The organism is Plantibacter sp. MCCC 1A11337, from assembly GCF_013349365.1.
Classification (GTDB): domain Bacteria; phylum Actinomycetota; class Actinomycetes; order Actinomycetales; family Microbacteriaceae; genus Plantibacter; species Plantibacter flavus_A.
This window is the reverse complement of record NZ_JABJWX010000003.1, coordinates 1-224,643: the sequence shown is the minus strand read 5'-3', so window position 1 is coordinate 224,643 and position 224,643 is coordinate 1. Positions and strand designations below refer to the sequence as shown.

Sequence of the window (224,643 nt, the reverse complement as noted above, 5' to 3'; positions counted from 1 at the left end):
CCGACCACCTCAGCGACGAGACCGTCTCACTCGACACGGTCGCCGACGCCTACCTCGGACAACTCGCGTTCGCGGAGGACGCGGGCGCCGGGACCGTGATCATGGCCAGCCGACACCTTGCGAGGGCCGCGCAGTCCGCCGACGACTACCGTCGCGTCTACGACCGGGTCCTGTCGGCGGCGCAGGCGCCCGTGGTCCTGCACTGGCTCGGCACGGCGTTCGACCCGAGCCTCGAGGGCTACTTCGGCTCCAGCGACGTCGCCGAAGCCTCGGACACCCTGCTGCGCATCATGACCGACCACGTCGACCACGTCGCCGGAGTCAAGATGAGTCTTCTCGACGCCGATGCGGAGATCGCCGTCCGGCGTCGTCTTCCGGCCGGCACGACGATGTTCACCGGTGACGACTTCAACTACGTCGACCTCATCGCCGGTGACGCCGTCGGACACTCCGACGCGCTGCTCGGGGCGTTCACCGCGATCGCCCCGGCCGCCTCCGCCGCGATCCAGGCGCTCGACGCCGGCGACCCGGCCGCCTACGAGCGGATCCTCCGACCGACCGAGGCCCTGTCGCGCCAGATCTTCGCCGCGCCAACCTACTACTACAAGACGGGTATCGCCTTCCTCAGTTGGTTGAACGGTCACCAGCCGACGTTCTCGATGGTCGGCGGCCTGCACGCAGCCCGGAGCCTGCCGCACCTGTCGGAGATCGTGCGCCTCGCCGACGCGGCCGGCGCGCTCGAACACCCGGAACTCGCCGCCGAGCGCTGGACGGGCCTGCTGCGCACGGCCGGTGTCGTCGGCACGCTGACCGCTGCGGGAGGAACCCGATGAGCACCACCGCCCTTCGACAAGCTCAGGGACCGGCGGGACAAGCTCAGGGACCGGCGGGACAGGGTCAGGGACCGGCGGGCGGCAGCACCACCCCGCACCCGCGACTCTCGGTCAACCAGGCCACGATCAAGTACGCCACCCTCCCGGAGGCGGTCGCGGCCGTCACCGCAGCCGGTGTCACGAGCTTCGGCGCCTGGCGTGAGCCGGTGCAGGCGTACGGCGTCGCAGCCTCGGCGAGCCTGCTCACGGACAGCGGGCTGCGCGTCTCGAGCCTGTGCCGTGGTGGCTTCTTCACCATGCCCGAGGGTCCGGACCGCCGGACGTCGATCGACGACAACCGGACCGCGATCGACGAGGCCGCCGCCCTCGGCGCTCCGGCCCTCGTCCTCGTGGTCGGCGGCCTCCCGGCCGGGTCCCGCGACCTCCTCGGCGCCCGCGAACTCGTCCGCGACGCGATCGGTGAGCTCACCGACCACGCCCTCGAGTCCGGCGTGCAGCTGGCCATCGAGCCGTTGCATCCGATGTACGCCTCGGACCGCGCGGTCGTCTCGACCCTCGGTCAGGCCCTCGACATCGCCGAGCAGTTCGCTCCGGAGGCCGTCGGGGTGGTCGTCGACACCTTCCACATCTGGTGGGACCCGCAGGTGCTCGAGCAGATCGCCCGCGCTGGTGCGACCGGTCGGATCTCCAGCTACCAGGCGTGCGACTGGGCGACACCGCTCGCCGCGGACGTCCTCCTCTCCCGGCACTATCCGGGCGACGGCGTCGTCGACTTCGGCTCGCTCACCCGTGCCGTCGAGGCGGCGGGGTACACGGGTGACATCGAGGTCGAGCTCTTCAACCAGGACATCTGGGACAGCCCGTTCCAGCAGGTGGTCGATCGCACCGTCGACGCGTTCCAGGCGACGGTCGTCCCGCACCTCGACCACGACGACGACGCGATCCACCACCCCTGATCGCCGCGGCCGCCCTGTGGCAGAGTGTGTCTCAGCAGCCGCCAGTATGAAGGAGCGCCATGTCGGTCGACGAGCACCGGTCGACGCCGGTCCCACCGACGCTGCACGACGTCGCCCGTGAGGCGGGGGTCTCCCTCGCCACCGCGTCGCGCGCGCTCAACGGGAGCACCCGGACGGTCAACGAGACGTTCCGTCGGCGGGTCCTCGACGCCGCGCTCCGGCTGAACTACACGCCGAACCTGTCGGCTCAGGCGGTCGCGAAGGGCCTGTCGTCGACGATCTCACTGCTCGTCAGCGACATCGCCGACCCGTACTTCTCGTCCATCGCGGCCGGTGCGATCCGCGCGGCCGACGAGCAACGCATCGCCACGACCATGGCCGTCACGCACCGCGACCACGAGCGCGAACTCGAACTCGTGCGGGTGCTCCGCGGACAACGGCCACGCGCCATCATCCTGACGGGTAGTCGCTGGGACGGGGTCGCTTCGGAGCACCGGCTGTCGGATGAGCTCGCGGCCTACGAGTCCACGGGCGGACGCGTCGTCCTCGTCTCGCAGCGGACGCTCCCGTTCGCCACGGTGCAGCTCGGCAACGCGACCGGTGCCCGCGAGCTCGCCCGGGAGCTCGTCGGTGCCGGGTACCGCCGCTTCGCCGTCATCGCCGGCGACGATCGCCTGCTCACCTCCCGGGAGCGCGTGAGCGGGTTCGCCGAGGGACTGGCCGAACACGGCATCGCGATCCACCCGTCGAGGATCGTCCGGGCAGAGTTCACCCGCGACGGCGGGCGCCAGGGGGCGGCCGAGCTCCTGCAGCTGGGACTCGACGACGTCGACCTGGTCTTCGCCGTCAACGACGTGATGGCGATCGGCGCGATGTCGGCGTTCCGCGCGGCCGGACTCCGACTTCCCGAGGACCTCGCGGTCGCCGGGTACGACGACATCGCGACGTCCCGCGACGTCACCCCGGCGCTCACCACGGTCGCCGTGCCGCTCGAGGCGGTCGGCGAGCACGCGGTGCGGCTGGCGTTGGACCCGGCGACGGACAGCTCGACGACGGAGCCCGTCGGCGCGACGGTCCTCCTCCGCGAGAGCACCCCGCCGCGCACCTGACCCGTCCGGTCCTGTCCTGTTCGCAATTCAGGAACGCCACGGCGAGCCGCCCGCAACCGGTGTGGAGGTGGGGTCGGCTCGCCGGGTGCGTCCTGAATTGTGAACGCGGTGAGGCTTCGCCTAGTCGGCGACGTGCTCCTGGAACCAGGGGGTGTAGGCGGCGACCTTGGTGCGGTGGCCGGCGCCGGCGACGAGTCGCTTGACGTGCTCGCGGACGTTGACCGTCGCGACGCCGATCACGGTGACGCGGTCGAACGGGACGGCGTCGGCGACGAGCACCTCGGCGCGTCGGAGGGCCGCGGGGTCCTCGTCGGTCGCGAAGCGCTGCACCATGCGGTCGGCGGTCATCGCGTTGGCGCCGATGCTCGTGAGCACGTGGGACGCGTCACCGTCGGCGACCACGACGCGTGCCCGGGAGGGTCGACCGGTGTCGGCGTCGAACTCGCCCGGGTGCACGGCAGCACCGTCGATGGTGGTGACGAGGACCACGTAGTCGTTGACCGATGACGCGAGCGCCTCGGCGGACAGACGGACGTCGTGCTCACCCGCGCGGATGCCCGCCCAGAGGTCGGCGTCCGGGGTCAGGAAGAACGGGACGAAGTCGGCCGGCGTGAGGTCGTCGGTGCCGGCGAGGACCATCGTGCGTCTCGCTTCGCGGTGGCTCGCGGCGGCGATGTCGACGACCGGCCCGTCGGGGAGCGCCGGTGACGCCACCGGCAGGATGCTGCCGGTCTCGAGGATGCGCTCGAGGTTGCGGATGTGGGTGACGTGGTACAGCCGCTGCTCGCCGACGCGCACGACGGGCAGCGCGGCCGCCGCCTTCGTCACCGTCTTCGCGGTGGCCGCGGTCCGCACGCGGGTCGGCGCCGGCTCACGGAGCGAGGGAGCGACCGTCGACCGACGGACCTTGGGAGCGGGTGGTTCAGCGACCGGCACCTCGCGGGGCGGCGGCGGGAAGCAGGTCGCGCAGAGGCCGTTGTCGAAACCGTGTTTGCATTCGTCGCTCAAGAGAGTCCTTCTGCAGTCCGGCTCCGAGACACGAGGAGCGGGTCACTGGGGGGACGAGCCGAGACGTACGCATCAAGGGTACGCGGCTTCGGCACCCCTCACGCACGCGGGAGCCGTCAAACGGGACGGCGCTGCGCCCGGAACACCCGAAGGCACGAGACGGCGAGCGAGCCGAAGAACGCCGCCATCAGCACCGGGAGCAGCCAGGGCGCCATCCACGCGGGCACGCCGAGCCAGGTGACGAGTGCGACGACGGCGATGAGCGCGGCGGTCGCGACCGTCAGATTCCCCAACAGTCGCACGGTGGCGTCCAGCGTGGCAGCCGTCACCTCCGGACGAGGCGACAGTTGCGTCGACCACGAGGATGTGGTGGCCGGTGGGTGGGGGCCGTCGTCCGATCGGGTCGTTCCGGCGAGCGGCAGGCAGGCGGCGACGATCCAGAAGATCGCCACGACCGCGGCCCCGATGATGACCGGGAGCAGGAACCCGTCGAGACGCTTGTCCGCCCAGGCGTCCGGCCGGAGCGCGGCGTCGACGTGCACGGGCATGGGATCAGGAGCAGACGGATACACCACCAGGCCGACGACCAGCGTCGCCGCGACGATGACGAGTGCGACGAGATGCGGCCAGACCGGCGGCCGCCGAACGGGCCGTTCCGCGGAGGCGGTCATCGGGTCCTGCACGATCCTCCTCATCCGCACGAGGCCCCCTCGGTGCACCTGCCACCGACGCCCGGCGTTCCGGCATATCGTCATCAACGATACCCAACACGCCTGTCCCCGCGTCTCGCGACGCCGCCTGGACACTGCAGCGATGCGTGGGCGACGCTACCCCCCACGCACCGCAGCACTACCCAGGCGACGGTGTCTCGGCTCACCCGGTCGCGCCTGGCTCCGCTGGTCGGCTCACCCGACGCGCGACGACGACCGCCGCGACACCGGCGATCAGCGCGATCGCGAAGCACCCGGCGAACGCGACCCCGCCGGGAGCGATCCAGCTCAGCCCGGCGAACGCCCCCGAGCCGTCGAGCGCGGTGAACGCCAGTCCGGTCGCCGCGAGCGCGAGGGCACCGCCGATCGCGTCGCCGATCGACATCGCCGCGCTGTTGAACCCCTGCGAGCGCTCGTCGGAGTAGGCGAGCGTCATCACGCTGAGTCGCGGGAACATGAGGCCCATCCCGCCACCGCTCACCACCCAGGCGACGATCGGTACCACCGGCGGCAGGCCGACGAGGGCGGCGGACAGGGCGATCGCGACGGCGACCGTGACGAGTGACGACCCGATCTGCACGGCGTTCGCATTCGACAGCCGGTCCCCGAGGCGCCCCTGCAACCAGGACGACAGCGACCACGCGATCGCCCCACCGGTGAGCGCGAGTCCGGCGAGCGCCGGCGTGAGCCCGTGCTCGCGGGTCAGCAGGTAGGGCACGTACACCTCGGCGCCGAAGAACGCGGCGGAGGTCAGTCCGCGCACGAGGATGACCGTCGGGAGCCCTCGGCGTGCGGTGAGCGTGCCGAGCGGGATGAGTGGTCGGAGGGCGAGGATCGCGACGACCGCGCCGACGATCGGCAGCGCCCACGCGGTCCATCCCGAGAACTCCGTCGAGAGGTTGACCGCGAGGACCGCGGCCGCGACGAGCACCGCCCACCCGAGCCGACGCAGCTCCGCGCCCGTCCGCGCGACGGCGGCCGCCTCGCCACCGTCCTCCGCCGACTGCAGCTCGGCGGCCTGCCGCTCGGCGCGTTCGGTTGCGGATGCGCGCAGCATCCGGAGCGCCGGCAGGAGGAGGAGCGTCGCCACGACCACGAGCCCGACCACGCCGAGGAAGACCCAGTGCCAGCTGAACCGCTCGGCGACCACGCCGGCGAGGAACGGCCCGATCAGGGAGGGGACGACCCAGGCGGCCGCGAACCCGGCGAAGATCCGCGGGTGCAGGGCCGGTGGGTAGATGCGGGCGACGAGGACGTACAGGGCGACGGTCATCGCTCCCGAACCGAGGCTCTGGACGAGGCGTCCGGCGACGACGGCCCACATGGTGGTCGCGGTTCCGGCCAGGAGGAGTCCGACGAGGAACAGGACGACGGAGGCGAGCAGCGGCTGGACCGGACCGAGGCGGTCGGCGACCGAGCCCGCGGCGACCATGCCGATGACACTGACGGCGAGCGGGCCGGCGAAGGCGAGCGCGTAGAGCTGCTCACCGCCGAGCTCGCCACTCACGAGCGGCATGATCGTCGTGACGGCGAGGGACTCGAAGGCGCCGAGGAACACGAGCGCGCACGCACCGATGGTGACGAGGACGAACCGGCGGCTGAAGATCCCGCGGTCGCGGGGCGTCGGGTCGGCTCCGGTCGCGGGCTCGGGGGTCGTCGCTGTGGTCACGAGTCCGAGCCTAGAACCTCAACGTGACTTGAGGTCAAGCGCTGACGAACCCCTGCCCGTTCACCATTCAGGACGCGCCCGGCGCGCCGTCGCCGATCGACGGGTTCGGCGCAGGACGCGCCGCAGGCCTCCTGAATTGCGAACGGGCCGGAACGGGCCGCTAGTGCTTGGCGCTCGCCTTCAGGACCTTCGCGAGCGCGCGGTCGAGGTCGGCGATGAGGTCGGCGACGTCCTCGATGCCGACCGACAGCCGGACGACGTTCTCGGGGACAGCCAGCTCCGTGCCCTTCACCGAGGCGTGCGTCATCTGCGCCGGCAGGCCGATGAGCGACTCGACGCCGCCGAGCGACTCGGCGAGCGCGAACAGCTTCGTCTTCTCGACCAGGCGCGTGGCTGCAGCCGGGCCACCGACGAGCGCGAGCGACAGCATGCCGCCGAAGCCGGACATCTGGCGGGCGGCGAGCTCGTGACCGGGGTGGCTCTCGAGGCCCGGGTAGTAGACGCGCTCGACAGCGGCGTGGCCGTCGAGGAACTCCGCGATCGCCTGCGCGTTCGCGCTGTGCTGACGCATGCGCACCGCGAGGGTCTTGATGCCACGCGTCGTGAGCCACGCGTCGAGCGGGGCCGAGACCGCGCCGGCGGCGAACTGGACGAAGCCGAGCTGCTCGGCGAGCTCGTCGTCGTTCATGATGATGGCGCCACCGAGGACGTCGGAGTGTCCGCCGAGGTACTTGGTCGTCGAGTGCACGACGATGTCGGCCCCGAGCGAGAGCGGCTGCTGCAACGCCGGCGAGGCGAAGGTGTTGTCCACCACGGAGAGCACCTCGTGGCGGTGCGCGAGGGCCGCGAGGGCCGCGATGTCGCTGATCTTCATGAGCGGGTTGCTCGGCGTCTCCACCCACAGCAGCTTCGTGCGGCCCGGGATGATCGCCGCCTCGACGGCCGCGAGGTCGCCGAGGTCCACGACCGTGTGCTCGATCCCCCAGGCGCCGTGCACCCGGTTGATCAGCCGGTAGGTGCCGCCGTAGACGTCGTTGCCGATGACGATGTGGTCGCCGGGGCGGAGCGCCGTGCGGATGAGCGCGTCCTCGGCGGCGAGGCCGGAGGCGAAGGAGAAGCCGTGCTTCGCGCCTTCGAGGGCGGCGAGCTGCGTCTCGAGCGCCGTGCGGGTCGGGTTGGCGGAGCGGCTGTACTCGTAGCCGCCGCGGAGCCCACCCACGCCGTCCTGGACGAAGGTCGACGTCTGGTAGATCGGCGGGATGATCGCCCCGGTGGTGGGGTCGAACTCCTGTCCGGCGTGGATGCTGCGGGTGGCGAAGCCGTGGTCGTGCTTGCTCATGGGTGACTCTTTCGGTTCAGGATTCGGGGAGGTGTCGGGTGGGCGACCGGTCGGACTGGCCCGGTCACCGGGGTCGGGCGTGGTCGGGACATCGCCCCGACTCCACCCACACGACCTGCATGCCGCCCACGCTCAACCCGCCAGGTAGGTGAGGAGGTCGTGCCGCGTGATGACGCCGATCGGCTTGCCGCCGTCGGTGACGAGGAACGCCGGGGCGGAACCGAGCGCCGCGCGCGCCGCCGGGATGGACTCACCGAGGCCGATGAGCGGCAGCGGGTCGCCGACGAACGCGCTCGCGGCGTCGTTCATCTTGGCCGCGCCGCTGAAGACGGCGTCCATGAGGCTCGCCTCGTCGATCGCACCGACGACCTCGCCCATCACCACGGGCGGCTCGGCGCTCAGCACCGGGAGCTGGGAGACGCCGTACTCGGTCATGATGTCGACGACGTCGCGGACGGTGTCGCTCGGGTGCACGTGCACGAGGTCCGGCATCTCCGAGCCCTTGCCGCGGAGGATGTCGCCCACGGTGCGGTCGTCGGCGACCTCGCTGAAGCCGTAGGACTGCAGCCACGAGTCGTTGAAGATCTTGCCGAGGTAGCCACGCCCGCCGTCGGGCAGGAGGACGACGACCACGGCCGACGCCGGGAGGTCGCGCGCCGCGACGAGGGCGGCCTGGACCGCCATGCCGCTGGAGCCGCCCACGAGCAGTCCCTCCTCGCGGGCGAGGCGACGCGTCATCGCGAACGACTCGGCGTCGGTGACGGCGATGATCTCGTCGGGGATGGAGGGGTCGTAGGCGGTCGGCCAGAAGTCCTCGCCGACGCCCTCGACGAGGTACGGGCGACCGGTGCCGCCGGAGTAGACCGAGCCCTCCGGGTCCGCACCGATGATGCGCACGCCGCCCTCGGAGACCTCCTTGAGGTACTTGCCCGTCCCGGAGATGGTGCCTCCGGTGCCGACGCCCGCGACGAAGTGGGTGATCTCACCCTCGGTGTCGCGCCAGATCTCGGGGCCGGTCGACTCGTAGTGGCTGCGCGGCCCGTTCGGGTTCGCGTACTGGTTGGGCTTGAACGCCCCAGGGATCTCGGCGGTGAGGCGGTCGGACACGCTGTAGTAGGAGTCGGGGCTGTCGGGAGCGACCGAGGTCGGCGTCACGACGATCTCCGCACCGTAGGCGGTGAGCACGTTCCGCTTGTCCTCGCCGACCTTGTCGGGCAGGACGAACACGCAGCGGTACCCGCGCTGCTGGGCGACGAGGGCGAGGCCGACGCCGGTGTTGCCGGAGGTGGGCTCGACGATCGTGCCGCCCGGCTTGAGGTCGCCCGACGCCTCGGCGGCGTCGATGATGCGCGTGGCGATGCGGTCCTTCGAGGAGCCGCCCGGGTTGAGGTACTCCACCTTGACGAGCACGGTGGCCGCGATGCCCTCGGTGACCCGGTTGAGCTTGACGAGGGGCGTGTTCCCGATGAGATCGAGGACGGAGTCTGCGTAGTTCATGTCTGCAATCTGTTCCTGTGGTGCGTCACCGCACGACTCTCGCGTGCGTCACCGGATGGCTGGGGCGGCTGAGGCGGCATCCCGGCAGGGACGGTTCAGCGGGGACAGCAGGAACACGACAGGCGGAGACGCATGCAGACCACCCTACCCGGCGAGTGCAGGGAACGCAGCCGGATGACGGGGCCGATCCGGCGTCAGTGGATCGCGACGAGTCGCTGCCGCGGACCGAGTGCCGAGACAGCCGAGACCACCAGCCGGGCGGCGAGGGTCAGCACCATGAGGACACCGATGACCGTGAGCACGACCGCGGCGAGCAGCAGCACCGCGAGGAGCGCCGGGAGCCGGCGCAACACGAGCTCGACCGGGCGACGACGGGGTGTCCCGTCCGCCCCTGGTGCCTCCAGGTGGCCTTCGCCCGCCATGGCGGCGGCGACGAGTTCGAGCGTGGCACGCGCGCCGGATCCGAGCCGTGCGGTCGAGGTGCGCAGCGCCTGGGACATCACGTGGCCCTTCTCGTCGGATGGATCGGTGTTCGCGGGTGCGAGGACTCGACCGTAGCAGTCGGGTGCCCCGTTCGGGGGTGCCGGTGCCCATTCTGCCAGGCGGGCGTGAACACCCGGTGGCCTGCCGAAGGACGCATGATGGACGCGCACCGCGCTCCCTAGACTGGAGGCATGACCGTCTCCGGCCTCTCCGCCGTCTCCCAGGACTACCTCAAGACGATCTGGACGACCTCCGAGTGGGCCGACGAGTCGGCCACCGTCAAGCTGCTCGCGGATCGCATGGGTGTCCGTCCCGCGACCGCCTCCGACGCCGTGAAGCGACTCGCCGCCCAGGGACTCGTCGTGCACGAGCCCTACGGCAGCATCGAGCTCACCCCCGCCGGGCAGGCGCACGCGGTCGCGATGGTGCGGCGGCACCGACTCATCGAGACCTTCCTCGTCGAGATGCTCGGCTACGGCTGGGACGAGGTCCACGACGAGGCGGAGATCCTCGAACACGCGGCGAGCGACACGATGATCGAGCGCATCGACGCCGCGCTCGGCCACCCGATCCGCGATCCGCACGGCGACCCGATCCCCTCCGCCGACGGCACCCCGCACCGCCCGGACGCGGTCCGGTTGAACGAGGCTCCGTCCGACAGCCCGTTGACGGTGTGCCGCATCTCGGACGCCGACCCGGAGACCCTCCGACACCTGAGCAGCCTCGGCATCGTCCTCGACACCGAACTGAGCGTCGACGACCACCGTGCGTTCGCGGGCGAACTCGAACTCCGGCTCACCGCGACCGGCACGCGCCTCACGCTCGGCCGCCTCGCCGCCGATGCCGTCTGGGTGACGGTCGTCGCCTGATCGCCGGCAGCTCCACTCGCCCGTCTTCGGGCGGATGAGCGCTCGTTCGCCCGTCTTCGGGCGGATGAACCGCCGGGCGGATCACCCGAAGAAGGTCAGTACGATGAGCGCGACGTTCAGCGAGACGATGAGTGCGACCACGACCCAGGCGAACACCCGGGTGGCGAGCTGGTCGACATGGACACCCATGATCCGCCGGTCGCCCGTGTAGCGCACGAGCGGGATGAGCGCGAAGGGGATGCCGAGGCTGAGGAACACCTGGCTCAGCACGAGCGCGGTGGTCGGGTCGATGCCCGCCGCCAGGATGGCGAGCGCCGGGATGAGGGTGATCACCCGTCGGGCGAGCAACGGGATGCGCACCTTGAGGAGCCCGCCCATGATCGCCGCCCCCGCGTAGGCGCCCACCGAGGTCGAGGCGAGCCCGGAGGCGAGCAGGCCGATGGCGAAGATCACGCCGATGACAGGCCCGAGCGCGGCGGTGATCGCCGCGTGCGCGCCCTCGATCGAGTCCGTCCCGTCGACACCGCCGAGCGATGCGGCCGCGAGCAGCAGCATCGCGATGTTCACCGCTCCGGCGAGGACGAGTGCCGCCGCGACGTCCCAGCGGGTCGCCACGATGAGCCGACGGATGGCACCGTCACTCGTCTGGACGCCGTGCCGGTCCCGGCTGAGCGAGGAGTGGAGGTAGATCGCGTGCGGCATGACCGTCGCGCCGAGCATGCTCGCGGCGAGCAGGACCGTCGCCGTGCCCTCGAACCGCGGCACGAGGCCTCCGGCCGCGGCACCCCAGTCGACGGGACTGACGAACAGGCCGGCGAGGAAGCCGACGGCGATGACGGCGAGGAGCGTCAGGATCGCGAACTCGAAGTGCCGCTGGCCGTACCAGTTCTGCACGGCGAGGAGCACGATCGAGAAGACCCCGACGATGACGCCGCCGAGCACGAGCGGGATGCCGAACAGCAGGTGGAGCGCCACGGCACCGCCGATCACCTCGGCGAGGTCGGTCGCGGCGGCGACGAGCTCCGCCTGCACCCAGTAGAGCCGACGCGGCCCGGTTCGCAGTCGCGAGCCGAGCAACTCGGGCAGGCTCTGCCCGGTGACGAGGCCGAGCTTGGCGGAGAGGTACTGGACGAGCACGGCCATCGCGTTCGCGGCGACGAGCACCCACACCAGCAGGTAGCCGTACTGGGCTCCCGCCGTGAGGTTCGCCGCGACGTTCCCGGGATCGACGTAGGCGATCGCCGCCACGAAGGCGGGTCCGAGCAGGAACAGGAGCCGCGGTCCGCGGGGCGCGCGGGTCGCCGGAGCAGCGAGGTCGGTGGTCACGTCGGCCATGTTAGCAACACCGAGCTACATTTGTTAGATGAGGCTAACTCTCGGTTTCATCCGCCGTCTGCTTGGATGAGGCTGAGAATCGACTGCGCATCGCCAGGCGCCGGAACGGCCCCCGGAAGTACATCTGGTTCGATAGTTACGCATACAACTTTTCGAGAGGCCCCCGTGACCCCTGCAGCAGATCGCCCCAAGAACACCCCCGTCCCGCCCGCCGTCAAGCAGCAGAGCGTGAAGCAGGAGCGCGAAGCCCAGCGTCAGGCCAAGGTCGCGGCGTTCAAGCAGGCGCAGAAGCGGAAGAACCGCAACCGCCGCATCGGGATCTGGGCCGCTGTCGTCGGCGGCGTGGCCGTCATCGCCGTCCTCATCACGAGTGTCGTCCTCACCCTGCCCAAGAACGCCAGCTACCCCGGCGGCGGCACCGGCACTGGCCAGGACATCGCGGGCGTACAACTGTTCCAGAACACTTCGGAGCACGTCGAGGGCACGGTCGACTACCCGCAGAACCCGCCGGCAGGTGGTCCGCACAACCAGTACTGGCTGAACTGCGGCGTCTACACCGAGGAGCAGACCAACGAGAACGCGGTCCACTCCCTCGAGCACGGTGCGATCTGGGTCACCTACGACCCGTCCCTCAGCGACGCGGAGCTCACGAAGCTCAAGGAGTTGCTCCCCACCACGTACGTCATCCTGTCGCCGAAGTCCGACCTCCCCTCGCCGATCGTGCTGAGCGGCTGGAACTCCCAGCTGCAGGTCAACAACGCGAGCGACGCGCGCATCGCCGACTTCTTCGAGGAGTTCTGGAAGAGCAACAACGTCCCGGAGCCCGGCGCGGCCTGCACGGGCGCGATCGACGGTCCCGGCAAGGTCTGATCCGTTGACCCCGGCGAGCACCCACGACGCCCCGGCGACCGGTGAACCGGCCGACGGCGGTGTGACCGACGAGGAACTCGCCGCCTGGGAGGCGCAGGGCTCCCCCGACGGCTCCAGCCGGACCCGCGTCGTCATCGCCGCGATGGCCGTCGTCGCGATCATGGTCGCCGCGGCGATCGGCTTCTCGGTCGGTCGGCTCAGCACGCTCGCCGACCCGACACCCACCACGACGAGCGCCGAGGCGGGCTTCTCGCGCGACATGCAGGTGCACCACAACCAGGGCGTGGAACTCGCCATGCTCATTCGCGACCGGACGGCCGCGGTCGACGTGCGCACCCTCGCGTACGACATCGCGACCACCCAGGCGCAGCAGTCCGGGCAGTTGTACGACTGGCTCGTCCAGTGGAACCTGCCGCAGGGCTCACGGCAGCCGGACATGACGTGGATGACGCTCCCCACGCTCTCGGGTGCGAGCGGCCATGCGCACGGCGGCGACTCGGCGACCCCCGGGTCCACCCACACCCCGGGCGATCCGATGCCGGGCCTCGCCACACCCGCCCAGATCGACCAGCTGACGGCGGCGTCCGGGGTCCAGGCCGAGCGGGTGTTCCTGACCCTGATGATCGCCCATCACCGCGGCGCGGTCGAGATGGCCGAGGCGTTGCAGCTGCGGACCACGAACGCGACCGCGCTGGCTTTCACGCGCGCGGTGATCGCGAGCCAGCAGGCGGAGATCGAGCTCATGACCGGCATGCTCGACGACCGGGGCGGACCGGTCGACCTCGCCGGCTGACGCCCCGTCGACCGCTTGGACGACCTGCGGGCTCCGACAAGGGGCTAGCCAGAACACCGACTGACGGCGAAGAATGATCCCGACGCCCGAACGGGCCCGATGAACAGGAGCGACGGATGGCACTGGACGACATCACCAAGAAGGCTCAGGAATTCCTGAACGACAACAAGGTCAAGGACGCCCTGAAGAGCGAGCAGGCCGAGGACATCAGCGACAAGCTCCTCGGCACCGTGGCCGACGCGGCCAAGAAGGTCACCGGCGGCAAGTTCGACGGGCAGATCGACAGCGCTCGCGACGCCGCGGACAAGGCCGTCGGGAACGAGTAGTCCCTCAGGTCGAGACGCGTGACGGCCGGGTCCCGACGGGAGCCCGGCCGTTCGCGTCTGCGGCGGTCAGCGGCCGATCGTCACTCCGTGCCGGTCAGCTGCCCTCGACGCCGCCGTCGACGGGGTTGCTCCGGAACCGGTCGAGCGCGATGGCCACGAGTTCCGGAGCGGACAGGTGCGTGTCCTGCATGAGGTCCGAGAGCACTTCTGACGCGCGCCCGCTGAGCGTCAGTTGCACGGTCGCGGAGCGGTCCTCATCGACACCGCTCAGCGCGCGACGACGTTCACCGAGGCTGAGGATGGCCGACCGCAGGTAGGTGCGGCTGGCGACGGTGTCGATCTCCCATCGGCCGGCGCGACGGTTCGCGACGACATTGCCACGACGGATGTTGGTCATCAGGGACGCTCGGCTCACATGGAGCCGCGCCGCGAGTTCCGCCGTCCGGACCGGACGCGGGAGATCGTCGATGAAGTCCTCGACCAGCGCCTCCCGGAGGAGCTCCCAGGCGACGTCCGGTGGGAGCGGCGCATCGGGCATGCTGCCGCCATCCTGCAGCGGACCCACCCACGCGGTCGTGGGGGCGTCGCGTTCGGTCATCGTCATCGCCCCTCCAAGGTTCCGGCGCTCGAACCTCAAGCATGCTCGGTGCCCGTGGAAAGCGCGTCCCCCAATGCGGGTTGCCCGCGTTCGCGGGGTGCCGGCCCGAAACGACGCACCCCGTCCAGCCAGAGCGGACGGGGTGCGGGCGATCCGGAGACGACTCAGCTGCGGTTCGCGACCGGTCGGGAACCCGCCGGGCGGGTCCCCTCGAACAGGATCCGGTAGCTGAATCCGGCGATCAGCGCGCCGATGATCGGGAACACGATGAACACCCAGACCTGCGCGAGCCAGTCGCCCCCGCCGAAGATGGCGGTCGCGATGGAGCGCGCCGGGTTGATCGAGCCGTTGTCGATCGGGATGGCGATCAACAGGAACAGGGTGAGGGTGCCGCCGATGGCGATCGGCGCGAAGCCTGCGGCGGCCCGCGTGTGCGTGACGCCCAGGATGACGTACAGGAAGAGGGCGGTGATGACGACCTCGATGACGATCGCCGAGACGAGTCCGAATCCGCCGGGCGAGAGCTCACCGAAGCCGTTCGAGACGAAGCCGCTCGCGACGGCCTTGTCGAGGAATCCTGCCGGGCCGCCGGCCGCGAGGCCGAAGACCGCCAGTGCGCCGAGGAACGCTCCGACGAGCTGCGCGAGGATGAACGTCCACGTCGCACGCCAGGGGAACCGACCGGCGGCGGCCAGCCCGAGCGTCACCGCCGGGTTGAAGTGCCCGCCGGAGACGGGGCCGAACGCGTAGGCGGCGATGGTCACCGAGAGGCCGAGGGCGATCGCCACTCCGAGGAAGCCGACGCCCAGGGGGTTCGACGTCTCTTCGCCGAAGAACGCGGAGAAGGTCGCCGTCCCGACGAGACCGAAGACGAGCAGGAAGGTGCCGGCCAGCTCTGCGAGGAGTTGCGACGCGGTGGTCGGTTCGACGGAGGGTGGGACTTCCGGGGAGGACATCTGGGCTCTTCTCGATCGAGGTGACGACGTGGACGCGGAGCTCTGGCGAGCACCGCGCCATCAGCAGACTATTGCCCCGCGTCCCACCGGCGACAGCCCCGAGGTCAGCATGGCGCCGACGCTCAGTGCACCTCCAGGTCGTGGAGCGGAACCTGGAACCGGAAGATGTGCTCGATCGCGAGTTCGGCCCCGACGGCGTCACCGGCGGCGAGGGCGGATCGGAGGTGCGGATACCCGACGCGCAGATCCGACCAGTCGACCGTCGCCGCGGAGCGCGTGGCCGAGACACGGTAGATCAGTGCGCCGATCACGTCTTTCGTCGCGGAGACGAGGACCGGGTTCTCGCAATGCTTCAGGAACCGGTCCACGAGCCCCCAGACGCAGCGGCCGTGCGCATCCGCGTCCTCCGCCGCCACGGTCGTCATGGTGTGCTCGACGAACGCCAGGAGCTCGGCCCGTTGCCCCGGGGTCAAGGTCGGGACGGTGACCCGGACGACGCCGCTGACGAGCGCTCCGAGGGTCTGCAGCACGGCTGTCCGGTCCTCAGCCCGTGGCTGCGCGACACGGGTGTGCCGCTGCGGTGCCGTCTCGACCAGTCCGACGCGCTCGAGTTCCCGGAGTGCTGCGGCGATCTCCTCGCTCGGAGCGTCGAGCCACACCCGCAGCTCCTCCTCGATGAGCAGCTCACCGGAGGCGAGCGTCCCGTCGTAGATCGCGGTGCGGATCCGTTCGGTCACGGACTCGCCGGTAGGAGACGGCCGCGATCCGGACGGCCCATCGGGGTTCGGCATCGGTTCCTCGCTCGGCTGGGGACGGCTGCTGGCTACCGGCCGATCGTACCGCGGACGATCCCCGCCTCGGCGAGCGCCGCCTGCGCCTGCCGATGCTTGTTGTCGATGGAGGCGCCGATCTCCTGGGCCAGGCGGGGCTTGCTCCGCACGAGCTGGTCGATGGTGGACAGCGGCATCCGCAGGACCAGGGTCGTGCCGTCGGCGATCGCGGCGGCCATGGCGACCTCCCTCGTCAGCGCCGTCTGGCCGATGAAGTCGCCGACGCCGAGTCGTTGGAAGGTGATGAGCCCGTCCGTCGTCGGCACGGCGAGATGGACGCCGCCCTCGACGAGGAACCGCATCGCTCCGGGGATGGTTCCCGCCTGCTGGATGGTCTCCCCCGGCCCGTACCGTTCGAGCGTGCACGTCCGGGCGAGGTCGTCGTAGTCCTCCTCACGCGCGTGGAGCGTGGGGGCCAGTGCGGCGATGGCACTCCGCAAGCGCTCCGGCGTCGCAATGGGGTCGGTGCTGTCCCCGTCGAGCGCGAGACCACGACGCCGCGCGGCGTACCAGAGCCAGGCGCGGAACAGGGCGACAGCCGAGTCGGCCGTGGACGGCCCGGACACGGGGAGGGTGACGGCGAACCGCGCGGCACCGAGGTAGGACGCGGACACCACGTCCCCCGGCTCGAGCATGGGGAGGCCCGAGCCGACCTCGCGGAGCAGCCGGAGCACGTCGTCCGGCGGGTCGTCGGTGGAGAAGGTCACTTCGACGCTCGCGGTGTAGGCCCCGACGGGCTGACTCAGGTTCGTGAACGACGACCCGGCGAGCGACGAGTTCGGCACGATCTGGATACCGTTGCCGGTGTCGAGGTGCACCGCACGCCAATTGACCTCGACCACGCGACCACGGACATTCCCGGTGTCCAACCAGTCCCCCAGTTTGAAGGGCTGTTCGAACAGCAGCAGCAGTCCGGAGATGACCCCGCCGACCGCGTTCTGGAGGGCGAGGCCGATCACGATCGAGGTGACGCCGAGCGCGGTGACCAGGCCGCCGATGTCGGCGCCCCACACCCACGAGAACAGGATGGCGAGTCCGATGAGGATCAGCGCGAGCCGAGCGAGGTCCACGAAGATCGACGGGATGCGGTCACGCCACGAGCCCTCCTCCGCGTTGGCGAACAGCGCCACGTTGAACGCCGACAGGATGAGCAGGATCACGAGGAAACCGAGGACCGTTCCGACGATCCGAACCCAGATGAGGTCGTCCGCCCGCAGCGAAGCGAACACCAGGAGCGCGAACACCGCGCCGACCGGCACGACGTAGTTCCGCATGAGTCGTACCGGCTTGGCCGCGGCGTTCCCGCGCCGGGTCAGTGCGCCCAGCACCTCGGTGAGGACGATGAGGAGGACCGGGACACCGACCGCGAGCGCGATGGCCCAGGGGAACCACGCCTCCTGCCACACCTGCGTCATGACGTCGTCCCTGCCACGACCTGCCAGACGGCCTGCGGACCCCCGCGCGTCTCCACGGTGCCGGCGGCCTCGAAGGTGACGGTGTCCTGCATGCGGTCGCGCACCCGCTGGCTGACGAAGATCCCGGCCCGACCGGAGACCGACTGGACCTGGTTGGCGAGACTGACCGCGTCACCCCACATGTCGTAGGCGAGACTCGTGCGACCGACGAGGCCACTCGTCACGACACCCGTGTCCACGCCGATCCGGAGCGTCAGTTCGGCCTGGTGCTGGGCGTTGAAGCGTTCGACGATCGTCCGCATCTCCAGCGCGAAGTCGAGGGTTCTGCGGACGTTGTCGACGCGGGGCACGATGAGGCCGCAGCTCGCGAGGTAGCCCTCCCGCAGCGTCCGCACCTGCTCGATCCCGAGTCGTTCCGCCGCCTCGTCGAAGCTGCGGACCAGGGCGTTGAGCATCGACAGCTCGCGCTCCGGGTCGAGGCCTCGGGTGAGGTCGTCGAATCCGACGAGGTCCGCGAAGATGACCGACACGTCCTGGTGGACCTCGGAGATGGTCTCCTCGCCCTCCTTGTAGCGTTTCGCCACCGTCGCCGGCATGAGCGTCAGCAGGAGCTTCTCGTTCTCGGCGCGCTGCTCGTCGATGAGTTCCTGCTTCACCCGGAGGCTGCGACTCATGTCGTTGAAGGCCGCGCCCAGGTCGCCGAACTCGTCACGCCTGTTGACCGGCACCTCGACGCTGTAGTCACCGGCGGCCACGCGCCGCACCGCGCCGACGAGGGATCGCACCGGGCGTGCGAACACCTGCGCCAGCAACAGCGAGAGCAACGACACGACGACCACGATCGCCAGCACGGAGATGATGAGGTTGCGCGTGAAGTCGGTGACCGGCGCGAAGGCCTCCGACGCGTCGATCCGCGCGACGAGCACCCACTGGAGCCCGTCGATGTCGAGTGGTGTGTACGCCGTGAGGTTCTCCCCACCGAGGTAACCACGACCGATGAGCGTGCCGGTCTCCCCGGCGAGCGCCCGCTCCACGGACTGGGTGCGGGTCGGCTGGATCTCGATCGTGCCCTTGACGTCGACCGCGCGCTGCGCGTCCTGCGGTGGCGTGCCGGCCGCGACGGACTGCTTGAGATACGCCTTCGGGTCCTCGATGAGCAGTCGGGACGTCGAGCGCATCAGCTGATCGGGTCCGGCGAGGTAGGTCTCGCCGGTCTCGCCCAGGCCGTCCTGCTTCCATTCCCCGCCGCTCGTCATGATCGAGTTGATCTGCTCGATGGGCACCTGCAGCGCCAGGACACCGTCGATGCGGCCATCCTGCCCGACCGGCGAGAAGATCCACTGCGTGGGGACGTTGAGCGAGGGCTGATACCGCTCGAAGTCGGTGATGCCCGTGTAGTCGACCGCGTTGGACCGCAGGGCCTTCGTGAACCCGTCGCCGAGGACGCCGCCCTGGTACGGGCCCGTCAGAACGTTGGTCCCGAGGTCCGGTCCCTTGAACGCGCTGTAGACGACGTCACCCTCGTCGTCGATGAGGAGGGCGTCCTCGTAGCCGAACCGGTTGATGATCTCGCGGAAGTAGTCGTTGTAGGTCGCGTTGACGGCCGACCACGTGCTCCCGTCACCGGCGTCGTCGACCGTGATCGCCTGGTCGTAGTCGAGATCGGTGGGCGTGTAGACCGACTGCAGGTAGGTCTGGGCCGGGTTCGTCGGGATGAAGGCCTCTGGATCCGCCGTATCGCCGGTCCGTTCGTTGAGCGCCGGGACGAAGGTGTCCGTGTAGAAACGGTCGACCTCCGCAGCTCGCGCCGGCTCGACCGGCTGCTCCTCGAGCTCCTGGAACGCGTCGTGGTACCGGTTCATCGCATCGACGACGGTCGTGCCGCGGGTGTAGACGACGAGCGAGTCCGCCGTCTGGCGGTAGTAGTTGGTGATCTCGCGGGCACGCGACTCGCGCAACTCGGTCAGCCGCTCGAACGACGCCTGTCGCAGGGATTCGCTGCCGGAGAGGTACCCGACGATGCCGGTCACCACCGACGCCCCCACGCTGACCAGCAGCAGCATCACCAGGAGTTTCGACTGGATGCTGAAGCCGGGGCGGCCGAAGCGACGACGCCCGAGCCTCCGGGACCGCGCGACCGAGGACGGCGCTGGAGGGATCGGGGGACCCGTCGTGGAGGCGTCCACGGGCGGAGTGCCGTCACCTGGCGGGGGTGCGGATGGTGCGTTCACAGCTGCGGTCATCGACGAGTCCCCTACTCGATCCGGCGGTGCGCGGGCGTCCCCCTCCTTCGGGGGTCACGATGGCGCTCACTCTAGCCACACGTGTCACGCGCCCACAATGGGCTGGACCGCTCAGGCGGTGACGGCCTGCTGCGCGTAGAGCGTCGCGTACACGCCGCCGACGGCGAGCAGCTCCTGGTGGGTGCCACGCTCCACGATGCGCCCGCGATCGAGCACGAAGATGACGTCGGCGTGCACGATGGTCGACAGGCGGTGTGCGATCGACACCGTCGTGCGTCCGCGGGTCGCGTCGTCGAGGGCGACCTGGACGACCCGTTCGGAGATCGTGTCGAGGGCGCTCGTCGCCTCGTCGAGGATGAGCACCTCGGGGTCCTTCAGCAGCACGCGCGCGATGGCGATGCGCTGCTTCTCACCGCCGGACAAGCGGTAGCCGCGTTCCCCGACGAGCGTGTCGTAGCCGTCCTCGAACCGAGCGATCGTCTCGTGGATGTTCGCGGCGCGGCAGGCGGCCTCGAGCTCGTCGAGGGTCGCGTCGGGCTTCGCGTAGCGGAGGTTCTCGGCGATCGTCGCGTGGAAGAGGTAGGTCTCCTGGCTGACGATGCCGATGCGGGAGACGAGGGACTCCTGGGTGACGTCGCGGACGTCGGCCCCCGCCACCATGACCCGGCCGCCCGACACCTCTTGGAAGCGCGGGATGAGGTAGGAGATGGTCGTCTTGCCCGCTCCCGAGGGTCCGACGAACGCGGCGAACTGTCCAGGTTCGATCGTGAAGGAGACACCGTCGAGGGTGGGGGTCGAGTCGTCCTGGGCGTCGGCGTAGCGGAAGGTGACGTCGTCGAAGCGGATCTGCGGTGCGACGCTCGGGAGCGGTGCGGCCCCGGGGCGGTCGGCGATCGCGGGCTTGAGGTCCAGGTACTCGAAGATCCGCGCGAAGAGGGCTCCGGAGGTCTGCAGGTCGAGGGCGACGCGCATGACGCCCATGAGCGGGAACAGCAGGCGGGCCTGGATGGTGGTGAAGGCGACGATCGAGCCGGCGGTGACGTCCGCGGCCCCAGCGGTGATGAGCCAGCCGGCCACGAGGTAGACGATCGCGGGGATGGACGACAGGAAGATGTTCACCATCGCGAAGAACCACTGTCCGCTCATCGCCTGGCTGACCTGGAGGCGGATCTGGGTGCGGTTCTCGGCGCTGTAGCGCTCGACCTCGGTGTCCTGGCGGTTGAAGCTCTTCGCGAGGAGCACGCCGGAGACGCTCAAGGCCTCCTGGGTGATCGCGGTCATCTCCGACAACGACTCCTGCGTCTTCGTCGCGATCCGCGCCCGGACCTGACCGACGCGGCGCTGCGCGATCACGAGGATCGGCATGAGGATGAGGGCGACGATCGTCAGCTGCCAGTTGAGGATGAGCATGGCGACGAGCGCGGAGATGACCGTCACGGTGTTGCCGAGCACGCTCGAGACGGTGTTGGTGAGGACGTTCGCGACGCCACCGACGTCGTTCTGCAGGCGCGACTGGATGATGCCCGTCTTCGTGCGGGTGAAGAAGCTCAGCTCCATCGCCTGCAATTGCGAGAACAGCTTGATGCGCAGGGCGCCCATGACGCTGTTGCCGACGGTCGCCGTGAGGTAGGTCTGCCAGACGCCGAGCAGCGCCGCGATGATGAACAGCGCCACCATCGCGCCGACGATCTCCGCGAGGGCGACGAGGTTCGGGCTGCCCCCGTCGGTCGGGAACAGGCCGACGTCGAACGCCTGCTTGACGAGCAGCGGTGGGAGTACCGCGAGGGCGGCACCGATGACGACGAGCACCATCGTGAGGATGATCTTGGCGCGGAAGGGCACGAACAGCGCGACGATGCGCTTGCCGAGGTTCGGGATCTTCGGCGCCTCGGCGTTGAGCGCCTTCTGAGCCGCCATGTCGCCGCCGCTCACCCGACTCCCGGCACGGGGTCCGCCGCCCCCGGGTGCACCACCGCGTGGCCCGCCCCGTCCGCCGTGCATGCTCATCCCGCCACCCTATCCCCGCCCACCGTCCTCCCCGCCCCTGTCCCCGTCCCGCGGTTCACAACTCAGGAGCGGCTCGGCGTTTCGCCTCCCTTTGTGCGCCTGCTAGCCGACACGCCGTCCCTGATCCTGAGTTGTGAACCGACACGAGCGTGCTCCACAACCGGTCGAACGGGTCATCGGTGCGCATCGGCGCAGGCGTGCGTCATCACAGCAGCTGCGACTCGAGGACGCTGGAGCGATGATCGGACTCGCGACCGCCGTAGAGCACCTGGGACAGGTGGCGACTCGGCGTGAACTGATCGACCACGGTTTCACGGGGCGACAACTGACCTTTGCGGTGGCGACAGGACTCCTTATCCGACCACGCCGTGGCTGGTACGCGGCACCCGCCGCAGATCCCGCCTTGATCCGGGCCGTCCGGATGGGCGGGCGCCTGGGCTGCGTTTCAGCCGCGGAGCGTTACGGCTGGGCCGTTGCTCGGAGAGGTGAGGTGCATGTGAGCCTCACCGAGAACGCCTCACGACTCCGCCATCCCGATGACCGGACGATCTACCCCAGTGGTGAGGAGTTCCGCGACCTGCAAGGTCTCGTTCTGCACTGGCATTCGCCCCTCTCCAGAGATGACCGGCCGAAGCTCCTGACCTCGCCGTACGAGACCACCCTGCAGATTGCAGCCTGCCAGCATCCCGACCTCGCCGTCGCCGCGTTCGACTCCTTCATCAACGTCGATCCACGCGGCGCGGCTCATCTCGAGGACTGGCTGCGGGAACTCCCCCGCCGGTTCTTCGACGCCCTCCCCCGGCGAGAGAGCGGCTGCCACAGCTTCCTCGAGACCATCGGCCGGATCCGCCTCGAGCGTGCGGGCATCCGCGGAGTCCACCAGGTACTCATCGATGGGGTAGGACGGGTCGACCTCGTCCTGGCTGGACGGATCGTGATCGAGTGGGACGGACGTGAGTTCCACGACGCGCCAGATGCTCACGAGCACGACCGCTGGCGGGACGCGATGCTGGCGATCCGCGGGTACCGTGTCCTCCGATTCACCTACCGGATGGTCATGGACGACTGGTACGCCGTCGAAGGAGCCATTCGTTCGGCTCTCGCCGAATCGTGACCTCGACTGGTCGTTCGATGTGCCGTTGCTCTCGGTCCACAACTCAGGATGTCCACGGGGTGTCGCGCCGAGAACCCGGTCAGTCGGGCGGGGCACGCCGAGGCTCTCCTGAATTGTGAACACTGCCGTCGAACTCCCACACCGGTCTCCTTGTTCACAATTCAGGACGAACTCGGCGAGCCTGACTGAGTTTCCCGGCGGCAGGTCCGACACGCCGAGGCTCTCCTGAATTGTGAACCAGACCAGACGACCCGCAGACGCACGGACGCCCCGGGAGCATGAGCTCCTGGGGCGTTCGCGCACGGACGACGCTGTCGATCGGAGGATCGAACCGCGTGTCGGGTCAGCCCTTGGTCGAACCGGCCAGGAGCCCGCGGACGAAGTACCGCTGCAGGGCGAAGAACACCACGAGCGGGACGAGGATCGAGATGAACGCGCCGGCCGTGAGCAGGTGCCACTCGTTGCCTCGCGTACCGGTGATCTCCGCCAGCAGCTTCGTGATCGGCGCGACCTCGCCGTCCGCGAAGATGAGCGCGACCAGAAGGTCGTTCCACACCCACAGGAACTGGAAGATCGCGAACGACGCGATGGCGGGCATGGTCAGCGGCAGCACGATCCGGAAGAAGATCTGACCGTGACCGGCACCGTCCACGCGTGCCGCTTCGATGACCTCGGCGGGGATCTCCGCGACGAAGTTGTGCAGCAGGAAGATCGCCAGCGGCAGCGCGAACATGGTGTGCGCGATCCACACCTGTGCGAAGGTGCCGCTCGCGTCCAGTCCCTCGCCGACCTGCAGGCCGAAGATGTTCAGCCCGCGGGAGAAGGTCGACAGCAGTGGCACGAGCGCCATCTGGATCGGCACCACCTGCAGCGCGAACACGAGGATGAACAGGAAGTTCTTGCCGCGGAAGTCGATCCACGCGAACGCGTACGCCGCGAGGCTCGCCACCACCAGCGGGATCAGGGTCGCCGGGACCGCGATGGCGATCGAGTTGACCCATGAGCCCGCGAGGTTGAGCGTCGAGTTGCCGGCCTGCAGCACCTGCACGTAGTTGTCGATGGTGACCTGGAAGTCGGAGAAGATCGTCCACCAACCGGTGGTCTTCACCTGCTGCTCAGGTCGGAACGAGGAGACGAACAGACCGAAGGTCGGGACCGTCCACAGCACCGCGATGATGACGGCCGCGATGGTCGCCCCGCGGCTGGTGAGCCGCTTCTTCGTCCGTCGGCTCGCGGCCTCGATGCCGCGTTCCCCCTGGGCGAGCTGTTCCTTGGTGGATTCGTCGATCGGTAGTTCGATCGGCTGCACAGCACTCATCGGATCTCCCTCTGCTTCTTGATCTGCCGTGCGTTGTAGATGACGATCGGCAGCACGAGCACGAACAGGACCACGGCGAACGCCGCACTCCGGCCGTTCTCGAAGTTCTTGAACTGGGTGTACATCTCGTTCGCGATGACCGAGGTGCCGTTGTTGCCGGCGGTCATCGTGCGGACGATGTCGAAGACCTTCAGCGAGGCGATCGAGATCGTCGTGACGACCACGACGAGCGAGGAGCGGATGCCGGGGACGATGACGTTGATGAAGCGCTGCCAGGCGTTGGTGCCGTCGAGCTCGGCGGCCTCGATCTGCTCGGTGGGGACACCCTTGATCGCGGCGGACAGGACGACCATCGCGAAACCGGTCTGCACCCAGATGAGCACGACGATGAGGAACAGCGTGTTCCACGGCTCGTTCTGCAGCCACTGCACCGGAGTGCCGCCGAACCACACGACGATCTGGTTGAGCAGACCGATCTGGGTCGCGTCGGCCTCGCGGTAGGCGTAGATGAAGCGCCAGATAATCGACGCACCGACGAAGGAGATCGCCATCGGCATGAAGACGAGGATCTTGAAGTACTTCTCACCGCGGGACTTGTCGATGAACACGGCGTAAGCGAGTCCGAAGGCCGTCGACAACGCCGGGACGAGCAGCACCCAGATGATCGTGTTGATCACGGTACGAATGGCGCTCGGCTGTGTGAACAGCCAGATGAAGTTGTTCAGGCCCACGAAGTTCTTGCCGGACGCCGACATGAATGCGGCGATCGTCGTGTTGATCGACGGCAGGATCAGGCCGATCAGCAGCAGCAGGAACGCCGGTGCGAGGAAGCCGACGAGCTGGACGAGGTACCCGACGCCCTTCTTCGAGCGGTAGTCGAGGAGGAAGAGCACCCCGCCAAGGACGGCGGCGACGGCCGCGGCCCAGAGGAACGAGCCGAAGAAGAGGACGACGACGACGGGCACCAGGACGCAGAAGGCCAGACGGATGACCGTGTACAGGGTGCCCTTGCGTGGCGCGATGTCCACGAAGAAGAGGAGGAGGGCCACCACCGCGCCGAAGGCGATGACGACGATCGGGATCTGGGCGAGCGGAGGCAGTCCGCCCAACCAGTTGAGGAAACCTGACATTGCTGGCCTTTCGAGTACGGCGTTGGACCCTGAGTGAACCCTAGGGGGTTCCACTGCCGAGGCGGAAGCGCCGGAGGGTGGTGATCACCCTCCGGCGCTCCCGCTCACGAGCAGCAGTTCCGGATATCGATTACTCGCTGGAGGGCCAGCCGGCTTCGATGTCCTTGAGGACCTGGTCGGTCTCGTCGCCGTTGATCCAGTTCACGAGGCCCTTCCAGAAGGTTCCGGCGCCGACGGCACCGGGCATCAGGTCGGAGGCGTCGAAGCGGAACGTGGTCTTCTCGTCCTGCAGGATCTCGATCGCCTGGCTGAGGATCGGGGTCGAGGCGTTCGCCGGGTCGAGGCCGTTGTTGGCGGAGATGACGCCGCCGAGCTTGACCCGCTTGTTCGCCCACTCAGGGCTCGAGAGGTACTCCTGGACCTTGACGGTGCTCTCGTCGTCGCTGAACGCGCCGACGATCTCGCCACCACCGGTGACAGCGGTCTCGCCCTCCTTGATGCCGGGGGTCACGAAGGCCCACACGTCACCGTCGGGGGCGACGGTCGCGCCGGCGTCCTCGAGGAAGCCGGAGAAGAACGATGCCTGGTGGTGGAGGGCGCAGGCGCCGGAGGCGAGCGCCGGAGCGACGTCACCGAACTCGGTCGAGTTGATCGAGGACACGTCGCCGAAGCTCGCGTTCACGTACTCCGGGTTCTTGAGGATCTCGCCGACCGAGTCGAACGCTTCCTTGATCTTCGGGTCGGTGAACTTGACCTTGTTGGCAACCCAGTCGTCGTAAACGTCCGGGCCCTGCTGGCGCAGGACGAGGTCTTCGATCCAGTCGGTGCCGGGCCAGCCCGAGGCGTCGCCGGAGCCGAAGCCGGCGCACCACGGTGCGGAACCCGTCTTCTCCTGGATGGTCTTGGTCAGCGTGAGCAGCTCGTCCCAGGTCTTCGGGACCTCGACGCCCCACTCCTTGAACTTGGCCGGCTGGTACCAGACGAGGCCCTTGACGCTCGCCATGAGCGGAGCGCCGTAGACGGTGTCGTTGACGGTGCCGTAGGCGGCCCAGTCCTTCGACCAGTACTTCTCGATGTTCGCCTTGACGCTGTCGGGCGCGGGCTTCAGGTAGTCGCGCTTGGCGAGATCGGCCAGGAGGCCGGGCTGCGGGAAGATCGCGAGGTCGGGCGGGTTACCACCCTGGGCGCGGATGCCGATCTGCGACTCGAACTCCTTGGAGGACTCGTACTTGATCGTGATGCCGCTCTCCTTCTCGAAGTCGGCCCAGCTCTCCTCGAGCAGCTTCGCCTCGGTGTCGGCGATCGTCCCGTAGATGGTGACGGTCTTGTCGTCGTCGCCACCGCCGCTGCTGCCCGATCCGCCTGAACAAGCGGTGAGCGCGACGCCCGCGACGGCCAGGACGGCCAGCGGCAGGGCCGTCCGGCGGGTCCGAATGAAACTCATCTGTGTCCTCCTCATTGAGTGCTGCAGGTTCGAACGTCTCCAGGGTCGAGCCGTTCCGATGATGCACTGGTGCGGAATCGGTCCGGATGCGGAACCGTTTCCATGCGCCAAAGTACTTCACCCGGCGACAGGATGCAAGCACGAGAACATAACGAAATAGACAGTGAGAGCGCTCCCACCGAAATCACGAGGCCGGGCGGACCATTCGTGCTCCAGTTGTTATGGATCAGTTCCAGTCGGCAGTTCCAGGTCCGTTCCAGATTCGCTATGGTGGTGCTACCCAACGGAGGGAGTCGGCATGAGTGGTGCCATCAGCGATGTCGCGGCCCTCGCCGGCGTCTCGAAAGCGACGGCCTCGCGAGCGCTCACCGGGCGCGGATACGTGTCGGCCGAGACCCGGGAACGGGTCGTGCAGGCCGCGGCCACGATCGGGTACGTCGCCTCGCCCATCGCCGCGAGTCTGTCCACCGGACGTACGCTGGCCATCGGCGTCCTCACCTCGTTCCTCAACCGCTGGTACTTCGGGGAGGTCCTGGAAGGCGCCGAGGGCGCCCTCCGTGCGCGGGGCTACGACCTGACGCTCCATCATCTGCCGCCCGACTCCCCGGAGCGCGATCGCATCTTCGACGCCTACCTGACGAACAAGCGCTTCGACGGCATGATCTCGATCGGGATCGAGGCCTCGCAGGACGAGATCGCACGCCTGCTCGCCAATCCCCGTCCGCTGGTGTCGATCGGCGGCAACATCCGTGGCGGTCACTCCATCAACATCGACGACCAGGCACTCGGCCGTGAGGCGACGGAACATCTCATCACCCTCGGGCACACGCGCATCGCCCACATCACCGGGCACGACGCGGAACTGCAGACGGACACCGTGCACGGGAGGCGCCTGGCGGGATACCTCGCGGCGATGGAGGATGCCGGACTCACCTCAGCCGTGCACGTCCTGCCCGCCGTCCATTCGTTACCGGGCGGGTACGAGGCCGCGGCGCAGTTGCTGCGGGACGCGAGGATCCGGCCGACGGCGGTGTTCGCCTCGACGGACGAGGTGGCGATCGGCATCATCATCGCGGCACGTCGCCTCGGGATCACCGTTCCGGCGGAGCTGTCGGTCATCGGGATCGACGGGCACTCCTACGCGGAGATGTTCGCGCTCACCACCTTCGAGCAGGAGCCCCGCGCGCAGGGACGGCATGCCGTCGAGATCCTCCTCCAGGACCTGGAGGACGAGCAGCGCGCGCAGGCTCCGGACTCCGGGGACCCGGGCACAACGGTCTCCGAGGTGCGCTGGCCGACCCGCCTGGTGATCCGACAGACCACGACCCGCCCCGAGCCCGTCGACTAGACGACCCGGCTGCGGTCTGAGCGCGGTGCGCTGGCACGAGCGCGCCCCACCGACGTGAGCGCAGGCCCCCGGAGGGTCGCGCTCGCGTCGGTGGGGCGCGGTGAGCGGTCGGATCAGCTCGCGTCGGCTGCGGTGATCGCGATGGCCTCGTCGAGCTCGCTCTCCACCGGGCCGTCGACCCGGGCGAGGTGCTTGCGTCCGAGGACCACGATGAGGACCGCGACGATGAGCGAGCCGGCGGCCACATAGTAGGGCGTGGCGGGCGAGATGAGCTTCGCGATCTCCGCGGCGGCCGGTGGCGCGATGGCCCCACCGAGGAACCGCACCGACGAGTAGGCCGAGGATGCGACGTTGCTCGGCAGGTCCGTCGCCTCCATGACCGCCTCGGTCAGCACCGTGTTCATGACGCCGAGCAGCAGCCCACCGACGACGATGCAGACGATGAGGCCGACGGTGGACTGCACGAGGAGTCCGGCCGCGACGAGGTCGAGTGCCAGCAACGGCAGGACCAGCTTGATCACGGAGGTGCGACGCATCCGGGCCGTGAGCAGCGGTGCGACGAACACGCTCGTGATCGCCAGCGCGACACCCCACCCGAAGAAGGTGAACCCGAGACCCATCGCATCGAGGCCGAGCGGGAACGGCGAGTACGCGAGGAGCGTGAAGAAGCCGATGTTGTAGAACAGTGCGGCTGCCGCGAGGATGCCCAGCGACGGGATCGCCAGCGCCTTGAACGGTGCGGACAGCTTGAGCGGCGCGGGCTTCGGGCCCTCGGTCTTCAACAGGGTGACGATCGCGATGAACCCGACGGCCATGAGCGTCGCGGTGCCGAAGAACGGCCACTTCCAGCCGATGCCGCCGAGGAGACCCCCGAGCAGCGGACCGATCGCGATGCCGAGTCCGAGGGCGGCCTCGTACAGGATGATCGCGTTGGCGCGTCCGCCCGCTGCGGCTCCGACGATGGTGGCGAGTGCCGTCGAGATGAAGAGCGCGTTGCCGAGGCCCCAGCCGGCCCGGAAGCCGATGACGGCACCGACGGAGTCGGAGAGGCCCGCGAGGAGCGCGAACAGGACGACGAGCGCGAGTCCGATGAGGAGCGTGCGCTTGGCACCGATCCGGCTCGACAGCCAGCTCGTGAACAGCATCGCCACGCCGGTGACGAGCAGGTAGCTCGTGAAGAGCATCTCGGCCTGGGTCGGCGTCGCCTGGAGGTCTTCGGCGATCGCGGGCAGGATCGGGTCGACGAGGCCGATGCCCATGAAGGCGATGACGCTCGCGAAAGCGACCGCCCAGACGGCCTTCGGCTGGTGCAGGATGCCGCCGAGGCCGGCACTGTGGCCTGCGGCGTGGCCGTGGCTCGACGCTGCGGGGGTGGGCACGGAGGACGTGTGTGCGCTGGTGTCGGCGCTCATGCCGTCAGCTCCGAGGCGACCTCGACGGCCACGCGGGCCTGGATGATCTCGACGGTCCTGGCGATCGCGGCGAGGTCGTCGTCCTCGAGGTCGGTGAAAGCCGGCTCCAGGGCGTCGGTGAGCTCGTCGCGCCAGGCGAGGAGAGCGGCCGTCCCCTTTGGGGCGATGGCGATGAGCCACGCGCGGTGGTCGTCGACGTCGGCGATCCGCTTGATCCAGTCGCGCTCGTCGAGGCTCTGCACGAGCTTGGTCATCGTGGGTTGGGACACCCGACTCTGGCGGGCCAGTTCGCCGACCCGGACGGGGCCGACCGTGGTGAGCACGGAGAGCGTGCGCCAGACGGCGGGCGATTCGGAGGATCCGGTGGCCTGGGCGGCAAGGCGGGTGAGCCGATGCGATGCCGTGATGAGGTCGCCGAGGATGGTGTGCAGGGGTGAATGCGTACGGTTCTCGGTCATGATGTGACCAGTATACATAGCCTGGCTATGCATATCCACCCGGCCCGTCCCCGACTCAGGAGTTCGTCGGTGTGGCGGGCCTCAATGGCCGCGGCACGCCGAGCCACTCCTGAGTTGGGGCCGGGGGGCAAATCGGGTCAGCGCATCCAGGTGGTGAAGGACTGGCTGACCCGCGGATCGGGCGGGTGGGCGTCGCTCGCCCGCTCCGACTCGGTGAAGGCGGATGCGAGCTGGGCTCGGATCCAGGTGATGGTTGCACGCCAGCGTGCGTGGGTGTTCATGGTGGTGGGTTCTCCCGATTCGGGCACCGCACCGACAGCCCCCACTCACCGGGAGCGGAACGACGACGCGGATACCTGCGTGAACCGTCGACGAACGTCGTCAACGGGGTGCAGAGCATCCGCGTGCATGGAGGGGCGCGACGAATCGCAGGCCCCCCGGTTAACCGACGGAGGGCACCGCTCCCGAACGAATCGGGGGCGATGCCCTCCGATCACGGATGTCTCTGCCGAGTGCACACAGCACTCGTCTCAGGAAGATCCGCGATCGTCAGCGGCGACCGACCGGAGTCGGTCGCCAACCCAGTGGTTGTCCCCCGTAGGGGACCGACTACTTGAGCGTGACGGTGGCGCCGGCAGCCTCGAGGGCTTCCTTCGCCTTGTCAGCGGCTTCCTTGTTGGCGCCTTCGAGGACGGCAGCCGGAGCGCCGTCGACGAGAGCCTTGGCCTCGCCGAGGCCGAGCGAGGTGAGCTCGCGGACCGTCTTGATGACCTGGATCTTCTTGTCGCCAGCAGCCTCGAGGATGACGTCGAAGTCGGACTTCTCCTCGACCTCTTCAGCAGCAGCGCCGCCGGCAGCAGCCGGGCCGGCAACGGCGACGGGAGCAGCAGCGGTGACCTCGAAGGTCTCCTCGAACAGCTTGACGAACTCGCTGAGCTCGATGAGCGTGAGCTCCTTGAACGCGTTGATCAGTTCTTCGTTTGACAGCTTTGCCATGATTGTTCTCCTTGTTTCATGCCCTGCAACCGCATCACGCGGCGCACAGGTACGGGGTTGATGGTTCGCGGAACCGAATTACTCGGCCGCGGACTCCTGCTTCTCGCGCAGCGCCTCGACCGTGCGAACGGCCTTCGAGAGCGGTGCGTTGAAGAGGTAGGCAGCTCCGAACAGCGAGGCCTTGACGGCGCCGGCGAGCTTCGCCAGCAGCACTTCACGGGACTCGAGGTCGGCGAGCTTGCGCACCTCGTCAGCGGTCAGCGGGTTACCGTCGAAGTAACCGCCCTTGACCACGAGGAGAGGGTTTGCCTTGGCGAAGTCACGAAGAGCCTTCGCGACGGTGACCGGGTCACCGTGCACGAATGCGATCGCGGACGGACCGGCGAGCTCGTCGTCGAACGACGAGATGCCGGCGTTGTTCGCCGCGATCTTGGTCAGCGTGTTCTTCACCACGGCGTAGGTTGCGTCCGCACTGATGCTCTTGCGCAGGGTCTTGAGCTGAGCAACAGTGAGGCCGCGGTACTCGGTCAGCAGAACGGCGGTCGAGCTCTGGAACTTCTCCGTGAGTTCGGCAACCGAGGCTTCCTTGTTCGCCATGGCCACTCCTTTTCGAATCTTGAATGCATGCAGCGGAGGCCGCACACACCAACCGCCGGACCGGTGAAGGATTCGGGCATGAAAAAAGCTCCGGCGCAAGCGCACGGAGCTGGGGAGAGGCGAGCCTCGATCAGATCTTCATACACCTGCGCTGGACGTCTCGTCATGAGAACCTTCGACTGTCTCGTTTGCACGCGACAGTGACCGGCGGTCTTTGGTTTCCACAACCATAACACACCCTTGACCCCCTTCCGACAGGCGTGCTCCGGGCGCTCACGACCACCCGTCCGGATGTCCGAGGCGACCGGCACCATGGAGCCATGATCCAGACGCTCGCCATCTCCGGCTACCGGTCCATCCGAGACACCGTGCTGCCGCTGCACGGCCTCGACGTCGTGACCGGCGCGAACGGCACCGGCAAGTCCAACCTCTACCGGGCACTCCGACTCCTCGCGAGTGCGGGCGACGGCGATGTCGTCGGATCACTCGCCCGCGACGGCGGGCTCTCCTCGACGCTCTGGGCCGGCCCCGAACACGTGAGTCACGCCATGGTCGACGGCTCCGTCCCGGTCCAGGGCACGCGCCGCTCGGGGCCGATCAGCCTGCGACTCGGGTTCGCGACCGACACGCTGGGGTATCTCGTCGACCTCGGGATCCCGCAGCCCTCCACGACCCTGTTCGGCCGCGACCCCGAGATCAAGCGGGAACAGATCTTCGCCGGCGCACTGGCCAAACCGAGCAGCCTGCTCGTCGACCGGCACGGTCCGGCGGTCCGGGTCCGCGACGGGTCGTGGCGTCCGATCGGTCGAACGCTCGGCACCTCGGAGAGCATCCTCACCGAGTTCTCGGACGCCGACGCGACGCCCGAGGTCCTCCGCGTGCGCGGCCAGGTGCGCGGCTGGCGGTTCTACGACCAGTTCCGGACCGACCGCGAGGCACCGGCCCGTGCGCCGCAGGTCGGCACGCGGACGCCCGTGCTCGGACACGACGGTGCCGACCTCGCCGCCGCGGTGCAGACGATCATCGAGTCCGGCGCCCGGGACCGCCTCGACGCCGCCGTCGACGACGCGTTCCCCGGCAGCGTGCTGCGCGTGCGCGCCGACGACGGGGTGTTCCGGCTGGAGCTCGAACAGCCCGGCATGCTCCGTCCGCTCTCGGCCGGCGAGCTGTCCGACGGCACGCTCCGCTACCTGTTGCTCGTCGCGGCACTCCTGACCCCTCGCCCGCCCGAGCTCATGGTGCTGAACGAGCCGGAGACGAGCCTGCACGGCGACCTCCTCCCGCAGCTCGCTCGGCTCATCACCGCGGCGCGCGCCGACACGCAGCTCGTGGTCGTCTCCCACGCCCGCCCACTCATCGAGGCCATGCTCGAAGCCGGCGAGGTGCACGAGCACCGGCTGGTGAAGCGACTCGGCGAGACGGCCGTCGAGGATCAGGGCCTGCTGTCGACGCCCCCGTGGACCTGGCCGTCGCGGTGAGCGTCAGGCCCCGGTGACCGCCGGCTAGGCGCGGTCGACCTGCTTGCCCAGGTAGCGGTCCGAGCCGTAGCTGAGGATGAAGAAGCCGATCAGCTGGAACAGGATGAGCCCGAAGATCCGGAACACCGTGCTCTTGTCGAACTGCTTGCCGATGTGCCAACCGACGATCCAGCCGAACACGATGTTCACGAGCGGGATGAAGTAGAGGATGGTCGCCGCGCCCGTGAAGCCGGCGAGTTTGACGACGACGTACCAGTTGTAGATCGGGATGATCGCGGTCCAGCCGGAGCGGCCCGACTTCTCGAACATGCCCCACACGGAGGCGACGAACAGGGCGTAGCCGATGATGCCGCCGAAGACGTTGGCGGGGGCGTTCATGAACTCGATGGCGGCCCGACCGTTGTCGTCCGCGGCGAGCAGGATGGTGTCGAACACGGTGGTGGCGCTCCTTGTCGTCGTCGCGGTCGGCCGACCGCCTCATCCGACGAATGTAGCGTGCGGGTCACACCGCGGACCAGCGGGTGTCCCGCTGACGCTCAGACCGCCCGGGCGGTGCGGGCGGCGTGCACGAACGACCGGATGAGCTCCGGCGATTTCACCCCGCGCGAGGACTCGACCCCGCTGGACACGTCGACCCCCCAGGGGCGGAGCTCGGCGACGAGGCCCTGGACGTTCTCCGGCGTGAGCCCTCCGGCGAGGATCCAGGTGCGGGTGGGTGGGTTCGCCACCAGGGCGATCGTGTCGAAGGTCTTCCCGGCTCCCGGGTCCGGTGCGTCGAGCAGCAGCAGCTCTTCGGCGTAGGCGGCGCGCTCGGCGGCGTTCTCGGAGGCGTAGCGCACCGCCGAGGTCGCCCGGAGCGTCCGCCACCCCATGGCCTGCAGCTCGTGGAACGCCTCCGGTGGTTCATCGCCGTGCAGTTGGACGGCCTGCACCCCGGCAGCACCGGCGATCCGCGAGACCTCCTCGACCGACTGGCGCCGGAAGACGCCGACCGTCAGCACCGACTCGGGGACGTCGGCGAGCAGCGAGGCGACCCGTTCGGGCTCGACGGTCCGGGGCGACCCCGGCGCGAACACGAAGCCGATCGCGTCGACTCCGGCGTCCACCGCCGCAGCGACGTCGGACGCCTCGGACAGACCGCACACCTTCACCCACATGGGCACCACGCTACCCGGCCGCACGGATCACTCCGCCGACGGGACGAGGACGTCCGGGGTGGCGACGGCCGGTAGCTCGACGCGGAACACCGTCCGTCCTGGTGCGCTCTCGCATCGGACGGTGCCGTGGTGCGCGGTCACGACGGCGTGCACGATCGCGAGCCCGAGGCCGGTGCTCCCCGTGGCGCGTGAGCGGGAGTCGTCACCGCGGACGAAGCGCTCGAAGAGGTTGGGTTGCAGCGCAGGGTCGATGCCGGGACCGTCGTCCGACACGGTCAGCACGGCGATCTCGCCCGCAGGACCGCTCTCGACCGCCAGCCCCGTCCGCACGGTCGTCCCGGCGGGCGTGTGAGTCCGCGCGTTCGCCAGCAGGTTCACGATCACCTGTTGCAGCCGGGACGCGTCTCCCGTGACGAGGACGGGCTCCTCGGGGAAGTCCAGTTCGAACACGTGGTCCGGCCCGGCGACATGGGCGTCGCCGACGGTGTGGATGACGAGTTCGGTGAGGTCGACGGGGCGCTTCGCGAGTTCGCGTCCCTCGTCCAACCGCGCCAGCAGCAGCAGGTCCTCGACGATCGTGGTCATGCGACCGGCCTCGGAGCGGATCCGGCCGAGGGAGTGGGTGACGTCCTCCGGCAGCGCGTCCGACTTCCGCGCGGCGAGTTCCGAGTATCCGGCGATGGAAGCCAGCGGGGTCCGGAGCTCGTGGCTCGCGTCCGAGACGAACCGGCGCACCTTGTTCTCGCTCGCCTGCCGGGCGTTCAGTGCGGACGAGACGTGCCCGAGCATGCGGTTGATCGCCGATCCGACGCGTCCGACCTCGGTCCGCGGGTCGGTGTCGGACTCCGGTACCCGGACGGCGAGCGCCACCTCACCGCGGTCGAGGGGAAGCTCGGCGACGACCGCGGCCGTCGCGACGACGCGGTCGAGCGGGCGGAGCGAGTACCGCACGATCGCGAACGCCGCCAGTCCGGCGAGCAGCAGCACCACGACGCTCATGATCGCGATGAGGGTGACGAGCTGCATGACCGTCGACGCGACCTCGGCGAGCGGAAGCCCGATGATCCTCGTCGCGCCGCTCGCGTCGGTGACGGCGACGACACGGTAGTCGCCGAGGTGCTCCCCGAGGTTGATGGTCGACGGTCGGTCACCGGCCGACACCGTGAGGATCATGGCGTCCTGGCTCTCGGTGCACGGGACCGTGCTGCCGTCGGCGCTGAGGTATCCGGCGTTGACGATGGTGCCGTCGACGACGATCGCCCCGAGTGCGCCGGGCCCGAGGCCCGGAGCGCCGATGAAGGCGGGCGGCTCACGCGTGCCCGAACCACCGCCGTAGCCGTCGGGGATGCCGGAGTCCGGCAGGGATTCCGGTGCGGGGAGCTGGCCGTTGCGGCCGTAGTCGACGATCCGCTCGGCGGCCTTCGTGAGCTGGTTGTCGACGCCCTCGGTGAGGAGGCCGCTCACCGCGACCGCGCTCGCGACGCCGACGATGGCGCTGCCGAGGGCGAGGAGGCCGACGACGACGACCATGAGGCGTCGACGGAGCGTCCACGGAGCGCGTTTGGGGCGGGTGGAGTCGACGGTCGTCGCTGTCGGGTCGGTGACGGGAGGTCTCGTGGTCACGAACCGACCGTCGGGATCTTCAACATGTAGCCGGCACCGCGCACGGTGTGGATCATGGGCTCACGCCCAGCGTCGATCTTCTTGCGGAGATAGGAGATGTAGATCTCGACGACGCTCGCACGACCGCCGAAGTCATAGCTCCACACCCGGTCGAGGATCTGGGCCTTGCTCAGCACCCGGCGCGGGTTCCGCATGAGGAACCGCAGCAGCTCGAACTCGGTCGCGGTGAGCTCGATGGGTTCGCCGTCGCGCGTCACCTCGTGGCTGTCCTCGTTGAGCACGAGGTCGCCGACCACGATGTCCGGGCCGGACTCGTCGGCGGCCAGCAGGGTCGACCGGCGGATGAGCCCGCGCAGCCGCGCGACGACCTCTTCGAGACTGAAGGGCTTCGTCACGTAGTCGTCGCCGCCGGCGGTGAGGCCGGCGATGCGATCGTCGAGCGAGTCCTTGGCGGTGAGGAACAGCACGGGGACGTCGCTCCCCGAGGTCCGCAGGCGGTTCAGCACCTGCAGTCCGTCCAGGTCGGGCAGCATGATGTCGAGCACGATGGCGTCCGGTCGGAAGTCGCGGGCGATCGTGAGGGCCTCCCGGCCGTCGGCGGCGGTCCGGATCTCCCAGCCCTCGTAGCGCAGGGCCATCTGCAGGAGGTCCGTGAGCGTCGCCTCGTCGTCGACGACGAGCACACGGACGGCGGTGCCGTCTGCCCGCTTGAGTGCGCTTCGCGCGGCACCGGGCGCCTGGATCGGGATGTTCACGCGTTCAGTATTCGCCTCCGCCCTATGAGCTGTCTATGAACCGGCCAGACGGATGCTGTGCCCTCCCCGAGCCGGCGGAGCGCCCCCAGCGGCCTGGGCCGATTCATAGCGTCACCGAGGCGCAGGCCAAGCGAGCCTCCGTAGCGTCCGGTCCAAGTCATCCGCGACGTGCGGATCGTCGGCGTCGCGCAACGGGGACGCCGGCACGTGCACCAGAGCAGAAGGAAACGCAGACATGTTCGGAACCTATCTCCGACGGGAACTCGTCGGTCGCCGCAAACAGACCATCATCATCGCCATCGGGATGGCGCTCGCCATCGCCCTCGTGATCATCGTCAACTCGGTCGCCGCCGGCGTGAAGACGGCGCAGGCGTCGGTGCTGGAATCCGTCTACGGGGTCGGAACGGACATCACGGTGAGTCAGGCGGCCGAGGCGCCGACGGACGGCGGCGGCCCCGGCCAGAACTTCGACTTCGGCTCGGGCGACGGGTCGACGAGTGACGGGACGACGACCGTCAACCAGTCGCGGTTGGAGGCGGCGCGTGGCACGTCGACCTTCGACGCGACGGCCCTCGGCACGGTCACCGACGTCGCCAACGTCGAGGCCGCCGCAGCCACCCTGTCGCTCACGAACACGACCTTCACGGGCGAGCTGCCCGACTTCTCGCAGGCACAGGGGTCCGATGGGGCGGCAGGCGTCCCGGGCGGTGACGCGAGCGGCGCGACCCCGCCGCAGGGTGGTCCGGACGGCGCAGGCGGGAGTTCCTTCGGCGTCGACTCCTTCACGGTCCTCGGTCTCGACCCCTCGGGCGACGCCGTGGGTCCGCTCTCGGCCGTCTCCCTCAGCGACGGTCGCTCGCTCGCAGCCGACGACGCGGGCACGGACGTCGCCGTCCTCGACGCCTCCTACGCCACCGAGGCGGGGATCGCCACCGGCGACACGATCGACATCGCGAGCACCACGTTCAGCGTGGTCGGCACGGTGACCGCCTCCGGGGCCGACTCGACGTCCGCATCGAACGTCTACATCCCCCTCGACGTCGCGCAGTCCCTCGCCGGGCTCGACGGCCAGGTCAGCGACCTGTACGTGCAGGCCGCCTCGTCGACCGACATCACGCAGGTGCAGACGGACATCGAGGCGGCACTGCCCGACGCGACCGTGAGCACCCAGGAGGACCTCGCGTCCACCGTGTCCGGCTCGCTCGCCTCGGCGTCGACGCTGGTGTCGAACCTCGGCACCTGGCTGTCGCTCATCGTGCTCGCCGCCGCGTTCCTCATCGCGATCCTCTTCACGATCTCCGGCGTCACGCGCCGGACCCGCGAGTTCGGCACGCTCAAGGCGATCGGCTGGAGCGACCGGCGCATCGTCGGCCAGGTCGCGGGTGAGTCCGTCGTCCAGTCGCTCATCGGCGGCGCCGTCGGTGTCGCGGTCGGCCTCATCGGCATCCTCGTGGTGAACCTCGTCGCTCCGACCCTCAGTGCAGCGGCGACGACATCCGCCGGCGGCGGACTCGGCGGCCCCGGCGGTGCCGCGGGCATGCCGTCGGATGCGGCGGCGGGAGCGGCCGGTGGGTTCGGCGGTGCCCCGGGCGCTGCGGCCGCGACCACCACCGACATCGTCCTCCAGGCTCCCGTGACCGCGTGGATCATCGTCATCGCCGTCGGGATCGCCATCCTCGGCGGGCTGCTCGCCGGTGCGATCGGCGGGTGGCGCGCCTCACGACTGCGCCCGGCCGAGGCACTCCGCTCCGTCGCCTAGACGACGCACCAGACGCCGCCGGGTGGCGGTCTCCCCCGCGACCACCCGGCGGTCCGACTTCTCACTCCGACCAGCAGAACGAAGGACCCCATGTACACGATCACCGGCCTCACCAAGCAGTACCGCCAGGCGAAGCGCTCCGTCACGGCGCTCGACGGCGTCGACCTCGAGATCCCCGATGGACAGCTCGTCGCCATCCAGGGCCCGACCGGCGGCGGCAAGTCGACGCTCCTCCAGATGCTCGGCGCGCTGGACCGACCGACCGCCGGCAGCATCTCCCTCGCCGGCGACGACCTCTCGACGCTCAGCGAGACGAAGCTCGGCAGGATCCGCGCCACGGAGATCGGCTTCGTGTTCCAGGGGTTCAACCTCATCCCGACGCTCACGGCACAGGAGAACGTCGAGATGGCCCTGGTCCCGATCGGCACCCCACGGGCCGAACGCGAGACCAGGGCTCGCGCGGCGCTCGCGTCCGTCGGACTCGCCGAGCGGGGTTCACACCTCCCCGCCGAGCTGTCCGGCGGGCAGCAGCAGCGGGTCGCGATCGCCCGTGCGCTCGTCAAGGAGCCCGAGGTGCTGCTCGCCGACGAACCGACCGGCAACCTCGACGAGGAGACCCGCGACGAGATCATGGACCTCCTCGAGGGCCTGTGGCGGGACCGCGGGCTCACGGTCGTGGTGGTGACGCACGACACCGCGGTCGCCAAGCGCGCCGAGCGTCGTCTGCACATCGCGAACGGGAAGCTCAAGGACGTCACGACTCGGCGCTGACCGGCGCCTCGGCAGGCTCGGGGAGCGGCTTCCACCCGCTCCCCGAGCCGCCCCGCCCCGGTCCCTGGGCCACCCCCGCCCCGGTCCCTGAGCCGCCCCGCCCCGGTCCCTGAGCCTGTCGAAGGGCCACGGGAATACGCCGTCACCGTGATTGGTTGACACTGATCAACTACTTCTCATATAGTTGACGCATATCAACTAGCTGACGTCATCACGATCGCGGAGCCCATGTCACACACCACCTCAACACCCGCCACGCCCGCTCGCGCGGACAACGGCATGACGCATCGCCAGGTGCTCGAGGCCCTCTCCGGCCTCCTCCTCGGCATGTTCGTGTCGATCCTCGCCGGCACCGTCGTCTCGACCTCCCTCCCCCGGATCATCGCCGACCTGAACGGCGACCAGACGGCCTTCACCTGGGTCGTCACGGCCACCCTCCTCGCCACCACCGTCTCGACGCCCATCTGGGGCAAGTTCGCCGACCTCTTCAACCGCAAGCTGCTCATCCAGCTGGCGCTCGGGATCTTCGTCCTCGGCTCGGCGCTCGCGGGCTTCTCGCAGGACACCGGCACGCTCATCGGCTTCCGCGTCCTGCAGGGCCTCGGCGCCGGTGGTCTCACGGCGCTCAGCCAGATCATCATGGCCGACATCATCAGCCCGCGTGAGCGTGGCCGGTACATGGGCCTCTTCGGTGCGGTCATGGCGGTCGGCACGGTCGGCGGCCCGCTCTTCGGCGGCCTCCTCACCGACTCGCTCGGCTGGCGCTGGAACTTCTTCGTCGGCGTCCCCTTCGCGATCGCCGCGATCTTCCTCCTGCAGCGCACGCTCCACCTCCCGAAGCGGAACGTCGGCAAGGTCAAGATCGACTACCTGGGCGCCGCCCTCATCGCCGGCGGCGTCTCGCTGCTGCTCATCTGGGTCACCCTGGCCGGGACGCAGTTCGAGTGGGCGAGCTTCACGACGCTCGTCATGGTGGGCATCTCCGTCCTCCTGCTCGCCGCGGCGGTCATCGTCGAGATCAAGGTCGACGAGCCGATCATCCCGATGTCGCTGTTCAAGAACCGCACCTTCACCCTCGCGGTCGTCGCGAGCATCTCGGTGGGTGTGGCGATGTTCGGCACCTCGGTGTTCCTCAGCCAGTACATGCAGCTGGCGCGTGGAGCGACCCCGACGGAGTCGGGCCTGCTGACGCTCCCGATGATCGGCGGCCTCCTGATCGCCTCCATCGTGGTCGGGCAGTTCATCTCGCGCTTCGGCCACTGGAAGCCGTACCTCATCGTCGGCTCGATCCTCCTCACCGTCGGCCTGTTCCTCATGAGCACGATCCACTACGACACGAACTACGTGCTCGTCTCCGTGTACATGTTCATCCTCGGCGCCGGCGTCGGCATGGTGATGCAGAACCTCGTGCTCGTGGTCCAGAACGACGTCCTGCCGCAGCAGCTGGGTACGGCGAGCGCGGGTGTCGCGTTCTTCCGCAGCCTCGGTGGCACGATCGGCGTCTCGGTCATGGGCTCCGTGCTCGCGACGAAGGTCACCGACATGCTGGCCGACCGCCAGGCCGACCTGCAGGCGGCCATCGTCGCCCTCGGGGCACCCGGCGCCAAGATCGCCGAGACGCTCTCGAGCGGCACGATCCCGAAGGTGAGCACGCTGCCCGAGTCGGTGCGGACCATCATCGAATCCGTCTACGGTGACGCGGTGGCCGACATCTTCCTCGTCGCCGCACCACTCGCGATCCTGACGATCATCGCCGTGATCTTCCTCCCGAACAAGAAGCTCGGGTCGAAGAACGCCGTGCAGCGCATGGCCGAGCAGCGTTCCGGGGAGCCCGCCCTCGTCGGCGCGGCCACCGGGTCCGTCACGACGGCCACCGCGTCCACGTCGACCCAGTCGTTCGCGACCGGTGCGCTCGACGTGGCCGAGGCCATGATCGGTGGCGAGGCGGACACCCGACTCGAGCGAGGACGGGACGAGACCGCCGACACCGACGGCGGCACGGAGACCGAGGCACACAGCCCCCGCCACGGCCGCTAGTCCGTACAATGCGAACGATGTCCATCGATCACGACGCCCAGGCCGGGCCGGCCGCTGCCGACGACGCAGCGGCCGGCACCGCGCACGACCTCGCGATCGGTGCCGTGGAGGAGCAGTTCGCGCTCCTCGTCAACCGCATCCGCAACGGTATCCGCGACCGCGCCGAGCGGATCTCCCCCGGGCTCCAGCCGGCCGGCTACAAGTTGCTCAGCATGGTCTCGCGCTCCGGAGCGATCCGCGCCGGTGCCCTGGCCGAGATGCTCGCGACCGACAAGAGCGCGGTGAGTCGCCTCATCCACCAACTTGAGACGCTCGGCCTCGTCACGAGGACGCCGGACCCCGAGGACGGCCGTGCGAGCCTCGTCGTCGCGACCGCCGAGGGCGAGCGCCGGATGGAATCGACACGGGCCAACGACCAGGCGATGCTCTACCAGCAGCTGTCGTCCTGGGACGAGGCCGAGGTGCGGCGGCTCGCCGAACTCCTCGCGAAGCTCAACGGCGCCCTCTGAAGTCCCTTTCTCAGGAGTCCGCCGGAGCGCCTGGCTCGCGAGCGGGCGACGCGCCGAGGAACTCCTGAGAACGGGTCAGCGCCAGCTGTGCTTCGGGTCGTACCCGAGGACCTCGCGGGCGTGGTCGATCGAGAGCAGGGTGCCGTTGCCGGCGATGTCGCCGGTGACGGGGACGTCCGGGAAGACCTCTGCGACGAGCTCGACGTTGTCGCGCGACATGACCGTGTCGGCCGCCGCGATGATGAACCGGTCGAACCCCGTGGCCTGGTGCTCGAGCGCGAGTCGCACGGCCTGGGCGCCGTCGCGGCCGTCGATGTAGCCCCAGAGGTTCCACTTGCGGAGGGAGGCGTCGGCGTCGAACGAGGGGAACGCCGCGTAGTCGGCCTCGTCCATCACGTTGGAGAACCGGAGGGCGATGATCTTGAGCTCAGGGTGCCACCGCGTGAGCTCGATCGCCAGCTGCTCCTCGAGGTGCTTCGACAGCGAGTACGTCGACTCGGGTCGGGCGGCGTAGGCCTCGTCGACGGGGATGTAGGGGGGCGGGGTGTCGAACGGCAGCCCGAGCACGGTCTCGCTCGACGCCGTGACGATGTTCGTGATGCCGGCCTTGATGGCGGCGTTGAACACGTTGTAGGTGCTGAGGATGTTGTTCTGGAAGGTCGCGGTGTTCGTCGAGAGCCCCGGCGCAGGGATGGCGCTCAGGTGGACGACCGCGTCGAACCCGTCCGGCGCCTGCTCGTCGACACCGGTGAGGGCGTCGAACACCTGGCCCGCGTCACGCAGGTCGATGCGCACGAAGCCGTCACCGCGCTCTCCCGCCTGGTCGAGATTGATCACCAGGTGACCGTGTTCCCGAAGATGGCCGACCACTGTTCGCCCGAGCTTGCCCGAGCCTCCCGTCACTGCGATTCTCATGACGCCATCCTGGTCCATCCGACGAGGAATGGGTGGGCGATTGACAACTCACCCAGGAACCGGCGGTCGCGGCGGAATGGCGGACCGTCGGCTCGCGTTGGAGGAGATGTGAAGCTCACCCTGTACACCTCCGCGTTCTGCGCCCCCTGCATGCAGGCTCGCGCAGTCCTGGCCGAGGTCCCGGCACTCGTGGCCGGAGCCGTCGTCGAGGAGCGCGACGTCGCCTTCCGTTCGGCGGAGGCGGAGGCCGACGGCATCCGTTCCACCCCGACGGTCATCATCACGGCCGACGACGGCACCGAGGTGTTCCGCGCGACCGGGGCACCCACGCTCAACCAGGTGCTCGTGGCGGCGGCGAAGGCGTTGTAGCCCTTCGACAGGCTCAGGGACCGGGGAAGCGACTCAGGGACCGGAGAAGCGGCTCGGGGACCGGGGCTACTGGGTGCTGAACGCCGCGTCGAAGGACTGCTCGGGCAACTTCCAGAGCAGGTTCCGGATGTACCCGACGGCCTCCTCGGCTCCGTGCAGGCGGTCCATGCCGGCGTCCTCCCACTCGATGGAGATCGGCCCGGCGTAGCCGATGCTCGAGAGGGCACGGAAGGCGTCCTCCCACGGCACGTCGCCGTGACCGGTCGACACGAAGTCCCAGCCGCGTCGCGGGTCGCCCCAGGGCAGGTGCGAGCCGACGATGCCGGCGTGACCGGTAGCCGGCCGGATCCGGGTGTCCTTGCAGTCGACGTGGTAGATCCGGTTCGCGAACTCGACGATGAACCCCACCGGGTCGACGCCCTGCCACATCATGTGCGACGGGTCCCAGTTGAAACCGAACGCCGGGCGGTGGTCGATCGCCTCGAGGGTGCGGACACTCGTCCAGTAGTCGTACGCGATCTCGGACGGGTGCACCTCGTGGGCGAAGCGGACCCCTTCGGCGTCGAAGACGTCGAGGATCGGGTTCCAGCGGGTGGCGAAGTCCTCGTACCCGGCGTCGATGACGGAGGCCGGTACCGGCGGGAACATCGCGGAGTACTGCCAGATCTTCGACCCGGTGAAGCCGACGACCGTGTCGACGCCCAGCTTGCGGGCGACCCGCGCGGAGCGCTTCATGTCCTCGGCCGCGCGCTGACGTACCCCCTCCGCGTCGCCGTCGCCCCAGGTGTAGTCGCGGACGATCGCCTGGTGGCGGAAGTCGATCGGGTCGTCGCACACGGCCTGGCCGGTGAGGTGGTTCGAGATCGCGAAGACCTCGAGACCGTGCCGGTCGAGGATGTCGAGGCGGGACTGCAGGTAGGCGTCGTCCTCATCCGCGCGCTTGAGGTCGAGGTGGTCGCCCGAGGCCGCGATCTCGAGGCCGTCATAGCCCCAGGAGGCGGCGAGGCGGGCGACCTCCTCGAAGGGGAGGTCCGCCCACTGTCCGGTGAACAGGGTCACCGGGAGGCGGCTCGCGTACTGCTTGTCGGTGGTGTCGGTCATGCGGTGATCCTCTGCTCGTCGTCGGTGGAGGTGGCGATCGCTTCCCAGCGACCGGTGTCGGCCGCGTCCAGGACGGCCTCGGTGATGCGCGCGGTTCGGAGTCCGTCCGCGAAGACGGGCAGACCGTCCGGCGACTGTCCGGCCATCGCCGCGTAGCTGTCGGCCACGAAGGCGTTGAACGCGTCCTGGTAGCCCATCGGGTGCCCCGAGGGGACGATGGACAGGCGTGCGGCGTCCGGGTGCAACTGGTCGGCGTCGCGAGGCAGCACCTGCGTCCCCGACCGACGACCGAGCCAGAGCGTCTCCGGCGCTTCCTGGTCGAAACCGATGCTGAGTTCGGTCCCGGCGACCTCGAGGTGCAGTCGGTTCTTCCGACCGGGCGCGACCTGCGAGACGAGCAGCGTGCCGATGGCGCCGCCCTCGAGCCGGATGACGACCGCGGCCGCGTCCTCGGTCGTGACCTCCGGGGTGTTCGCGCGTTCGGCGAAGAAGGTGCGGACCGTCGAACTCAGCTCGGTGATGTGCGCGCCGGTGATGAACTCCAGGAGGTCGACGAGGTGGGAACCGATGTCGGCGAAGGCTCGCGAACGGCCCCCGGCCGCCGAGTCGACCCGCCAGTTGTCGTCGGCCTGCGCGAGCAACCAGTCCTGGAGGTACGACCCGCTGATCGTGAGCAGGGTCCCGAGGTCGCCTGCGGCGACACGCGCGCGGGCCTCCCGGACGAGCGGGTGGAAGCGGTAGACGAACGGCACCGTGCCGACGACACCGGCCTCGGCTGCGGCGGTGACGAGACGCTCGGCGGTCGCGGCGTCGGTCGCGAGGGGTTTCTCACAGACGACGTGCTTGCCGGCCGCGATGGCCGCGAGTGCCTGCTCGGCGTGGAGCGCGTTCGGCGTGCACACGTGCACCACGTCGACCGAGGGGTCGGCCAGCAGCTCGTCGAGCGAGCCGTACCCGCGCTCGAACCCGAGGTTCGCGGCGACCTCCCGCGAGCGCTCGGGCGTCGAGGCGACGACACCGACCAGCCGGGCACCCGCCGCGCGGGCCGCCCGGCTGTGGACGGTGGCCATGAAGCCACCGCCCACCACCGCGATACCGGGACCGGCCACGGTCATGCTCCGAAGGTGCCGTCCGCCGGCGTCCACGACTCGGGGAGCGCGGGAGCGAGCTCCACGGTGCTGACGACGTCGACCGAGGTGCGGCTCAGGCCCGACTCGGCCGTCGAGACCATGACGTCGAGCACGTGGTAGGCGAGCTCACCGGAGGCACGCTCGGGACGACCGGCGCGGATCGCCTGCGCGAGCTCGACCACACCGGTTCCGCGGCCCTGCGTCGGACCGGTCGACGGGATCGACTCGGGCTCCTCGCCACCGCCGTAGACGAGCAGGTCGCCCTCGAAGGTGTTCGGGTCGGGGACGACGAGCGTGCCGGTCGAGCCGGCGACCTCGAACTGCGTGCGACCGAGCTTGGAGTCGAAGCTGAAGACGCTCTGCGCGAGCTGGCCGCTCTCGAACTCGAAGAGGGCGCTCACGTGCGTCGGCACCGTCACGTCGAACGACTCACCCGCGCGCGGGCCGGATCCGATCGTCCGCTGCGGGAAGGCCTGTGAGGCGAGCGCGGTGACGCGGGCGATCGGCCCGAACAGCTGCACGAGCGCCGTGATGTAGTACGGGCCGATGTCGAAGAGCGGACCGGCGCCGTCCTGGAACAGGAAGTCGGGGTTCGGGTGCCACGACTCCGGGCCGGGGCTCTGCATGAGGGTCAGCGCGGTGAGGGGCTGACCGATGCCACCGGCCTCGACGAGTCGGCGGGCGGACTGGATGCCGGCGCCGAGGAAGGTGTCCGGAGCCGTGGCGACGCGGAGCCCCTTCTCCTTCGCGGCGGCCAGCAGGGCCTGCCCGCTCTCACGGTCGAGCGCGAAGGGCTTCTCGCTCCACACGTGCTTGCCGGCGTCGAGGATCTGCATGGCGACCTCGACGTGGACCTTCGGGATGGTCAGGTTGACGACGATCTCGATCTCGGGGTCGGCCAGGAGTTCGGCGACCGAGCCGTGGCCGGGCACCCCGTACTTCTCGGCCTGCGTCTTCGCCCGCTCGAGGTCGAGGTCCGCGACGAACCGGACGTCGAGGTCGGGGAAGGTCACCAGGTTGCCGAGGTACTGGTCACTGATGACGCCGGCGCCGATGAGGCCGACACCGACCGTTCCGGTGCTGTTGCTCATGCCTGGACTCCGTTCGTGGTGAGGTAGGTGAAGCTCTGCTCGAGCCCCTGGAAGATGTCGCCGTCGAACGCGTCGAACTCGACGACGCGCAGGGCCTGCGGTGCCGCGGCGAGGATGTCGAGCACCGGGACGACCCCGGCACCCGCGGGCAGCTGCTTCAGCGTGTCGCGGGAGGCGTCACCGTCCTTGACGTGGATGAAGCGCACGCGATCACCGATCGCGCCGAGGACGTCGACCGCGCGGCGTCCGCCGACCTCGACCCAGTAGGTGTCGACCTCGAACACGACGGCCGGGTCGGTGAGTGCGGCGAGGTGCTCGAGCGGGCTGGTGCCCGCGACGTCGCCCTCGAGCTCCCACCAGTGGTTGTGGTATCCCACCTGGACCCCGTGACCGGCGGCGACCGCCGCCGCGGCGTTCAGCTCGTCGGCGATCGACGCGACCGTCTCTGCCGTGGCGAAGCGCTCTTCGGCGATGGCGGGGTCGATGAGGACCTGTACGCCCTGCTCAGCAGCGGCGCCGAAGGCCGCCGACAGGTCGATGCCCTCGGCGATGACCTTGCCGTGCGCGCTCGGGGTGGCGAGGCCGGCATCGTGGATGTCCTGCAGGCTGACGCCGGGACCGAAGCCGAACGGCTCGGCCTGACGGAAGCCGATCTCGGTCAGGCGCTGCAGCGCTGCGGCACGATCCGCGGTGAGCGGCTCCCGTACCGAGTAGAGCTGGACAGAGAGTTGGGAAGTCGACACGATGCTCCTCAATGATGATGGTGTCAGGCAGCCGCTGCTGCGAGATCCAGGCTAACCACACTTCTGTCGGTGGTCAAACAAAAGTCTCCCACCGGTCGCCACTCCCCGGCGACGAATACCGCAGGAGTCGGAAGCGTGGGGGACAATGGAGAGGTGAACTCAGCTCTGCTCTCCCGGATCGTCGCTGACTCCAGCGACCGCATCTCGTGGCTGCGGGCTCGTTCGCGCGGGATCACCGCGACCGACGTCGCCACCCTCTCGACCCCGGCCTCGATCCAGCGGGCGGCCGACGCGAAGCTCGGTGGGACGGGCTTCTCCGGCAACGCCTTCACCGACCACGGGCGCGCCCGCGAGCCCGAGATCGCCCGGTGGGTCGCCGCGACGCACGGGATCAACCCCTCGTCGGCGCTGTTCCGTGCCGAGGTCGAACACCGCCACCTCGCCACCCCCGACGGCATCGCCGTGACCGAGCGCGGGGCCGTCGTGCTCGCGGAGATCAAGACCACGACGAAGTCCTGGCGCTCGATCCCCCGCAACTACCTGCGTCAGGTGTGGTGGCAGCAGTACGTGATCGGCGCGGAGCGGACGCTCGTGGTCTGGGAGGAGCACAAGGACTTCGTCCCCGTCGACGACGAACCGCTCTGTCGGTGGGTCGAGCGCGACGACGCCGAGATCGCGAAGCTGGTCGGCCTCGCGAACGCGCTCATCGACGAGCTGTACCACCGCACCAATCCGGCCGCCCGGCGCCCGGTCCTCCCGGAGCCCGCGCCCGTCGCTCGGCCGCTCCGGGAACCCCTGGTGAGCCTCGACTTCTGACGACAAGTCGACAGAAGTCGACCGAGGTGGTTGACTGTGGCCATGACCGAGCCGCTGCGCCCCTCCCCCGGAGCACCGGGCGCCGGCGACCTCTTCCAACTCTTCCGCGGCGGTGAGGCGCGCACGAAGTCCGAGTTGTGCGCCCTGACCGGTCTGGCCCGCTCCACCGTCTCCCTCCGCATCGACGCCCTCGTTGCAGCGGACCTACTCCGCCCCGCGGGAGAAGCCGCGTCCTCGGGCGGCCGCCCGCCCGCACGGATCGCGTTCAACCCGCTCGCGCGCGTCGTCGTCGCCGTCGACCTGGGGGCGACGCATGGGACGGTGGCCGTCACCGACCTGGCCGGAGCGATCCTCGCGACGAGCCGCGCGGAGCTGCAGATCGCCGCAGGACCCGAGCCCGTCCTCGACTGGGTGGTCGAAGCGGCGTCGGCCCTGCTGGCCGCTCCGCAGACGTGGGCCACACCCCAGCCGGTCGCTCCCCCGGTCATCGGGATCGGGATCGGCCTGCCGGGACCGGTCGAGCACTCCACCGGACGGCCGACCAACCCGCCGATCATGCCGGGCTGGGACCGCTTCGACGTCCCCGCCTACATCCGCCGGACCCTCGACGTCCCGGTCCTCGTCGACAACGACGTCAACGTCCTCGCCCTCGGGGAGCACGCGATCTCCTGGCCGGACACCGACGACCTCGTCTACGTGAAGGTGTCCACGGGGATCGGTGCCGGCATCATCGCGGGTGGCGAACTGCAGCGCGGCGCACTCGGTGCGGCCGGCGACATCGGGCATGTGCAGGTCCCCGTCGGACGGGACTCCCCGCGCGCAGCCGACGACGACCGCGACCTCGAGGCCATCGCGAGCGGGCCGGCGATCGCCACCGAGCTCCGCGCCCACGGGATCGACGCCATGAGCAGTCGCGACGTCGCAGCGCTCATCCGCGCGGGCGACCGGACGGCCATCGAGACCACCCGGCAGGCCGGCCGGGAGATCGGTGAGGTGCTCAGTGTCGTGGTGAACCTCCTGAACCCCTCGGTGATCGTGCTCGGTGGGACGATGACGCGTGCCGGTGAACATCTCCTCACCGGCGTCCGCGAAGTGGTCTACCGTCGATCGATGCCGCTCGCCACCGGGCACCTCGGCATCGTCACCTCGACGGCCGGCGAGGAGGCCGGGGTCTTGGGAGCGGCGATCATGGTGCTGCGCGACGCCCTGTCCGCACCCGCGATCGACGCGATGACTCAGCCTCGGGCGCTCGACGCCGCATCGACCTGACGCGCGTCCTCCACTGTGGAACCAGGGCGTCCGTCGTCGTCCGCCTTCCCGACGGCGAGCACCTCCGCCAGGCCGTATCCGACGAGCCAGAACAGGGCGATCGTCATCGCCGCGAACTCCAACCAGCTCCCGACCTGCTGCCCCACCTCGGCGAGCGAGAGGAGGCCGCCGAGCCCCGCGATCACCGCGACGGCTGACCCCGCGAACCACGACAACCGCCGGACGGCGCGCAACCGCGATCCGAGGGCCGACCCGATCATCGCCAGGCAGGCGAGCGCGAAGCCCAGCACGGCGAAGGAGATGTGCACCGCGTCCTGGAGGGTGAACAGTGGGTTCGACGGGATCGGGCACTCGTAGGTACAGGTCACCCGGGACGCAACGAGGAAGCACAGGCTCGACAGTCCGACGAGCAGCCAGGGGACGAGCAGCAGTCCGACCCTCGTGCGGCGCTGACCGGGCTCGCGGGACGGGAGGACTCGCTGCAGCGCTCCGGCGACGCTGAGACCACCGATCGCGACCATGAGCAGTGCCGCGTTGAAGACCGGAGCCGTCACCTCGCCGGTGGCGCCGAGGCCGCTCACGTAGCTGTTCTTACCGAGACTGAGACGCGCGGCCCAGATCATGACCGTGGCGACCACGACGAGCACGCCACCGATGATCGCGAACGCGAGGGCGACGGACCGGCGACGACGGACCGCCGAGGGGCGAGGGACCCGCTGGTCCGATGCGGCTCCCGTCATCCGCGGATGAGCCTGGTCCGGCTCAACGCGATGACGGCACAGCCCATCAGACCGATGAACCCGGCGATGGCGATCATGTACACGACGACGGCTCCCCATCCTCCAGGCTGCGCCGGGTTGAGGAACGGGTACGGGTACCAGCCGACGATCGATCCGCGGATCATCGTGTAGATGGTCCAGACGAGCGGGAACGCGATGATCGCCCACACCTGACGCCATTCCAGACGGGACTTGCCAGGCGTGACGATCCAGACCAGCACCAGGTAGATCGGTGCGATGAGGTGCAACACCTCGTTCGACCAGCCGAGGGTGTGCCCCTGGTCGAGGGCGATGCCGCGCAGCAACAGGTTGTAGACGACGCCGGTGGTCGCCATGTAGGTCACGACGCAGCCGAGGACCAGGTTGTACCAGGCGGGATCGCGTCGCAGCCGGAAGCAGAAGCCGGCACCGATCAGCAGCACGATCGCGCTCAGCGCGTTCGACAGGATCGTGAAGTAGCTGAAGAAGTTGACGAAGAAGTCGTCGGGCGCATCACCGAAGGACAGGGTGTAGACGAACTGGCCGACGATGGCGGCGATGATCACACCACCCGCGATGATCCTGATGACTCCGAACAATGCGCGCATTGCGCCACTGTATCGGAAGCACGCGCCCGAGGATCGGGCGACAGCCGGGCAGCCGTGTCCCCCGAAGAGAGGGAATCGTTTCCAGCCAATTGACACCCCCGTAACAGCGCCGACTCATTCGACGGCTTTGATGAGAACAGAGCCGGACCACGCACCGGAGCGAGACTCGTCGCCGAGCCGACCTCCGCCGGGTGGAGCTTTCGGGGGATGAACGACGAAGGAGTACTCGATGCGTCAAGGAGTCGGACACTCCTGGTCTCTGGCGACAACCGCGGACGCGGTGAAGCCGGCACCGGAGACCATGCGAGCCGCGGTGATCGACGCCCTCGGCAGCCCTGAGGTCCTCCGGATGGAGACCGTACCGACACCGCGTCCGGTCATGGCGGAGTTCCTCGTGAAGGTCGTCGCGGCCGGCGTGAACCCGGTCGACGCCAAGACCCGCGCGGGCCGGGGCGTCTCCTCCGCCATCACGACGATGCCGGCCGTCCTCGGGTACGACTTCAGCGGCATCGTGGTCGAATCGCCCTTCGCTGCGGCCGGCCTCATGCCCGGCGACGAGGTCTACGGCATGACGAGTTTCCCACGGACGGGCGGCAGCTATGCCGAGTACGTCACGGTGTCCTCCCTGAGCCTGACGCGGAAGCCGACGACCCTGTCGCACGTCGAGGCAGCCGGGGTCCCCCTCGCCGCACTGACCGCGTGGGGCATGGTCGTCGACGTCGCGAAGGCGCACGAGGGGCAGCGCATCCTCGTCCACGCCGGGAGCGGCGGTGTCGGGCACTTCGCCGTGCAGTTCGCCACCTACTTCGGCGCGCGGGTGATCGCCACCGGCTCCGGTCGGAACGTCGGTTGGCTGCGCGAACTCGGCGCCCATCAGGCGGTCGACCACGAGTTGCACCGGTTCGAGGACGTCGTCGACCAGGTCGACGTCGTGATCGACCTCGTGGGCAACACCGTGGAGGACACGGGGTCGCGTTCCCTGCGGGTCCTCCGCCCGGGCGGGCTCATCATCAACGCGCCGACCGGCTCCTGGCCGACACTCGAGGAGGAGGCCCGGGCCGCGGGCGTCCGCGCGACGCGGTTCACCGTGGCACCCGACGGCGCCACGCTCGACACCATCAGTCGACTGCTGGAGTCCGGGGACGTCCGGGTGTTCGTCGACCAGGTGTTCGACCTCGACGCCGTCCGGCAGGCCCACGTGCTCCTCGAGGGCGGACACTCACGCGGCAAGATCGTCCTCAAGGTCGCCGACGGCTAGGCTGCCGCCCTTCGACCAGCTCAGGGACCGGTTGGGTGCGCTCAGGGAGCGGCGACAGGACCCCGCCCTTCGACAAGCTCAGGGACCGGTTGGGTGCACTCAGGGACCAGCGACAGGACCCCGCCCCACCCCGGTCACTGAGCCCCACCCCGGTCACTGAGCCTGTCGAAGTGCGCCCCCGAAGACCTGCTCCATGACGAAGTCGTCGTGTCGTTCGGGTCCGACGAGGAACGTCTTCGTCCCCACGACCGTGAACCCGCTCTTGTCGTAGAACCGGATCGCCCTGGCGTTCTGCTGGTTCACCCCGAGCCACACCGACGTCACCCCTCGGGACCGGGCGTCGTCGAGTGTCGCCTCCATGAGCGTGCGCGCTCCGCCGGCACCGTGGCTCGCGGGGAGCACGTACAGCTTGCTGAGTTCCGCCGTCGGGCGGTGCGTGACCGCAGCGAGCACGTCGGCGTCCACCGGATCGCCGAAGACGAGCATCGTGTAGCCGATGGCCGTGCCGTCATCGTCGTCGACGAGGAGCCGGAGCGCGCGTCCGGGATCGGCCAGGTAGCCGGTGAACCGGTCGAAGGTGAAGTGCTCGGCGATGAACGCGTCGATGTGCTCCTGCGCGGTGCCGGGCGGGCAGGCGAGGGCGAAGGTCGCTGCGGCGAGCGTGGCGAGGGTGGCGGCGTCATCGGCCGTGGCGGTGCGGGTGGAGACCATCCCTGCATCGTACGACGCCACCCCGTCGGACGACGAAGGCCCGGTCGCGTGACGCGACCGGGCCTTCGTGCTGGTGAGACTAGATGGAGTTGACGTCCAGCGGGATGCCGGGGCCGAACGTGGTCGACACGGCGCCCTTCTGGATGTAACGGCCCTTCGAGGAGGACGGCTTGAGGCGGAGGATCTCCTCGAGCGCGGCGTTGATGTTCTCCTCGAGCTGCGAAGCGTCGAACGAGGCCTTGCCGACGACGAAGTGCACGTTGGAGTGCTTGTCGACGCGGAACTCGATCTTGCCGCCCTTGATGTCGGACACGGCCTTGGCCACGTCCGGCGTCACGGTGCCGGTCTTGGGGTTCGGCATGAGGCCACGGGGACCGAGGACCTTACCGAGACGACCGACCTTGCCCATGAGTTCCGGGGTGGAGACCGCGGAGTCGAACGAGGTGTAGCCCTCGGCGACCTTCGCGATGAGCTCGTCGCCGCCGACCTCGTCAGCACCGGCCGCGATCGCGGCTTCTGCTGCCGGGCCCGTCGCGAAGACGATGACGCGGGCGGTCTTGCCCGTGCCGTGCGGGAGGATGACCGTGCCGCGGACCATCTGGTCAGCCTTGCGCGGGTCGACACCGAGCTTGAGGGCGACCTCGACGGTGCTGTTGAACTTGGCGGAACCGGTCTCCTTGGCGAGGGCGACGGCCTCGTTCGGGGTGTAGTACTTGTCAGCCTCGATCTTCTCGGCTGCGGCCCGGTAGGCCTTCGACTTCTGTGCCATGTGCGTTCTCCTATGAGAAATGTGGTCATCTGCGCCTGGCCGGCGCTGCCACGAGTGAAAAAGTGAGACGTGCGCGGTTCCGCCTGGTGGCGTCCCCGAAGCGGGTCGAGAGGGTTAGCCCTCGACCGTGATGCCCATGGAGCGGGCGGTGCCGGCGATGATCTTCGCGGCTGCGTCGATGTCGTTCGAGTTCAGGTCGGGAGCCTTCTGCTCGGCGATCTGACGGACCTGCTCCTTGGTGAGCTTCGCGACCTTGACGGTGTGCGGGGTACCGGAGCCCTTGGCGACGCCGGCGGCCTTCTTGATGAGCTCCGCTGCGGGCGGGGTCTTCAGGATGAAGGTGAACGAACGGTCCTCGTAGACGGTGATCTCGACGGGGATGACGTTGCCGCGCTGCGACTCGGTGGCCGCGTTGTACGCCTTGCAGAACTCCATGATGTTGACGCCGTGCTGACCAAGGGCGGGGCCGATGGGGGGAGCAGGGTTTGCGGCGCCGGCCTGGATCTGCAGCTTGATGAGACCCGTGACCTTCTTCTTCGGTGCCATGTTTCTTCCTTCTTCTGGGGTTCGAGCGCCATCGGATGATGTGCGCTCTCCCGCGCGCCCGTCGGGCGGCGGTGGACTGTGGAGCCGTGTGGCTTAGAGCTTGGTGACCTGGTCGAAGCTGAGCTCGACCGGCGTCTCGCGCTCGAAGAGGGAGACGAGCACCGTGAGCTTGCCGCTCTCGGGCTTGATCTCGCTGATGGAGCCGGGGAGACCCGCGAACGAGCCTTCCTTGATCGTGATGGTCTCGCCGATCTCGAAGTCGACCTCGGCGGGGATGACACGCTGCTGCGTGGCGCTGCCCTTGGTGCCGGAACCCTTGACGGGCGCGGTCTCCTTGACCTCGACGAGCGACTTCAACATGTTGAAGGACTCCTCGAAGCGGAGCGGCGTGGGGTTGTGCGCATTGCCGACGAAGCCGGTCACGCCAGGCGTGTGGCGGACGACCGACCAGCTGTCCTCGTTGAGGTCCATGCGGACGAGCACGTAGCCGGGGATGCGGACGCGGGTGACCATCTTGCGCTGGCCGTTCTTGATCTCGACCACGTCTTCCATGGGGACCTCGACCTGGTAGATGTAGTCCGCGACCTCGAGCGTCGACTTGCGCTGCTCGATGTTGGCCTTCACCTTGCGCTCGAAACCGGCGTAGGAGTGGATGACGTACCACTTGCCCGGCAGGAAGCGGAGTTCCTTGCGGAACGCGTCGTAGGGGTCCTCCTCGGACTCCTCGGCGGGCTCGGCGTCGGCGTCGGTGGGGTCGGCCTCTTCTTCGGCGATGGCCTCTGCTGCGGCTTCGACCTCGGCGGCCTCGTCGAGCTCGAGGGCGTCGTCGACGACGGCGTCGGCCTCGGGGTCGACGGCTTCTGCCATCGCGTCGAGCACGGCGTCGAGGTCGACCTCGGTGTCGCCGGTCTCCTCGACGTGGACGGCGTTGTGCTCAGCGGGGTCGACGGAGTGCTCGTCGGCCGAGAGCACGTTGCCCTCCTGGGCCTCGTCGTCCTCCGAGGACTGCTCGGCAGCGGTTGCCCAGTCGACGTCGTTCGAGTTTCGCTCAGACACTGATTTCCATTCCGTTTCTGTTGTGCGGATCGTGGGTGATCCCCGACCGCGGCGCCGGATCCTGGCGCGTGACGACTGCGTCGCCGTCTGTGATTGTGGAACCCGGGTACCGGGCCGGAGCACCGGAACCTGAGCGGAACTAGCTCGCGGTACCGAACACCAGCGTGACGACCCAGGCGAAGACGAAGTCGATGCCGTAGACGAGCGCCATCATGATGCAGACGAAGATGAGCACCACAGCCGTGTAGCTGAGGAGTTCCTTCCGCGTCGGCGTGACGACCTTCTTGAGTTCCGCGAAGACCTGCTTAAGGAACAGGACGATGCCCGAGAAGAAGCCGCGCCGTTCGGCACGGTCCGCCTTCGCCTTGACGACGACGTCCTCGCCGGGCGTGTCGGTACTCTTCGGGGCCACTCGTTACACCTTTCGTGTGCCGGTGCATACGCACCGACTCGCAGGGCGGACAGGACTTGAACCTGCAACCTGCGGTTTTGGAGACCGCTGCTCTACCAATTGAGCCACCGCCCTTCAGTGCTGACGCACCGGAGGGGTCGAAGCTACCCTGACCTCCTGAGCGTTGCCCCACCACACGGGTGAAAACAGGCGCAGAAAATCATGGCAGATTTCAACTACCTCCATCCAGTGTACGGCACGGTCGCCCGGCTGTAAAACCAGCGTCAGGTCTCGCCGGCGAGGGATCCCTCCTCCTGCACTCGGAGCGCTTGCTCGCGTAGGGTTGCTCCTTCGGACGCACGACGACTCGACCCGGGGGGACCGATGAGCAGCGCAGACGAACACGAGACGACCTCGAAGGCGGCGGAGACGAACCGCGAGGACGATCGCCGGATCCCGCCCCGCTTCGCGGACGACAGCCCGCTCCCGGGAGCCGGCCCGATCCAGGCGTTCCTCCGCTTCTGGAAGCGGTATCCGATCTTCACCGGGCGGGCCAGCCGGAGCGAGTTCTGGTGGTGGGTGGTCGTCCACGCCGTCATCGTCACCGCACTCCTGGTGATCGGACGCGGCGTCGACGTCGCGACCGGGGTGACGGCCGGTTTCTGGGAGGGTCAGATCACCGAAGGCCCCGCCTGGGGCGTCCAGAGCATCCTGACCGGGATCTGGGGGCTCGCGACGATCATCCCGGGGCTGTCGCTGAACGCCCGTCGCATGCACGACACGGACCACAGCGGCTGGTGGCAGCTCATCAACCTGCTCCCGATCTTCGGGTGGTTCTTCTTCGTCTGGCTCGCGGCGCAGCCGAGTGACCGGGGCGGTGCCCGCTACGACACGGGGCCGAACCGCGAGGGCGCCGAGATCAAGCCTGGCGACGCTCCGCAGTGACCCGCCGGTCCGGGAGGACCGTGTCGGCGATCGCGGCGAGGACGAGCACGCCGGTGCAGAGACACCCGAGGACGAGTTCCCCGAGCTGCGGCAGGAGGAACGCGGCGACCGCACAGCCCGCGAGCATCGCGAGGCCGATGACCGGCGCGAGGGGTACGGCGCGGTCGACGACGAACCGGAACAGCGACAGCCCGAGCAGGTAGAGGACCGGGCCGCCGAGGATGACGACGCCCCCGGCGAGTTCGACGGCATCGGCGGGTCGGTCGAGGATCTCCTTGTCCCCCACCGAGACGAGCACGATCCCGGCGACGACCACGACGTGGGCGTAGCTGTATCCATCGCGCGCGATGCGTCCGAGGCGTCCCGGCCCGCGTCGTTCGGAACGACCCTCGTCACCGTCGGCGCGGTCGGCCTCCTCCTCGGCGGCCTCGACCGCTCGGCGTCCCGCCGCCTCCGTACGGTGGAAGTACAGCCACCACAGCGCGACCGCGGAGACGAAGGCGCTCAGCATCCCGACGACGGCGTCGACCGACGTCTCGAGCTCGACGAACGCGAACCCGGTGACGAGCAGCGACTCACCGATCGCGATGATGATGAAGAGCGACGCCCGCTCGGAGAGGTGCGCACCCGAGAGCTCCCAGCTCTCGACCTCCGAGCGCCGCACCCCCGGCAGTCGGAATCCGAGGGCCCCGCCGCCGTACTCGACGGCGACGGCGCAGATCCAGAACGCCAGCTGCCAGTCGGCCGGCACCAGCGCGCCGGCGATCCAGAAGACGGCGGCGAACGCGGTCCAGACGAGGACGCGTGCGAAACTCAGGGCCACGTCCCGGTCGTGCCGCCAGGTCGCCACGACCATGAACAGCGTCCGGACGAGCTGGAGCACGACGTAGGCGACGGCGAAGGCCAGCGCGCGATCGGTGAACGACGCCGACACCGACACCGCCGCGACGAAGGCCAACAGGCCGAAGCCGATGAGCGCGAGTCGCACCGCGAGCCGTTCCGGGTCGAGCCAGTTCGTCACCCAGCTCGTGGACACCCAGGACCACCAGAGCGCCAGGATGAGGACGATCGACTCGAGGGCGGCGGTGACGCTCTGGTCGTCGGCGATGAGCTTGCTCAGCTGGGTGAGCGCGAAGACGAAGACGAGGTCGAAGAACAACTCGACGAAGGTCACGCGCTCGGCGCGTTCACCGGACTCCGGACGACGGAGATCGGAGACGAGGCCGAATCTGGGGGCGGACATCTTCGTATCCTGGCAGGGATCCCGGTGCCGACGCCTCCCCCTCGGATTCGTCGACACCGGGTCGTGCTCGTCGCGAGCTGCGGGGACAGAGCCCGACGACCACACGGTGAGCCTAGCAAGAAGTATTCCAGATGCACAAGGTTCAGAAGCATCATCGGAATATCGGCGGTCGCCGGCGGGTTGCGTCCGGAGGCCGCGTCGTCCGCGTGCCGCACCCCCACGAAAGGCATCACCCGTATGGATCTCTTCGCCCCCGTCCGACTCGGCGACCTCGAACTCGCCAACCGCGTCGTCATGGCCCCGCTCACGCGCATGCGGTCCGGAGCCGACGGTGTCCCCGGCGACCTCGTCGCCGAGCACTACAGCCAGCGCGCAGGACTCGGGCTCATCATCACGGAGGGCACCTACCCGAGCGCCGAGTCGCGCTCCTACCCGGGCCAGCCCGGCATCGTCACCCCCGAGCAGGTCGAGGGCTGGCGGGGCGTCGCGGAGGCCGTGCACGGCGCAGGCGGGCTCATCGTCATGCAGCTCATGAACGGTGGCCGCGTCTCGCACACCGACATCACGGGCACCGACCGCATCGTCGCGCCGAGCGCGATCGCCATCGCCGGCGAGGTCCGGACGCCCGCGGGCGCCCAGCCGTACCCCGTCCCGCACGCGCTGACCACCGAGGAGCTCGACACGGTCCGCGAGGAGTTCGTCCAGGCGGCTCGCAACGCGATCGAGGCGGGGCTCGACGGCGTGGAGCTCCACGCCGCGAACGGCTACCTGCTGCACCAGTTCCTCTCCCCCGTCTCCAACGTGCGCGACGACCGCGCCGGAGGCAGCCCGGAGGCCCGCGCGTCGTACGTCGCCGAGGTCGTCAACGCCGTCGCGCAGGCGGTCGGTGCAGCGCGCGTCGGCATCCGCATCTCCCCGATGAACGGTGCCGGTGACACGGCGGAGACCGACGAGGCCGACGTCCGCGCGACCTACGAGGCCCTGCTCGACGCCCTGGCACCGCTCGGCCTCGCCTACCTCAGCATCCTCCACGAGGACCCGGCCGGTGCGCTCGTCCAGGACCTGCGCGGTCACTTCGGCGGCAAGCTCATCGTCAACAGCGGCTTCGGCACCGTCACGACGCGCGACGAGGCGATCGCCCTCGTCGAGCACGCGCACGCCGACGCCGTCGCCGTCGGGCGTCTCGCCATCGCGAACCCCGACCTCGTCGAGCGCTGGGCGGGCGAGCACGAGGAGAACACGCCGAACCCGGCCACCTTCTACGGCCCGGGCGCCGAAGGCTACACCGACTACCCGCGCCTCGCGAGCTGATCACGCTCAGGCGAGGCACCTCGTCGCTCGACACCACCTCGGGCGACGAGGTGCCTCACCTCAGTCCGCCCGCGGCGCGTGCGACTCGAGGAACTCGTACACCTCGACGGAGTCGACCCCCGGGAAGGACCCGGTCGGCAGCGCCGCCAGCAGACTCGTCGGCGTCCGCGCCGCCGGCCAGGCTTTCCCCTCCCATCGTTCGGCGAGCGCCGGTGACGCCCGACGACAGCATCGCTCGTCGGGGCAGCTCGAGGTGGACCGGTGCGGCGTCTCGCGTCCGCGGAACCACTTCACGTGCGCGAACGGGACACCGACGCTGACCGAGTACTCGCCCTCCTTGGCCTTCTCGATCCGCGAGGTGCACCAGAAGGTGCCCGTGTCCATGTCCGTGTACTGATACCAGGGACTGAAACGGTCCTCGACGTCGAAGACGGTCCTGGCCGTCCAGTTGCGGCAGACGAGCGAGCCCTCCACCGCTCCGAGGACGTCGGACGGGAACGTGACCCCGTCGTTCTCGTACGCCTTGATGATCGTCCCCGACTCGTGCACCTTCATGAAGTGCACCGGGAGTCCGAGGTGCCTCGTCGCGAGGTTCGTGAAGCGGTGCGCGGCGGTCTCGTACGACACCGCGAACGCGTCGCGCAGGTCCTCCATCGAGATGCGCCGGAGCTGTTTCGCCTCACCGAGGACGCGCACGGCGTCGCGCTCGGGCAGGAGTATGGCCGCCGTCAGGTAGTTGGTCTCGACGCGCTGCCGCAGAAAGTCCGCGTAGTTTCCCGGCTCCTCGTGTCCGCACAGGTGACTGGCGAACGCCTGGAGGATGGGTGATCGCGAGTCACGGGACATCGAGGGTTCGGTCGGCAGGTAGATCCGACCGTTGCGCCGGTCGGTGACCGAGCGCGTCGAGTGCGGCAGGTCGCCGACGTAGTGGAGCGAGAACCCGAGGTGCTGCGCCATCTCCGCGACCGTCTGCTGCGAGACCGGCCCTCCGGTGTAGCCGACGGCGTCGAGCAGCCCTTTCGCGACGGCCTCGAGCTCGGGGAAATGGTTGTCGGCCGCCCGCATGTCCGCCCGGAGGACCGCGTTGGCCCGGCGTGCCTCCTCGGGCGTCGCCGCGCGCTCCCGATGCAGGCGGGCGACCTCATCGTGCAGCGCCAGCACGGTGCGCAGCGTCTCGTCCGCGGTGCCTTTCGAGACCCGGATGGGCGCGATCCCGAGGGCGGAGAAGACGGGGCCCCGCTGAGCACGCTCGACGGCGATCTCGAGCGCGGCCCGGTCACTCGGCGGTTCGTCACGGAGCAGGTCGTCGACGGTGGTGCCGAGGGCGGCGGCGATGACGCGGAGCATCGACAGGCTCGGCTCCCGATGCCCGTTCTCGATCGCCGACGCCTGGGACGGTGCTCGGTCGATCGCCTGCGCGAGCTCGTCGAGCGTGAGGCCTGCGCGAGACCGGGCATCGCGGATCCGGCGACCGAGGACGAGGGCGTCCGCGTGCGGAGCAGGTCCGTCACCAGGGGTGGCGGAGGCGGGTGGAGCAGCGGCGGTGCTGGTCATGGTGATCATGCTCACACGCGCCGGTTGTTCCGGCAAACAGAAGGTCGGCCGTTCTTCTGTCCACGGATGACGTCCGTCGGGGTTGCGGCGAGCGCAGGATCGTTCCCAGAGCACGACCCGCCCCACCGACCTCGACACCACAGGAGTCATCGTGAGCAACGAAGCCACCCGACCGACAGACCACCGCACGCCCCTCCGCGCCGGCGACCAGACGCAGACGGCCGAGGAACTGCAGCGCGAGTGGGACACCGACCCGCGCTGGGACGGGGTCCGCCGCGACTACACCGCCGAGGACGTCGTCCGCCTGCGCGGCGGTGTCCGGGAGGAACCGACACTCGCCCGCCGAGGAGCGGAGCGACTGTGGAACCTCCTCCACACCGAAGAGTGGGTGCCCGCCCTCGGCGCGCTGACCGGCAACCAGGCCGTGCAGCAGGTCCGGGCCGGCCTGCAGGCGATCTACCTCTCCGGCTGGCAGGTCGCCGCCGATGCGAACCTCTCCGGGCAGACCTATCCCGATCAGAGCCTCTACCCGGCGAACTCGGTTCCGGCGGTCGTCCGGCGGATCAACAACGCGCTGCTCCGGGCCGAGCAGATCGACTTCGCCGAGCGGGCCGTCGGGGAGGACCCGGGACGCGAGGCGATCGACTGGCTCGCGCCGATCGTCGCCGACGCCGAGGCCGGCTTCGGTGGACCGCTCAACGCCTACGAACTCATGGCCGGCATGATCCAGGCGGGCGCCGCAGGCGTCCACTGGGAGGACCAGCTCGCCAGTGAGAAGAAGTGCGGCCACATGGGCGGCAAGGTGCTGGTGCCGACGGGCCAGCACATCCGGACGCTCAATGCGGCCCGGCTGGCGGCGGACGTCGCCGGTGTCCCGACCATCGTCATCGCCCGCACCGATGCACTGGCCGCCACGCTCCTCACGAGCGACATCGACGAGCGCGACCTCCCGTTCCTGAACGGGAACCGGACCCCGGAGGGCTTCTACGAGGTGGAGAACGGCATCGGTCCGGTGCTCGCGCGAGGACTCGCCTACGCGGAGTACGCCGACCTGCTCTGGGTCGAGTCGGCGGAACCCGACCTCGACCTCGCCCGACGGTTCGCCGAGGCCGTCCACGAGCGGTTCCCGGGCAAGCTGCTCGCCTACAACTGTTCACCGTCGTTCAACTGGAAGTCGCACCTCGACGATGCGCAGATCGCGTCCTTCCAGCGTGAGCTCGCCGCCATGGGGTACGCGTTCCAGTTCATCACCCTCGCCGGCTTCCACGCGTTGAACCACTCGATGTTCACCCTGGCGAGCGACTACCGGGAGCGGGCGATGAGCGCGTACGTCGACCTCCAGGAGGCCGAGTTCGCCGCAGAGTCCAGCGGCTACACCGCCACCAGGCACCAGCGGGAAGTCGGTACCGGCTACTTCGACCTGGTCGCGACCGCCCTCAACCCCGGCAGCGCCACCCTCGCCCTCGCCGGCTCGACCGAGCAACAGCAGTTCCACTGATCCATATAAGCCCCGCCCTTCGACAAGCTCTGGGATCGCTCGAAGGGCCCATCCGACGCACGACCATCCGAAACGGAGTCACCCCATGAACACCATGCTCGCTTCCCCGTCCACACCCACCACCGCGCCGGTGCCCACGCAGCGCACCGGCCCCGCCATCGAGGTCGTCGGTCGTCTCGGTGACCGGTACGAGGAGATCCTCACCCCCGACGCCCTCGTCTTCCTCGCGGACCTGCACCAGCGGTTCGCGGGTGCGCGGCACGACCGCCTCGCCGAGCGCATGCGCCGACGCTTCGAGATCGGGAACGGCCGCGACCCGCGGTTCCGCGATGACACCGCGGCGATCCGGGAGGACCGCTCCTGGCGAGTCGCCGGCGCCGGGCCCGGTCTCGAGGACCGCCGGGTCGAGATCACCGGCCCCACCGATCCGAAGATGACGATCAACGCCCTCAACTCCGGCGCGAACGTCTGGCTCGCCGACCAGGAGGACGCGACGAGCCCGACGTGGGCCAACGTCATCGGTGGTCAGCTCTCGCTGCGCGACGCCGTCCGCGGCGGGCTGACGTTCACGAACGAGGCGGGGAAGGGGTACCGCGTCACCGCGACGGAGACGCCGACGATCGTCATGCGCCCGCGCGGCTGGCACCTCGTGGAGAAGCACCTGCGGTTCATCGACCGCTCCGGGGCGGCCATGGCGGCCTCCGGGAGCCTCGTCGACTACGGCCTCTACGTCTTCCACAACGCCCGAGCGCTCATCGACGCCGGCCGCGGGCCGTACTTCTACCTCCCGAAGTTGGAGTCGAGCGAGGAGGCGCAGCTCTGGGACGACGTCTTCACGTTCACCGAGGAGCGTCTGCGTCTCGACCATGGGACGATCCGCGCCACCGTGCTCATCGAGACGCTGCCGGCGGCGTTCGAGATGGACGAGATCCTGTACGCGCTCCGCGATCACTGCGCCGGTCTCAACGCCGGTCGGTGGGACTACATCTTCTCGATCATCAAGAACTACCGGGGGCGCGGTGCCCGGTTCGTCCTGCCCGACCGCAGCGAGGTGACGATGACGGTGCCGTTCATGCGGGCCTACACGGAACTCCTCGTGCAGACGTGTCACCGCCGCGGTGCGCACGCGATCGGCGGGATGTCCGCGTTCATCCCGAACCGGCGCGATCCGGAGGCGACGGCGCGCGCGATCGAGAAGGTCTCAGCCGACAAGCGTCGTGAGGCCGGCGACTGCTTCGACGGGACCTGGGTGGCGCACCCGGACCTCATCGAGACCGCGAGGGCCGAGTTCGACGCGGTCCTCGGCGATCGCCCGAATCAGCTCGACCGTCTGCGTGAGGACGTGTCGGTGACACCGTCGCAGCTCCTCGACGTCCGCATCGGTCGCGCGGTCACGGACGTCGGTCTCCGCGACAACGTGTCGATCGCCGTCCGCTACCTCGACTCCTGGCTCCGCGGGATCGGCGCCGCGGCCATCGACGGACTGATGGAGGACGCGGCGACGGCGGAGATCAGTCGATCGCAGGTCTGGCAGTGGATCCACCAGGACGTCGCGACCGACGACGGCCGTCCGATCACCCGTGAGCGGGTCGAGGACCTCCTCGACGAGCTGCTCGCCTCGCTCCCCCGCACCGCGGACGACCGCTTCGACGACGCCGCCGAGCTGTTCCGCGAGGTGGCACTGCGCGACGAGTTCCCGACCTTCCTCACCGTCCCGGCGTACACGCGGTACCTCGTCGACCCCGCGTGACGACCGAGGTGAGGCACGTCGTCGTTCCCCGATGGACCGGGCGACGAGGTGCCTCACCTCGCTGCACGCGAGGTCGGACACATACTGTCCTCTCGACACCGGGTTCGGTACGCTCGGACTCGTGCCTGAATCGACTCCCACGCCCCGCCTGTCCACGAAGATCTCAGCGATCGCCGAGTCCGCCACGCTGAAGGTGGACGCGAAGGCGAAGGCGCTGCAGGCGCAAGGCCGGCCCGTGATCTCCTACGCGGCGGGCGAGCCGGACTTCCCGACACCCGAGCACATCGTCGAGGCGGCGCTCGTCGCAGCCCGCGACCCGAAGGCGCACCGGTACACCCCGGCGGCCGGCTTGCCGGACCTCCGCGCCGCCATCGCGGAGAAGACGCTCCGCGACTCCGGTCTCGAGGTCGACCCGGGCCGGGTCATCGTCACCAACGGCGGCAAGCAGTCGGTGTACGAGGCGTTCCAGGTCCTGCTGAACCCGGGCGACGAGGTCATCGTGCCGACGCCGTTCTGGACCACCTACCCCGAGGCCATCGCGCTCGCCGACGGTGTCGCGGTCGAGGTCTTCGCCGACGCCTCGCAGAACTACCAGGTCACGGTCGAGCAGCTCGAGGCGGCTCGCACCCCGCGCACCAAAGTCCTCCTCTTCGTCTCGCCGTCGAACCCGACCGGCTCCGTCTACTCCCCCGAGCAGACGAAGGCGATCGGTGAGTGGGCGCTCGAGCACGGCATCTGGGTGATCTCCGACGAGATCTACCAGAACCTCACCTACTCGGCCGGCGACAGCGGCGAGGCGGTGAAGGCGATCTCCATCGTCGAGGCGGTCCCCGAGCTCGCCGAGCAGACGCTCCTCGTCAACGGCGTCGCCAAGACCTACGCGATGACGGGCTGGCGCGTCGGGTGGACCGTCGGACCGTCGGACGCGATCAAGGCGCTCGGCAACCTCCAGTCGCACCTCTCGGGCAACGTGAACAACATCGCGCAGCGTGCGGCGATCGCGGCACTGACCGGCCCGCAGGACGCCGCCGAGACGATGCGCGAGGCCTTCGACCGCCGCCGCAAGCTCATCGTCGGCGAGCTGAACAAGATCGACGGCTTCCAGACGCCGACCCCGCAGGGTGCGTTCTACGTGTACCCCGACGTCTCGGCGTTGCTCGGGCGGACCTTCGGCGGGGTCACCCCGACGACCTCGCTCGAGTTGGCCGACCTCATGCTCGAACAAGCCGAGGTCGCGGCCGTGCCCGGCGAGGCGTTCGGGCCGTCCGGCTACCTGCGCTTCAGCTACGCGCTCGGCGACGACCAGCTCCTCGAGGGCGTCCAGCGTCTCCAGCGCCTCTTCGCGTCCTGACCCGAGGTCCGCTCGCTCGTCTCCGGGCGAGCGGGCCTCGCATCAACGTCAGATCGTGACGCCGACCACCACGGGCTCGGGCTGCAGGAGGACGCCGAACTCGGCGTGGACGCGTGCCTGCACGAAGCGGGCGAGCTCGGCGATCTCGGTGGCGGTCGCCCCGCCCCGGTTCGTCAGGGCGAGCGTGTGCTTCGTGGAGACCGCAGCGCGCGATCCGGGAAGCGCGAACCCGCGACGGACACCGGCACGCTCGATGAGCCACGCGGCCGAGAGCTTCGCCAGGCGTTCCACGGGAGCCGGGCGAGGCGGGTTGACGACCTCCCCGAGCGGGAAGACGTACTCGGTGTCGTCGTCGGCCGCCGGGTCGACCGGCCACCACGGCGCGTCCCCCGGCAGCGACCGGGCGACGTGCTCGGACACGATCGGGTTCGTGAAGAACGATCCGGCACTGGCGGTGTCGGGGTCGTCGGGATCGAGCACCATACCCTTCGACGCTCGGAGCGCCAGGACCGTCGTGCGCACCTGGGCCAGACGGACCTGCTCGCCGACCTCCACGCCGAGCGCGAAGGCGAGCTGCTGGTAGGCGATCGGTGCGGCCAGCCCGTCGACACCGACGTCGTCGAGGTCGATGATGATCGCCACGACCACGCCGGAACGTTCAGGCTCTCCACCACCGTGGCGCTTCAGGACCGACGTCCGGTAGCCGAGCCCGAGCTCCGCGGCCGGAACGCGCTCGACGGTCTGCGACTCCTCGTCGAGCAGGTCGACGGCGACGAGCGACGACACGATCTCCTGCCCGTAGGCGCCGATGTTCTGCACGGGCGCGGCCCCGCAGGATCCCGGGATGCCGGAGAGCGCCTCGATGCCTGCCCAGCCGCGCTCGACTGTGAAGGCGACGAGCGCGTCCCAGTCCTCACCGGCCTGCACCCGCAGGCGGACCCGACCGGATGGGGCGTCGAGGCGTTCGATGCCGCGGTTCGCCGCCCGGATGACGGTCGCGTCGAGGGGCTCGTCGCCGATCAGCAGATTCGATCCGCCACCGAGCAGCAGCCACGGCTCATCGGTGTTCCAGACGTCGAGCACGGCCTCGATCAGCTCGGCCTCGCTCGCGCATTCCACGAAGCCCGCGGCCGGCCCACCGACCCCGAGGGTGGTGAGCTCGCTCAGACGGATGGCGTCGTTCATGGTCCTCCGGGTCAGGCGAAGCTGATGACGAGCTGCGCCTTGCCGAGCACCGTCTGCTCGGCGTAGGTGACGGTGAGGTCGACGCGCGCGGTACGCGCTTCCTCGTCGACCTTGCCGACCTTGCCGAGGATCTGGAGGTCGGCGCCGGTCTCGGGGTCGACGACGACCGGTCGAGTGAACCGCACCTGGTACTCGAGCACCCGTCCGGGGTCGCCGATCCAGTCGACGACCGGCTGGGCCGCGATCCCCATCGTCAGCATGCCGTGGGCGAGCACACCCGGCAGCCCGACGGACGCGGCGACGTCGTCGCGGTAGTGGATGGGGTTGAAGTCTCCGGAGGCTCCGGCGTACCGCACGAGGGCGTCGCGCGTCAGGTGGACGATCCGCTCCGCGACGACGTCTCCGACGGCCGGCATGGTCGGGGTTTGCTGCACGTCACTCATCCTTCGTCTCCTCGCACCACGAGCGTCGAGGTCGCGGTGACCACCGGCTCACCGGCGGCATCGGTCATGACCGAGTCGCACGTCACCATCGAGTGGCCGCCCAGGGACTTCACCGCGGTGACGTTGAGCTGCGCGGTGAGCTCGTCACCGGCGACGATCGGACGGTGGTGCACGAAGCGCTGGTCGCCGTGGACCACCCGGCTGAAGTCGATACCCGCGTCGGGGGCGGCGAGCAGTTGCTGGAGCGTGTGCTCCTGGACGACGACGGCGAAGGTGGGCGGCGCCACGACGTCGGCGTATCCTGCGGCGCGGGCCGCCTCCGGGTCGAGGTTGATCGGGTTCGTCGCGAAGACGGCCCGCGAGAACTCGCGGATCTTCTCGCGTCCGACCAGGTACGGGGCGACGGGCGGGAAGACCCGTCCGGCGAGCTCTGGGTTCACTGACACGCCCTCCAGCCTACCCGCTGCCCCGGCCGGGAGGCCGGGCACGGATGGACCGGCAGCGGTCGGTCAGGAGCGTTTGAGCGCCTGGAACACCATGCGGATGGCGATGACCACGAGGAACGCCGCGAAGAGCAGGTTGCCGACGAACGGCGGGACGACCGACGCGACGATGGCGCCGAGGGCGGTGGTCGTGCACGCAGCGATGCCGATGATGGCTGCGGCCGTGAGGTCGACGTTGCCTCGCCGGACGTTGCCGATGGTGCCGGAGATCGCGGTCGGCACCATCATGAGCAGCGAGGTGCCCTTGGCGATGAGGTCGCTCGCGCCGAACAGGAGGATGAGCATCGGCACGACGACGACCCCGCCGCCGATGCCGAGCAGCCCCGACAGGACGCCGGTCAGGAAGCCGAGCACGATGAGGCCGATGATCGAGCCGACGTACAGATCGATCTCCGCCGTGCGGGACGGGACGATCAGGAACAGCGAGACCACCACGACGAGCAGAAAGCCGATGAAGCCCCACTGGAGCGCCCTCTTGGGGAGCTTGGAGAGGAGGTAGCTGCCGAGTTGTGCGCCGGCGATCGCGCCGATCGCCAGGAGGATCGCCGCCACCCAGTCGACGGTGCCGTTCACCGCGTACGACACGACGCCGACGAGCGAGGTCGGGACGATCGCCGCGAGCGACGTCCCCGCGGCGAGCCGCTGGCCGAAGCCGAGGAGGAAGACGACGGCCGGGACGATGAGGATGCCGCCGCCGACCCCGAACAGCCCGGAGAGGAATCCGGCGGTCAACCCGATGCCGATGAGCCAGGCGATGCCCGACGGGGAGCGGACCGGACGGCCGGTCGGGTCGTTTCCGCTCACTGCGCGCTGGAGCCGGACAGCGCCGTCTCGAGCGAGGGCGTCGTGCGAGCGGTACCGGCGTCCAGGAGTGACCAGCCGGAGTCCGTCGCCTCGATGACCGACACGGAGCAGTTCTCCAGCGGTGGGACCGTCGTGCCGGAGAGGTGGCTGAGGGTGAGCCGGATGAGCGTGCCGTGGCTCACGACGAGGACGTTCTGCCCGGGGAAGTCGCGTGCGATGGCGTCGATGCCACGCAGTCCGCGCTCGATGACCGACTCCTCGGTCTCGAGGTTCGGGTACTGGTGGTCGGGCCAGTTCTCGAGGACCATCTGGGCTGTCGCGCCCTCGGCGTCGCCGTAGTGGCGCTCGACCACGTCCGGGTAGGTGGGTCCGAGCTCGAGACCCAGCGCATCCGCGATGATCTGCGCGGTCTCGCGTGCGCGCCCGAGTGGGGAGCTGACGACGACGTCCCAGGTGCCGGTGAGTCGAGGGGCGACCGTGGCCGCCTGCTCCCGCCCGGTGTCGTTCAGGAGGATGTCCGTCGTGCCCTGCAGCCGTCGTTCGAAGTTCCAGGCGGTCTGTCCGTGACGGATGAGGGCGATGGTCATGTCTCCAGCCTAACCGGCGTCGGACCGAGCTCCTCCGGTCTCAGGACGACAGGGAGCGCACGACTCGGCGTCGGCGTCCCTGGCCCATCGGATCCGGATGGGGCCGCGGACCGTCGCGCGGTCGACCGCCTCATCGCCCTGCGTGATCCGCACCCGGCCCTCGTCGACCAGGTGCCAGGCGACCCGGCGGGTGTCGTCCATCAGCGCTCGCCAGTCGTCGCCACCGACGGCTCGGGCCACGTCGGACGGACAGATGGACGAGGTCGCGGCCCGCTTCCCCAGCAGGTCGAGCATCGTCGACTCCAGGACGTCGTCGTCCACGGCTGCCGCAGACTGCGGGTCCGGTGCGGCTTCGTCGGTCATGGTCCCAGTATGCGCGCTCGGCAAGAGGGAAGCCCGAGGCGGCCGCATCCGCTCGGGGTTCCCTCCTTGCCGCACCCTCCACGCCCGGAGTACAGCGTGAAGGCTCGATGCTCAGGCGAACTGTGCGTAGAACGCGTCAGGGTCGTGGGCGAGCGACGCCTTGACCATGGCGCTCCAGTCGTCGACGACGACCTCGGATGCGCCGGCCGCGACGCCGTCGAGGCTCGCCCGTGCGACGTCCGCCGGGTCGACCATCGGGCCGTCGTAGCCGGCCATGATGTCGGTGTCGGCGGCCCCGAGGTGGAGCCCCTGCACCGTGACACCCTTCGGGGCGAGTTCCAGACGGACCGCGTTCGTCATGTTCCACTCCGCAGCCTTGGCCGCGGCGTATCCGCCGGAGCCGGGGTGGGCGAACCAGCTCAGGGCGGAGAGCACATTGACGATCGTCCCTCCACCGTTCGCTTCGATCACCGGCGCGAACGCACGCACCATGGCGAGGTTGCCCCAGTAGTGCGTGTCCATCTCCCGCCGAGCGTCCGCCAGGTCGTCGGTCAGCATCGAGCCCTGCGTGGCGATCCCGGCGTTGTTGACGAGCAGGGTGACATCGGTCGCGATCTCGGCCGCCGCTGCGATGGACGCCTGATCGGTGATGTCGAGCTGCAGCACTTCCACGCCCGGGATGTCGACGAGTTCCGGGCGCCGCGCGGTGGCGTACACCTTCGAGGCCCCGCGCTCGAGCAACTGCACGACGAACCTGCGTCCGATGCCCCGGTTCGAGCCGGTGACGAGTGCGACGGATCCTGCGATGTCCATGATTCCCTTTCGCGTGCGGGGCGATCCCGCAGCAGCCTGGTTAGGCTAAGACCTCACATCAATGTCAGGTGCAAGCCAGGAACGGAAGCTCGATGCGCATCGGAGATCTCGCGGCTCGGACCGGGGTGAGCGTCCGCTCGCTCCGCTACTACGAGGAGCAGGGGCTGCTCACCGCCACCCGCACGACGAGTGGCCAGCGGACCTATGAACAAGCGGCGGTGGAACGCGTCGAGCTCGTGCAGCAGCTCTTCGCCGCCGGGCTGCCGAGCCGCACGATCGTCCAGCTGCTCCCCTGCGTCGATGCGGGCGTCGCGACGCCCGAGTCGCTCGCGCTGCTCCGGACCGAACGCGACCGCATCACCGCGCAGATGGCCGACCTCGAAGCAGCGCGCGCCCGTTTGGAAACGGTCATCGACATCACCCTCCACCCGACGCCGGAGCACTGCCCCGCGCTGCGCGAGGGGCGCCCGGCCGAGCTGGACGCCGCCTGACGTCCGTCTGGCACGGGAATGTCGGCGCTGGGATGATGCTGCCGATGCGGGGGTGGGGCACCGACTCGATGGACATCCGCACCCTCGGCCAACTCGACCTCGATGGTCCCGGCCCGAGTCCGGAGTGCGGTCTCGGAACCCCGGACGAGCGCTTGAACGTTCCCGGGAGACGAAGACGGCATTGGAGCAGAAACGCAAAAGGCCCGGTATCCCGGGCCTTGCTGTAGACCCTACGGGAGCACGTTCGAACAATTCGTTCACCCTCGCACCGAGGCTGGATCGGCTGCACTTCCTGCTGAAGCAGCGGCAGTCCCACCATTCGAAGTCGGATGACGCAGTCCAGCCTGTGCGCCTGAGTCGCCGCCTCTCCCCCGAGACTGTCGCCGAGATCGTGGAGAAGTACGAGGCAGGCGTCACAACGCCGGCGCTGTGTGCCGAGCACTCCCTCTCGAAGGGTGGTCTGCTGAAGGTCCTTGGCGAACGAGGAGTCGAGATGCGTCGACAGTCACTGGATGCGGCTCAGCTGCGCGAAGCGGTTCGTCTGTACGAAACCGGGCTCTCGCTCCAGGCTGTGGCGACCCGCCTCGGTGTCAGCTACAACTGCGTGCGGCAACGGTTTGTCAAGGAATCGGTGCCTCGCCGGCCACGTGGCGGGAGCTATACGCGCTAGGAGGACTTGTTTCGCTTCTCGGTGGGTAGCGCCATAATTGACAATCGGCCCGAACGCGCTGTGATCCACAGCGACCTGAGAGAACGGGACACCACCGCCAAACTGAGACCGTTAAGGTGCCGTAGAATTCACCCGAGACCGCACCATGCCTCTACTGCCGTGGCATCGGGACATACCCGATCGTGCGCTCACTCGGATCATCTGATGCTAAATGCCGGTAACTATGCCTCAGCCACAACCGCTGCAATTTCATCCGCGATTTCCGCGATCGTGTCGACGGCTGTGTTTCGCGCGATTTTGTCAACAAGCGACGGGGATTGCCGAGCGATCTCATCCCGCGAAATCTCATGCCAAATGGGTAGCATCCGCTGGTCGCCGTTGACACTGAGCCCAATAATCCCGTCGAGCTCATACTGAGGCCACCCTTTTGCAAAGAATGAACTGGATAGAATAACAATGCCGAACGCACTGTGAGCCAGCCCATAGTCGATCTTCCTGCGCAGGCTGTCTCCGATCCTGAGCTCAGTTTTATCGAGCCAGACCTTCAATCCCCGCTCTCTCAATGCGATCGCGAGCGGTTCGGCGACGGAAACCTTGTCTTCGCTGGCGTGGGAGATGAACACGTCCCACGTCTCGCCTTGTTCGTCAGGAACGACGGGCGGACGTTCGTGTCGAACTCCTTGGAGGGACTGCCGAGCTGCGGACCTTGCAACAGGGAGCGCCGGGGGCTCAATCGCAACCGACGAACGCACGTTGGTCGCCTTCAATCCCATCAAGTCAACCGTCAGGTACCAGCTCCCAGTACGAGGAACTGGTATCCGAAACGGTGAGGTCTTGACCATGCCCCCGGAGTACTTGTGCGGCCTGCCGTTCTTGAAGGCGTTGAAATTCGTGCTGTCCATCAAGCGCACGTTAGCCGCCTTTGTGAGCGTCACAACCACAGTTGCGCCTTTCTCCAGGCGGTTCCAGTGGTACTTCGTGAACGGTAAGCCTGCCAAAATGTCCTCCGCCGTAAGCGATGTCGAATCGCACCGAACTACAGTTACTGCATCTAAGCACAAGCCTCTGACATGCCTCACCCCAGTCCCCTCGCTTGAACGTCGCGGGGGATCAGCGCTGCTCGACAACCGTGGGCGAGATTGCGGCCTGATGTGCAGCAGCGACGCAGAAACGCTGGTTCGGGCGAGCGTTAGTGCCACCCGGAACGCTGTCATCTGCGTACAGATCCCGCAGAACTGAGGGTTGGCGCGCAAGTTTTTTGACGATACGCGCAGGTGCCGAATGACATCGACAGCGCACTGTGCCCAGAGAAGTTCGAGTACGTCCCGCCGGTCGACGGACCCAACTCGTTACCGTGCGCGGTACGGCCGGCATCTTTGCGGGCACGATCCGCGACGTACTCAAACGGCTCGATGGGTGAGCGGCGCTTCCTCGCCGGATCATCATCTGCCAGAGTTGGTGCAACTTGACGTTGAGGGGGGTCGGAATGCGCGAGCTATTTGCATGTCAACTTGACATCGAGCAGTCGGGGGACAGCGCGTCAGTTCTCGAAATGACGCAGGACTGGGTGGCGCGAGGGAGTGGCACTACGGTTGACGAAATTCGTGGTGCCAGCGGTGGGATCATACGGACGGCAAACGGTCACGAACTCGAGTTTGCGCTTGAGTCGGTCAATGGAGACGAATGGACCTGTTCATGGCGACGCCCTGACGAGAGCGACCCGGATCTGGTGTGGAGAGTGCTCCTCGCATGTGGATTCTCGCCCAAGGGCGACGGGGTCATCCGTTTCTCCCTACGAATTCGACTCGAACGGGCGGGCAACGAGTTCAAGCTGGCGCCGCTCGGTCACGAGTTCCGCGCTCCCGCGTTGGTTAGAACACTTCTCCGTAGCCACAAAGTGTCCGATGGCCCTGCGCGAGTCGAGCCTAGCTATCGTGTACGGCGCGCATCCGAGATCGCATCCCTAAGCAACTTCCTGCTCTCGGCCGAACGGAGGCTGGCAGTGATTGTCGTTACCCGTGGCCCCGACTCGGACCATACTGTGGACGCTGGGGAGCTTGCTCGTCAGGTTGCCGGTCTGGCGCATGTCGAAGTGCTCTCGACACACCTCGCGGCCCTTGCGTTGACAGACCGCCTGGGCCGAGAACTCGGTGTCTGGGGCGGCGCCTTGCGCCTCTATTGGCCGGGGTTTGATCTGGCAGATGACCCACGAAGGCATCGCCTCTGGACTCGCGCACGACTTGCTCGCCAACGCGATTTTCCAGGTTGGTTCCTCGGATTCCTCGGCGCTCTCGGCGCGGCTACGGTGCCCGAGCATCCCCTCGTAGAAGCTGCGCGCGCTCAGCGACGAGCTCGCGCCCTGGATGACGGCGAGCTTCCCGATTGGGTGGCTGAATACGTTGGGTCGCTCGAGTCGGAGGTCACGAGCACGCGCGCAGAGAGAGCGGGCTTTCATCAACAGATTGCGGACCTCGAAGAGGTCGCGGAAGCCCTCCGCGCCCAGCTTGAGGATACGAAGCGGTCATTCAATACCTACTCGGAACATATCGAAGCGGAGAAGGTGGAGGACGTTGACCTCGAGTCTCTCGACGTTGCTGCCGCGTACCGCCTTGCTCGAAAGGAAGCGCCTGACAATCTCGTTTTTCTCTCGGAGGCAGATGATTCGGTCACGGCTTTTTCATCATACAAATCACCTCGTCGGCTGTATGAGGCGCTAACCGCTCTTAGTGAGCTCGTAGCCGCCTGGAAAAACGATGAGCTGGGGACAGGCTTCGGAGAGTACTTCGCCGCTCGCGGGTACGAGTACTCAAAGAATAATCCAGCCGCCACCGCGCGCCGAACGAAGCGGCACTATCAGCGGAGCGTAGACGGCGAGGTCGTCACGATGCAGCCACACCTCAAGGTCGACCAGGCGAGCAGCCCGGATCAGTGCCTCCGCATTTACTGGTGGCGCGACGATGCCACGCGTCGGCTGGTGGTTGGTCATGTCGGGAGGCACCTCCCCGACTGAGGGCAAGCGCCATACAGCGCTCCTCTAGAACCACCGATGTCGCGCTCTTCTACCGCAGCTCTCGAAATTAGCACCCTCGGGGCGTATCCCCGCAGCCCCGATGACTAGGCCCTGAGGCCCACAAGGTATTTCGATGGGCTGCGCGAGAAGCCAGCCAGGGTGAAGGCCATGAGGGGCGCCTAGTCAACCTTGCGGCTCATGGCTCGCTCGCCTCGAGCAAGCTACGCACGGCTGGCCAAGTTTCGGATCCGGCATTCGAAATGCAGGTCGGGTTCGTCTAGGCCGGCAAGAAGCCTAGGATCCCGTACCTCTCAAGGAACCCGCAGCTCGCGTATCGGTTCCCGTCGGCTGGCTACGAGCGCAGGAACGAGAGCCGCGAGTAATGCGGTAACCAGAGTCAGGACAGCCAGGGCGACGGTGAAACCGGCGCCGGGGAGGGGGTCGCCTGGTATCGCCAATATAAGAGCGGCAGCGGCTGTGCCCGCGGCTATACCGAAGCATGCCAGTATCGCCGTTTGTACGAGTAGGAGCGCCACAATCAGAGTCCGCGTTGCTCCTAGCGCTCGACGCCGCCCGAAGTCCTTACGGCGTAACATCACGAGACCGTAGAGCAGAACCGCCACAAGCGCGCCGGTGAGGACGAGGAGGGCCACGACGAGACCTCGAGAAAATGAGCCCAACTGCCCCTGGATAAGCCCACGAAGTTGGGCCAACGCCTCACTCGTCTGCACAGACACCTTGGCGGAGTCACTGGGCGCCAAGACCGAGTTCACAGCATCCGCCACCGGCGCCACTAGTTCGGGCTGCCGGGCGACGATCACGATGATGTTTACCGTTTCGCTTCCGGAGTACTGTGAGGACGGCACCAGAACAAGAGGTTCGAAGGAACGTAGGAAGTCAGGTGTCTCGATTGCTCCCCCAACTCCGAAGACTCGACCGTCAGTGAGAGCGATCGCGCCCACCCCATCCGCAAGCCCGAGCTGAACTAAGGCCTCCGACGAGGCGTAGCTCATCTCACCGACGGCGGACGACGTGTCCGGAAGCCGTAGGACACTCAAGTCCTTGCTGAAGGCGAATCGAACCGGCACACGGACCCCCTCCGTCACGGCCGCATTCGTCGCGTCCGTCGCGGAGGAAAAGGCGCCGGCCCACTCGATTCCCTCGATTCGATCGATTCGATCGAGGACGTCAGAAGTGACGCCGGCATCAGCTTCTGCTCTGATGACAATTGACCGGGTCCCCTTCGAATCAATGGAGCCCAATACTTGTTGTTCAGCTCCGACCGTCCGTCCGGTTGTCAGCATGACAGCCAAGACCATCCCTGCCACCATGAGCATGGTCACGACGGAGGCGACAGGCTGAGAACGGGCGGAGGCTGCAGCCTCCCGAACAATCGCCCCAATCAAAGCCGGATCTCCGCGTCACAGGTGGCGGCAATGTCAGGAGAGTGGGTCACCAGAGCGACCGCTGCCCCTGAATCTGCGTGAGCGCGTAGAGCGCCGATGACGAGCTCGGCACTCGAAGGGTCGAGATTGCCCGTGGGTTCATCGGCAAGAACGATCCGTGGCTCGTTGAGGAGAGCACGACAGAGGGCGATCCGCTGTGCCTGTCCGCCTGAGACTTGCCCGGGTTTCCTATGCGGAGGGACGTCGACGCCGAACTGCTCAAGAAGAGCGAGCGCGCGGTCTGTTGCGTCCGCGCGTCGTTCTTGTCGATAGAGCGTGGTTTCGATGACGTTGTCGAGCACCGTTCGAGTGGCGTCCAGCGCGGCATCCTGGAACACGAAGCCAAACGTGGACGCTCGGATTCTGGCCCGAGTGGCGTCGCGCGACTTCGATGTTGCCTCGCCTTCGACAGAGATCTCACCGGACTTGGGTTGCAACATGAGGCCGAGGAGATAGAGGAGCGTTGACTTACCACGACCGGACGGCCCCGTCAGAGCAGTCATGGTGCCCTCCGCAAACTGCGCCGACCATCCGTCCAAGACACGCTGGCCCGGCGCGTACTCGAAGACTACGTCTCTCGCTTCGAGGAGGACAGTAGTCTTCGACTCTGTCGTCCCTGTTGCCGCCGCGCGGAAGGTCACTCTTTGGCTCCGGCCTGCTGAGCGGGCACTCTCACTTTTGTCCCGGCATCGACCCCGGTGATCGCCGACATGCCCCTCGCTGAGGCAACGACCGTGACACTCCGTCGCTTCCCGCTGCGGTCCACGACGGCCGTCTCGCCACTTGCCGTCGTGATTAGCGCTGCCGACGGGACCACGAGCCCGACTACGGGTTCAATGATCACGATCCGCGACATCAGCCGGGCCTCGCCGGTAACGGGAATGACACCGCATGCGGCGCCACAGATGGGGGCCGCTTCGGCGCCCTGCAGGTTGACAGAGACAGCCTGGGTTTCTGCATCCTTCGTCTGGTCAGTCGCAAAGCCCTCCCAGGTACTGCCGTCAGGGGCACTGATCTCCACCCGTACGTTCGCGGTGACGGCAGCCGCCTGCGCTTCGGTAACGGGGATCGAGAACGAAGGAGAGGCGGGGAGCGTCTTCACGACGGCTTCACCTCCAGCGAGAGTGGCGCCCGTGCTGACGACCTGAGTATCGAGAGCGACCCTGGCCGGCAGTGCGGGCACGAAAACTACATCGCCGAGCTCCACCTGTCCGCTCGGTTCCAGCCCAAGCGACTTCTGCCATGCTTCGATCGCGGTCACTGTGCCACGGCCAGCCTCACCGTCCGCTTCGGCGTGGTAGAAATCCAGAGCCGCAAGCATCTCCTGTAACTGAGCGACATCTGGTCCCGACGTTCCCAGCCCGATGGTGCGGAAAGCCGGGATGGCTCCCTGCGCAACCACGACCGGTCGAAGGTTGACCGTATACAAGGTTGTGCCCTGCGAGACTTCATCGCCCGCTGCGATGTTGACGGTCGTGACGACGCCTGCCGCGCGGTTATCGCCGGCCGGGACAGGCTTCCACTGCGCGATCGTGTTGAGAGTCAGATCCGATCCGACCTCGCCCTCGGCGACGGCCACGTAGGTGTACGAGACCGCGTCCAGCGGGTCTTCCGCGGGACGTACAACGGTTGCTCCGGCCCAGCCCACGGCCGCCGCGACGACAGCCAGCCCCATCCCTCCGGCAACAAGTCGTGGCCACCTCGACTTCCGGTCAGCTGCACCGTGAGACGTGACCATGCTCCCCCGCACCCTCGCCCTGGACAGACGAACTCCTCGATCGACTTGCGCTGCAAAAACGACAATCGCGAGGCGAGTCTTGCACGGTTCGACCCCGAATCCAATACTTGACAACTCGCCCCACTTAGTTAGTGTAACTGCCACGGGGAGCGTCTCTCATGGGGGGAACGATCTTCGCGATATCCATCGCTGCACAATTCAAAGGAGAGATGCATGAAGAACTGGAAGAAGGCCGTCGCCGTCGTCGCGGTTGCGGGCGCACTGATCGTCGGCGGCGGGAGCGCAGCGAACGCGGCGACGACGCAGTTCGGCTCACAGACGTGTTCCGGCGGCCTCCGGGCCGCGGTCTACCTCGGCGCGTCCGGCAACATGTCGCTCGCGCAGTCGTGGAACGGCGGCAACCACTCGGAGAACTGGTCCAACGGCTCCACCTCGACGACCCGCGTCAAGGTTGTGCCGATCGGCGTCGCGACGATGACGTCCGGCTCCGGCACCTACTCCAGTGGCTGGAGCCAGCAGGGCAAGGATTGCCGAGCCTGGTGATTCGACCACTCAGAACGCTGGTGGCGGCCGTGCTTTTCTGCGCGGTCGCCACCAGCGCCGCGTGCAGCTCACCTCCACCAATCCCCGCAGAATCGCCCGCGCCATTGTCCTTCGACGACGGCTCACAGCCGGACTACGGCAAGGACATGGTGGCCTGCCTCTCCGAGGGAGGCTGGCCGGTTTCCCTGGGAACCGACGGCGGATTCAAGACATCGACCATCCCCGAGGACCAGCTGGATCTCTATCAGGCGAACGTTGATTCATGCCTCAAGAGCTTTGGCTACGACAAGCCAGTTCCCGCCCTGTCGGACGACCAGCTCAAGGAGCTGTACCCTCACGTCCTCTGGGAGTGGAAGTGTCTCGACGAGCGCGGGTACGGACCAGAGGCGCCGCCATCAGAGCAGTCGTTCGTCGATTTTTATCACAACAACGGTGGCACGTGGACACCCTATTCACAGTTCACCTCGACCCTTGGTGACGACGAACTGAACAAGCTTCTCGATGCCTGCCCTCGCTCCCAGTAGGGTCCTTGGCGATAACCGCCGAAGTTTCGTTCCGGAAGGGCAGGGCGCCCCGGGTGCGCACGAGTGCCCTCCGGCTCGCCGGGCGCGGCCTGCCCCAACGGTGGACGGTCGAGCCGCATCAGCCGATGCAGTCAGATCGCTTCTTACGCAGCGGCGCACTTCGCCAGACGAAAAGGTCGAAGCCCCTCTCGCCCACCTCTTCGCACTAAGCGGATCAACCCAGTTACACCCCAGCTCGCGCCATGTGATTGCAAATGAGTAGGTCACACCGGTTTACAACCACTCAGCGGATGCGCCTCATTGTTTCCTGCCGCAGTGGGTCAACTCCCGCCCGTCGGGCTCGGAGATGACCCGTCTCAGAGTCGCCCTCACGGGCTCTACAGGGATGATCGGCCGGCGCATCGGAGATGCGCTCGCAGAACGGGGTGCCTCCGTGACCGTTCTGTCACGCCAGGATAGGCTTCCGCCGCATCAGTTCTCCCGGGTCCTCGGGACTCTCCGAGACCACGACGCATTGACCCGATTGGTGGCTGGCGCGGACGTCCTCATACATGCCGCGAGCTACGTCGGTCCAGATGAGGACCTGCAGCGGGAAACGAACATCGCTGGCACGGTGCGTCTGTACCGCACGGCCGAGCTAGCCGGTGTGCGTCGCATCGTTTACCTCAGCACGACCGGCGTCTACGGCGACAGTCACGAAAACGGAGCAACAGAACTTACCGCCATCGCCTCGCCCGCATCTCCACTGAGCCACTCTCGCAGAGCCGCTGAAGTCGAGACGCTTTCGCGGGGAGGTGTCGTACTGCGGCCAAACCTGGTTGCTGGCGAAGGCGACCGATGGTTCCTCCTCCCCCTAGTGGGCACCATGGCGCGTCTCGGTGGCTGGATCGGCTCTGACCATGGAGAGGTTTCGTGGATAGACAGTGGCACGCTCGGGCGGGTAGCGGCAGGGATTGCCGTGGCACCTGACGCCGCTGGCGTGTTCCATGCCGCCTATCCGGAGCCAGTGCCAATCCGCGACCTTGTGCTGCCGGTGCTCGACGCCGCTAAGCAAGAACCACCGATTCGATCCCTAACAATCGGAGAAGCAGCAGCGGCCCTAGCGCCTCTGGGAGTCACGCGTCGAGCACTCGCGATGATTGCTGGGGATCGCTGGATCAACGCAGACAAATTGTGGTCGAAGTTACCGGCGCTCCCGCAGACTCCCGCCACGCTCGGGGCTCGCGACCTAGGCTGGTACGTACAGTCGCTCGCTGCGGCACCCAACCGGTAGTCATCCAGCTCGAGCAGCAGACCAGATTTACGCAGGAGAGAGGCTCACATGCCGGCGACACGGCGCACACCCACGCAGGAACGCGGACAGGTGACTCAGAAGGCGGTCGTCGAAGGTGCGGCCGAGGTCTTTGACCGAATTGGCTTCGGTAATGCAAGTCTCTCGATGATTGCGGAAGCATCTGGCATCTCGCAGGGCTCGATGTACTTCCACTTCAAGTCGAAAGAGCAGATTGCTCTGGCGGTTATCCATGAGCAACACGCGAGATCCCTGCCAGTGATGGCTCGGGTCAGCGAACAGTATGTGGGCGCGCTTGAACGACTTATCCGGGCGTCACGAGCGATCGTCGATCAGTTGGAGACCGATGCCGTGGTACGTGCGGGCATCCGCCTCGCCCTCGACGAGGGTTCCCTGAGTGCCCCCGCGGGCAGCTTCTACGAGGACTGGATCGCTGGGACTGCTTCCGAGCTCGAAACCGCCCTCGAAGCCGGAGAGCTCGTAAGTTCAATGTCTGCGGCGGACCTCGCCCGGACCCTCATCGGATTCTTCACGGGAGTACAGCTGACGGCCCAGGCGACCATCGGACGATCGGAAGTCGCCGTGTCGGTCAATCGCATGTGGATATTCACTATCGATGCCATCGTGCCAGAGGAACATCGAGCCGCTGCAAACCGCATCCGGGAGCACGCTTTCAGCGGGTTGTAGGCGCCGCGCGATAGGCCAGGGACGCCGCGGCGGACGCGCCAGTCGACGTAGTCGCTGTCACCTCAAACAACTTCCATTGCTGTTCACCACGTACCAGGGACGTGGCCTTCACGATCTCGAGCCGCATGTCGACGCTTGAGATCTGAGCCTCCCTCGGAGGGGTGCGAAACACCGCCTTTCGCATCCAGAGCGTGTCGGCTTCCGCTCGCGAGACCCCGCCGATTCTGTAAATGAGCACCTGCGCTTGCTGTGCTGAAAGTGCCAGCAGATCGACCGTCGATAGCTGGCTGAGAAGCTCATCGGACGTGGTCAGGTCCGGGATGTGCCGAGCATCCACGAACTCGGCTGAGGCATTCGGCTCTTCGAAGGTACTCAGCCAAGCCTGACTGCTCGTGCTCACGACTTCGACATTCCGACGAGCCCCCAATAAGGACTCAGACTCGCCACGCTCGCGCCGGTATTGATCGCCCTGGGCCCGCACGAGAAGCCGCACGATGATCCCACCGACCGTGCACTCTGCCGCGATGACATCTGTTTCATGTCGGTTTTGCACGACACACCGCACGGGGATCTGGCGTAGCTCGCCGTGTGGCTTGCTACCCGCGCGGAGTTCAGCCTCGAGGATGTGCAAGCCGGTCGCCTCGTGATTCTCGGACGAAAGCGCTAAGACGAGCGTTTTCTCGGCGAAGGCGAAGGCGTCGATAGAACTGAGATGGGGAACAAGCACTTTGCCAGGCTTTGTGGACCAATTTACAGGGTAGGAAGCAGTACCAACAGCGGAGGCGACCACACGACTTCCGTCCACCTCGACCTCGAGGTGACGAAGGCGGCGGTCTACAGCTTTGTGTCCTGTCGCCAGATAACGCCCGGTACCCGGCCCTAGCGCGTCCTCGAAAGTCTGATCTTGAGGCAATATTTTATAACTCATGCGCACAGCTTAGAACGAGGACGCATTGTCATGCGGGCCCAGTCGTCGCGCTATAGTTCATTCGGTCGATAGACAGTCGGATGGAGCCAAACAATCGCCATCCCCCGGCGCTGTATTACGCCTGTAAGCACGCGCGATCGACAGGCTCCGCATGCCGCGCGAAAGTACCGCGGCGACCGTGACAAGAGATAGGTAGGGTATGGCCCAGAAAATTGTGACCACGCTGGTCGACGACCTCGATGGCTCCGAGCTGAAGCAGGGTGAAGGCAAGACGATCACCTTCGGTCTGGAAGGCTCGACCTACGAGATCGACTTGTCCGAGAAGAACGAGAAGGCCCTTCGCGCTGCCCTTGAGCCTTTCGTCAAGGCCGCGCGCAACTCGTCGAAGTCAAAGGTAACCAGCTCGGCTGGTTCGACTCGCAGCAACAAGGAAGAGCTCTCGGCCGCCCGCAGCTGGCTCCGCGCAAACGGCCACGATGTCTCCGACCGTGGACGTATCCCGGCCACGCTCCTCGAGAAGTTCCGCTCAGCCGCGAAGTAACAACAGGTTCCAGCGCAGGGCGCCCCGCCGACGGCGTGCGTGGCGTCCTGCGCGGGCCTGTACAGAGTGGGGAAGGACTTCGATGGCGCTGACGCTCGGCCCACTCTTGATCGGTGCCGGCATCGACCCACCTGACGCGCTTGTGATCCGCCACACCTACGTTCGTGAACACGAAGAGAGCGGACTGCGCGGCATCCACGCCGACTCCACGGGCGCCGAGATCCTTGAGTACACGCGGAGTCAGTCTCCCGATCCCAGGCGGTTCCCCATCGCCCCGGCACCGTTCTGGGTCGTGTTCATCCGTGAAGGAGGGGACCGAGCCAGGCTGTGGTCTGTCGTGGAGAACCGCGGCGAAGTGGATCGCACGGAACACCTTCGGATGTTTGATCTCGTTCAGTCTCCACACATGGAGGATCTCCGCGACCGGCTAGTGGTCGGCTGGCGGTCTCCGCGCACCTGGCGCATGAACGCAACCACTGCGGCGAGCTATCCCGTGGTTGAGATCGCAGATGCCGAGCCGGTGCCCTTTCCTGGTTTCGATCGGCTCGTATTGAACTACAACCAGCTGCAGGCAGTGGCTCGCGAGCCTCGGTATGCGTCCTGGCGAACTGCCTTGGCATCAGTCGTTGGCGTCTACCTGATCACTGACACCCGCGACGGGCGTCACTATGTCGGAAAGGCCGACGGAGCGGAGAGTATCCGTCAGCGCTGGAGCTCCTACGCGTCCAGCGGGCACGGCGGTAACGCGGGCCTGCGCGGTCTCGACCCATCGAGCTTTCGATACTCGCTGTTGCGAGTGTTCGATCCGTCGACGCCGACGCAGGTCATCGACGCGGCCGAGGGACACTTCAAGGTTGCGCTGGACAGCCGCAGACACGGACTGAACCGAAACTGAGTTCGGGTTGGCCCGCGCTACTTAGTTGCCCTACGCGGGGATCTGTAGGACACGCCTCATGACTGGCCCGCCCGGCTCCAGCCTGAATGAGACGACGATATTTGCCGGGCCCGAAAGAGACAACCGGGAGACGAGCACAAACTCCCTGGTTTCACCTGCGTCCAGTGACGAGGGCTCACTAGAAATCTCTCGAAGTCGAACCTTGTCGAGATCAGTCAAACCTTCGATCTCGACGGAGAAGGCCACCTCCGGCCCCTCGTTCAGAAGACACCATGTCTCGCCCGCCTTATGCCGTACCGAGAACGACGCACGGGCAACGCTGTCTGGGGCCCCGAGCACGCTCTGCGGCTCTCCCAGAGTCTCCATGGACGCAGTGAGGGTTGCTCGCTCCTGGGTATCTCGGGATCGCCGATTGGTCGCGTACGTCAGGTACCCAAAAACGCCCGCTACGACCACAGCCGCCGCGCCCGAGGCGGATCCGACCCATTGGGCCACCAATGAAGCTGATTCGTAGGGCGTCATGGTGTGAATCATAGCGATTCGGGCTCAGATCGAACCTGGCGCGTCAGGGCCGTATTTCAATTACAAAGGCGGCAATTTGGCTTCACAAACGTGGACAGATAGTTCATAATCAGCAGCAGAAGTGCGGCTCAACTATCGTCAACGTATATACAAGCTCAAGGTCACGATCGTGGCCCTGGTTTCGCTCGGAATCGGCATTGGCCTGCAGGTAGTTGCGAACTACGCTGGTCGCACCCCGGGGTTGGAGTGGGTCGACTTCTGGCAGGTCGGAAGTATCGGCGGGACGCTCTTCGCGGCCGGCCTCTTCGGGATCGTCTGGGACTACTTCGATGGCAAGGACAAGGAAGCCCGAGAAGACGAACGCATCCGCCGTCTCCTCAAGGAGTCGGCGCCGGCCTTTCGTGACGCCGTCGTCCGCGGGTTTGGAGTCGAGAGCGATGATCTGAAACGCGTCGCCACTCCCGAACTGCTGGACAGCATCGCGACCAATGCCTTGGCGCTCCGTCTGAACGATCGAGACTTCGCGCGGGAGATCTATCAGGAGGTTCGAGACCAGGTCATCCACGCCTCGGAGCGCTGGTACGACGCCGACGTATCCATCCGGCTCAGCAGCCTCCCTGCGCCGGCCGCTGCCGGCCCAGCCCGCTTCGAGGTCACCATCCAGTGGGAGTACACCCTCACGCCAACAACTCTCATACGCAGGTTCCCTGCACCTCAGATCGTGAAGAGTTCCATGAGCTCATCTCGGATATCCCGGCGACGTCGACGTGGTTCATGACGCCGCGCCCTGGCTTCAATGCCAGCGAGCGAGATGCGTTCGAACTCTTGCAATTCTCCGTGGACGGCGAAGACCGCGCCATCCGTAGGTCCCAACGCAAAGCAGGACAGACCTACTCGGTGAACATCGGCGACGACGTCGTTCATGCCGCTCGGCCAGTTCGGATCCGCCATGTCTACCGAACGATCACGGCGCAGAGCGGGCACCTGCTCACGGTCGCGCTTTCACAACCAACCCGCGGGCTAAAGCTCTCCATGGACTACACGAACACGACCATCGCCTCGATGCGCGTCAGCGACCTCGTCTCAAGTGCCCGGCGCCCTCGGGTCTCGCGCCTCCCGCAGCAGACGCACGGGAAGGAGCTCACCATCGATGTCGATGGCTGGCTCCTTCCGCAGGCCGAAGTCTCCTTCGTATGGACGCTCGCTAGCGAGTCTGTAGCAGACTCCGCAACGACGCCACCAGCTGCCGCAGACTCCAGCGTCGCTGCGTAGCGTTTCCCATGTACAGCCCATCTCCACCGCTCATCGTGCGCCTCCTATTGGGACCGTGGCGTTTCCCCGGCCCTCATCGTCCACTTTGGCATGTATACATGCGCAAGTCGAGTGTCATTTTCGGACAAGGTCGAAGCATGGCGACCGGCAGGGCATCCGAACCATGGGACGCCTATGCCCGCGAGCTCGGACACAACCTGCTACGTGCCCGTTCCGCCAGCAACCTTAGCCAAGAGCGCGCCGCCCATGCCGCGGGAATCAGCAGCTTCACTTACCGGAAACTGGAAAAGGGAGAGTCGAACCCGGGGACGCCAGCGAACCCGCGACTTCGAACCCTCGTAGCGCTTGCTGAGGTGTTTGAAACCTCCGTGCAAGAGCTGATCCCCAGGAGCGAGCCCGGAATTGCGGCTGGCCGTTGACTGACAGTAGCTATATCGATGGCAATCGTCCATGACCCATCCTGCCGGGGCAGATGCTGAAGCCGTGAGATTCCACCCGTCTACTCGAGGCCAATACCCCGCCTGCCGCAGGAACGGGTCGGCTATGCGTGCGGCTTCTCGGACTACCACCTTCCGAAAGTTTCAAAGAGCGGGTCGAAGCCGGGCACGCTGCCCAACCCGTCTCTCAACGGGATCATGGCCATTGCGTAGGTGCTCGACATCGAGCTGAGTGACCTGGCGGCCAAGCATTGGCTCGATCTGCGCGCGACAGACCCGTTACGGCCAGGCGTTCTACGTTGCAGTAGTTCTGAACGCGGATCACCTCGAGTCGACCGTGGCCGGTCGGTGACATCGTCCTCGAAGGTCTATCCGTGCCAGGATGGATCGATCATAGATGGAGGCATGGTGGCATCCGAAGAGGAAGCTGTTGTTGTACCGCTTGTCCCGACTAGCGCGGAACCCAGCACTGAAGTGATGCTTCGAATGCTGCTGAACCGCGAGGCGGTAGTCATCAGCCGAGGTACTTTACAATCATCTACAACATACTCTGGGATGGTTGCCCAGACGTCAGGCGCGTTCGCGAAAGCGGTTGGCGAGGCCCTAGGCAATACAGTTCGTGCCACTTCTTCATCTGACCTTTACCACGTCATCCTTCCCACCGGCGCGGTGGCCCGCGACCTGGTTCCCGCCATCGGCGGCGGATTTAGAGGCATCGTGCGCAGCGGTGGCTCCACCGCTTTCGCGGGCCAAGCTCGATTGATTCCTGCCGCAGTAGGAACGGGAGCCGCCCTTGCAGCGGGACCCCTGATCGCTACGGTCGGGCTCGCCGTTGCGGGCGAAATGCTCGCGCAGCATCAGGTGAATAAGAAACTCGCGAACCTTCAGACGGCCGTCACTGATCTGAAGGCACGGATGGACGACCAGGAACGTTCAGTCCTGACGACCGCCTCGCAGCAAGCGGGGAAGGTTGCTGGCTACCTCCTCGACCGCGCACACATTCCCTCCATCTCGTCGGCGGCTCACGCCTTTGGCGATCTCGACACCCTCACGAATTCGTACATCGACCGGCTAGAGCGCTGGCTGGGCGTAGCAAAATTGCACCAGAGCCTCGAACGCGTCTACGCCCCGGACCTCATGAAGGCCTTGGTCGGTAGTCGCGAAAATCAGACGCAGGCGTTCGAGCAGATGGTCGCGCAGACTTACGAGGCTCTGGCGCTCCGCGCGCGAGTAACGGTGCTAGAAAAGATAGCCGCTGAGTTTTCGAATGGCGACCGTTCGCTACCGCATGTCGAACGAGTCTTGCGCCACGAACTCTCCATACTCGCAGCTCACCAAGACCAGCTCGTAACTCTGCTCGACGACTTGAACGTGCTGCAGATCGATTCGAGCAGAGTGCCAATCGCATTCGCGGGCAGCAGGACCCTCGGAGCCCGCACCAGCTTCGCGCGACTTGCTAGAGCGCTCCACGCGACACCGGACAGTCCGCCTCTGTTAAGCGAAGCCGATCAGACCGTACTTGAGCTGTCCCCCTCACCCGAAGGCCTGTCGATCATATCCCCAACCGCTGCATGATCTCTGCCGGTCCATGGACTCGGAAATGAAATAGCCTGGCGCCTTCACCGGGCCTGAGATAATCGAGCTCTCATGAACAGCAACCTAGTGGCCGTCCTGCACAGTCTTCCGGTCGGAACGGGTGCTCGCACGCTGGCGCGCGTTGACATCGCGCGCCGCGCACTTGGGCTTGACAGCTACTCAGTGGCAAACCTCTACCCAACGCGACTCGCGAGTTCAGGTCGCACCGCTGACGACGAAGCCGTATGGCAGGCAGGCCGTCGCGATGTCGCTACGGAGGTAGCAAGAGGCGACTCGACGGATGTCCTCCTGGGCTACGGAGTGAGCTTGCCGACTGGACAATCGCGCACGTTGCATCGCGCCCAGCTGCGTTGGCTGGACACCCACCTCCTGACTGCCGGGGTGCGCGTCTGGACCTTCGGCGGTCGACCGCATCACCCTTCTCGGTGGCAGCGGGTAGTGTACCGACGTCGAGCAGGAGCAACAGTCGAGGAGCTCGCGCACCAACTCCTCCAGGCGGCGACGGCACAGGAGTAGGGCAAAACACGGATCTTCTTCCCCTTCTTGACCGCCGCGCCGATCTATTACAGCTATTAGCTCTCGATGCCCGTACGGTGGGGGCGTGGGCAAGCGAGCGGTAGTGTGGCACGGTCCCCGTACCTTAACGCAGGTGCGGCAAGTCTGTATCCCGGTGGAGCTCTTGAGGGAGCTCAATCTGGACGCGGGTGATGAACTCCAGTTCGCGCTGTCCGTGGATGGTGACGAGATTCGAGTGCGACCGGCCAGTCCTGACGGACGCGCGAGAAGAAAGAAGGATGCATGAGTGACCCGGATGAGGATGTCAGCGCACTCTACAACGCACCCCTCCCCGCTGACCGGACCGGCCCCCTCTATAATGCCTTCTCCTATCCAACAAAGATCTCTGCGGAGAGTGTTGGACTGTTCATCGCTTGCCACACGCAGCCTGGTGATCGAGTGCTCGACGTCTTCGGCGGCTCGGGCACGACCGCAATTGGCGCATTGTTGTGCGAGCGCCCGACGGCAAGGATGCTCGACATCGCCGCAGCGCGTGGCCTCAGACCGACTTGGGGGGCGCGCAACGCCACGGTCTACGAACTTTCGGAGATCGGAACGCTGCTTGCACGCGTCATGACGCACGCACCTGACCCACTTGAGTTCAATGCAGCAGCCCGGCAGCTGTTGACTGAGGCTGAGCGCCTCGAGTCTGGTCTCTACCAGGCGCTCAGTCCCGTCGGAGAAACTGGGACAATTCGTCAGGTCATCTGGTCGGACGTGGTGAAGTGCCCGCGCTGCTCCCTTGAGACGACCTATGCGGCGACTCGCGTGCGCTACGGCCCGCTCCGCTTCGAAGACTTTCATACCTGCGAATGCGGCTACCACGGCCCGAGTGACAGCTGGTCGCGGGTCATCGACGAGCATCCGGATCCTTGGACGGGGAGGCCCTCGCCCCGACGCAAGCGGGTGCCGTGGAAGGTATACGGCACATCGAAGTCCGGGAACTGGAGCCGGCCAGCGACGGCACACGATAACTCTGTCGTGGCGGCGGTGAGCGACTCGCTTCCGCCCGGAACGCCCATCGCTGAGCTCAAGTGGGGGGACCTTCATCGCAGCGGCTATCACCAGGGCATGACGCATCTTCACCATCTGTACACGCCGAGGAATTTCCGGGCGTTGGCCACTGTGTGGAATCTTGTCGCTGAGGCGCCAGCCCACCTTCAAGAGGCACTACGCCTGTGGGTCCTCTCTTACAATGCTTCCCACTCCACTCTCATGACGCGCGTTGTAGTCAAGAAGAATGCCCGCGACTTTGTGGTAACAGGTGCGCAATCCGGGGTGATGTACGTTAGCGGCCTCCCGGTGGAGAAAAATGTTCTTGTTGGCCTCAAGCGGAAGATGAAGACCTTTGTGGATGCCTTCTCGCTGCTTCACGGCCTCTCTGGCGACGCAGAGATCGTCACCGGGAGCTCAACAGATCTTCGTCTGGACGATGAATCTATCGACTATGTTTTCACCGACCCGCCATTCGGTGCATATATTCCTTACTCGGAGATTAATCAGCTCAATGAGTTGTGGCTAGGGGCTACGACGAACGCTGCTGAAGAGGCAATCATCTCGCCCGCGCAGAACAAGTCCGTCGGGGAATACCAAGGGTTGTTGACGTCGGTGTTCACAGAGGTCGCCCGGGTGATGAAGCCGAAGGCTAACGTGACCCTTGTGTTCCACTCTGCCCATGCGTCAGTGTGGCAAGCTCTCACTTCGAGTCTTGCTGAGGCAGGGCTCACAGTCACGGCAGCGAGTATCCTCGACAAAACGCAAGGTAGTTTTAAGCAGGTGAGCGGGCACAACGCGGTGAGCGGCGATCCCTTGCTCCGGCTCTCGAAGGCGGCACCGGTAGCGCTCGCGTCATCTGGACACCTCAGCATGTTAGAGATGGCCACTCGCGGCAGTGAGCACCAGGGCGGTCAGCTAGCATATACATCTCGCGATAGACATCACGAGTATTCCGCGCTCGTCGGCAGGGCACTCGTCGGCGGCGTGGCGGTAACGCTCGATGCGAGCGCCCTATATCAAATTCGGGAGCTAGAGTGAGCGTCATTGTCAATCTTGACAATTCTCGCAAGAAGGCTCTGGGGCAGTACTTCAGCGGGCGCCGCGTAGGACGACTGCTTGCTGCACTGGCCCAAGCCGACATAGCGCGGCGAATCATCGACCCCATGGTCGGTTCTGGAGACCTCCTTGCTTCATGCGTCGAGGTGGGCGCATCTCCGTTGTCACTGGTTGGGTTCGACCTTGACCCCATAGCCGTTGAGCAGGCAGAGCGCGCATTGGACGGACTGTCCGGCGTGTCCTTGTCCGTCGCGAACGCGTTTGAAGCGAGTTATCCAGAGGATCCGTTTGATCTGGTTATAACCAACCCACCGTACATACGGTATCAATCGCAGGGCGGCGTTGACGGCATTGATATACCGCTCGCAGGTCAAGTGCGGGACGGCTTGATTCGGCTCATACAGTTCCGTCCCGGGTTAGATTACGACTACCGAGCTGCGTTACTTCGCGCCGCGAAGCGCTACCCGGGGACGGCCGATCTGGCTGTCCCGTCTTGGATCTTGTCTGCGGCTCTCGTGGCTGACCGGGGCGCGCTGGCAGTGGTGGCACCACAAGCCTGGCTCACGAGGAGCTACGCGCAGGCTGTCCGTGAGTTATTGGACGAGGCCTTCGACGTCGAATACATAGTCGAAGATGGCGACGCAAGTTGGTTCAATGAGGCACAAGTCCGCACCCAGCTCGTAGTCGCTCGCCGAAATCAGACGAGACGTGCGAGCACCGTCATCATGGCGCGCGCCACTCGGAGTATCGACACAGACGGGTACTTCCGTGGCGACTTCCTAGACGAACTGGGCGTTGCCGCTGCGCTTCGGAAGGTCCGGGGCGCTACGCCCCAGGTTGTGACTAGGGGGCTCACCGCTCATCGGGAGATAGCTGGGCGAATGGCGGCACGAGATGGTGCGGGCCACATACCGGTTCGCGTGCAAGCCGTGCTTGGCTCCGTTAGCGAACAGCCGCTCATCCGCAGTCTCGAGTCGTACGGCTGGCGGGCTGGACAAGGCCTTCGGACGGGAGCGAACGACTTCTTTTACCTCCAAGCTGAAGCCGGCGGCGCGCGTACAGGAATGCGATGGGGGTGCGAGCTGCTCCCGATTCCCGAAGAATGTCTGCTGCCCGTTGTCCGTCGCCAGAGTGACCTTGGTGACGCGCTTGACGTGGTCGACGGTTCAGCTCTGCCCTCCCGGGCCTTATACCTGCGGGGCTGGGCAACTCCATCAGACATCCGCGCAACGGGAGCCAAGGCTGCGTCTCTATCCGCGGCGGTGTCGCGGTGGATTTCTCGGGTCGAGGTTGCACCACTCAACGATCGCACAGGGGCTCGACTGTTTCCCGAATTGGCCGCGGTTGCTCCGAATGTGCGTCGGGACCGCTCCGGGAAGCAAACGGGATTCTGGTACCAGCTCCCTTCGCTCACACCGCGGCACCGTCCTGCAATGTTCATGGCGAGAGTCTGCGGTTCGTCCCCAACGGCGTATGCAAATACTTCTGGGGCGGTGGTAGACGCCAATTTCTCCACACTTTGGATGGTGGAAGAGGATGCGCTTGAGGTCTCGGCGCTTCTCGCGTTGTTACATTCGTCGTGGGTGCTGGCCAATCTCGAGGCAAACTGTACAGTGCTCGGTGGTGGTGCGCTGAAGGTCGAAGCGGCTGATCTTCGACGGTTGGCCTTGCCTGATCTTGATGACGAGCATCGAGGGTTGCTCGCGTCTCTCGGCACTCGGCTGATGTCAGAGGGACGTTCACGAGAGACTCAGAAGGCGATCGACCTCCTGGTAGTTGATGCATTGGGCATGCGCGATATCCAGGGCGCCTCGACGGTGATTGAGCAACTTGCCGGCGAGCTACTAGAGCAACGAGCGGCGCGCTAGCCCTGCCTCCATCAGATGTCTGTGTACCGCCATAGAGTGGTACTGACTGATGAGAGGTTGATGGATGGAACTTGCGCTCGAAACGATCCGCGTGCTGCGGCGGTTCAAGAATGCCGTCCTCGAGGGGGCACCCGGCACCGGTAAAAGTCACGTCGTCGGACAGGTCGCCGATATGTGGATGGAGGAGACTGGACGACCGCTCATCGGCAACGGCCGCGGTGCGTACGCCATAACGCTGCACCCAAACACGACCTATGAAGAGTTTGTTGAGGGTCTCCGATACGACGACGACGACGACAAGTTCAGACGCAAGGATGGTTTTCTGCGTCGCGTCATCATCGAGGCGGAGAGCAATCCGAATTCTGACTACGTTGTGCTCATCGACGAGTTGAATCGTGCCAACGTGCCGAAGGTCTTCGGCGATCTGTTGCTGACCATGGAGGCGAGCAAGCGGACCGTGTGGGACGGCTCGGCGTGGGTCGGCGGTATGGAGGTCACGCTGCCTTACTCCGAGCAGCCCTTCTCGGTGCCGAGCAATGTGTATCTACTCGGCACGATGAACACGTCGGACAGATCAATCGCGCCTCTTGACTCAGCTCTCCGGCGTCGCTTCGGATTCATCCACGTTGAGCCGATGCTGGGCGACTCCCTTCGACTCGCGGTAGAGGCGGCGGACGGGCGTGATGCAGCCATGCGCATTGGGCGTTCGGTCGACGAGTTCACGAATCTGAACGAAGCCCTTCGCCGGTGCTTAGGGCCGAACGCGATGCTCGGGCATAGCTATCTGTTCGGAGTCGCTGCGACAATCGGTATGGTTGCGCCGATGAGCGACCCTCTTGCTGGCCTTCGGGCCGCAGCCGCTAAGCCGAATATTGTGGGAGTGTTCTGGCTCGAGGCCCGAGTGCTTGACGGGGGAAGTCACAACCAGCTCGGCCTTCCCGACGTTGATGCTGCAATTAGCCGCCAAGGTATCGTGGACAGCTTCTTCCCGATGTCGTCTGATGGGGTCAGAACGCAATCGCGTTCCCCAAAAGGAATCCACGACAAGGTTGATATTGAGTACGACGGCAAGACATACCTCGAGAATGTGGTGCGATTCAATTCAGGTGGCCCGAACTACAAGCTGTACTTGTCGGGGAAGACAGCTGCGGGCCAGAAGTTCAGCAGCGTTGGCGCGACCGGCGCGCTAGATCATAAGGTGCACGTATTTCTTCGCAGGAGAGACGACACGTTGGAGCTGAGGCTCCTCGATCGCAATGATGTGGCGATCGCAGCGCTTCGCTCCGTGAGTACTGCCCCCGATGGCTGGCATGAGCAGACCTCGGGCAGAGGCACGCGCTCTTATGGCGTCGTTGACCTCAAAGCGCTCGCGTCGTCAGGTGGGATTACTCCGAGCGCCGATGAGGATGCCGAACGGATGATATGGCGTTACGCCATTTTGCCCCAGCTGATTGATACAGCGACGCAGGTGGGAGCCACGGAGTTGCTTGCTAGCGTCACGCGAGATTCCTGGCTGAATGCCGCCGGCGTGAGCGATACCGCTGACCGGTGGGTTAAATTTGACCGTTTCCTCGCAGCGCTGTCGATTGCCGTTGAAGAAGAAGGCTATGGGTTGACCCGTGGACTGTCGGTGGTCGACATCCCAGTTGGTGCGGCGGGTGAGTTTGTCGAAGACGCCGATAGATCGGAAGACGACGACAATGGGTCAGACGACACCGAGTAGCGACCCGCACCTTTTCTTGCGGGCGAGTCCGAGGGGAACGCGGTCGGGGTTCGCCGTCTTGCCAGACGGGGCGGGCGGATCTCTAACTGTGACAGTGCTTCCCAAGCCTTGGGCGGACAGCGGTGGGTCGACACGGGAAGTCCGCCACCTCGCTGGGACTACCACCCATGTCGCAATGTACGAGACGGAGTTCGCTCTCCTTCACGCTGATGCGGCGGTGTGTGGGGCGATAGCCTCTAGTGTCACGACGCTCGCTTCTGACCAGTCAGATCTACTTGCAATGGCTGGTCGGCCATCAAAGCTCGTGCCTGTCGAGAGCACAGCTGGTGATCCGTTTCACGATCTCATAGACCTTATGCTGCTCGCCGAGAAGGGGAGCATCGATGACAGCCGGACAGTTTTCGAAGGCGCATTGGCTCCCTCCCTACTTCGGTTATTAATGCAGGAGCGCCTGCTAACGGTAGTCGAGAAGCTGCTATTTCGGGCTCGCCCGCGTTACACGGAACACACTGAGACCCTCACGATGCCTCGAGGCCGCCTGAGCGAGAAGAGCTTGCTCGGCTCGATGACGACGGGGGTTCCGTGGGTCGAGTCGACGTTCGACGAACTCACGCTGGACACGCCTCTTCTGCGAGTGGTCGCTTCAGCGCTTCGTGCGGTAGCCAGCGATCGACTGCCTCGACGGATCGTGAAGCTACGTCCGTCCGTTCCCGGCCGAGCCGCGCAACTCCTTCACCACTTGTCGTCGGTGACGATGATCGAGCGTGAGCAGGCGATTCTCCAGGCAGAACGGCTTTGGCTTGGGCCGCTTGACCGTGATTGGCAACCCGCAATTGATGCTGCGCTGCCGGTGCTGCGTGAACATGGCATTGCCCCTGACGACGCGGAGTCGTCGTCGGACGCTTTTGCCGTTCACGTCCGGATGGAGAAGTTCTGGGAGCAGTGCCTGGAGATGGCGCTCCAGGGCAGCTTTCCCGTGCTCGCTGTGAGTCGCGATGCCGCGCCCGACGAACGCGTGAGCGTGCCCGCGCCGTGGGGCGTCGCGACAGACCCGGACGACGCGAGTGACCCAATCACTGAACGGTTCCCCGACTTCATGTTCCGCGCGGGGCGCCAACTTGTTCTGGCAGACGCCAAGTACAAACTTCATCTGAGCAACGCTCCAAGTTCGCAAGACGGGTACCAGCTCTTCGCGTATAGCCATCTGGCAACGTTAGGCGGACGCCCGTCGGACCTCGCTGTGATTCTGTATCCGGGGAGGGCGGGACAAGAGGCAAAGCAATTCGAGCTCGCACGCATGAGAGACCAGGGCTACCCGCTTTGGCTCAGCACTGTGCCGTTCCCATCCCGTCATAACGTGCAGACTCAGGCGACATGGAACGCGTTCGTGGCGCACCTCAGTGCGACGATTCGTGATCTAGCGGTTTCTTGGGCTTCTCGTACTCACGAAGTGGTTGCCTAGTTGCGCCGCTCTCGGCTCCGTGGTGATCGCGTTGGGAAGAGCCCCAGGTATGCCCGGTCATGCCGGCTGATCAGGGTTGGGCGGAAGTGCCAGCGGTAATTCGCACACTTCTTGCGGGCGTCGAGTGCTGCAACGCCACGAAGAGTATGGCCGCCAATTGTATCGAACGATGGGCGAACAAGTCGCGCCACGCTGTTCGGTAGGCGCTGGTGCTACGTTGCCTTAACGCTCGGGATCGCGTTCACGCCGAGCGCGTGTACCAGTCGAGCGCGCATTCGAGCACGACGTGCCTCGAAACCCACGAGGAAGTTCGTGAGGCCAAGGTCTATACCGTCCAGGTCGTTCTCGCGGAGGTACGGCTCTCGCCGTACCTCCGGATGTGTCTCGATCCAGGCCGCGGGGAGCTTCGCCAGCTTCTCCTGGTTCACACGGCCTTCGAGGAGTTGCAGATTCGGAAGCGCGTTGACGCGGTCCAGGAAATGCTCAACCTGATCTGGCGGCACGCCCGCATCCTCGAGGCGCCGCCTGGTGAAGAGCGACTTGGGCCAGATGTGGTCCTCGTGAAACTCCTTGGAGAAGTCCAACCCTGGGTACAGGATGGCTAACGTCGCGAAGGTGCCCCTGGCGCCGTAGGAGAGCTCCAATAAGCCGTCAATCTCTGCGTTGTCGAAGGTGAGCGCCTTCCCCAGGCTTGCGAACTCGGCGTCAAGCGCTGCGGTTGGAAAACCAGGGTTAGGAAGTTCTCGGTCGATCGTGGCGCGGAGTCGGGTGAGTAGCGTGTCGGGTCCTGAACCCCACACGCCCTGCTTGAGCAGCGTGCGCGTGAGCCAGCGGATGATGACGGCGCGCTCGTCTGCCTTAGCAGTCGATTCGAGGAACGAATCCGAGGCGCCTCGCTGGTGGAGGTAATACGCGATCGGGATGGCCGCGTTATTCGCAGTGAGCGACTCGCGAGAGAAGCCCGACAGACGGAGCAGATCGACTGTTCGCAGGAGCGTTGTCGAGACCCGCGACCAGCCGTTCTCCACTTTCGTGATGTTCTGGTGCGTGATGGTCTCGACTTTGAAACGCACGTCTGCTCCCACGAGAGTGAGTGCCGTCTTCAGGACAAAGTCCTTGTCGAAGTTGAAGCCACGCGTGTTCAGCTCGGCCGTGAGGTTTCGCACCTCCTCACGGGCGCCGGGTTCCGTCGACCACTGGTTGGTAGCCATCGAGAGCAGCAGGTCCGAGTTGGTGAGCTTCTCGCCGCCCTGGTTGACCCGGATAAAGATCTCGAGCACCTCGTCGGGGGTGCGTTCCTTCTCACCGATCAGGTAGTAGTTCATCGACGGAGTCTTCCGAACGGCCGTATAGAGAGCGCTCAGACGTCTCGCTCCCTCACGAATGTCGGGGATCGCTCGATCCGATACGACATCAATGTAAGCGACGGGGTCCTCGGTCAGCGCGAACACGTCTCCAACAGGGAACCACCGATCCGGCGGATCTGTCTCATGTCCAATAGGAGTGGGGCGGGCTTCGTCGTCGGTCAGGAACCTCAGGTCGTATTTAAGGCCAACCTCGTCGTCCGGCGGAGCGTCGACGAGGTTCAGGTACAGCCGCTTCTTCGGGTACGCCTGCGCGTTGGAAGAGCGACCATATCGTCGACGGGTGGCATGGCTACCGTAAAGGCCGATGTTCAGCGCCGTCAATCGCTGCTGTCCATCGAGCACAGCAGTCGTGCCCGAACCCGCAGGAACGGTCGCGCGGACGGCGTAAGGGTCGTCGCGCTCGTGAAAGTTGGTGAGGAAATTGTAGAAGACATAGTCTTTCGCGGTCACCGCGTCGACTTTCCAGAACAAGAACGAGCCCACGGGGTAGCCACGCAGCAGGCTGTCAAACAGTTTGACGATGTCGTCGGTGTTCCACACGAACTCGCGCTGAATTGCGGGGAGCAGGTATTCACGTGCGTGGATCTCGCGCAGAACTTGCTCGACATGCTTAGCCGACTCGAATCCCATTGCGCTCCTCTGATGTCCTCACCTCAGCCTATCGATAGCTGAGGCGCCGGGCTTGGGCAGCCGCCGAGGAATACAATCAACCGCCAGATGGCGTTTACTACCGCTGGCAGCTACCAAAGGAAGAGGCCCCCACTGGCTAGTGGGGGCCTTCGTGCGTCTAGACGGAGCGGACTCTCGCGGCGCGGATCTCGCCCCAGACCCACATGAGCTGCAGGGACTGCAGGGACGCCTCGTCCCATGTTCTCGCGCGGCCGTCGACGGTGATCCACTCGCCCGGCAGGGTGGCGAGTTGTATCTCGACGTCGAACGTTGACCGCTCAAGCACAAGATCAGCGCGCCGGGGACGTCGTCGTCCTCGACCCGACCCTCCCGAACCCGGTCGGCCTCAACCCGCTGGCCGAAGTCGGGGACCAGGGACCGTTAGTTGCCGACAGCATCCTGACGATCTTCAAGAACCTCTTCCCGTCGGCCTTCGGACCGCGTACCTCCGATGCCATCCACGCCTCGCTTCTGACCCTGGCTCGCCGCGATGGCTCGACCCTCGCGGACCTGCCGCGGCTTCTGACCGATGAGCGCTTCCGCCGTGAGTTCACAGCAGACATCGACGACGCCACGCTGGCCGGGTTCTGGGCGCAGTACAACGCCATGAAGCCCGCGAACCAGGCGGCGACCATCGGCCCGATCCTGACCAGGCTCCGGCAGTTCCTCCTCCGACCCGGCGTCCGGGCCGTCCTCGATCAGGCCGCACCGCGATTCGCGCTCGGCGACCTGTTCGCGAAGCCGCGCATCTTCATCGTCACGCTCAACAAGGGCCTCGTCGGACCGCAAGCCGCAGCCCTTCTCGGCTCGCTCGTCGTCAGTCAGCTCTGGCACCTGATCCTCGGTCGCGCAGCCGTGCCGAAAGGGAAGCGAACGCCGGTGTCGATCTTCCTCGACGAGGCCCAAACGTTCCTTCACCTCGACACCGACCTCGGCGAGGCCCTCGAACAGTCCCGCTCCATGGGTGCCGCCTGGCACCTGGCCCACCAACATCGCGGCCAGATGCCTACCAACCTGCTCGCCGGCATCAGCGCGAACACCCGCAACAAGATCCAGTTCGCCGCCGACCCGATCGACGCCCAAGTCGTCGCTCGCCACTCACGTCTCGAGCCGCAGGACATCATCAAGCTCGGCCCCTTCGAGGCCTACGTCGACGTCCTGAACAACGGCACGCAGACCGGCTGGTTCTCCGTCCGCACCCTGCCGCCACCCGCCGCCCTGTCCAATCCCGACCTGATTCTCGCCGAGAGCCAAGCCAGATATGGGCAGCTCGATCAGCCGGATGACCTTTCAGATGCCGCTAGGCCGGCCGCACCCGCAGTCGTACTCGAATCGCTCGAGGTGGAGGGCGACGAACCGGTTGGTCGCGTCCGAAAGGCCGCCCCATGACGACCATCCACCAGAGAACAGACGTCAGCACACACCGTCTGGTCACCCGACCGGTCGCCCGTCCAGTGACGACGATGACAAACCCCCGCAACACCCGCCAATCCGCCCATCTCTCCCTCGTAAGGGACGCGACTATCCCGCCATCGGCGGGACACCTCTCCACGCCCACCTCGCGAACATGCCGTCTCTTCCACCCCATCGGAGCGACCCATGTCTGATACGCAGAAACGCGCCAGTGCGAGCCACCTACAAGAACTAAAGAGCCGCCTCAGCGCTCGGGACTGGAACATCCTTCAATTTATCAACCGTCACCACTTCGCGACGACCATCCACATCCGGCGCGCGTTCTTCACGGACCACGCCACCCCGACAGCAGCCGCCCGGGCCACCGTCCGCACCCTCGACCGGCTCCTCGGCCTGCGCCTCATCAACCGGCTCGAGCGTCGCGTCGGCGGCATCAAGCACGGCTCCGCATCGTTCATCTGGCACCTCGACGCTGCCGGCTCCCGCATCCTCCGAGCCGACGCCGATGACCTCCGGCACCGCCATCACACGCCCTCTATCCAGTTCCTCGACCACACGCTCGCCATCGTCGACGCCCACCTCACACTCCTCGAAGCCAGCAACGACCACGGCTTCCAGGTGAGTGCAATCGAAGTCGAGACGGAGGCCTGGCGACAGCACCTCGGTGCCGCAGGTCAAACAGAGATCTTGAAACCGGACCTCTTCGTCACGGTCAGCACCGAGCAATTCGACGATCACTGGTACGTCGAAATCGACCGCGGAACGGAGTCCATTCCGGTACTGCTCGCCAAGTGCCGGGCCTACGACGCATACCGCCGTTCTGGGCGCGCTCAGGCCGAACGCGGCGTCTTCCCCCGCGTGCTCTGGGTTCTGCCCACAGAACGGCGTGTGGAGCGCCTCCAGGCCGCTCTCCGTGCCGACAAAGGCCTCCCGACGCACGTGTTCGTGGCCACCATCCACGACTCGCTGGCGGACGTGATCGTCGCTGCCCTCGCGGACGAACTGCCCCAAACCGATCGACAAGGAGCTCTCTCATGAACCCTGAAGAAATCCATGAACCCGGACCAGACCCCCCTACCTCCGTCCTGGTCCAGACGCGCGGCGGACGGTGGAAACTGCGCCCAAGCGCGCGCATGACCCGGACGTGGAGCTCCGCATCGTTCAGGGGTTCCTCGACCGCGGCGCGGGCTTCGCCGCCTTTCTCGCCCTCCCCGACACCGCCGCGGAAGACCCAACCGTCATCCAGCAGTTCGAGCGCAGCTACGCGCAGGCGTGGGAGGACATCGACCACCTCATCGAGGACAGCCTCGATGCGCTCGGCTGGAGCAGGGAAGTCACCGAATTGAAGAAGGCCCAGGGCATCCCCGATAACTACCTCATCTGGAATCGGGACGCCCTGATCGCCCACCTGCACGACGTGTACTCGCTCGTCCAACTCGACGGCTGGACCCACGCCTTCCACAAGTAGCCACGACCCCCGTCGCGCGCCGACCGCGGGGCGAACGATGACAATTCCGCATCGCCAGACATCTCGACTTAACGCCTGAAGTGAGCATCAATACAGGGGGTACGCCCGCAAACCGCGGGCTGAAAGGAGGACATACTTCATGACTACATCACCAAATGACACACGCGGAGGACCGCCCCGCAGGGCTTCATTCGCTGGCTGGGAACAGCTCCTCGGTCTCGATGGCACCGTCCCCCTCATCGCAAACGAGGACAACACCACCGACAACAACGCCGTCCTCTACCTCCGTGTCTCCACCCAGCGCCAGATGTACACCGCGCGCGACATCGACGCCGACGGCAACTCCATCGCCACCCAACGCGACGTCTGCGTCAAACGCTGCGCCCGGTTGAAGGCACCAATCCTCAAGGAGTTTGTCGAACCCGGCAGCTCTGCGCAGTCGATCGCCAAGCGGTCAGTCTTCAGAGAGTTGCTGTCGTACGTGGAGGAGCACCCCGAGGTGCGCTACGTGGTCATCTACATGCGCTCACGTATCTTCCGGAACCAGACCGACGCGGCCATCACCAAGCGCATCCTGTCGAATATGGGCGTCAAGCTCATCTCCGCAAAGGAGGAGTTCGGCGAGGGATACATGGCCGACGCTATGGAAGCCATCACCGACATCATGAACGAGGTTCAGGTACGCCAGAGCGGGGAGGACATCAGGAACAAGCTGCTGCACAAGGCAAAGAACGGTGGCACCGTCGGTCGAGCGAAGCTCGGATACCTGAACGTGCGGCGGGACTTCGAAGGTCAGCTCGTCAACGCCATCGACGTCGACCCCGTTCGCGCCCCGCTCATCAAGCTCGCCTTCGAGCAGTACGCGACGGGCGACTACAGCGTCGTGCAGCTTCTGGAGTTCCTGACTGAACAGGGGCTCACCAGCCGCCGGTCAATGAAACGACCTGAGCGCCCCATCTCGCGGAGCCAGCTGAGTCTGATCTTAAGGGATCCGTACTACCTAGGAATGGTGACGTTCAAGGGGCAGCTCTACCCGGGCCGACACCAGCCCATCGTGGACACGGAGCTCTTCGAACGTGTTCAACGCATCATCGACAACCGAATGCACCCGGCTCAGCGGGATATCACGCACAACCACTTCCTCCGTGGGCTCATGCACTGTGGCCACTGCCGCGACGCCGGCAGATCCCACCGACTTATCTACACGGAGGCGGTCAAACGGACCGATCAAGCCAGCCAGATCTACGAGTACTACTTCTGCCGGGGGCGACAGGAGAACGACTGCGACCTGCCGTACTTGCCCACCCGCGAGGTGGAGCGCGCGGTCGGCAAGCAGTTCGCTGCGCTGACGCTCTCGCCTGAGACCCTGTCCATCGCGAGAACCGAGGTCCTCGCGGCGCTGGAGCAGGTGCTCTCGTCCAAGGCAGAACAACTCAAGCGGCTGCGCAAAGAACTGAAACAGGTCGAAAGCCAGGAGGAACGCCTGGTCGATCTCGCGGCTGATGGTTCGCTCGCCACGGGCAAGCTACGTGAGCGGCTGAAGGAGGTTCAGATCCGAAAGAACCGGATCCGCGACCAGCTCGGCTCCACCGACGAGGAACTGCGGACGCGCACGGACACGGTACTGGCGTACCTCGATCTCCTCGAGCGCCCTGAGGCGCTGTACGTTGGCGCCTCGGACTCCATAAAGCGACAGCTGCTCACCGCGTTCTTCAGGCGAATCTGGGTTGACGACGACGGGCACCAAGCAGCGGTTGCTGTCGAGCTCCAACCGCTCCTCGCGGTCGTGCGCGACTCAGCGATCGCCTCGGCACAACAGAAAAGCACCGGAGAAATCTCCAGTGCTCATCCTGTTGAACAGCTGAACCTTTATCTTCAGGTCATTTGTTCGAGTAACGCTAATTTGGTAGCAGGAGAGAGATTCGAACTCTCGACCTCACGATTATGAGTCGTGCGCTCTCACCAACTGAGCTACCCTGCCACGTCTCTCCGTATGCCGGCGAGAGCAGTGACGGAGAGAACGAGCCCCGAGCGGGACTTGAACCCGCGACCTCTTCCTTACCAAGGAAGTGCTCTACCACTGAGCTATCGGAGCGCGAACCAAACCGCTCACGCGGAAATGGCACCAGTAGAGACTAGCATCCCGCGAGGGGTGCTTCGTACACCGGATCGGGATCAGTTCGCGGCGAAGGTGTCCGCGGCGTGGACGACCTTCTGCAAGTACGACGCGGCCCCGTTGTACGAGCCGATCGCCGCGATCCAATCGGTCTCGATACGGAGGTCCCGGCCACCGTGACACAAGTAGTGCGCTGCGGCGAGCGCCGCGTCGTCGATCTGCTGCGGGTCCGCGACACCGTCGCCGTTCCCGTCCGCTCCCCACCGCTGCCAGGTGGACGGGATGAACTGCATCGGGCCCACCGCGCGATCCCATCTGGCATCGCCGTCGAAGGCACCGCGGTCCGTGTCGGTCACGGCATCGAACTCGGTGCCGGTGAGCGCCGGGCCGACGATGGGCGGAACGGCCCGACCGGCGTCGTCGAGCGCCCCGCCGAAGATCGTGCCGTGGCCGGACTCGACACTGCCGAGCGCGGCCAGCGTGTTCCAGGCGATCCCGCAGCCCGGCTGCGTCTCCGCGACGGCGAGCGCCGCACCGGCGTAGGCGACCATCGCCCGCTCGGGGATGCCGAGGCGGAGCGCCGTGGCCGCCGACCAAGCACGGTCCACCCGGTCGGTGACGGCCGTCGGCGCTGTTCCGGCCGAGCCCGCTGCCGGGATGCCGGGGCCCTCGACGGCTGCGTGGGGCGCGGTTCCGAGGATCGAGTCCCGCGCTTCAGCTCGATTGACGAGTTCCGGCCCCCAGAAGACGGCGGCGATCACGACGGCGAGGCCGACGATCGCGACCGCACCGCCGGCGGCGAGCCATCCGACGCGGACGCCCGATCGACGGTTCCGGCGTGTGGCTGCGGTCGGTCGCCGGGAGCCGTTGCGCGCGCCGGCCGGTCGGGGGCGCGGCTTCCGGGTCGAGCGGACTGCGCCGGCCGTGCGTCGTGCGGGCGCAGCCGCCTTGCGTCGTGCGGGCCGGCGGGCACCACTCCCCTTCGCCGATGTTCCCACCGGTCCACCGTACCCGCGCGTCGGTCGGCGCCGTGCGCCGCAGGTTCAGTGCTCCCGGGCAGCCTTCGCAGCCTGGTTGGCCTGGCGCTTCGCCCGAAGGTCCTTCGCGACGGCGACACCCTTCTTGGCGGCGGCGTTCGCCTTCGTGCTGGCCTGCTTCGCTCCCTCGAACTCCGAGGCGAGGACGGCGAGCCCGCCGACGGCGATGAGAGCGCCCGGTCCGGGAAGCGGGATCAGGGCCACGCCGAGGGCCACGGTGCCACCGCCGACGACTCCGACACCTGCCCGATACACGCGGTTCGCGGTCGGATTCCGACGGATGATGCCACGCGTCGTCCGGGCCGCTGATCCGGCGATGCCTCCCGCCTGCGCGGCGACGCGCTTCGCCGTGCTGCGGGCCGAGCCGTCCGATTCCGTCGTCATGTCCCCACTCTAAGCAGGGCGGGCGGGTCGGTGGCCGGGAATCCGGTCCGAATCGACACCCGCGCGCCCGCCCTGGCGACAGCGCGCCGGCCAGTCCACGAGCGGCGACAGGCTCCACAAATGGCCTAGGGTAGCGACATGGACTCCGCCCTCCCGACCACGTCGGCGACCGCAGCTCAGCACGCCTCCCCCGCAGGAGGCTCCACCCCCGGTTCGGAGTGGTGGCGCTCCGCCGTCATCTACCAGATCTACCCGCGATCCTTCGCGGACGCGAACGGCGACGGCCTCGGCGACCTGCCCGGGATCACCTCCCGCCTCGGCGCGCTGCAGGAGCTCGGCGTCGACGCCATCTGGCTGTCCCCCTTCATGACGAGCCCGCAGAAGGACGCCGGCTACGACGTCGCCGACTACTGCGACGTCGACCCCATCTTCGGGACGCTCGCCGACTTCGACGCGATGACCGCCGCTGCGCACGCCGCCGGCATCCGCGTCATCGTCGACCTCGTCCCCAACCACTCCTCGAGCGCCCACCGCTGGTTCCAGGAGGCCCTTGCGGCCGGGCCGGGCTCGGCGGAGCGCGCCCGGTACATGTTCCGCGACGGCAAGGGCGAGCACGGCGAGATCGCCCCCAACAACTGGGAGTCCGTCTTCGGCGGCCCGGCCTGGACGCGCGTCACCGAGGCCGACGGCACGCCTGGCCAGTGGTACCTGCACATCTTCGACTCCTCGCAGCCCGACTTCGACTGGACGAACCCGTGGGTCCGCGAGCAGTTCCGCGACATCCTCCGGTTCTGGCTCGACCGCGGCGTCGACGGGTTCCGTGTGGACGTGGCGCACGGCATGATCAAGGCCGACGGACTGCCCGACTACACCCCACCGGCCGAGGGCGGCAGCATGGGTGGCGCCTCGGCGGGCGTCGCACTCGAACCCGGCATCAGCACGGGGCCCGCCTCGTGGCCGGAGACCGCGCCGTACTGGGGCCAGGACGGCGTGCACGAGATCTACCGCGACTGGCACGAGCTCCTCGCGACGTACGACGGCGACCGCGTGCTCTGCGCCGAGGCCTGGGTCGACCCGCTCGACAAGATGGCCCTCTGGGTGCGCCCCGACGAGATGCAGCAGGCGTTCAACTTCCCGTACCTCGAGACCCCGTGGAACGCCGCGGACCTCAAGGCGGTCATCGGCGAGTCGCTGCGGGCGTTCGCGCAGGTCGGCGCTCCGAGCACCTGGGTGCTGTCCAACCACGACGTCGTCCGGCACGCGTCCCGTCTCGCGCTCACGGAGGAGAACCCCCAGGGCTACGGCGTCGGTCCGAACACCCCCGGCCAGCCGGATCGGGCACTCGGGCTGCAGCGGGCCAGGGCGGCGACCGCCCTCATGCTGAGCCTGCCCGGCGGAGCGTACCTCTACCAGGGCGAGGAGCTCGGGCTCCCCGAGGTCATCGACCTGCCGGATGACGCCCGACAGGACCCGACGTGGTTCCGCACGAACCACGAGCGGTATGGCCGCGACGGTTGCCGCGTGCCGATCCCGTGGGAGGCCGGGCACCCCGCATACGGCTTCAACACGACCGGTGCATCCTGGCTGCCGCAGCCCGACGACTGGAACGACTACTCGCGCGACGCACAGGCCGGCATCCCCGGTTCGACGCTGGAGCTGTACCGTACGCTGCTCCGCCTGCGCCGGGAGCATGCGCTGGGACTCGGCTCGATCGCCTGGATCGAAGGGGCACCCGACACCATCCTCGCGCTGACCAACGGCGCGGTCACGGTCGTCGCGAACACCGGTGCCGACGACATCGCCGTGCCCTCGTCCCTCGCGGACTCGGCCGTGCTCGTCGCGAGCGGACCCTTCGACGGCAGCACCATCCACGGCGACACCACGGTCTGGTTCACGACGCCGTCGACCCTGCCGGTCGCCTGAGTCACTCCGCGGGCCGGTGTGCCAGCGCGGTGCGCCGACGTGACCGCGGGCGTTTCGGCGCCGGCGCGGCGCACTGACGCGAGCGCGCCGGAAGCGGCCCCGCCGCGGGGCGTGCGCGTGAGCGCGCCCCTCCGGAGGGGCGCGCTCACGCCGTAGACCCGCGCTCGCGTCAGCGCACCGCGCTGGCCCAAGGGCAGGGCAGCAGGTCAATGGTGGAGGATCGCGACCGCGTGGGGACCGAGCCGGAGTGATCCGTCCGTCGTGACGACCTCACCGAAGTTGTCGAGGAGTTCGCCGACCCGCAGTGCGAGCTCGACCGGCTCCGTCCCGAAGTTGACCGCCAGGGTCGCCGAGCCTCGACGCAGGACGAACGATCCGGTCGCCTCGTCGACGATCGCCGTCGTGTCGGCGAAGGCCGGATCGGTGAACGCCGGGACCGTCCGTCGCAGCTCGATCACCCGTCGGTACCAGGTCAGCAGCGTCGCGTGCCGTCCACCGGATCGCTCCGACCAGTCGAGCACCGACCGGCGGTAGGTCTCGGGATCCTGCGGATCCGGCACGTCGTCCTCGTTCCACCCCATCCGCGCGAACTCGGCGATCCGGCCCTTCGCGGTCGCCTCACCGAGCTCGGGTTCCGGGTGCGAGGTGAAGAACTGCCAGGGCGTCGAGGCAGCCCACTCCTCCCCCATGAACAGCATCGGGGTGAACGGTCCGAGCAGCGTGACGGCGGCGGCGATGGCGAGCTGGCCGTCGTCGAGCGTCGCGGCCAGCCGGTCACCGGTCGCCCGGTTCCCGATCTGGTCGTGGTTCTGGTCGGAGACGACGAGCCGCCAACTCGGCGTCCGTTCGAGGTCGATGCGGCGGCCGTGGTGGCGCTTGCGGAAGCTCGACCAGGTGCCGTTGTGGAAGAACCCCTCCTCCATGACCTTGCCGAGCGCGCCGAGCGGCGCGAAGTCGGCGTAGTAGCCGGACACCTCGCCGGTGAGCGCCACGTGCAGTGCGTGGTGGAAGTCGTCGCTCCACTGCGCGTCGAGACCGTACCCGCCGGCACCGCCGGGGCCCCGGGGCGTGATGAGCTTCGGATCGTTCAGATCCGACTCGGCGATCAGCGTGAACGGTCGGCCGAGGTCGGCGCTGAGCGCATCGACCGCGGCGTCGAGTTCCTCGAGGAGGTGGATCGCACGGGTGTCGTGCAGGGCGTGAACCGCATCGAGGCGCAGGCCGTCGACGCCATACTGCTCGAACCACAGCAGTGCGCTGTCGATGATGTACCGACGCACCTCGTCGGAGTCCGGCCCGTCGAGGTTGAGGCTGTCGCCCCAGGTGTTGCCGGCGCCGTCCGCGAGGTACGGACCGAAGCGCGGCAGGACGTTGCCGGAGGGACCGAGGTGGTTGTACACGACGTCCTGGATGACGGCGAGCCCGCGCTCGTGACACGCGGCGACGAAGCGACGGTAGCCGTCCGGTCCGCCGTAGGCCTCGTGGACCGCCGACCAGAAGACGCCGTCGTAGCCCCAGTTCCAGACGCCGTTGAACGCGTTGACCGGCAGGACCTCGACGGCGTCGACGCCCAGCTCGACCAGGTCGTCGAGGCGTTCGATCGCCCCGTCGAAGGTGGCCGCCTCGGTGAAGGTGCCGATGTGGAGCTCGTAGAGCACGGCACCGATGAGCGAGCGACCCCGCCAGCCGGTCCCGTCGCACGGCACGGGGTCGGACGCGACGACGCGTGACGGCCCGTGGACGCCCTCCGGCTGCCGACGCGAGCGGGGATCGGCGAACGGACCCTCGCCGTCGACGAGGTAGCGGTAGTCACTGCCGACGACCGCCGCACGTGGCTCGGCACCGTCGAGCGCGATCCACCACCCGTCGGAGACGTCGCGGTCCATCGGGTGCTGCTCGCCGTCCAGGACGAGGTCGACGCGCTGGGCCTCAGGTGCCCAGACGCGGAACCCGTCAGCCGGACTCGTGGTGCTGGTCGTCATCGTACTCACTCCTCGCCTGCGGTCTCTGCTGCATCATCGGGCCGCGTCAGGACGGCGACAGGATACTGCTCCAGCAGCGCCGCGAGACGGACCTCGCCGCCCTGCAACTCACGGCCGGTCAGCACGTCGACGAGCCGGCCTTCCGGCAGCGTGACCGTGGTCGACTTCCAGCCACCGTGCTCCGCGAGCCGGAGCGAGAGCCGGGTCGCCACCGTGGTCACGCCACCACGTGAGAACGCGACGACGTGGTCGGCGGCCGGCCCGTCAGCTCCGATGGGGGTGTACTCGGCGAACCGGGACGGGTGCTCCCGTCGCAGGCGCAGCAGGCGACTGGTCACGAGGAGTTTCGCCGCTCCGTCGGCGTCGACCGGCGGCAGCCAGCCGTCGTCGAGACGGGCGAGCACCGCGCGACGCTCGGCGTAGTCGACTGGGCGACGGTTGTCGGGGTCCACGAGCGATCGATCCCAGAGCTCGCTGCCCTGGTACACGTCCGGCACGCCCGGCATCGTCAGCTGGATCGCCTTGGCGACCAGACTGTTCGACCATCCGGCCGCCTCGACGTCTGCGACGGCGTCGAGCAGCGCGGCGTTCGCGCGACGGCTGTCGTACAGTCCGTCGACCGCCGCATGCAGGGCGGCCTCGAAGGTCTCGTCCGGTGCGGTCCAGGTGGTCGAGTCGCCGGCCTCACGGGCGGCCTTCTCGACGTAGGCGTGCAGTCGCTCGCGCTCGATCGGCCACGCACCGACGGCCGCCTGCCAGACCAGCTGCTCGAGCTGCCGGTCGGGGAAGCCGTTCGAGGTGTGGAGGGCGACGGCGTGCTCCGCCCACCGGTCCGCGACCTCACTCAGCGCGTCGATGCGGGCACGGACGTCCTCACTGCGCTTCGTGTCGTGCGTGCTGAGTGTCGTCATCGAGGACGGCCACTCCGCCTGCCGCCGCGCCTGTCGGTGGTGGAACTCGGCGACGCTGATGTCGGTCTCGGCTGGGTCTCCGCCGACCTCGGTCAGCGAGGTGAGCGCCGTGTAGCGGTAGAACGCGGTGTCCTCGACGCCCTTCGCCATCACCATGCCCGAGGTCTGCTGGAACCGCGCGGCGAGCGGATCGGTCGCGCTGCGGAGGCGGGGCGCCAGCGCAGCGAAGGCGTCGGCGAGCTCCGGGCGGCGGGTCTCCGCCTCGTCGAGTGCGGCGTCCAGGTACTCGTCACCGAGCGGCAGGTAGGAACGGTAGACGGGGAACGCGGTCAGGATCTCGGCGAGCGCGTCGACGGCGTCCGGTACCTCGGGAACGAGCCTCGCGAGGCGGCGGACCTCGGACCCGAGGATCCCATCGGCGATGCCCCGCTTGGTGGTGTGCACGAGGTCGTCCCAGGCGTCGCGCGTCAGCTCGACCCCCGCGAGCTGACCGAGCGTCGGCAGACCGGTCGGGTCGACGAGCACCCGATCGACGTCGCCCAGGGCGTCGTAGCCGGTGGTGCCGAGCGTGGCCCACTCGGCCGGCAGATCCTCTTCACCCTCGAGGATCTTCTCCACCCAGATGGGTGCCCCACCGATGCGCTCGGACAGTCGCTCGAGGTAGGCACCGGGGTCGAGGAGCCCGTCCGGGTGGTCCACGCGGATCCCGTCGGCGAGGCCGTCGTCGAACCAGCGGCCGATCTCGACGTGCGAGCCGTCGAAGACCGCCGGGTCCTCGACACGGATGGCGGCGAGCGTGTTGACGGCGAAGAACCGTCGGTAGTTCAGCTCGCTGTCCGCCCGACGCCAGTTCACCAGTTCGTAGTGCTGCCGGTCGTGCACCTCGCGCGGGCTCGCGTCGTCGTCGGCCGTCCCGGGGGCGATGGGCAGTCGGTGGTCGAAGTAGCGCAGTTCGCCGTCCTCCCCACTGAGGTCGTCGAGCGCACTGCGGCCGTCCTCGTCGTCGCCGAGGATCGGGACCCGGATGCGACCGTCGCCGGCCTCCCAGTCGACGTCGAACGCGACAGCGTGCTCTGCCTCCCGACCGTGCTGGAGCAGGTCCCACCACCAGGCGTTCTCCATCGGCGTCGCGACGCCCATGTGGTTGGGGACGGTGTCGATGAGGACGCCGAGGCCCGCCGCATGGGCCGCTTCGGCGAGCGCCGTGAGCCCGTCGGCACCCCCGCGTTCCGGGTCGACTTCGGTGTGGTCGACGACGTCGTAGCCGTGGGTGGATCCGGGTTCCGCGCGGAGGATCGGCGACAGGTAGACCCAGTCGGCGCCGAGGGCCTGGAGGTAGTCGACGAGCGCCGCGGCGTCCTGCAGCCGGAAGTCGGCGGTCAGCTGGAGGCGGTAGGTCGATACGGGCACGGCTGAACGCTGTGGCCCATCGCCGGACACGTCGGTCATGATGCGACCCCCGATCGCAGGAGGGTGAAGGAGGTACCCTGCACGATCACCGTCGTCGACCCCTCGGCGAGCATCTGCTCCGGGTCACTCGACTCGACGAGCGTCCACGGCAGGCCGGGAGCCTTCGGCAGGTTGAACTCCACGCCGTTCTCGGCCGCGTTGAGCAGGAGAGCGAACGAGGCCGATCCGGCGTGACGGAACACGAAGGTGATCGAGCGGGCGTCGGGGTTGTCCCAGTCCTCGTCGGCGAAGGGCTCGTCGTCGGACCGGGTGATGAAGACCCGGTCGTCGGCCTTTGAACCCGGCCCTTGGCGGAACCAGTCGGGTCGCAGGGCCGGCTCGGCGAGGCGCAGGGCGATCAGGCGCTTCGTGAAGCCGAGGAGGTCGTGGTCGGCGTGCTCCCAGTCGAACCACGACACCTCGTTGTCCTGGCAGTACGCGTTGTTGTTGCCGCCCTGGGTGCGGGCGATCTCGTCGCCGCCGAGGATCATCGGGACACCGGCCGACAGCAGGACCGTCGCGAGGAAGTTGCGACGCTGGCGGTCGCGGCGCGCGTTCACGGCGGGGTCGTCCGTCGGGCCCTCCGCGCCGTTGTTGCTGGAGCGGTTGTCGCTCTCGCCGTCGTTGTTGTCCTCGCCGTTCGCCGCGTTGTGCTTCCTCGAGTACGCCGTGAGGTCGGCGAGCGTGAAGCCGTCGTGCGCGGTGACGAAGTTGACGCTGGACAGCGGCGAGCGGCGGGACGCCTCGTAGACGTCCGGGCTGCCGAGGACGCGCTGCGACATGGTGCCGAGCACGCTGTCGGCGCCGTTCCAGAAGTCGCGGACGTCGTCGCGGAACTTCCCGTTCCACTCCGACCAGCTCGCGGGGAAGCCACCGACCTGGTAGCCGGCGGTGTCCCACGGCTCCGCGATCATCTTGATGGGTGCGAGCACCGGGTCCTGCTCGATGAGCGAGAGGAACGCGCTGTGGATCTCGGCGGAACCGTCCTGGCGGGTGAGCGTCGTCGCGAGGTCGAAGCGGAAGCCGTCGACGTGCATCTCGGTCACCCAGTAGCGCAGGGAGTCCATGATGAGCCCGAGAGCCGCGGGGTGGCCGACGTTGACGCTGTTGCCGGTGCCCGTGGTGTCGAAGTAGTGCTCGCGGTCCTCGTCGACGAGGCGGTAGTAGGACGCGTTGTCGATGCCCTTGAACGACAGGGTCGGGCCCATGTGGTTGCCCTCGGCCGTGTGGTTGTAGACGACGTCGAGGATGACCTCGAGGCCGGCCGCGTGCATCGCCTTGACCATGGCCTTGAACTCGTCGACCTGCCCACCGGCGTCTCCCGAGGCCGCGTACTCGCCGTGCGGAGCGAAGAAGCCGATGGAGTTGTAGCCCCAGTAGTTGCGGAGGCCCTTCTCCTCGAGGTGGCTGTCCTGCACGAACTGGTGCACGGGGAGGAGTTCGACCGCCGTCACACCGAGGTCGGTGAGGTAGCGGATGGCCGCCGGGTGGGCGAGACCGGCGTAGGTGCCGCGGATCTCCTCGGGCACCTCGGCGAGCTGCTTGGTGAAGCCCTTCACGTGGACCTCGTACACGATCGTCTCGGCGAGCGGGATGCGCGGAGCGACGTCCTGGCCGTCGGCGTCCCAGTCGAACGAGGACGGGTCGGTGACCACGCCGAGCGCGACATGGCCGGCGGAGTCGCTGTCGTCCATCGTCTCCGGTGCATCGAGCCGGTGGCTGAACTGCGCCTGGCCGAGGTCGTAGCGCCCGGTGATCGCCGTGGCATGCGGATCGAGGAGCACCTTGGCCGGGTTGTGACGGAGCCCGTTCGCCGGGTCCCATGGGCCGTCGACACGGATGCCGTACCGGGTCCCGGGGACGAGGCCATCGACCAGTCCGTGGAACACGTGGCCGGTTCGCTGCTCGAGGCGCGTCTGCTGCTCCTCCCCACCCTCGGGGAAGATGCAGACGGTGACGGCGTCGGCGGTCTCCGAGTAGATGGCGACGTTCGCACCATCGCCCCGAAGGGTGACGCCGAGCGGATAGGGGGTCGAGAGCGTCATGGCGCCCTTTCACTCGAAGGGATCGATCGTTGTTGAGACGGTACACCGGCCGGGTGACTTCCCCGGATCCGGACGAAACGTGGTAATGGGCCGATCAGAACGCGAAGATGCCGACGGCCACGCCGATCGCGAGGCCCGCGGCGGCCGTGGCGGCGGCGAGGAGCATGGCGATCCGCGGGTCGACGCCCTGGTCGACGACGAGTCCGAGTCTGGCCCGGACGCGGCGGACCCGCCGGACGCGCGACGCCGACCAGATCTCTCGCAGGCTCGACGCGACCTCGTGGGCGGCGGGCCGGTCCTCGGGCTTCCGGGCGGTCATCGACCGGAGCAGGGGGTGCCAGGCGGCGGGGAGTTCGGGCGGGATCACCGGGTCGCGGTGCAGACGCGCGACCGCGGCCTCCACGACCCCGCCGTCGAACTCCCGGCGGCCGGTGATCGCTTCCAGGAGCACGAGCCCGAGCGAGTAGATGTCCGTCTCGGTGCTGACCGTCTCGCCGAGCGCCTGCTCGGGCGACAGGTAGGACGCGGTACCCGAGATGGCCTCGGTGTTCGTCAGCCGGGACCCGCCGACGAAGTGGGCGATGCCGAAGTCGGAGAGCTTGACGAGGTTCGCGTGCCCGAAGGCGGCGATGTCACTGAAGAGCATGTTGTCGGGCTTGATGTCGCGGTGCACGATCGACCGGTTGTGGATGAAGGACAGCGCGTCGGCGACCTGCGCACCGAGCGCGGCGACGTCACGAGGGAGCATCGGACCGGCCTGCAGCTTGTCCGTGAGCGTGGCACCCGGGATGTACTCCATGACGAGGAACCGGTGCTCGACCCCGCGGTGGACGACGGAGCCGGAGTCGTAGAGCTCGACGAGGCCCGGGTGACGGAGTTCGCCGAGGAGGCGGATCTCCCGCTCCTGGCGCAGCCGGTCGTTCGCGGTCGCGGCCTCGTCGCGGAAGAGTTTGACGGCGACGGGACGGGAGAGCAGTTCGTCGCGAGCCCGGTAGACGTTGGCGGACCCGCCGGAGCCGAGCTGCTCGCCGATGCTGTACCGCCCGTTCGACAGGCTGACACCGGTGACGACCGTTTCGGTGTGCTCGGTGAACATCACCGATGGATCGGTGATCGAACCGGCGTGTGCCGGCGGTCGGTGCAGGGAGTCGCTCACGGCCGCCCCCTTCACGGTGCAGTCGATGTTGGCCGCGCCACCGCGTTCTCGGCAGGCTGTTCCAGCGACCACGTTACAAGGCGTTCGTCGTTCAGCCGGATTCGTGTCGGAGTGTTGAGATCGGCTAGCGCACCTGGTAGGCGTCTGCAAGACCACGATGCTCCCTTGCGGGCCCCGAACCGCGACGAGGACCATGGAGGGGCCGGGGAACCCGGGCCGAGTCGTCTGCTGCGAGGAGCACCCATGTCCACTGTCGCTGAAACCGTCGTCGCAACCCTACAGGCCAGCGGTGTGCAACGCGTCTACGGCCTCCCGGGCGACTCCCTGAACGGCTTCACGGACGCCCTCCGCTCCTCGGGCGGCATCGACTGGGTGCACGTGCGTCACGAGGAGGCGGCCGCCTTCGCCGCAGCTGCGGAGGCGGAGCTGACCGGCGAGCTGGCGGTCGTCGCGGCGAGCTGCGGCCCCGGGAACCTCCACCTCATCAACGGCCTCTTCGACGCGAACCGCTCGCGGGTGCCGGTGCTCGCGATCGCCGCGCACATCCCGAGCTCGGAGATCGGCAGCACCTACTTCCAGGAGACCCACCCCCAGGAACTGTTCCGCGAGTGCAGCGTCTACGTCGAGCTCGTGTCCGTCCCGGAGCAGCTGCCGCGGGTGCTCGAGATCGCGATGCGCACCGCCGTGGAGCGCCGCGGCGTGGCCGTCGTGGTCGTGCCGGGCGATGTCATGCTCCAACGGGCCGTGAGCGAGCACGTCTCCGCCATCCGTGCCACGCAGCCTCGGATCCTGCCGTCGGAGCACGAGCTCGACGAGGCCGCACGCATCCTCAACGACGGCAAGCGCGTCACGATCCTCGCCGGTGCGGGTGTCGCGGGGGCTCACGCGCAACTCATCGAGACGGCGGACGCCCTCGCCGCACCGATCGTGCACGCCCTCCGGGGCAAGGAGCACGTCGAATACGACAACCCCTTCGACGTCGGCATGACCGGCCTCCTCGGATTCGCGAGCGGCTACCACGCGATGCTGTCGTGCGACGTGCTCCTCATGCTCGGCACCGACTTCCCCTACCCGCAATTCTTCCCCGAGGACGCGACCGTCATCCAGGTCGACATCCGCGGTGAGCAGATCGGCCGCCGACAGCCGGTGGACCTCCCACTCGTCGGCACCGTCCGCGACACCCTCGACGCGCTGCTGCCGAAGCTCGAGCGCAAGACCCATCGCAAGCACCTCGAGGAGTCGCTCAAGCACTACCGCAGCTCGCGGAAGGGGCTCGACGATCTGGCGACGGCCGACCACGACGGTCAGGCGATCCACCCGCAGTACCTCGCGAAGGTCGTCGACGAGCTGGCGACGGACGACGCCGTGTTCATCCCCGACGTCGGCTCCCCCGTCGTCTGGGCCTCGCGCTACCTCACCATGAACGGGCGGCGTCGACTCATCGGATCGTTCAGCCACGGCAGCATGGCGAACGCCGTCTCGCACGGGCTCGGGGCGCAGGCGTCCCACCCGGGTCGTCAGGTCGTCGCGCTCGCGGGCGACGGTGGACTCACCATGCTGCTCGGCGAGCTCATCTCACTCACCCAGAACAAGCTGCCCGTGAAGATCATCGTGATCAACAACTCCTCGCTCAACTTCGTCGAGCTGGAGATGAAGGCGGCCGGGTTCGTCAACTACGGCACCGACCTCGAGAACCCCGACTTCGCCCGCGTGGCCGAGGGCATGGGTATCCACGGCGAACGCGTCGAGCGGGCGAGCGAGCTGGAGGGTGCCATCCGTCGGGCCTTCGACCACGACGGTCCGGCGCTCGTCGACGTCGTGACCGCCAGGCAGGAGCTGTCGATCCCGCCGACGATCACCGCCGAGCAGATGAAGGGGTTCACCCTGTACGCCCTCCGGACGGTCATGTCGGGCCGCGGCGACGAACTGCTCGACCTCGCGAACACGAACCTGCTGCGCCGCATCCTGCCCGGTCACTGAGCGACAGCCGGATTCCCCCGCGGTATCCGGAGACCGCCGGGTAGACTCGTCTACCGTGTCCAGACTTCTCGTTACCGGCGGCGCCGGATTCATCGGCTCGAACTTCGTCCACTACGTCCTGAACAACACCGATCACTCGGTGACCGTCCTCGACAAGATGACCTATGCGGGCAACCGCGCCTCACTCGACGGCCTCCCGGCCGATCGTTTCGAGCTCGTCGTCGGCGACATCCAGGACGCGACGCTCGTCGACGAGCTCTTCGCCCGTCACGACGCCGTCGTGCACTATGCGGCGGAGTCGCACAACGACAACTCCCTCCACGACCCGCGCCCGTTCCTCGACACGAACATCATCGGCACGTACACGCTGCTCGAGGCGGCTCGCAAGCACGGGACGCGGTTCCACCACATCTCGACCGACGAGGTCTACGGCGACCTCGAACTCGACGACCCGGAGCGCTTCACCGAGCAGACGCCGTACAACCCGTCGAGCCCGTACTCCTCGACGAAGGCCGGCAGCGACCTCCTCGTCCGCGCGTGGGTGCGTTCCTTCGGCGTCAAGGCGACCATCTCGAACTGCTCCAACAACTACGGTCCGTACCAGCACGTGGAGAAGTTCATCCCGCGCCAGATCACGAACGTGCTCGGCGGTGAGCGCCCGAAGCTGTACGGCACGGGCGAGAACGTCCGCGACTGGATCCACGCGAACGACCACTCGTCCGCCGTCCTCACGATCCTCGACAAGGGGGTCATCGGCGAGACGTACCTCATCGGTGCCGACGGCGAGAAGAACAACAAGGACGTCGTCGAGCTCATCCTCACCCAGCTCGGCCAGCCGGCGGACGCCTACGACCACGTGAACGACCGTCCCGGCCACGACCTCCGCTATGCGATCGACTCGTCGAAGCTGCGCACGGAGCTCGGCTGGACCCCGGCGTTCAGCGACTTCGAGGCCGGCCTCGCCGACACGATCGCCTGGTACCGCGACAACGAGTCGTGGTGGAAGCCGCAGAAGGCCGCCACCGAGGCGAAGTACCAGGAGCAGGGTCAGTAAACCCTCCAGCGTCTCAGTGAAGGCCCGTCCGGCAGCAGCCGGGCGGGCCTTCGTCGTTCCGTGCCCTGTCCCTGCACGTGAAGACCCGGTCCCGAAGACCGAGCACCGGTCCCTGAGCCCCAACACCGATCCCTCAGGCCCACCACCGGTCCCTGAGCCCCAACACCGATCCCTCAGCCCCACCACCGGTCCCTCAGCCCCACCACCGGTCCCTGAGCCTGTCGAAGGGCGGCGTACCCCGTGGGCACTTCGACAAGCTCAGTGACCGCAGGAAGTCCCCGGGGCGAAACAGGACTGCCCCGCCCGGAAGTCGGGCGAGGCAGTCGACGTGTCGGGTTCCGCGGCGTCAGTTGACGTTCGCGTAGAGCCATTCGAGCGGGTCGACCCAGGTGACGCCGTCGAGTCGGATCTCGAAGTGGAGGTGCGGACCGGTGGACATACCGGTGCTACCGGTGAGTCCGAGGATCGTGCCGACCTTGATCGCCTGACCTTCGGTCACGCGGACCGAGCCGTGCTGCATGTGCGCGTAGACGCTCGAGACGAGGCGGCCGTTGATGGTGTGGTCGACGATGACGTTGACGCCGAGCGAGCCTTCACCGTCTTCGACGTGGCGGACGACGCCGTCGGCGATGACCTGGATGGGCGCGCCGTTACCGGGGTTGAAGTCCTGGCCGTGGTGGTCGCTGGAGCACCCGGCGCAGTCGCGGGCACCGAAGCGGTCACCGATGGTGACGCCGACCGCGAACGGCCACTGGATCGTCCCGTTCGGGTTGTTCGTGAAGGTGTTCGCGGGGCGGATGCCCATCGCGGCGGCGGCTTCCTCGACGGTGCTCGTGGTGTAGTCGTCGCGGGTGAACGTCAGCTCTGCCGAACCCTCGCTGTCGAGCGACTGCGACGCCTGGTTGCTCAGCCCGTTGCCGTCGCCGAGCTCTGCCTGCGAGGCCTCGGCCACCGAGGTCGCGACGTCTTCAGCGGTGAGCAGCGCGTTGGCGGGCACGGAGGTGGCCACGGCCATGAGGGCGACGAAGCCCATCGCGGCACCCGCGAAGATCTTGGTGGTGATGCGACGCTTGCGCGCGATGCTCGTGGGGCGGGGCGACGCCGGTGCGGCGGCCTGGCGGGATGATGCGCGGGGCTTCGAGGTCGGCTTCGGTGCAGCTGCGCGGCGCCCGCGGGGGGCGTCGACCGTGGACGCGTCGACCGTCACGGTGATGGACTCGGTGGCCGGAGTGGAGTCGGAAGCCACGGCAGGCTCGGTGATGAGGGGCTCTGCCTCGACCGGCGCGATGTCGGAGACATCGGGGGTGTGCACGGCGTCGATCGCCTCGGCGATCATCTGGTCGACCGGGTCGACGGCCGGGGCCGTCTCCTCCTGGTCGGCGCTGGCCTCGTGCGTCGGGTCCTGCAGCACGGACTCCTGGTGTTCCAGGGCGGCCGCCGCCTGACGCTCACGTTCGCGGAGTTCACGGCGGCTGAGCGGCGGCGTCTGCACGGGTGCAGCGTCGTTCTCCACAGACGTGTTCTGCGGGTCCTGAGGGTCGGGAAGCACAGGGGTGTCCTCAGGGCTGGCATGACGTGACAAGGGGGCGGGGGCCTTTCAATGGGCTTGCAGGAAGGTCTCGACGTCCATCCGCGCGGGGGAACGCGAAGGTAACGAATGCATAAATGCTAACAACGGCAGGCTGAAAAAGCCATGGCAGTGCTCGGTTTTACTCGGGAAATACCTGATCAGGAGCCATATGAGAGTTCTCTTATGAACGAGTCGCCACCGGAGCGTTACCGCGAGCGGCGCCAGCGCGCATGGAGTTTCACCCGGTCGGCGTTGCGAAGCCCTGCTCGACGAGGAGCCGTTCGAGGACCGCGAGCAGCGGCGCATCGGCTGCCATGATGAGCTGCGTGGTGGCCGGGGCACCGTCGAAGCCGGCGACCGTCGCGCCCGCCTCGGCAGCGATGAGTGCGCCCGCGACCTGGTCCCACGGCTTCAGGCCGCTCTCGTAGTAGGCGTCGAGGCGGCCGGACGCGACGCTGCAGAGGTCGAGTGCGGCGGAGCCGATCCGACGGACGTCGCGGAAGGTCCCGAGGAGGGCGCCGAGCACGGCCGCCTGCTCCATGCGCCGCGAGGCGGTGTACGAGAAGCCGGTGCCGAGCAGCGCCACGTTCGGTGCCACGCCTCGGTTGACCTCGAGGGTGCGGCCGTTCAGTCGTGCGCCACCGCCGCGGGAGGCGGTGTAGTGCTCACCCAGGACCGGGTTCACCACGGCTCCGGCGAGGGCGGTCCAGGTGGCCGGGTCCGGTTCGCCCTCGACGACCCCGATGCTGACGGCGTACGCAGGGATGTCGTAGAGGTAGTTGACGGTGCCGTCGATGGGGTCGACGACCCAGGTCAGGCCGGAGGTCCCCGTCGCTCCGCCCTCTGTGCCGGTCTCCTCGCCGAGGAATCCGTCGTCCGGTCGTGCTGCGAGGAGGCGGTCGCGGATGAACTGCTCGGACTCGCGGTCGGCTCGGGTCACGACGTCCTCGACCGACGACTTGCTCGCGGCGATCTCGACGCCCTCACGGCGTCGGCGCAGGATCAGCTCGCCGGCCTCTGCGGCGATGTCGGTGGCGATCTGGAGGAGTTCTTCGTGTCCGGTCACCCCACCACCCTATGGCGGCTCGAACTGAGTGCCCTTCGACAGGCTCAGGGACCGAACCGTTCCCGAGCACACCTCCGCCGGTCACTGAGCCTGTCGAAGTGCCCACGAGGAACCCTCCTCGTTCCGGGCGCACCTCCCCCGCAGACCGAGGTGGCACGACCTGAGTGCCCTTCGACAAGCTCAGGGACCGAACCGGTTCGGGCACGCCTCTTCCGGTCACTGAGCTTGTCGAAGTGTCCACGAGGATGCCTCATCGTTCCGAGTACGCCTCTCCCGGTCACTGCGCTTGTCGAAGTGCCCACGAAGGAGCCTTCGTCGACGGGGTTAGAACGGTGCCGGATCGGGTTCTGTCCGGTGGTGTTTCCCGTCGGGTGTCGTCCAGTCGAGGACGCCGCCGGGTGCGTGTTGGAGGTTCCAACCGGGCAGGTGCTTCATCCGGTGGTGATGTCGACAGAGACAGGCGAGGTTCCCGACATCCGTCGTCCCGCCGTCCTCCCACGCGATCGAATGATCGAGGTCGCACGCTCTGGCGCGTCTGCCGCAGCCTGGCGCCCGACAGGTGCCGTCCCGGAGGCGGACCGCGCGTTGCAGGTCGGCCGGAACGCGGTACTGATTCCGCCCTACCGAGAGGACCGCACCTGTTTCAGGCTGGACGAGGATCCGGGTGAAGCGCGGAGCGTTCACCGCGATGCGTGCGGCGGTCTCGGGGTCAATCGGCCCGTAGCCGTCCAGGGTTGCCGGGGCGTCAGAGACACCGGCCATGCTGAGCGCCGGGACCGTGATCTGGACGGTGGGGACGATGTGTTCCTGCACTTCGATCGGGTGCGGGAGCACCGGGCTCGACATGACATCTTCCGGCGTGACACCGGTGAGGGCGAGCGCCGCGAGTGCGTCCGCCTGCAGTTGTGCGCAGGTGCGGGTGTCGCCGGCTGCGCGTGACTCGGCGGCGGCCGTTTCAACCCGTTCGATGATGCCCTGGGCGATGGGCGCGGTGGTGAAGAGATGCACCCAGGCCATGCCATCCGTTGCGGGCTCGAATTCCACCCGGCGATCCGCCTCGGAGCGGACGGCACGGGCGGTGATCGATTCCGGATGGAGGCGCTCGCGCAGGACGCGGGCGCGTTGCCGGAGGTGCGAGACGGTCGCGTCTTCGGCGACCGGCAGCACCTGCTCGAGGAACACCGCCCGGCCAGCGGCAGGGACGTCGCAGAGCTGGTCCGTGATCACTTGCGCGTGCCGCGCCGAGATACGGCCCGCCTCGAGCGACGCCAGCACGGCCGGTGCGTCGTTCACGAGCCGCTCGGCGTCGTTGGTCGCACGCTGGATCGTCCGCTCCGGGATCCGGGTCGCCATCGCGAGGGCGGCACAGGTGGAGCGACGGGACAGGGCCTGGCGCTCGGCCGGCGGGAAGATCGCCGGGACGGTGGCGTCGGCAAATGCGTCCGCGTAGGCGGCGGAACGGGCCAGGAGGCGCGCCTTCCGTGCGTCCAGGACGGCCTGCTGGCGGTGGAGGTCCGCCCACTCGTCCGAGAACTCCGCGAGCTGCGCGGCGTACTCGTCGCCGACGCGGGTCGCGGTGAGGGTGGTCTCGGTCATGGGACAAGTCCACCATGGACCACTGACATTCCAGATGCCGAGTCGGTCGGTTGTGGAGGTCTCCTCGGGTGCCCTTCGACGGGCTCAGGGACCGGGAGGAAGGGCGTCGGACTCGCGAGGTTCTCCGTGCGCCCTTCGACAGGCTCAGGGACCGAAGGAAGGGCACCGGATTCGCGAGGTTCTCCGTGTGCCCTTCGACGGGCTCAGGGACCGGCGGGGTTCCCCAGCTCGCCAGCACCACGAAAAATCGCCCCATCCGGAGGATGAGGCGATTTGTCCGTGGCGAGTGAGGGATTCGAACCCCCGAAGGCTGAGCCGTCTGATTTACAGTCAGATCCCTTTGGCCGCTAGGGTAACTCGCCAAGCGCGCCCGACCGACTTTCGAACAGCCAACCGAAAGCGCTTGACCAATATAGCTGTCAGACCGCCGGACGCGAAATCAGCATCGGCATCCGTCACCGAGCCGCTCAGCGCTTGTCGGACGGCGCGGCTTCGGCGTACTCGTTCGCCGCGGCGGCGACCCGCCGAAGGTACTCGGGTGACGAGTTGTACGCCCGGATCCCACTCAGCCAGCCGTCCTCCGTCCGCATGTCGTAGTCGCTCGCCCGGCAGAGGTAGTTCGCGGCAGCCATCGCCGCGTCGTCGAGGTTCTGCGGGTCGAGCACGCCGTCACCACTCGCGTCGGTCCCCCAGTTCTCCCATGACTGCGGGATGAACTGGAACGGGCCGACGGCACGGTCGTGGACCGGGTCGCCGTCGATGAGCCCCCGGTCGGTGTCGGTGATCTCCTCGGTCTCGCCACCCTTCAGCGGCACACCGAAGATCGGCGGTGTCACGACGCCGTCCTCACCGAGCTTCGAGCCGTCGTGGCGACCGTGGTCGCTCTCGGCGAACCCGACAGCCGCGATCGTCGTCCAGCCGATGCCGCACTCCGGCGTCAGCTCGGCCTTGCGGATGGCGGCACCGGCATAGGACCGCAGGGCGCGCTCGGGGATGCCACTCGCCTCGGCGACCTCGGTGATCCACTGGGGATCGGCGAGGTCGACGTTCGCGACACCGCCGTCGGGGGCGTCGCTCTTCGGCGGGAGCTCGACGGGAACCGCATACGGGACGGGGGCCGGCTCGGGAGCACAACCGCTCAACACGAGCACACCGATCACCAGGGTCGCTCCGGCGAGCGCCCCTCGTCGTCCGACGATGGTCCGCTGGTCCTGCTTCACCGGGCTGCGCATCGCACCCACCCAACCACACCTGCCTGAGCGACACCGGCGCTACCATGGTCCACATGGCAGATTCATCGTTTGACGTCGTGAGCAAGGTCGACAAGATGGAGGCGGACAACGCCCTCAACCAGGCGCACAAGGAGGTCGAGCAGCGGTACGACTTCAAGAACGTCGGTGCCTCGATCGCCTGGAGCGGCGAGAAGATCCTCATGAAGGCGAACACCGAGGAGCGCGTGAAGGCGATCCTCGACGTCTTCGAGTCGAAGCTGATCAAGCGCGGCATCTCGCTCAAGAGCCTCGAGGTCGGCGACCCGTTCGCGAGCGGCAAGGAGTACCGGATCGAGGCGACCCTCAAGGAGGGCATCAGCCAGGAGATCGCGAAGAAGGCCAACAAGCTCATCCGCGACGAGGGCCCGAAGTCGGTCAAGTCGCAGATCCAGGGCGACGAGCTCCGTGTCTCGTCGAAGAGCCGTGACGATCTCCAGGCCACCATGGCGCTGCTGAAGGGCGCCGACCTCGACATCGACCTCCAGTTCGTCAACTACCGCTAGCTGGTCGGACGCGGTCGATCACCTCGATCGCGTCATGATCGACCTCCGCACCACTCTCTTCACCGGAGCACCCGATCCGGTGGGCTCCCGTTCGGCACGGTGCCGGACGAACCGCACCCGCGCGAGCGGGCTCGATGGTTGGAGTGGAGCAGTGGATCACCAGAGACCCGCGGACGGGTCGCATCTCGAACTCTTCCGGACCTCGCGCGCCGGCCAAGAGGTCGGCGTCCCGTGCTGGTGCGCGATCAGTGCGAACCACAGCTACGCCGACTGGCTCGCCGCCGGGCGACCGGATCCGCGCCGTCCGATGGGCTCGCGACGACACCTCCCGCCCACTGAACGCTAGCGGTCGGCGGTCGGCGGTTTCGTGAGGTAGCCGCGTCCCCACGCGACGATCTGCTCGAACGCGCGCTGTCGGACGGGCTCCTCGGACAGGAAGACGTCGTGCAAGGCGCCGTCGAGTCGCACGATCGTGACGGTCTCGCCCAGGTCGAGCGCGCGTTCCGCGACCGCGTCGACGTCGAGCGCGGTGTCACTCCGCATCATCGCGTCGTTCCACCGCGGCAGCAGGACACTCCGCGCCGAGAGCAGCGTGAGCGCCGGCACGCGCAGCTGCAGGCCTGCGTCGACGAGCCGATGCCCTCGCAGGATCGCGTTCAACCACCCGGGATGCAGCGGGAACCCGTGGAGCGGCCGCCAGGCGAGGTCGTAGTCCCAGGCCCCGTCCATCGTGCTCGACACGGAGCGGGTGTAGAACCCGAGGTCGACGACGGGGAGCTGGGCACGCGGATCGATCCGCGATCCGGCTTGGACGAGCGGGGCGATCGCGAGCCGCCCGAGCTGCCTCGCCTGGAATTCGAGCCACGGACTGTTCAGGACGAGACCGGCGACGCGATCCTGGTTCCTGGCCGTCCAGAGACTGAGGGTGAGCCCGCCGGTCGAGTGGCCGAGGAGGACGAGTCGGCGCCGGGTCCGCCGCCCGGCGGCGTGCTCGTCGGAGCCGTGCCCCATCACCGAGAGCGCGGCCTCGATGTCCTCGTCGTACGTGCGGAGGTCGTCGACGTATCCCGGCGTCTGGTGCGGGCGGAGGCTCCGGCCGTACTTGCGCAGGTCGAGTGCGTAGAACCGCGCTCCGAGCCTGGCCCAGAATCGCGCGAGGTGGCGTTGGAAGAAGTAATCGGACCAGCCGTGGACATACAGGACGTCGATGCCGTCCGCGACGTCGGGCAGCAGGAACTCGCCGAGCTGCTCGAGGGGCGGCATCCGGTAGCGGACGAGGGTCGCGACGACGTCACCTTCATCGTCCGGTTCGAGGGTCAGCGTGCGCTGCTGGAAGCCCTCGCCGAGGATGTCGGCGGTCCACCCGCGAGATCCGGCCATACCGCCACGTTACCGCGCCCCGTGATCGGTGGGCGGATGGTCGGGCTCGCCCGCCGACCATCCGACGTTCCGACTACTGCTGGTACGGGTTGTGCTGCTGCGGGGCCTGCGGCTGCTGTCCGTAGGGCTGCTGCGCCTGACCGTGCTGCTGCGAGCCGTGGTCGTGCTGACCCTGCTGGTGCTGGCCCTGCTGCTCGTGCTGACCCTGCAGGAACTGCTGACCGTGCTGCTGACCGCTGTGCTGCTCGTGCGGAGCGTCGGCGAGGCCCTCGGGTGCGACGAACCGCGTCGCGAGCACGGCTCCGATCGTGAGGAAGCCCGCGAGGGTGACCCCGTAGAGGATCGGCGACAGGAAGCCCTGGTTGACGAAGAACGCCGGCGTGCCGTATTGCTCGACGACACCGCGCACGATGGTGACGATGAGCACCACGAGCAGTAGGACGCCGGTGCCGACAGCTGCCGCGATACCAACCGACTGGATCAGGTCGCGGGCGGTCCGGACCCGCGTGAGCGGACGGACCATGATGAGGATGAGTGCCGCCCCTGCGCCCCAGAGGGCGATGTTCACGAGGTTCGCACCGAAGCCCAGCAGGACGTCACCGACGGGGAAGTACTCCGAGATGCTGAAGAACGACCCGATGATGCCCACCAGTGCGACGGCCGCAGCGATACCCGCTGCGATGCCGACCGACACGAGCGCGAGACGCGTCTCGCGTGCACGAGGGTTCGGCGCCTTCTGCGGAGCCTGCGCGTACTGCTGCGGCTGACCGTACTGACCCTGCTGCGGCTGACCGTACTGACCCTGGGGGGCTCCGTACTGACCGGTCTGCTGCGGCTGACCGTACTGCCCCGTGTCCTGACCGTACTGGCCGGTGTGCTGCGGCTGGCCCGGGTGCGGCGGCTGGCCGTACTGGCCCTGCTGCGGCTGACCCCACTGGCCCGCCTGCTCACCGTTCTGCGGCTGGCCCCACTGGCCACCCTGCTGCGGAGCCGGGGTCTGCTGACCCGCCTGGTTCCACTGCTGCTGCACGGGATCCGGGTGCATCTCCCCGTACCGCGGCTGCTGCTGGTGCTGCTGCCGGCCGTCGGCGACGAATGCCGGCGGCTCGGACGGCGGTACGGACGTCGGCTGCTCCGACGGGACGTTCTGGGGCGCGTTGGGGTCGGTCATCCGTCCAGCATAGTGACCGACGCCCGTCGGAACCGGGTTCCGTCGAGCGGCTTGACGCGGGGCGATCGGCGGGATCGCAGGCGCGGCTCAGGCAGACGGTGTCCCGGTGCCCGAGGGCTGCGCACGCGAGATCGCCACCATCTCCTCACGCGGCACCACCTTGATGCGGGCGCGACCCTGTGGTTCACCGAGCGCGATCTCATGCTGGTCGAGGAGGTGCCAGCCTTCGAGGTCCGTGTAGGCCACACCGCGCGACTCGAGCAGCGCGACGACGGCCTCCTCCTCCGGTTCGGCCGGCGCCCACCAGTCCGCCTGATCGTTGATGACGTGGCTGATGGTCTCCATCGCGTCCGACTTCGTGTGGCCGATGAGGCCGACCGGACCACGCTTGATCCACCCGGTCGCGTAGACACCCGGGACGCGCTCGTTGCTCTCGGGGTGGAGGACCTTGCCCTCGTGGTTGGGGATCACGCCGTGCCTCGAGTCGAAGGGCACGCCGGGCAGCGGACTTCCGAAGTACCCCACCGCGCGGTAGAGCGCCTGGATCGGCACCTCGCGGATCTCACCCGTGCCCTCGACCCCGCCCTGACCGTCTGGTCTCGTCCGCTCGTACCGGAAGGCGGCGACCTTGCCGGAACCGTCGTCGACGATTTCGACCGGCTTCGCGTAGAAGTGCAGGTGCAGTCGGCGCGAGGCCTGACCGGTCTCGCGCTTGCGCCACTGCTGCAGGACGCGGTCGATGACCATGACCTGCTTGTTGCTCGCCACCGCCGCCTTCGACGCGTCGTCGTAGTCGAAGTCCTCGTCGGCGAGGATCATGTCGACGTCGTTGAGCTCCCCGAGTTCGCGGAGCTCCAGCGGCGTGAACTTCACCTGTGCGGGCCCGCGACGCCCGAAGACGTGCACGTCGGTCACCGGCGACTGCTGCAGCCCCTCGTGGACGTTGGCCGGGATCTCCGTCGGGAGCAGATCCTCCGGGTGCTTCGCGAGCATGCGAGCGACGTCGAGCGCGACGTTCCCGTTGCCGATCACGGCGATCGACTCCGCTTCGAGCGGCCAGGTGCGTGGGACGTCGGGGTGTCCGTCGAACCAGCTCACGAACTCCGCGGCACCGTACGACCCGTCGAGGTCGATCCCCGGGATGTCGAGCGGGGCGTCCTCGACGGCGCCCGTGGAGAAGATCACGGCGTTGTAGTGGTGCTTGAGGTCGTCGAGCGTGATGTCGACGCCGAAGCGGACGTTGCCGAAGATCCGGATGTCGCCTCGGTCGAGGACGTCGCGGAGCGCGTTGATGATCCCCTTGATACGCGGGTGGTCGGGCGCGACGCCGTAGCGGACCAGGCCGTACGGGGCCGGAAGCTGCTCGAAGAGGTCGATGGAGACGTCGAACTTCCGTTCCGCCTTGAGGAGGATGTCCGCCGCGTAGATGCCTGCGGGTCCTGCGCCGACGATGGCCAGCCTGAGCTTGGTCACGGTGGTTCCTTTCGTGTCCCCGTGCGGGGTTCCGGGTGCTGCCGGTGGAGCGCTCCGGCCGTCATGCATGCGCATCTGGGATGCCGTGCCGCCCCGGTGGAGCGGCGCGGCCATCAACTCCTTCGGTCGACGATCGCCTTCGCGAAGTGCATGAGCGCCTTCTTGACCGAGCCGTCGGGCAGTGGTGCGAGTGCAGCGATCGCCTCGTCCGCCCACTGCCGGGCCTCGGCGAAGGTCCGCGCGGTCACGGCGTGGTCGCGCAGGGTGGCCACGAGCGCGGCGAACCGGACGGGGTCGTGGTCCGTCTCCGTGACCTCGGCGTCGAGACGGGCGACGAGCGCTGCCGCCTCGGGGTCGGCGACGGCCTCGCGGCGCAGGTAGAGCATGGGGAGGGTGACGACGCCGGCCCGGAGGTCGGTGCCGGGGACCTTGCCGGTCTCCTCCGGTTGCGGCGACAGGTCGATGACGTCGTCGATGAGCTGGAAGGCGATGCCGACCTTCTCGCCGAACTCGACGACCGCGCTCTCGTACGCCTCGGGGGCGTTGGAGAAGATGACGCCGCTCCGGGCCGCGGCGGCGATGAGCGACCCGGTCTTGTCGGCGAGGACCTGGATGTAGTGCTCGACCTCGTCCTGGCCCTCGCGAGGACCGGTGGTCTCGTGCAGCTGCCCCAGCACGAGGCGCTCGAACGTGGCGGCCTGGATCCGGATCGCCCGCTCGCCGAGGTCGGCCATGATCTGGCTGGCGCGCGCGAACAAGAGGTCGCCGGTGAGGATGGCGGTGTTGTTGCCGAACACCTGGTGGGCGCTAGGCACGCCTCGACGCTTGTCGGCGTCGTCCATGACGTCGTCGTGGTAGAGCGAACCGAGGTGGGTGATCTCGATCGCCTCGGCCGCCCGCAGGACGTTGTCGGTGATGCCGTCGCCGAGCTGGGCGATGAGCATGGTGAGCAGGGGGCGAACCCGCTTGCCGCCGGCCTCGAGCAGATAGCGCGCGGTGACGTCCACGAGGTCGTCGGTGAACCCGAGCTGCTCCTCCAGACCGATCTCGAGGCGGGCCACGCCGTCGTCGATGGTCTTGGCGAGCTTGCGGTCTGCACCGGTCGCGAACATGCGTTCGGCAAGCCCGGCCTGGCTGGCCAGGTTGCTGACACGGCGGGTCGCGCTGGGATTCACAGCCCTAGCCTAGCCGGGGCAGCCCGTCACCGGTGCCGGAGGACCGGAATCGACGGGCGCGGTCAGGCGATTGGCAGCTGTGGTCGGACCACATGGCTCGAATCAGCGGAGTCGCACGCCCTCGGCGTCGTAGAACGCCAGGTGCGGGAACTCGTGCGCGAGGTCGAGCAGCATCGAGTACCCGTCGGTGTTGAGGGGCGGCCACGTCCAGGCGTCGACGCCCTGAGCGGTCGGCAGCGCAGCGCGGAAGAGGCCGGCCTCGACGCCGGTCCCGAGGTGTTTCGGTGGCACGACGACGAGGGCGATCCTGGCCGACGGCCCCGACGCGACGAACTGGAGCCGCGCACCGGTCGCGTCGTCTCGCACGATGAACTCGCGGGTGCCCGGGGTGTCCGGCGGGATCTCCGTGGTGTCGTAGCGCTCGTACGGCTTCACGAACGCGGACTTCGCCCGCCTGGCGTTCATGAGGATGACGACGAGCACGAGACCGACGATCGCGATGCCCCAGATCCACGGGCCGCCTGGCAGGGTGTCCAACATCCCTCCAGTATGCCGGGCCCGCCTGGACGACCCCGGGAGATGCCCTTCGACAAGCTCAGGGACCGGAGGAAAGCTCAGGGACCGGAGGAAAGCTCAGGGACCGGAGGAAGGCTCAGGGACCGGAGGGAGGAGGGACCCGGAGATCAGGTGAGACCACCGTCGACGGAGCGGCCGTACTCGATCGGCTCGTCCGGCACGAGGACCTCGGTGTCGCGGTTGAGGCTCTCCCCGCGGAAGAAGGGCCGCGAGGCCTTGCGGCCGTACCAGAGCAGCATGAGCACGAACCCGAAGGCCAGCGAACCGACCCCGATGACGAACGTGCCGCCGACACCGAACAGGACCGTGTAGCCGTAGTCCACGTCGAACATGTCGATGCAGCTCTGCACGAAGGCGTAGGTGAGCATCAGCGCACCGAGCAGCGGGAACAGCCCCTTGAAGAAGAAGTCCTGTGCGGAGCGGAAGAGCACCTTGCGGAAGTACCAGACGCACGCGTACCCGGTGATGCCGTAGTAGAAGGCGATCGCGAGTCCGAGCGACAGGATCGAGTCGGCGAGGATGTTCTCGCTCACGAGCGTCATGCCGACGTAGTAGACGATCGCCACGATGCCCATGACGAGTGTGGAGAACGACGGGGTCTTGAACGTCGGGTGGACGGTCGCGAACCGTTTCGGGAGCGCCTTGTAGGCGGCCATCGAGAGCGTTCCACGAGCTGTCGGCAGGATCGTCGTTTGCGTCGAGGACACGGCCGAGATCAGGACGGCCACGACGAGGATCCAGGCCCAGGGGCCGAGCACGAGGTCCTTGAGCGCGAGGAAGATGTCGTTCGCGTTGTCCTCGTTGCCGAGCCCGGTGCCCGTGTCGCCGAGCCCGGCGTAGGCCATGGCGGCGACCGTCACCGTGACGTAGGTGACGAGGAGGACGACGGTCGAGATGAGCGCTGCGCGACCCGGGATCTTCTGCGGGTCCTTCGTCTCCTCGTTCAGGGCCAGGCAGGTGTCCCACCCCCAGTAGATGAACAACGCGAGCAGCACGGCCTCGATGAACCCGTGATAGTCGCCGAAGGCGAACGGATTGAACCAGTCGAGCGAGACCGGCGTGGCGTTCGGAGCCGTGCCGTTCGCGACGCCGATGAAGGCGAACACGGCGAACAGCACGAGCGCGAGGTACTGGATCGCCAGGAGGATGTTCTGGATCCGCTCCCCCAGCTCGATGCCGCGGTACGAGACCCACGTCATGAGGGCGATGAACACGACACCGGTGGCGGTGACGAGTGGGACGTTCGAGGCGAGGGAACCGTCGCCGATGAGCAGCCACAGGTACTGCCCCGCGATCTGTGCGAGGTTCGCGAGCACCACGATGCCGGCGAGCGCGACGCCCCACCCGCCGATCCAGCCGGTGACCGGGCCGAAGGCCTTCGTCGCCCAGGTGAAGGTGGTGCCGCAGTCCGGTACGTCGCGGTTCAGCTCGCGATAGGCGAACGCGATGAACAGCATCGGGATGAAGGCGACGATGAAGGCGATCGGCGCCTGGGCGCCCACGGCGAGCACGACGAACCCGAGCGTCGCGACGAGCGAGTACACCGGCGCGGTCGACGCCAGGCCGATGATCACGGAGCCGAAGAGGCCGAGGGTGCCGGTGGCGAGACCCTTGCCGCCGGTGGGTGATGCCGGCTGCGACCCGCGGGCCGTGTCCTGTGCTGTCATGACGGAACGGTAGGGCCGGGTGCACCCGTGTGTCAATGCTCCCGTTCGGGACCGGGCTACGGAATCAGTCGCCCCGCCTCATGCGAAGTGACGGGATCAACCGGTTCCACCCCTCGGGAATGCCGAGACGAACCCCGATGGTGACGCGACTCAGGCCGACTTGAGTCCCCGGTGCAGGGCGACGATCCCGCCGGTGAGGTTGCGGTACGCAACGTGCTCGTAGCCCGCTTCGCGCAGCCAGGCGGCCAGCTCCGGCTGGCTCGGCCAGGCGCGGATCGAGTCGTTCAGGTAGGTGTACGCCTCGGCGTTCGACGATGCGACGCCCGCCACGAGCGGCATGACCCGCTCGAGGTAGAGGTTGTAGGCGGCGCGCATGGGCCCGAACGTCGGCGTGGAGAACTCGCAGATGACGATCCGGCCGCCGGGCTTCGTGACCCGGAGCATCTCGGCGAGGGCGTCCTTCGGGCGGACGACGTTGCGGAGGCCGAAGGAGATCGTCGTGGCGTCGAACTCCTCGTCGGCGAAGGGGAGGTCGGTCGCGTCGGCCTCGACGAACTGGATGTCGGAGCGGTCGGCGTACTTGTCGCGACCCACGGCGATCATCCCGGGCGAGAAGTCGGCGGCCACGACCTGCGCCCCGTTGCGGGCCAGCGCCGCGGAGGACGTGCCCGTGCCGGCGGCGAGGTCGAGGATGCGCTCACCGGCGGCCGGACCGACCGCACGAGTGGTCGCGATGCGCCACAGGGCGTCGTTCCCGACGGAGAGGACCGCGTTCATGCGGTCGTACTTCGTCGAGACGTCGTCGAACATGGCCGAGACCTGCTCGGGCTGCTTGGAGAGGTCGGCGCGGTTCACCCCTCCATCCTACGTCCGCGCCGCTGGGAGCCGGCCGTCCGAGCACGGCTCCCAGACTCACGCTCAGTAGTCGATGCGTCCGTGCCGGTTGTGGAACTCGCCGGTGGGACCGTCCGGACCGAGCAGGGCGAGCGCGACGGTCGCGTCCGTCCCCTCGGTCACCGTCTGGTGGCCGCCGTGCCCGTTGAAGTCGGTCGCCGTGTAGCCCGGGTCGCTCACGTTCACCCGGAACCCGGGCAGGTTCTTCGCGTACTGCACGGTGAGCGTGATGACGGCCGCCTTCGACGCGGCGTACGGGATCGTCGGCACCGCGAACTCGTCGGCCCCCTCGGTGGTGAGGAAGCGCGGCCACCCGACCCCCGAGGCGACGTTCACGATGACGGGACGGGACGAACGGCGCAGGAGGGGCAATGCCGCCTGGGTGACGCGGACGACACCCACGACGTTCGTGTCGAGGACGTCCTGCATCGACTCCGGCGCGAGGTCGTCGACGCCGAAGGACGTGCCGAGCACGCCGGCGTTGTTGACGAGCACGTCGAGCTCCGGGAGCGCCGCGAGGGCCGCGTCGACGCTCGCCTGGTCGGTGACGTCGAGCTGGACGGGGTGGGCGCCGAGTGCGGCGACGGCATCGCCACGGCCCAGGTCGCGCATGCCGGCGTAGACGGTGTGGCCGGCGTCGATCAGTCGGCGTGCGGTTTCGAGTCCGAGGCTCTTGTTGGCCCCGGTGATGAGTGTGGTGGTCATGGGTCCATGCTCCGCCCGGCAGGGTCGGCCCGCCAGGCCCCGGTCGACAGGAGGACCGGCAGTACCAGGATGCGGACCGCCGCCGGGGGCACAATGGCCGGATGGACGAATTCGCCGGTGTGCTCCGGGCCTGGCGCGAACGGGTCTCCCCTGCCGAAGTCGGTCTCCCCGCCGGCCCAGGACGACGGACTGTCGGCCTGCGCCGCGAGGAGCTCTCCGCCCTCGCCGGCATCAGCGTGGACTACATCGTCAGGCTCGAGCAGGGTCGCGCCAAGAACCCTTCGCCGCAACTCCTCCGGGCGCTCGCGGTCGCCCTCCGACTGACGGATCAGGAGCGCGACCACCTCTACCGGGTCGCCGGAGCCGCTCCACCACCGCCCGGGGTCGTCCCCCGGCACATCGGTCCGGGTGTTCAGCGCATCGTCGACCGGCTCGGCGACGTGCCACTGGCGGTCTTCTCCGCCGCCCACGACATCCTGCTCTGGAACCCGCTGTGGGCCGCGGTGAACGGCGATCCCTCCGCCCTCGTCGGCGACGATCGCAACCTGGTGTGGCGGCACTTCACCGCGGGGCACGAGGGCACCGACTTCGACGAGCAGCACGAGGAGGAGTTCGCGAGCGACCTCGCCGCAGACCTCCGGGCCGCGGTCGGGCGCTACCCGCGGGACGACGAGCTGGCTCGACTCGTGGCCCGGCTGCGATCGGTGTCGCCCGAGTTCGAGCGGCGCTGGGCGGAGGCCAGGGTCGCGGAGCACCGGGCGAGCCGCAAGACGGTCACGCGGACGCCGGTCGGACCGATCACCGTCGACTGCGACGTCCTGTCCACGCCGGGCGGCGACCTGCGCATCGTCGTCTACACGGCCGCACCGGGCACCGAGGACGCGGCGAAACTCGCGCTGCTCGGGGTCACCGGGTTGCAGACGATCGGCACGCCCGGCCGGTGAACGCCCCACCGACCAGGCCGTGAGCACCCCGCCACCGGTCGGGCTGCGGCGGGGAGTGACCCCTCCTGCGCGGGCGTAGGGTTGAACGGTGACCATTCCCCTGACCTCGTCACTGGTCGCCCAGACCGTCGCCATCGACGACCCGCGCCAGCTCCTCCCGTTCGCCGACCAGACCTCGCCGCTCCTCTGGGTGCGGAAGGGTCACGGGCTGGTCGGACTGGGTGAGGCGCTCCGCCTGGAGTTCTCTGGCCCCGACCGGTTCACGCGTGCCGCGGCGGCCTGGCGGGACGTCTGCGCCGCAGCAGTGGTGACGGACGAGGTGCGGCGGCCCGGGACCGGCCTGGTCGCGTTCGGCACGTTCGCCTTCGACGACGAGTCATCCGCGACGAGCGTCCTCATCGTGCCGCGCACGATCATCGGCCGGTACCCCGACGCGAGCTTCATCACGCGGGTCTCCCTCGGCGACGGCGCCGAGGACGTCGATCCCGTGACCACGGCGTACGGGCCGGAGTACCGCATCCAGCTGACCCCCGGTGTGCAGAGCCGCGAGGGGTATCTCGACTCGGCCGAGCGCGCCATCGCCCGCATCAAGGCCGGCGGCCTCAGCAAGGTCGTGCTCGCTCGCGACCTGGCCGGGCACCTCCCCGAGGAAGCGGATCGCCGCCGGGTGCTCCACGACCTCGCCCTCGCCTACCCCGACTGCTGGACCTACGCGGTCGACGGCTTCATCGGCTCGAGCCCGGAGACGCTCGTCCGAGTGGATCGGGGTGCCGTCTCGGCGCGCGTCCTCGCCGGCACGATCTCGCGTGGTCCCGACGCCGAGAGCGACCACGACCAGGCCGTCGCACTCATGACGAGCGCGAAGGACCAGGGTGAACACCAGTTCGCCGTGCAGTCCGTGCTGACGGCGCTGCAATCTCACAGTCCGCAGTTGCGCCGCAGCGAGGTCCCGTTCACCCTCAAGCTGCCGAACCTCTGGCACCTCGCGACCGACATCGACGGACGACTCTCGGACGGCTCGTCCTCGCTCGACCTCATGGACGGCCTGCACCCGACGGCCGCCGTCGCCGGAACCCCGACCCGCGACGCCGTCACCCTCATCCGCGAGCTGGAACCGTTCGACCGTGGTCGCTACGCCGGTCCGGTCGGGTGGGTGGACGCCTCGGGCGACGGCGAGTGGGCGGTGGCCCTCCGCTGTGCGCAGATCGCACCCGACGGCGACATCACGGCCTACGCCGGCTGCGGCATCGTCGCCGACTCGGACGCCGCGACCGAACTCGTCGAGACGAAGATGAAGTTCCGTCCGATCGTGGAGGCCTTCGGCTGAGCCGAGGCCCCACCGGTTCAGCTCGCCGCGAGTCGCGCCTGCTCGACGGCGATGTCGTAGTCGGCCGGCGGCCACTGCGGATCGATGTCCTCGAGGGCGTCGAGCAGCAGACGTTGGACCGCGATGCGCGCGTACCACTTGCGGTCCGCCGGCACGACGAACCACGGGGCTGCCTCGGTGCTCGTGCGCTCGAACGCCACCTGGTACGCGTCCTGATACGCCGGCCACAGCTCCCGTTCGTCCACATCGCCGGGGTTGTACTTCCAATGCTTGTCCGGACGCGCGAGCCGATCGGCGAGCCGTTCCTTCTGCTCGTCGGCGCTGATCTGCAGCATCACCTTGACGATGCGGGTCCCGCTCGCGACGATCCCCGCCTCGAAGTCGTTGATCGCTCCGTACCGGCGCTCGATCTCGTCCGGCTCCGCGAGCCGACGCACCCGGCCGATGAGGACGTCCTCGTAGTGCGAGCGGTCGAAGACGCCGATCTGACCGGGCTTCGGCAGGTGCGGCTCCACCCGCCAGAGGAAGTCGTGGGAGCGCTCCTCCTCCGAGGGCTTCTTGAAGGCGTAGTGGTGCACGCCCTGCGGGTCGACGGAGCCGACGACGTGCTTGACGATGCCACCCTTGCCCGCCGTGTCCATCGCCTGCAGGACGAGGAGCACCGCTTCCGGGGCTCCCTGCGTGCTCGCCGCGAAGAGTCGCTCCTGCAGTTCGGACAGGGCGGGCACCCCCGCGTCCAGCTCGAGCCTGCCTTGCTGCTTGTCGCCGTCGAAGCCCGGCGTCGACCGGGGATCGACGTCGGCGAGGCTGAACCCCTCACCCACGCGCAGGGTGTCTCGAGGAGGCGCGGTCCAGGTCGATGCGTGCTTCGATGCCGTCATCCGCCCATTGTGGCCGCAGGTCGCGTCGGAAGTCGACCCCGGGAGGACCCACGGATCAGGCGCGCGGCAGCGGGACCTCGATGAGGACGGGACCGGTCACCGGCGCGGTGAACGCCTGGTCGAGTTCCGTGCGGGTGCGGGCCGAGCGGTACTCCCAGCCGTAGGCCGTCGCGAGCGACTCGAGCCGGACGTGCTGCGGCGTGTACTGGACGCGGTCGAAGAGCGCTCCGGGTGCACTCTGGGCGACCTCGAGCGCGTCGAAGATGGTGCCACCGCCGTCGTTGCCGACGATCACCTGGAGACGCGGCGCGACGCCGTCGTCCAGGAGGAGCGCTCCGACGTCGTGGAGGAAGGCGAGGTCGCCGAGGAGCACCCGCGTCACACCGGGACCGCCGTCGGCCTGGCTCGCGAGCGCGATCCCCGTGGCGGTGGCGATGGTGCCGTCGATGCCCGCGAGTCCGCGGTTGGCGTGCACGCTGATCTTGCGGCCGGGGACGAGACCGTCGGCCACGCGGATGAGCCTCGACGCACCGACGACGAGACGGTCGTGCGGCCAGGTGGCACGCCAGACCGCGTCGACGAGGACCTCGCGGCTGACCGGGAGGCGGACGGCCTCGAGCTCGGCCCGGACGGAGGCCAGTCGCTCGGCGGGTGTCGTCGAGTGCAGCCCGTCGAGATCGGGTGCTGCGGGCGAGGGGTCGATCACCCGTTCGCGGGATCCGACGACCCACGCTCCGAGCCAAGCGCGATCCCCGGGACCCGCCTCGACGGCTACCGAGGACACGATGCGGTCGGCCCGTCGTCCGGGGTTGTAGACCTCGGCTCCGGCCGGGGCGACGACGATCGTCTCGACCTGCGGCTGCTGGAGCAGGAGCGGGACCTCGCGGCTGAGTGTCGGGTGGCCGAACACGACGACGCGCTCGACGGCCTCGCGGTAGTCATCCTCGCGCAGCAGCTCCCGGTAGGCGGCGATGACGTTCCGCCCGAACCGCGCTCCGCTCGACACCTCCGCGATGAGCGGCCACCCGCCGTCCGCCGCGAGCTGCTCGGCGGCCGGGCCGGAGTCGTGCCCGGCGACGACGAGGGTCCTGGGTCCACGCTCGAGCACGAGATGCGGTCGACCCGGGTAGAGCGGTGCCTCCGTGACGGCGTCCGTCGCGACCGGGACATCGGGGGCCGGCTCGGTCACCTCGGGTTCGAAGCTGCCCGAGAGCGGCTCCCGGAACGCGAGGTTCAGGTGCACCGGGCCCGGGTCGAGGACGTTCGTCGCGGCTCGGTACGCCCGCCGGGCGAGATCGCGGGCGGCGTCCTGCTCACCCGATTCACCGGTCGGGGTCTCGACGACCACGGCGAGGCGCGCGGCGAATCCGTAGAGGTCGTCCTGCTTCGTCGTCTGGTTCGCCCGGATGCCGTGCGCCTCGGCCGGCCGGTCGGCCGTGAGGACGATGATCGGCACGCGAGAGTGATGCGCCTCGAGGACCGCCGGATGCAGGTTCGCGGTCGCCGTCCCCGAGGTCGTGATCACGACGGCCGGACGGTCGGTCTCGACGCCGAGGCCCAAGGCGAGGAAGCCGGCGACCCGCTCGTCGATGCGCACGTGCAGGGTGATCCGTCCGGAGGCCGCGAGCTCGGCGGCGGCGAGCGCGAGCGCCTGGGACCGGGAGCCGGGACAGACGACGACGTCGGAGACACCCGCGGCGACGAGCGCGTCGAGGAGCGACCATGCCGACGCGCTGGCCGGGCTCGACGAGGGAGCCGAGCCGACGGGCTCGGGAGCGGCGGACGGGTTCACGAGGCGCTCGGGGCGCCAGGCGGTCTGCGGCCGGAGCCGTCGTCGGGCGTGTCTGATCCTGGCGCGGGGTCGTCGTGCGTCGTCGCATCCGGGCTCTCACCCGACTCGTCGTCGAAGCGGTTGAGCTCGTCCTCGAGGTCGCGGATGCGCTTCGTCTGCGCGCGGTCGGCGTCGAGCTTCTTGAGGAAGTCCGGGTCGTCGTCCGGGGCTGAGCCACGGGGCACGGCCTTCGGAGCACGGACCCGGCCGATGATCCACCAGAGGACTCCGCCGATGACCGGCAGGAGGAGGATGGCGATGATCCACGAGGTCTTGCTGATCCCTCGGACACGGTCGCGCGGCATCGTGGCACAGTCGACCACCGAGTACACGATGAAGACGACTGCCGCGACGGCGAGGCCGATCCAGAGACGAACCATGTCTCCATCGTAAACGCCAGGTGACGTGATTACCTGGGGTTGCCTTCAGGCGGGACGCCTAGACTTATGTGGTGAAACGCGTTCCCGCCGCCGTCCGGTACACCATCCTCCGCCTCCTGGCGTTCGTGGTGCCGCTCCTGCTCCTCGTCTTCCTCACGGGTCTGCAGCCCTGGGTCGCCGCGATCATCGCCGCGATCATCGGGCTCTGCGTGTCCTACATCTTCCTGCGCACCCCGCGGGAGACCGTCGCGCAGGAGCTGTACGCCCGTCGACACGGCGACAAGCCGACGCCGCACGACGACGAGGACTCCGAGGACGCGGCGCTCGATGCGAGCGCGGCGACGCCGGAAGCGTCGTCAGCCGGCGATGCCGGGCGTGTAGAAGAACGCCAGACCGAGGATCACCCCGAACGCTAGCTGCACGAGCCCCGTCAGCTTGAGCGCCAGGATCTGCTCTTTGGCCGTCGTGGAGAACAGCACGATCACGCACGCCGGGATGGCGGCGAGCAGCGCGAACATCGTGAACCAGGCGATCGGGTAGAACAGCGCGAGGAATGCGGCGATGCCGAACGGCACGAGCAGCAGGACGCAGTAGAGCACCTTCGACGCGATCCGGCCGATGAAGGTCGACAGGGTGCGCTTCCCGACCGCCTTGTCCTGTTCGAGGTCGCGGAGGTTGTTGACGACGAGCGCGGCACAGGCGATGAGGCCCGCGCCGATCGCGCCGAACCATGCCTCCTGGTTCACGGTCCCGACCTGGACGAAGGTGGTGCCGAGTGTGGCGACGAGGCCGAAGAACACGAAGACGAAGACCTCGCCGAGCGCGAAGTACCCGTAGGGACGCTTTCCGCCCGTGTAGAACCAGGCGGCGACGATCGCGACCGCCCCGACGAGGAGCAGCCACCAGAACTGGGTGAGGATCGTGAGGACGATGCCGGCCACGGCCGCGATCCCGAAGAACACCAGCGCGACGGTGAGGACCGTCTTGGGCTTCGCCGCGCCGGAACCGGTCAATCGGCTCGGGCCGACCCGCAGGTCGTCCGTTCCGCGGATGCCGTCGGAGTAGTCGTTGGCGTAGTTGACGCCGATCTGCAGCGCGAGCGCGACGACGAGGCAGAGCAGCGCGCGGACCGGGTGGTAGACCCCGGGCCCCGCGATGATCGTCGCGGCGCCGGTGCCGATGAGCACGGGGGCGACGGCCATCGGCAGCGTGCGGATCCGCGCAGCACCGACCCAGTCGCCGAAGGTCGCCGGCTTCGCGAGGGGGGTCTTGCGACCACCGCTGCGTGCGGGGTTGCCCGATCGTCCACCGTTCGCGCCACGACCCGCCGTGGGGCGCTGTGCGGACGTCTTCTGCTGTTTCGGCGCTGCCGGCCGTGCTCCATGTGCCACGACGGCGAGTCTACCCGCGGAGCCTCGGGGCGGACGGCGTCACAGGGCCCCGGCGGCCTGGAGCGTCTGGAGGATCGCTGGAGCGATGTGCTCGGCGAACGCCGGGGTGAGGTGCACGCTGTCGTACTTCGTCGGCGTCGTCCCGGCGAACGCCGGGCAGACGCCATCCGCACAGCTGAACGGGAGCGACGAGACGAAGCGCTCGCCGGCCGCGGCCGCCGCGGACCCGGTCGCCGCGGCGAAGTCGTTCCAGGCCGCGTCGACGCCGACGGCGCAGTCCTGCGGACTGGACACCCGCGAGTAGCAGGACCCGAGATCCGCGCCGAGCGGCGGCGGCGCGAGGAACACGACGCGACCGGGGACCTGATACCCCGCCGTCTCGGCGAGCGCCGACGCGACCATCGACGTCGTGTCGAGCGATCGGCCGTCGGTGGTGCGACCTGCGGCGAACGCGTTCGAGACGATCACGAGGTCGGGCTGGTCCGCGGCGATGCGTTCGGCGATGTCGTGCTTCCGCGTCGGGCAGTCGTCCATCACCCCGGCGCCGCTGTTCTGGATGAGGTCCTGCGTGAAGCGGCACCCGTAGAGGCCGATGGTGGTGATCCGTACGGCACCGCCGCTCTGATCGGCGATAGCCCGGAACGCCGGCGCGTAGGCGAGCGCGGTCGAGTCGCCGACGAGGTAGACGTGCTTCGGCGCGGACGCATCGCCCCAGGTGCACGAGCCGTCGTCGGGCGTCGAACCCAGGTCGAAACAGGCCCGGGCGGGGTTGGTGCTCGAGGTCGCGCGGATCGCGTCGTCGAGGCTCGGCGAGAGGTTGTCGGGCCATGCGGAGGCCTGGCTCGCGAGTTGCAGCTCGGCGGCGATGCCCTGGAGCGGGTCTCCCGCCGGTGCCGCGACGGCCGCCGGTCCACCGGTGGCCACCGGCATGCGGAGCGAGGGGCCGATGGCGATCACCGCGAGCCCGGCGACGATCACGAGCCCGACCACCGAGTAGAGGAACTGGGAGGCGAACCGCTCGCGCCAGGCGGCCCAGGCGGCGTCCCTGGCGTCACGGTCGCCGTGGAAGGAACCCACGAGCGGCGTGCGGTGCAACGGCTGTTCGATGAGCAGGAAGGAGAGCACCGAGACCCCGAGGATGAGCCCGAGCATCCCCGGGACCGTGCTGAGGGCGGTGTCGGGGACGAGCATCGGCACGAACACGAGGATCGGGAGGTGCCAGAGGTAGAGCGAGTAGGAGATCGCTCCGACGCCACGGCTCAGCGGGTTCGCGAGCGGGAACATCCAGCGCGGGTACGCGGGACCGGCTCCGGTCCCGGCGGCGATGACCAGCATCGCGGCGGCGACGGGGGCGACCGCCCAGGGACCGGGGAACCCGATCGACCCGGTGATGAGCAGCGCGGATGCGACGATGCCGACGAGCCCCGCCCATCCGGCGACCACCCGGAGCGCCAGCGGCACCCGGGCGAGGAGCGGAGCGAACACGGCCAGGAGTGCGCCGGCCCCCAGCTCCCACACTCGCGCGCCGGTCGCGAAATAGGCGGCCTGCGGGGCCGCCCCCGACTGCCACACGGCGACGGCGAAGGAGGCCGCGATGAGGACGACGAGGACGCCACCGACGACGAGGCGCGAGCGCAGCACGGGTCGGGCTCCGCGGGCCGCGACGGCGAGGAGGACGAGGAGCAGCACCGGCCACACGAGGTAGAACTGCTCCTCGATCGAGAGGGACCAGAAGTGCTGCAGCGGTGATGCGGCGTCCGTCGCGTGGAAGTAGTCGGTGCCCGACGCCTCGAAGCGCCAGTTCGAGACGAGCAGCGCGGCCGACACCGCGTCCCACCAGGTCGCGAGCGCCCGCGGCGCGTTGAAGAGCCACGACGCCAGCGCGACGGTCGCGGCGAGGACGACGAGCGACGCGGGCAGGATCCGCTTGATCCGCCGACCGAAGAAGGCCGGCAGGGAGATGCGTCCGGAACGCTCGTGCTCGCGCAGGAGCAACCCGGTGATGAGGAAGCCGGAGATCACGAAGAACACGTCCACACCCACGAAGCCGCCGGCCGGTCGGCCGGTCGCGTGGGCGAGGATCACGGCGGTGACTGCGACCGCCCGCATCCCCTGGATGTCGGCGCGGAACGCCGTGGTCGGCCTCGTGGGCGCAGCGCCCGTGTCGGTCCCCGTTGTCACCTGTCGTCGTCCCCCGGCTACGGTCGCTCGTCGACACGCATGAGAGAGCATGCCCTATGCGACAACCGCCTGCAAACCGGCCCTCGCGGTCACGCGGAGGACGGGCTCAACCCAGTCGCGAGCGGAGTGCGACGAGGTCGGGTTTGCCGCTCGCGAGCAGCGGCAGCTCTGCCAGACGGACCAATCGGGCGGGGCGGGCCGGGCGGCCGAGCGCCTCCGCGACCGTGTCCCGCGCGGCCTGGAGCAGTGCGTCGTCCGCCAGATGATCGGCGGGGGTCGCGGCGTCCGTCACGATCACGGACGCCTGACCGAACCGCTCCTCGGCGACGGCGACGACGACGGCCTCGGCCAGCCCCGGCACCGACCGGACGACCGCCTGCACACGGTCGAGGGAGATGTTCACCCCGCCGCTGATGATCACGTTGTCGGCCCGCCCGGTCACCCGGACGACGCCGTCGACGAACTCGGCGGTGTCGCCGGTGCGGTACCACCGTCGGCCGCCGTCGTCCGGGAAGGCGGTCGCCGTGCGGTCCGGTTCGCCGAGGTAGCCCTCGGCGAGCACCGGCCCGGCGAGGAGGAGCTCCCCGTCCGCCAGCCGGGGTTCGACACCGGGGAACGGCACGCCGTCGTAGAGACAGCCGCCGGACGTCTCGCTGGAACCGTAGCTCCGCACGACGCGGATGCCGAGCGCTGCGGACCGCTCGAGCAGCGGAGCGGGGGTGGCCTGTCCCCCGACGAGCAGCCCGGCGAGTCCGGCGAGCGCGTCGCGCACGGAGGTGCTCGTCTCGGCGGCGTCGACGAGCAGGCGCAGCTGCGCCGGCACGAGGGCGACGAAGCCGTCATCGGCGTCGAGCCGCTCGACGAGTCCGCAGAACGCCCGGGCGTCGAACGATCCAGCCGGGGCCTCGATCGGCCTGGTCCCGGCGACGATCGACCGGAGCAGCACATTGACGCCGGCGATGTAGTGCGTCGGGAGCGCCAGGATCCACTGCGACGAACGGCGGTGGGCCTCAGGGCCACCCAGAGCCATCGCGGAACCCGCCGCGCTGGCCAGGAGGGCGTCGGCCGCGAGGGCGACCCGCTTCGGCACACCCGTCGAACCGGAGGTCTCGATCACGAGGGCCACCCGGTCGTCGACCACGGCCGGTGCCGCGGACGATCCGTGTTGCATCGGGAGGACCGCGGGTCCGGAACCGTCGAGCGCCGTCTCCAGGGCCGCGAGCATCGCCGAGGCGGACGCGTCGACGGGGAGCAGCTGACGGGTCATGGATTCAGCGTACGCCGGGTACGTCGGTGCTCCGCCGCCCCCTCGGCGTCTCGGAGCTCAGAACTGCCAGGGGAACGGAGCCCAGTCCGGCTTGCGCTTCTCCAGGAAGGCGTCGCGTCCCTCCACCGCCTCGTCGGTGCCGTACGCGAGGCGGGTGGCCTCGCCTGCGAAGACCTGCTGGCCGACGAGACCGTCGTCGACGGCGTTGAAGGCGAACTTGAGCATGCGGATGGCGGTCGGCGACTTGCCGAGGATGGTGCGGGCCCAGGCGACCCCGGTCTGCTCCAGCTCGGCGTGCGGGACGACCGCGTTGATCGCGCCCGCCTGCAGCGCGCGCTCCGCGTCGTACTCCTGGGCGAGGAAGAACACCTCACGGGCGAACTTCTGGCCCACCTGCTTGGCGAAATACGCGCTCCCGTACCCGGCGTCGAAGGAACCGACGTCGGCGTCGGTCTGCTTGAACCGCGCGTGTTCCCGACTCGCGATCGACAGGTCGCACACGACGCCGAGGGAGTGCCCGCCACCCGCGGACCATCCGGGCACGAGGTTGATGACGACCTTCGGCATGAAGCGGATGAGCCGCTGGACCTCGAGGATGTGCAGGCGGCCGTTGCGCGCGGCGTCGATGCCGCTCGCCGTCTCGTCGTCCGCGGCGTCATCGCTCGCGTACCGGTAGCCGTCGCGACCGCGGATGCGCTGGTCGCCGCCCGAGCAGAACGCCCAGCCGCCGTCCTTCGCGCTCGGACCGTTCCCGGTGAGCAGCACCACACCGACGGTCGGGCTCTGGCGCGCGTGGTCGAGCGCGCGGTACAGCTCGTCGACGGTGTGCGGGCGGAAGGCGTTGCGCACCTCGGGGCGGTCGAACGCGATGCGCACGAAGCCGCCCTCGCGCGCGACGTGGTACGTCAGATCGGTGAGGTCCTCGAACCCCGGTACGACGTCCCAGATCTCCGGGTCGAACAGTTCGGACACTCGATCGCTCATGCGTCCAGCCTAGGCACTACTTCGGCTTGTCGAGGTCCGCGTAGGGCTTGAGCGCCTCCAGGTAGTCGGCGCGGTCCGCCTCCTTCAGGAGCGCGTAGGAGTCGAGGTGCAGCTCGATGCCCTCCGCCGCCATGTCGGAGTAGTCGACGTCGAACTCGCGGTCCTTCGCGACCGTGCCGGCCGAGTCGAGCGTGAGATCGACGATGCTCGTCCGGAAGTCGCCGGCCCCCGTGATGGCGTTGTAGGTGTGCAGATCCCACAGCGCCTGGGTGTCGAGGGTCTCGCCACCGTACCGTTCGGTGAGCTCGCCCGGCTCACGCCAGGAGGACGGCGCGTTCTGCATGTCGAGGTTCGCGATGCCGTAGCGGAGCAGGACCTGTCGGATGAGCTCGACCACCCGCGACTTCTCCTCGAAGGTGCGCACGGTCGTCGTCGTCTGCCACACCGGCGCCGTGTACTCGAAGAGCATGGAGTCCCCGCCGTACCCGTTCTGATCGACTTCCGTCTCGGCGGGCTGTCGCTCCGCCCAGTCGAATCCGAACTCCGCGGTCAACGCCGTCCGGATCTCCGCGAGCATCTCGTCGGACGTCCCGACGAAGTCCTCGTAGCTCGGCCCGTCGAGGGTCTCCTTCGCGTCGACGTAGGCGGACCCAGGGTAGGTGTCCCAGATCGGGTCGTGCTCCTCGTCGCCGCTGCCGCCGGCGGAGGAGCCGTCCCCCGCCCGGTCCGTGGAGAGACCTCCGACCGCCATCGCCGTGGCCGGATTGACGACGAGGAGGAGCACCAGCGCCAGCACGCCCCAGCGGCGCCGCACCTTCCGGCGGATGACGATGACACTCCCGACGAGCAGCACGATCTGCACGACGACGACGAGGGCGAACGCCACGAGGATGGCCCAGGCCCCCTCGCCGGGCCGGTAGCTGACGGCCAGCAGGACGGTGAAGAGCGTCACCGCCACCACCGCGCCGAGCAGGGCGAGCGGGGAGAAGGAGGCGACGACACCCCGACTCCGCGCGCCGGGTTCGTCCAGACCCGTCGGGGATGCACCGGCGGCAGGCGGGTGCGCCGCCGGAGTCCGCTCGCCGTCGTCGGCGGGGATCGCCGCGACCTCCGGTTGCGAGGTGGCCGCGCGCTCCGACGCCTTCCGTCGCCGACGCGACGACGGCTTCCGCGATGCGGGCTCCCGCGGTGTCCGTCGTCCTCGGGACCCCGGACGCCGGAACCTGGCGGTCTCCGCCTCCAGCTCCTCGGGCGCGCGCTCCGGGGCGGCAGGCACTCGCGCGGTCGAGGACGCGGCCACCGGCGGCGCGCCGGGGATCGGCGGGGCGTTCGGATCGCGCGGCTCGCCCGAGGATCCGCCGGGTGCTTCCTCGATCACCGGGGGCACCTCGGCCTCGGGGCTCGGCTCGAAGATCGGCTCGGGCACCGAGAAGGCGGTGGGTTCGTCCGCGGGCACGCTTCGCCGCTCGCCGGGCATCGGCTTGCGTCGGGAGAACAGCGGCACGGGATCGATTGTGTCACGGGCGTCCCGCGACGGCTTCCGACGTCCGGGTGCAGGATGGGGACATGCAAGCGAACCTCGACGACGTCCTCGCCACCGCCCGCGTGGTCTCCATCCCCCTCCGCGTCCGGTTCCGGGGCATCGACACCCGCGAGGCCGTGCTCTTCCGCGGGCCCGCCGGGTGGACGGAGTTCTCCCCCTTCGTCGAGTACGACGACCAGGAGTCGGCCGCGTGGCTCCGGGCCGCCATCGACTTCGGCTGGTCGGACCTCCCACCCCTCCACCGGGATCGCATCCTCGTGAACGCGACGGTTCCGGCCGTGGATGCGGCGGACGTCCCGTCGATCCTCTCCCGCTTCCCGGGCTGCCGCACTGCGAAGGTGAAGGTCGCCGAGCGCGGGCAGGTGCTCGCTGACGACGTCGCGCGCGTCGCCGCCGTCCGGCGGGCCATCGGACCCGAGGGTCGACTCCGTGTGGACGCCAACACCAACTGGAACGTCGACGAGGCCGAACACGCCATCCGCGCCCTCGAACCCTTCGACCTCGAGTACGTCGAGCAGCCGTGCGCGACCGTCGCGGAACTCGCCGAGGTCCGGGAACGGGTCTCCTCCCTGGACGTCGCCATCGCGGCGGACGAGAGCGTCCGCAAAGCCGAGGACCCCCTGGCCGTGGCTCGCGCCGGCGCCGCAGACCTGCTCGTCGTCAAGGCGCAGCCCCTCGGCGGCGTGCACTCCGCGCTCCGCATCGCGGGCGACGCCGGCCTGCCGATCGTCGTCTCGAGCGCGCTGGACACCTCCGTCGGCATCTCCATGGGTGCCCACCTCGCGGCGGCCCTGCCGGAACTCGACTACGACTGCGGGCTCGCCACCACCGCGCTCCTCGGCGGCGACGTGACGACCGCCCCGCTCGATCCCGTGGACGGCGGCATCGCCGTCCGGCGCGTCGAGGTGGACGCCGATCTCCTCGAGCGTTTCACGGCGTCACCGGAGCGCACGGCGTGGTGGCTCGACCGACTCCGCCGCACCCACGCGTTGCTCGGCTAGCCCTTCGACAGGCTCAGGGACCGGTGCGTCGGAGACCTACAGACCGCTGTAGGCGTGCAGACCCTTGAAGAACACGTTCACGACGACGAAGTTGAACATCACGGCGCTGAAGCCGATGATCGCGAGCGTGGCCGCCCGTGATCCGCGCCAGCCGCGCGTCGCCCGGGCGTGGATGTACCCGGCGAAGATCACCCAGATGATGAAGGTCCACACCTCCTTGGTGTCCCAGCCCCAGTATCGACCCCAGGCGCGCTCCGCCCAGATGGCACCGGCCATGAGCGTGAACGTCCAGAAGATGAAGCCGATGATGTTGACGCGGTAGGCGAGGTTCTCGAGACGCTCCGCGCTCGGGAGGGTGAGCAGGAAGCGGAGACGCCCGGAGCCCTGGGCGGGCTGCACGAGCCCGAGCCGACGCTCACGACGCCCCTGCAGGAGCTGCACGACGCTCAACGCGAAGCCGATGGCGAAGAACGCCGTACCGAGGCTCGCGACGAACACGTGGATGACGAGCCACGCCGACTGCAGCGCCGGCGGCAGCGGCACGACCTCGACGTAGAAGTTCGCGGTCGCAAGGCCGAGGAGCACGGTCACGAGGCCGATCACGAAGCTGCCGAGGAACCGGAGGTCCACGCGCGCGATGACCACGAGGAACACCGCGACGATGAGCAGCGTGCCCGTCATCGCGAACTCGTACATGTTCGCCCACGGGACACGACCGGCCGCGATACCGCGCGTCACGTCCGCGACGAGGTGGAGCAGGAACGCGATGACCGTGAGCGAGACCCCGACCCGCAGGCTCGGCGACTTACGCGACGCCTGCTGCTCGGGCTCGTCCGCGGGACGGCGGTTCTTGCGCGGGACACCGTCGCTCGTGACGATCGGTGCGGCGGTCCGCGATGCCGCGGAGGCGAGTGCGCCGACGCGTTCCTCGGCGGCCGCCGACCGTTCCAGCTCGGCCCGCTCGGCCGCGTCGATCGCCGCGGTGACCTCGGCGCTGCGGCGCGCGAGGTCGAACGTGAAGGCGATGAACGCCAGCGCGTAGACGGCGACGGCCGACCAGAGGCAGAGGTTCGAGATTTCGACGAGGGTCACGGGGTGATTCTACCTTCGGGTTCGGACGGGACAGGCGTTGGACTGTGCGCTTCGGCGATAGCCGCGACGGCCGCTTCGAGGCCGGGGTCCTCGCCGCGGGCGAGCCCGGCGTATTCGAGGGAGACGGTGCCGTCGCTCCCGGTCACGGCCTTCACCCAGACGCGGCGTCTGGCGACGAAGAGCGAGGTGATGAGGCCGGACAGGGCGAGGATGGCGAACGCGAGCACCCAGAGCTGGGTCGGGTCGTGGTGCACGTCGAACGAGGCGAACCGCTTGACGGAGCCGGCGTAGTTCTCGGTCGACGGGTTGGCGGCGACGTTGTCGAAGGACACCGTGCCGAGGCCGTCGGGGAGGTCCGTGATCTGGCCAGGCGTGAGTTCGATCGACTCGACGCCGGTGTCGCCGCCCGTGAGCTGCTTCATGTCGTCGACGTCGAGCGCGTAGACCGACTTCGGAGCACCGGCGTTGATACCGAGGTCGCCGGAGTAGACGTTGAGCGTCAGCACCGGGTAGGCGAGGTCGGGGTAGGACGAGAAGAACGGCGGCTTGGACGCGGCCTGCGTCGGATAGAAGAACCCGATCATGCCGAGCTGCTCAGCCAGACCGTCCGGGACCTTGACGATGCCGAGCGAGGTGAGCTGGGCGTCCTGCGGCAGGAACGGGATGGAGTCGCTGAACACGACCTTGCCCTCGGGATCACGGACGGTGATCGTCGGCGCGTAGCCGTTGCCGAGCAGGTAGACGTCGGTGCCCTCGAACCGCAGCGGATCGTTGACCTTGATCGTCGCGTCCTGCGGCTTCCCGCCGGGCGAGGTCGTCGTGACCTTCGCGCGGTAGTCGATCGCCTGACCGTACGCGTCGAGGTTCTCGGTCTCGTAGGTGACGCCGAACTCGTCGAGCGTCAACTTGTAGGGGGCCAGCTCCGACTCGTTGAAGAAGCGGCCGGGGTTGAAGGAGTCGTAGTCGAGCAGGGTGTTGACGAAGGTCTGTCCCTCGACGAGCACGCGCTGACCGGAGAAGCCGAAGCCGCCGCCGAAACCGACCGTCACGAGGATGCCGACGAGGGCCGAGTGGAAGACGAGGTTGCCGGTCTCGCGGAGGAAGCCGCGCTCGGCGGACACCGATGCGGACCCCTCGGCGTCGTAACGCTCGACGCGGTAGCCCTGGCGCTTCAACTGCTTGGTCGCGTCGTCGATGAGCTCGGTGGCGGTCGCGCCGCTGTCGTCGCTGCGACGCTCAAACGCGGAGAGCCGAGACAGGCGCGCGGGCGTCCGCGGCGGGCGGGAGCGCAGGGCGAGCCAGTGGTGCTTCGTCCGCGGGATCACACAGCCGATGAGCGAGATGAACAGCAGCAGGTAGATCGCGGAGAACCAGGCCGAACTGTAGACGTCGAACGCCTGCACCTTGTCGAGGATGGGCGCGAGGTCCGGGTTGTCGGTGAAGTACTGGGTGACGCCGTTCGGGTCGCTCGACCGTTGCGGGACGAGCGATCCGGGCACCGCGGCGATGGCGAGCAGCAGCAGCAGGAAGAGCGCCGTGCGCATGCTCGTGAGCTGACGCCAGAAGAAGCGGAGCCAACCGACGAACCCGAGCTTCGGCTGGTTGACGCCGTCGGCCGGAGCCGGTGCGGCGGAGTCGATGTGATCAGAGGGGCGTGACAAGGCCGCTCATCACCCCCTGCAACGAGTACATCCAAGCGGACCAGAGACCAGACACCATCAACACACCGATCACGATGAGGAGCACGCCGCCGATGATGTTGATCGTGCGGATGTGCCGTTTGAGGAACGCCAACGACCCCGTGACCCAACCGAGTCCGAGCGCGACGAGCAGGAAGGGGATGCCGAGACCGAGGCAGTAGAACAGCCCGAGGAGTGCTCCGCGCCACGCGGAGCCGCCCGAGAGGGAGAGCGCGCTGATCGCGGTGAGCGTCGGGCCGAGGCAGGGCGTCCAGCCGATGGCGAAGACGAAGCCGAGCAGCGGCGCGCCGGCGAGGCCGGTGGCGGGTGCCCAGCGGGTGCGTACCGTGCGCTGCAGCCTGGAGAACTGGCCGATGAAGATGAGCCCCATGAGGATGACGACCGCACCGAGGACGCGGGTGATGACGCCCTCCCACTCGACGAACCAGGCACCGATCGTCCCGACGAATGCCGCGATCGCCACGAACACGACGGTGAAGCCGAGGATGAAGAGACTGACGCCGAGCAACACGCGCCGGCGACCCGCACCGGAGCGCCCTTCCTCCACCGTCGTCATGCCGCCGACGTATCCGAGATAGCCGGGGACGAGCGGCAGGACGCACGGCGAGAGGAAGGACAGCAGACCGGCCGCGATGGCGATCGGGATCGCCACGAGGAGCTGGCCGCCGTAGACGAGCTCGCCGGGGGTCACTCTGGGGCGCTCTCGGCGATCGTGTCGCGGATGAGGGTGTCGAGGATGGTGCGGTCCTGCAGCTGCCCGAGGATGCGTGCGGCGACCCGACCTTGGGCGTCGAGGACGATGGTGGTCGGCACCGCGTTCGGCGGGACGCTGCCCGTGAAGGCGAGCTTCGCCTCCCCGCTGTCGACGTCGAGGATGGAGGGGTAGGTGATGCCGAAGGTGCCGTTGAACGCCTTCGCGGTGTCGGCGGTGTCGCGGACGTTGACCCCGATGAAGGTGGCGCCCTGGTCGGTGTACGCCTCGTTGAGCGCCTGCAGATCCTTCGCCTCCGCGCGGCAGGGTGCGCAGGCGGCGTACCAGAAGTTCACGACCATGACCTGGCCCGCGTGGTCCGCGGAGGAGATCTGCTCGCCGTCCTCGCCGACGCCCGAGAAGCTGATCGACTCGCCACGGTCGTCGAGCGCGACCTCGGTCACGCTGCCGTCGCCCGCGACGTACCCCTTGCTGCTGCCCTCGCGATACTGCTCGGCGAGCGGATCGCTCCCGCACGCCGTGAGCAGGAGCGCCCCGACGGCCAGCACGGCGGCGACGGCGAACGTCCTCGATCTGCGGGCCATCAGACGGCCCCGACATCGGTCGCACCGGACGAGAGACGAGCCGCCGGATCGACGTAGCCGACCTCGACGAAGCCCTGCTCGGTCCGCTCGAAGCTGGTGATGCTCGACAGGGCGCACCGTCGCTTCCGCGGGTCGTGCCGATAGGGCGCCCCGACCACAGAGCTGTGCAGCATCCAGATGGGCAGCTGGTGGCTGACGATGACCACGTCTCCCGACGGCGTCGCGCGCCAGGCGTCCTCGACGGCCGCGGTCATGCGGTTGACGATCGACGCGTACGGCTCACCCCAGCTCGGGCGGGACGGGTTGCGGAGCTTGGGCCAATTGAGCGGGTTCTTCAGGGCGCGGCTCATGCGCTTGCCCTCGAACTCGTTGAACGGTTCGATCACGCGCGGCTCGGAGACGACGGCGAGCCCGAACGCGGCGGCGACCGGCGCGGCGGACTCCTGCGTGCGCTGCAAGGGGGACGCGTAGAGCGCGCCCACCGTGCGGTCGCGGCTCACGAGGTCGTCTGCGGCCGCCTGCGCCATGCGCTCGCCGAGCTCGGACAGTCGGAATGCGGGGAGTCGACCGTAGAGCACACGAGAAGGATTGTGCACCTCGCCGTGACGCACGAGATGGATCTGGTCGGCTACCACCCTCCAAGTGTACGTTTCCCCAAGCTGCGGATTCACCGTGACCTCCGTCCAGGTCGGAGCCACGAGCGACGGCTAAGCTGTCGGGGTGAGTGAACGCGTCGTTGTGAAGAACCTGGCCGCCCTGTCCGACGGTCCCGTCACCGTCTCCGGATGGGTCGAGACCGTCCGCGACCAGAAGAAGGTGCAGTTCGTCGTCCTCCGCGACGAGAGCGGCGCCGTCCAGCTGGTGAACCCGGCCGTCCGCGAGGTCGACCCGGAGGTCGAGGGCTCCGCCGACCGCCTCGCCACCACCGAGGCGATCTCCGCCCTCGCGCACGGCTCCTTCATCACCGTCACCGGCGAGCTCAAGCACGACGAGCGAGTCAAGCTCGGCGGCATCGAGGTCAAGGTCGCCACGCTCGAGGTCGTCACCGCCGCCAACCCCGAGACGCCGATCGCTGCGGACTCCTCGCTCGACAAGCGGCTCGACTGGCGCTTCCTCGACCTGCGCCAGCCGAAGCAGGCACTGATCTTCCGCATCCAGACGACGTTCGAGCACGCACTGCGTCAGTACTGGATCGACAACGACTTCATCGAGATCCACACCCCGAAGCTCATGGCGAGCGCGAGCGAGTCGCGCGCCGAGCTCTTCGAGGTCGACTACTTCGAGGGCAAGGCGTACCTCGCGCAGTCCCCGCAGTTCTTCAAGCAGATGGCGCAGTCCGCCGGCTTCGGCAAGGTGTTCGAGGTCGGACCTGCATTCCGCGCCGACCCGTCGTTCACCAGCCGACATGCGACCGAGTTCACGAGCGTCGACGCCGAGATCAGCTGGATCGAGTCCCACGAGGACGTCATGCAGCTTCACGAGGAGCTCCTCGTCGCCGGCTTCACGGCGGTCAAGGACAAGCACGGCGAGCAGATCTCCGAGCTCTTCGGCATCGAGCTCGAGGTCCCGTCGCGTCCGTTCCCGCGCATCCCGCTGGCCGAGGCCAAGCGCATCGTCGCCGAGCGCGGCTACGAGATCCCCCGCGCCGACGACGACATGGACCCCGAGGGCGAGCGTCAGATCGCGGCCTACGTCAAGGAGACGTTCGGTCACGACTTCGTCTTCCTGACCGACTACGCGTCGAGCATCCGGCCGTTCTACCACATGCGCAACGCCGAGGACGGCTCGCTCACGAACAGCTACGACCTCATCTACAACGGCGTCGAGATCTCCACGGGCGCGCAGCGCGAGCATCGCGTCGACGTCCTCGTCGAGCAGGCCAAGGAGAAGGGTCTGGAGCCCGAGGAGCTCGAGTTCTACCTCGACTTCTTCCGCTACGGCGTCCCGGCGCACGGCGGCTTCGGCATGGGCCTCGCCCGCGTGCTCATGCTCATGCTGCACGAGACCTCCATCCGCGAGGTCACCTACCTGTTCCGCGGCCCGACCCGCCTCGCCCCGTAACCCCGCAAGAAGGACGCCATGCAGATCGTCATCCTGTACGGGACCGAATCCGGCAACGCCGAACGCCTCGCCGGCGACCTCGGCAAGGCCATCGGCTCTCAGCACCAGTGGCGCGTCGTCGACCTCGGCGACGTCGACCCCGCGGAGCTGTCGACCGACGAGATCCACATCTTCATCACGTCGACGTACGGCGACGGCCTCCTCGGTGAGACCGGCCAGATCTTCTACGAGGCGCTCGAGGAGTCCGACGTGGAACTCGACGGGCTCCGGTACGCCATCTTCGGGCTGGGCGACAGCAGCTACGAGGACACGTACAACCAGGGCAGCTCGCTGCTCGACGCCCTGCTCACCGAGCACGGCGCGACCCGGTTCGGTGAGTTCGGTCTGCACGACGACGGCGGGTTCGAGCGCAAGAAGGACGTCGCGCTCGCCTGGCTGCCCGGTGTGCTCGCCGCAGCAGAACAGCTCTGACCACCGCTCTGGTGCGAGCCCGGACGCGACGGTAGCGTGACTCGCACCGACCGTGCGGCGTCCGTCGCAGGTGGGCGAGGGGTGTAGGCCAGATGAACGCGACCGCCGAATCCATGGTCCTGCGCCTTCGTGCGGCGGGGTGCGTCTTCGCCGAGGACGAGGCGGCTCTCCTCCTCGCCGAATCGGAGGATCCGGATCGACTCGAACGGATGGTCGCGGCACGGGTCGCCGGCCGGCCGCTCGAGCATGTCCTCGGCTGGGTCGCGTTCCGGGGCCGCCGGGTTGTCGTCGAGGACGGGGTCTTCGTGCCGAGGCGACGCACCGAGCTCCTGGTCGACGTCGCCCTCCCGCGCCTCCGGAAGGGTTCGGTGGTCGTCGAGCTCTGCTGCGGTGCCGCGGCCGTCGGGAGTGCGCTCCTCACCGAGGCGCCCGGCCCCATCGACGTCTGGGCGTCGGACATCGACCTCGCCGCGGTGGACTGCGCACAGCGCAACCTCGAGCCGCTCGGTGGGCACGCCCTGCGCGGAGACCTGTTCGACGGGCTGCCCGGGGTGCTCGCGGGGCGCGTCGATGTCCTGCTCGCGAACGCCCCCTACGTCCCGACGGCGTCGATGGCGACGATGCCGCCCGAGGCTCGGGAGCACGAGGCCGTGATCGCGCTCGACGGCGGTGCCGACGGGCTCGACGTGCAGCGTCGGATCATCGCGCAGGCCCCGGACTGGCTCGCGCCGACCGGCGCCATCCTGATCGAGACGAGCGAACGTCAGGCTCCCGAGACCGCAACGCTCATGCGGGCGGCGGGCCTCTCGGCGTCGATCGTCCGCGACGACGAGCTCGACGGCACCGTGGCCGTCGGCGTCATGGCCTGAGCCCTGCGGGTGCCGGCTCAGTCGAGCTGGAAGTCGACCGCGGAACGCTCGACCACGAGCTGACGGACGATCTGCACCACGCGCACGTGCTCCGGGTGGACCTGGTAGCGCTCCAGGGCTTCGAGGCTCGGGTAGTCGCCGACCAGCACGACGTCCCAGTTGCTCTCCGGGTAGGCGATGTTGCGCCCGACCTGGAGGCGCTCGATGTCGTCCGGCATGAACCCGGCGAGTGCCTCGAGTTCGGACTGCATCGTGGCGAACGCCGCGTCGCGTTCGGCCTCGTCCGTTGCTGCCAGCTTCCAGCTGACGATGTGGCGGATGGTCACTGGGCCCCCAAGGGTCGATGTGGATGGATGGTCGAGCGGATCAGTCGGCGAGCAGCGCGGACCGCAGGCGGTCGGGGTCGATGCGCCAGTAGTTGTGGACCCTGCCGTCGATGAGGACGACGGGGATCTCCTCCCAGTGGCGGTCGTGGAGCGCCGGATCGTCGAGGATCGAGAGCTCCTCGCGTTCGATCGCGGGGCCGTCGGGCGGGAGGCCTGCGACCACCTCGTCGATCACGGCTCGCGCGTCGTCGCAGAGGTGACAGCCGGGCTTGCCGATGAGCGTGACGTGCAGAGTGGACACCTCCTCAACTGTACGGGGTGCTCGAGGCTGCAGCACGTCCAGGGATCCGACACGTGTGGTGTTTCTCGACGACATCTGGGACGATGCCGGAATGATGATGCCCTTGAACCCAGGCTCCAGAACCATAGGTTTCGAATCCACCCGACTCAGACGCTCTGGCATGCGCCGGTCGAGGTCCGTTGTCATTGAGTGATGCCTACACATTCGGAAGCCGCGACCATCCTCGGCGAGCGGTTGCGAGCCGCCCGCAACGAGCGACAGCTGACCCTCGAGGACCTGGGCGTGTTGGCGGGGATGCACTGGACGAACATCGGCAAGATCGAGCGAGGGCAGGTGCACCCGAGCGTGGAGACGCTCGTCCGGCTGAGTACCGCGCTCGACCTCGATCCGGCCCCGTTCATCACGGGTTTGAACGCGGACATGTACCCGGGCCGGGCGCACAAGCTGACGGCCCGCGACCTGCTGGCCGCTCGCCGCGATCAGGAACGCTGACCCGCGCATCGGAGACCATTCCCCTCCACCGGATGGCGTCCGTCAGAAGGTGACCCGCCAGAGGTACTGGTGACCGCCGGGACGGAACCAGGACACCTGCACACTGGTCGCGCGGGCCAACTCGGTTCCCAACACCTCGAACTCCAGGGCGCTGCCAGGCGTCAGGCGGCACGGTTCCAATGGGGCGAGGAGTCCAGGCCCGTTCAGGCGCAGCACGACCCAGTGCACGGCTTCGTCACCGACGTTCCGGAGTCGATAGCGAGGCGCGTCGTCTCGTTCGACGACGAACGGCACCCGGTACGCGAGCTCGCGTCGGTTGCGGCGGGCGGTTGGAGGAAGATCGCGGGTCATGCGAACACGGTACGAAGGACCGCCGACGATCTCGGGCCGACGGATCGCGTGCCGCGACGCGCTGTGGATCAGTCCCCTCCGGCCTCGCCTGTGGAGGAACCTCGACGCCGCTCGACCCGCGGGATCCCACGCCACGGCCGGCGACGAGACGATCACCTCGACAACGCCAGAAAGCGCCGTACCCCATTGGGCAGGCGCTTCCGGTGGACGAAGAGTCGTCAGGTGCTCCGAACGGAGCAGCCGGCTACTTCTTGTTGCGGCGCTGGTGACGGGTCTTGCGAAGCAGCTTGCGGTGCTTCTTCTTCGCCATACGCTTGCGGCGCTTCTTGATAACAGAACCCACGGATTTACCTCACAGAATTGGGGGGCTTGGCCGCAGGGATCGCGACCGAAGAGAACAAGTCTTGTTGCTAGTCTAGCCGATTGCAGCGCGCGTCGTTCACACGCCGTACGCCTGCAGGCTGCTAGGAGCGGGGAACGCCTCAGCCGGCGTCGGCGACCGGGCGCTGGCGGACGGCGTCGACGGCGGTCTCCGGCACTCGGAACGACTTCCCGAACCGGATGGCCGGGAGTTCCCCCGAATGCACCAGGCGATACACGGTCATCTTGGACACCCGCATCATCTCGGCGACTTCGGCCACGGTGAGGAAGCGGACGTCGGCAGTGTCCTGCGTCATCGAACCCCTCCTACGCCTCTGGAAACCTGCTTGAACGGCGCCCCGAGGACCGGAACGCCGCATGGCAACTCTAGAGGTCCGACGCCCGCCCTGTACATCCCCTGTGTGAACGGTATGCGAGGCCGGGCTAGGGGCGGAGCTTCTTCGTGACCGACTGCACCGCGTGGGTCACGTCCGCCGCGACCTTGCCGACCGACCCGGCGACCGCCTTGGCCTGGTCCGGCAGCGACAACGCCGCGAAATCGACGCCGTCGTCCTGGTAGTCGACGCTGAGGAACGGGATGAGCCAGTCCTCCACGTCCTCGAGCGGCGCCGAGTCCAGGCTGTAGTAGCGGTGCTGCCCCTCCTCGCGCACCTCCACGAGCTCTGCTTCGCGCAGGACCTTGAGGTGTTTCGACACCGTCGGTTGGCTGAGGCCGAGCTGCGCGACGATCTCGGAGACGCTCGTCCCGGTGCCACCGTGCCGTTCGAGCAGCAGCGCGAGGATGTCCCGCCTGGTGGTGTCAGCGATCACGTCGAAAATGTCGGCCATGGTCCAACGATAGTGATGGAGCGCACGGAGTACCATTGCCTCCGGCGCAGTCCTGAGGTGTTGAGGGGTCAGATGAGCGGCAATGCCATGGGGCGTCGTCCCGAGATCATCGTGCGCCACGGCCTCGCGAGGGTCCGGGAGGCCGTCAGCGACTTCGCGGCGAAGTCGACCTCCCGGTTCGCCATCCTCGTGTTCAGCTTCCTGATCTTCGTCTTCACGATGTTGTTCTCACTCCCCATCGCGAGCGCCGACCGCCAGGTGACCCCGATCGCCGACGCGCTCTTCACCGCGGTCTCCGTCATCTGCGTCACCGGGCTCTCGACCGTCGACATGGCGACCCACTGGTCCCTCTTCGGTCACGTGCTCGTGTTCATCGGCGTCCAGATCGGCGCGCTCGGCGTCCTGACCCTGGCCTCGATCCTCGGGTTCGTGATCGCCCGACGACTCGGGCTCCGCCAGAAGCTCATGGCGGCGAGCGACACGAACCCCCTGCGGTCGCACCACGGCCCCGTCGCCGAGGGTCAGGCCGTCCGCCTCGGGGAGATCGGCAACCTGCTCGTCACCGTCGCCGTCAGCGCGCTCGTGATCGAGGCGGCACTGGCGGTCCTGCTCTTCCCGCGCATGCTGCTCGACGGCATCAACCCCTGGGACGCCGCCTGGAACAGCGTCTACTACGCGGCCATGGCCTTCACCAACACCGGCTTCACGCCGAACGCCGAGGGCCTCGCGGCGTTCGAGAACGACTACTGGTTCCTCAGCATCCTCATGCTCGGGGTCTTCCTCGGCAGCATCGGCTTCCCGGTCATCTACGCGCTGAGCCGCAACTTCCGTCGGCCGAGCCGATGGTCGCTGCACGTCAAGCTCACGCTCGTCACGACGATCATCCTGTTCTTCGCCGGGGCGCTCGCCTTCATCCTGCTCGAGTTCAACAACCCCGAGACCTGGAACAAGTGGAACCTCTGGGACACGATCTTCCAGGGGTTCTTCCTGTCGGCCATGACGCGGTCGGGCGGCTTCTCCACCGTGGACATCGGCGACCTCAACGGCTCGACCCTGCTCGTCGCCGACATGCTCATGTTCATCGGCGGCGGCTCTGCCTCGACCGCCGGCGGGATCAAGGTCACGACGCTCGCCGTCCTGTTCCTGGCGGCGTTCGCCGAGGCCCGCGGCCGCGAGGGTGTGGAGGTCTTCCGCCGGCGCATCCCGCAGGACGTGCTCCGCGTCGCCGTGAGCGTCGTCCTCTGGGGCGCGACGATCGTGGCCCTGTCGACGATCGTCATCCTGCAGATCACCAAGGCTCCGCTCGACCACGTGCTGTTCGACGTCATCTCCGCCTTCGCGACCGTCGGGCTGAGCACCGGCCTCGTCGCGGACCTGCCCGACGCCGGGGTGTACGTCCTCGCCGTCACCATGTTCCTGGGCCGCGTTGGTACAGTGACACTCGCTGCAGCCGTGGCCGCGAGCCAGAGCGGCCAGCTGTTCAAACGTCCCGAAGAGAGGCCCATCGTTGGTTGACCGCATCAAGCACGACGCCCCGGTCCTCGTCATCGGACTCGGTCGGTTCGGTGCGGCCTGCGCCGGCGAACTCGACCGGCTCGACCGCGAGGTGCTCGCGATCGACGACAACTCCGACCTCGTGCAGAAGTGGTCCGACCGGGTCACGCACACCGTGCAGGCCGACGCGAAGAACATCGAGGCGCTCCGCCAGATCGGCGCGCAGGACTTCTCGGTCGCGGTCGTCGCGGTCGGCTCCTCGATCGAGGCGAGCGTGCTCATCACCGCCAACCTCGTCGACCTCAAGATCCCGCAGATCTGGGCCAAGGCCGTCTCGCAGTCGCACGGCAAGATCCTCGCCCGGGTGGGGGCGAGCCACGTCATCTACCCCGAGCGCGAGGCCGGCGAACGCGTCGCCCACCTCGTGTCGGGCCGCATGCTCGACTTCATCCAGTTCGACGACGACTTCGCGCTCGTCAAGATGTACCCGCCGAAGCCCATCCGCGGGCTGAACCTGACGGAGTCGGGTGTCCGGACGAAGTACCGGATCACCGTCGTCGGGGTGAAGTCACCGGGGAAGCCCTTCACCTACGCGACCGCCGACACCGTCGTGTCGAACCACGACCTCATCATCGTCTCCGGCACGTCGGCCGACATCGAGCGCTTCGCCTCGCTCGAGGGCTGAAGCCTCCTCAGGTGAGGCTGCGCGCGTAACAGCGTGACTGCGGCTCGTCGACGTACGGCCCGAACGCCTCGATCGGGTGGTATCCCTCGCGCTCGTAGAACCGCATCGCGTCCGGCTGTTCCGTGCCGGTCTCGAGGAGGAGCTCACCGAGACCCAGCGACCGCGCTTCGTCCTCCAGAGCCCGCAGGAGCGCGGTGGCGACGCCGGTCCCCCTGGCCTGCTGCACGACGAACATGCGTTTGATCTCCGCCCGGTCCTCACCGAGCATCCGCAGGCCGCCGCAGCCCAGCGGGGTGTCGTCGACGTCGCTGGCGAGCAGGAAGAGCGTGATGTCGGCTGCGGTCGGCGGTGTGCCGGGTTCGTGATCGTCGCTCCCGTAGCGGGCGTCGAGTTCGCGGCGCTGGGCGGCCCGCAGCGCGGTGCCCGCCTCGTCGTCCCAAGCCACCCGGCTGATCGTGATCGTCATTCGTGTTCTCCAGTCATTCCGTAACAAGCATTACGGTAACATCGGTTCCGAGGTGGTGACGACATGGCCAGGACGAAGGACCCCGATGCCCAGGCGCGGATCTCGCGCGCGGTCTGGGAGGTGCTGGGCGAACGCGGGCCGCACGGGTTGACCCTCCGCGCGGTCGCGGAGCGGGCCGGGTGCACGACCGGTCTCGTCCTGCATCGCTTCCCCGACAAGCGCGCGCTCCTGCTGCACGCTCGCGACCTCCTCCACGAGCGGACGGCGGCGCGGACCGAGGCGCTCGAAGCCGCGGCCGCGACCCCGCGTGACGCCCTGCGCGCCGTCCTCCGGCAGGCCCTGTCCCTCACGGACGAGACGCGCCAGGAGGCACGGGTCTGGCTCGGTTACCTCGCGGCGGCACTCGACGACGCGGTGCTCGCCGAACGGCACCGTGCGGGTCACGGCGTGTTCGTCGCGCGCACCCGCCGCCTCGTGGCCGAGATCCGCCCCGAGCTCACCGAGGCCGAGGTCGCCGCGACGGCCACCGCCGTCGTCGGATTCATCGAGGGCGTCAGCACCCTGAGCACAGCCGACGACGACCACTACGACGCCGCTGCCCAGCTCGCCGCGCTCGACCGGCTGCTGCTCGTCCTCGGGCTCGACGAGACGAGCGGCGAATGATCGTCGTGGAACGCCGGGCCGATGCTCCGGCCCATCGGCGAGATCGCTTCGCCGAGCTGCTCGAGGAGTACCACCGTCGGACCGAGCACGAGAAAGTCCTCGGCCGAGAGCCGCGTCCGGACGAGCCCGCTCCGACGACCACCCTCCCCGACCGCTACCGGGCCGAGATCACCGACCCGGGCACGACCTTCGCCTCCGACGAGGTCCTCCTGGCCGTCGAGGACGACCGGGTGCTCGGCTGCGTCGTCCTGACGGAGGGCCCGTCGCCGGAGCTCAAGCGACTCTGGGTCGACCCGCGCGCCCGTCGCCGGGGCGTGGCCGCAACCCTGCTCGAGGCTGCGACGACCGTCTCCCGGCAGCGGGGCGACGACGCCGTCCGTCTCTCCGTGTGGCACTGGCGCTCCGCCGCGATCGCGCTCTACCGGCGGTCCGGCTTCGTCGCGGTCGCGTCCTGGGACGACAGACCAGGTCTCGACTGCTTCGTGCGGTCCTTCGACTGATCGGGTCGCCGCCGGATCAGGACGCCGACAGCTCCTCGGCGCGTGCGATGGCGGCTGCCGCAGCACGGTCGAACGTCTCGCTGAAACCCGCCTCGGCGAGCACGGCGAGCGCCCGTTCCGTCGTCCCCTTGGGGCTCGTGACGTTGATCCGCAGCTGCTCGGCGCTCTCCCCCGTCGTCGCGAGGAGTTCCGTCGCACCACGGAAGGTGCCGTCGACCATCACGGACGCCTGCTCCGGGGTGAACCCGAGGCCGATCGCCGTCCGGGTGAGTTCCTCGATGAGGTAGTAGACGTACGCCGGACCGGAGCCGGAGATGGCGCTGAGGGCGTCGATCTTCGATTCGGGGATGACGACGACCTGGCCGACGGTCTCGAAGAGCGCGGTGACGACGGCGAGGTCGTCCTCGCTCGACCGGGTGCCCGGCGCGAGCCCGGTGACGCCGAGCCCCACGTAGGACGGGGTGTTCGGCATGGAACGCAACACCGAGACCGACTCCGGCAGGGCGGCCTCGAAGGCCGCACCGCGGATGCCGGCCGCAAGGCTCACGACGATCGTGCCCGGCTGCAGGGTGTCGGCGATCTCGGCGAGGAGGTCGGCCACCATGTAGGGCTTCACGCCGATCAGGACGATCTTCGCCGCGGCTGCCGCCCGTCGGTTGCCGTCGGCGTCCTGCTCGAGGGCGATCGAGGTCACGCCCGGCAGCTCGGCCAGAGCCTCCGCCTTGGTGATGGTCCGGTTCGTCACCGTGATGCCACCGTCGACCTCGACACCCGGCTGGACGAGACCGCGGAGGACGGCCCCTCCCATCGAACCGGCTCCGAGGATGGCGATGCTGGGCAGGCTGATCGTTTCACTCACCCTGCGAGTCTAGGCACCTGCATGCTCGTCGGCACGTGCCCGGCCGCGTCAGTCGGCGAGGCAGGCGCCTGACGGGACCGCGGACTGGAGCGACCCGGCGAGCGCGACGACGGGCAGGACCTCGTCCATCGCGAGCGCGTACCCGACCGGCGCGGAGTTCGCGTCGCGGGCGAAGATCACGCCGGCCACTTCACCGGACTCGGTGAGGAGCGGGCCACCGGAGTTGCCCGGCTGCACCGTGCCCGACAGCGTCACGACCTGACGACTCGTCGGGTTGTTCCCACTGATGTCGGCGACGAGGCTCGGCCCGACCAGGATGACCTGGGCGCCGCCGGCCGTGTACGGCCCACCGAACGGATACCCGGCGACGACGGCGTTCGAGCCGGGAGCCGGATTCGGTGCGAGCGGCAGCGATCGGGCGCCGAGGTCGTCGACGCGGATGACGGCGAGGTCGTCGACCGGATCGAAGTAGACGATCCGTCCTTCCCTGGGCATGGCCCCCGGGACTTCGACGACCGGATTCGTCACGCCGGCGAGGACGTGCGCGTTCGTCATGACCAGGTCGTCGGCGAACACGAAGCCGCTCCCGGTGAGGCTCCGCGAGCAGGACTCGGCCGTGCCGCTGATGCGCACCACGGACGCGGAGGCCGTCTGCAGCGCCGGCGTCGAGGTGTCGAGCTGCGGGGCGGCGGGTACGTCCGCGGTTCCGCCGAACGCCTCGATGACGCGTTGGGCCCCACCGTCGACCACCGTGGAGCGGAGCTGCGCGAGCGTGCTCTTCACCTCCACGGGCGTGACGCGGTCGATCGTGCCGATCACCGCGGACGACCCGACCGCCTGGGCGAGTAGCGGGATGCCGAGGGAGCCGACACCGAGGGCCGCCGTCACGAGGACGAGCGCGGTGACGACGAGATTGAGGGCGGCGCCGAGCAGCCGTTCCAGGCCGCGCAGCGGGGTCTTGCGGACGACGGAGCCGATGGCCCCGCCGATGAACGCACCGATCGTGTAGCCGACGGCGAGGACGACCACCGCCGCCGCCACGGCCGCCCAGCCACGCCAGGCCGCGTCCTGCACCCACGAGGCGACGAGCGGGATCGCGAAGAACGCGCCGACGCCACCGGCCGCCAGCCCGACGAGCCCACCGAGGCTCCCGAGGAGCCCCGCACGCCACCCGCGGATCAGGAAGCCGATCAGGACGACGACGAGGATGATGTCGAGGATCACGCCGGGTTGCATCCTGCGATCCTGCCATCACCCGCCGACAACGGGCTCCGGAAGTGCTGGGAGCGGCCGCATCCGGTCAGCGATCCTGTCGACGCATGGAGATCTCCGGGGCCGCCTGCGCCCTCAGGAGGCTCCGACGCCGTCCGCGCCCCGGAAGAAGTCGGTGAGGAGCGTCGAGCAGCGCTCGGCCTCCACACCCGCGTAGACCTCGACGCGGTGCTGCAGTCGCCGGTCGCGCAGGACGTCGTAGACGGATCCGACCGCACCGGCCTTCTCGTCCCAGGCCCCGAAGACGACCCTTGGGATCCGGGCGGCGAGGATGGCGCCGGCGCACATCACGCAGGGCTCGAGCGTGACGACGAGCGTCAGCTCCGTGAGGTGCCAGTCGTCGAGCGCGGCCGCGGCAGCCCGGATGGCGACCACCTCGGCGTGGGCGGTCGGGTCGGTGTGCAGCTCGCGCTCGTTGCGCCCGACGGAGACGACCGTGCCGTCCGGGGCGACGAGGACCGCGCCCACCGGGACGTCGTCGCTGGCGAGGGCCGCCTCGGCCTCGGCGACGGCGAGGCCCATCCACACGGCGAACTCGGCCGGTGCGTGCATCCGTCATCTCCCCGAAATCCTGGTCGCCGCGCGAGCGACTAGATTGATCGTATGCGAGTGCACGTAGCCGACCACCCACTCATCACCCACAAGCTCACGGTGCTGCGCGACAAGACGACACCCTCACCGGTGTTCCGTGCCCTCACCGAGGAGCTCGTCACGTTGCTCGCCTACGAGGCGACGCGCGGCGTCACGGTCGAGGAGATCACGATCCAGACGCCCGTCACCGAGACGGTCGGCGTCAAGATCAGCGAGCCGCGTCCGCTCGTGGTCCCGATCCTGCGGGCCGGCCTCGGCATGCTGGAGGGCATGGTGAAGCTGCTCCCCACCGCCGAGGTCGGCTTCCTCGGCATGGTGCGCAACGAGGAGACCCTCGAACCCACCACCTACGCGGAGCGCCTCCCCGACGATCTGTCCGACCGCCAGTGCTTCGTGCTCGACCCGATGCTCGCGACCGGTGGCTCGCTCGCGGCGGCGATCGACTTCCTCTTCCAGCGCGGTGCGATGCACGTCACCGCCATCTGCCTGCTCGCCGCCCCCGAGGGTCTCGAGCGCCTCGAGTCCGAGACGGCCGGCAAGGACGTCACCATCGTCCTCGGCGCCCTCGATGAGAAGCTCGACGAGAACGGGTACATCGTCCCCGGCCTCGGCGACGCCGGCGACCGCCTCTACGGCGTCGTCTGACCCCTGCTCCCGCCGACATGAGGCGGATCGCCGTCCATCCCCGCGATGGACGGCGATCCGCCTCATCTCAGTTGTGCCGCCAGCTGGCAATCCCCGAGTAACAGAACGTCATCTTCCGCTCGCACTTGACAGGATCCGGGGGATTCCTGTTGTATTGCGGACTATGACGACCAACGCGCCCACCCCGACCTCCTTCGAGGCCCCTGGGAACGCCGGCATGATGATGCCCGGCCGCGCTGTCATGTGCTGTCGAATGTGTCGCTGATCCGACTCCTCCAGCACCGGTAGCGATCCACACGGATCCGCTCCACTGCTCCCAGCACCTCCGAGTCCGCCGCTCCCCCACCAGGTGAGCCGACTCCCGGACGCACCCCGTCCGCACCCGGCCGACGCGCCACTTCCCGGATCGCGGGACCGCAACTGCCCACCGGCAAGCGGGATCACCCCGAGCGCACCGCGCACGATCCGTCGCAGCATCATCACTCCCGAGGACCTCGCACCCATGTCTCTTGCAGCCGTTCAGACCACCCGCCCCACCCGCCAGCTCGCCGCCGTCGAGGACGCACCTCGGGCCGCGACCCCGCACGTCCGTGCCGTTCCGGCCGGCCCCGAAGCCCGAGGCTTCGTCCTCTACGTCGGCCTCGACGAGGCGAAGGCGGCGGCCGCCGGCACGAGCCTCGGTGAGATCGTCGAGGCCATCAAGGCCCTGACCGCCCAGTTCGCCCCGGAGGCCGAGACGCACGCAGCCGTCGCACTGGCCCCGCGCGGTGCCGGCGGACGCGACCTCGACGTCGTCCGGCTCGCCCTGCAGGACCCCTCGGCACTCGCGGCCCACCGCGACGAGGTCGACGAGGAGGAGCAGGACCGTGCCCACGCGGGTGTCGTCGTCGACATCTCCCGGAAGCGCCTCGTCCTCGACAACGAGGCCGCGCCGCTCACGTACAAGGAGTTCGAGCTCCTCCAGTACCTCGTCCTCCGCGAGGGACGCACGATCGAGCGCGCGGAGCTCATCTCCTCACTGTGGCGCGCCGGCGACGACGAAGAGGTTCCGAACGAGCGGACCATCGACGTCCACGTTCGTCGCCTCCGCGCCAAGCTCGGCCGCTACGAGGACATCGTCCGCACCGTGCGCGGTGTCGGCTACCGCTTCGACCGCCACGCGGACGTCTCCATCCGCTACGCCAGCACCCCGTCGCCCGACCTGTTCTGAGCCGGTTCGGCGGCCCCACCGACGAGACGACGGGCCCGGTGCGTGGGTGTACCACTCACCGGGCCCGTCGAACGTTCTCCGTCAGATGACGCGGGGCTTCTTCGGCTTGTCGCCGGGAGCCGGGACCGGTCGCATCGCGAGCTTCCAGACGCCGAACACGGCCACCGCTCCGGCGACGACGAACAGCACGAGGGCGTACCAGGGGGCGTTCGAAGCCTCGCCCAGCACCACGACGCCGATGCCGACCGCGACGAGCGGGTCGACGACGGTGAGTCCGGCGACCACGAGGTCCGGCTGCCCGCTCTGGTGCGCCTTCTGGACGAAGAAGCCACCGAGCCCGGCGGCCACGAGCAGGCCGATGATGCCGACGACGGTGAGTCCCTCGAAGTTCTGCGTGATCACCCGGTTGATGACCACCTTCGCGAGCGTGACGACGAAGCCGTACAGCACACCGGCTGCGACCACGTAGAAGACGGTGTGCAGCTTCCGTCGCCACAGGGCGTACGCCGCCGCGAGTGCAGCGGTCACGACCGCGAGCATGATGAGGATGATGATGAGCTGCGGCTGACGGATCGGCTCCTCCACCGCGTACAGCGCCGCGACGATGACGAAAAGACCGATACCGGCGACGCACAGCACCATCGCGCGGGTCTGCTCCTTCATGATCTTCACCCGGGTGACCCTGGCGTTCAGGAGCGCCGTGATCACCAGGGCGATCGCCCCGAGGGGCTGCACGACGATGAGCGGAGCGAAACCGAGCGCGACGAGCTGGAACACGATCGCCAGGCCGAGGAGCAGCGTCCCGATGAGCCAGGACGGACGCCCGAGGAGCTGCGGCAGCTGCTTCAGACCGAAGGCCGACGACGCCGCCTCCACCTTGCCGACACCGCGGGACTGCAACTGCGTCCCGACTGCGAGGAAGAACGCTCCGACAAGCGCGATCGGGATGCCGATCGCCTGGTACGGCGTGACACTGATCGTGGGGATGTCGATGTCGACCGCAGTGCGGGCGGACTGCGCGACGACACCGGCTGTACCCGACAGCAGCAGGGCGCCGGCCGCAAGGGCCGGGAACGACGTGGCCGCCATCACTTCGCCGCCGCACTCGTGCCGACGGCCGCCGTCTCGGCGTCACCGAGTTTGTTCTCCGGTACCACTTTGGAGTCCTGGCTCGGGAAGACGACCTTCTGCACGATGATGATGATCGACGCGGCGACCGGGATCGCGACGAGGGCGCCGAGGATGCCACCGAGGGCGCCGCCACCGAACGCCGCGATCACGACGAGGGCTCCGGGGACGGCGACCGCCTTGTTCATGATGCGCGGGCTGAGGAAGTACGCCTCGATCTGCATGTAGATCAGGTAGTAGATGATCGCGATGAGTGCGGTCACCGGCGAGACGAAGAGGCAGAGCGCACTGTTCACGATCGAGGCGCTGAGCGTGCCGACGAGCGGGATCATCGATCCGATGAACGCCAGCAGGGCGAGCAGCGGCGGGAACGGCGCTCCGATGATGCTGAGGAAGATGAAGCTCAGCACGCCGTTGACCAAGGCGAGTCCGACTTGTCCGACCACGTAGCGCCCGACGGCCTGGGTGATCTCCTCGAGCACCTGCGCGAAGCCCTCGCGGCGGTAGGCGGGGAGGAATCGGTACGTGACGGCCTTCATCGACCGCAGGGAGGCGAGGAAGTAGAGGGTCAGGATGAGGACGATGATCGAGCCGGTGATGCCCGACGCGACCCCCGCTCCGACCGCGACGATGCCGCCACCGATGTTCAGCAGGTTGTTGGGGTCCTTGAGGAAGGAGAACGCGTCGTTGAGCGCCGAGTCGATGTCGAGCGTGTTCCCGATCGTGTTCTGCACCCACGCGACGAAGTCACTGTTGAGGAACTGCTGGGAGATCCGGGGGTAGTCGCTCACGAAGTTCGAGATCTGCGTCACGAGCAACGGCACGATGGCGAAGATGATCCCGACGAACGCGCCGATCACGGCGAGGAAGACGACGGCGATGGCGAGGCCGCGCGGCAGCTTCTGCTCGAGCCATGACACGAGCGGGTCGAGGCCGAGCGCGATGAAGAGCGCGACGCCGACGTAGATCAGCGTGGTGCTGAGCTGCGACACGATGCTCCCGATCACGAGCGCGACGAGGACGCCGATGCCACCCACGAGTCCGATCCGGAACGCGTTGATACGGACGCTCGGAGCCGACGGCTGGAGGGCGGCGACCACGGCGGCCGACGGCGGGGAGGATGCGGCGGCCTTCGCCGCACGCTCCTGCTTGGCTTCCTGATGCTTGGCGCGCCTGGCTTCGCGTTCCTCCGGGGTGGAGGAGAACCCGGGCAACCGGAGTTTGGGGGTCTTCATGGTGCGGTCTCCTCGGTGATGATGCCGTCGTGGTGCTGGGGGCGTTCACATGGACCGCCGCTCTGTGCCTACAGTAGTGAGACGGAGCCCGACCCGCTGATGTCACGGTCCGGTACGACGAAATCGGCGGAAGTCGTCTCGGGCCGGAACAGAGAGGTGGTGCGACGGTGGGAGCTGATCCAGTGCGCACATCGGCCGGCCTCCTAGACCAGGCGACCGACCGCACCCTCGTCGAACGGTGCGTCGACGGCGACACCCGCGCGTTCCAGGTGCTCATCACGCGCTACGGCCGGATGATGAAGGCGTACGCCGTGCGACTCACGCGTTCCTCGGCGGACGGCGACGACGTCGTCCAGGAGGCGCTCATCTCGGCCTGGAAGCGGATCGACACGCTCGAGGACGGCGCGATGGTCAAGAGCTGGCTGATGCGCATCGTCAGCCGTCGGGCGATCGACCTCATGCGGCAGCGCAAGGACACCGAGTCGACCGACGACGCCATCATCGAGGCCCCGGAGCGCGACGGACCCGAACGGAAGGCCGAGGCATCGTCACAGCTGGGAGCACTGTCAGCAGCACTCGACAGACTGCCGCACGGACAGCACCAGGCTTGGGTGCTCCGAGAGATCGGCGGATACTCGTACGAGGAGATCGCCGAACAACTGGGGCAGAGCGTCGCCAGCGTCCGAGGGAGTCTCGCACGGGCTCGGGCGACACTGGTCAAGGAGATGGAGGGGTGGCGATGAACACCGATATTCCGGGCCCCGGACCGGGTGAGCCGAGCGGCTGCGCGCACGGCATCGACGCCCTCACGGATTACCTCGAACGCGACATGCTGCCGGCCGACCCGTCGATCGACGACTCACCGGAATGCCAGCGGATCCTCCGGTCGCTTCGACGTGTCCGCGCGCTGGCCGCGCCCTTGCGGGAGGCGGACGAGGCGGCGGTCACCGCGCTCGACCAGGACTGGATCCGCGGGATCATGGAGAACATCGGCCGCGAGGCGAAGGCCGGGCGCGACATCCCGTTCGCCGCATCCGACGACGACGCGGCGCTCGTCATCACGGAGGGCACGGTCCGCGGGCTGGTCCGCGGTGCCGGCGACTGCACCCCCGGCGTGCTCGTGGGTCGCTGCGTGCTCGAGGGTGACGTCACCGTGGTCGGCGAACCGATCATGCTCCATGTCACCGTGAGCATCGGTTGGGGCAAGTCGGTCGCCGAGACGGTCTCGCTGTTCCGCGAGGAGGTCGCAGCCAGCCTCCAGCAGCAGACGGACCTCGTCGTGGCAGGACTCGACATCGTCGTCGACGACCTGCACTTCGAGGCCGACGAGATCGGAGAGGTGGGGGACGATGCATGACCTGACGGAGACGGACGACGATCTCGGAGCGCTCGCGAGCTCACTCGACGACGTGGTGCTGGCGGTACCGGGCGTCGAGGGGTTGACCGCCGTCGAGCCCACGCTGCTCCGGGCCGCCAAGGAGGGCGTCGGAGCACTGCTCGGCTCGACCGACCAGCAGACACGGGTGAGCGTCAGGCGCGTCAGAGGCGTCCTGACCGTCCACACCAACATCTCCGTGGCAGCTGAGGCGGCCTCCCCCGCCGTCGCGCAGGCGGTCCACCGCGCCATCGCGGACCGGCTCCCCTCGTCCCCCGGCGAGGGCGCCCCGTCCATCACCGTCCGCGTGATCGACGTCGTCCCGAGCGGCTCCCAGGACTGACCCGACGGCAGGAGGTCCGCGCTGCGACAGGAACGCGGATCGGCTTGCGTCCGGCTTCCTGGGGTTCGTCCTGCGTTCGCGCTCCGCGCTGGTAGCGCACTCGGACAACTCCCAGTAAAAATAACGTTCTGATAACTACCGCTCGTTACCGATCCGTTATATGGTTTTGGAACGTTAGTTGTTTTGCTGTGGCAGCTGACGGAATGTGATTGCAGGACACTCTTGGTGCAAGGGAAAGAGAGCCGGTCGTAGCCTCTGCGACCGGCTCTCGTCATGTCCGGAGACGATACGGATCACAACCACCTCGTCCCGACGCGCGGCTCGACGTCCGTCCAGGATAGATTCAGGTGGTGGATCGTCGGACGGCAGCGGGAGCAGGTATGGACGAGAGGCGACTCGCGATCGCCGCGTGGGAGTCACTCTTCCGCGCGCAGGTCGACGTGATGCGCCACATCTCGCACGACTTCCCGAGCCACGGCATCTCACTCAACGAGTACGACGTCCTGCACACGATGTCGCGGGAGCCCGATCGTCGCATCCGTCTGCGTGACCTCAACTCGAGTGTGCTGCTCTCGCAGCCGAGCATCAGCCGTCTGGTCGACCGGCTCGTCGCGCGCGGGCTGGTCGGCAAATGCCCCGACCCGGACGACGGCCGCGGCACCCTCGTCCGCATGACCGACGCGGGATACGAGGTCTACCGTGCGGTCGCCATCGCCCACGGTGCGACGATCGCCGAACGCGTGACCACCTCGCTCAGCCCGCAGGAGATGGCGACCCTCGCGGCGCTCAGCGACAAGCTCCGCGGAGCGTGAGCCGCGCCGACTGACCCGGCGCGGACGGCCCCCACTGTCGTGTCCGATTTCCGCTCGTCCGACCCGGTGGCGCATGTCAGACTCGGATCATGGACGACACCCGGAGCATGGACTTCGACGAACGCTACCGCGCGATCCAAGCCCGCGACCAGCGCTTCGACGGGCAGTTCATCACGGCCGTGAGCTCCACGGGGATCTACTGCCGGCCGTCCTGCCCGGCTCGGACCCCGAAGCCGGAGAACGTCACCTTCTACGCGACGAGCGCTGCAGCGCACGAGGCCGGTTTCCGCGCGTGCAAACGGTGCCTGCCCGAGGCCGTCCCGGGCACGCCCGCCTGGAACCTCGGTAACGACGTCGCCGCGCGCAGCATGCGCCTCATCGCCGACGGCGTCGTCGAACGCGAGGGCGTCCCCGGGCTCGCCTCGCGTCTCGGGTACTCGAGCCGCCATCTGACGCGGATCCTCAGCGCCGAGCTGGGCGCGGGTCCACTCGCGCTGGCACGTGCCCACCGTGCGCAGGGTGCTCGACAGCTGCTGACCGGCACCGACCTCCCCTTCGGCGACATCGCCTTCGCCGCCGGATTCTCGAGCATCCGGCAGTTCAACGACACGATGCGGGAGGTGTTCGAGCTCACCCCCGGTGAGCTGCGCGCGAAACACCGGACGGTCGGCGAACACGCCCCCGGCTCGATCACCCTGACCCTGCCGTTCCGCCGCCCGTTCGACGCCGCGGGCGTCTTCGCGTGGCTCGCCCCACGGGCGGTGGACGGCGTCGAGCTCGCGGGCCCCGACCACTACGCCCGGCTCCTCGCCCTCCCCGGTGGCACGGCGTGGTTCGAAGTCCGGCAGGTCGGCGACGACCTCCGACTCACGGCCGAGGTGACGGACCTCGCCGATCTGCCGGTGCTCGTCTCGCGGGTCCGTCGGCTCTTCGACCTCGACGCCGATCCCACGTCCGCCGACGCCGTCCTCGCGACGGACCCGCGTCTCGCCGCCTCGGTCGCGGCCACACCGGGCATCCGACTCCCCGGGGCGGTCGACCCGGAGGAGATGCTGGTCCGGGCGATGGTCGGGCAGCAGATCACCGTGGCCGCGGCGCGCACCCAGCTCCGTCGTCTCGCTGACGAGGTGAGCACGACGGTCCCCGAACGACACGGACTGCACCGGCTCTTCCCGACGGCGACGCAGCTCGCGAACGGCGGGGAGGCCGCACTCGTCGGGCCCCGAGCGCGGATCGACAGCCTGCTCGGCGTCGCGCGGGCACTCGTGTCCGGTGAACTCACGATCGGCTTCGGTGACGACCGTGACGAGCTCCGAGCCCGCCTGCTCGCGATGAAGGGGATCGGTCCGTGGACGGCCGACTACGTCAGCATGCGGGTGCTCGGCAACCCCGACGCCTTCCTGCCCGGCGACGTCGCCGTCCGCACGGGTGCGGGCCGGCTCGGTTTGCCCTCCGACGCGCGCACGCTCACCGCGGAAGCGGACGCTTTCGCCCCGTGGCGTTCCTACCTCTGCCTCCATCTGTGGAAGGCGGCCTCCACACCGGCACCGTCCTCCGCACCATCAGCCCTCGAGAAAGGTCCAGCAGCATGACCACCATCATCTCCAGCACGAGGATCCGCGGCGGTGACGGCCACGCGTCCGGCGCACGGCTCACCGCGACCACCCAGACCGTCGACACCCCCGACGGCCCCTTCACGATCCTCGCGCGCGAGGACGGGGCGGTGCTCTCCTCAGGGTGGTCCGACGACATCGGCGTCATGCTCGAACGGATCCGACCCGCCGACCGCCCCGGCGAGACGGTGGCGGGGACGATCGGGGCGATGGACGCCGTCCGCGCGTACTACGACGGCGACCTGACGGCGATCGACGTGGTGCCGGTCGCCCAGTTCGGCGGCCCGTTCCGCACGCACGCCTGGACGGTGCTGCGGACGATCGCCGCGGGACACCCGGTGACCTACACGGAGTTCGCCGCGGCGAGCGGGCGGCCGTCGGCGGTCCGCGCTGCGGCGAGCGCCTGCGCGACGAACGCCCCCGCCCTGTTCGTCCCGTGCCACCGCGTCCTCCGGACCGACGGGACACTCGGCGGGTTCGCCTGGGGACTCGACGTCAAGCGGTCGCTGCTCGACCGCGAGGCCGCGCTCAGCTGAGCGCACCGGGGAAGAGGGGTCACGGTGACTGAGTACTCGTGCTCGGTCCCTGAGCCTGTCGAAGGGCGGCGTCAGCCCGTGGGCACTTCGACAAGCTCAGTGACCGGAGGATGGCTCAGTGACCGGAGGATGGCACAGCGACCGGAGGATGGCACAGTGACCGGAGGAGGGCTCACGACCGGAGGAGGGCGCCGCGACCAGGCGGCCGATGACCGGAACGGGCGGGTCCGGTCAACCCCACGGCTCGGACGGATCGTCCGCGTAGGCTGACGGCATGGCTGCCGCACCGACGATCGTATGGTTCCGTGACGACCTCCGCCTGGCGGACAACCCCGCACTGCACGCGGCGGTCGAGCTCGGTTCCCCGGTCCTCTGCCTGTTCGTCCTCGACGACAGCGAGGAGCTGCGACCGCTCGGCGGCGCGTCCCGGTGGTGGCTCCACCACAGCCTCGAAGCCCTCGGAGACGACATCCGTGGTCTCGGCGGCACGCTGCTCCTCCGATCCGGAAGTGCGGCGACCATCGTGCCTGAACTCGCCCACTCGATCGGCGCCGGCGCCGTCCTGTGGAACCGTCGCTACGGCGCGGCCGAGCGGGAGATCGACGCCGGGATCAAGTCGGAGCTGAAGGATGCCGGCCTCGACGCCCGCAGCTTCGCCGCGAATCTCCTCGCCGAGCCGTGGGAGATCGTCACCGGCCAGGGCCAGCCGTACTCCGTGTTCACCCCGTTCTGGAAGGCGTCGCTCCAGCGACACGCGGCGAACCCGCCGAGGCACCCGCTCCCCGCGCCCACCACGTTGACGTCGATGTCGGAGCCGCCCGCCGGCGACGAGCTCGAGTCCTGGGACCTGCTCCCGACGAAGCCCGACTGGGCGGGGGGACTGCGCGAGCAGTGGACGCCGGGCGAGGCCGGCGCCGACGCACGGCTCGCCGACTTCCTCGGCGGTGGCGTCTCCGGCTACACCGAGGATCGCGACTACCCGGCCCAGCCGTCGACCTCGGGGCTCTCCCCGCACCTCCGCTTCGGCGAGATCAGCTCGCCGCAGATCTGGCACGCCGCCCGCGACGGCCGCCGACACCTCGGCGACGACGGCGCCACCTTCCTCAAGGAGCTCGGCTGGCGCGAGTTCGCCTACCACTGCCTCTACGCCTTCCCCGACCTCGCGACGCGCAACTGGCGTCAGGCCTTCGACCGGTTCCCCTGGCCGGACGTCGACCAGGAGGCGTTCGACGCGTGGAAGACCGGCAAGACCGGGATCCCGCTCGTCGACGCCGGCATGCGGGAGTTGTGGGCGACGGGCACCATGCACAACCGGATCCGGATGGTGACGGCGTCGTTCCTCACCAAGAACCTGCTCATCCACTGGAAGCTCGGCGAGGACTGGTTCTGGGACACGCTCGTCGACGCCGACCCGGCGTCCAACCCCTTCAACTGGCAGTGGGTGGCCGGCAGCGGCTTCGACGCCTCGCCCTACTTCCGGATCTTCAACCCCGAGCGGCAGCGCGAACGCTTCGACGCCGACGACGCGTACATCAAGCGGTGGGTGCCCGAGTTCGGGACGGACGACTACCCCGAGCCGATCGTCGACCTCGGCGAGACGAGGCAGGCTGCGCTCGCGGCGTACGAGCAGGTCAAGGGGGCGTAGCTCCGGGCCGTCGTCCTGCGACACTTCGACAAGCTCAGTGACCGGGGTGGGGCTCAGTGACCGGATGCGCCGGTCCCCGAGCCTGTCGAAGGGCGCTCAGCGGGTGCGGAAGAGACCGGCGCGCTGGGCCGCGGCGATCGCCGCCGAGCGGTTCGACACGTCGAGCTTCGTGTAGATGTGCGCGAGGTGCGACTTCACCGTCGTCTCCCCGACATGCAGTCGCCCGGCGATCTCGAGGTTGGTGAGCCCCTCGGCCGCCCGCGCGAGCACCTCGATCTCCCGCGCGCTCAGCGCCTGTTGCGGTGCACTCACCCGGGCGACCAGACGGGTCGCCACCGCCGGCCCGAGCACCGAGTTCCCGCCGGCCGCCGAGCGGATGCCGTCGATGAGGTCCTCCGGGGCGGCGTCCTTCAACAGGTACCCCGCGGCTCCGGCTTCGATCGCGCCGAGGATGTCGGCGTCGGAGTCGTAGTTCGTCAGCACGAGGACCGACGGGCCGCCCGGCAGCGACGCGATCTCCCTCGTCGCATCGATCCCCGTCGGACCGTCGCCGAAGCTCAGATCCATGAGGACGAGGTCGGCGCCGGGTGCGGCGGCCACAGCCTCGGCTGCGATCGATGCGGTCCCGACCACCTCGATGTCGGCGATCGGCGCGAGCACCGCGAGGAGTCCGGCTCGGACGATCGGGTGGTCGTCCGCCACCACGACCCGGATGACCGGCGGCTCGCCGACAACGGTCGCATCGTCACGCATGGGCGTCCCCTTCCGTTCCTGGTGCCGCGAACCGCACGGTGATGGTCGTGCCGGCGCCCGGCGCACTGCGCACCTCGACCTCGCCACCCAGTTCGGTGATGCGGCGGCGCATGGACATCATGCCGAACGGACCGCCCGCAGTGCGCTCGGCGACCCTCGCCGGATCGAACCCCACCCCGTCGTCGTCGATGTCGAGGATGACCTCCTCGTCGAGGTAGGTGAGGGTGACGTCCGCCCGGCTCGCTCCGGCATGCCGGACGACGTTCGCGAGACTGCTCTGCGCAGCCCGGAGGAGCGCGGTCGTCACCGGCGTGCCGAGGACGAACGCATCGCCGGTGACCGTCGTGGAGACCGGCGTGCCGCTCTGGGCGGTCGTCGTCTCGGCGAGCCGACCGAGCGCGTCCGCGATCGTCGCACCCACCAACGCCGGCGGGCTCAGCTCGTCGATGAGGCTGCGCGTCTCGGCGAGGGCCGTCGCCGCGGCGTCCCGGGCCAGCCCGATGTGCGAACGCAGCTGCTCCGTGCCCGGGTGCTCGGCGGCGGAGCGTTCGGCCGCGTGCAGGAGCAGTTGGATGCTCGACAGGGCCTGGGCGACCGTGTCGTGGAGGTCTGCGGCGAGGCGCTCGCGCTCCGCCAGCTTGCCCGCCTGCCGCCCCCGCTCGGCGAGCTCCTCGCGTGCCGCGACGAGCTCGACGATGAGTCGCTCCCGCTCGGACGCCTCCCGGGCCAGCGCCTCGTAGCCGAGTCCGATCGCGACGGCCACGGCCGCACCGACGAGCGGGCCGACGACTCCTCCGACGCTGAAGCCGGCGTGCAGGCCGATCGCCACGACCGCGGCGACGGTGGCGATCACGACGGCGGGCACCGCGACGGCCCTGGGCAGGAGGTGCAGATAGAGGAAGAACAACGGGAAGACCAGGTAGGCGGCATCCGGGCTGAGGAGGACGAGGACCACCCACTCGACGCTGAGCAGCACCAGCCACGCGAGGACGGACACCCGACCTCGACGCACACCGACAGGAGCAGCGTCGCGATCGGTGGTGCCGCTGACGGCCACCGCTCGGCGGACCCGACCGCCGAGGATCGCGCCCGCGGCGTAGCTGAGCAGCATGACGACGGCGAGGACGATCGCCGCGAGGGCCGCCTTGCCACCGACCGAGACGGATCGCGCGATCACGAGCACGATGAGTGCGGTGACGAGGCCGTGGAGGCCGAGCTGCAGGCCGGTGAACACGGGGCTGAGTGCCGAGTGCTTCATCCGCCCAGCGTACGGCGGGGATCGTCCTCGCGAATCATCAGAAAGGTGGAACGGCGCCTCCACCCGACAGCGCCGGAGGACCGTCCCGTCCGACGATGCCCTGGGTCGGCGACGCGACGAGGCTGGAATCCTGCCGCATCACGGAGACGCCGTCGGGCGGCTGACAAGGAGTCCCCATGTTCGTCGCCTGGCGCGACATGCGCTTCGCCACCGGTCGCTTCGTGCTGATCGGGGCGGTCGTCGCCCTCATCACCCTGCTCGTCGGATTCCTCAGCGGCCTCACCGCGGGACTGGCGAACCAGAACATCTCGGCGATCACCGGGCTGGGTGCGTCGAGCATCGTCCTTGCGGCCCCGCCCGACGGCGAGCAGGCGACGTTCGCGGACTCCGCGATTGGCGCGGACGCGGCCACGACGTGGGCTGCGGTCCCCGGAGTCGACGGTGTCCAGGAGCTCGGCATCAGCCAGACGCGGATGACCACGGACGATGCGCGCACCTCCGTGGCGCTGTTCGGGATCAGTGGTGACGCCGTCGCGGGTCGCGCCGCCGACGTGCCCGCCGACGGGACCGCCAGCCTGAGTCGGACCGCCGCGGAGACCCTCCACGTCTCCCGAGGCGACACCGTCTCCATCGCCGGCAGCGAACTCGAGGTCGGTGCGGTCGTCGACGACCAGTGGTACAGCCACACGCCGGTCGTCTGGACGAGCCTGGCCGAGTGGCGGTCGCTGCAGGCTGCGCAAGGGTCCCCCGGCGACGGAGCGACCGCGCTCGCCATCACCGGGAACCCGAGCGCCGAAGCGGTGACGGAGGCGGAGCAGGCCACCGGCACGGTGTCGAAGGACGTCCTGTCGTCCTTGCTCGCGATCGGCTCGTTCCGCTCCGAGATCGGATCGCTCCTCCTCATGGTCGCCATGCTGTTCGGGATCTCCGCGCTCGTCATCGGAGCCTTCTTCACGGTGTGGACCATGCAGCGCGCGGGCGACGTGGCGATCCTCAAAGCGCTGGGCGCGACGACCCGTCGGCTGTCGCTCGATGCGCTCGGCCAGGCGCTCGTCCTCCTCGTCATCGGTGTCGGGTTCGGCATCGGCATCACCGCCGCACTCGGTTCCGCGGCGGGCACGGCACTGCCCTTCGTGCTCAGCCCATTGACGACGCTCGTGCCCGCGGTGATCATGATCGTCCTCGGTCTGATCGGAGCGGCGTTCGCCCTGCGGTCCATCCTCTCGGCCGACCCGCTGACCGCGCTCGGCGGCAACCGGTGAACGCGCCCGACCTCCCTGTCTCCTTCCTCGCACCCGCCCTCGTCACCATCGGAGTCTCCGCATGATCTCGCTCACCGACGTCACCCTCACCTTCCCCGACGGCGACCACCGCGTCACCGCCGTCGACCACGCGACCCTCACCGTCCCGGCCGGGACCGTCTCCGCGCTCACCGGGCCATCGGGCTCCGGGAAGTCGAGTGTGCTCGCCGTCGCAGCCGGCCTCATCCGGCCCGACAGCGGTCTGGTGGAGGTGGCGGGGGTCGACGTCACCTCCCTCCACCGCCGTGCGGCCACGGACTTCCGTCGCACGAGGCTCGGCATCGTGTTCCAGCAGGCCAATCTGCTGCCGTCGCTCACGGCCCTCGAGCAGCTGTGCGTCCTCGGGACGCTCGGCGGCCGCACGTCGCGGGCCGACCGGACGCGCACCCGCGAGCGGGCCGCGATGCTGCTCGCCGCCGTCGGGCTCGGCGACCAGGCCGGCAAGCGGCCGCATCAGCTCTCGGGTGGTCAGCGGCAGCGGGTCAACATCGCGCGCGCCCTGATGAACGAGCCCGACGCCCTCGTCGTGGATGAGCCGACCAGTGCGCTCGACCACGAGCGGGGATCCGAGATCATCGAGCTCATCCTCGAACTCACCGCGACCTCGGGCGCCGCGACGCTGCTGGTCACCCACGATCGGAGCCACCTCGACCGCATGGACCAGGTGCTCGTCATGGAGGACGGTCGACTCAGCGCCGCCGCCGACGCGCTGGCCCTGCGGTCCTGAGGTCCACCGTCGCCCGGCGGTAGGGTGAGGTCACGTCGAGAGAGGACCGCCATGCGCCGTGCCACCCGTGGGCTGACCGTGATCGCGATCGTCGGAGCGGTGCTCGGCACGAGCGCCTGCACCGGTGGCGCGGACTCACCCTCCGGTCAGAGCTCCGCGAGCGAGGCCGGCGTGATCGCACCCGTCATCGTGCAGCTCGTCGATCAGGACGGCCGCACCGTCACCGTCGGCCTCGACAACGTGGTGGACCTCGTCGCCGTCGATCCGACCGTGTGGTCCGCGGAGATCGAGGATCCGTCGATCGCGGAGTACGTGCCGGGCGGCTCCCGCGGCGGCGCGTCCTTCAACCCCGGTCTGCAGCCGCTCGAGGTCGGGAGCACGACGGTGACACTGACGAACAGCTCAGACGATTCGACCGTCGTCCTCACGCTCGAGGTCGTCGACCGGTCCTGAGCCGGGACACTCGGACGAACCGAACCGGCCCCTGAGCCGTTCGGAGGGCGCACCCCAACCGGTCCCTGAGCTGCGCCGCACTGAGCCTGTCGAAGTGTCGAAGGGCGTTCAGATGTTGAGGTAACGGCAGAGGTACGCCGTGGTGACCTCGACCTCGACCTGGAAGCTGCTGCTCCCCGGGACGCTGAACTGCGCGTCGGGCCCGAAGTCCTGCCATGCACTCGTGTTCGGCAGCAGCACGCGGAGCTTGCCGGAGATCACGGACATCTCCTCGGCCTTGCCCGTGGTGAAGGTGTACTCCCCCGGCTCCATCACTCCGACACTGGCCGACTCCGCACCGGGCTCGTTCGTGGTGAAGCCGATCGACTTCACGTTGCCGTCGAAGTACTCGTTGCTCGTCAGCATCAGGGGCCTCTCGTCGTGGTCCGGGACCGCGGCGGCGGATCCGGCCTTCATCGTATCGGCTCGGCGAAGAAGGCCTCCTCGTGAGCGGCCGAGGCGAGGAACGCCCGTCGCATCGTGTCGCGGCCGGTCTCGTCCGCGCGAGCTGCCGCCCCGGCGACGATCTCGATCGCCCGGGCGTTCGCGGTCGCGAAGGAGGGGTCGGCGTAGGTGTCGAGCCACGCGGCGAACGGGTGCTCCGCGTGCGATGCGTCGACGAGCCGTTCACCGAGATCCTGGTAGATCCAGTAGCAGGGCAACACGGCGGCGACCACCCGCCCGTAGTCGCCGTCGACCGTCGCCGCGTGCAGGTGGTCGAGGTACGCCGTGGTCGTCGCCGACGGTTCCACCTCCATACCGCTCACGGCATACGCGCTGAGCCAGGTGCGGTGCAGCTCCATCTCGGCCTCGATCGAGCCCGCCGCGCCCGTCGCCCAGAACACCTGCTCCTCGGCCGTCGGAGCCAAGGCACTCGCTCGTGCGAGGACCCGGGAATACGCCCGCAGGTAGATCGCGTCCTGCTGCAGGTACCAGGCGAACCGGGCCGGATCGAGGGTGCCGTCCGCGAGCGTGGTCACGAACGGCAGGTGATCGATCCGCGTCCGCACCTCGGCGATCTCCTCCCACCAGTCCGCGACGATGTCGGCACCGCCCTGCCGCCGTGAGGTCGTCCCGCCCGCTGCCCACAGCTCGGCGAAGTGGCTGATCGGACCGTTGCCCGAGCCGACCTCGAGCGCGTCCGCGTGCCGGAGGCTCGTCGTGAGCCACGCCTTCGCCTCGCCGAGCGCCACGGTCCAGGACCCCGACCGGGCGACGAGGGTGGCCATCGCGCTCGACAGGGAGCACCCGGTCCCATGGGTGTTCATCGTGTCGACCCGCGCACCGTCGAACTCGACGAGTGATCCGTCGTCGCCCAGACCACCGATGGCGTCGACGAGCGCATCCGGGCACGCGGTCGTCGCCGTCAGGTGCCCGCCCTTCACGAGCACGATCACGCCCGCCTGCACCGAGACCCGTTCCGCCTGCGCGAGTGCGTCGGCCCAACTCGTCGCCACCGGTTCGTCCGCGAGGACGGCGAGCTCCGGCAGGTTCGGGGTCACGAGGTCGACGTGCGGAAGGAGCGCGCGCATGGCCGCTTCGGCGTCGCGGTGGAGGAGACGGTCGCCGCTCGTCGCCACCATCACCGGGTCGAGGACGACGGGTCCGGTCTCGGTCTCCTGCAGCCAGCTCGACACGGTGTCGATGATCGCGACATCGCCCAGCATCCCGATCTTGACCGCGTCGATCACCACGTCGTCCGCGACCGCGTCCAACTGCTCGCGGAGGAACCCGACGGGCGGAGTGTGCACGGACCGGACGCCCCGGGTGTTCTGCGCGACGAGCGCGGTGACGACCGCCATGCCGTATCCGCCGTTCGCGGCGATGCTCTTGAGATCGGCCTGGATCCCGGCGCCACCGGTCGGGTCGGTCCCGGCGATGCTCAGCACCCGGGGTGTCTCGCGGATCGTGACGGGTCGTCGACCGTGCACCCGGTTCGAGTTCGACGACACCGGCGTCGTGGACGGTTCAACGGCGCTCATGCCGAGACCTCGGTCCAGGCGCTGCGGAACGCCCGGGCGGCGGCCGCCGGATCGTCGGCGGCGCAGATGGCGGAGACGACGGCGAGACCAGCGGCACCGGCGGCGTGGAGCTCGACCGTGTCGTCCAGTGACACCCCACCGATGGCGACGCACGGGAGCGGGGTCGCTGCGGCGATCGCGGCGAACCCCTCCACGCCGAGCGGCTGCGGGTGGTCCGGCTTCGTCGTCGTCGGGCGGATGACGCCGACGCCCAGGTAGTCGACCGTCCCGGGTGACAGCGCTGCGACGGCGTCGAGGTGCGCCGGGGTGTTCGCCGTCAGTCCCACGACGGCGGCCTGTCCCACGATACGACGCACGGCGTCGACCGGGAGATCGCTCTGACCCACGTGGACGCCGTGGACGACGGCACCGGCGGAACGGGCCGCGAGGAAGACGTCCACTCGGTCGTCGACGAGGAGCAGCGCCCGACCGGCGACGACCTCCGCCGCACGCACGGTCAGGTCGAACAGCGCTCGCGCCGACGCGGTCTTCTCCCGCAGCTGGACCGCGGTCACCCCGCCGTCGACGGCTCGGCGCACGACGTCGAGGACACCGCGATCCCCGCTGGCCGAGGCGTCCGTGACGAGGTAGGTGGCGATGCCGCGGCGCACGAGCTCGGCGTGCGAACGGGCCGCGAGGACCCGGTCCGCGGTGGTCGAGGCGCTCACGCGATCACCGCCAGGCTGCGGACGGTGTCGGCCTCGAGGAGGTGGAGATGGTCGAGGAACGCGGGAGCGAACGAGCCTGGGCCGCGGCTCTCCGCAGCCGCAAGCTGCGCGGCGACCGTGTATGCGGTGGTCGCCGCGACCGTCGTCAGCAACCGGTCGTCGTCGAGTGAGGCGAAGGCGGCGAGTACGGCACCGAGGGCACAGCCACCGCCCGTCACGAGGGTGAGCCAGGCGTGCCCGTTCGAGCAGCGGACGATGCGCTCACCGTCCGTGATGACGTCCGTCGGGCCGGAGATCGCGACGACGGCGCCCGAGGTGCGGGCGATCGCGGTGGCCGCCTCGATCGCGCTGTCGACCGAATCGGTGCTGTCGACCCCGCGACCGCCGGCGCCCAGTCCGGCGAGGGCGATGATCTCGCTGGCGTTGCCGCGGACGATCGTCGGCCGGAGGTCGAGGAGGTCGGCGGCGAGCGCCGTGCGCACCGGTAGGAAGCCGACGGCCACGGGGTCGAGCACCCACGGTGTGCCGGCGTCGTTCGCGGCGGAGGCGGCCTCGACCATCGCCTCGCGCTGCTCCGCCTGCGGCGTCCCGAGATTGAGGAGCACCCCGGAGGCGATGCGGGCGAACGGACCGGCCTCGGTGGGGATGTCGGTCATCGCCGGGGCGGCGCCGATGGCGAGCAGCACGTTCGCGGTGAAGTTCGTCACCACGGCGTTCGTGATCGATTGGACGAGCGGCGTGTGCTCGCGCAGGCGCTCGAGGAGGTCCCCGGACGCGCTCGCGAACTCGCCGACGGACGAGTCGTCGGTGGACGGGTGGGCGGACTGCTGCGGTGTGCGAACGCTCATTCGCGACATCCCTTCGCTCGGACTAACGAGATCAGGTTCGACGGGTGTGTTCTCAGCCGATCGTCGTGGGATCGGCACCCCGTGTCACTCGCGACCACCCTAGCGGGTCGGCCCGGCTTCCCGTCCAGCGGGCGGGCGAGGATGATGGAGGGATGGACTTCTTCGAGCTGGTCACCATCGTCTTCGAGGTTGCCGGTGTCGGGGCGATGGTCGTGGGCTTCGTGATCGCCGTCACCCTCTCGGCCCGCCTGTGGTGGAGCACGCGCGACGGCGCTCGGGCCTTCCGGATGCTGCGGGAGACGATCGGCTCGGTCATCCTGCTCGGGCTGGAGATCCTCGTGGCCGCAGACCTCGTGAAGACGGTCACGTCGACGCCGTCGCTGACCGACGCGCTCGTCCTCGCGATCATCGTCGTCATCCGCACCCTGCTGAGCTTCTCCCTGCAGATCGAGATCGAGGGCACCCTCCCCTGGAGGCGCCTGGCGACGACCGGCCCGCAGTTGTTCGACCGCGCGGTCAAGCGCGGTGGCGAACGCACCCGACGTCGCGCCGAGGAGCAGGACGCCTCGGCCAAGGATCTCGAACCGTCCGATGCGACGCCGGCACCGACGGTCGCGGCGCAGCCGATCCCCGACGACGAGGACGGCTTCCCGGAGCTCCGCAGTCGCAGCTAGCGCGGCACGGCTAGCGTGCCGGGGAGGCCGCCCAGGTGTCGCGGATGAGGTCGGGCAGCAGGCGCATGTCGTCGAAGACGTGGGTGCCGTCGCCGATGAGCCGCTCGGCGGGCGTCATGCCGCCGGCGTAGGCGTAGACCGTCATGCCGGCCGCACGGGCAGCCAGGACGCCGACGACGCTGTCCTCGACGACCGCGCACCGCTCGGGGGCCGTGTCGAAGTCGGCGGCGGCGTGCAGGAACAGGTCGGGTGCGGGCTTGCCGACGGCGACGTCGGTCGCGCTGAAGATGCGCCCGTCGAAGCGATCGTGGATGCCCACCTGCCCGAGGTTGCGGACGACGTCGTGCAGCATCCCGTTCGAGGCGACGCACAGCGGCACCCCGGTCGCAGCGATACCGTCGAGGGCGTCGACGACCCCGTCGACCGCCTCGAGCTCACGTTCGCAGATGCCGCGGAACATGTCGCTCCAGCGCTGGATCCAGTCGGCCTCGAGCGGCTTCCCGAGGCGCTGCTCGACCAGCGTCGCGTACGTCTCGAGTGAGGCGCCGACGAAGAGCTCCCGCACCTCCGCCTCGGTGTAGTCGCCGCCGACCTCGTTGAGGAGCTGCAGGTTCACCCGGACGGAGATGCGTTCCGTGTCGACGAGCGTGCCGTCGCAGTCGAAGATGACGAGGTCCGGATAGTCGACTGGCATGCTCCGAGCCTAAACGACGCCGCCTGCGCTGTGGCCGTGTGCCATCCCGGTGGGGGCCTCCGACGATGGTCGGCGCGGCGCTCAGCGGGCCGCGCGGACGCCCTGTCGCTGCCAGGTGACGACCATGCGTCGCGCATACTGGGTCGCTGCGACGAAGTGGCCGAGGAGTCCGAGCAGGATCGCCACGAACCCGACCCCGCCGAAGACCCGGTACAGCGCCGACGCCGGATCCCCGCCGCCGAGCGCGAGGCCCGTGAGCAGCGCGAAGAAGCCGACGAAGAGGAACACCGTCCGGATCTTGCCGGCGATGCTCACCGGCACCTCCGGCGTCCCGCGGAACGCGACGACGGCGACGAACGCGAGCAAGAGGTCGGGGACGATCATGACCACGAACACCTGCCATGGGATGATCTGCCCGATGGCGAACGATGCGGCGACCACGACCACGGTCAGGCGGTCGGCGACCCCGTCGAGCCAGGTGCCGAGCGCGGAGACCGTGCCCATGCGGCGCGCGATCTGCCCGTCGGCGACGTCGCTCAGGAACACCACCGCACCGACGACGAGCGCGGCCCAGTAGGAGCCGGTGATCACGAGGGCGGCGAAGACCGGTAGGAGGACGATACGTCCCGCCGTGATCGCGTTCGGCAGGTTCTTCCAGTCGTCGTCGGAGAACAGCTGCGTCCGGAGGCGCGCGAGCGGCGTCTTCTCGTGCAGCGTCACCGGGATCATCGCCTCGTCACCGGGGATCGCGGCACCGCGGCGGAATCGGGCGATCGCGATCACCGTGACCACCACGACGAGCGCGAACAGCAGCACCCAGCCGGTGGCGCCGAGGTACTGGCGGACCGTGTCGAGCGTGGCACGGACGAGGGAGCCGACGCCGACGTAGACGGCGGACCAGAGGAGGGAGCCCAGCAGGGATGCCGCGAGGAACGACCGGTAGGGCACGCCGGCGACCCCCGCGGCGGTCGGTGTCAGGCATCGGAGCACGGGCACGAGCCGGGTGAGGAAGACGGCCTGGGCCCCGCGTCGCTCGAGCGCCTCGACCGCGCGGTCCCAGCCGTCGACACCGAGGCGCCGGATGGCGGCCGAGTCACGGAGACGACCACCGGAACGACGACCGACGAGGTAGCCGAGCTGGTCCCCGAGCGACCCGCCGAGGGCGACCGCGAGGAACAGCACGAGGGCACCGGGGGCGGAGTCGAGCATGGCCGAGAGGAGGAGCACCACCGGTTCACCGGGGACGACGAGGCCGAGCCAGAGGCCGGACTCGGCGGTCGTGAACAGGAGCCCGAGGAGCCAGATCAGCGGATCGGGCAGCGCCGTCGCGGCGTCGTTCACCCACCCGATGATGTCCACGGATCCCCGTTCAGCAGTGCGATCCGCACTCCTGGGTGGGGCGCGGCTCGCCCAAGTCTACGGACGAGCCGCGCCCTCCCATCCCCGAGAGGTCGTTCAAACGGTCATTCGCCGGACAGTTCGTCCCGATTCGCGCGTCGACGACGCAGGACGGCCGCGGTGACGACACCGGCGGCGCCGAGCACGAAGAGCGCTCCGGCAGCGACGATCCACGGCATCGCGTCCGCACCGGTCGAGGGCAGGCGACCCGAGTTGCCCGGAACGGCGGGGTCGCTCGGATTCGCCGACGGCACGGGCACGACGGCGTCGGGAACGAGGACGAAGGCCGGCACCGAGACCACGGAACCGTCTGCGGCGACGACCGCGGTCGCCGTGGTGACCCCCTCGGCGGTGTAGCCCGCCGGGACCGCCACGGACACCTCGTAGGAGCCGGGCGCGAGTCCGTCGAGGCCATAGGCGCCGTCGGCGTCAGTCGTGATGTCGACCGGGCCGGCCGGGGTCTCGACGGTCACGGTCACGTCCGCGATCGGAGCACCGGCGTCCGTCTCGACCGTTCCGGCGAGGCCGCCGAACACGGCGTCGGCGACGAGCACGAAGGTGGGCACCGTCTGGACAGCGCCGTCGGTGCCGACGACGACGGTGGCGGTCGTGGCGCCACCCGCGGGAACGGAGTACCCGACCGGGACGGTCAGCGTGACCTCGTAGCTGCCCGGCGCCAGGTCGGCGAGCCCGTAGGACCCCTCGGCCGTCGTGGTCAGGGCGACCGGGCCGCCCGGCGTCGTCACCGTGACCGTCGCGGCGGGCACCGGGGCGCCGGTGTCCGTCCGGACGTCGCCGATGACGGTGCCGAGCCGAGCGAGCTCGAAGTCGACCGCGTCCAGATCGGCGCCGGCGAGCTCCTCCGCCCGGGTTGCGGTTCCGGAGACGACGTACCCCTCGGGGGCGACGACCGAGACCTCGTAGGACCCGGCGGGCAGGAGCGGGAAGCGGTAGGAACCGTCGGCGGCCGTGACGGCGCGCTCGACACCGTTCGGACCGTCGACGCTCACGGTGACGCCGGCCACACCGACACCACCGGAGCTGACCACTCCGCCGAGGCTGGGGTTCGCGACGAGCACGAAGTCCTGCTCGGTGATGGGCGTCTCGCTGCCGACCGGCACGGTGAACGACGCCGGTGCGGTCTGGACCGCGTACCCGGACGGTGGCGTGATGACCACCGAGTGGTCGCCGACCGGCACGGTGTCGAAGAGGTAGTTCCCGTCGGTGTCGGTGGCGACGCTGCCGACACCGTCGATGGTGACGGTGGCACCGACGATCGGGACGCCGTCCGTGTCGAGCGCGGTCCCCGACACGGCGACGGGCACGATGTCGCGGACGGTGAAGTCCGCGACGGCGTCGGTGTCCGTGAGGTCAACTGCGGCACGTGCAGGACCGACGGCGATCTTGCCGGTCGGCGGGACGAGCTGCACCGTGTAGCCGTCGGTCGCGAAGTAGCCGGCGAAGGTGTAGGTGCCGCCACCCGCGGTCGTGGTCGACGCCACCACCCGGCCGTCGCGGTCGATGAGCCGGACGCCGACGCCGTCCAGCGGGCCCGCGGTCTGGTCGGTCACGGTGCCGGTCACGTCACGCGCGATCGACGCGAACCACGCCTGGTAGACGGGCGCGCCCGACCGCTGCCGGAACGAGAAGGTGAGGCTGGAGATCGGGGCGGAGGGTTCGAACCACCCTGCCGCGCCGGCGGTGTCCGCAGCGGCGTCGTTGCCACGGAGTACCTGCGTCGTCGGGTCCCAGGTGGGGACGTCCGTTGCGGATCCGGTGCAGGACGGCTTGCCGACCAGGCCGGGAGCGCAGTAGTTGAAGCCGCCGTTGAACCCGAGCTCGTCAGGGGTGAGCGCCGCGCCGTCGGGACCGATCGCCGTCACGGTGACCTGGTCGGCGTCGATGTCGCCGAGGACGAAGGTCCAGCCGGACGGCGGCGTCGGCGTCGCGAAGGAGTAGGTCGTGGTCGAGGGCGACGCCGCGTTGTTCGCCTTCGGGCGGAGGTTGAGGTAGGGCTGATCCCGGCTGCTGCCGTACTTGGCACCGACGGGGGTCGAGGCCGCCAGCCAGGTCGAGGCGCCGGAGATGACGCCGACGCCACCGCCACCGACCGAGTCGCTCGTCAACGCCGCGGTGAGGGCGGGCTGACCGGCCAGGGTCATGGTGCCCTGGTACGACCCCGATGCACCGGAGAACGTGGGCCACGTCGCCCAGCTCGACGTGGTCGCCGCCGAGGCCGCCGGGACGGCTGCGGTGAGGGCGAGCGCGGAGGCTCCGAGCAGGGCGAGCACGGCGGCTCCGATGCGGCGGGTCATGGGCGCCAGGATAAACGGACACCCGTCGCCTGCGAAACCCCTCTGTCCCGTTTACGGGGGTCGGCTCGAGCCGTGGTAGTCGCCGTGTGTGGCACCAGCGGCCCACGGACGGGCCGCGCAGGATACCTCCGTAGGAGGACGGGGGATCAGGCGCGCGGGCGATTCGGAACGGAGGCGGTCCGAGCAGGCTGGAACCATCAACCGATCAGCTCCGCACACCGCGGAGACAGCTCCGCACACCGCGGAGGAAGGAACCAGTTCATGTCCGCCTCAGCCACAACCGAGTCCACCACGATCTCGCCCGCCGAGGACGTGACCCTGGCAGACGCCCCGACCGAAGCGTTCGGCCCCGAGCCCCTCACCCAGGCCACGCCCGTGCAGGAGGTCGCGCCGACCCAGCCGACGACGCCCGTGCCCCTCGCACCCGTACCCGCCCCGACGGCCGTCGACCGCGAGAGCTCGACCCAGACACTGTCGATCATCGCGTTCGCCCTGTCGATCGCCGCGGTCGTCGCGCCGTCGTTCGTGCTCCTGCCGATCGCCTCGCTCGTGCTCGGCATCATCGCGCTCGCCCGCAAGCCGAAGTCGAAGGGCTTCGCCCTCACCGCCGTCATCATCTCCGGCACCATGCTGGCGCTCGCCCTGATCGTCGCCGCCGGCGCAGCCCTCCTGCTCGGGGTGTCGGTGATCAGCGGCGGTTACGCCGGCTGACCCGGTCTCCCTCCCGACGCCCGTCCGCTCCTCGAGCGGGTGGGCGTCGTGGCGTATGTACCGGACATCCCATGCAGCCGTTGATTGTTACACAATCTTGCGGCAAGCTGTCCCCATGACCCGTTCGCCGATGGCGACCCCGACAACCGGCAGCAGCACCGCCGCGGGGCGCCTGCCCGTCGCCGCCGCGATCCTCGCCGCCGTGTGCTTCGGGACGACAGGGACGGCTCACGCGCTCCTGCCGATCGAGGTGGGTTCGGTCGCCTTCGGCGCCGCACGCATCGTCTTCGGCGGAGCGTTGCTCGTCCTCGTGTGGGCGGCGTTCGCCCATCGCTCCGGGTCCACGAGGCCGCCTCGCCCCCGCGCCGTGGAACTCGGGAGGCCCGTCCTGATCGTCGCCGTCATCGTCGGCACGGTCGGTGTCACCGCGTACCAGCCGTTCTTCTTCCTCGGAGTGGAACGCAACGGTGTCGCGATCGGGACCCTCACGGCGCTCGGCTCCGCACCCGCCATCACCGGCCTCCTCGAATGGGCGATCCATCGCCGGCGCCCGAGCGGTCGCTGGTTCCTGGCCACGATCGTCGCCGCGACCGGTGTCGCCGTCCTGTCCGGAGTGACGGGCGGCGGGATCGGGACCGTCTCGGTGGACGGGCTGCTCGCGTCCGTCGGCGCCGGAGCCTCGTACGCCCTGTACACGCTCTGCAGCAAGGCACTCATCGAACACGGGTGGACACCGCTCGGCACCATGGCGGCGCTCTTCGGCGGAGCGGCGCTCGTCTCGGTGCCGATCCTCCTCGCCACCGAGACCGCCTGGATCCTCACGGCACCCGGCGCACTCGCGGTCGTGTGGCTCGCGCTGGTGAACACGGTGGCGGGGTACCTGCTGTTCGGCTACGCGCTCGGCGGGTTGCCCGCGTCACGGGTCGCGACGCTCACCCTCTTCGAGCCGTTGACGGCGACGCTCCTCGGCATCCTGCTCCTCGGAGAGTCCTTCGGGCCGTCGACCGTCGTCGGTGCAGCGCTGCTCGTGACCGGACTCGCGATCCTCGTCGTGCCCACGCGCACCGATCGTCGCGAGGTCGCCCGATGACCGCGGTCGACGCCGTCGCGGATGCACTGCGGGAGGACATCCTCGACGGACGACTCGGCGCGGACGAGCCGTTGCGGGAGACCGCCCTCACCGTCCGGTTCGGCGTCAACCGGCACACCGTCCGGGCGGCACTGCAGGCGCTCGCGGCGGAGCGCCTCGTCATGTTCGAGGCCTACCGCGGCGCACGGGTGCGGTCGTTCAGCGACGCCGATGTGCTCGCCCTCATGGAGTACCGGACGGCGATCGAGGCCGAGGCGGTCCGGCTGCTGCGAACACGTGCTGAGCCGTCGTCGCGCCCACCGGCCTCGATCATCGCGGCGAACGACAACCTCCGACGCATCTGCATCGACCGGCCCGGCGATCACCGCGCCATCGAGGTCGCGCACGCCGAGCTGCACCACGCGATCGTCGCCGCGGCCCGGAGCACTCGACTGGACGAGGCGCACGCTGGCCTGCTCGCCGAGCTCGGCCTGTTCATGGTGCAGCTCCGGAGCGTCCTCCCGCCGGAGGAACTCATCGCCCAGCACGACCGACTCGTCGACGCCCTCAGCGGCGACCACGGCGAGGAGGAGCTCCGCGCGCACCTCGCGCACTCGGCGGAACAGCTCATCGCGCTCCGCCGATCGGCCCCCGAAGGCATCCGGTCCGGCCCCTGAGCCACCCCTCCCGGTCCGGTCCCTGAGCCTGTCGAAGGGCGCCTCGACAAGCTCGGTGACCGTGAGCGGCTCGGTGACCGGATCGAACTCGACGACCGCGGTCGTGCGATCAGCCTCGCGTCGAGGTGACCGTCTCCGGCAGCGAGCCGGTGGCGTCGGCCGCAGGCCGGACCGCGGGGTGCTCCTCGGACGGACCCGACCACGGCAGCGTCACCGTGAACGTCGTGCCGGCGGACGACGAGGCGACCTCGATCGAGCCTTCGTGGCCCTCGGCGATGGACAACGCGATCGCCAGGCCGAGACCCGTGCTGCCGGCCGCACGCGAGCGCGACGAGTCGGCCCGGGCGAACCGGTCGAAGAGTTCGGGGAGGAAGGCCTCATCGATGCCGGGTCCGTCGTCGGCGATCGTCAGCGAGGCGCGCTGCGGCTCGTCGGGACTCTTCGGTGCGCTGATGCGGGTGACCACGGAGGTGCCGGCCGGGGTGTGCACGGCGGCGTTCGACAGCAGGTTCACGACGAGCTGATGCAGGCGCTCGCGGTCGCCGCGCACGACGATCGCGCGCTCCGGCACGTCGACCGACCAGTGGTGCGCCGGCGCCGAGACCGCCGCGTCGCTCACGGCGGCGGCGACGAGGTCGCTCAGGTCGACGTCGTCGAGGTGCAGGTCCTGGCCCTCGTCGAGACGCGCCAACAGGAGCAACTCGCTGACGAGCGAACTCATCCGGGTCGCCTCCGACTCGATGCGGGCGAGTGCGTGCTCCGTCATGGGCGGGAGACTCTCACTGTCCTGACGGGTGAGCTCGGCGTAGCCCTGGATCGCGGCGAGCGGCGTCCGGAGTTCGTGGCTCGCGTCGGTGACGAACCGACGCATGCGCTTGTCGGTCGCGGCTCGGACGGCGAGTGCGCGGTCGACGTGGTCGATGAGGCCGTTGAGCGCCTCGCCGACCTTGCCGATCTCCGTCCGAGGGTCGGTGTCGGCCTGATCGACCCGCACGTCGATCCCGGTGTCACCGCGCTCGAGTTGCAGCGTGGACACCTCCTCGGCGGCGGCGGCCACGCGGGACAATGGTCGGAGCCCGAGGCGTACCACGATGATCGCCCCGATGATGGTGACCGCGAGCGCGAGCACGGCGAGGATCGCGATGACGATCGCCTCCTGCTGCACGGCCGCTCGCGGGGTGGCGAGCGAGACGCCGGCCACGAGGGTCTCGCCGTCGCCATGGTCGAGGAACTCGAGCCGGTACCCGCCGAGCGACCCCAACTCGATGTTCTGTCGCTCGGAGCTGTCGGCCGCGACGGCCTCCTCGATGAGCGCCTTCGTCCGCACGTCGAGCGCCGTCGCGTTGGACTGGGTGAAGCGCGCGGAGTCGACGACCGCACCGTCAGCGACGAGCGCGATGAGCGTGCCGGGCCCGTGGCCGACGTAGTCGACGAACGGTTTGACGTAGCCGGGCTCACCGCGCGTGGCATCGGGGTCCACCACGGCTCCCCCACCGGCCTGCTGATCGTGGAACTTCACCACGGAGTGTTCGAAGGCCTCCATCGATCCCGTGAGCTGGGTGTCGACGACGGCGGTGACCGACGCTTCGACCGTGACGATCGTGAGGATGCCCGACACCGCGAGGACCGCGGCGATGACCGCGGCGATGCCCGTCACCAGCCGTCGCTGGAGCGTCCACGGGTGCCGCCGGTCCGCCCGAGGCGTCGGCACGCCCGCAGTCGGAACCGAAGCGGTGCTCATTCGACCGGCCGCAGCACGTATCCGACACCGCGGACGGTGTGGATCATCGGCGCCCGATCGGCATCGATCTTCTTGCGGAGGTAGGAGACGTAGAGGTCGACGATGCTCGCCTTGCCGGCGAAGTCGTAGTTCCACACGCGATCGAGGATCTGGGCGCGACTCAGCACGCGCTTCGGGTTGCGCATGAAGTAGCGCAGCAGTTCGAACTCCGTCGTCGTGAGCGCCACCGGCTCGCCGTCGCGGCTGACCTCGTAGCTGCGTTCGTCGAGGAAGAGCCCGCCGATCGTGATGCGGGAGTCGTCGTCGGACACGACGTGCGCGGTACGGCGGAGGAGACCACGGAGGCGGGCCACGAGCTCCTCGAGCGAGAACGGCTTCGTCATGTAGTCGTCGCCGCCAGCGGTGAGTCCCATGATGCGGTCGTCCACCGAGTCGCGTGCGGTGAGGAACAGGGTCGGGGTGCCCGATTCCGGCTCCCCCTGCGAGAAGCTGCGGAGCTGGCGAAGGACGCTCAACCCGTCCATGTCGGGCAGCATGATGTCGAGGACGACGACGTCCGGACGTTCCGTGCGGTAGCGCTGGACGGCCTCGCGACCGTTGGTGGCGACGTCCACGACCCACCCCTCGTAGCCGAGGGCCAGGCTCACGAGGTCGGTCAGGACCGCTTCGTCGTCGACGAGGAGGACGCGGATGGGTGAACCGTCGGCCCGGTACATCCGCGGTAGCTTGGCGAGGACCGCCCGGCGGCGCCCCGAGTCGACGATCTGCGTTGGCAGGTCGGAGGGCATGGGTCGATTATCCGTCGTCGAGCTGCGAGGCGTGGGAGCGACGGGCGATTCATAGAGGCCTCATATCTTTTCAGGCCGAGCCCATGGGTGCGGTGCCTACCGTGGAGGGCATGACCCGAGCAGAGCCCCTGGGCACGTCGTTCGCCCCCCGCCGTCGCCGGACGGCCGGAGCGACGGCCGAGCCCGCGGACCGGATCCGGAGCGGCCTCGCCGCCGCGGTCCGGGCTCTGCGTCCCCTGTTCCCGGCAGGCGTCTCACGTCCTCGCTTCCTCCGCGGGCCGCGGATCGAGGCTCCGGTCGACGCGCACCCGATCAGCACCGACCGTCTCGTCCTGCGTCGCCACCGGTTGGAGGACGCCGAGGCCTGGTATCGCATCCAGTCCACGCCCGAGGTCGTCGAGCACCTGCCGTGGCCCGTCCGCGACCGGGAGGCGTCTCGCGAGCACCTGCGCCACCGCGTCCGGCACAGCCGCCTCTGGCAGTCGGGCGACTTCCTCGCCCTGGCCGTCGAGCACGACGGACGGCTCGTCGGCGACGTCTCCCTGCACCTCCGCGACGTCCAGCCCGCCGAGCGCTCGGTCGAGATCGGATGGGTCCTCGACCCCGCCGTCGGCGGACGTGGTCTCGCGAGCGAGGCCTCGGCAGCCATGATCGACCTGGCGTTCCGCGAGGTCGGGGCGAAGACCGTGACGGCCGTCATCGAGCCGGAGAACACCAGGTCCATCGCCCTGGCCGAGCGGCTCGGCTTCCTGCGGGCGACCGCTCCGCGCCGCTCATCGAGCATCACCTTCGCGATCACGCCCTCGCTCCTCGCGGCACGCCGTGCGGAACGCGTCGAATCCGCGCACACGGAGTCGACCGCCACGCGTCCCTGATCGCCGGCGTCCCGATCGCCGAACCTGCCGGGGCCGGGTCTCCCCCACTCGAGCCTCGGCAGGTTCAGCCGTCGGGACGCCGTCGACGTGTGCCTCTCGGAGTCACACGTTCGCAACTCAGGTGCTCCCCGGCGCGTCGTCTCCGGCCGCCGCCCGACGGTGCCGACCCGCCTGCGGTCTCCTGAGTTCTGCGCAGCTCAGGGTTCCGGTCGGTTCCAATATCCTATAGGATTATCGCGATGTGCCGGCTTGCGCCGGATCGACGGACTCGATGACGAGGAGATGCAGATGACCAGGCTCTGGAACCGACCGGCCGACTTCGCGGATGAGATGGTGGACGGCTTCGTCCGCGCCAACGGACGCTGGGTACGCAAGGTCTCCGGCGGGGTGTCGCGCTCCACGAAGTCCGCGGAACCGGAGGTCGCCCTCGTGATCGGTGGCGGATCCGGCCACTACCCCGCCTTCGCCGGCCTCGTCGGCCCAGGACTCGCCCATGGTGCGGCCATGGGCAACCTCTTCGCCTCGCCGTCCGCGCACCAGGTGGAGAGCGTCGTCCGCGCGAGCGAGCAGGGACGGGGTGTCCTCCTCAGCTACGGCAACTACGCCGGCGACGTCCTGCACTTCACCGCTGCCCAGGACGCCGTGCGTGCCGACGGCATCGACTGCCGCACCGTCACCGTGACCGACGACATCTTCAGCGCACCACCCACCGAACTCGAGAAGCGCCGCGGGATCGCGGGCGACCTCACCGTCTTCAAGGTCGCGGGCGGCGCTGCCGCTGGTGGGTACTCCATCGACGATGTCGAGCGCGTGGCGGTCCTGGCCAACGCCCGGACCCGTTCGATGGGTGTCGCGTTCTCCGGGTGCACGCTGCCCGGTGCCGACGAACCGCTGTTCTCCGTACCGGAGGGACGCATGGCCGTCGGGCTCGGCATCCACGGCGAGCCCGGCATCGACGAGACCGACATCCCCTCCGCGGACGGACTGGCGGAGCTGTTCGTGCACCACCTCCTGGCCGAGGCCGAGATCCCGGAGGGCGTCACGCCGAAGGGAGCGCGTGTCGTCCCGATCCTCAACGGCCTCGGCTCCGTGAAGTCCGAAGAGCTGTTCGTCGTCTACGACCGCATCGCCTCCCTGCTGGAGGACGCCGGGATCACCCTCGTCGACCCGCAGGTCGGTGAGTTCTGCACGAGCTTCGACATGGCCGGCGTCTCGCTCACCCTGCTCTGGGTGGACGAGGAGCTGGAGCGACTGTGGAGTGCCGCTGCGGACACGCCCGCGTTCCGCACGGGTGCCGTCGACACCGGCGCGCTCGAGACCGTGGCCGCCGACGACACCGAGGACGTCGCCTTCCAGGTCCCGGACGCCTCGCTCGAGTCGCAGGAGTCGGCGGCCGTCGTGGCCGACGCGATCTCCGCGATCCACGAACTCCTCGCGGAGCACGCGGACGAGCTGGGACGACTCGACGCCATCGTCGGAGACGGCGACCACGGCATCGGCATGGACCGCGGGGCGACCGCCGCCGCCGCCGAGGCCGAGCGCCTGCGCGAGACCGGAGCCGGCGTGGCGACCGTCCTCGACCGCGCGGGCGACGCCTGGTCCGACCGCGCCGGTGGCACCTCGGGTGCCCTGTGGGGCGTCATGCTCCGCACCCTCGGCGAGCGCCTCGGTGATGCCGAGCGCCCGACCGCCACCGCTGTGAGCGAGGGCGTGACCGCCGCCAAGGACGCCGTCATGCGCTACGGCAAGGCGTCCGTCGGCGACAAGACGCTCGTCGACGCGCTGGTCCCGTTCGCCGACACGCTGGCCGAGCGCGTCGCCGCCGGCGACGACCTCTCCACCGCCTGGACCACGGCGGCGGCAGCGGCCACCACCGCTGCCCACGACACGGCCGGTCTCATGCCCGGCATGGGCCGCGCCCGCTCGCACGGCTCGAAGGCCGTCGGTGTCGAGGACCCCGGAGCCATCTCGCTCGCCCTCATCGTCGAGCGTGTCGGCACCCTCCTCGCCGAGCGCTGACGCCCGATCCACCGACACACAACCCGCTCCCTGAAGCGACCCCTGCACCGGTCCCTGAGCCTGTCGACGGGCCCCGCTCCAACAACGAAAGGCACACCATGACCCGCACCTGGCGAATCGTCATCGGCTCCGATGACGCCGGTTACGACTACAAGGAGATCCTCAAGCGCGACCTCGAGGCGAGCGTTCTGGTCGCCTCCGTGGTCGACGTCGGGGTCGACGCCGACGGCCACACCAACTACCCGACCGTCGCGGTGACCGCGGCCGAGATCGTCGCCCGCGGCGAGGCCGACCGCGCGCTGCTCATCTGCGGCACGGGCCTCGGTGTCGCGATCGCGGCGAACAGGGTCCCGGGCATCCGCGCCGTCACCGCACACGACGGCTTCTCCGTCGAACGCGGAGTGCTGTCGAACGACGCCCAGGTGCTCTGCATGGGCCAGCGCGTCGTCGGCATCGAACTCGCCCGCCGCAACGTGCGCGAGTGGCTCACCTACGAGTTCGACGCCTCGAGCGCGTCGAACGACAAGGTGCAGGAGATCAGCGCATACGAAGCGTCCTGATGTCAGGACGTCCCAGACTCGTCGGCGTGAGCCTGAAGATGTACTTCGGGCACGCGCAGACGCTCGACTGGTGCTCGGTCGTCGCGGGGGTGTCGGCCGAGCACCACGCACTCCGATCCGGCGCGGCTGAGCTGTTCGTCATCCCCGGATACCTCTCGGTGACCGGCGCGGTCGAGCGACTCCACGGCGTCGCGTCCGTGGGGGCGCAGGACCTCGCGACCGAGGACACCGGGGCGTTCACCGGCGAGGTGAGCGGTGCGGAGCTCCGCGAGGTCGGCTGCGAGGTCGTCGAGGTCGGACACGCGGAGCGACGCCGACTGTTCGGCGAGACGCCCGACGTCGTCCGCGCGAAGACGACCGCCGCGCTCCGCAACGGGCTCGCGCCGGTGCTGTGCATCGGAGAGGCCGAGCGCGGAGACGCCGAGACGGCGGCTGAGGAATGCGTCGCACAGCTCGACGACGCCCTGGCGGGGGCGGTCGCCGCCGGGATCGTGGGCCGCCTCATCGTCGCCTACGAACCGCACTGGGCCATCGGTGCCTCCGAGGCCGCGAGTCCAGCCCACATCCGCGCGGTGTGCCTCCGGCTGCGTGGTCACCTCGACGTCCTCGACACGAGGGGTGTGGTCGACACCTCCTCGGCCGTCATCTACGGCGGGAGCGCCGGACCCGGCCTGCTCACCACGATCGGCGACGCGGTCGACGGGGTCTTCCTCGGCCGCTTCGCCCACGATCCGGCAGCCCTCGCGCTGGTGCTCGACGAGGTGGCCGGTCTCGACCGCGCGGGCTCCGACCTGCCGCGATGACAGCTGGAGGCCCCGTAAACTGGTCATCGACGATCATCGCGGCCGCTCGGCCGGAGGTCCCCCTCCGTGACGACGCCTCGAGCACACCCTTCGGAGCCTGCCGTGGTTGATGCCGTGTTCCCGCTCGGCGCCTCCTCCTCGCTCGAGCGCCGTGGTCTGCGCGACCGCGTCTACGAGCTGGTGCTCGACATGCTGCTCAGCTCCGGCATCGAACCGGGCGCCCGGCTGTCCATCGACGCCATCGCCCGTGACCTCGACGTCTCCCCGACGCCGGTCCGCGAGGCACTCGTCCAGTTGGAACGCACCGGGCTCGTCACCCGCGTCACCCACAAGGGCTACCGGGTGGCACCGCCGCTCGCCGACGACCAGCTCGAGTCGTTGTTCGACGCCCGCATCGTGCTCGAGAGCGGCGCCACCGCGCTGGCCGCCGCCCACGCCGACGAGCTCGTCCCGGCCCTCGAGGTCGCCCTCGCGCAGCACGTCGAGATGACCGCCAGGGTGCGCGCCGCGGCGTCGGCCGGCGAGATCCCCGTCGCACTCCTCCGCGAGTACTTCGCGGTGGACTGGAACTTCCACCACCTCATCTTCGAGGGCACCCGCAACCCCTTCCTCCTCGACATGTCCGAGGGCATCTCCACCCGCGTGCACCGCATGCGCCAGACGGTCGAGACGGGTGTCACCGACGCCGACCAGGCGGTCGTCGAGCACCGCGCCATCCTCGACGCGTTCTCCGACGGCCCCGAGGCCGCCGCGGCTGCCATGCGCTCGCACATCGAGCTCGTGCGCACCCGCGCCCGCACCGACGCCGAGCACTGAGCCGCCCTCCTCCGGTCCCTGAGCCGCCTTTCTCCGGTCCCTGAGCCGCCTTCCTCCGGTCCCTGAGCCTGTCGAAGGGCGCAGAACGGGGCCGACCGCCTGAGCGATCGACCCCGTCCGGGAGTTGCGTCGTGACTAGTGCGCCGTGCGGGTCGCCGTCGTCTCGAGCAGCTCGTCCGCTTTCGCCCCACGGAAGAACCGGGTGCAGTAGAGCATCGCGGCCGCGAGGAAGGCGAACACGCCGAGCGAGACCACACCCCAGACACCGCTGTCGGTCGGCACGCTCTCGTTGATCCCGGTGCGCATGATCGGGGCGACGAAGCCGCCGAGGTTACCGAGCGAGTTGATCAGGCCGATGCCCGCCGCCGCAGCCGTTCCGGTGAGGAACGCCGTCGGGTAGGCCCACGTGATCGGCCCGACCGAGAGGAAGCTCGCCACCGCGATGGTGATGAACAGGATGCCGAGGATCGGCTGGTTGTTCGCGCCCGCCCAGGCCGAGGCCAGGATGAACACGCCGGTGGAGATGTAGAACCACGTGCCCCAGGTGCGGCGCCGGACGACCGTGTTCGCGTTCCGCCCCACGTAGTAGCAGGCGAACAGACCCACGAGCCACGGGATGGCCGCCACGAGACCGACCTGCCAGCCGACGTCCTGACCGATGAGGTTCGACACCTGCTGCGGGAGGTAGAACGTCGTGCCGTACACCGCGATCTGCAGGCAGAAGTAGATGATGGTGAAGTACCACACCTTCCAACTCGTCATCGCCTTCGCGATACCGGTCGGGCCGTCCGACTGCCGGACGGTGTCCTCGCGTTCCATCGCGGCCGTCAACGAGTCCTTCTCCTGTTGGTCCAGCCACTTCGCCTGTTGCGGCGAGTTGGTGAGGAAGTAGAGCGCGGCGAAACCGGCGAGGACCGCGAGCATGCCCTCGGCGAAGAACATCACCTGCCAGCCGTGCCATGGGGTCAGGGCGTCACCGAAGCTGATGAGGCCACCGCTCAGCGGGGCGCCGAGCATCTGCGAGAAGGGCTGTGCCAGGTAGAAGATCGAGAACATCTGGACGCGGACCTTGTTCGGGAACCACTCCGACAGGAACATGATGACGCCGGGGAAGAGCCCGGCCTCGGTCACGCCGAGCAGGAAGCGCAGGACGATGAACATCGTGTCGTTCGTCGTGAAGGCGAACAGGGCGGCGACGATGCCCCAGGTCACTGCGATGCGGGCGAGCCAGAACCGGGCGCCGAACTTCTTCAGCAGCAGGTTGCTCGGGATCTCGAAGATCGCGTAGCCGATGAAGAAGATGCCGGCACCGAGGGCGAAGGCACCGTTCGAGATGCCGCGGTCGACGCTGAGCGCCTCCTCGGCGAAGCCGACGTTCGTGCGATCCAGGAACGCGACGAAGTACAGGATGACGAGCATCGGCATGAGGTGCTTCGACGCCTTGCGGATCGCCGACTTCAGCGCCGGATCGTTGGTCGATCCGATCGCCGGCGGATTGGGTGTGGACAAGACACTCTCCTTTGAGATGACTGGTGCGGGTGGGTGCTACTGGCGTTACTGCTGCTGGCGGTGGTCAGGAGACCATCGAGGGGATGATCATCCAGAGGCCGATGCCGACGAAGACGACGCCGAGACCGAGGAAGATCAACCGGGATTTGGTCCACTGACCGGTGAGGTGCTGCATGGTGCTGCTCCGTTCGCTCGTGGTGCGTGTGGTGGATCAGTGCATGTAGAGGCCGCCGTCGACGTTCAGCGTCTGACCGGTGACGAAGCCGGCGTCCTCACTGATGAGGTAGGCGATGGCGGCCGCGATGTCGCGCGGAGTGCCGATGCGCGGCAGGACGCCGTCGGCGGCCATGGCCGTCTTGCGCTCCTCGGTGAGGGTGCCGCCCATGATGTCGGTGTCGATGGGTCCGGGCGAGATGGCGTTGACCGTGATGCCGTCGTGGCCGAGCTCGCGGGCGACGCTGCGGGTGAAGCCGATCACGCCGGCCTTCGCCGCTGAGTAGGCCGTCTTGCTGAAGGTGCCGCCGCCGCGCTGGGCGGAGACGGACGACAGGCTGACGACACGACCGACGCCGTTCGACACCATCGACTCGACCGCACGGCGGGTCGTGTAGTGGACGCCGTTGAGGTTGATGTCGATGACGCGCTGCCACTCGTCGGCGCTCACCTCGAGGTAGGGCACCGGTGAGGCGACGCCCGCGAGGTTCACGAGGGCGACGAGCTGTGGGAGGGCGGCCTCGAGCGCGTCGAACGCGGCACGCACCTGCGCCTCGTCGGCGACGTTCGCGCCGGCGCCGGCCGCCTGCACCCCGTGCTGCTCCGCGATCTCGGCGGCGACCGCCTGCGCCGCAGCCTCGTCGAGGTCGATGATCCCGATGTTCCAGCCGAGTTCGGCGAGGTGATGGGCTGAGGCCCGACCGATGCCGCGCGGGGAGGCTGCGCCGGTGAGGACGACGGTCTTGGATTCGGGGAAGGTGGTGGCGGTCATGGCCGGCCTTTCTGCGTGGGAGTGGTGAAGTCGGTGTCCGATCGAGTCGGACGTTGCGTTCGGTCGGCGCGGCGCTCAGTTGATGGGTGCAGGGCCGAGCTCGTCCATGAGCCGCTTGATCGCGACGTACGCCTTGTTGCGGTAGGCGATCAGCTCGGGAGTGCGGTCGGCCGGGACGTCGAGGTAGCCGGCACCCGACTTGGTGCCGAACTTGCCGGCGTCGACGAGTTCCTTGAGGGAGTCCGGTGTGGCGAACCGCTCGGGCCACCGGGTCTGGAGCGAGGCGTAGCAGAACGAGTACACGTCGAGTCCGGCCATGTCGGCGATCGCGAAGGGACCGAAGACGGGGAGCCGGAAGCCGAAGGTGGTGCGGACGATCGTGTCGATGTCCTCGGGCGTCGCGACGCCCTCCTCGACGAGCTGCGTCGCCTCGTGGAACAGCGCGTACTGCAGGCGGTTCAGCACGAAGCCGGTGGCGTCCTTGACGCGGGCGGTCTCCTTGCCGGTCGCCGCGACGATCTCCTCGACGGTCGCGATCGCCGCATCGGCGGTGGTCTCGTGCGGGATGAGTTCGACGCCGGGGATGAACGGGGCAGGGTTCGAGAAGTGGACGCCGAGGAACCGCTCCGGGTTCGTGACGGCCTCGGCGAGTGAACCGATGAGGATGGTCGAGGTGTTCGAGCCGATGATGGCGTCGGGTGAGGCTGCGGCGCTGATGCGACGGAGGGTCTCGTGCTTGATCTCGATCTTCTCGGGGACGGCCTCCTCGATGAAGTCGGCTCCGGAGACCGCCTCCTCGATGGACGCGGCGGGCGAGACGTTGGCGCGGATCCGCTCCACGGCGTCGGCCGGGAAGAGTCCGTCGGCGACGAACTGCTCGGCCTCGGCGATGAGGCGGTCGTAGTTCTTGCGCGCGATCTCCTCGGAGATGTCGGCGATGCGGACGGTGGCGCCGGACAGCGCGAGTACCTGGGCGATGCCGCCGCCCATGTACCCCGATCCGACGACGGCGATGGTGTGTGTGGTCATGATGAGGCTCTCCTGTGGTCGTCTGGATCAGGCCTGCGGCAGCAGGGTCCTGATGTACTTCTGGTTGGTGGAGCACATGCCGAGGCTGTCGCCGCCGTAGTGCTCGGCCAGGATGATGCCGTTGAAGCCGAGCTCGACGGCGTCGCGGAAGACCTGGCGGTAGTTGATGAGCCCGGCCTCCATCGTGGAGGGCACGGACGTCGCCCAGCTGCCGTCGGCCGCCTCGTCGCGGGTGTAGTTCTTCACGTGCATGTAGTTGGCGTAGGGCAGGGTCTTGGCGAACAGCTCGCGCCAGTCCTCCACCGGGCGGTGCAGGCGGATGAGGTTCGCGACGTCGGGGTTCAGGCCGACGTTGTCGAGCCCGACCTCCTCCACGAACCGGACCGCGCTGTCGGCGGTGCCGAGGTAGGTGTCCTCGTAGAGCTCGAGTGCGAGCGGCAGGCCGACCTCGGCCGCGTGCTTGCCGAGCTCGCGGATGCGACTGACGGCGGCGTTCCAGACCTCGGGGTCGTCGGGGTCCTTCGGGCCCTGCGCGGTCCAGAACCACAGCGCCTTGCGCTGCGCGTCGTTGAACGGTTGGTGTAGGCCGGTGGAGAACACCTGCATCCCCCACTCCGCCGCGGCGTCGATCGTGCGGTGCGCGTACTCGAGGTTGCGCTCCTCGTGGCCCGGCATGATCACGCTCTGCCGCTGCAGGTGGACGGACGGGACACCGACGCCGTGCGACTTCGCGATGGCGAGGAACTCGTCGCGACGGGACGGTTCGAGGTCGGCGGGCCGGACATGGCTGTCGGGCAGTTCGGCGAGGGTGAACCCGACGCCGGCGACCTGCGCGAAGAGGTCGTCCCACGCTTCGGGTTCCGCGTCGTGCAGGGAGACGCCGTTGCGGTCGACGGGTGGGATGCCGTGCAGGCAGGTGGCGATGGGCCAGGTGTCGGCGGTCCATCGGGGGGTCGACGCGGTCGCGGTCGTATCCGTCATGATGCTCCATTGCGCTCAGGGACTGCTCGGGGCTGGTGCTCCCGGTCAAAAAGATCCTATAGGAAATAGTAAAGCGTTTCCACGAATGCGCAAGGGCACTTCGACAGGCTCAGTGACCGGCGGAGGGGAGGGTCGGTGAATGGTGGAGCGGGAGGCGAGCTTCCGGGGACCGGATCCAACCGGTCACCGAGTGCACCCGGTCACGAGCACTCCGGTCACCGAGTGCACCCGGTCACGAGCACTCCGGTCACCGAGTGCACCCGGTCACGAGCACTCCGGTCACCAAGCCTGTCGAGGTGCGGCGTCGGGGCTCAGTCGCCGAGGATGTCCCAGTCCTCGTCATCCGCGTCGGCGATGCCACCCGCGATGAACGCCTCGCCCGCCTCGGTGGCGCGATCGCGCACGCCGACCAGCAGCTCTTCGAGCGAACCGGCCGACAGGAACCGCATCTGGTCGATCTCGCTCACCGGCGCGATGCCCGCCAGCTGCCAGGACGACTCCAGCGGGTCGTCGGCGAGTTCCACGACCGAGGCCCACTGCTGCTCACTGAACTCGCTGGCCACCGCGAGCGAACGCCGCACCGCCGCCTCGGTCTCATCCCGCAACGGCTCCCAGCGATCGTCCCACTCCAGGTCGTCGAGGGCTCGGATCTCAGCGCGTGGATACGGGTCGTCCGGCAGCCAGTCGGTCACCTCGAAGCGCTGACCGCCCTCGGCGATCACCGCGACGAAGCCCTCGCCGCCGTCGACCTCGACGATCTCCGCCACGGTCCCGGTGCGGAAGCGGTGCTCACCGCCTCCCGTCTCACGGCCGCGCTCGATGAGCACGACGCCGAACGCCGGGTCCTCGGCCTCGAGCAGGTGCGCCAACATGGTGAGGTAGCGCTCCTCGAAGAGCCGCAGGGCGAGCGGCATGTGTGGGAACAGCACGGAGCCGAGTGGGAACATCGGCAGCTCGAGGACCGGGAGGCCGGATGCCCACGGCTCGGCACTGAAGGAGTCGGTCATGTCAGTCCCCCTCCGCCTCGCGGGCCCGAACGAGTATCGCCCGGCCGATCGTCCACCCGAATCGTGCTGCGATCATAGCCGCCGGACACCGGAGACCACTCAGGCGGCGAGGACGGCACGCAGCGCCTGATCGAACCGGATCGCGCGATCGACCTCGACCGCCGTCTCGTAGTCGGTTCCGCGCAGGGCGACGTGCAGTGGCCAGTCCACGTCGATGAACCCGACGCGCCGGTCGCCCACGAAGACGCCGAAGCGGTCTGCCGTGAGCTGCTCCACCCACGCACGGCGGAGTTCAGACGTCTCGCTACCGGTGGAGCCCATGGAACGACCTCTCTCGGCGGGTGCGATGACCGGGTCCGGACAACCGTCGAAGTATCTCGACTGTCTAGCTATCTCCGCCGTGCTTCATCATGACAGCACGGCCGCGGGATGGACAACTCCCCTATCCGTCGGACGAAACGAGCACGAGGCGGTGGCATCGTTGCGAGATCGTGCCGTGATGGTCCGCGGATCCTCAGGAACCGTCCGTAGGATGCTGATCGTGGGGTGGAAGTGGCCGTGGGGACGCAAGCGCATCGTCGATGCGCCGGTCGATGCCGGGTCCGACCCCTACCTCCAGTACCTCGAGTGGGTCCGCCTCGGCAAACCGTCGCTCGCGTCACCCGACGATCCACCGCTGCAGTTCGACCCGCGATTCGCGCCACGACTGGCCTCGGACGCCGTCAACTCCTCGCGCGCCGACGGCGTCTGAGTCTGCCGGTCCACGCACAGCACAGCGCCCGACACCGAGGTGACGGGCGCTGCGAAGGTACTTACGCGGTGGCCTGCTCCGCGACCTCGGCGCGGCGCGGGAGCTTCCAGCCCGGGCGCACGAAGTGGCAGGTGTAGCCCCACGGGATGCGCTCCAGGTAGTCCTGGTGCTCCGGCTCCGCCTCCCAGAACTCGGAGACCGGCTCGACCTCGGTGACGACCTTGCCGGGCCAGAGCCCTGAGGCGTCGACGTCGGCGATCGTGTCGCGCGCGACTCGCTCCTGCTCGGGCGAGGTGAAGAAGATCGCCGAGCGGTAGCTCAGGCCGACGTCGTTGCCCTGGCGGTTCTTCGTCGACGGGTCGTGGATCTGGAAGAAGAACTCCAACAGCTCGCGGAAGGACAGCTTGCTCGGGTCGAAGACGACCTCGAGGGCCTCCGCGTGGGTGCCATGGTTGCGGTAGGTCGCGTTGGCGACATCGCCACCGCTGTAGCCCACGCGCGTCGACTTCACGCCCGGCATCTTCCGGACGAGGTCTTCCATGCCCCAGAAGCATCCGCCGGCCAGCACCGCGCGCTCGGTCGTCGTGCTCTGCTCGTCTGCTGCACTCATCGTGACTCCTCCTTCGTGCCGAGCACCGTGCGGGGTCCCCGCGTGCTCCGGTCTTCGGCTCCATGGTATGCAACAGCGTCCGCTTCCGGACTGTTCCGGGCGGGGCTTGCACTCAGCGGTCGCACAGGTGCGAGGACGCGACGGCGAAGCTCAGACGGGCCGCTTGCGGCGGAGCTGCTTGATCGACTCATGGATCTCCGGGGCCAGCACCACGGCGCCGGACTGCTCCGACTGCTCGAGGGTGACCGCCTGCGCCTCGTCCGCCGCGGCGAACCAGGAGGCGATGGTCACGCCGTGGCCGGGCTGTCGGACGATCTCGATCGGGTCGCCCGCCTGCACCGTCCCGCTCTTGACCACCTTGAGGTAGGCGCCGGGCCGTGCGGCGTCGGCGAAGCGCTTCACCCACCGCGGCTCGCCCAGGCGCCGCTGGAAGGTGCCGCACGGGGTGCGCGGACAGGTCACCTCGACGACGAGGGTGTCGCCGATCCGCCAGCGCTCACCGATCTCGGCACCGTTCACGTCGAGCCCCTGCGTACGGAGGTTCTCCCCGAACAGCCCCGGCGTGATCTCCCGACCGAGCTCGCCCTCCCAGAACCGCGCGTCCTCCTCGGCGTAGGCGTAGAGCGCCTTCGTCAGGCCGCCGTGGTGTTTGCGATCGGCCTGCACGTCGCCGTACAGCCCCATCGGCCGCACGTGCAGCGGCTCGTCGACCGGGCGCTTGTCGATCGCGGTGACACCGATCGACCCGTCGTCCACCCGGAGGGCTTCGACGCGACAGAGGGCGAGGAGTTCAGACATGTGACCAGTCTGCCGTGTCGTCCGCGACCGTCCGGACGACGGGGCCGGTGCGGCTCAGGCGGAGTGGCTCAGTGGATCAGCTCAGGCGGACTCGCGGACGACGAGCGAGACACCCACCGAGCGTCGGACGGACGGCCCCGAGAGCGGGAGCGTGCCGGACATCATGCCGTCGAGCAACTCCAGGCTGTGCCGTGCGATGTCACCCTTGTCGACGGCGACGCTCGTCAGCTCAGGGGTGACGAAGCGACCGAGGTCGAGTCCGTCGATGCCGATGACGGCGACGTCCTCCGGCACGCCGACCCCGGCACGGGCGAGGCCCTTGAGCACGCCGACCGCCATGACGTCGTTGAAGACGAGTACGGCGTCGACGTCGGGCATCGCGGCGCGGCAACGCAGGGCGGCCGAGACCCCGCCCTGGTGGGTGTCCTCCGCCCAGGTCTCCGACGCCTCCGACCACGGCAGGCCGTGCTCGTCGAGGAACGCCCGGTACGCGAGACGCCGTCCGGACGGTTCCGCCGAGGCGTCGATCATCGCGATCGACCGGCGCCCGGTCGCGACGAAGTGGGCGAGCGCCTGTCGGATGCCGTCCTCGAAGTCGATGTCGACGCCCGCCACCTGCAGCGCGGGCTGCGCGTCGGACGGGTCCGCTCCGGCCTCGGACTCCTCTGGCCGATGGTCGCCGAGGGAGACGAACGGGATGGTGGCGAAGGCGCCCTGGAGTGCTCCGTGGTCGGCGCCGTTGCGCCCGACGACCGCATCGACCTGCCGCGCGAGTTCGGCGAGCTGCGCACGTTCCGCGTCGGGGAGGTCCGGCCCGCGATCCGCGGCGGCGGGCCGGTCGCCCGATGCGTTCGCCGCTCCCCCGACCTCGGCGACCAACACGGTCCATCCCCGCTCGGCCGCCTGCTGCACGAGGGCGGCCGCGAGCTCCGGGTAGTAGGGGTTCCGCAGGTCGTCGACGACCAGTCCGAGCGTCGTCGTCCGGCCGCTCACCAGGTGCTGCGCAGCGCGGTTCGGCCGGTAGTTGAGCGAGGCTGCGACCTCGACGACCCGTTGCCTGGTGGCGTCGCTGACGTCGCGCATCCCGTTGAGCGCTCGGGTCACGGTCTGGCGGGAGACACCGGCGACCCGGGCGACGTCGATGATCGTCGCTCGCGCTGGAGCGTGATCGTCGCGCGGCCTGGTCATGGTCACATCGTACTGATACGCTCACACCGTGAACGTTCACGGTGACGTTCACCACAGACCATCGCACCGCCGATCAACGTTGAGGAGCACCACCATATGGAACACGTCGCCTGGGGCATCATCGGACCCGGAACGATCGCCGAACGGTTCGCGACCGAGCTGCACGCGAGTCGCACCGGTCGACTCGCCGCCGTCGCCAGTCGTGACGCGTCGCGTGCCGAGGAGTTCGGCGAGCGCTTCGGGGACGGCACGGCTCCCGTCCGCGGGTACGGCTCCGTCGCCGAGTTGCTGGCCGACCCCGGCGTCGACGCGGTCTACATCGCGACCCCGCACACGGAACACGTCCGGCTGGTGATCGAAGCGGCGGAAGCGGGCAAGCACATCGTCAGCGAGAAGCCGCTCTCGGTCAACCGCGCCGGTGCGATGCTCGCGATCGAGGCCGCCCGGCGTGCCGGCGTGTACCTCGCCGAGGCGTTCATGTACCGCTTCCACCCGCAGACCGCCAAGCTCGTCGAACTCGTGTCGTCCGGGGCCATCGGCGAGGTCGAGCACATCGAGGCGTCGTTCGCGTTCGCCGCGAACCTCCCGGCCGAGCACCGACTCATGAACCCGGAGCTGGCGGGCGGCGGGATCCTCGACGTCGGCGGCTACCCGGTCTCCATCGCGAGGCTCGTCGCCGGTGCCGCCGTGGGTGCACCGTTCGCCGACCCGACGGAGGTCACCGGGAACGGCACCATCGGCTCGACCGGCGTCGACGAGTGGGCCAGCGCGTCGCTCGTGTTCCCGTCAGGCATCACGGCGCACGTCACGAGCGGCGTGCGCATGCAGGACGACAACCGCGTCGTCGTCACGGGTTCGACGGGCCAGATCATCGTGTCCGACCCGTGGTTGCCGTCGGTCGAGGACGGGTCGACGATCGAGGTCCGCACCATCTCGGGCACGGAGTCGATCCACATCCCCGGGGCGCCGCAGTACGCGATCCAGGCCGACGCGGTCGCTGCGTTCGCCGAGGCCGGTCAGGCACCGCAGATGCGCTGGGCGGACTCGCTCGGCAACGCGGCGACCCTCGACCGCTGGCGCGAGGCGGTCGGCCTCGAGTACCCGTTCGAGTCGATCGACACCGACATCCCGACCGGTTCCGGCCGGCCGCTCGCCGTGCGCGCCGAACTCCCGATGCCGACCGGCCGCATCGCGGGCATCGACCACGACATCTCCCGGCTCGTGATGGGTGTCGACAACCAGCAGACCCTGTCGCACGCGTCGGCGATGTTCGACGACTTCTTCGAGCGCGGCGGCAACGCCTTCGACACGGCCTGGCTGTACGGCGACGGTCTGCAGGAGCAGCTGCTCGGACGCTGGCTCGCCAACCGTGGCCTCCGGGACGACGTCGTGGTGATCGGCAAGGGTGCGCACACGCCGTTCTGCGACCCGGAGTCGATCTCGCGCCAGCTGTTCGAGAGCCTCGACCGGCTCGGCACCGACCACCTCGACCTGTACCTGATGCACCGCGACAACGTCGAGGTGCCGGTGGGCGAGTTCGTCGACGTGCTGAACGAGCACGCCGAGGCCGGTCGCATCCGTGCGTTCGGTGGCTCCAACTGGTCGATCGAGCGGTTCGAGGAGGCGAACGCCTATGCGGCGGCGAACGGGAAGCGGGGCTTCGCGGCGCTGAGCAACCACTTCGGTCTCGCCCGCGCACTCGACGTACCGTGGGCCGGGTGCGTGGAGGTGACGGATCCGACGAGCCGCGCGTGGCTCGAGGAGACGAAGACGCCGCTGCTGCCGTGGTCGTCGCAGGCGCGCGGCTTCTTCACCGGGCGTGCCGAACCCGAGGACCTGTCGGACCCGGATCTCGTGCGCTGCTACTACAGCGACGACAACTTCGAGCGCTTGGCCCGTGCCCGTCAGCTCGGCACCGAGCTGGGTGTCGCGCCGACCGCGATCGCTCTGGCCTACGTGCTGGCGCAGGACTTCCCGACCTTCGCCCTCATCGGGCCGCGGTCCATCGAGGAGACGCGTTCGTCGACCGACGCCCTGTCCCTGAAGCTGACCCCGGAGCAGGTCGCCTGGCTCGACCTCCGAGTCTGATCCGTCCCTTCGAGTGATGCCAGCGCGGTGCGCTGACGTCACCGCGGGGCATGGACGTGAGCGCGGGTCTCCAGAGACCCGCGCTCACGCGTGTGGGGCGCGCCCACGCCGAGTCGTTCCTCCTCGCGTCAGCGCACCGCGCTGGTCCGAGCGCGGGATGAGGCCCGCTCAGGAGGACCCGATGCCAGCGCGATGCGCTGGGCCTCGCCGCGGGTCATGTGCGTGAGCGCGGGTCTCCAGAGACCCGCGCTCACACCTATGGGGCGCGCTCGCGTCAGCGCACCGCGCTGGCGCAACCACACCGCCACAGCGAGGGTCGGGTGGGCGTCACGTGAGGGGTTTGCGGGACCGGTCGCGCGCCAGGAGGACGCCGAGGAGCAGGATCAGGATCAGTACGACACCGCGGGCGAGGCCCTGCCAGTAGAAGGACAGCCCGATGAGGTTCATCCCGTTCGTCAGCAGCGCGAAGATGAGCACGCCGACGAGCGTCCCGAAGAGGTTCGGCCGCCCGGTCCGACTCAGCGTCGTCCCGATGAACACCGCACCGATGGAGTCGAGCACGTAGAGCTGGCCGCTGTTCGCGACGAAGCCCTGGCTCCGCGAGGCCAGGATCAGCCCGGCGATGGCCGCGATCCCGGCGGCGAAGATGAACGCCGTCGCCATCGACGTCCCAGCCAACCGCCCGGAGATCCGGGTCGCCGTCGGCTGCTCCCCCGCCGCGGTCAGCACCCGACCCCAGCGACTCCGTTCGAGCGCAGCCCAGACGATGATCAGCACGAGCACGGCGACGACGATCGGTGCGGCGACGCCGAGCACGGTGCCGGCACCCAACCACGCGAACTCGTCCGGCACGCTGCTCCGCGACAGGTAGATGGGCGACCCACCGTCGGTCGCGACCTGCTGCACGCCACCACCGATGAACCAGACGCTCAGTGTCGCCAGGAACGGCCGGATGCGCAGCACCACGATGAGGAACGCGTTCACGGCTCCGACGAGCAGACCGACGACCAGACCACCGACGATCGCCACCCAGGCCACGTAGTCGTCGGCGAGGAGCGCCGACGCGGTGAGCGCCGCGAGGTCGATGGCGACACCGATCGAGAGGTCGATGCCACCGGCGCGGACGACGACCGTCATCGCGACGGCCGCGAGGAGGAGCAGCGCGTTCTGGTTGAGCACCCCGAGCAGGTTGTCGGCGGTCAGGAACGACGGCGACAGCACCGCGAACACGATGAGCAACACCGCCAGCACGGCGGGGGCGAGCGCCTGCGGGACCGCGGCACCGAGGCCACGGACCGTCAGCCTCGAGAGCGGGCCGCCGGGACGCTGGTCATCGCCGCCTCCCGGTCCAGCCGATCCGGCGTTCGGGACGGAGACGCCGGTGGTGGCGGAGGATTGCGTGTGCGTGTCGACACTCATCGCTTGACGCTCCGTTCGCGGATCGCGGCGACCGCGAGGACCAGCAGGATCAGCACACCCTTGGTGATGCCGATCCACTGGCTCGGGACGCCGAGCTGACTGAAGCCGTTGGTGAGGATCGCGACGAACACGGCGCTGAACAGGGTCCCCGTGATCGTGACGACGAGCCGACGGGAGAACGCGATGGACAGGAATGTCGCGAGGAGGATGTCGATGAGCGACTGCTCGCCGATCCCCGGCAGGGCAGCGGACAACCGACTGGTCATGAGGACGCCAGCGATCCCCGCGAGGACCGCCGCGAGGACGTAGCTGACGACGATGTGGCGGTTGACGTCGATCCCGGCCACCCGCGCGGCCGTCGGATTCTGCCCGACCGCGGCGTTCTTCACGCCCCAGCTGGTCCGCCCGGTCGCGAAGGCGGCGACCGCGAAGACGACGAGCAGCACGACGACCGCGGCAGGGACACCGACGACATGTCCGCCCCGCAACCAGACCAGCCCGGCGTCGGAGACGGGCACCTTGACGTTGTTCGTGATGACGATCGTGAGACTCGTGACGATGCTCATCATCGCGAGGGTGACGAGGAGCGGGCGGATCCCGGCGACGACGACGAGACCGTTCACGAGCCCGATGACCGCCGTGGCTCCGAGCCCGATGAGCAGCGCGAGCGGCAGACCGAGCTCGGCCTGCAGGAGCACCGCGACGAGCGCGCCGGAGAAGCCGAGGACGGCGCCGATGGAGAGGTCGATGCCGCCGCGGACCACGTCCTCACCACCCGTGACGACGACGATGGACAGGCCGAAGGCCGCGATCGCGTAGACCGCGGACTGGGTGAGGATCGTCGCGAGGTTGGCCGGATCGAGGAAGCCGGGCGAGGCGACCGCGAAGACGACGACCTCGATGACGACGATCGCGTAGCCGATGAGTCCCAACCGGGAGACCGGACGACGCTTCGTCGTGGACTCCGCCGCAGCCGAGGGCGCAGCGGGTGAAGCGGAGAGCGCGGTCATGCGGAGGCTCCTCGGGTGGGTGGCGTGGCGCCTCCGGGGCCTGCCGACGGGGCAGACCTCTGGGGATCAGCCTGCGTAGACGACGTGGGCCCTTCGACAAGCTCAGGGACCGGGGCGGTTGATTTGTCAGGATCCGCATCGGTTGACGAGGTGGACCCGTCGACAAGCGGTTCTTGCCCTTCGACAAGCTCAGGGACCGGCGGGACCGAGGGGGCCGACGGCGTGGAGGCGACCTCGGCGGCACCCGTCGACCAGGCGAGGATCGTGTCGGCGGTCGCCTGCGATCGGGGCAGCTCCGTCCGGATCGTCCCGCGGTACAGCACGAGGACGCGGTCGGCGAGCCCGATCAGTTCCTCGAGGTCGACGCTCACGAGCAGGACGCCGGCGCCCTGCGCGACGAGCGCGTCGATCTCCGCGTAGATCTGCTGACGCGACCCGATGTCGACGCCGGAGGTCGGCTGGTCGAGCACGAACACCGTCGACCCGGCCGCGAGCCACCGACCGAGCACGACCTTCTGCTGGTTGCCGCCGGAGAGGCTCCCGGCCACCGCGGTGTCGTTCGCGGGCCGGACGTCGAGTCTCGTGACAAGGTCTGCGGCGATCTCCCGCTCGCGTCGACCCCGCAGGATCCCGCCGAGCCCGGTGATGCGGTCGAGCGCGGCGAGCGTGAGGTTCTCGCGGACGGACTGACGGTTCAAGATGCCGTCGCGGTGGCGGTTCGCCGGGACGTACGCCCCGCCCGCCCGGACGAAGGCGCGCGGCGAGCGGATCGTCGCCCGGCCGAGCCGCACGGTTCCGCCGTGCGCACGCAAGCCGGTGACCGCGTCGGCCAGCTCCTCGAGGCCCGAGCCGACGAGGCCCGTGACGCCCACGATCTCGCCCGGACGGACGGCGATCGAGACGCCGTGCAGACGTTCGGGGACCGTCAGTCCGTCGATCGCGAGCACCGGTTCGGCGCCGGCGTCGGCGACGATCCGTTCGCGGTCGCCGAACTCCTCGACGCTCCGCCCCACCATGAGCTGGACGATGGCGTCGAGGGTCGCCTCGGGATCGGCGAGGTCGAGGGCACCGACGCGCTCACCGTTGCGGAGCACGACGACGCGGGACGCGATGTCGCGCACCTCCTGCAGGTAGTGGGAGATGTAGATGACGGCGACGCCCTGGCCCTGCAGGGTCCGGACGGTGCGGAACAGTCGCTCGACGTCGCCGGCGGCGAGCGGCGCGGTGGGTTCGTCGAGCACGAGGACCCGTGGGCGCGTGATCGTCGCGATCGCGAGCTGTAGGAGTTGCTGCTCGGCGACGCTCAGCTCGTCGACGAGGGTCTTGCCCGGTACGTCGAGCCCGACGAGGTCGAGCAGCTCGCGTTCGGCGCGGCGGTCGAGCTGCCGGCCGGTGAGGAACGCGGTGCGCGAGCCGAGGAACAGCTGCTCCGCGACCGTGAGTCGACCGGCCAGGTGGCGATCCTGGTGGATGACGCGGACACCGAGGCGTTCGGCGTCACCCGGGTTGCGGATGACGACCGGTTCGCCGTCGATCTCGATGGTGCCCTCGCTCGCCGTGTAGAGGCCGGTGAGGATCTTGATGAGCGTCGACTTGCCCGCGCCGTTCTCGCCGACGAGCGCGACGACCTCGCCGGGGTGCACCTCGAGGTCGACGTCGTCCAGCACCCGGACGCCGCCGAAGTCCTTCGCGATGCCACGCATGCTCACGGCGGGAGCCGAGGCTTCGGTCGTCGCGGCACCGGACCGACCGCCCAGCGAGCGCTGGGCGGTCTGACCGTCGATCGAGGTGTCGTGCGTCATTCCAGGCCGAGTCGCTTGCGCTCGTCGGCGACGTTCGCCTTGTCGATGAACACGGCGTCGAGGTAGGTGCTCAGCGGCACCTCGTCCTGCTTGCCACCGAGGTACAGGGCCACGTTGTTCGCGCTCGTCGTCCCGAACAGGGTCGGCTGCTGCGCGACCGTGAACTGGTACACCGAGTCGGGGTCCTGGATCAGGTCGAGCGCTCCGGGCTCGGCGTCGACGCCGTAGACCTTGATCTCATCGCGGCCCGCCGCGTCGATGGCCTGCGAAGCTCCGATCGCGGGGAGGTCCCAGCACGACCACACGGCCGAGATCTCGCCCTTGGGGTAGCGGGTGAGCGCGTCGTTCGTCTTCTGCTTGGCGTCCTCGATGGTGCCCTCGTAGATGTCCTGCAGCTCGGGCTCGATGATCTCGATGTTCGGGTAGTTCTTCAGCACGAGCTTGAACTCGTCGTAACGGATCTGGCAGGGGGTGACGTCGTAGAAGCCGTTGAAGACGAGCACCTTGCCCTTCCCGCCGATGTCCTCGGCGAGCGTGCGGGCGAGGGTGGAGCCGATCTGCCAATTGTCCGAACCGATGTTGTTGACCGAGTTCTCGCTGGCGTGGTCGATCGTGAAGACCGGGATGCCGGCGTCCTTCGCCTGCTGCAACGCCGGGGCGAGGGTGGTCGCGTCGCCGAGGATGACGACGATCGCGTCGACCTTCTGCGAGACGAGGTTCTCGACGTTGGCCAGGTGCTTGTCGTCCTGTGCGTCGGCCTGGGTGGCGACGACCTTGGCGCCGAGCTCCTCCAGGCGGTCCTGCACGCCCTGGTAGGTGAGGCGGCCGAAGTCGCGGACGACGTCCTTGGCGGCGACGCCGACGGTCTTGCCCTCGAGCGAGGGGACGTCGACGTCGGAGGCGGCGGAGCTGGCAGCGGCGCCGCTCGTCGACTCGCTGGACGAGGACTGCTTGAGGGAACAGCCGGTGGCGAGGCCGGCCACGACGGCCAGGGTGACAAGAGACAGCGCGAGGCGCGATCGACGACGCATGGGGACTCCAGATGACGGTGGGGTGCGGGACGGTGCAGGGGGTGGTGGAGCGTGCCGGCGTCCGCTGTCGGTGCGGTCGGGGCGCACCGGGACGTCGGGTTGCAGCAACAGTAGGGAGTGATCGGACGGGCCGCGAGAGGGCGCTCAACCTGACGTAACACAAGGTGCCAGGTGTCGGCGGTGCGTGGAGGCAGGTCGGGGCGCGGCCCGCGGAAACGTCGGATGTATCATGGCGCGAGGCGGTGTTCCACGTGACCGTCTCGCTCGAGCAGGGGGTCGCATGGCAGTCACGGACGAGGCGATCGCGCGGATCCAGGCGATGATCGTCGCCGGCGACCTCACCCCCGGTCAGCGCCTCCCTCCGGAGAAGGAGCTCAGCGAGACCCTGGGGCTCTCCCGCAGTTCCCTCCGCGAGGCGGTGAAGGCGTTGGAGCTCATCCGGGTGCTCGACGTCCGTCGCGGCGACGGCACCTACGTCACGACGCTGGAGCCGAGCCTGTTGCACGAGGCGATGTCGTTCGTCATCGACATGCACGCCGACGCCTCCCTCATCGAGATGTTCGAGGTGCGCCGCATCCTCGAACCCTCCGCATCGGTGATGGCGATCCAGCACCTCGACGACGAGCGGATCGCCGAGCTGCGCAGCATGGTCGACGAGGTCGACGAGTCCACGACGGTCGAGGACCTCGTCGCGCACGACCTGCAGTTCCACGCCCGCGTGATCGAGCTGAGTGGCAACGCCTACCTCGCGAGTCTGCTCGCCGCCCTCGGCAGCAAGACGGTCCGGGCCCGCATCTGGCGCGGCCTCACCGAGGAGAAGGCCGTCGCCCGCACCCTCCAGGAGCACCACGCGATCGTCGACGCCCTCGAGAAGCGCGACACCGAACTCACCCGTGCGCTGGTCACGGTCCATGTCTCCGGCGTCGAGAGCTGGCTCCGCCGCTCGATGTGATCCCTCCCCCTGCCCGCGAACTGTCACGTGCTGCTAATCCGGACCGCTCGGACGAGCCGTTGGTGACCGTTCGCGGGCAGGTAGCGTGAGGGGATGGACGGCACGATCGACACCCGCGCGCTCATCGACCCCATCGACCGTGACGCCATGGCGAAAGCGCCCTCGTTCCATCGCGCGCCGTCCGCCCGGCTGTTCATCGGCCTGCTCGCGGCGATCGTCGTGGTCACCGTCGCCGGGTTCGTCCTGTTGGGAACGCTGCCCTCGCCCTCACGAGGCGGCTCCGGCCCGACGCCGCTGCTCGGGATCGGGCTCCTCGCGGCCGCCGCCGTCGCGGTGTTCGCAGTCCTCTCCTGGCGTACGAGGCGCATCAAGCGCTTCCGCCTCTCCCAATTCGCCGCGGCCAACGGGATGACCTACACCGCAGACCTCAGCTACCCTCCGTTCCCCGGCATGATCTTCGGGATCGGATCGTCGCGGCAGTCGACCGACGTGCTGCGGGGTGGTCGTCCCCGCGCCGTGGAGTTCGGCAACTACCGGTACACGGTCCGTCACGGGAAGAGTTCGACGACCCACCACTGGGGATACGTCGCGGTGAAGCTCGACGTCCCCCTGCCGAACATCGTGCTCGACGCGATCGGCAACAACGGGTTCGGCTCGAACCTCCCGGCGGCGTTCCAACGGGCCCAGCGACTCTCCCTGGAAGGCGACTTCGACCGGCACTTCACGCTCTACTGCCCCGAAGGCTACGAACGCGACGCGCTCTACCTGTTCACGCCGGACATCATGGCGAGGTTCATCGACCACGCCGCCGAGCTCGACGTGGAGATCATCGACGACTGGCTGTTCCTGTACACGAAACGGGAGGTGTCGACCCTCGATCCCGACACCTGGGCCTGGCTGTTCGGCATCGTCGACGCGCTGATGACGAAGTTGGACCAGTGGGCTCGGTGGCGGGACGACCGCTTGCAGCCGCAGACGTCCGGAGCTCCGGAGCACCCGCTTGCACCCGGCGCTCAGGCCGGCCCACCCGCGATCGGGCTGCTCACCCCGCCGCCGGGTGTCGCTTCATCCGGCCGCAGGTTGCGACGATCCGGGAGGTGGATCCCCGTCGCCTTCGTCGTCGGAACGCTGATCGTCTGGATCGTCACACGCATGAACTGACCCCTCCCCTGCCCGCGAACTGTCACTTGCTGCCGGTCCGGGCCGCCCCGACTAGCCGTTGGTGACAGTTCGCGGGCAGGGGTGGGGTGTTGGGAACGTCTGGTGATCGCGAGACGAGGACGGAACAGGCCGGTTGATGGGATGGCCAGGTGACCGACACCGGTCGCCCGTCAGAAAGGACCACCCATGCGCCGACCCACAGCCATCGGCTTCGCCGTCCCCGTCCTCGCCCTCATGCTCGGGCTCACCGCCTGCTCCGGATCCGCGGAGGCCCCGTCGAGTGGTGCATCGCCCTCGACCGTCGATTCGTACGCCGAGGCGTTCGACGACTACACGATCTCCCTCGCGGGCTGCCTGCGCGACCAGGGGTTCGACGTGCCGGACCCGGAACCCGGTACCGCGATCACCCTCGACGGTGGCGAGGCGATGAACACGGCCTACGACGCCTGCGCCGACGAACTCGGCCCGCCGCCGGTGAACCCCGACCAGCCCAGCAAGGCTGAGATCTCCGACGAGCTCCGGCTGCGCGCCCAGTGCCTGCGTGACCAGGGGTTCGACGTCCCGGACCCGGATGCGACCGGCGTGTGGGACCTGCCGGAGGACCTGTTCGATGAGGCCAGGGCTTGCGCCGTGCAGTGACCTCCGCACCAGCCGGAACGGCCGACCGATCCTGTGATCGGCCGGCCGTTCCGTCGTTCCGTGTCCTCTCGTTCCGCGGTCAGGCTCAGGCCGGGTCGGCGTCCTGAGCCGGCAGCAGCACGGTCACCTCGAGTCCACCCGCCGGCAACGGCGCGAGCCGCAGCACCCCACCGTGCAGCTCCACGATGCGCGCACCCAGGGTCAGCCCGAGACCGTTCCCCCGGTCGCGACCGGCGACCCGCGCCATCCGGGCGTCCCGCCGGTCGAACGGCTCCACGAACCGCGCCACCTCAGCCTCGTCGAGCAGCGGCCCCGAGTTGCTGACCACGACGACGGCGCGTCCCGGCGCCTGCGGGTCGGGTCCGACCCACACCGAGACCCAGCCGTCCGGACCGCTGTTGTAGCGCACGGCGTTCGACAGCAGGTTCGTCAACAGCTGTTGGAGGAGCACACGATTACCGAGCACCGCCGTGCTCCGGAGGGTCGACGAGATCGTGACCCCGGCGTCCGCGGCCTCCGGCGAGATGAGCTGCGACGCGTCGCGGGCCACCGCCGCCAGGTCGACGGGCGAGGTCACGATCGGCCGGCGATCGAGCTGGTTCAGCTGCAGGAGGGCCTCGACGATCGCGATCCCCCGCTCGTTCGTCTCGTGCAGCCGCCGCAACGCGCGGTCGACGTCGCGGCCCTCCGGGTCGGCCTGGGCGACTTCGATGAGCATCTTCATCGTCGCGAGCGGTGTCCGCAGTTCGTGCGAGGCGTTGGCCGCGAACCGCTTCTGCGTCAGGAACGACTGCTCGAGGCGTGCGAGCATGTCGTCGAAGCGGTCGGCGAGCTCGCGGAACTCGTCGCGGCGACCCGTCATCGCGATGCGGTGGTCGAGCGAGCCCTCCGCCGCCGCGCGCACGGCCGCGTTGAGGTCCCGCAGCGGCCGCAGGACCCGTCCGGCGACGATCCAGCCGACGCCGGTGCCGATCACGGCCATCGCGATGAGTGCGAGCATCGAGTAGTTGATGAGCGAATCGCGGATCTCACCGCGCGTGATGCCGGACAACTGCCTCGGATCGCTCGCCAGCGCGAGCGGGTAGTCGGGGAAGCGCCAGATGATCACGTTGATGACGATGAGCGCGATGAGTCCCGTCACGACGGTGAATGCGGCATAGGTTGCGGTGAGTTTGACGCGAGCGGTCATCCACGTCGGCCGGGCGTCGTCACCGACGGCCGGAGCGGCGGTCATGCGCCCACCTCGTCGCCCTCGTCGTCGGCGTCCGCGCCGCTCGTCTCAGCGGGGCCCTCACCCGGCGGGAGCACCCGGTAGCCGACGGCCGGCACGGTGTGGATGATCCACGGCTCGCCGAGCACCTTCCGGAGCGTCGACATCGTCACCCTTACCGCGTTCGTGAACGGGTCGGCGTGCTCGTCCCAGGCGCGCTCGAGGAGCTCTTCGGCACTCACGACGCCTCCCTTGGCCGCAAGCAGGATCTCCAGCACCGCGAACTGCTTCTTCGCCAGGCGCACGTACCGGCCGTTGCGGTACACCTCGCGGCGGAACGGGTCGAGCCGGACACCGGCGTATTCGAGGACGGGCGGGAGCGACGCCTTGGGTCGACGCGCCAGCGACCGGAGCCGGAGGACGAGCTCACGCAGCTCGAACGGCTTGGTCAGGTAGTCGTCGGCGCCGATCTCGAAGCCGCTCTCCTTGTCGTCGAGGTCGGCGGCCGCGGTGAGCATGAGCACCCGGCAGGGCAGTTCCTGGGCGATGATCCAGCGGCAGACGTCGTCGCCGTGCGTGCCAGGGAGATCGCGGTCGAGGACGACGACGTCGTAGGCGTTGACGGCGAGCCGCTCGAGCGCGGTGTCACCGTCGAATACGAGGTCGGCGGCGAGCCCCTCGTGCTGCAGTCCCTCGAGGATGCTCTCGGCGAGGTACTGCTCGTCCTCGGCGATCAGGACACGCATGGGACCTCCGGCGTTCGGGACGGATGACGCGTCGATGGCGTCACTCCGGCGCCCGCGATGGGCGTCGTGTCGATCGTAGGCGGCACCGTGTTTCGGAACCGTCTGGTGATCGTCCGACGCCCGCGCAACCGCCGTCGAGCTGGACTGGGGGCCCGGTCGTCGCGTGCCGAACACCGACGACCGCCGAGGAGGAACCATGCAGCACGACATCCAGCACCAGCAGCAGCCGCACCGCCGCGCGGGCCGACGGAGCACCGTCGCCCGCAGAGGCTCCGACCGAGCCGTCGTCATCCTCGCCGCCACGGCCGCCGCCCTCACCGCCGCGATCGCCCTGGTCGCGTGCACGGGCGTCGCGCCGACCATCACCCGCGGGATCACCGCGCTGGCCGAGCGGCCGTCCGGAGACGCGCATGCCGGAACCGCGACCACGACGGATGGCGCGTTCGGGGCCGACGACGGTGTGCTGGAGGAGAACCGGTACTCGGCCTACGACACCGACCTCCCGGCCATCGCGAACCTCGATGCGGACCTCCTGGAGGCCGTCCAGCAGGCGACCGACGCGGCGGCGCAGGACGACATCGCGCTGTACGTGAGCTCCGGCTGGCGGAGCACGGCGTACCAGCAGCACCTGCTCGACGAGGCGATCCTCCAGTACGGCAGTGAGGCGGCCGCCCGGCAGTACGTCGCCACGCCCGAGGGCTCCTCACATACGCGCGGGGCGGCCGTCGACATCGGCGCGACGGACGCGGACTACTGGCTCATCGAGCACGGTGCCGACTACGGCCTCTGCCAGACCTACGCGAACGAGATCTGGCACTTCGAGTTGGCGACCGTGCCCGGCGGCGAGTGCCCGGAACTCCTGCCCGACGCCGGGTGAGGTCGGTGCCGAGACCAGCTGCCATCGCAGGGCGTCCCGCCCCTACCCGACGGCCGGCGCCAGCCGACTGACGAACTCGTCGACGCGCAGACGGATGTCCCGGAACGCTTCGTCGAACGCCTCGTCCGTCGCAGTCGCGGCAGGGTCGGGGATCGACCAGTGCAGGTCGTCCCTCCCCTCGAGTTCCTCGTGCGCCCGGTTACACACGGTGATGACGAAGTCGCCGTGCCGGAGGACCTCCGAGGTCGCGCGTGGGACCCTCGGACGGATCCGGACGCCATGGCGCGCCGCGGCCCGAACCGCGCCCGGGTTGACCTCGCTCGCCGGCCGACTACCCGCCGATGCGACGGGGACCTCGCTGCGGTCCCGCCAGAGCGCCTCCGCCATCTGCGACCGCGCCGAGTTCGCCGTGCAGACGAAGACGACCCGCGCCGGGGCGCTGATCGGTTCGGGCGCGAGGCGGTCGAACGCCCCCGGGACGAGCCGCACGTAGTTGCGGCGTCCATCGGACTCCGATCGCGAGCGCGAGAGGATCCCCGCTCGCTGGAGGACGCTGAGGTGGTGGGAGACGAGGTTCGACCCGATCCCGAGAGCGAGCTGGATCTCGGTCGGTGAGAGGTCACCGAGCGCCAGGAGGTCCACGATGCGCAGCCGCGCCGGCTCCGAGAGCGCGGCGAACTTGGACGCCCTTACCGCCAGCGACTCCACCGACACAACCCCCGTTGACTCAACCGTGATTGACTCAATAATAGGCTGAGACGTCCGTGAACACCCCTTGAGCGATCCGCTCGAACTCACGGTCGTCGAGAAGAGGAGCTACTCATGGGTCTCGGAACCGGAATCGCCCTGATCGTCATCGGCGCCATCCTCGCCTTCGCCGTGAACGTCGACGTCCCCGCTGTGGACCTCACGCTCATCGGGTACATCCTCATGGCCGCCGGCGCAGTGGTGTTCCTCATCTCGCTCGTGCTCGTGCTCCGCCGTCGACAGGTCTCCTCGACCACGCGCTCCGCCGTTGACCCCGGTAGCGGCGAGCGCGTCACCCGCCGCAGCACGACCGACAACGACGGCCCCGTCCTCTGACGACCGGACCGACCGCGCCACCCATGACCGACCCGGCTACCGCGCGGCCTCGCGCCGGCGAGCTCCTCGACGGTCGGTACCGACTCGAGCGACCGATCGGTGCCGGCGGGATGGCGACCGTCCATCTGGCGACCGACGAGGTGCTCGGGCGCAAGGTGGCGGTCAAGCTGTTCCGCCCGGGCACGACCGATGCGACCGACGGCGCCAGGACCACTTCGGAGACGCGCCTGCTGGCGTCGCTGAACCACCCCGCCCTCGTCACCCTGTTCGATGCCAGGGTCGTCGCCGGCGACGGTTCGTACCTCGTCATGGAGCACGTCGACGGTCCGACGCTGTCCCAACGCATCGCCCGGTCGCCGCTTCCGTCGTCCGAGGTCGCCGCGATGGCCGTCGACCTCGCAGAGGCGCTCCACACCGTGCACGCGGCGCGGGTCGTCCACCGCGACATCAAGCCGTCGAACGTGTTGCTGCGACCGACGATCCTGCCCCACCAGGAGTATCGCGCGAAGCTTGCTGACTTCGGCATCGCGTACCTCATCGACAGCACCCGGATGACCGCGCCTGGCTCGTTGATGGGCACGGTCGCCTATCTCAGCCCAGAGCTGGTCCGTGGTGCGGACCCGGCGACGCCAGCCGACGTGTACGCGTTGGGACTCGTGCTCCTCGAAGCGCTGACCGGTCGCCGCGCCTACCCGCAGACCACCACTCACGATTCCCTCATGGCGCGGCTGAACGCGCCGCCGACGATCCCCGGCGAGCTCGGGTACCAGTGGAAGTCGCTCCTCACCGCGATGACCGCGTCCGAACCGGCCCAGCGCCCCACCGCCCTCGAGGTGGCGGTGGCCGTCCGTGGCATGGATCCCGCGCTGGACCCGGCGGATGCGACCGTCGCGACCTCGGCACCGCTGGTGACGGCAGACCCGGAACCCACGGCTGCGACCGAACGGCTCGACTCGGCGACACCGCCCGCCACCGCACCGGAGGGATCGACGGGGCTCCTGACGGCGACGACACCGCTCGCGCCGACGGCGGACACGCTCGCCGAGACCGGCCCGACCGCGGTGCTCGACGGCGCTCGCCGCTCGGAGCGACGTCTCGACGGCGGTGCACGGCGCCAGGCCGCAGTGAGCCAGCCGCGGCGCCTTCGACGCTGGCTGATCCTCGCGGCCGTGCTGCTGGTGATCACCGTCGCGGTCGTCTGGATCCTCGTGTCCCAGGTGCAACCGCCCGCCCCGACGCTGCCCACCCTGCCCGAACCGTTGTCGACGCATCTGGATGAACTCCTGCGGGAGGTGACGCCATGAGGCACCGACGGAGGTCTGGACTCGGGTTGATCGCCACACCCCTCATCGTCGTCGCCCTGCTGAGCGGTTGCGCCGGGGCGCCAGCCGACCTCGAGCCCGCGACCGGTCAGCAGTTGCAGAGCAGCGTGCTCGGGGTGGCGAACGCGGCCGCCGCCGGCGACACGACGGGTGCACTGAGCGCACTCGACGCACTCGAAGCGAAGCTGGCTGAGGCGGAGGCGTCCGGGGCTGTCTCGGCGGCCCGCGCGACGACCATCCGAGCCGCCATCTCGGCGGTGCGAGCCGATCTCACACCGGCCACCCCCGCCACGACCCCGACCCCGACCGCCGAGCCCAGCTCGGTCGATCCCGTCACCCCCGTCGAACCGGTGACGCCGACGGATGACGGGAACGGGGACGACTCCGGGAAGAATGGGGACAAGGGTAAGAACGGCGACACGGGCAACGGCAACGGCAACGGCAACGGCAACGGCAACGGCAACGGCAACGGCAACGGCAACGGCAACGGCAAGAAGGATAAATGAAGCGACGAGGAAGCACCGCAGCCGGGCCCGACGACGGATCGAACGGGCCCCAGACCGACGAGACGACGAAGCGGACCCGGGCGGCGGAGGACGGCGTCTCGACCGTGCAGCACAGCATCGTCGTCGACCTGCCGATCGCGGCCGTCTACAAGCAGTGGGTCGACTTCGAGTCGTACCCGGAGTTCTTGCCGGCTGTGCGCGAGGTGAAGCTGACCGGTGAGGTCTACAGTCGCTGGACCGTCGCGATCGGCAAGCTCTCGCGTCAGTTCCTGGCCGAGATCCTGGAGCAACTCCCGGAGGAGCGCCTGGTCTGGCGCACCATCGAGGGCGACGTCTGGTTCAGCGGCGACGCCGCGTTCGAGGCGATCGACAAGCAGCAGACCCGCGTGGACGTCACGGTGCACTGGAAGCCGGTCAACGCGATGGAACGCACCGCGGCCGCGCTCGGCCTCGCCGGACGGGTCGTGCGTGGGACCCTCCAGGCGTTCAAGACCTACATCGAGTCCACCGGAGGGCCCTCGGGCCACTCCCGCGTCAAGGTCGTCTCCCCGAGCGGGTAGATGACGACCGCGAGCGCGACCGATCAGCTCATGAACGGCCGCAGGTCCGGATAGCCGGTGGTCTGCCAGGCCCCGTCCACGACGAGGTTGTCGCCCGAGATGTACGAGGCGTCGTCGCTCGCGAGGAACAGTGCGGCAGCGGCGATCTCCTCGGGGGCGGCGGCACGACGGAGCGGGATGCGCTCGTCGTACGCGGCCTGCACACCGGGGATGTCGGTCAGCGACTTCGTCAACGGCGTCGCGACGAGGCCCGGTGACACCGCGTTCACGCGGATCCCGTGCTCGCCGAGCTCGAGTGCCGCCTGCTTCGTGAGCATCACCGCGCCGGCCTTCGCCGCCGTGTATCCGACGCCGAAGTGCATCGGAACGAGCGAGTTGAGGGAGGCGATGTTGACGATCGCGCCGGCCTTGCCCTCGGCGAGGAACTGGCGTGCGGCGAGACGCGTGCCGTTGAAGGCGCTGTAGAGGTTCAGCCGGACCGTGAAGTCCCAGTCCTCGAGGGAGATGTCGGTGATCGTCCCGGCACGTGATCCACCGGCGACGTTGAAGAGCGCGTCGAGCGTGCCGAAACGTTCGACGGTCTCGGCGACCAGCGCGGAGAAGTCCGCCTCGTCGGTGACGTCGGTGCGCCGACCCCACACGCGCTCACCGAAGGTCTCGGCGGTGCTCGCGATCAGCTCGGCGTTGATGTCCGCGACGACCACCGAGGCGCCCTCCGCGACCAGCCGCTGGGTGATCGTCGCCCCGATGCCGGACACGCCCCCGGTGACGATCGCGACCTTGCCGGCGAACCGGCCCTGGATTGATGCATTCGACATGATGCCACTCCGTTCTGCTCACCGGCTCTGGCGAGCATCTCCAGCATACGCATCTATAAGTCACATGTCAGATAGTTTCAGATGGCCGTCAGCATAACGGCGCCGGCCCCGGGACGAAGCGTCCCAGGGCCGGCGTCAGGTGGCGCTGAGGCCTACCGCGGCGACTGCTCGCGATCGGCGTCCGCCCCGGCGCCGTCGCCACCCGAGGCCCGGTCGAGCGAAGGCGCCCCGCTGGTCGAGGCAGGCACTTTGCCGCGCGCTGCAGCCTCGAGCGACTCGGCCTCGTCTCCACCGACGGCCTCACCGCGGGCGACCAGCCCGGCGACGTCGGAGAGCGGGATCTGCTTGAGGAACAACGACAGCAGGAAGGCCGCGCCGATGAACGGCAACAGGTACCAGAACACCGGAGCCAGAGCGTCGGCATAGGCGGTGACCACACCGTCGCGGATGCCTGGCGGGAGCTGGCTGAGCGTCTGCGGGTCGATCGTCGCCGCCGCGTTGGAGGCGTCCCCAGCACTGGCTCCCGAACTCGCGAAGACGTCCTTGAGGTTCGCGGTGAGCCGCGTGGTGAAGATCGTGCCGAAGACGGCGACACCGAGCGACGCACCGACCTCGCGGAAGTAGTTGTTCGTGCTGGTCGCGGTTCCGACCATCGACGCGTCCACCGAGTTCTGGGCGACGAGCACGACGACCTGCATGATCAGGCCGAGACCGGCGCCGAAGAAGAACAGGAAGACGCAGATCAGCCAGATCGGGGTGTCCGCCGTGAGCGTCGTGAACGCGACCATGGAGGCGGCGGTGATGAGCGTGCCGATGACCGGGAACATCCGGTAGCGACCGGTCCTGGTGATCAGGTTCCCCGAGACGATCGAGGTACCGATGAGGCCGACCATCATCGGGATCATGAGGAGGCCCGATGCGGCTGCCGAGGTGCCGGACGACATCTGGAGGAAGGTCGGCACGAAGCCGATCGCCGAGAACATGCCGAGGCCGAGCGTGAGGCCGATCGCGGTCGCGTTGATGAACGTCGGGTTCTTGAACAGCGACAGCGGGATGATCGGATCCTTGGCGCGAGCCTCGGTGATGACGAAGAGCAGCGCGGCGAGCAGCATGCCGATGCCGAACATCCAGGTCTCGATGGCACCCCAACCGTGCGCGGCGTCGCCACCGAAGTCAGTGAAGAAGATGAGGCAGGTGGTGAACGCCGAGAGGAAGATCACGCCGAGGAGGTCGATCGGCGCGGTCGCCTTCTTGTTCGGCAGCTTCAGCGTGAAGAACGCGATCGCGAACGCCGCGATGCCCACCGGGATGTTGATGTAGAACGCCCACTGCCAGGTCAGGTGGTCGACGAAGAAGCCACCGAGAAGCGGTCCACCGACAGCGGAGAGACCGAACACCGCGCCGAGCGGGCCGAGGTACTTGCCGCGCTCGGAGGCGGGCACGATGTCGGCGATGATCGCCTGCGACAGGATCATGAGGCCACCGCCACCGAGGCCCTGGACGGCACGCCAGACGATGAGCTGCGTGAAGTCGCCCGCGAACGCACAGCCGACGGAGGCGATCGTGAACAGGGCGATCGCGACGAGGAAGAGCCGACGACGGCCGAGGACGTCACCGAACTTGCCGTACACGGGCATGACGATGGTGGTCGCCAGGAGGTAGGCGGTGGTGAGCCAGACCTGGTGGTCGACGCCGCCCAGCTGTCCGACGATCGTCGGCATGGCGGTGGAGACGATCGTCTGGTCGAGGCTGGAGAGCAGCATGCCCGCGATGAGGGCGGCGAAGATGATCCAGATGCGGCGCTTGGTGAGCAGCATCGGGCCCTCGGTGGGTGCGGCGGTGGCGGCGGTCACTGGAGGTCCTTTCGGGGAATGGGGTTCGTGTGGGGGTTCTGGGGCGCGGCGGCGGGAGGTCCAGCGTCGGGGTCGTCGGGCTCGAGGATGGTGCGATAGGTCGCCAGGCAGTCGCGGATGGAGCCGACGATGTCGAACTCGCCGCTCTGGCCGAGCTCGGCGACGCCGCTGCCGAAGACGCGCGTCATCGTGGTCTTGATCGCCATCCCGAAGAGGTCGGCGCAGGCGCGGGCACGCGGGTCGTCTGCCGGGACGCCTTCCCGCGTGGCGATGAGCTCGACGAGCAGTTGCTCGCGCTCACGGTTGAGGCCCATGAAGCGGACCAGCAGCTTGGGTTCGCGCTCGAGGGCGGCGTGGAAGTCGACGTGCTCGGCCAGACCGAACCCGGATCGCTCCGCATGACCGGCCGCGATGAGCATGAAGTCGTCGAGCACGGCGCGCCACCCCCGCGAGCCGAGGGCGAGGAACTCGGTGGCGAACCGCTCGGTCTCCTCGGTCTCGTCGACGCCGAGGACGGCGTCCTCCTTGCTCGGGAAGTAGTTGAAGAAGGTGCGACGCGAGACGCCGACCTCCTCGCAGAGTTCCTCGATCGTGAAGCCGTTGAGCCCGTGAGTGGCCGTGAGCCGACGCGACACGGTCGTCAGCCGCGCAGCGGTGGCGGCCATCCGGTCGGACAGCCGATTCGTCGAAGTTGCACTCTGCATCACGAAGTGCAGTATTGCACTCTCCGGTCCGGGGTGCAACTTGCGGCACGAGCCGCCCAGTCGGGCCTCACTAGAGTGAACGCATGGACCCTCGTCAGGCACGAACCCGCAGTGCCCTCCGCGACGCGATCCACACCCTCGCGGCGGCGAAGCGCATCGATCAGGTGACCGTGGCGGAAGTGTCCCGGGTGGCGGGTATCACGCGCGACACCTTCTACCGTCACGCCGCGACGCCCGTCCACCTCCTCGCCGACGTGCTCGGCGAGGAACTGGATGAGACGCTCCGGGCGCACGCCGATCTGCCGGCGCACAGCGACTCGACGCTGAGCGTCTTCGACGAGTCCGAGCGCGACCTCCTGCGTCACGTCGCCGAGCACGCGACGATCTACCGCAACGCCATGCACCCCCGGCTCATCGGACCCCTGCGCGATGCTCTCACCGAACGGATCGAGCAGGCGCTCGCGCACCACCTCGACCGACACCCGCACATCGCGCCACCCCGCGAGGACGGCATCACGCCCGAGCGACACGTTCGGATGCTGGTGGCCTACGCCGGTGCCGGCACGGTCGCAGCGATCGAGGAGTGGCTGCGATCCGGAGACCTCGACGACATCGACGCGGCGGCCCGCACGGTCATCGCCGCCTCCCCCGCCTGGTGGCTCGGCCGCGCCTGACCGCGGCGCCTCGGCCTGGGCCTGACGCCAGCGCGGTGCGCTGACGCGAGCGCGGGTCACCGACGTGAGTGCGCCCCTCCGGAGACCCGCGCTCACGTCCTCCGGGGTGCGCTCACGCCAGCGCACCGCGCTGACGCGAAGGCCTCATTTGCGACATATGTCGGTGTAGGCATATCTGCTCTGTGGATAACCCGAAGGGCCTCCTCGACCGGCCGTAGCGTCGAGGAATGTCAACGACCTCCCTGCCTCGAATCGCCCCCGCTCTCGCTCTCACGATGGGACTCCTCGCCCTCACCGCGTGCTCTGAAGCAGAGCCGGCACCCCCTCCGAAGAGCACTCCGCCGGTCTTCGAGAACGAGGAACAGGCCCTGGCTGCAGTGACGGAGACGTATCAGGAGTTCATGCGGATCTCGAACACGATCCTCATCGAAGGGGGCGTCGAGGTTGAGCGAATCGACGTCATCGTCGGAGACGAGTTGGCTGAGTTCGAGCACGGCAGCCTCATCGAACTCGCTACTGCGGGAAAGACTCTCGTGGGCGCACCCCTTCTCCTCGCCACCTCCGTCTCGGATTGGTATGCCCAGCCCGATGCCGCTGGGGTGATTGCGGTTGGAACGGCGTGCATGGATCTCACTCCAGTTGATGTTCTCGATAGCAACGGCAATTCAGTCGTTGCACCCGACCGCCCCCGAACGCGGACCTGGTCGGTGAAGATCGGCCCAGGTGAGGCTGGCCAAGCCACTTTTGTTCTCATCGAACACGATGCAGTGCACGAGGGTGAAGCATGCGCAAGCTGAAAATCAACGTGGTGGCCGTGTTCGCGCTGGCCGCCCTGATGCTCGCCGTTGCTCCTGTGCAGCAGGCGGTTGCTAGCGGTTGCAGTGATGACAATCAATGGAGCAACGGCTGCGTCGACATCGGTAACGGTTCGGTCGACATCGGGGGCACGATCGAGCAACCCGGATCGGGTGGAGGCGGTGGTTCCGGCGGCGGGACGGGCGGAGGGGGCGGTGGCGGTTCGGCCGAGTTGCCACCCGGGGTGACCGACGGGCCCAACGGTGAGCGGACGGTCTGCAGCCTCATGCGGCCGGACGAGTGCTACACCTTCACGCCCGGCGACCTCGGCACCGACCTGGGGGCAGCACCCGCCGCGCAGCCCGTCACGATCCGCGACGTCGCCAGCTTTGCCCCCGCCGCACCGACCGTCACCACCGAACCCGCCGCCTGGGGTGTCCGTGGGCTCCACACGAACGTCATCGCAGGTGCTT

Annotated in this window: 220 protein-coding genes, 4 tRNA genes, 3 pseudogenes and 1 riboswitch (1 of these 228 only partly in view); of the genes and pseudogenes, 96 read left to right on the top strand and 131 right to left on the bottom strand. The window is 68.7% G+C overall.

Annotation, left to right across the window (positions count from 1 at the left end):
* The 3 genes in view from HOW07_RS12900 to HOW07_RS12890 are tightly spaced (at most 59 nt apart) and all read left to right on the top strand, a layout consistent with a single transcriptional unit that may run on beyond the window.
* Positions 1–833 carry the 3' portion of a dihydrodipicolinate synthase family protein gene (locus HOW07_RS12900; protein ID WP_175117369.1) on the top strand. It extends 355 nt beyond the left edge of the window, so only the last 833 of its 1,188 coding nucleotides appear in the window; its start codon lies off the left edge, out of view; the stop codon is at positions 831–833.
* Positions 830–1,789, top strand: coding sequence for a sugar phosphate isomerase/epimerase (locus tag HOW07_RS12895; RefSeq protein ID WP_175117368.1), 960 nt, complete (start codon positions 830–832; stop codon positions 1,787–1,789). Before HOW07_RS12900 ends, HOW07_RS12895 begins: the two co-directional genes overlap by 4 nt.
* A 59-nt stretch (positions 1,790–1,848) precedes the next feature.
* Complete coding sequence (locus tag HOW07_RS12890) at positions 1,849–2,898, top strand: LacI family DNA-binding transcriptional regulator (RefSeq protein ID WP_121289112.1); 1,050 nt, start codon at positions 1,849–1,851, stop codon at positions 2,896–2,898.
* A 120-nt stretch (positions 2,899–3,018) separates the two neighbouring features.
* Here the strand turns inward: HOW07_RS12890 and HOW07_RS12885 are convergent, their stop codons facing one another.
* The 6 genes from HOW07_RS12885 to HOW07_RS12860 all read right to left on the bottom strand — a co-directional run bounded on the left by HOW07_RS12885 (position 3,019) and on the right by HOW07_RS12860 (position 9,624).
* Positions 3,019–3,906, bottom strand: coding sequence for a DarT ssDNA thymidine ADP-ribosyltransferase family protein (locus HOW07_RS12885; RefSeq protein WP_121289110.1), 888 nt, complete (start codon positions 3,904–3,906; stop codon positions 3,019–3,021).
* Between the two features lie 116 nt (positions 3,907–4,022).
* Positions 4,023–4,589 (bottom strand): DUF1648 domain-containing protein, encoded by a 567-nt coding sequence (locus HOW07_RS12880; protein WP_175117367.1) that lies wholly within the window; start codon positions 4,587–4,589, stop codon positions 4,023–4,025.
* 190 nt (positions 4,590–4,779) lie between these two features.
* On the bottom strand, positions 4,780–6,285 hold the full coding sequence (locus HOW07_RS12875; protein ID WP_175117366.1) for an MFS transporter: 1,506 nt from the start codon (positions 6,283–6,285) through the stop codon (positions 4,780–4,782).
* 160 nt (positions 6,286–6,445) lie between these two features.
* Complete coding sequence (locus HOW07_RS12870; RefSeq protein ID WP_071258797.1) at positions 6,446–7,624, bottom strand: cystathionine gamma-synthase; 1,179 nt, start codon at positions 7,622–7,624, stop codon at positions 6,446–6,448.
* A 132-nt stretch (positions 7,625–7,756) separates the two neighbouring features.
* Positions 7,757–9,121, bottom strand: a complete 1,365-nt coding sequence (locus HOW07_RS12865) for a cystathionine beta-synthase (protein WP_064295706.1) — start codon at positions 9,119–9,121, stop codon at positions 7,757–7,759.
* Positions 9,122–9,315: 194 nt separating this feature from the next.
* Positions 9,316–9,624 (bottom strand): hypothetical protein, encoded by a 309-nt coding sequence (locus HOW07_RS12860; RefSeq protein WP_175117365.1) that lies wholly within the window; start codon positions 9,622–9,624, stop codon positions 9,316–9,318.
* 171 nt (positions 9,625–9,795) lie between these two features.
* On the opposite strand from HOW07_RS12860, the gene HOW07_RS12855 reads away from it, so the two are divergent.
* Positions 9,796–10,473 (top strand): metal-dependent transcriptional regulator, encoded by a 678-nt coding sequence (locus HOW07_RS12855; protein WP_064295704.1) that lies wholly within the window; start codon positions 9,796–9,798, stop codon positions 10,471–10,473.
* A gap of 81 nt (positions 10,474–10,554) precedes the next feature.
* On the opposite strand, the gene HOW07_RS12850 is transcribed toward HOW07_RS12855, so the two are convergent.
* The gene (locus HOW07_RS12850) at positions 10,555–11,808 is read right to left on the bottom strand and encodes an Nramp family divalent metal transporter (protein WP_175117364.1); all 1,254 of its coding nucleotides are present in this window, start codon (positions 11,806–11,808) and stop codon (positions 10,555–10,557) included.
* A gap of 165 nt (positions 11,809–11,973) precedes the next feature.
* Between HOW07_RS12850 and HOW07_RS12845 the strand changes: the two genes are divergently transcribed.
* The 3 genes from HOW07_RS12845 (at position 11,974) to HOW07_RS12835 (ending at position 13,797) form a co-directional block, all read left to right on the top strand.
* Positions 11,974–12,678: a DUF3105 domain-containing protein gene (locus tag HOW07_RS12845; RefSeq protein ID WP_071258792.1), complete on the top strand. Its 705-nt coding sequence runs from the start codon at positions 11,974–11,976 to the stop codon at positions 12,676–12,678.
* 4 nt (positions 12,679–12,682) lie between these two features.
* Positions 12,683–13,471, top strand: coding sequence for a DUF305 domain-containing protein (locus HOW07_RS12840; RefSeq protein ID WP_175117363.1), 789 nt, complete (start codon positions 12,683–12,685; stop codon positions 13,469–13,471).
* Between the two features lie 116 nt (positions 13,472–13,587).
* Complete coding sequence (locus tag HOW07_RS12835) at positions 13,588–13,797, top strand: antitoxin (protein WP_064295701.1); 210 nt, start codon at positions 13,588–13,590, stop codon at positions 13,795–13,797.
* A 94-nt stretch (positions 13,798–13,891) separates the two neighbouring features.
* Here HOW07_RS12835 and HOW07_RS12830 read toward each other — a convergent pair whose 3' ends face one another.
* The 6 genes from HOW07_RS12830 to HOW07_RS12805 all read right to left on the bottom strand — a co-directional run bounded on the left by HOW07_RS12830 (position 13,892) and on the right by HOW07_RS12805 (position 21,840).
* Positions 13,892–14,401: a hypothetical protein gene (locus HOW07_RS12830; protein ID WP_071258790.1), complete on the bottom strand. Its 510-nt coding sequence runs from the start codon at positions 14,399–14,401 to the stop codon at positions 13,892–13,894.
* Between the two features lie 158 nt (positions 14,402–14,559).
* Positions 14,560–15,351 carry an aquaporin gene (locus HOW07_RS12825; protein WP_121289094.1) on the bottom strand — a complete coding sequence of 264 codons (792 nt, stop codon included), beginning with the start codon at positions 15,349–15,351 and terminating at the stop codon, positions 14,560–14,562.
* Between the two features lie 122 nt (positions 15,352–15,473).
* Positions 15,474–16,088: a GntR family transcriptional regulator gene (locus HOW07_RS12820; RefSeq protein ID WP_175117362.1), complete on the bottom strand. Its 615-nt coding sequence runs from the start codon at positions 16,086–16,088 to the stop codon at positions 15,474–15,476.
* An 86-nt stretch (positions 16,089–16,174) separates the two neighbouring features.
* Complete coding sequence (locus HOW07_RS12815) at positions 16,175–17,596, bottom strand: mechanosensitive ion channel domain-containing protein (RefSeq protein WP_121289090.1); 1,422 nt, start codon at positions 17,594–17,596, stop codon at positions 16,175–16,177.
* Entirely contained in the window at positions 17,593–19,659 is a 2,067-nt protein-coding gene (locus HOW07_RS12810; RefSeq protein WP_079004016.1) for an adenylate/guanylate cyclase domain-containing protein, read from the bottom strand. Before HOW07_RS12810 ends, HOW07_RS12815 begins: the two co-directional genes overlap by 4 nt.
* Positions 19,660–19,950: 291 nt before the next feature.
* Complete coding sequence (locus HOW07_RS12805) at positions 19,951–21,840, bottom strand: ABC transporter ATP-binding protein (protein WP_175117648.1); 1,890 nt, start codon at positions 21,838–21,840, stop codon at positions 19,951–19,953.
* Between the two features lie 502 nt (positions 21,841–22,342).
* Between HOW07_RS12805 and HOW07_RS12800 the strand changes: the two genes are divergently transcribed.
* Positions 22,343–22,960: a DUF559 domain-containing protein gene (locus HOW07_RS12800; RefSeq protein ID WP_175117361.1), complete on the top strand. Its 618-nt coding sequence runs from the start codon at positions 22,343–22,345 to the stop codon at positions 22,958–22,960.
* 343 nt (positions 22,961–23,303) lie between these two features.
* Here HOW07_RS12800 and HOW07_RS12795 read toward each other — a convergent pair whose 3' ends face one another.
* The 3 genes from HOW07_RS12795 to HOW07_RS12785 form a co-directional block, all read right to left on the bottom strand.
* Positions 23,304–24,278 carry a carbohydrate ABC transporter permease gene (locus HOW07_RS12795; RefSeq protein ID WP_064294528.1) on the bottom strand — a complete coding sequence of 325 codons (975 nt, stop codon included), beginning with the start codon at positions 24,276–24,278 and terminating at the stop codon, positions 23,304–23,306.
* Positions 24,275–25,408 carry a carbohydrate ABC transporter permease gene (locus HOW07_RS12790; RefSeq protein ID WP_064294529.1) on the bottom strand — a complete coding sequence of 378 codons (1,134 nt, stop codon included), beginning with the start codon at positions 25,406–25,408 and terminating at the stop codon, positions 24,275–24,277. Before HOW07_RS12790 ends, HOW07_RS12795 begins: the two co-directional genes overlap by 4 nt.
* A gap of 130 nt (positions 25,409–25,538) precedes the next feature.
* Positions 25,539–26,852 carry an ABC transporter substrate-binding protein gene (locus tag HOW07_RS12785; protein ID WP_064294530.1) on the bottom strand — a complete coding sequence of 438 codons (1,314 nt, stop codon included), beginning with the start codon at positions 26,850–26,852 and terminating at the stop codon, positions 25,539–25,541.
* Between the two features lie 298 nt (positions 26,853–27,150).
* Between HOW07_RS12785 and HOW07_RS12780 the strand changes: the two genes are divergently transcribed.
* Positions 27,151–28,200, top strand: a complete 1,050-nt coding sequence (locus HOW07_RS12780; protein WP_175117360.1) for a LacI family DNA-binding transcriptional regulator — start codon at positions 27,151–27,153, stop codon at positions 28,198–28,200.
* Between the two features lie 113 nt (positions 28,201–28,313).
* Here HOW07_RS12780 and HOW07_RS12775 read toward each other — a convergent pair whose 3' ends face one another.
* From HOW07_RS12775 to rplJ, 5 genes are all read right to left on the bottom strand, one after another.
* Entirely contained in the window at positions 28,314–29,612 is a 1,299-nt protein-coding gene (locus HOW07_RS12775) for an MFS transporter (protein WP_175117359.1), read from the bottom strand.
* The gene (locus tag HOW07_RS12770) at positions 29,609–30,070 is read right to left on the bottom strand and encodes a MarR family winged helix-turn-helix transcriptional regulator (RefSeq protein ID WP_064294532.1); all 462 of its coding nucleotides are present in this window, start codon (positions 30,068–30,070) and stop codon (positions 29,609–29,611) included. The genes HOW07_RS12775 and HOW07_RS12770 overlap by 4 nt, the downstream gene beginning before the upstream one ends.
* 137 nt (positions 30,071–30,207) lie before the next feature.
* The gene (locus HOW07_RS12765; RefSeq protein ID WP_153303516.1) at positions 30,208–30,351 is read right to left on the bottom strand and encodes a hypothetical protein; all 144 of its coding nucleotides are present in this window, start codon (positions 30,349–30,351) and stop codon (positions 30,208–30,210) included.
* A 328-nt stretch (positions 30,352–30,679) separates the two neighbouring features.
* Complete coding sequence (rplL, locus tag HOW07_RS12760) at positions 30,680–31,066, bottom strand: 50S ribosomal protein L7/L12 (protein WP_064294533.1); 387 nt, start codon at positions 31,064–31,066, stop codon at positions 30,680–30,682.
* Positions 31,067–31,144: 78 nt separating this feature from the next.
* Complete coding sequence (gene rplJ, locus HOW07_RS12755; RefSeq protein ID WP_064294534.1) at positions 31,145–31,663, bottom strand: 50S ribosomal protein L10; 519 nt, start codon at positions 31,661–31,663, stop codon at positions 31,145–31,147.
* A gap of 320 nt (positions 31,664–31,983) precedes the next feature.
* Between rplJ and HOW07_RS12750 the strand changes: the two genes are divergently transcribed.
* Positions 31,984–33,141 carry an AAA family ATPase gene (locus HOW07_RS12750; protein WP_175117358.1) on the top strand — a complete coding sequence of 386 codons (1,158 nt, stop codon included), beginning with the start codon at positions 31,984–31,986 and terminating at the stop codon, positions 33,139–33,141.
* A gap of 24 nt (positions 33,142–33,165) precedes the next feature.
* On the opposite strand, the gene HOW07_RS12745 is transcribed toward HOW07_RS12750, so the two are convergent.
* The 4 genes from HOW07_RS12745 to HOW07_RS12730 all read right to left on the bottom strand — a co-directional run bounded on the left by HOW07_RS12745 (position 33,166) and on the right by HOW07_RS12730 (position 36,676).
* Complete coding sequence (locus HOW07_RS12745; protein WP_121289080.1) at positions 33,166–33,576, bottom strand: DUF5684 domain-containing protein; 411 nt, start codon at positions 33,574–33,576, stop codon at positions 33,166–33,168.
* A 101-nt stretch (positions 33,577–33,677) separates the two neighbouring features.
* A complete protein-coding gene (locus tag HOW07_RS12740; protein WP_079003250.1) occupies positions 33,678–34,298 on the bottom strand; it encodes a phosphoribosylanthranilate isomerase in 621 nt (206 codons plus the stop codon).
* A 27-nt stretch (positions 34,299–34,325) separates the two neighbouring features.
* The gene (locus tag HOW07_RS12735; RefSeq protein WP_371743676.1) at positions 34,326–35,921 is read right to left on the bottom strand and encodes a sensor histidine kinase; all 1,596 of its coding nucleotides are present in this window, start codon (positions 35,919–35,921) and stop codon (positions 34,326–34,328) included.
* The gene (locus tag HOW07_RS12730; RefSeq protein ID WP_371743675.1) at positions 35,918–36,676 is read right to left on the bottom strand and encodes a response regulator transcription factor; all 759 of its coding nucleotides are present in this window, start codon (positions 36,674–36,676) and stop codon (positions 35,918–35,920) included. Before HOW07_RS12730 ends, HOW07_RS12735 begins: the two co-directional genes overlap by 4 nt.
* A gap of 235 nt (positions 36,677–36,911) precedes the next feature.
* Between HOW07_RS12730 and HOW07_RS12725 the strand changes: the two genes are divergently transcribed.
* The 4 genes from HOW07_RS12725 to HOW07_RS12710 all read left to right on the top strand — a co-directional run bounded on the left by HOW07_RS12725 (position 36,912) and on the right by HOW07_RS12710 (position 41,752).
* A complete protein-coding gene (locus HOW07_RS12725; protein ID WP_175117357.1) occupies positions 36,912–38,435 on the top strand; it encodes an ABC transporter permease in 1,524 nt (507 codons plus the stop codon).
* Between the two features lie 90 nt (positions 38,436–38,525).
* Positions 38,526–39,206, top strand: a complete 681-nt coding sequence (locus HOW07_RS12720; protein ID WP_064294539.1) for an ABC transporter ATP-binding protein — start codon at positions 38,526–38,528, stop codon at positions 39,204–39,206.
* A gap of 279 nt (positions 39,207–39,485) precedes the next feature.
* Positions 39,486–41,243: an MDR family MFS transporter gene (locus tag HOW07_RS12715; RefSeq protein ID WP_175117645.1), complete on the top strand. Its 1,758-nt coding sequence runs from the start codon at positions 39,486–39,488 to the stop codon at positions 41,241–41,243.
* A 17-nt stretch (positions 41,244–41,260) separates the two neighbouring features.
* Positions 41,261–41,752: a MarR family winged helix-turn-helix transcriptional regulator gene (locus tag HOW07_RS12710; protein ID WP_158596512.1), complete on the top strand. Its 492-nt coding sequence runs from the start codon at positions 41,261–41,263 to the stop codon at positions 41,750–41,752.
* 75 nt (positions 41,753–41,827) lie between these two features.
* On the opposite strand, the gene HOW07_RS12705 is transcribed toward HOW07_RS12710, so the two are convergent.
* Positions 41,828–42,667: an NAD(P)-dependent oxidoreductase gene (locus tag HOW07_RS12705; protein WP_175117356.1), complete on the bottom strand. Its 840-nt coding sequence runs from the start codon at positions 42,665–42,667 to the stop codon at positions 41,828–41,830.
* A 108-nt stretch (positions 42,668–42,775) separates the two neighbouring features.
* Here HOW07_RS12705 and HOW07_RS12700 point away from each other — a divergent pair, with 108 nt between their 5' ends.
* A complete protein-coding gene (locus HOW07_RS12700; RefSeq protein WP_064294542.1) occupies positions 42,776–43,036 on the top strand; it encodes a hypothetical protein in 261 nt (86 codons plus the stop codon).
* A 66-nt stretch (positions 43,037–43,102) separates the two neighbouring features.
* Here the strand turns inward: HOW07_RS12700 and HOW07_RS12695 are convergent, their stop codons facing one another.
* The 4 genes from HOW07_RS12695 to HOW07_RS12680 are packed head-to-tail and all read right to left on the bottom strand — an operon-like array spanning position 43,103 to position 47,101.
* A complete protein-coding gene (locus HOW07_RS12695; RefSeq protein WP_064294543.1) occupies positions 43,103–44,137 on the bottom strand; it encodes a sugar phosphate isomerase/epimerase in 1,035 nt (344 codons plus the stop codon).
* On the bottom strand, positions 44,134–45,252 hold the full coding sequence (locus tag HOW07_RS12690) for a Gfo/Idh/MocA family protein (RefSeq protein ID WP_175117355.1): 1,119 nt from the start codon (positions 45,250–45,252) through the stop codon (positions 44,134–44,136). Before HOW07_RS12690 ends, HOW07_RS12695 begins: the two co-directional genes overlap by 4 nt.
* Positions 45,249–46,358, bottom strand: coding sequence for a Gfo/Idh/MocA family protein (locus tag HOW07_RS12685; RefSeq protein ID WP_071258759.1), 1,110 nt, complete (start codon positions 46,356–46,358; stop codon positions 45,249–45,251). Before HOW07_RS12685 ends, HOW07_RS12690 begins: the two co-directional genes overlap by 4 nt.
* The gene (locus HOW07_RS12680) at positions 46,355–47,101 is read right to left on the bottom strand and encodes a sugar phosphate isomerase/epimerase (RefSeq protein WP_064294545.1); all 747 of its coding nucleotides are present in this window, start codon (positions 47,099–47,101) and stop codon (positions 46,355–46,357) included. Before HOW07_RS12680 ends, HOW07_RS12685 begins: the two co-directional genes overlap by 4 nt.
* Positions 47,102–47,254: 153 nt before the next feature.
* On the opposite strand from HOW07_RS12680, the gene HOW07_RS12675 reads away from it, so the two are divergent.
* Both HOW07_RS12675 and HOW07_RS12670 read left to right on the top strand, forming a co-directional pair.
* Positions 47,255–47,917, top strand: a complete 663-nt coding sequence (locus tag HOW07_RS12675) for a YqaJ viral recombinase family protein (protein ID WP_079003253.1) — start codon at positions 47,255–47,257, stop codon at positions 47,915–47,917.
* A gap of 42 nt (positions 47,918–47,959) precedes the next feature.
* Positions 47,960–49,186, top strand: coding sequence for an ROK family transcriptional regulator (locus HOW07_RS12670; protein WP_071258753.1), 1,227 nt, complete (start codon positions 47,960–47,962; stop codon positions 49,184–49,186).
* Here the strand turns inward: HOW07_RS12670 and HOW07_RS12665 are convergent.
* Together HOW07_RS12665 and HOW07_RS12660 are read right to left on the bottom strand one after the other, a co-directional pair.
* Positions 49,153–49,926 (bottom strand): DUF998 domain-containing protein, encoded by a 774-nt coding sequence (locus tag HOW07_RS12665; protein WP_175117354.1) that lies wholly within the window; start codon positions 49,924–49,926, stop codon positions 49,153–49,155. The two genes, HOW07_RS12670 and HOW07_RS12665, sit on opposite strands and share 34 nt — an antisense overlap.
* Positions 49,923–50,552, bottom strand: coding sequence for a Pr6Pr family membrane protein (locus HOW07_RS12660; RefSeq protein WP_175117353.1), 630 nt, complete (start codon positions 50,550–50,552; stop codon positions 49,923–49,925). Before HOW07_RS12660 ends, HOW07_RS12665 begins: the two co-directional genes overlap by 4 nt.
* A 301-nt stretch (positions 50,553–50,853) precedes the next feature.
* Here HOW07_RS12660 and HOW07_RS12655 point away from each other — a divergent pair, with 301 nt between their 5' ends.
* Complete coding sequence (locus tag HOW07_RS12655; RefSeq protein ID WP_175117644.1) at positions 50,854–51,810, top strand: NADP-dependent oxidoreductase; 957 nt, start codon at positions 50,854–50,856, stop codon at positions 51,808–51,810.
* A gap of 153 nt (positions 51,811–51,963) precedes the next feature.
* On the opposite strand, the gene HOW07_RS12650 is transcribed toward HOW07_RS12655, so the two are convergent.
* The 6 genes from HOW07_RS12650 to HOW07_RS12625 form a co-directional block, all read right to left on the bottom strand.
* Positions 51,964–52,521 carry a GNAT family N-acetyltransferase gene (locus tag HOW07_RS12650; protein WP_121289062.1) on the bottom strand — a complete coding sequence of 186 codons (558 nt, stop codon included), beginning with the start codon at positions 52,519–52,521 and terminating at the stop codon, positions 51,964–51,966.
* Positions 52,522–52,600: 79 nt separating this feature from the next.
* Positions 52,601–53,290, bottom strand: a complete 690-nt coding sequence (gene rplA / locus HOW07_RS12645) for a 50S ribosomal protein L1 (RefSeq protein WP_064294552.1) — start codon at positions 53,288–53,290, stop codon at positions 52,601–52,603.
* 114 nt (positions 53,291–53,404) lie between these two features.
* On the bottom strand, positions 53,405–53,836 hold the full coding sequence (rplK, locus tag HOW07_RS12640) for a 50S ribosomal protein L11 (protein ID WP_056014074.1): 432 nt from the start codon (positions 53,834–53,836) through the stop codon (positions 53,405–53,407).
* Between the two features lie 93 nt (positions 53,837–53,929).
* Positions 53,930–54,892 (bottom strand): transcription termination/antitermination protein NusG, encoded by a 963-nt coding sequence (gene nusG, locus HOW07_RS12635; RefSeq protein ID WP_079706703.1) that lies wholly within the window; start codon positions 54,890–54,892, stop codon positions 53,930–53,932.
* A gap of 139 nt (positions 54,893–55,031) precedes the next feature.
* Positions 55,032–55,304, bottom strand: a complete 273-nt coding sequence (secE, locus tag HOW07_RS19185; RefSeq protein ID WP_056014068.1) for a preprotein translocase subunit SecE — start codon at positions 55,302–55,304, stop codon at positions 55,032–55,034.
* A gap of 41 nt (positions 55,305–55,345) precedes the next feature.
* Positions 55,346–55,418: transfer RNA gene (locus HOW07_RS12625), tRNA-Trp, on the bottom strand.
* A gap of 249 nt (positions 55,419–55,667) precedes the next feature.
* Here HOW07_RS12625 and HOW07_RS12620 point away from each other — a divergent pair.
* Complete coding sequence (locus HOW07_RS12620) at positions 55,668–56,228, top strand: DUF805 domain-containing protein (protein ID WP_175117352.1); 561 nt, start codon at positions 55,668–55,670, stop codon at positions 56,226–56,228.
* On the opposite strand, the gene HOW07_RS12615 is transcribed toward HOW07_RS12620, so the two are convergent.
* Positions 56,203–57,471: a low temperature requirement protein A gene (locus HOW07_RS12615; protein WP_175117351.1), complete on the bottom strand. Its 1,269-nt coding sequence runs from the start codon at positions 57,469–57,471 to the stop codon at positions 56,203–56,205. The genes HOW07_RS12620 and HOW07_RS12615 overlap by 26 nt on opposite strands.
* A 237-nt stretch (positions 57,472–57,708) precedes the next feature.
* Between HOW07_RS12615 and HOW07_RS12610 the strand changes: the two genes are divergently transcribed.
* On the top strand, positions 57,709–58,782 hold the full coding sequence (locus tag HOW07_RS12610; RefSeq protein WP_175117350.1) for an alkene reductase: 1,074 nt from the start codon (positions 57,709–57,711) through the stop codon (positions 58,780–58,782).
* Between the two features lie 60 nt (positions 58,783–58,842).
* Here HOW07_RS12610 and HOW07_RS12605 read toward each other — a convergent pair whose 3' ends face one another.
* The gene (locus tag HOW07_RS12605) at positions 58,843–60,336 is read right to left on the bottom strand and encodes a helix-turn-helix transcriptional regulator (RefSeq protein ID WP_175117349.1); all 1,494 of its coding nucleotides are present in this window, start codon (positions 60,334–60,336) and stop codon (positions 58,843–58,845) included.
* A gap of 151 nt (positions 60,337–60,487) precedes the next feature.
* Here HOW07_RS12605 and aceA point away from each other — a divergent pair, with 151 nt between their 5' ends.
* The 3 genes from aceA to HOW07_RS12590 all read left to right on the top strand — a co-directional run bounded on the left by aceA (position 60,488) and on the right by HOW07_RS12590 (position 64,935).
* Positions 60,488–61,834, top strand: coding sequence for an isocitrate lyase (gene aceA / locus HOW07_RS12600; RefSeq protein ID WP_175117348.1), 1,347 nt, complete (start codon positions 60,488–60,490; stop codon positions 61,832–61,834).
* Positions 61,835–61,928: 94 nt separating this feature from the next.
* Positions 61,929–63,584, top strand: coding sequence for a malate synthase A (gene aceB, locus HOW07_RS12595; protein ID WP_175117643.1), 1,656 nt, complete (start codon positions 61,929–61,931; stop codon positions 63,582–63,584).
* 121 nt (positions 63,585–63,705) lie between these two features.
* The gene (locus HOW07_RS12590) at positions 63,706–64,935 is read left to right on the top strand and encodes a pyridoxal phosphate-dependent aminotransferase (protein ID WP_371743674.1); all 1,230 of its coding nucleotides are present in this window, start codon (positions 63,706–63,708) and stop codon (positions 64,933–64,935) included.
* Between the two features lie 48 nt (positions 64,936–64,983).
* Here the strand turns inward: HOW07_RS12590 and HOW07_RS12585 are convergent, their stop codons facing one another.
* The 7 genes from HOW07_RS12585 to HOW07_RS12555 all read right to left on the bottom strand — a co-directional run bounded on the left by HOW07_RS12585 (position 64,984) and on the right by HOW07_RS12555 (position 69,633).
* A complete protein-coding gene (locus HOW07_RS12585; RefSeq protein WP_175117346.1) occupies positions 64,984–66,120 on the bottom strand; it encodes a UDP-N-acetylmuramate dehydrogenase in 1,137 nt (378 codons plus the stop codon).
* 11 nt (positions 66,121–66,131) lie between these two features.
* The gene (locus HOW07_RS12580) at positions 66,132–66,563 is read right to left on the bottom strand and encodes a MaoC family dehydratase (protein WP_254628341.1); all 432 of its coding nucleotides are present in this window, start codon (positions 66,561–66,563) and stop codon (positions 66,132–66,134) included.
* Positions 66,560–67,009, bottom strand: coding sequence for a MaoC family dehydratase N-terminal domain-containing protein (locus HOW07_RS12575; RefSeq protein WP_175117345.1), 450 nt, complete (start codon positions 67,007–67,009; stop codon positions 66,560–66,562). The genes HOW07_RS12580 and HOW07_RS12575 overlap by 4 nt, the downstream gene beginning before the upstream one ends.
* Positions 67,010–67,072: 63 nt before the next feature.
* On the bottom strand, positions 67,073–67,870 hold the full coding sequence (locus tag HOW07_RS12570; RefSeq protein WP_175117344.1) for a sulfite exporter TauE/SafE family protein: 798 nt from the start codon (positions 67,868–67,870) through the stop codon (positions 67,073–67,075).
* Positions 67,867–68,457 (bottom strand): histidine phosphatase family protein, encoded by a 591-nt coding sequence (locus HOW07_RS12565; RefSeq protein WP_175117343.1) that lies wholly within the window; start codon positions 68,455–68,457, stop codon positions 67,867–67,869. Before HOW07_RS12565 ends, HOW07_RS12570 begins: the two co-directional genes overlap by 4 nt.
* Before the next feature lie 9 nt (positions 68,458–68,466).
* Positions 68,467–68,820, bottom strand: coding sequence for a DUF3253 domain-containing protein (locus HOW07_RS12560; RefSeq protein WP_175117342.1), 354 nt, complete (start codon positions 68,818–68,820; stop codon positions 68,467–68,469).
* Positions 68,821–68,931: 111 nt separating this feature from the next.
* Positions 68,932–69,633 carry an SDR family oxidoreductase gene (locus HOW07_RS12555; RefSeq protein WP_175117341.1) on the bottom strand — a complete coding sequence of 234 codons (702 nt, stop codon included), beginning with the start codon at positions 69,631–69,633 and terminating at the stop codon, positions 68,932–68,934.
* 92 nt (positions 69,634–69,725) lie between these two features.
* Between HOW07_RS12555 and HOW07_RS12550 the strand changes: the two genes are divergently transcribed.
* On the top strand, positions 69,726–70,124 hold the full coding sequence (locus HOW07_RS12550) for a MerR family transcriptional regulator (RefSeq protein ID WP_175117340.1): 399 nt from the start codon (positions 69,726–69,728) through the stop codon (positions 70,122–70,124).
* 181 nt (positions 70,125–70,305) lie between these two features.
* The gene (locus HOW07_RS12545) at positions 70,306–70,794 is read left to right on the top strand and encodes a helix-turn-helix domain-containing protein (protein ID WP_175117339.1); all 489 of its coding nucleotides are present in this window, start codon (positions 70,306–70,308) and stop codon (positions 70,792–70,794) included.
* Between the two features lie 221 nt (positions 70,795–71,015).
* On the opposite strand, the gene HOW07_RS12540 is transcribed toward HOW07_RS12545, so the two are convergent.
* Positions 71,016–72,008 carry a DUF1883 domain-containing protein gene (locus tag HOW07_RS12540; RefSeq protein ID WP_175117641.1) on the bottom strand — a complete coding sequence of 331 codons (993 nt, stop codon included), beginning with the start codon at positions 72,006–72,008 and terminating at the stop codon, positions 71,016–71,018.
* Between the two features lie 1,172 nt (positions 72,009–73,180).
* On the opposite strand from HOW07_RS12540, the gene HOW07_RS12535 reads away from it, so the two are divergent.
* Positions 73,181–73,804, top strand: coding sequence for a hypothetical protein (locus HOW07_RS12535; protein ID WP_175117338.1), 624 nt, complete (start codon positions 73,181–73,183; stop codon positions 73,802–73,804).
* Between the two features lie 311 nt (positions 73,805–74,115).
* Here HOW07_RS12535 and HOW07_RS12530 read toward each other — a convergent pair whose 3' ends face one another.
* From HOW07_RS12530 to HOW07_RS12520, 3 genes are all read right to left on the bottom strand, one after another.
* Entirely contained in the window at positions 74,116–75,141 is a 1,026-nt protein-coding gene (locus tag HOW07_RS12530) for an ABC transporter permease (protein ID WP_254628372.1), read from the bottom strand.
* Between the two features lie 65 nt (positions 75,142–75,206).
* Positions 75,207–75,890, bottom strand: a complete 684-nt coding sequence (locus HOW07_RS12525; protein WP_371743673.1) for an ABC transporter ATP-binding protein — start codon at positions 75,888–75,890, stop codon at positions 75,207–75,209.
* Complete coding sequence (locus HOW07_RS12520; protein ID WP_217485303.1) at positions 75,887–76,924, bottom strand: peptidoglycan-binding protein; 1,038 nt, start codon at positions 76,922–76,924, stop codon at positions 75,887–75,889. Before HOW07_RS12520 ends, HOW07_RS12525 begins: the two co-directional genes overlap by 4 nt.
* Before the next feature lie 276 nt (positions 76,925–77,200).
* Here HOW07_RS12520 and HOW07_RS12515 point away from each other — a divergent pair, with 276 nt between their 5' ends.
* The 4 genes from HOW07_RS12515 (at position 77,201) to HOW07_RS12500 (ending at position 80,032) form a co-directional block, all read left to right on the top strand.
* Positions 77,201–77,530 (top strand): hypothetical protein, encoded by a 330-nt coding sequence (locus HOW07_RS12515; protein ID WP_137243931.1) that lies wholly within the window; start codon positions 77,201–77,203, stop codon positions 77,528–77,530.
* On the top strand, positions 77,527–78,054 hold the full coding sequence (locus HOW07_RS12510) for a hypothetical protein (protein WP_175117336.1): 528 nt from the start codon (positions 77,527–77,529) through the stop codon (positions 78,052–78,054). Before HOW07_RS12515 ends, HOW07_RS12510 begins: the two co-directional genes overlap by 4 nt.
* Before the next feature lie 346 nt (positions 78,055–78,400).
* Positions 78,401–79,327 (top strand): NAD-dependent epimerase/dehydratase family protein, encoded by a 927-nt coding sequence (locus HOW07_RS19865; protein ID WP_175117335.1) that lies wholly within the window; start codon positions 78,401–78,403, stop codon positions 79,325–79,327.
* Positions 79,328–79,375: 48 nt separating this feature from the next.
* Positions 79,376–80,032, top strand: a complete 657-nt coding sequence (locus tag HOW07_RS12500) for a ScbR family autoregulator-binding transcription factor (protein WP_256430043.1) — start codon at positions 79,376–79,378, stop codon at positions 80,030–80,032.
* Here HOW07_RS12500 and HOW07_RS12495 read toward each other — a convergent pair.
* A complete protein-coding gene (locus HOW07_RS12495) occupies positions 80,019–80,960 on the bottom strand; it encodes an AvrD family protein (protein WP_175117333.1) in 942 nt (313 codons plus the stop codon). The two genes, HOW07_RS12500 and HOW07_RS12495, sit on opposite strands and share 14 nt — an antisense overlap.
* A 199-nt stretch (positions 80,961–81,159) precedes the next feature.
* Between HOW07_RS12495 and HOW07_RS12490 the strand changes: the two genes are divergently transcribed.
* From HOW07_RS12490 to HOW07_RS12445, 12 genes and pseudogenes are all read left to right on the top strand, one after another.
* Positions 81,160–81,501 (top strand): Lsr2 family protein, encoded by a 342-nt coding sequence (locus HOW07_RS12490; RefSeq protein WP_175117332.1) that lies wholly within the window; start codon positions 81,160–81,162, stop codon positions 81,499–81,501.
* Positions 81,502–81,583: 82 nt separating this feature from the next.
* The gene (locus tag HOW07_RS12485) at positions 81,584–82,396 is read left to right on the top strand and encodes a GIY-YIG nuclease family protein (protein WP_175117331.1); all 813 of its coding nucleotides are present in this window, start codon (positions 81,584–81,586) and stop codon (positions 82,394–82,396) included.
* Between the two features lie 643 nt (positions 82,397–83,039).
* A complete protein-coding gene (locus tag HOW07_RS12480) occupies positions 83,040–83,696 on the top strand; it encodes a hypothetical protein (RefSeq protein WP_175117330.1) in 657 nt (218 codons plus the stop codon).
* Positions 83,693–84,190, top strand: coding sequence for a hypothetical protein (locus HOW07_RS12475; RefSeq protein WP_175117329.1), 498 nt, complete (start codon positions 83,693–83,695; stop codon positions 84,188–84,190). Before HOW07_RS12480 ends, HOW07_RS12475 begins: the two co-directional genes overlap by 4 nt.
* Positions 84,191–84,198: 8 nt before the next feature.
* Positions 84,199–84,609, top strand: coding sequence for a helix-turn-helix transcriptional regulator (locus tag HOW07_RS12470; RefSeq protein WP_371743672.1), 411 nt, complete (start codon positions 84,199–84,201; stop codon positions 84,607–84,609).
* Between the two features lie 573 nt (positions 84,610–85,182).
* Positions 85,183–86,202, top strand: coding sequence for a hypothetical protein (locus tag HOW07_RS12465; protein WP_175117328.1), 1,020 nt, complete (start codon positions 85,183–85,185; stop codon positions 86,200–86,202).
* Between the two features lie 622 nt (positions 86,203–86,824).
* A complete protein-coding gene (locus HOW07_RS19860) occupies positions 86,825–87,025 on the top strand; it encodes an AbrB/MazE/SpoVT family DNA-binding domain-containing protein (protein WP_371743671.1) in 201 nt (66 codons plus the stop codon).
* Positions 87,022–88,812, top strand: coding sequence for a DNA methyltransferase (locus HOW07_RS12460; protein WP_175117327.1), 1,791 nt, complete (start codon positions 87,022–87,024; stop codon positions 88,810–88,812). Before HOW07_RS19860 ends, HOW07_RS12460 begins: the two co-directional genes overlap by 4 nt.
* A pseudogene (locus HOW07_RS19855) lies at positions 88,809–89,453 on the top strand (N-6 DNA methylase); the annotation flags it as partial. The gene HOW07_RS12460 and the pseudogene HOW07_RS19855, both read left to right, overlap by 4 nt.
* Positions 89,454–90,323: 870 nt before the next feature.
* Positions 90,324–90,698, top strand: a complete 375-nt coding sequence (locus HOW07_RS19495) for a hypothetical protein (RefSeq protein ID WP_254628340.1) — start codon at positions 90,324–90,326, stop codon at positions 90,696–90,698.
* A 64-nt stretch (positions 90,699–90,762) separates the two neighbouring features.
* The gene (locus tag HOW07_RS12450; protein WP_175117325.1) at positions 90,763–92,421 is read left to right on the top strand and encodes an McrB family protein; all 1,659 of its coding nucleotides are present in this window, start codon (positions 90,763–90,765) and stop codon (positions 92,419–92,421) included.
* A 355-nt stretch (positions 92,422–92,776) separates the two neighbouring features.
* Positions 92,777–93,883, top strand: a complete 1,107-nt coding sequence (locus tag HOW07_RS12445; protein WP_175117324.1) for a hypothetical protein — start codon at positions 92,777–92,779, stop codon at positions 93,881–93,883.
* 212 nt (positions 93,884–94,095) lie between these two features.
* On the opposite strand, the gene HOW07_RS12440 is transcribed toward HOW07_RS12445, so the two are convergent.
* Entirely contained in the window at positions 94,096–95,880 is a 1,785-nt protein-coding gene (locus tag HOW07_RS12440) for a DUF262 domain-containing protein (RefSeq protein ID WP_175117323.1), read from the bottom strand.
* Positions 95,881–96,037: 157 nt separating this feature from the next.
* A complete protein-coding gene (locus tag HOW07_RS12435; RefSeq protein ID WP_175117322.1) occupies positions 96,038–96,205 on the bottom strand; it encodes a hypothetical protein in 168 nt (55 codons plus the stop codon).
* Here HOW07_RS12435 and HOW07_RS12430 point away from each other — a divergent pair.
* The 4 genes and pseudogenes from HOW07_RS12430 to HOW07_RS19850 form a co-directional block, all read left to right on the top strand.
* Complete coding sequence (locus HOW07_RS12430) at positions 96,190–97,308, top strand: type IV secretory system conjugative DNA transfer family protein (protein ID WP_175117321.1); 1,119 nt, start codon at positions 96,190–96,192, stop codon at positions 97,306–97,308. The genes HOW07_RS12435 and HOW07_RS12430 overlap by 16 nt on opposite strands.
* 210 nt (positions 97,309–97,518) lie before the next feature.
* A complete protein-coding gene (locus tag HOW07_RS12425) occupies positions 97,519–98,370 on the top strand; it encodes a replication-relaxation family protein (RefSeq protein WP_175117320.1) in 852 nt (283 codons plus the stop codon).
* A gap of 106 nt (positions 98,371–98,476) precedes the next feature.
* A complete protein-coding gene (locus tag HOW07_RS12420; protein WP_175117318.1) occupies positions 98,477–98,800 on the top strand; it encodes a hypothetical protein in 324 nt (107 codons plus the stop codon).
* A gap of 139 nt (positions 98,801–98,939) precedes the next feature.
* Positions 98,940–100,121, top strand: a pseudogene (locus HOW07_RS19850) (recombinase family protein); the annotation flags it as partial.
* A gap of 204 nt (positions 100,122–100,325) precedes the next feature.
* Here HOW07_RS19850 and HOW07_RS19490 read toward each other — a convergent pair.
* The 5 genes from HOW07_RS19490 to HOW07_RS12390 all read right to left on the bottom strand — a co-directional run bounded on the left by HOW07_RS19490 (position 100,326) and on the right by HOW07_RS12390 (position 102,337).
* The gene (locus HOW07_RS19490; protein WP_254628339.1) at positions 100,326–100,571 is read right to left on the bottom strand and encodes a hypothetical protein; all 246 of its coding nucleotides are present in this window, start codon (positions 100,569–100,571) and stop codon (positions 100,326–100,328) included.
* A 133-nt stretch (positions 100,572–100,704) separates the two neighbouring features.
* A tRNA-Met gene (locus HOW07_RS12405) sits at positions 100,705–100,781 on the bottom strand.
* A gap of 42 nt (positions 100,782–100,823) precedes the next feature.
* Positions 100,824–100,895 (bottom strand) — tRNA-Thr (locus tag HOW07_RS12400).
* An 80-nt stretch (positions 100,896–100,975) separates the two neighbouring features.
* Positions 100,976–101,914, bottom strand: a complete 939-nt coding sequence (locus tag HOW07_RS19845) for a lytic transglycosylase domain-containing protein (protein ID WP_371743670.1) — start codon at positions 101,912–101,914, stop codon at positions 100,976–100,978.
* A 45-nt stretch (positions 101,915–101,959) separates the two neighbouring features.
* Positions 101,960–102,337, bottom strand: a complete 378-nt coding sequence (locus HOW07_RS12390) for a PGPGW domain-containing protein (RefSeq protein ID WP_175117316.1) — start codon at positions 102,335–102,337, stop codon at positions 101,960–101,962.
* Between the two features lie 138 nt (positions 102,338–102,475).
* On the opposite strand from HOW07_RS12390, the gene HOW07_RS12385 reads away from it, so the two are divergent.
* A complete protein-coding gene (locus tag HOW07_RS12385) occupies positions 102,476–104,260 on the top strand; it encodes a glycoside hydrolase family 13 protein (RefSeq protein WP_064294575.1) in 1,785 nt (594 codons plus the stop codon).
* Between the two features lie 206 nt (positions 104,261–104,466).
* Here the strand turns inward: HOW07_RS12385 and treZ are convergent, their stop codons facing one another.
* The 4 genes from treZ to HOW07_RS12365 form a co-directional block, all read right to left on the bottom strand.
* Positions 104,467–106,242 carry a malto-oligosyltrehalose trehalohydrolase gene (gene treZ / locus HOW07_RS12380; RefSeq protein ID WP_175117314.1) on the bottom strand — a complete coding sequence of 592 codons (1,776 nt, stop codon included), beginning with the start codon at positions 106,240–106,242 and terminating at the stop codon, positions 104,467–104,469.
* Between the two features lie 5 nt (positions 106,243–106,247).
* Positions 106,248–108,602 (bottom strand): malto-oligosyltrehalose synthase, encoded by a 2,355-nt coding sequence (gene treY / locus HOW07_RS12375; protein ID WP_175117312.1) that lies wholly within the window; start codon positions 108,600–108,602, stop codon positions 106,248–106,250.
* Entirely contained in the window at positions 108,599–110,647 is a 2,049-nt protein-coding gene (gene glgX, locus HOW07_RS12370) for a glycogen debranching protein GlgX (protein WP_175117310.1), read from the bottom strand. The genes treY and glgX overlap by 4 nt, the downstream gene beginning before the upstream one ends.
* Positions 110,648–110,741: 94 nt before the next feature.
* On the bottom strand, positions 110,742–111,803 hold the full coding sequence (locus tag HOW07_RS12365) for a serine/threonine-protein kinase (RefSeq protein WP_175117308.1): 1,062 nt from the start codon (positions 111,801–111,803) through the stop codon (positions 110,742–110,744).
* A 243-nt stretch (positions 111,804–112,046) separates the two neighbouring features.
* Between HOW07_RS12365 and poxB the strand changes: the two genes are divergently transcribed.
* Both poxB and rfbB read left to right on the top strand, forming a co-directional pair.
* The gene (gene poxB, locus HOW07_RS12360) at positions 112,047–113,783 is read left to right on the top strand and encodes a ubiquinone-dependent pyruvate dehydrogenase (RefSeq protein ID WP_175117306.1); all 1,737 of its coding nucleotides are present in this window, start codon (positions 112,047–112,049) and stop codon (positions 113,781–113,783) included.
* A gap of 55 nt (positions 113,784–113,838) precedes the next feature.
* The gene (gene rfbB / locus HOW07_RS12355; protein WP_071258697.1) at positions 113,839–114,837 is read left to right on the top strand and encodes a dTDP-glucose 4,6-dehydratase; all 999 of its coding nucleotides are present in this window, start codon (positions 113,839–113,841) and stop codon (positions 114,835–114,837) included.
* A 346-nt stretch (positions 114,838–115,183) separates the two neighbouring features.
* Here rfbB and HOW07_RS19840 read toward each other — a convergent pair whose 3' ends face one another.
* From HOW07_RS19840 to HOW07_RS12330, 5 genes are all read right to left on the bottom strand, one after another.
* Positions 115,184–116,329 (bottom strand): M23 family metallopeptidase, encoded by a 1,146-nt coding sequence (locus tag HOW07_RS19840; RefSeq protein ID WP_147427062.1) that lies wholly within the window; start codon positions 116,327–116,329, stop codon positions 115,184–115,186.
* A gap of 316 nt (positions 116,330–116,645) precedes the next feature.
* Complete coding sequence (locus HOW07_RS12345) at positions 116,646–117,473, bottom strand: inositol monophosphatase family protein (RefSeq protein WP_064294581.1); 828 nt, start codon at positions 117,471–117,473, stop codon at positions 116,646–116,648.
* A 324-nt stretch (positions 117,474–117,797) separates the two neighbouring features.
* Positions 117,798–119,069, bottom strand: a complete 1,272-nt coding sequence (locus HOW07_RS12340) for an HNH endonuclease signature motif containing protein (protein WP_175117304.1) — start codon at positions 119,067–119,069, stop codon at positions 117,798–117,800.
* A 280-nt stretch (positions 119,070–119,349) separates the two neighbouring features.
* Positions 119,350–119,431 (bottom strand) — tRNA-Tyr (locus HOW07_RS12335).
* Positions 119,432–119,536: 105 nt separating this feature from the next.
* The gene (locus tag HOW07_RS12330) at positions 119,537–120,301 is read right to left on the bottom strand and encodes a lytic transglycosylase domain-containing protein (RefSeq protein WP_175117302.1); all 765 of its coding nucleotides are present in this window, start codon (positions 120,299–120,301) and stop codon (positions 119,537–119,539) included.
* A gap of 53 nt (positions 120,302–120,354) precedes the next feature.
* Here HOW07_RS12330 and HOW07_RS12325 point away from each other — a divergent pair, with 53 nt between their 5' ends.
* Positions 120,355–120,843, top strand: coding sequence for a YajQ family cyclic di-GMP-binding protein (locus tag HOW07_RS12325; protein ID WP_056014685.1), 489 nt, complete (start codon positions 120,355–120,357; stop codon positions 120,841–120,843).
* 342 nt (positions 120,844–121,185) lie between these two features.
* Here HOW07_RS12325 and HOW07_RS12320 read toward each other — a convergent pair whose 3' ends face one another.
* From HOW07_RS12320 to HOW07_RS12285, 8 genes are all read right to left on the bottom strand, one after another.
* The gene (locus tag HOW07_RS12320) at positions 121,186–122,223 is read right to left on the bottom strand and encodes an alpha/beta hydrolase (protein ID WP_071258686.1); all 1,038 of its coding nucleotides are present in this window, start codon (positions 122,221–122,223) and stop codon (positions 121,186–121,188) included.
* Between the two features lie 73 nt (positions 122,224–122,296).
* A complete protein-coding gene (locus tag HOW07_RS19180) occupies positions 122,297–123,394 on the bottom strand; it encodes a hypothetical protein (RefSeq protein ID WP_217485302.1) in 1,098 nt (365 codons plus the stop codon).
* A gap of 87 nt (positions 123,395–123,481) precedes the next feature.
* Entirely contained in the window at positions 123,482–124,867 is a 1,386-nt protein-coding gene (locus HOW07_RS12310; protein ID WP_079003279.1) for an FAD-dependent oxidoreductase, read from the bottom strand.
* 113 nt (positions 124,868–124,980) lie between these two features.
* The gene (locus HOW07_RS12305) at positions 124,981–126,042 is read right to left on the bottom strand and encodes a polyprenyl synthetase family protein (RefSeq protein ID WP_371743669.1); all 1,062 of its coding nucleotides are present in this window, start codon (positions 126,040–126,042) and stop codon (positions 124,981–124,983) included.
* Between the two features lie 102 nt (positions 126,043–126,144).
* Complete coding sequence (locus tag HOW07_RS12300) at positions 126,145–126,582, bottom strand: hypothetical protein (protein WP_175117300.1); 438 nt, start codon at positions 126,580–126,582, stop codon at positions 126,145–126,147.
* 143 nt (positions 126,583–126,725) lie between these two features.
* Positions 126,726–128,285: an APC family permease gene (locus HOW07_RS12295; protein WP_064294589.1), complete on the bottom strand. Its 1,560-nt coding sequence runs from the start codon at positions 128,283–128,285 to the stop codon at positions 126,726–126,728.
* A 150-nt stretch (positions 128,286–128,435) separates the two neighbouring features.
* Complete coding sequence (locus HOW07_RS12290; RefSeq protein ID WP_175117298.1) at positions 128,436–129,140, bottom strand: demethylmenaquinone methyltransferase; 705 nt, start codon at positions 129,138–129,140, stop codon at positions 128,436–128,438.
* 63 nt (positions 129,141–129,203) lie between these two features.
* Positions 129,204–129,884: an SDR family NAD(P)-dependent oxidoreductase gene (locus HOW07_RS12285; protein ID WP_121292651.1), complete on the bottom strand. Its 681-nt coding sequence runs from the start codon at positions 129,882–129,884 to the stop codon at positions 129,204–129,206.
* 101 nt (positions 129,885–129,985) lie between these two features.
* On the opposite strand from HOW07_RS12285, the gene HOW07_RS12280 reads away from it, so the two are divergent.
* Together HOW07_RS12280 and HOW07_RS12275 are read left to right on the top strand one after the other, a co-directional pair.
* On the top strand, positions 129,986–130,828 hold the full coding sequence (locus HOW07_RS12280; RefSeq protein WP_121292649.1) for a helix-turn-helix transcriptional regulator: 843 nt from the start codon (positions 129,986–129,988) through the stop codon (positions 130,826–130,828).
* Positions 130,829–130,916: 88 nt separating this feature from the next.
* On the top strand, positions 130,917–132,155 hold the full coding sequence (locus HOW07_RS12275; protein ID WP_371743668.1) for an isochorismate synthase MenF: 1,239 nt from the start codon (positions 130,917–130,919) through the stop codon (positions 132,153–132,155).
* Positions 132,156–132,172: 17 nt separating this feature from the next.
* Here the strand turns inward: HOW07_RS12275 and HOW07_RS12270 are convergent, their stop codons facing one another.
* Genes HOW07_RS12270 through HOW07_RS12260 form a run of 3 tightly spaced genes read right to left on the bottom strand, consistent with a single transcriptional unit; the run spans position 132,173 to position 135,247 of the window.
* Positions 132,173–133,036 carry a polyphosphate kinase 2 family protein gene (locus HOW07_RS12270; RefSeq protein WP_121292646.1) on the bottom strand — a complete coding sequence of 288 codons (864 nt, stop codon included), beginning with the start codon at positions 133,034–133,036 and terminating at the stop codon, positions 132,173–132,175.
* Between the two features lie 55 nt (positions 133,037–133,091).
* Positions 133,092–134,828: a 2-succinyl-5-enolpyruvyl-6-hydroxy-3-cyclohexene-1-carboxylic-acid synthase gene (gene menD / locus HOW07_RS12265; RefSeq protein ID WP_175117296.1), complete on the bottom strand. Its 1,737-nt coding sequence runs from the start codon at positions 134,826–134,828 to the stop codon at positions 133,092–133,094.
* Positions 134,825–135,247 (bottom strand): PLD nuclease N-terminal domain-containing protein, encoded by a 423-nt coding sequence (locus tag HOW07_RS12260; protein ID WP_064294595.1) that lies wholly within the window; start codon positions 135,245–135,247, stop codon positions 134,825–134,827. Before HOW07_RS12260 ends, menD begins: the two co-directional genes overlap by 4 nt.
* Before the next feature lie 71 nt (positions 135,248–135,318).
* On the opposite strand from HOW07_RS12260, the gene HOW07_RS12255 reads away from it, so the two are divergent.
* Complete coding sequence (locus HOW07_RS12255) at positions 135,319–135,663, top strand: DUF4229 domain-containing protein (RefSeq protein ID WP_064294643.1); 345 nt, start codon at positions 135,319–135,321, stop codon at positions 135,661–135,663.
* Here the strand turns inward: HOW07_RS12255 and HOW07_RS12250 are convergent.
* The 5 genes from HOW07_RS12250 to HOW07_RS12230 all read right to left on the bottom strand — a co-directional run bounded on the left by HOW07_RS12250 (position 135,604) and on the right by HOW07_RS12230 (position 142,574).
* Positions 135,604–136,638: a 1,4-dihydroxy-2-naphthoate polyprenyltransferase gene (locus tag HOW07_RS12250; RefSeq protein WP_121292643.1), complete on the bottom strand. Its 1,035-nt coding sequence runs from the start codon at positions 136,636–136,638 to the stop codon at positions 135,604–135,606. The genes HOW07_RS12255 and HOW07_RS12250 overlap by 60 nt on opposite strands.
* A gap of 39 nt (positions 136,639–136,677) precedes the next feature.
* Positions 136,678–138,819, bottom strand: a complete 2,142-nt coding sequence (locus tag HOW07_RS12245) for an acyltransferase family protein (protein WP_371743667.1) — start codon at positions 138,817–138,819, stop codon at positions 136,678–136,680.
* Positions 138,820–138,925: 106 nt separating this feature from the next.
* Positions 138,926–140,086 carry an AMP-binding protein gene (locus tag HOW07_RS12240; RefSeq protein WP_121292639.1) on the bottom strand — a complete coding sequence of 387 codons (1,161 nt, stop codon included), beginning with the start codon at positions 140,084–140,086 and terminating at the stop codon, positions 138,926–138,928.
* Between the two features lie 57 nt (positions 140,087–140,143).
* Positions 140,144–141,070 carry a 1,4-dihydroxy-2-naphthoyl-CoA synthase gene (locus tag HOW07_RS12235; RefSeq protein WP_064294597.1) on the bottom strand — a complete coding sequence of 309 codons (927 nt, stop codon included), beginning with the start codon at positions 141,068–141,070 and terminating at the stop codon, positions 140,144–140,146.
* A 16-nt stretch (positions 141,071–141,086) separates the two neighbouring features.
* On the bottom strand, positions 141,087–142,574 hold the full coding sequence (locus HOW07_RS12230; RefSeq protein ID WP_121292637.1) for a hypothetical protein: 1,488 nt from the start codon (positions 142,572–142,574) through the stop codon (positions 141,087–141,089).
* Between the two features lie 62 nt (positions 142,575–142,636).
* Here HOW07_RS12230 and HOW07_RS12225 point away from each other — a divergent pair, with 62 nt between their 5' ends.
* Positions 142,637–143,614 (top strand): o-succinylbenzoate synthase, encoded by a 978-nt coding sequence (locus HOW07_RS12225; RefSeq protein WP_121292635.1) that lies wholly within the window; start codon positions 142,637–142,639, stop codon positions 143,612–143,614.
* Positions 143,615–143,650: 36 nt separating this feature from the next.
* Here the strand turns inward: HOW07_RS12225 and ccsB are convergent, their stop codons facing one another.
* The 5 genes from ccsB to HOW07_RS12200 are packed head-to-tail and all read right to left on the bottom strand — an operon-like array spanning position 143,651 to position 148,337.
* Positions 143,651–144,706, bottom strand: a complete 1,056-nt coding sequence (gene ccsB / locus HOW07_RS12220) for a c-type cytochrome biogenesis protein CcsB (protein ID WP_175117294.1) — start codon at positions 144,704–144,706, stop codon at positions 143,651–143,653.
* Entirely contained in the window at positions 144,703–146,367 is a 1,665-nt protein-coding gene (locus HOW07_RS12215; protein WP_175117292.1) for a cytochrome c biogenesis protein ResB, read from the bottom strand. Before HOW07_RS12215 ends, ccsB begins: the two co-directional genes overlap by 4 nt.
* Complete coding sequence (locus HOW07_RS12210) at positions 146,351–147,097, bottom strand: cytochrome c biogenesis protein CcdA (protein ID WP_175117290.1); 747 nt, start codon at positions 147,095–147,097, stop codon at positions 146,351–146,353. The genes HOW07_RS12215 and HOW07_RS12210 overlap by 17 nt, the downstream gene beginning before the upstream one ends.
* Complete coding sequence (locus HOW07_RS12205; protein WP_121292629.1) at positions 147,094–147,702, bottom strand: TlpA disulfide reductase family protein; 609 nt, start codon at positions 147,700–147,702, stop codon at positions 147,094–147,096. The genes HOW07_RS12210 and HOW07_RS12205 overlap by 4 nt, the downstream gene beginning before the upstream one ends.
* A complete protein-coding gene (locus HOW07_RS12200; protein ID WP_079003291.1) occupies positions 147,702–148,337 on the bottom strand; it encodes a histidine phosphatase family protein in 636 nt (211 codons plus the stop codon). Before HOW07_RS12200 ends, HOW07_RS12205 begins: the two co-directional genes overlap by 1 nt.
* Before the next feature lie 85 nt (positions 148,338–148,422).
* On the opposite strand from HOW07_RS12200, the gene aspS reads away from it, so the two are divergent.
* The 3 genes from aspS (at position 148,423) to HOW07_RS12185 (ending at position 151,103) form a co-directional block, all read left to right on the top strand.
* Positions 148,423–149,763, top strand: a complete 1,341-nt coding sequence (gene aspS, locus HOW07_RS12195; RefSeq protein ID WP_064294605.1) for an aspartate--tRNA(Asn) ligase — start codon at positions 148,423–148,425, stop codon at positions 149,761–149,763.
* A gap of 18 nt (positions 149,764–149,781) precedes the next feature.
* Positions 149,782–150,234, top strand: coding sequence for a flavodoxin domain-containing protein (locus HOW07_RS12190; protein ID WP_079003292.1), 453 nt, complete (start codon positions 149,782–149,784; stop codon positions 150,232–150,234).
* A 92-nt stretch (positions 150,235–150,326) separates the two neighbouring features.
* Positions 150,327–151,103 (top strand): putative protein N(5)-glutamine methyltransferase, encoded by a 777-nt coding sequence (locus tag HOW07_RS12185; protein ID WP_175117288.1) that lies wholly within the window; start codon positions 150,327–150,329, stop codon positions 151,101–151,103.
* Positions 151,104–151,120: 17 nt separating this feature from the next.
* Here the strand turns inward: HOW07_RS12185 and HOW07_RS12180 are convergent, their stop codons facing one another.
* Both HOW07_RS12180 and HOW07_RS12175 read right to left on the bottom strand, forming a co-directional pair.
* On the bottom strand, positions 151,121–151,429 hold the full coding sequence (locus HOW07_RS12180; RefSeq protein WP_064294608.1) for a Dabb family protein: 309 nt from the start codon (positions 151,427–151,429) through the stop codon (positions 151,121–151,123).
* Between the two features lie 40 nt (positions 151,430–151,469).
* Complete coding sequence (locus HOW07_RS12175) at positions 151,470–151,730, bottom strand: glutaredoxin family protein (RefSeq protein WP_371743666.1); 261 nt, start codon at positions 151,728–151,730, stop codon at positions 151,470–151,472.
* A gap of 192 nt (positions 151,731–151,922) precedes the next feature.
* On the opposite strand from HOW07_RS12175, the gene HOW07_RS12170 reads away from it, so the two are divergent.
* On the top strand, positions 151,923–152,222 hold the full coding sequence (locus HOW07_RS12170) for a helix-turn-helix domain-containing protein (protein ID WP_064294610.1): 300 nt from the start codon (positions 151,923–151,925) through the stop codon (positions 152,220–152,222).
* A gap of 42 nt (positions 152,223–152,264) precedes the next feature.
* Here the strand turns inward: HOW07_RS12170 and HOW07_RS12165 are convergent, their stop codons facing one another.
* The 4 genes from HOW07_RS12165 to HOW07_RS12150 form a co-directional block, all read right to left on the bottom strand.
* Entirely contained in the window at positions 152,265–152,573 is a 309-nt protein-coding gene (locus HOW07_RS12165) for a hypothetical protein (protein WP_064294611.1), read from the bottom strand.
* A 244-nt stretch (positions 152,574–152,817) separates the two neighbouring features.
* Positions 152,818–152,916: a 30S ribosomal protein bS22 gene (locus HOW07_RS12160; RefSeq protein WP_003792170.1), complete on the bottom strand. Its 99-nt coding sequence runs from the start codon at positions 152,914–152,916 to the stop codon at positions 152,818–152,820.
* A 139-nt stretch (positions 152,917–153,055) separates the two neighbouring features.
* A complete protein-coding gene (locus tag HOW07_RS12155; RefSeq protein WP_064294612.1) occupies positions 153,056–153,250 on the bottom strand; it encodes a helix-turn-helix domain-containing protein in 195 nt (64 codons plus the stop codon).
* 127 nt (positions 153,251–153,377) lie between these two features.
* Positions 153,378–153,782, bottom strand: coding sequence for a helix-turn-helix transcriptional regulator (locus tag HOW07_RS12150; protein WP_064294613.1), 405 nt, complete (start codon positions 153,780–153,782; stop codon positions 153,378–153,380).
* 72 nt (positions 153,783–153,854) lie between these two features.
* Between HOW07_RS12150 and HOW07_RS12145 the strand changes: the two genes are divergently transcribed.
* On the top strand, positions 153,855–155,297 hold the full coding sequence (locus tag HOW07_RS12145; protein WP_064294614.1) for a TrkH family potassium uptake protein: 1,443 nt from the start codon (positions 153,855–153,857) through the stop codon (positions 155,295–155,297).
* Entirely contained in the window at positions 155,290–155,961 is a 672-nt protein-coding gene (locus HOW07_RS12140) for a TrkA family potassium uptake protein (RefSeq protein ID WP_056013885.1), read from the top strand. Before HOW07_RS12145 ends, HOW07_RS12140 begins: the two co-directional genes overlap by 8 nt.
* Positions 155,962–155,968: 7 nt before the next feature.
* Here the strand turns inward: HOW07_RS12140 and HOW07_RS12135 are convergent, their stop codons facing one another.
* On the bottom strand, positions 155,969–156,427 hold the full coding sequence (locus HOW07_RS12135; RefSeq protein WP_175117284.1) for a GNAT family N-acetyltransferase: 459 nt from the start codon (positions 156,425–156,427) through the stop codon (positions 155,969–155,971).
* A gap of 63 nt (positions 156,428–156,490) precedes the next feature.
* Between HOW07_RS12135 and HOW07_RS12130 the strand changes: the two genes are divergently transcribed.
* Both HOW07_RS12130 and HOW07_RS12125 read left to right on the top strand, forming a co-directional pair.
* A complete protein-coding gene (locus tag HOW07_RS12130) occupies positions 156,491–157,090 on the top strand; it encodes a TetR/AcrR family transcriptional regulator (RefSeq protein WP_121292619.1) in 600 nt (199 codons plus the stop codon).
* Positions 157,087–157,590: a GNAT family N-acetyltransferase gene (locus tag HOW07_RS12125; RefSeq protein ID WP_175117282.1), complete on the top strand. Its 504-nt coding sequence runs from the start codon at positions 157,087–157,089 to the stop codon at positions 157,588–157,590. Before HOW07_RS12130 ends, HOW07_RS12125 begins: the two co-directional genes overlap by 4 nt.
* Before the next feature lie 16 nt (positions 157,591–157,606).
* On the opposite strand, the gene proC is transcribed toward HOW07_RS12125, so the two are convergent.
* The 3 genes from proC to tadA form a co-directional block, all read right to left on the bottom strand.
* The gene (gene proC / locus HOW07_RS12120) at positions 157,607–158,449 is read right to left on the bottom strand and encodes a pyrroline-5-carboxylate reductase (RefSeq protein WP_175117280.1); all 843 of its coding nucleotides are present in this window, start codon (positions 158,447–158,449) and stop codon (positions 157,607–157,609) included.
* A gap of 48 nt (positions 158,450–158,497) precedes the next feature.
* Positions 158,498–159,685 carry a MarP family serine protease gene (locus HOW07_RS12115; protein WP_175117278.1) on the bottom strand — a complete coding sequence of 396 codons (1,188 nt, stop codon included), beginning with the start codon at positions 159,683–159,685 and terminating at the stop codon, positions 158,498–158,500.
* A 111-nt stretch (positions 159,686–159,796) separates the two neighbouring features.
* Entirely contained in the window at positions 159,797–160,273 is a 477-nt protein-coding gene (gene tadA / locus HOW07_RS12110) for a tRNA adenosine(34) deaminase TadA (RefSeq protein ID WP_121292611.1), read from the bottom strand.
* A 51-nt stretch (positions 160,274–160,324) separates the two neighbouring features.
* Between tadA and upp the strand changes: the two genes are divergently transcribed.
* Complete coding sequence (gene upp, locus HOW07_RS12105; protein WP_121292609.1) at positions 160,325–160,957, top strand: uracil phosphoribosyltransferase; 633 nt, start codon at positions 160,325–160,327, stop codon at positions 160,955–160,957.
* A gap of 502 nt (positions 160,958–161,459) precedes the next feature.
* Positions 161,460–162,167, top strand: a complete 708-nt coding sequence (locus tag HOW07_RS12100; protein WP_079003301.1) for a winged helix-turn-helix domain-containing protein — start codon at positions 161,460–161,462, stop codon at positions 162,165–162,167.
* Positions 162,168–162,248: 81 nt separating this feature from the next.
* On the opposite strand, the gene HOW07_RS12095 is transcribed toward HOW07_RS12100, so the two are convergent.
* Both HOW07_RS12095 and HOW07_RS12090 read right to left on the bottom strand, forming a co-directional pair.
* Positions 162,249–163,256: a DMT family transporter gene (locus HOW07_RS12095; RefSeq protein ID WP_175117270.1), complete on the bottom strand. Its 1,008-nt coding sequence runs from the start codon at positions 163,254–163,256 to the stop codon at positions 162,249–162,251.
* A complete protein-coding gene (locus tag HOW07_RS12090; RefSeq protein WP_064294622.1) occupies positions 163,256–164,530 on the bottom strand; it encodes an AI-2E family transporter in 1,275 nt (424 codons plus the stop codon). The genes HOW07_RS12095 and HOW07_RS12090 overlap by 1 nt, the downstream gene beginning before the upstream one ends.
* 182 nt (positions 164,531–164,712) lie before the next feature.
* Between HOW07_RS12090 and HOW07_RS12085 the strand changes: the two genes are divergently transcribed.
* The 7 genes from HOW07_RS12085 to HOW07_RS12055 all read left to right on the top strand — a co-directional run bounded on the left by HOW07_RS12085 (position 164,713) and on the right by HOW07_RS12055 (position 170,854).
* Positions 164,713–165,273 carry an RNA polymerase sigma factor gene (locus HOW07_RS12085; RefSeq protein WP_064294623.1) on the top strand — a complete coding sequence of 187 codons (561 nt, stop codon included), beginning with the start codon at positions 164,713–164,715 and terminating at the stop codon, positions 165,271–165,273.
* Positions 165,270–165,887 carry an Asp23/Gls24 family envelope stress response protein gene (locus tag HOW07_RS12080; RefSeq protein WP_175117269.1) on the top strand — a complete coding sequence of 206 codons (618 nt, stop codon included), beginning with the start codon at positions 165,270–165,272 and terminating at the stop codon, positions 165,885–165,887. Before HOW07_RS12085 ends, HOW07_RS12080 begins: the two co-directional genes overlap by 4 nt.
* The gene (locus tag HOW07_RS12075) at positions 165,880–166,248 is read left to right on the top strand and encodes a hypothetical protein (RefSeq protein WP_175117267.1); all 369 of its coding nucleotides are present in this window, start codon (positions 165,880–165,882) and stop codon (positions 166,246–166,248) included. The genes HOW07_RS12080 and HOW07_RS12075 overlap by 8 nt, the downstream gene beginning before the upstream one ends.
* Before the next feature lie 380 nt (positions 166,249–166,628).
* A complete protein-coding gene (locus HOW07_RS12070; RefSeq protein WP_064294625.1) occupies positions 166,629–167,060 on the top strand; it encodes a MarR family winged helix-turn-helix transcriptional regulator in 432 nt (143 codons plus the stop codon).
* 89 nt (positions 167,061–167,149) lie between these two features.
* Positions 167,150–168,652 (top strand): DNA-3-methyladenine glycosylase 2, encoded by a 1,503-nt coding sequence (locus HOW07_RS12065; RefSeq protein ID WP_254628338.1) that lies wholly within the window; start codon positions 167,150–167,152, stop codon positions 168,650–168,652.
* The gene (locus tag HOW07_RS12060) at positions 168,649–169,209 is read left to right on the top strand and encodes a methylated-DNA--[protein]-cysteine S-methyltransferase (protein ID WP_121292599.1); all 561 of its coding nucleotides are present in this window, start codon (positions 168,649–168,651) and stop codon (positions 169,207–169,209) included. Before HOW07_RS12065 ends, HOW07_RS12060 begins: the two co-directional genes overlap by 4 nt.
* A gap of 274 nt (positions 169,210–169,483) precedes the next feature.
* Positions 169,484–170,854, top strand: coding sequence for a deoxyribodipyrimidine photo-lyase (locus HOW07_RS12055; protein ID WP_175117265.1), 1,371 nt, complete (start codon positions 169,484–169,486; stop codon positions 170,852–170,854).
* Between the two features lie 96 nt (positions 170,855–170,950).
* On the opposite strand, the gene HOW07_RS12050 is transcribed toward HOW07_RS12055, so the two are convergent.
* Together HOW07_RS12050 and HOW07_RS12045 are read right to left on the bottom strand one after the other, a co-directional pair.
* The gene (locus tag HOW07_RS12050) at positions 170,951–171,607 is read right to left on the bottom strand and encodes a response regulator transcription factor (protein ID WP_175117264.1); all 657 of its coding nucleotides are present in this window, start codon (positions 171,605–171,607) and stop codon (positions 170,951–170,953) included.
* Positions 171,600–172,865: a sensor histidine kinase gene (locus tag HOW07_RS12045; protein ID WP_175117262.1), complete on the bottom strand. Its 1,266-nt coding sequence runs from the start codon at positions 172,863–172,865 to the stop codon at positions 171,600–171,602. The genes HOW07_RS12050 and HOW07_RS12045 overlap by 8 nt, the downstream gene beginning before the upstream one ends.
* 176 nt (positions 172,866–173,041) lie before the next feature.
* Between HOW07_RS12045 and HOW07_RS12040 the strand changes: the two genes are divergently transcribed.
* The 3 genes from HOW07_RS12040 (at position 173,042) to HOW07_RS12030 (ending at position 175,346) form a co-directional block, all read left to right on the top strand.
* Positions 173,042–174,127 (top strand): ABC transporter permease, encoded by a 1,086-nt coding sequence (locus HOW07_RS12040; RefSeq protein WP_175117260.1) that lies wholly within the window; start codon positions 173,042–173,044, stop codon positions 174,125–174,127.
* 61 nt (positions 174,128–174,188) lie between these two features.
* Positions 174,189–174,893, top strand: coding sequence for an ABC transporter ATP-binding protein (locus HOW07_RS12035; RefSeq protein ID WP_175117258.1), 705 nt, complete (start codon positions 174,189–174,191; stop codon positions 174,891–174,893).
* Between the two features lie 51 nt (positions 174,894–174,944).
* Positions 174,945–175,346 (top strand): hypothetical protein, encoded by a 402-nt coding sequence (locus HOW07_RS12030; protein WP_064296142.1) that lies wholly within the window; start codon positions 174,945–174,947, stop codon positions 175,344–175,346.
* Positions 175,347–175,454: 108 nt separating this feature from the next.
* Here the strand turns inward: HOW07_RS12030 and HOW07_RS12025 are convergent, their stop codons facing one another.
* From HOW07_RS12025 to thiM, 4 genes are all read right to left on the bottom strand, one after another.
* A complete protein-coding gene (locus HOW07_RS12025; RefSeq protein ID WP_064296149.1) occupies positions 175,455–175,751 on the bottom strand; it encodes a pyrimidine/purine nucleoside phosphorylase in 297 nt (98 codons plus the stop codon).
* A gap of 47 nt (positions 175,752–175,798) precedes the next feature.
* Entirely contained in the window at positions 175,799–177,367 is a 1,569-nt protein-coding gene (locus HOW07_RS12020; protein WP_175117256.1) for a bifunctional hydroxymethylpyrimidine kinase/phosphomethylpyrimidine kinase, read from the bottom strand.
* On the bottom strand, positions 177,364–178,074 hold the full coding sequence (gene thiE, locus HOW07_RS12015) for a thiamine phosphate synthase (RefSeq protein WP_371743665.1): 711 nt from the start codon (positions 178,072–178,074) through the stop codon (positions 177,364–177,366). The genes HOW07_RS12020 and thiE overlap by 4 nt, the downstream gene beginning before the upstream one ends.
* Positions 178,071–178,922 carry a hydroxyethylthiazole kinase gene (thiM, locus tag HOW07_RS12010; RefSeq protein WP_175117255.1) on the bottom strand — a complete coding sequence of 284 codons (852 nt, stop codon included), beginning with the start codon at positions 178,920–178,922 and terminating at the stop codon, positions 178,071–178,073. The genes thiE and thiM overlap by 4 nt, the downstream gene beginning before the upstream one ends.
* Positions 178,914–179,014: riboswitch (TPP riboswitch) on the bottom strand. It overlaps the preceding gene by 9 nt.
* Positions 179,015–179,074: 60 nt before the next feature.
* On the opposite strand from thiM, the gene HOW07_RS12005 reads away from it, so the two are divergent.
* Positions 179,075–179,596, top strand: a complete 522-nt coding sequence (locus tag HOW07_RS12005; RefSeq protein WP_121292583.1) for a DUF1622 domain-containing protein — start codon at positions 179,075–179,077, stop codon at positions 179,594–179,596.
* Between the two features lie 10 nt (positions 179,597–179,606).
* Here HOW07_RS12005 and HOW07_RS12000 read toward each other — a convergent pair whose 3' ends face one another.
* The 3 genes from HOW07_RS12000 to HOW07_RS11990 all read right to left on the bottom strand — a co-directional run bounded on the left by HOW07_RS12000 (position 179,607) and on the right by HOW07_RS11990 (position 184,003).
* Complete coding sequence (locus tag HOW07_RS12000) at positions 179,607–180,290, bottom strand: HAD family phosphatase (protein ID WP_175117253.1); 684 nt, start codon at positions 180,288–180,290, stop codon at positions 179,607–179,609.
* Between the two features lie 81 nt (positions 180,291–180,371).
* Positions 180,372–181,649, bottom strand: coding sequence for a CDP-alcohol phosphatidyltransferase family protein (locus tag HOW07_RS11995; RefSeq protein ID WP_175117251.1), 1,278 nt, complete (start codon positions 181,647–181,649; stop codon positions 180,372–180,374).
* 104 nt (positions 181,650–181,753) lie between these two features.
* Positions 181,754–184,003: an LPXTG cell wall anchor domain-containing protein gene (locus HOW07_RS11990; protein WP_121292581.1), complete on the bottom strand. Its 2,250-nt coding sequence runs from the start codon at positions 184,001–184,003 to the stop codon at positions 181,754–181,756.
* A gap of 261 nt (positions 184,004–184,264) precedes the next feature.
* On the opposite strand from HOW07_RS11990, the gene HOW07_RS11985 reads away from it, so the two are divergent.
* The 3 genes from HOW07_RS11985 to HOW07_RS11975 all read left to right on the top strand — a co-directional run bounded on the left by HOW07_RS11985 (position 184,265) and on the right by HOW07_RS11975 (position 186,460).
* A complete protein-coding gene (locus HOW07_RS11985; RefSeq protein WP_071258622.1) occupies positions 184,265–184,714 on the top strand; it encodes a hypothetical protein in 450 nt (149 codons plus the stop codon).
* A 115-nt stretch (positions 184,715–184,829) separates the two neighbouring features.
* Positions 184,830–185,804: a DMT family transporter gene (locus HOW07_RS11980; RefSeq protein WP_254628337.1), complete on the top strand. Its 975-nt coding sequence runs from the start codon at positions 184,830–184,832 to the stop codon at positions 185,802–185,804.
* Positions 185,801–186,460: a GntR family transcriptional regulator gene (locus HOW07_RS11975; RefSeq protein WP_121292580.1), complete on the top strand. Its 660-nt coding sequence runs from the start codon at positions 185,801–185,803 to the stop codon at positions 186,458–186,460. Before HOW07_RS11980 ends, HOW07_RS11975 begins: the two co-directional genes overlap by 4 nt.
* A gap of 109 nt (positions 186,461–186,569) precedes the next feature.
* On the opposite strand, the gene HOW07_RS11970 is transcribed toward HOW07_RS11975, so the two are convergent.
* Positions 186,570–188,117 carry a cell wall metabolism sensor histidine kinase WalK gene (locus HOW07_RS11970; RefSeq protein ID WP_199687191.1) on the bottom strand — a complete coding sequence of 516 codons (1,548 nt, stop codon included), beginning with the start codon at positions 188,115–188,117 and terminating at the stop codon, positions 186,570–186,572.
* A gap of 80 nt (positions 188,118–188,197) precedes the next feature.
* Positions 188,198–188,989 (bottom strand): response regulator transcription factor, encoded by a 792-nt coding sequence (locus tag HOW07_RS11965; RefSeq protein ID WP_064295688.1) that lies wholly within the window; start codon positions 188,987–188,989, stop codon positions 188,198–188,200.
* A 110-nt stretch (positions 188,990–189,099) separates the two neighbouring features.
* On the opposite strand from HOW07_RS11965, the gene HOW07_RS11960 reads away from it, so the two are divergent.
* The 5 genes from HOW07_RS11960 (at position 189,100) to HOW07_RS11940 (ending at position 194,062) form a co-directional block, all read left to right on the top strand.
* On the top strand, positions 189,100–189,864 hold the full coding sequence (locus HOW07_RS11960; protein ID WP_079003319.1) for a GNAT family N-acetyltransferase: 765 nt from the start codon (positions 189,100–189,102) through the stop codon (positions 189,862–189,864).
* Between the two features lie 288 nt (positions 189,865–190,152).
* Positions 190,153–191,883 carry a dihydroxyacetone kinase family protein gene (locus HOW07_RS11955; RefSeq protein ID WP_175117249.1) on the top strand — a complete coding sequence of 577 codons (1,731 nt, stop codon included), beginning with the start codon at positions 190,153–190,155 and terminating at the stop codon, positions 191,881–191,883.
* A 98-nt stretch (positions 191,884–191,981) separates the two neighbouring features.
* On the top strand, positions 191,982–192,443 hold the full coding sequence (locus HOW07_RS11950) for a ribose-5-phosphate isomerase (RefSeq protein WP_175117247.1): 462 nt from the start codon (positions 191,982–191,984) through the stop codon (positions 192,441–192,443).
* The gene (locus HOW07_RS11945; protein WP_175117245.1) at positions 192,443–193,246 is read left to right on the top strand and encodes a triose-phosphate isomerase family protein; all 804 of its coding nucleotides are present in this window, start codon (positions 192,443–192,445) and stop codon (positions 193,244–193,246) included. The genes HOW07_RS11950 and HOW07_RS11945 overlap by 1 nt, the downstream gene beginning before the upstream one ends.
* A gap of 102 nt (positions 193,247–193,348) precedes the next feature.
* Positions 193,349–194,062: a GntR family transcriptional regulator gene (locus HOW07_RS11940; protein WP_240555556.1), complete on the top strand. Its 714-nt coding sequence runs from the start codon at positions 193,349–193,351 to the stop codon at positions 194,060–194,062.
* A 135-nt stretch (positions 194,063–194,197) separates the two neighbouring features.
* On the opposite strand, the gene HOW07_RS11935 is transcribed toward HOW07_RS11940, so the two are convergent.
* The 6 genes from HOW07_RS11935 to HOW07_RS11910 form a co-directional block, all read right to left on the bottom strand.
* Complete coding sequence (locus tag HOW07_RS11935; protein WP_064295683.1) at positions 194,198–195,571, bottom strand: MFS transporter; 1,374 nt, start codon at positions 195,569–195,571, stop codon at positions 194,198–194,200.
* 211 nt (positions 195,572–195,782) lie between these two features.
* On the bottom strand, positions 195,783–196,556 hold the full coding sequence (locus HOW07_RS11930; RefSeq protein ID WP_064295682.1) for an SDR family NAD(P)-dependent oxidoreductase: 774 nt from the start codon (positions 196,554–196,556) through the stop codon (positions 195,783–195,785).
* A 75-nt stretch (positions 196,557–196,631) separates the two neighbouring features.
* A complete protein-coding gene (locus HOW07_RS11925; protein ID WP_175117243.1) occupies positions 196,632–197,585 on the bottom strand; it encodes a 3-hydroxyacyl-CoA dehydrogenase family protein in 954 nt (317 codons plus the stop codon).
* Positions 197,586–197,612: 27 nt separating this feature from the next.
* The gene (locus HOW07_RS11920) at positions 197,613–198,566 is read right to left on the bottom strand and encodes a sugar phosphate isomerase/epimerase (RefSeq protein ID WP_079003326.1); all 954 of its coding nucleotides are present in this window, start codon (positions 198,564–198,566) and stop codon (positions 197,613–197,615) included.
* 311 nt (positions 198,567–198,877) lie between these two features.
* Positions 198,878–199,573 carry an LON peptidase substrate-binding domain-containing protein gene (locus HOW07_RS11915; protein ID WP_254628336.1) on the bottom strand — a complete coding sequence of 232 codons (696 nt, stop codon included), beginning with the start codon at positions 199,571–199,573 and terminating at the stop codon, positions 198,878–198,880.
* A 99-nt stretch (positions 199,574–199,672) separates the two neighbouring features.
* Positions 199,673–199,894: a hypothetical protein gene (locus HOW07_RS11910; RefSeq protein WP_064295679.1), complete on the bottom strand. Its 222-nt coding sequence runs from the start codon at positions 199,892–199,894 to the stop codon at positions 199,673–199,675.
* A gap of 220 nt (positions 199,895–200,114) precedes the next feature.
* Between HOW07_RS11910 and HOW07_RS11905 the strand changes: the two genes are divergently transcribed.
* Positions 200,115–200,324 (top strand): hypothetical protein, encoded by a 210-nt coding sequence (locus HOW07_RS11905; protein WP_124767435.1) that lies wholly within the window; start codon positions 200,115–200,117, stop codon positions 200,322–200,324.
* 61 nt (positions 200,325–200,385) lie between these two features.
* Here the strand turns inward: HOW07_RS11905 and msrA are convergent, their stop codons facing one another.
* The 3 genes from msrA to HOW07_RS11890 all read right to left on the bottom strand — a co-directional run bounded on the left by msrA (position 200,386) and on the right by HOW07_RS11890 (position 202,920).
* Positions 200,386–200,934: a peptide-methionine (S)-S-oxide reductase MsrA gene (msrA, locus tag HOW07_RS11900; protein WP_064295677.1), complete on the bottom strand. Its 549-nt coding sequence runs from the start codon at positions 200,932–200,934 to the stop codon at positions 200,386–200,388.
* A 150-nt stretch (positions 200,935–201,084) separates the two neighbouring features.
* The gene (locus tag HOW07_RS11895; protein ID WP_175117241.1) at positions 201,085–201,732 is read right to left on the bottom strand and encodes an MOSC domain-containing protein; all 648 of its coding nucleotides are present in this window, start codon (positions 201,730–201,732) and stop codon (positions 201,085–201,087) included.
* 81 nt (positions 201,733–201,813) lie between these two features.
* Positions 201,814–202,920, bottom strand: coding sequence for a LacI family DNA-binding transcriptional regulator (locus HOW07_RS11890; protein ID WP_121292567.1), 1,107 nt, complete (start codon positions 202,918–202,920; stop codon positions 201,814–201,816).
* A gap of 96 nt (positions 202,921–203,016) precedes the next feature.
* On the opposite strand from HOW07_RS11890, the gene HOW07_RS11885 reads away from it, so the two are divergent.
* Positions 203,017–205,008, top strand: coding sequence for an aldo/keto reductase (locus HOW07_RS11885; RefSeq protein ID WP_175117239.1), 1,992 nt, complete (start codon positions 203,017–203,019; stop codon positions 205,006–205,008).
* A 327-nt stretch (positions 205,009–205,335) separates the two neighbouring features.
* Here HOW07_RS11885 and HOW07_RS11880 read toward each other — a convergent pair whose 3' ends face one another.
* The 4 genes from HOW07_RS11880 to HOW07_RS11865 are packed head-to-tail and all read right to left on the bottom strand — an operon-like array spanning position 205,336 to position 210,270.
* On the bottom strand, positions 205,336–206,427 hold the full coding sequence (locus HOW07_RS11880) for an ABC transporter permease (protein WP_175117237.1): 1,092 nt from the start codon (positions 206,425–206,427) through the stop codon (positions 205,336–205,338).
* On the bottom strand, positions 206,424–207,437 hold the full coding sequence (locus HOW07_RS11875; RefSeq protein WP_175117235.1) for an ABC transporter permease: 1,014 nt from the start codon (positions 207,435–207,437) through the stop codon (positions 206,424–206,426). Before HOW07_RS11875 ends, HOW07_RS11880 begins: the two co-directional genes overlap by 4 nt.
* The gene (locus HOW07_RS11870) at positions 207,434–209,239 is read right to left on the bottom strand and encodes a sugar ABC transporter ATP-binding protein (RefSeq protein WP_175117233.1); all 1,806 of its coding nucleotides are present in this window, start codon (positions 209,237–209,239) and stop codon (positions 207,434–207,436) included. The genes HOW07_RS11875 and HOW07_RS11870 overlap by 4 nt, the downstream gene beginning before the upstream one ends.
* Positions 209,236–210,270, bottom strand: a complete 1,035-nt coding sequence (locus HOW07_RS11865) for a sugar ABC transporter substrate-binding protein (protein WP_064295673.1) — start codon at positions 210,268–210,270, stop codon at positions 209,236–209,238. The genes HOW07_RS11870 and HOW07_RS11865 overlap by 4 nt, the downstream gene beginning before the upstream one ends.
* A gap of 280 nt (positions 210,271–210,550) precedes the next feature.
* On the opposite strand from HOW07_RS11865, the gene HOW07_RS11860 reads away from it, so the two are divergent.
* The 3 genes from HOW07_RS11860 to HOW07_RS11850 all read left to right on the top strand — a co-directional run bounded on the left by HOW07_RS11860 (position 210,551) and on the right by HOW07_RS11850 (position 213,022).
* On the top strand, positions 210,551–211,222 hold the full coding sequence (locus tag HOW07_RS11860; RefSeq protein WP_064295672.1) for a FadR/GntR family transcriptional regulator: 672 nt from the start codon (positions 210,551–210,553) through the stop codon (positions 211,220–211,222).
* A gap of 93 nt (positions 211,223–211,315) precedes the next feature.
* Positions 211,316–212,383 carry a hypothetical protein gene (locus HOW07_RS11855; RefSeq protein WP_121292559.1) on the top strand — a complete coding sequence of 356 codons (1,068 nt, stop codon included), beginning with the start codon at positions 211,316–211,318 and terminating at the stop codon, positions 212,381–212,383.
* 186 nt (positions 212,384–212,569) lie between these two features.
* Positions 212,570–213,022, top strand: a complete 453-nt coding sequence (locus HOW07_RS11850; protein WP_175117231.1) for a hypothetical protein — start codon at positions 212,570–212,572, stop codon at positions 213,020–213,022.
* 85 nt (positions 213,023–213,107) lie between these two features.
* Here the strand turns inward: HOW07_RS11850 and HOW07_RS11845 are convergent, their stop codons facing one another.
* Together HOW07_RS11845 and HOW07_RS11840 are read right to left on the bottom strand one after the other, a co-directional pair.
* A complete protein-coding gene (locus HOW07_RS11845) occupies positions 213,108–214,256 on the bottom strand; it encodes a HAMP domain-containing sensor histidine kinase (protein ID WP_217485301.1) in 1,149 nt (382 codons plus the stop codon).
* Positions 214,253–214,978, bottom strand: coding sequence for a response regulator transcription factor (locus tag HOW07_RS11840; RefSeq protein WP_175117229.1), 726 nt, complete (start codon positions 214,976–214,978; stop codon positions 214,253–214,255). The genes HOW07_RS11845 and HOW07_RS11840 overlap by 4 nt, the downstream gene beginning before the upstream one ends.
* 196 nt (positions 214,979–215,174) lie before the next feature.
* Here HOW07_RS11840 and HOW07_RS11835 point away from each other — a divergent pair, with 196 nt between their 5' ends.
* Positions 215,175–215,855 (top strand): M15 family metallopeptidase, encoded by a 681-nt coding sequence (locus HOW07_RS11835; RefSeq protein ID WP_175117227.1) that lies wholly within the window; start codon positions 215,175–215,177, stop codon positions 215,853–215,855.
* Between the two features lie 42 nt (positions 215,856–215,897).
* On the opposite strand, the gene HOW07_RS11830 is transcribed toward HOW07_RS11835, so the two are convergent.
* Positions 215,898–216,563 (bottom strand): metalloregulator ArsR/SmtB family transcription factor, encoded by a 666-nt coding sequence (locus HOW07_RS11830; RefSeq protein ID WP_371743664.1) that lies wholly within the window; start codon positions 216,561–216,563, stop codon positions 215,898–215,900.
* A gap of 114 nt (positions 216,564–216,677) precedes the next feature.
* Between HOW07_RS11830 and HOW07_RS11825 the strand changes: the two genes are divergently transcribed.
* From HOW07_RS11825 to HOW07_RS11810, 4 genes are read left to right on the top strand one after another with little or no spacing between them, the layout of a single operon-like run.
* Positions 216,678–216,938, top strand: a complete 261-nt coding sequence (locus HOW07_RS11825; RefSeq protein WP_064295666.1) for a DUF6458 family protein — start codon at positions 216,678–216,680, stop codon at positions 216,936–216,938.
* 23 nt (positions 216,939–216,961) lie between these two features.
* A complete protein-coding gene (locus tag HOW07_RS11820) occupies positions 216,962–218,242 on the top strand; it encodes a serine/threonine-protein kinase (RefSeq protein ID WP_175117223.1) in 1,281 nt (426 codons plus the stop codon).
* Between the two features lie 26 nt (positions 218,243–218,268).
* Complete coding sequence (locus HOW07_RS11815) at positions 218,269–218,766, top strand: hypothetical protein (protein ID WP_175117222.1); 498 nt, start codon at positions 218,269–218,271, stop codon at positions 218,764–218,766.
* The gene (locus HOW07_RS11810) at positions 218,763–219,326 is read left to right on the top strand and encodes an SRPBCC family protein (RefSeq protein WP_175117220.1); all 564 of its coding nucleotides are present in this window, start codon (positions 218,763–218,765) and stop codon (positions 219,324–219,326) included. The genes HOW07_RS11815 and HOW07_RS11810 overlap by 4 nt, the downstream gene beginning before the upstream one ends.
* A 23-nt stretch (positions 219,327–219,349) precedes the next feature.
* Here HOW07_RS11810 and HOW07_RS11805 read toward each other — a convergent pair whose 3' ends face one another.
* From HOW07_RS11805 to HOW07_RS11795, 3 genes are all read right to left on the bottom strand, one after another.
* The gene (locus HOW07_RS11805; RefSeq protein ID WP_175117218.1) at positions 219,350–220,144 is read right to left on the bottom strand and encodes an SDR family NAD(P)-dependent oxidoreductase; all 795 of its coding nucleotides are present in this window, start codon (positions 220,142–220,144) and stop codon (positions 219,350–219,352) included.
* 152 nt (positions 220,145–220,296) lie between these two features.
* Entirely contained in the window at positions 220,297–221,961 is a 1,665-nt protein-coding gene (locus HOW07_RS11800; protein WP_175117632.1) for an MDR family MFS transporter, read from the bottom strand.
* 32 nt (positions 221,962–221,993) lie between these two features.
* Positions 221,994–222,701: a TetR/AcrR family transcriptional regulator gene (locus tag HOW07_RS11795; RefSeq protein WP_175117216.1), complete on the bottom strand. Its 708-nt coding sequence runs from the start codon at positions 222,699–222,701 to the stop codon at positions 221,994–221,996.
* An 83-nt stretch (positions 222,702–222,784) separates the two neighbouring features.
* Here HOW07_RS11795 and HOW07_RS11790 point away from each other — a divergent pair, with 83 nt between their 5' ends.
* From HOW07_RS11790 to HOW07_RS11780, 3 genes and pseudogenes are all read left to right on the top strand, one after another.
* Complete coding sequence (locus tag HOW07_RS11790) at positions 222,785–223,375, top strand: TetR/AcrR family transcriptional regulator (protein ID WP_064296406.1); 591 nt, start codon at positions 222,785–222,787, stop codon at positions 223,373–223,375.
* Positions 223,376–223,602: 227 nt separating this feature from the next.
* Entirely contained in the window at positions 223,603–224,172 is a 570-nt protein-coding gene (locus HOW07_RS11785; RefSeq protein WP_175117214.1) for a hypothetical protein, read from the top strand.
* Positions 224,160–224,643: pseudogene (locus HOW07_RS11780) on the top strand (hypothetical protein); the annotation flags it as partial. The gene HOW07_RS11785 and the pseudogene HOW07_RS11780, both read left to right, overlap by 13 nt.

What these genes read in the sequence shown, in the direction of transcription:
- HOW07_RS12895 (WP_175117368.1), top strand. Translation starts at nt 830, where the DNA reads ATGAGCACCACCGCCCTTCGACAAGCTCAGGGACCGGCGGGACAAGCT.
- HOW07_RS12890 (WP_121289112.1), top strand. Translation starts at nt 1,849, where the DNA reads ATGTCGGTCGACGAGCACCGGTCGACGCCGGTCCCACCGACGCTGCAC.
- HOW07_RS12870 (WP_071258797.1), bottom strand. Translation starts at nt 7,624, where the DNA reads ATGAGCAAGCACGACCACGGCTTCGCCACCCGCAGCATCCACGCCGGA.
- HOW07_RS12865 (WP_064295706.1), bottom strand. Translation starts at nt 9,121, where the DNA reads ATGAACTACGCAGACTCCGTCCTCGATCTCATCGGGAACACGCCCCTC.
- HOW07_RS12855 (WP_064295704.1), top strand. Translation starts at nt 9,796, where the DNA reads ATGACCGTCTCCGGCCTCTCCGCCGTCTCCCAGGACTACCTCAAGACG.
- HOW07_RS12850 (WP_175117364.1), bottom strand. Translation starts at nt 11,808, where the DNA reads ATGGCCGACGTGACCACCGACCTCGCTGCTCCGGCGACCCGCGCGCCC.
- HOW07_RS12835 (WP_064295701.1), top strand. Translation starts at nt 13,588, where the DNA reads ATGGCACTGGACGACATCACCAAGAAGGCTCAGGAATTCCTGAACGAC.
- HOW07_RS12830 (WP_071258790.1), bottom strand. Translation starts at nt 14,401, where the DNA reads ATGACGATGACCGAACGCGACGCCCCCACGACCGCGTGGGTGGGTCCG.
- HOW07_RS12825 (WP_121289094.1), bottom strand. Translation starts at nt 15,351, where the DNA reads ATGTCCTCCCCGGAAGTCCCACCCTCCGTCGAACCGACCACCGCGTCG.
- HOW07_RS12815 (WP_121289090.1), bottom strand. Translation starts at nt 17,596, where the DNA reads ATGACGCAGGTGTGGCAGGAGGCGTGGTTCCCCTGGGCCATCGCGCTC.
- HOW07_RS12810 (WP_079004016.1), bottom strand. Translation starts at nt 19,659, where the DNA reads ATGCTGCTGCTGGTCAGCGTGGGGGCGTCGGTGGTGACCGGCATCGTC.
- HOW07_RS12805 (WP_175117648.1), bottom strand. Translation starts at nt 21,840, where the DNA reads ATGCACGGCGGACGGGGCGGGCCACGCGGTGGTGCACCCGGGGGCGGC.
- HOW07_RS12795 (WP_064294528.1), bottom strand. Translation starts at nt 24,278, where the DNA reads ATGAGTGCTGTGCAGCCGATCGAACTACCGATCGACGAATCCACCAAG.
- HOW07_RS12790 (WP_064294529.1), bottom strand. Translation starts at nt 25,408, where the DNA reads ATGTCAGGTTTCCTCAACTGGTTGGGCGGACTGCCTCCGCTCGCCCAG.
- HOW07_RS12785 (WP_064294530.1), bottom strand. Translation starts at nt 26,852, where the DNA reads ATGAGTTTCATTCGGACCCGCCGGACGGCCCTGCCGCTGGCCGTCCTG.
- HOW07_RS12780 (WP_175117360.1), top strand. Translation starts at nt 27,151, where the DNA reads ATGAGTGGTGCCATCAGCGATGTCGCGGCCCTCGCCGGCGTCTCGAAA.
- HOW07_RS12775 (WP_175117359.1), bottom strand. Translation starts at nt 29,612, where the DNA reads ATGAGCGCCGACACCAGCGCACACACGTCCTCCGTGCCCACCCCCGCA.
- HOW07_RS12770 (WP_064294532.1), bottom strand. Translation starts at nt 30,070, where the DNA reads ATGACCGAGAACCGTACGCATTCACCCCTGCACACCATCCTCGGCGAC.
- HOW07_RS12765 (WP_153303516.1), bottom strand. Translation starts at nt 30,351, where the DNA reads ATGAACACCCACGCACGCTGGCGTGCAACCATCACCTGGATCCGAGCC.
- rplL (WP_064294533.1), bottom strand. Translation starts at nt 31,066, where the DNA reads ATGGCAAAGCTGTCAAACGAAGAACTGATCAACGCGTTCAAGGAGCTC.
- rplJ (WP_064294534.1), bottom strand. Translation starts at nt 31,663, where the DNA reads ATGGCGAACAAGGAAGCCTCGGTTGCCGAACTCACGGAGAAGTTCCAG.
- HOW07_RS12750 (WP_175117358.1), top strand. Translation starts at nt 31,984, where the DNA reads ATGATCCAGACGCTCGCCATCTCCGGCTACCGGTCCATCCGAGACACC.
- HOW07_RS12740 (WP_079003250.1), bottom strand. Translation starts at nt 34,298, where the DNA reads ATGTGGGTGAAGGTGTGCGGTCTGTCCGAGGCGTCCGACGTCGCTGCG.
- HOW07_RS12725 (WP_175117357.1), top strand. Translation starts at nt 36,912, where the DNA reads ATGTTCGGAACCTATCTCCGACGGGAACTCGTCGGTCGCCGCAAACAG.
- HOW07_RS12720 (WP_064294539.1), top strand. Translation starts at nt 38,526, where the DNA reads ATGTACACGATCACCGGCCTCACCAAGCAGTACCGCCAGGCGAAGCGC.
- HOW07_RS12715 (WP_175117645.1), top strand. Translation starts at nt 39,486, where the DNA reads ATGACGCATCGCCAGGTGCTCGAGGCCCTCTCCGGCCTCCTCCTCGGC.
- HOW07_RS12710 (WP_158596512.1), top strand. Translation starts at nt 41,261, where the DNA reads ATGTCCATCGATCACGACGCCCAGGCCGGGCCGGCCGCTGCCGACGAC.
- HOW07_RS12705 (WP_175117356.1), bottom strand. Translation starts at nt 42,667, where the DNA reads ATGAGAATCGCAGTGACGGGAGGCTCGGGCAAGCTCGGGCGAACAGTG.
- HOW07_RS12695 (WP_064294543.1), bottom strand. Translation starts at nt 44,137, where the DNA reads ATGACCGACACCACCGACAAGCAGTACGCGAGCCGCCTCCCGGTGACC.
- HOW07_RS12690 (WP_175117355.1), bottom strand. Translation starts at nt 45,252, where the DNA reads ATGACCGTGGCCGGTCCCGGTATCGCGGTGGTGGGCGGTGGCTTCATG.
- HOW07_RS12685 (WP_071258759.1), bottom strand. Translation starts at nt 46,358, where the DNA reads ATGAGCAACAGCACCGGAACGGTCGGTGTCGGCCTCATCGGCGCCGGC.
- HOW07_RS12670 (WP_071258753.1), top strand. Translation starts at nt 47,960, where the DNA reads ATGACCGAGCCGCTGCGCCCCTCCCCCGGAGCACCGGGCGCCGGCGAC.
- HOW07_RS12665 (WP_175117354.1), bottom strand. Translation starts at nt 49,926, where the DNA reads ATGACGGGAGCCGCATCGGACCAGCGGGTCCCTCGCCCCTCGGCGGTC.
- HOW07_RS12660 (WP_175117353.1), bottom strand. Translation starts at nt 50,552, where the DNA reads ATGCGCGCATTGTTCGGAGTCATCAGGATCATCGCGGGTGGTGTGATC.
- HOW07_RS12655 (WP_175117644.1), top strand. Translation starts at nt 50,854, where the DNA reads ATGCGAGCCGCGGTGATCGACGCCCTCGGCAGCCCTGAGGTCCTCCGG.
- HOW07_RS12650 (WP_121289062.1), bottom strand. Translation starts at nt 52,521, where the DNA reads ATGGTCTCCACCCGCACCGCCACGGCCGATGACGCCGCCACCCTCGCC.
- rplA (WP_064294552.1), bottom strand. Translation starts at nt 53,290, where the DNA reads ATGGCACAGAAGTCGAAGGCCTACCGGGCCGCAGCCGAGAAGATCGAG.
- rplK (WP_056014074.1), bottom strand. Translation starts at nt 53,836, where the DNA reads ATGGCACCGAAGAAGAAGGTCACGGGTCTCATCAAGCTGCAGATCCAG.
- HOW07_RS12620 (WP_175117352.1), top strand. Translation starts at nt 55,668, where the DNA reads ATGAGCAGCGCAGACGAACACGAGACGACCTCGAAGGCGGCGGAGACG.
- HOW07_RS12615 (WP_175117351.1), bottom strand. Translation starts at nt 57,471, where the DNA reads ATGTCCGCCCCCAGATTCGGCCTCGTCTCCGATCTCCGTCGTCCGGAG.
- HOW07_RS12610 (WP_175117350.1), top strand. Translation starts at nt 57,709, where the DNA reads ATGGATCTCTTCGCCCCCGTCCGACTCGGCGACCTCGAACTCGCCAAC.
- HOW07_RS12605 (WP_175117349.1), bottom strand. Translation starts at nt 60,336, where the DNA reads ATGACCAGCACCGCCGCTGCTCCACCCGCCTCCGCCACCCCTGGTGAC.
- aceB (WP_175117643.1), top strand. Translation starts at nt 61,929, where the DNA reads ATGCTCGCTTCCCCGTCCACACCCACCACCGCGCCGGTGCCCACGCAG.
- HOW07_RS12585 (WP_175117346.1), bottom strand. Translation starts at nt 66,120, where the DNA reads ATGAACGACGCCATCCGTCTGAGCGAGCTCACCACCCTCGGGGTCGGT.
- HOW07_RS12580 (WP_254628341.1), bottom strand. Translation starts at nt 66,563, where the DNA reads ATGAGTGACGTGCAGCAAACCCCGACCATGCCGGCCGTCGGAGACGTC.
- HOW07_RS12565 (WP_175117343.1), bottom strand. Translation starts at nt 68,457, where the DNA reads ATGACCATCGCCCTCATCCGTCACGGACAGACCGCCTGGAACTTCGAA.
- HOW07_RS12560 (WP_175117342.1), bottom strand. Translation starts at nt 68,820, where the DNA reads ATGACCGACGAAGCCGCACCGGACCCGCAGTCTGCGGCAGCCGTGGAC.
- HOW07_RS12555 (WP_175117341.1), bottom strand. Translation starts at nt 69,633, where the DNA reads ATGGACATCGCAGGATCCGTCGCACTCGTCACCGGCTCGAACCGGGGC.
- HOW07_RS12550 (WP_175117340.1), top strand. Translation starts at nt 69,726, where the DNA reads ATGCGCATCGGAGATCTCGCGGCTCGGACCGGGGTGAGCGTCCGCTCG.
- HOW07_RS12540 (WP_175117641.1), bottom strand. Translation starts at nt 72,008, where the DNA reads ATGACAGCGTTCCGGGTGGCACTAACGCTCGCCCGAACCAGCGTTTCT.
- HOW07_RS12530 (WP_254628372.1), bottom strand. Translation starts at nt 75,141, where the DNA reads ATGCTCATGGTGGCAGGGATGGTCTTGGCTGTCATGCTGACAACCGGA.
- HOW07_RS12520 (WP_217485303.1), bottom strand. Translation starts at nt 76,924, where the DNA reads ATGGGGCTGGCTGTCGTCGCGGCGGCCGTGGGCTGGGCCGGAGCAACC.
- HOW07_RS12515 (WP_137243931.1), top strand. Translation starts at nt 77,201, where the DNA reads ATGAAGAACTGGAAGAAGGCCGTCGCCGTCGTCGCGGTTGCGGGCGCA.
- HOW07_RS19865 (WP_175117335.1), top strand. Translation starts at nt 78,401, where the DNA reads ATGACCCGTCTCAGAGTCGCCCTCACGGGCTCTACAGGGATGATCGGC.
- HOW07_RS12500 (WP_256430043.1), top strand. Translation starts at nt 79,376, where the DNA reads ATGCCGGCGACACGGCGCACACCCACGCAGGAACGCGGACAGGTGACT.
- HOW07_RS12495 (WP_175117333.1), bottom strand. Translation starts at nt 80,960, where the DNA reads ATGAGTTATAAAATATTGCCTCAAGATCAGACTTTCGAGGACGCGCTA.
- HOW07_RS12490 (WP_175117332.1), top strand. Translation starts at nt 81,160, where the DNA reads ATGGCCCAGAAAATTGTGACCACGCTGGTCGACGACCTCGATGGCTCC.
- HOW07_RS12485 (WP_175117331.1), top strand. Translation starts at nt 81,584, where the DNA reads ATGGCGCTGACGCTCGGCCCACTCTTGATCGGTGCCGGCATCGACCCA.
- HOW07_RS12475 (WP_175117329.1), top strand. Translation starts at nt 83,693, where the DNA reads ATGACGCCGCGCCCTGGCTTCAATGCCAGCGAGCGAGATGCGTTCGAA.
- HOW07_RS12470 (WP_371743672.1), top strand. Translation starts at nt 84,199, where the DNA reads ATGTACAGCCCATCTCCACCGCTCATCGTGCGCCTCCTATTGGGACCG.
- HOW07_RS12465 (WP_175117328.1), top strand. Translation starts at nt 85,183, where the DNA reads ATGGTTGCCCAGACGTCAGGCGCGTTCGCGAAAGCGGTTGGCGAGGCC.
- HOW07_RS12460 (WP_175117327.1), top strand. Translation starts at nt 87,022, where the DNA reads ATGAGTGACCCGGATGAGGATGTCAGCGCACTCTACAACGCACCCCTC.
- HOW07_RS12450 (WP_175117325.1), top strand. Translation starts at nt 90,763, where the DNA reads ATGGAACTTGCGCTCGAAACGATCCGCGTGCTGCGGCGGTTCAAGAAT.
- HOW07_RS12445 (WP_175117324.1), top strand. Translation starts at nt 92,777, where the DNA reads ATGCTGCTCGCCGAGAAGGGGAGCATCGATGACAGCCGGACAGTTTTC.
- HOW07_RS12440 (WP_175117323.1), bottom strand. Translation starts at nt 95,880, where the DNA reads ATGGGATTCGAGTCGGCTAAGCATGTCGAGCAAGTTCTGCGCGAGATC.
- HOW07_RS12425 (WP_175117320.1), top strand. Translation starts at nt 97,519, where the DNA reads ATGTCTGATACGCAGAAACGCGCCAGTGCGAGCCACCTACAAGAACTA.
- HOW07_RS12390 (WP_175117316.1), bottom strand. Translation starts at nt 102,337, where the DNA reads ATGACGACGGAATCGGACGGCTCGGCCCGCAGCACGGCGAAGCGCGTC.
- HOW07_RS12385 (WP_064294575.1), top strand. Translation starts at nt 102,476, where the DNA reads ATGGACTCCGCCCTCCCGACCACGTCGGCGACCGCAGCTCAGCACGCC.
- treZ (WP_175117314.1), bottom strand. Translation starts at nt 106,242, where the DNA reads ATGACGACCAGCACCACGAGTCCGGCTGACGGGTTCCGCGTCTGGGCA.
- treY (WP_175117312.1), bottom strand. Translation starts at nt 108,602, where the DNA reads ATGACCGACGTGTCCGGCGATGGGCCACAGCGTTCAGCCGTGCCCGTA.
- glgX (WP_175117310.1), bottom strand. Translation starts at nt 110,647, where the DNA reads ATGACGCTCTCGACCCCCTATCCGCTCGGCGTCACCCTTCGGGGCGAT.
- poxB (WP_175117306.1), top strand. Translation starts at nt 112,047, where the DNA reads ATGTCCACTGTCGCTGAAACCGTCGTCGCAACCCTACAGGCCAGCGGT.
- HOW07_RS12340 (WP_175117304.1), bottom strand. Translation starts at nt 119,069, where the DNA reads ATGACCGAGACCACCCTCACCGCGACCCGCGTCGGCGACGAGTACGCC.
- HOW07_RS12330 (WP_175117302.1), bottom strand. Translation starts at nt 120,301, where the DNA reads ATGCGCAGCCCGGTGAAGCAGGACCAGCGGACCATCGTCGGACGACGA.
- HOW07_RS12325 (WP_056014685.1), top strand. Translation starts at nt 120,355, where the DNA reads ATGGCAGATTCATCGTTTGACGTCGTGAGCAAGGTCGACAAGATGGAG.
- HOW07_RS12320 (WP_071258686.1), bottom strand. Translation starts at nt 122,223, where the DNA reads ATGGCCGGATCTCGCGGGTGGACCGCCGACATCCTCGGCGAGGGCTTC.
- HOW07_RS19180 (WP_217485302.1), bottom strand. Translation starts at nt 123,394, where the DNA reads ATGACCGACCCCAACGCGCCCCAGAACGTCCCGTCGGAGCAGCCGACG.
- HOW07_RS12300 (WP_175117300.1), bottom strand. Translation starts at nt 126,582, where the DNA reads ATGTTGGACACCCTGCCAGGCGGCCCGTGGATCTGGGGCATCGCGATC.
- HOW07_RS12295 (WP_064294589.1), bottom strand. Translation starts at nt 128,285, where the DNA reads ATGACAGCACAGGACACGGCCCGCGGGTCGCAGCCGGCATCACCCACC.
- HOW07_RS12285 (WP_121292651.1), bottom strand. Translation starts at nt 129,884, where the DNA reads ATGACCACCACACTCATCACCGGGGCCAACAAGAGCCTCGGACTCGAA.
- HOW07_RS12280 (WP_121292649.1), top strand. Translation starts at nt 129,986, where the DNA reads ATGGACGAATTCGCCGGTGTGCTCCGGGCCTGGCGCGAACGGGTCTCC.
- HOW07_RS12270 (WP_121292646.1), bottom strand. Translation starts at nt 133,036, where the DNA reads ATGACGGCATCGAAGCACGCATCGACCTGGACCGCGCCTCCTCGAGAC.
- HOW07_RS12260 (WP_064294595.1), bottom strand. Translation starts at nt 135,247, where the DNA reads ATGGTTCGTCTCTGGATCGGCCTCGCCGTCGCGGCAGTCGTCTTCATC.
- HOW07_RS12240 (WP_121292639.1), bottom strand. Translation starts at nt 140,086, where the DNA reads ATGACCCGTCAGCTGCTCCCCGTCGACGCGTCCGCCTCGGCGATGCTC.
- HOW07_RS12235 (WP_064294597.1), bottom strand. Translation starts at nt 141,070, where the DNA reads ATGAGCGATCGAGTGTCCGAACTGTTCGACCCGGAGATCTGGGACGTC.
- HOW07_RS12225 (WP_121292635.1), top strand. Translation starts at nt 142,637, where the DNA reads ATGCAAGCGAACCTCGACGACGTCCTCGCCACCGCCCGCGTGGTCTCC.
- HOW07_RS12205 (WP_121292629.1), bottom strand. Translation starts at nt 147,702, where the DNA reads ATGGCCCGCAGATCGAGGACGTTCGCCGTCGCCGCCGTGCTGGCCGTC.
- HOW07_RS12190 (WP_079003292.1), top strand. Translation starts at nt 149,782, where the DNA reads ATGCAGATCGTCATCCTGTACGGGACCGAATCCGGCAACGCCGAACGC.
- HOW07_RS12185 (WP_175117288.1), top strand. Translation starts at nt 150,327, where the DNA reads ATGAACGCGACCGCCGAATCCATGGTCCTGCGCCTTCGTGCGGCGGGG.
- HOW07_RS12170 (WP_064294610.1), top strand. Translation starts at nt 151,923, where the DNA reads ATGCCTACACATTCGGAAGCCGCGACCATCCTCGGCGAGCGGTTGCGA.
- HOW07_RS12165 (WP_064294611.1), bottom strand. Translation starts at nt 152,573, where the DNA reads ATGACCCGCGATCTTCCTCCAACCGCCCGCCGCAACCGACGCGAGCTC.
- HOW07_RS12155 (WP_064294612.1), bottom strand. Translation starts at nt 153,250, where the DNA reads ATGACGCAGGACACTGCCGACGTCCGCTTCCTCACCGTGGCCGAAGTC.
- HOW07_RS12150 (WP_064294613.1), bottom strand. Translation starts at nt 153,782, where the DNA reads ATGGCCGACATTTTCGACGTGATCGCTGACACCACCAGGCGGGACATC.
- HOW07_RS12145 (WP_064294614.1), top strand. Translation starts at nt 153,855, where the DNA reads ATGAGCGGCAATGCCATGGGGCGTCGTCCCGAGATCATCGTGCGCCAC.
- HOW07_RS12135 (WP_175117284.1), bottom strand. Translation starts at nt 156,427, where the DNA reads ATGACGATCACGATCAGCCGGGTGGCTTGGGACGACGAGGCGGGCACC.
- HOW07_RS12130 (WP_121292619.1), top strand. Translation starts at nt 156,491, where the DNA reads ATGGCCAGGACGAAGGACCCCGATGCCCAGGCGCGGATCTCGCGCGCG.
- HOW07_RS12125 (WP_175117282.1), top strand. Translation starts at nt 157,087, where the DNA reads ATGATCGTCGTGGAACGCCGGGCCGATGCTCCGGCCCATCGGCGAGAT.
- HOW07_RS12115 (WP_175117278.1), bottom strand. Translation starts at nt 159,685, where the DNA reads ATGCAACCCGGCGTGATCCTCGACATCATCCTCGTCGTCGTCCTGATC.
- tadA (WP_121292611.1), bottom strand. Translation starts at nt 160,273, where the DNA reads ATGCACGCACCGGCCGAGTTCGCCGTGTGGATGGGCCTCGCCGTCGCC.
- upp (WP_121292609.1), top strand. Translation starts at nt 160,325, where the DNA reads ATGCGAGTGCACGTAGCCGACCACCCACTCATCACCCACAAGCTCACG.
- HOW07_RS12100 (WP_079003301.1), top strand. Translation starts at nt 161,460, where the DNA reads ATGTCTCTTGCAGCCGTTCAGACCACCCGCCCCACCCGCCAGCTCGCC.
- HOW07_RS12095 (WP_175117270.1), bottom strand. Translation starts at nt 163,256, where the DNA reads ATGGCGGCCACGTCGTTCCCGGCCCTTGCGGCCGGCGCCCTGCTGCTG.
- HOW07_RS12090 (WP_064294622.1), bottom strand. Translation starts at nt 164,530, where the DNA reads ATGAAGACCCCCAAACTCCGGTTGCCCGGGTTCTCCTCCACCCCGGAG.
- HOW07_RS12080 (WP_175117269.1), top strand. Translation starts at nt 165,270, where the DNA reads ATGAACACCGATATTCCGGGCCCCGGACCGGGTGAGCCGAGCGGCTGC.
- HOW07_RS12075 (WP_175117267.1), top strand. Translation starts at nt 165,880, where the DNA reads ATGCATGACCTGACGGAGACGGACGACGATCTCGGAGCGCTCGCGAGC.
- HOW07_RS12070 (WP_064294625.1), top strand. Translation starts at nt 166,629, where the DNA reads ATGGACGAGAGGCGACTCGCGATCGCCGCGTGGGAGTCACTCTTCCGC.
- HOW07_RS12065 (WP_254628338.1), top strand. Translation starts at nt 167,150, where the DNA reads ATGGACGACACCCGGAGCATGGACTTCGACGAACGCTACCGCGCGATC.
- HOW07_RS12060 (WP_121292599.1), top strand. Translation starts at nt 168,649, where the DNA reads ATGACCACCATCATCTCCAGCACGAGGATCCGCGGCGGTGACGGCCAC.
- HOW07_RS12055 (WP_175117265.1), top strand. Translation starts at nt 169,484, where the DNA reads ATGGCTGCCGCACCGACGATCGTATGGTTCCGTGACGACCTCCGCCTG.
- HOW07_RS12050 (WP_175117264.1), bottom strand. Translation starts at nt 171,607, where the DNA reads ATGCGTGACGATGCGACCGTTGTCGGCGAGCCGCCGGTCATCCGGGTC.
- HOW07_RS12045 (WP_175117262.1), bottom strand. Translation starts at nt 172,865, where the DNA reads ATGAAGCACTCGGCACTCAGCCCCGTGTTCACCGGCCTGCAGCTCGGC.
- HOW07_RS12040 (WP_175117260.1), top strand. Translation starts at nt 173,042, where the DNA reads ATGTTCGTCGCCTGGCGCGACATGCGCTTCGCCACCGGTCGCTTCGTG.
- HOW07_RS12035 (WP_175117258.1), top strand. Translation starts at nt 174,189, where the DNA reads ATGATCTCGCTCACCGACGTCACCCTCACCTTCCCCGACGGCGACCAC.
- HOW07_RS12030 (WP_064296142.1), top strand. Translation starts at nt 174,945, where the DNA reads ATGCGCCGTGCCACCCGTGGGCTGACCGTGATCGCGATCGTCGGAGCG.
- HOW07_RS12025 (WP_064296149.1), bottom strand. Translation starts at nt 175,751, where the DNA reads ATGCTGACGAGCAACGAGTACTTCGACGGCAACGTGAAGTCGATCGGC.
- HOW07_RS12020 (WP_175117256.1), bottom strand. Translation starts at nt 177,367, where the DNA reads ATGAGCGCCGTTGAACCGTCCACGACGCCGGTGTCGTCGAACTCGAAC.
- thiM (WP_175117255.1), bottom strand. Translation starts at nt 178,922, where the DNA reads ATGAGCGTTCGCACACCGCAGCAGTCCGCCCACCCGTCCACCGACGAC.
- HOW07_RS12005 (WP_121292583.1), top strand. Translation starts at nt 179,075, where the DNA reads ATGGACTTCTTCGAGCTGGTCACCATCGTCTTCGAGGTTGCCGGTGTC.
- HOW07_RS12000 (WP_175117253.1), bottom strand. Translation starts at nt 180,290, where the DNA reads ATGCCAGTCGACTATCCGGACCTCGTCATCTTCGACTGCGACGGCACG.
- HOW07_RS11990 (WP_121292581.1), bottom strand. Translation starts at nt 184,003, where the DNA reads ATGACCCGCCGCATCGGAGCCGCCGTGCTCGCCCTGCTCGGAGCCTCC.
- HOW07_RS11985 (WP_071258622.1), top strand. Translation starts at nt 184,265, where the DNA reads ATGTCCGCCTCAGCCACAACCGAGTCCACCACGATCTCGCCCGCCGAG.
- HOW07_RS11980 (WP_254628337.1), top strand. Translation starts at nt 184,830, where the DNA reads ATGACCCGTTCGCCGATGGCGACCCCGACAACCGGCAGCAGCACCGCC.
- HOW07_RS11975 (WP_121292580.1), top strand. Translation starts at nt 185,801, where the DNA reads ATGACCGCGGTCGACGCCGTCGCGGATGCACTGCGGGAGGACATCCTC.
- HOW07_RS11965 (WP_064295688.1), bottom strand. Translation starts at nt 188,989, where the DNA reads ATGCCCTCCGACCTGCCAACGCAGATCGTCGACTCGGGGCGCCGCCGG.
- HOW07_RS11960 (WP_079003319.1), top strand. Translation starts at nt 189,100, where the DNA reads ATGACCCGAGCAGAGCCCCTGGGCACGTCGTTCGCCCCCCGCCGTCGC.
- HOW07_RS11955 (WP_175117249.1), top strand. Translation starts at nt 190,153, where the DNA reads ATGACCAGGCTCTGGAACCGACCGGCCGACTTCGCGGATGAGATGGTG.
- HOW07_RS11950 (WP_175117247.1), top strand. Translation starts at nt 191,982, where the DNA reads ATGACCCGCACCTGGCGAATCGTCATCGGCTCCGATGACGCCGGTTAC.
- HOW07_RS11945 (WP_175117245.1), top strand. Translation starts at nt 192,443, where the DNA reads ATGTCAGGACGTCCCAGACTCGTCGGCGTGAGCCTGAAGATGTACTTC.
- HOW07_RS11930 (WP_064295682.1), bottom strand. Translation starts at nt 196,556, where the DNA reads ATGACCGCCACCACCTTCCCCGAATCCAAGACCGTCGTCCTCACCGGC.
- HOW07_RS11925 (WP_175117243.1), bottom strand. Translation starts at nt 197,585, where the DNA reads ATGACCACACACACCATCGCCGTCGTCGGATCGGGGTACATGGGCGGC.
- HOW07_RS11920 (WP_079003326.1), bottom strand. Translation starts at nt 198,566, where the DNA reads ATGACGGATACGACCGCGACCGCGTCGACCCCCCGATGGACCGCCGAC.
- HOW07_RS11915 (WP_254628336.1), bottom strand. Translation starts at nt 199,573, where the DNA reads ATGACCGACTCCTTCAGTGCCGAGCCGTGGGCATCCGGCCTCCCGGTC.
- HOW07_RS11910 (WP_064295679.1), bottom strand. Translation starts at nt 199,894, where the DNA reads ATGGGCTCCACCGGTAGCGAGACGTCTGAACTCCGCCGTGCGTGGGTG.
- msrA (WP_064295677.1), bottom strand. Translation starts at nt 200,934, where the DNA reads ATGAGTGCAGCAGACGAGCAGAGCACGACGACCGAGCGCGCGGTGCTG.
- HOW07_RS11895 (WP_175117241.1), bottom strand. Translation starts at nt 201,732, where the DNA reads ATGTCTGAACTCCTCGCCCTCTGTCGCGTCGAAGCCCTCCGGGTGGAC.
- HOW07_RS11890 (WP_121292567.1), bottom strand. Translation starts at nt 202,920, where the DNA reads ATGACCAGGCCGCGCGACGATCACGCTCCAGCGCGAGCGACGATCATC.
- HOW07_RS11885 (WP_175117239.1), top strand. Translation starts at nt 203,017, where the DNA reads ATGGAACACGTCGCCTGGGGCATCATCGGACCCGGAACGATCGCCGAA.
- HOW07_RS11880 (WP_175117237.1), bottom strand. Translation starts at nt 206,427, where the DNA reads ATGAGTGTCGACACGCACACGCAATCCTCCGCCACCACCGGCGTCTCC.
- HOW07_RS11875 (WP_175117235.1), bottom strand. Translation starts at nt 207,437, where the DNA reads ATGACCGCGCTCTCCGCTTCACCCGCTGCGCCCTCGGCTGCGGCGGAG.
- HOW07_RS11870 (WP_175117233.1), bottom strand. Translation starts at nt 209,239, where the DNA reads ATGACGCACGACACCTCGATCGACGGTCAGACCGCCCAGCGCTCGCTG.
- HOW07_RS11865 (WP_064295673.1), bottom strand. Translation starts at nt 210,270, where the DNA reads ATGCGTCGTCGATCGCGCCTCGCGCTGTCTCTTGTCACCCTGGCCGTC.
- HOW07_RS11860 (WP_064295672.1), top strand. Translation starts at nt 210,551, where the DNA reads ATGGCAGTCACGGACGAGGCGATCGCGCGGATCCAGGCGATGATCGTC.
- HOW07_RS11855 (WP_121292559.1), top strand. Translation starts at nt 211,316, where the DNA reads ATGGACGGCACGATCGACACCCGCGCGCTCATCGACCCCATCGACCGT.
- HOW07_RS11850 (WP_175117231.1), top strand. Translation starts at nt 212,570, where the DNA reads ATGCGCCGACCCACAGCCATCGGCTTCGCCGTCCCCGTCCTCGCCCTC.
- HOW07_RS11845 (WP_217485301.1), bottom strand. Translation starts at nt 214,256, where the DNA reads ATGACCGCCGCTCCGGCCGTCGGTGACGACGCCCGGCCGACGTGGATG.
- HOW07_RS11840 (WP_175117229.1), bottom strand. Translation starts at nt 214,978, where the DNA reads ATGCGTGTCCTGATCGCCGAGGACGAGCAGTACCTCGCCGAGAGCATC.
- HOW07_RS11835 (WP_175117227.1), top strand. Translation starts at nt 215,175, where the DNA reads ATGCAGCACGACATCCAGCACCAGCAGCAGCCGCACCGCCGCGCGGGC.
- HOW07_RS11825 (WP_064295666.1), top strand. Translation starts at nt 216,678, where the DNA reads ATGGGTCTCGGAACCGGAATCGCCCTGATCGTCATCGGCGCCATCCTC.
- HOW07_RS11820 (WP_175117223.1), top strand. Translation starts at nt 216,962, where the DNA reads ATGACCGACCCGGCTACCGCGCGGCCTCGCGCCGGCGAGCTCCTCGAC.
- HOW07_RS11810 (WP_175117220.1), top strand. Translation starts at nt 218,763, where the DNA reads ATGAAGCGACGAGGAAGCACCGCAGCCGGGCCCGACGACGGATCGAAC.
- HOW07_RS11805 (WP_175117218.1), bottom strand. Translation starts at nt 220,144, where the DNA reads ATGTCGAATGCATCAATCCAGGGCCGGTTCGCCGGCAAGGTCGCGATC.
- HOW07_RS11800 (WP_175117632.1), bottom strand. Translation starts at nt 221,961, where the DNA reads ATGCTGCTCACCAAGCGCCGCATCTGGATCATCTTCGCCGCCCTCATC.
- HOW07_RS11795 (WP_175117216.1), bottom strand. Translation starts at nt 222,701, where the DNA reads ATGCAGAGTGCAACTTCGACGAATCGGCTGTCCGACCGGATGGCCGCC.
- HOW07_RS11790 (WP_064296406.1), top strand. Translation starts at nt 222,785, where the DNA reads ATGGACCCTCGTCAGGCACGAACCCGCAGTGCCCTCCGCGACGCGATC.
- HOW07_RS11785 (WP_175117214.1), top strand. Translation starts at nt 223,603, where the DNA reads ATGTCAACGACCTCCCTGCCTCGAATCGCCCCCGCTCTCGCTCTCACG.